Origin of the sequence: Duganella caerulea (assembly GCF_040362985.1) — a bacterium.
GTDB classification, from domain to species: domain Bacteria; phylum Pseudomonadota; class Gammaproteobacteria; order Burkholderiales; family Burkholderiaceae_D; genus Rugamonas; species Rugamonas vulcania.
In genome coordinates this window covers 1-225730 of sequence record NZ_BPWJ01000004.1, presented here as the reverse complement: position 1 = coordinate 225730, position 225730 = coordinate 1, and the positions used below count along the sequence as shown (strand labels likewise).

Annotated in this window: 200 protein-coding genes, 2 tRNA genes, 1 other RNA gene and 3 pseudogenes (1 of these 206 cut by a window edge); 117 read left to right on the top strand and 89 right to left on the bottom strand. The window is 64.2% G+C overall.

The window, feature by feature from the left end; translation table 11 throughout:
* The 3 genes in view from ACUJB0_RS13860 to ACUJB0_RS13850 are tightly spaced (at most 42 nt apart) and all read left to right on the top strand, a layout consistent with a single transcriptional unit that may run on beyond the window.
* Nucleotides 1-341, top strand: the final stretch of a protein-coding gene (locus ACUJB0_RS13860; protein WP_444845725.1) for an SMP-30/gluconolactonase/LRE family protein. 541 nt of this gene lie to the left of the window's left edge; 341 of the gene's 882 nt are visible here — the last part of the coding sequence; its start codon lies off the left edge, out of view; the stop codon is at nucleotides 339-341.
* A gap of 2 nt (nucleotides 342-343) precedes the next feature.
* Nucleotides 344-1318 (top strand): glycoside hydrolase family 53 protein, encoded by a 975-nt coding sequence (locus ACUJB0_RS13855; RefSeq protein WP_444845724.1) that lies wholly within the window; start codon nucleotides 344-346, stop codon nucleotides 1316-1318.
* Nucleotides 1319-1360: 42 nt separating this feature from the next.
* Complete coding sequence (locus ACUJB0_RS13850) at nucleotides 1361-1786, top strand: DUF7684 family protein (RefSeq protein ID WP_444845723.1); 426 nt, start codon at nucleotides 1361-1363, stop codon at nucleotides 1784-1786.
* Between the two features lie 68 nt (nucleotides 1787-1854).
* Here ACUJB0_RS13850 and ACUJB0_RS13845 read toward each other — a convergent pair whose 3' ends face one another.
* Nucleotides 1855-2850 carry an OmpA family protein gene (locus tag ACUJB0_RS13845; RefSeq protein ID WP_444845722.1) on the bottom strand — a complete coding sequence of 332 codons (996 nt, stop codon included), beginning with the start codon at nucleotides 2848-2850 and terminating at the stop codon, nucleotides 1855-1857.
* Between the two features lie 148 nt (nucleotides 2851-2998).
* Between ACUJB0_RS13845 and ACUJB0_RS13840 the strand changes: the two genes are divergently transcribed.
* Nucleotides 2999-3646 (top strand): hypothetical protein, encoded by a 648-nt coding sequence (locus ACUJB0_RS13840; RefSeq protein ID WP_444845721.1) that lies wholly within the window; start codon nucleotides 2999-3001, stop codon nucleotides 3644-3646.
* Between the two features lie 31 nt (nucleotides 3647-3677).
* On the opposite strand, the gene ACUJB0_RS13835 is transcribed toward ACUJB0_RS13840, so the two are convergent.
* From ACUJB0_RS13835 to groES, 4 genes are all read right to left on the bottom strand, one after another.
* Complete coding sequence (locus ACUJB0_RS13835) at nucleotides 3678-3953, bottom strand: type II toxin-antitoxin system RelE/ParE family toxin (protein WP_444845720.1); 276 nt, start codon at nucleotides 3951-3953, stop codon at nucleotides 3678-3680.
* Nucleotides 3953-4204 (bottom strand): hypothetical protein, encoded by a 252-nt coding sequence (locus ACUJB0_RS13830; RefSeq protein WP_444845719.1) that lies wholly within the window; start codon nucleotides 4202-4204, stop codon nucleotides 3953-3955. The genes ACUJB0_RS13835 and ACUJB0_RS13830 overlap by 1 nt, the downstream gene beginning before the upstream one ends.
* Nucleotides 4205-4339: 135 nt before the next feature.
* Nucleotides 4340-5986, bottom strand: a complete 1647-nt coding sequence (gene groL, locus ACUJB0_RS13825) for a chaperonin GroEL (protein WP_161087380.1) — start codon at nucleotides 5984-5986, stop codon at nucleotides 4340-4342.
* Between the two features lie 48 nt (nucleotides 5987-6034).
* Nucleotides 6035-6325, bottom strand: coding sequence for a co-chaperone GroES (gene groES / locus ACUJB0_RS13820; RefSeq protein WP_008451606.1), 291 nt, complete (start codon nucleotides 6323-6325; stop codon nucleotides 6035-6037).
* Between the two features lie 318 nt (nucleotides 6326-6643).
* Between groES and ACUJB0_RS13815 the strand changes: the two genes are divergently transcribed.
* From ACUJB0_RS13815 to ACUJB0_RS13790, 6 genes are all read left to right on the top strand, one after another.
* On the top strand, nucleotides 6644-6832 hold the full coding sequence (locus tag ACUJB0_RS13815; RefSeq protein ID WP_444845718.1) for a hypothetical protein: 189 nt from the start codon (nucleotides 6644-6646) through the stop codon (nucleotides 6830-6832).
* 74 nt (nucleotides 6833-6906) lie between these two features.
* Complete coding sequence (locus tag ACUJB0_RS13810) at nucleotides 6907-7911, top strand: ATP-grasp domain-containing protein (protein WP_444845717.1); 1005 nt, start codon at nucleotides 6907-6909, stop codon at nucleotides 7909-7911.
* A complete protein-coding gene (locus ACUJB0_RS13805; RefSeq protein ID WP_444845716.1) occupies nucleotides 7902-8774 on the top strand; it encodes an SDH family Clp fold serine proteinase in 873 nt (290 codons plus the stop codon). Before ACUJB0_RS13810 ends, ACUJB0_RS13805 begins: the two co-directional genes overlap by 10 nt.
* Nucleotides 8771-9289, top strand: a complete 519-nt coding sequence (locus tag ACUJB0_RS13800) for a MauE/DoxX family redox-associated membrane protein (RefSeq protein ID WP_444845715.1) — start codon at nucleotides 8771-8773, stop codon at nucleotides 9287-9289. Before ACUJB0_RS13805 ends, ACUJB0_RS13800 begins: the two co-directional genes overlap by 4 nt.
* Nucleotides 9282-9842 carry a hypothetical protein gene (locus tag ACUJB0_RS13795; protein WP_444845714.1) on the top strand — a complete coding sequence of 187 codons (561 nt, stop codon included), beginning with the start codon at nucleotides 9282-9284 and terminating at the stop codon, nucleotides 9840-9842. Before ACUJB0_RS13800 ends, ACUJB0_RS13795 begins: the two co-directional genes overlap by 8 nt.
* Entirely contained in the window at nucleotides 9839-11599 is a 1761-nt protein-coding gene (locus tag ACUJB0_RS13790; protein WP_444845713.1) for an ABC transporter ATP-binding protein, read from the top strand. The genes ACUJB0_RS13795 and ACUJB0_RS13790 overlap by 4 nt, the downstream gene beginning before the upstream one ends.
* 12 nt (nucleotides 11600-11611) lie before the next feature.
* Here ACUJB0_RS13790 and ACUJB0_RS13785 read toward each other — a convergent pair whose 3' ends face one another.
* Nucleotides 11612-12997 (bottom strand): sensor histidine kinase, encoded by a 1386-nt coding sequence (locus ACUJB0_RS13785; RefSeq protein ID WP_444845712.1) that lies wholly within the window; start codon nucleotides 12995-12997, stop codon nucleotides 11612-11614.
* The gene (locus tag ACUJB0_RS13780) at nucleotides 12994-13674 is read right to left on the bottom strand and encodes a response regulator transcription factor (protein ID WP_161089835.1); all 681 of its coding nucleotides are present in this window, start codon (nucleotides 13672-13674) and stop codon (nucleotides 12994-12996) included. The genes ACUJB0_RS13785 and ACUJB0_RS13780 overlap by 4 nt, the downstream gene beginning before the upstream one ends.
* Before the next feature lie 141 nt (nucleotides 13675-13815).
* Between ACUJB0_RS13780 and ACUJB0_RS13775 the strand changes: the two genes are divergently transcribed.
* Nucleotides 13816-18333: a beta strand repeat-containing protein gene (locus ACUJB0_RS13775; protein WP_444845711.1), complete on the top strand. Its 4518-nt coding sequence runs from the start codon at nucleotides 13816-13818 to the stop codon at nucleotides 18331-18333.
* 123 nt (nucleotides 18334-18456) lie between these two features.
* Here ACUJB0_RS13775 and ACUJB0_RS13770 read toward each other — a convergent pair whose 3' ends face one another.
* Nucleotides 18457-21048: a beta-galactosidase gene (locus tag ACUJB0_RS13770; RefSeq protein WP_444845710.1), complete on the bottom strand. Its 2592-nt coding sequence runs from the start codon at nucleotides 21046-21048 to the stop codon at nucleotides 18457-18459.
* An 8-nt stretch (nucleotides 21049-21056) separates the two neighbouring features.
* Complete coding sequence (dgoD, locus tag ACUJB0_RS13765; protein ID WP_444845709.1) at nucleotides 21057-22205, bottom strand: galactonate dehydratase; 1149 nt, start codon at nucleotides 22203-22205, stop codon at nucleotides 21057-21059.
* A gap of 222 nt (nucleotides 22206-22427) precedes the next feature.
* Between dgoD and ACUJB0_RS13760 the strand changes: the two genes are divergently transcribed.
* From ACUJB0_RS13760 to ACUJB0_RS13720, 9 genes are all read left to right on the top strand, one after another.
* Nucleotides 22428-23351: an SMP-30/gluconolactonase/LRE family protein gene (locus ACUJB0_RS13760; protein WP_444845708.1), complete on the top strand. Its 924-nt coding sequence runs from the start codon at nucleotides 22428-22430 to the stop codon at nucleotides 23349-23351.
* Between the two features lie 48 nt (nucleotides 23352-23399).
* Nucleotides 23400-24362 carry a LysR substrate-binding domain-containing protein gene (locus tag ACUJB0_RS13755; RefSeq protein ID WP_444845707.1) on the top strand — a complete coding sequence of 321 codons (963 nt, stop codon included), beginning with the start codon at nucleotides 23400-23402 and terminating at the stop codon, nucleotides 24360-24362.
* 140 nt (nucleotides 24363-24502) lie between these two features.
* Entirely contained in the window at nucleotides 24503-27109 is a 2607-nt protein-coding gene (locus ACUJB0_RS13750; RefSeq protein WP_444845706.1) for a TonB-dependent receptor, read from the top strand.
* A gap of 75 nt (nucleotides 27110-27184) precedes the next feature.
* A complete protein-coding gene (gene galA / locus ACUJB0_RS13745; protein ID WP_444845705.1) occupies nucleotides 27185-30037 on the top strand; it encodes a beta-galactosidase GalA in 2853 nt (950 codons plus the stop codon).
* A 44-nt stretch (nucleotides 30038-30081) separates the two neighbouring features.
* Nucleotides 30082-30396, top strand: coding sequence for a hypothetical protein (locus ACUJB0_RS13740; protein WP_444845704.1), 315 nt, complete (start codon nucleotides 30082-30084; stop codon nucleotides 30394-30396).
* Entirely contained in the window at nucleotides 30393-30704 is a 312-nt protein-coding gene (locus tag ACUJB0_RS13735) for a cell division protein ZapA (protein ID WP_117011786.1), read from the top strand. The genes ACUJB0_RS13740 and ACUJB0_RS13735 overlap by 4 nt, the downstream gene beginning before the upstream one ends.
* A 46-nt stretch (nucleotides 30705-30750) precedes the next feature.
* Nucleotides 30751-30931: non-coding RNA, 6S RNA (gene ssrS, locus ACUJB0_RS13730), on the top strand.
* 65 nt (nucleotides 30932-30996) lie between these two features.
* On the top strand, nucleotides 30997-31464 hold the full coding sequence (locus ACUJB0_RS13725) for an EVE domain-containing protein (protein WP_444845703.1): 468 nt from the start codon (nucleotides 30997-30999) through the stop codon (nucleotides 31462-31464).
* On the top strand, nucleotides 31464-32285 hold the full coding sequence (locus tag ACUJB0_RS13720) for a sulfite exporter TauE/SafE family protein (protein ID WP_444846052.1): 822 nt from the start codon (nucleotides 31464-31466) through the stop codon (nucleotides 32283-32285). Before ACUJB0_RS13725 ends, ACUJB0_RS13720 begins: the two co-directional genes overlap by 1 nt.
* Here ACUJB0_RS13720 and lgt read toward each other — a convergent pair.
* Nucleotides 32282-33127 carry a prolipoprotein diacylglyceryl transferase gene (gene lgt / locus ACUJB0_RS13715; protein WP_444845702.1) on the bottom strand — a complete coding sequence of 282 codons (846 nt, stop codon included), beginning with the start codon at nucleotides 33125-33127 and terminating at the stop codon, nucleotides 32282-32284. The two genes, ACUJB0_RS13720 and lgt, sit on opposite strands and share 4 nt — an antisense overlap.
* A complete protein-coding gene (locus tag ACUJB0_RS13710) occupies nucleotides 33121-34017 on the bottom strand; it encodes a LysR family transcriptional regulator (RefSeq protein ID WP_444845701.1) in 897 nt (298 codons plus the stop codon). The genes lgt and ACUJB0_RS13710 overlap by 7 nt, the downstream gene beginning before the upstream one ends.
* Before the next feature lie 146 nt (nucleotides 34018-34163).
* Between ACUJB0_RS13710 and ilvD the strand changes: the two genes are divergently transcribed.
* Entirely contained in the window at nucleotides 34164-36026 is a 1863-nt protein-coding gene (gene ilvD / locus ACUJB0_RS13705) for a dihydroxy-acid dehydratase (RefSeq protein ID WP_444845700.1), read from the top strand.
* 93 nt (nucleotides 36027-36119) lie between these two features.
* On the opposite strand, the gene ACUJB0_RS13700 is transcribed toward ilvD, so the two are convergent.
* Nucleotides 36120-36341: a TIGR04438 family Trp-rich protein gene (locus tag ACUJB0_RS13700; protein ID WP_161086284.1), complete on the bottom strand. Its 222-nt coding sequence runs from the start codon at nucleotides 36339-36341 to the stop codon at nucleotides 36120-36122.
* Nucleotides 36342-36503: 162 nt separating this feature from the next.
* Here ACUJB0_RS13700 and ACUJB0_RS13695 point away from each other — a divergent pair, with 162 nt between their 5' ends.
* Nucleotides 36504-36824, top strand: coding sequence for a c-type cytochrome (locus ACUJB0_RS13695; RefSeq protein WP_444845699.1), 321 nt, complete (start codon nucleotides 36504-36506; stop codon nucleotides 36822-36824).
* Nucleotides 36825-36887: 63 nt separating this feature from the next.
* Here ACUJB0_RS13695 and ACUJB0_RS13690 read toward each other — a convergent pair whose 3' ends face one another.
* From ACUJB0_RS13690 to folD, 6 genes are all read right to left on the bottom strand, one after another.
* Entirely contained in the window at nucleotides 36888-38027 is a 1140-nt protein-coding gene (locus ACUJB0_RS13690) for a branched-chain amino acid ABC transporter substrate-binding protein (RefSeq protein ID WP_161089824.1), read from the bottom strand.
* A gap of 242 nt (nucleotides 38028-38269) precedes the next feature.
* Nucleotides 38270-38683 (bottom strand): DUF2486 family protein, encoded by a 414-nt coding sequence (locus ACUJB0_RS13685; protein ID WP_161089823.1) that lies wholly within the window; start codon nucleotides 38681-38683, stop codon nucleotides 38270-38272.
* Nucleotides 38680-39105 (bottom strand): DNA polymerase III subunit chi, encoded by a 426-nt coding sequence (locus tag ACUJB0_RS13680; RefSeq protein ID WP_117011776.1) that lies wholly within the window; start codon nucleotides 39103-39105, stop codon nucleotides 38680-38682. Before ACUJB0_RS13680 ends, ACUJB0_RS13685 begins: the two co-directional genes overlap by 4 nt.
* A 116-nt stretch (nucleotides 39106-39221) precedes the next feature.
* Complete coding sequence (locus tag ACUJB0_RS13675; protein ID WP_444845698.1) at nucleotides 39222-39824, bottom strand: DUF4124 domain-containing protein; 603 nt, start codon at nucleotides 39822-39824, stop codon at nucleotides 39222-39224.
* A 2-nt stretch (nucleotides 39825-39826) separates the two neighbouring features.
* On the bottom strand, nucleotides 39827-41899 hold the full coding sequence (locus ACUJB0_RS13670) for a M3 family metallopeptidase (RefSeq protein WP_444845697.1): 2073 nt from the start codon (nucleotides 41897-41899) through the stop codon (nucleotides 39827-39829).
* 30 nt (nucleotides 41900-41929) lie between these two features.
* Nucleotides 41930-42775 carry a bifunctional methylenetetrahydrofolate dehydrogenase/methenyltetrahydrofolate cyclohydrolase FolD gene (gene folD, locus ACUJB0_RS13665; RefSeq protein WP_444845696.1) on the bottom strand — a complete coding sequence of 282 codons (846 nt, stop codon included), beginning with the start codon at nucleotides 42773-42775 and terminating at the stop codon, nucleotides 41930-41932.
* 237 nt (nucleotides 42776-43012) lie between these two features.
* Here folD and aceE point away from each other — a divergent pair, with 237 nt between their 5' ends.
* The 5 genes from aceE (at nucleotide 43013) to ACUJB0_RS13640 (ending at nucleotide 50684) form a co-directional block, all read left to right on the top strand.
* Nucleotides 43013-45703 carry a pyruvate dehydrogenase (acetyl-transferring), homodimeric type gene (gene aceE / locus ACUJB0_RS13660; protein ID WP_444845695.1) on the top strand — a complete coding sequence of 897 codons (2691 nt, stop codon included), beginning with the start codon at nucleotides 43013-43015 and terminating at the stop codon, nucleotides 45701-45703.
* A gap of 19 nt (nucleotides 45704-45722) precedes the next feature.
* On the top strand, nucleotides 45723-47387 hold the full coding sequence (aceF, locus tag ACUJB0_RS13655) for a dihydrolipoyllysine-residue acetyltransferase (protein WP_444845694.1): 1665 nt from the start codon (nucleotides 45723-45725) through the stop codon (nucleotides 47385-47387).
* A 9-nt stretch (nucleotides 47388-47396) separates the two neighbouring features.
* Nucleotides 47397-49196, top strand: a complete 1800-nt coding sequence (lpdA, locus tag ACUJB0_RS13650) for a dihydrolipoyl dehydrogenase (RefSeq protein WP_444845693.1) — start codon at nucleotides 47397-47399, stop codon at nucleotides 49194-49196.
* 232 nt (nucleotides 49197-49428) lie between these two features.
* The gene (locus tag ACUJB0_RS13645) at nucleotides 49429-49584 is read left to right on the top strand and encodes a hypothetical protein (RefSeq protein ID WP_444845692.1); all 156 of its coding nucleotides are present in this window, start codon (nucleotides 49429-49431) and stop codon (nucleotides 49582-49584) included.
* Nucleotides 49585-49589: 5 nt separating this feature from the next.
* Nucleotides 49590-50684: a rhomboid family intramembrane serine protease gene (locus tag ACUJB0_RS13640; RefSeq protein WP_444845691.1), complete on the top strand. Its 1095-nt coding sequence runs from the start codon at nucleotides 49590-49592 to the stop codon at nucleotides 50682-50684.
* Between the two features lie 68 nt (nucleotides 50685-50752).
* Here the strand turns inward: ACUJB0_RS13640 and ACUJB0_RS13635 are convergent, their stop codons facing one another.
* The 3 genes from ACUJB0_RS13635 to ACUJB0_RS13625 form a co-directional block, all read right to left on the bottom strand.
* Nucleotides 50753-51259, bottom strand: coding sequence for a hypothetical protein (locus tag ACUJB0_RS13635; RefSeq protein WP_444845690.1), 507 nt, complete (start codon nucleotides 51257-51259; stop codon nucleotides 50753-50755).
* Between the two features lie 298 nt (nucleotides 51260-51557).
* Nucleotides 51558-53711 carry a peptidase domain-containing ABC transporter gene (locus ACUJB0_RS13630; RefSeq protein ID WP_444845689.1) on the bottom strand — a complete coding sequence of 718 codons (2154 nt, stop codon included), beginning with the start codon at nucleotides 53709-53711 and terminating at the stop codon, nucleotides 51558-51560.
* Nucleotides 53712-53732: 21 nt separating this feature from the next.
* Nucleotides 53733-54992 carry an HlyD family secretion protein gene (locus ACUJB0_RS13625; RefSeq protein ID WP_444845688.1) on the bottom strand — a complete coding sequence of 420 codons (1260 nt, stop codon included), beginning with the start codon at nucleotides 54990-54992 and terminating at the stop codon, nucleotides 53733-53735.
* Nucleotides 54993-55272: 280 nt separating this feature from the next.
* Between ACUJB0_RS13625 and ACUJB0_RS13620 the strand changes: the two are divergent.
* The 3 genes and pseudogenes from ACUJB0_RS13620 to ACUJB0_RS13610 form a co-directional block, all read left to right on the top strand.
* Nucleotides 55273-55425, top strand: a pseudogene (locus ACUJB0_RS13620) (IS1595 family transposase); the annotation flags it as partial.
* A 154-nt stretch (nucleotides 55426-55579) separates the two neighbouring features.
* Nucleotides 55580-56404, top strand: coding sequence for a CPBP family intramembrane glutamic endopeptidase (locus ACUJB0_RS13615; protein WP_444845687.1), 825 nt, complete (start codon nucleotides 55580-55582; stop codon nucleotides 56402-56404).
* 1 nt (nucleotide 56405) lies between these two features.
* Nucleotides 56406-56924: a hypothetical protein gene (locus tag ACUJB0_RS13610; protein WP_444845686.1), complete on the top strand. Its 519-nt coding sequence runs from the start codon at nucleotides 56406-56408 to the stop codon at nucleotides 56922-56924.
* Nucleotides 56925-56969: 45 nt separating this feature from the next.
* On the opposite strand, the gene ACUJB0_RS13605 is transcribed toward ACUJB0_RS13610, so the two are convergent.
* The 3 genes from ACUJB0_RS13605 to ACUJB0_RS13595 all read right to left on the bottom strand — a co-directional run bounded on the left by ACUJB0_RS13605 (nucleotide 56970) and on the right by ACUJB0_RS13595 (nucleotide 59503).
* Nucleotides 56970-57683, bottom strand: coding sequence for a PEP-CTERM sorting domain-containing protein (locus ACUJB0_RS13605; RefSeq protein WP_444845685.1), 714 nt, complete (start codon nucleotides 57681-57683; stop codon nucleotides 56970-56972).
* A gap of 80 nt (nucleotides 57684-57763) precedes the next feature.
* Nucleotides 57764-59062, bottom strand: coding sequence for a M20/M25/M40 family metallo-hydrolase (locus ACUJB0_RS13600; RefSeq protein ID WP_444845684.1), 1299 nt, complete (start codon nucleotides 59060-59062; stop codon nucleotides 57764-57766).
* Nucleotides 59063-59080: 18 nt separating this feature from the next.
* Entirely contained in the window at nucleotides 59081-59503 is a 423-nt protein-coding gene (locus tag ACUJB0_RS13595; protein ID WP_444845683.1) for a PACE efflux transporter, read from the bottom strand.
* A gap of 93 nt (nucleotides 59504-59596) precedes the next feature.
* On the opposite strand from ACUJB0_RS13595, the gene ACUJB0_RS13590 reads away from it, so the two are divergent.
* The 3 genes from ACUJB0_RS13590 to ACUJB0_RS13580 all read left to right on the top strand — a co-directional run bounded on the left by ACUJB0_RS13590 (nucleotide 59597) and on the right by ACUJB0_RS13580 (nucleotide 61585).
* Nucleotides 59597-60511, top strand: a complete 915-nt coding sequence (locus ACUJB0_RS13590; RefSeq protein WP_444845682.1) for a LysR family transcriptional regulator — start codon at nucleotides 59597-59599, stop codon at nucleotides 60509-60511.
* 89 nt (nucleotides 60512-60600) lie between these two features.
* Nucleotides 60601-61257 carry a thiol:disulfide interchange protein DsbA/DsbL gene (locus tag ACUJB0_RS13585; protein ID WP_444845681.1) on the top strand — a complete coding sequence of 219 codons (657 nt, stop codon included), beginning with the start codon at nucleotides 60601-60603 and terminating at the stop codon, nucleotides 61255-61257.
* Between the two features lie 31 nt (nucleotides 61258-61288).
* On the top strand, nucleotides 61289-61585 hold the full coding sequence (locus ACUJB0_RS13580; protein ID WP_444845680.1) for a TfoX/Sxy family protein: 297 nt from the start codon (nucleotides 61289-61291) through the stop codon (nucleotides 61583-61585).
* A 13-nt stretch (nucleotides 61586-61598) separates the two neighbouring features.
* On the opposite strand, the gene ACUJB0_RS13575 is transcribed toward ACUJB0_RS13580, so the two are convergent.
* Genes ACUJB0_RS13575 through ACUJB0_RS13565 form a run of 3 tightly spaced genes read right to left on the bottom strand, consistent with a single transcriptional unit; the run spans nucleotide 61599 to nucleotide 63509 of the window.
* Nucleotides 61599-62519 carry an alpha/beta fold hydrolase gene (locus tag ACUJB0_RS13575; RefSeq protein ID WP_444845679.1) on the bottom strand — a complete coding sequence of 307 codons (921 nt, stop codon included), beginning with the start codon at nucleotides 62517-62519 and terminating at the stop codon, nucleotides 61599-61601.
* Nucleotides 62520-62557: 38 nt separating this feature from the next.
* On the bottom strand, nucleotides 62558-62740 hold the full coding sequence (locus ACUJB0_RS13570) for a hypothetical protein (protein WP_175001135.1): 183 nt from the start codon (nucleotides 62738-62740) through the stop codon (nucleotides 62558-62560).
* 55 nt (nucleotides 62741-62795) lie between these two features.
* On the bottom strand, nucleotides 62796-63509 hold the full coding sequence (locus ACUJB0_RS13565) for a TetR/AcrR family transcriptional regulator (protein ID WP_444845678.1): 714 nt from the start codon (nucleotides 63507-63509) through the stop codon (nucleotides 62796-62798).
* Between the two features lie 131 nt (nucleotides 63510-63640).
* Here ACUJB0_RS13565 and ACUJB0_RS13560 point away from each other — a divergent pair, with 131 nt between their 5' ends.
* From ACUJB0_RS13560 to ACUJB0_RS13550, 3 genes are read left to right on the top strand one after another with little or no spacing between them, the layout of a single operon-like run.
* A complete protein-coding gene (locus ACUJB0_RS13560; RefSeq protein ID WP_161086052.1) occupies nucleotides 63641-64786 on the top strand; it encodes an HlyD family secretion protein in 1146 nt (381 codons plus the stop codon).
* Nucleotides 64787-64795: 9 nt separating this feature from the next.
* A complete protein-coding gene (locus ACUJB0_RS13555; protein ID WP_444845677.1) occupies nucleotides 64796-66415 on the top strand; it encodes a DHA2 family efflux MFS transporter permease subunit in 1620 nt (539 codons plus the stop codon).
* 34 nt (nucleotides 66416-66449) lie between these two features.
* Nucleotides 66450-67931, top strand: coding sequence for an efflux transporter outer membrane subunit (locus ACUJB0_RS13550; RefSeq protein WP_444845676.1), 1482 nt, complete (start codon nucleotides 66450-66452; stop codon nucleotides 67929-67931).
* Nucleotides 67932-67967: 36 nt separating this feature from the next.
* On the opposite strand, the gene ACUJB0_RS13545 is transcribed toward ACUJB0_RS13550, so the two are convergent.
* Complete coding sequence (locus tag ACUJB0_RS13545) at nucleotides 67968-68888, bottom strand: LysR family transcriptional regulator (RefSeq protein ID WP_444845675.1); 921 nt, start codon at nucleotides 68886-68888, stop codon at nucleotides 67968-67970.
* Between the two features lie 104 nt (nucleotides 68889-68992).
* Here ACUJB0_RS13545 and ACUJB0_RS13540 point away from each other — a divergent pair, with 104 nt between their 5' ends.
* The 9 genes and pseudogenes from ACUJB0_RS13540 to ACUJB0_RS13500 form a co-directional block, all read left to right on the top strand.
* Nucleotides 68993-69604, top strand: coding sequence for a short chain dehydrogenase (locus ACUJB0_RS13540; protein ID WP_444845674.1), 612 nt, complete (start codon nucleotides 68993-68995; stop codon nucleotides 69602-69604).
* Nucleotides 69601-70200: a short chain dehydrogenase gene (locus ACUJB0_RS13535; protein WP_444845673.1), complete on the top strand. Its 600-nt coding sequence runs from the start codon at nucleotides 69601-69603 to the stop codon at nucleotides 70198-70200. Before ACUJB0_RS13540 ends, ACUJB0_RS13535 begins: the two co-directional genes overlap by 4 nt.
* A gap of 54 nt (nucleotides 70201-70254) precedes the next feature.
* Complete coding sequence (locus ACUJB0_RS13530; protein ID WP_444845672.1) at nucleotides 70255-71955, top strand: dipeptidyl-peptidase 3 family protein; 1701 nt, start codon at nucleotides 70255-70257, stop codon at nucleotides 71953-71955.
* A gap of 189 nt (nucleotides 71956-72144) precedes the next feature.
* A complete protein-coding gene (locus ACUJB0_RS13525; RefSeq protein ID WP_444845671.1) occupies nucleotides 72145-72822 on the top strand; it encodes a DUF2268 domain-containing putative Zn-dependent protease in 678 nt (225 codons plus the stop codon).
* Between the two features lie 88 nt (nucleotides 72823-72910).
* On the top strand, nucleotides 72911-73621 hold the full coding sequence (locus ACUJB0_RS13520) for a BON domain-containing protein (protein WP_444845670.1): 711 nt from the start codon (nucleotides 72911-72913) through the stop codon (nucleotides 73619-73621).
* A 122-nt stretch (nucleotides 73622-73743) separates the two neighbouring features.
* Nucleotides 73744-75060: an MFS transporter gene (locus ACUJB0_RS13515; protein WP_444845669.1), complete on the top strand. Its 1317-nt coding sequence runs from the start codon at nucleotides 73744-73746 to the stop codon at nucleotides 75058-75060.
* A gap of 98 nt (nucleotides 75061-75158) precedes the next feature.
* Nucleotides 75159-77315, top strand: coding sequence for a metallophosphoesterase (locus ACUJB0_RS13510; RefSeq protein WP_444845668.1), 2157 nt, complete (start codon nucleotides 75159-75161; stop codon nucleotides 77313-77315).
* 282 nt (nucleotides 77316-77597) lie between these two features.
* A pseudogene (locus ACUJB0_RS13505) lies at nucleotides 77598-78143 on the top strand (trypsin-like serine protease); the annotation flags it as partial.
* 477 nt (nucleotides 78144-78620) lie between these two features.
* A pseudogene (locus ACUJB0_RS13500) lies at nucleotides 78621-78716 on the top strand (PEPxxWA-CTERM sorting domain-containing protein); the annotation flags it as partial.
* Nucleotides 78717-78785: 69 nt separating this feature from the next.
* Here ACUJB0_RS13500 and ACUJB0_RS13495 read toward each other — a convergent pair.
* Nucleotides 78786-80903: a prolyl oligopeptidase family serine peptidase gene (locus ACUJB0_RS13495; RefSeq protein WP_444845667.1), complete on the bottom strand. Its 2118-nt coding sequence runs from the start codon at nucleotides 80901-80903 to the stop codon at nucleotides 78786-78788.
* 96 nt (nucleotides 80904-80999) lie between these two features.
* Here ACUJB0_RS13495 and ACUJB0_RS13490 point away from each other — a divergent pair, with 96 nt between their 5' ends.
* Both ACUJB0_RS13490 and ACUJB0_RS13485 read left to right on the top strand, forming a co-directional pair.
* Nucleotides 81000-81845, top strand: coding sequence for a PhzF family phenazine biosynthesis protein (locus tag ACUJB0_RS13490; RefSeq protein ID WP_444845666.1), 846 nt, complete (start codon nucleotides 81000-81002; stop codon nucleotides 81843-81845).
* Nucleotides 81846-81876: 31 nt separating this feature from the next.
* Nucleotides 81877-83412: a tetratricopeptide repeat protein gene (locus ACUJB0_RS13485; RefSeq protein WP_444845665.1), complete on the top strand. Its 1536-nt coding sequence runs from the start codon at nucleotides 81877-81879 to the stop codon at nucleotides 83410-83412.
* A 9-nt stretch (nucleotides 83413-83421) separates the two neighbouring features.
* On the opposite strand, the gene ACUJB0_RS13480 is transcribed toward ACUJB0_RS13485, so the two are convergent.
* On the bottom strand, nucleotides 83422-84189 hold the full coding sequence (locus ACUJB0_RS13480; RefSeq protein ID WP_444845664.1) for a substrate-binding periplasmic protein: 768 nt from the start codon (nucleotides 84187-84189) through the stop codon (nucleotides 83422-83424).
* 217 nt (nucleotides 84190-84406) lie between these two features.
* Here ACUJB0_RS13480 and ACUJB0_RS13475 point away from each other — a divergent pair, with 217 nt between their 5' ends.
* Together ACUJB0_RS13475 and ACUJB0_RS13470 are read left to right on the top strand one after the other, a co-directional pair.
* The gene (locus tag ACUJB0_RS13475; protein ID WP_444845663.1) at nucleotides 84407-87100 is read left to right on the top strand and encodes a hypothetical protein; all 2694 of its coding nucleotides are present in this window, start codon (nucleotides 84407-84409) and stop codon (nucleotides 87098-87100) included.
* Nucleotides 87101-87111: 11 nt separating this feature from the next.
* Nucleotides 87112-87702: a cupredoxin domain-containing protein gene (locus ACUJB0_RS13470; RefSeq protein WP_444845662.1), complete on the top strand. Its 591-nt coding sequence runs from the start codon at nucleotides 87112-87114 to the stop codon at nucleotides 87700-87702.
* Here ACUJB0_RS13470 and ACUJB0_RS13465 read toward each other — a convergent pair.
* The 4 genes from ACUJB0_RS13465 to ACUJB0_RS13450 all read right to left on the bottom strand — a co-directional run bounded on the left by ACUJB0_RS13465 (nucleotide 87640) and on the right by ACUJB0_RS13450 (nucleotide 90862).
* A complete protein-coding gene (locus ACUJB0_RS13465; RefSeq protein WP_444845661.1) occupies nucleotides 87640-88197 on the bottom strand; it encodes a hypothetical protein in 558 nt (185 codons plus the stop codon). The two genes, ACUJB0_RS13470 and ACUJB0_RS13465, sit on opposite strands and share 63 nt — an antisense overlap.
* A 1-nt stretch (nucleotide 88198) precedes the next feature.
* Entirely contained in the window at nucleotides 88199-88978 is a 780-nt protein-coding gene (locus ACUJB0_RS13460) for a substrate-binding periplasmic protein (protein ID WP_444845660.1), read from the bottom strand.
* Between the two features lie 67 nt (nucleotides 88979-89045).
* Nucleotides 89046-89564, bottom strand: coding sequence for a GNAT family N-acetyltransferase (locus ACUJB0_RS13455; protein ID WP_444845659.1), 519 nt, complete (start codon nucleotides 89562-89564; stop codon nucleotides 89046-89048).
* Nucleotides 89561-90862 (bottom strand): MFS transporter, encoded by a 1302-nt coding sequence (locus tag ACUJB0_RS13450; protein WP_444845658.1) that lies wholly within the window; start codon nucleotides 90860-90862, stop codon nucleotides 89561-89563. Before ACUJB0_RS13450 ends, ACUJB0_RS13455 begins: the two co-directional genes overlap by 4 nt.
* A gap of 70 nt (nucleotides 90863-90932) precedes the next feature.
* Between ACUJB0_RS13450 and ACUJB0_RS13445 the strand changes: the two genes are divergently transcribed.
* From ACUJB0_RS13445 to ACUJB0_RS13425, 5 genes are all read left to right on the top strand, one after another.
* Nucleotides 90933-92228, top strand: a complete 1296-nt coding sequence (locus ACUJB0_RS13445) for a citrate synthase family protein (protein WP_444845657.1) — start codon at nucleotides 90933-90935, stop codon at nucleotides 92226-92228.
* A 215-nt stretch (nucleotides 92229-92443) separates the two neighbouring features.
* A complete protein-coding gene (locus ACUJB0_RS13440; protein ID WP_444845656.1) occupies nucleotides 92444-93217 on the top strand; it encodes a substrate-binding periplasmic protein in 774 nt (257 codons plus the stop codon).
* Between the two features lie 27 nt (nucleotides 93218-93244).
* Nucleotides 93245-95422: an ATP-binding protein gene (locus ACUJB0_RS13435; protein WP_444845655.1), complete on the top strand. Its 2178-nt coding sequence runs from the start codon at nucleotides 93245-93247 to the stop codon at nucleotides 95420-95422.
* The gene (locus ACUJB0_RS13430; RefSeq protein ID WP_444845654.1) at nucleotides 95419-96639 is read left to right on the top strand and encodes a response regulator; all 1221 of its coding nucleotides are present in this window, start codon (nucleotides 95419-95421) and stop codon (nucleotides 96637-96639) included. Before ACUJB0_RS13435 ends, ACUJB0_RS13430 begins: the two co-directional genes overlap by 4 nt.
* On the top strand, nucleotides 96636-97430 hold the full coding sequence (locus ACUJB0_RS13425; protein WP_444845653.1) for a substrate-binding periplasmic protein: 795 nt from the start codon (nucleotides 96636-96638) through the stop codon (nucleotides 97428-97430). The genes ACUJB0_RS13430 and ACUJB0_RS13425 overlap by 4 nt, the downstream gene beginning before the upstream one ends.
* Nucleotides 97431-97436: 6 nt before the next feature.
* Here ACUJB0_RS13425 and ACUJB0_RS13420 read toward each other — a convergent pair whose 3' ends face one another.
* Nucleotides 97437-98375, bottom strand: coding sequence for a LysR family transcriptional regulator (locus tag ACUJB0_RS13420; RefSeq protein WP_444845652.1), 939 nt, complete (start codon nucleotides 98373-98375; stop codon nucleotides 97437-97439).
* Between the two features lie 62 nt (nucleotides 98376-98437).
* Between ACUJB0_RS13420 and ACUJB0_RS13415 the strand changes: the two genes are divergently transcribed.
* Complete coding sequence (locus ACUJB0_RS13415; protein ID WP_444845651.1) at nucleotides 98438-99334, top strand: NmrA family NAD(P)-binding protein; 897 nt, start codon at nucleotides 98438-98440, stop codon at nucleotides 99332-99334.
* A gap of 59 nt (nucleotides 99335-99393) precedes the next feature.
* On the opposite strand, the gene ACUJB0_RS13410 is transcribed toward ACUJB0_RS13415, so the two are convergent.
* The 4 genes from ACUJB0_RS13410 to ACUJB0_RS13395 form a co-directional block, all read right to left on the bottom strand.
* Nucleotides 99394-99469, bottom strand: a tRNA-Lys gene (locus ACUJB0_RS13410).
* A gap of 72 nt (nucleotides 99470-99541) precedes the next feature.
* Complete coding sequence (gene tfpB / locus ACUJB0_RS13405) at nucleotides 99542-101356, bottom strand: type IV pilus assembly ATPase TfpB (RefSeq protein ID WP_444845650.1); 1815 nt, start codon at nucleotides 101354-101356, stop codon at nucleotides 99542-99544.
* Nucleotides 101357-101419: 63 nt separating this feature from the next.
* A complete protein-coding gene (locus ACUJB0_RS13400) occupies nucleotides 101420-102196 on the bottom strand; it encodes a spermine/spermidine synthase domain-containing protein (RefSeq protein ID WP_444845649.1) in 777 nt (258 codons plus the stop codon).
* A gap of 129 nt (nucleotides 102197-102325) precedes the next feature.
* A complete protein-coding gene (locus ACUJB0_RS13395) occupies nucleotides 102326-102850 on the bottom strand; it encodes a glycine zipper 2TM domain-containing protein (protein WP_161089332.1) in 525 nt (174 codons plus the stop codon).
* A 458-nt stretch (nucleotides 102851-103308) separates the two neighbouring features.
* Here ACUJB0_RS13395 and ACUJB0_RS13390 point away from each other — a divergent pair, with 458 nt between their 5' ends.
* The 6 genes from ACUJB0_RS13390 to ACUJB0_RS13365 all read left to right on the top strand — a co-directional run bounded on the left by ACUJB0_RS13390 (nucleotide 103309) and on the right by ACUJB0_RS13365 (nucleotide 109106).
* The gene (locus ACUJB0_RS13390) at nucleotides 103309-103695 is read left to right on the top strand and encodes a barstar family protein (protein WP_444845648.1); all 387 of its coding nucleotides are present in this window, start codon (nucleotides 103309-103311) and stop codon (nucleotides 103693-103695) included.
* 124 nt (nucleotides 103696-103819) lie between these two features.
* Entirely contained in the window at nucleotides 103820-104431 is a 612-nt protein-coding gene (purN, locus tag ACUJB0_RS13385) for a phosphoribosylglycinamide formyltransferase (protein WP_444845647.1), read from the top strand.
* 18 nt (nucleotides 104432-104449) lie between these two features.
* Nucleotides 104450-105754 carry an RsmB/NOP family class I SAM-dependent RNA methyltransferase gene (locus tag ACUJB0_RS13380; RefSeq protein WP_444845646.1) on the top strand — a complete coding sequence of 435 codons (1305 nt, stop codon included), beginning with the start codon at nucleotides 104450-104452 and terminating at the stop codon, nucleotides 105752-105754.
* 85 nt (nucleotides 105755-105839) lie between these two features.
* On the top strand, nucleotides 105840-107219 hold the full coding sequence (locus tag ACUJB0_RS13375) for a mechanosensitive ion channel family protein (protein WP_444845645.1): 1380 nt from the start codon (nucleotides 105840-105842) through the stop codon (nucleotides 107217-107219).
* Nucleotides 107220-107330: 111 nt separating this feature from the next.
* Nucleotides 107331-108533, top strand: a complete 1203-nt coding sequence (locus tag ACUJB0_RS13370; RefSeq protein WP_444845644.1) for a DesA family fatty acid desaturase — start codon at nucleotides 107331-107333, stop codon at nucleotides 108531-108533.
* Nucleotides 108534-108596: 63 nt separating this feature from the next.
* Nucleotides 108597-109106, top strand: coding sequence for a hypothetical protein (locus ACUJB0_RS13365; RefSeq protein WP_444845643.1), 510 nt, complete (start codon nucleotides 108597-108599; stop codon nucleotides 109104-109106).
* A 59-nt stretch (nucleotides 109107-109165) separates the two neighbouring features.
* Here ACUJB0_RS13365 and rpmG read toward each other — a convergent pair whose 3' ends face one another.
* The 4 genes from rpmG to ACUJB0_RS13345 form a co-directional block, all read right to left on the bottom strand.
* Entirely contained in the window at nucleotides 109166-109333 is a 168-nt protein-coding gene (gene rpmG, locus ACUJB0_RS13360; RefSeq protein ID WP_008451489.1) for a 50S ribosomal protein L33, read from the bottom strand.
* Nucleotides 109334-109346: 13 nt separating this feature from the next.
* Complete coding sequence (gene rpmB, locus ACUJB0_RS13355; protein WP_008451488.1) at nucleotides 109347-109583, bottom strand: 50S ribosomal protein L28; 237 nt, start codon at nucleotides 109581-109583, stop codon at nucleotides 109347-109349.
* A gap of 161 nt (nucleotides 109584-109744) precedes the next feature.
* Entirely contained in the window at nucleotides 109745-110419 is a 675-nt protein-coding gene (radC, locus tag ACUJB0_RS13350) for a RadC family protein (RefSeq protein ID WP_444845642.1), read from the bottom strand.
* Nucleotides 110420-110485: 66 nt separating this feature from the next.
* Complete coding sequence (locus ACUJB0_RS13345; RefSeq protein ID WP_444845641.1) at nucleotides 110486-111610, bottom strand: heparan-alpha-glucosaminide N-acetyltransferase domain-containing protein; 1125 nt, start codon at nucleotides 111608-111610, stop codon at nucleotides 110486-110488.
* Nucleotides 111611-111748: 138 nt separating this feature from the next.
* On the opposite strand from ACUJB0_RS13345, the gene ACUJB0_RS13340 reads away from it, so the two are divergent.
* The 6 genes from ACUJB0_RS13340 (at nucleotide 111749) to ACUJB0_RS13315 (ending at nucleotide 117117) form a co-directional block, all read left to right on the top strand.
* Entirely contained in the window at nucleotides 111749-112204 is a 456-nt protein-coding gene (locus tag ACUJB0_RS13340; RefSeq protein WP_161082850.1) for an FKBP-type peptidyl-prolyl cis-trans isomerase, read from the top strand.
* Between the two features lie 7 nt (nucleotides 112205-112211).
* The gene (ispH, locus tag ACUJB0_RS13335) at nucleotides 112212-113174 is read left to right on the top strand and encodes a 4-hydroxy-3-methylbut-2-enyl diphosphate reductase (RefSeq protein WP_444845640.1); all 963 of its coding nucleotides are present in this window, start codon (nucleotides 112212-112214) and stop codon (nucleotides 113172-113174) included.
* Nucleotides 113175-113450: 276 nt separating this feature from the next.
* The gene (locus ACUJB0_RS13330; protein ID WP_444845639.1) at nucleotides 113451-114380 is read left to right on the top strand and encodes a branched-chain amino acid ABC transporter permease; all 930 of its coding nucleotides are present in this window, start codon (nucleotides 113451-113453) and stop codon (nucleotides 114378-114380) included.
* Between the two features lie 15 nt (nucleotides 114381-114395).
* Complete coding sequence (locus ACUJB0_RS13325) at nucleotides 114396-115613, top strand: ABC transporter permease subunit (protein ID WP_444845638.1); 1218 nt, start codon at nucleotides 114396-114398, stop codon at nucleotides 115611-115613.
* Nucleotides 115614-115624: 11 nt separating this feature from the next.
* Nucleotides 115625-116395 carry an ABC transporter ATP-binding protein gene (locus tag ACUJB0_RS13320; protein WP_444845637.1) on the top strand — a complete coding sequence of 257 codons (771 nt, stop codon included), beginning with the start codon at nucleotides 115625-115627 and terminating at the stop codon, nucleotides 116393-116395.
* Entirely contained in the window at nucleotides 116395-117117 is a 723-nt protein-coding gene (locus ACUJB0_RS13315; protein WP_444845636.1) for an ABC transporter ATP-binding protein, read from the top strand. The genes ACUJB0_RS13320 and ACUJB0_RS13315 overlap by 1 nt, the downstream gene beginning before the upstream one ends.
* Nucleotides 117118-117219: 102 nt before the next feature.
* Here ACUJB0_RS13315 and ACUJB0_RS13310 read toward each other — a convergent pair whose 3' ends face one another.
* A complete protein-coding gene (locus ACUJB0_RS13310) occupies nucleotides 117220-117780 on the bottom strand; it encodes a phasin family protein (protein WP_116990480.1) in 561 nt (186 codons plus the stop codon).
* 323 nt (nucleotides 117781-118103) lie between these two features.
* Between ACUJB0_RS13310 and ACUJB0_RS13305 the strand changes: the two genes are divergently transcribed.
* The 3 genes from ACUJB0_RS13305 (at nucleotide 118104) to pbpG (ending at nucleotide 120936) form a co-directional block, all read left to right on the top strand.
* Nucleotides 118104-119012, top strand: coding sequence for a DMT family transporter (locus ACUJB0_RS13305; RefSeq protein ID WP_444845635.1), 909 nt, complete (start codon nucleotides 118104-118106; stop codon nucleotides 119010-119012).
* Nucleotides 119013-119023: 11 nt separating this feature from the next.
* Nucleotides 119024-119719 (top strand): nitroreductase, encoded by a 696-nt coding sequence (locus tag ACUJB0_RS13300; protein ID WP_444845634.1) that lies wholly within the window; start codon nucleotides 119024-119026, stop codon nucleotides 119717-119719.
* Between the two features lie 149 nt (nucleotides 119720-119868).
* On the top strand, nucleotides 119869-120936 hold the full coding sequence (pbpG, locus tag ACUJB0_RS13295) for a D-alanyl-D-alanine endopeptidase (RefSeq protein ID WP_444845633.1): 1068 nt from the start codon (nucleotides 119869-119871) through the stop codon (nucleotides 120934-120936).
* Here pbpG and ACUJB0_RS13290 read toward each other — a convergent pair.
* Entirely contained in the window at nucleotides 120918-121697 is a 780-nt protein-coding gene (locus tag ACUJB0_RS13290) for an IclR family transcriptional regulator (RefSeq protein WP_117011714.1), read from the bottom strand. The two genes, pbpG and ACUJB0_RS13290, sit on opposite strands and share 19 nt — an antisense overlap.
* A gap of 103 nt (nucleotides 121698-121800) precedes the next feature.
* Here ACUJB0_RS13290 and ACUJB0_RS13285 point away from each other — a divergent pair, with 103 nt between their 5' ends.
* The 8 genes from ACUJB0_RS13285 to ACUJB0_RS13250 all read left to right on the top strand — a co-directional run bounded on the left by ACUJB0_RS13285 (nucleotide 121801) and on the right by ACUJB0_RS13250 (nucleotide 128766).
* On the top strand, nucleotides 121801-122184 hold the full coding sequence (locus tag ACUJB0_RS13285; protein ID WP_161082870.1) for a diacylglycerol kinase: 384 nt from the start codon (nucleotides 121801-121803) through the stop codon (nucleotides 122182-122184).
* 98 nt (nucleotides 122185-122282) lie between these two features.
* Nucleotides 122283-123284 carry a sulfate ABC transporter substrate-binding protein gene (locus ACUJB0_RS13280; protein ID WP_444845632.1) on the top strand — a complete coding sequence of 334 codons (1002 nt, stop codon included), beginning with the start codon at nucleotides 122283-122285 and terminating at the stop codon, nucleotides 123282-123284.
* A 101-nt stretch (nucleotides 123285-123385) separates the two neighbouring features.
* Nucleotides 123386-124024 carry a peroxiredoxin gene (locus ACUJB0_RS13275; RefSeq protein WP_444845631.1) on the top strand — a complete coding sequence of 213 codons (639 nt, stop codon included), beginning with the start codon at nucleotides 123386-123388 and terminating at the stop codon, nucleotides 124022-124024.
* Between the two features lie 97 nt (nucleotides 124025-124121).
* A complete protein-coding gene (locus ACUJB0_RS13270) occupies nucleotides 124122-124895 on the top strand; it encodes a sulfite exporter TauE/SafE family protein (protein ID WP_161082839.1) in 774 nt (257 codons plus the stop codon).
* A 110-nt stretch (nucleotides 124896-125005) separates the two neighbouring features.
* Complete coding sequence (gene cysT / locus ACUJB0_RS13265) at nucleotides 125006-125878, top strand: sulfate ABC transporter permease subunit CysT (protein ID WP_444845630.1); 873 nt, start codon at nucleotides 125006-125008, stop codon at nucleotides 125876-125878.
* The gene (gene cysW, locus ACUJB0_RS13260) at nucleotides 125878-126762 is read left to right on the top strand and encodes a sulfate ABC transporter permease subunit CysW (protein ID WP_444845629.1); all 885 of its coding nucleotides are present in this window, start codon (nucleotides 125878-125880) and stop codon (nucleotides 126760-126762) included. The genes cysT and cysW overlap by 1 nt, the downstream gene beginning before the upstream one ends.
* 4 nt (nucleotides 126763-126766) lie before the next feature.
* Complete coding sequence (locus ACUJB0_RS13255; RefSeq protein ID WP_161089356.1) at nucleotides 126767-127837, top strand: sulfate/molybdate ABC transporter ATP-binding protein; 1071 nt, start codon at nucleotides 126767-126769, stop codon at nucleotides 127835-127837.
* Nucleotides 127834-128766, top strand: a complete 933-nt coding sequence (locus tag ACUJB0_RS13250; RefSeq protein WP_444845628.1) for a CysB family HTH-type transcriptional regulator — start codon at nucleotides 127834-127836, stop codon at nucleotides 128764-128766. Before ACUJB0_RS13255 ends, ACUJB0_RS13250 begins: the two co-directional genes overlap by 4 nt.
* A gap of 35 nt (nucleotides 128767-128801) precedes the next feature.
* Here ACUJB0_RS13250 and ACUJB0_RS13245 read toward each other — a convergent pair whose 3' ends face one another.
* From ACUJB0_RS13245 to ACUJB0_RS13220, 6 genes are all read right to left on the bottom strand, one after another.
* Nucleotides 128802-131180, bottom strand: coding sequence for a TonB-dependent receptor plug domain-containing protein (locus tag ACUJB0_RS13245; protein ID WP_444845627.1), 2379 nt, complete (start codon nucleotides 131178-131180; stop codon nucleotides 128802-128804).
* 221 nt (nucleotides 131181-131401) lie between these two features.
* Nucleotides 131402-132448, bottom strand: a complete 1047-nt coding sequence (locus ACUJB0_RS13240) for an aldo/keto reductase (RefSeq protein ID WP_444845626.1) — start codon at nucleotides 132446-132448, stop codon at nucleotides 131402-131404.
* 19 nt (nucleotides 132449-132467) lie between these two features.
* Entirely contained in the window at nucleotides 132468-133508 is a 1041-nt protein-coding gene (locus tag ACUJB0_RS13235) for a quinone-dependent dihydroorotate dehydrogenase (protein WP_444845625.1), read from the bottom strand.
* Between the two features lie 32 nt (nucleotides 133509-133540).
* A complete protein-coding gene (locus ACUJB0_RS13230) occupies nucleotides 133541-134269 on the bottom strand; it encodes an arginyltransferase (protein ID WP_444845624.1) in 729 nt (242 codons plus the stop codon).
* 73 nt (nucleotides 134270-134342) lie between these two features.
* A complete protein-coding gene (gene aat / locus ACUJB0_RS13225) occupies nucleotides 134343-135071 on the bottom strand; it encodes a leucyl/phenylalanyl-tRNA--protein transferase (protein ID WP_444845623.1) in 729 nt (242 codons plus the stop codon).
* Nucleotides 135068-135649 carry an NUDIX hydrolase gene (locus ACUJB0_RS13220; protein ID WP_444845622.1) on the bottom strand — a complete coding sequence of 194 codons (582 nt, stop codon included), beginning with the start codon at nucleotides 135647-135649 and terminating at the stop codon, nucleotides 135068-135070. Before ACUJB0_RS13220 ends, aat begins: the two co-directional genes overlap by 4 nt.
* A gap of 171 nt (nucleotides 135650-135820) precedes the next feature.
* Here ACUJB0_RS13220 and ACUJB0_RS13215 point away from each other — a divergent pair.
* Together ACUJB0_RS13215 and ACUJB0_RS13210 are read left to right on the top strand one after the other, a co-directional pair.
* Nucleotides 135821-135897 (top strand) — tRNA-Met (locus tag ACUJB0_RS13215).
* A 133-nt stretch (nucleotides 135898-136030) separates the two neighbouring features.
* On the top strand, nucleotides 136031-136690 hold the full coding sequence (locus tag ACUJB0_RS13210) for an acyltransferase (RefSeq protein ID WP_444845621.1): 660 nt from the start codon (nucleotides 136031-136033) through the stop codon (nucleotides 136688-136690).
* 61 nt (nucleotides 136691-136751) lie between these two features.
* Here the strand turns inward: ACUJB0_RS13210 and pepA are convergent, their stop codons facing one another.
* The 4 genes from pepA to accD form a co-directional block, all read right to left on the bottom strand.
* Entirely contained in the window at nucleotides 136752-137660 is a 909-nt protein-coding gene (gene pepA / locus ACUJB0_RS13205; RefSeq protein ID WP_444845620.1) for a flocculation-associated PEP-CTERM protein PepA, read from the bottom strand.
* 196 nt (nucleotides 137661-137856) lie between these two features.
* The gene (prsT, locus tag ACUJB0_RS13200) at nucleotides 137857-140607 is read right to left on the bottom strand and encodes an XrtA/PEP-CTERM system TPR-repeat protein PrsT (protein WP_444845619.1); all 2751 of its coding nucleotides are present in this window, start codon (nucleotides 140605-140607) and stop codon (nucleotides 137857-137859) included.
* Between the two features lie 68 nt (nucleotides 140608-140675).
* Nucleotides 140676-141716: a MerR family transcriptional regulator gene (locus ACUJB0_RS13195; protein ID WP_444845618.1), complete on the bottom strand. Its 1041-nt coding sequence runs from the start codon at nucleotides 141714-141716 to the stop codon at nucleotides 140676-140678.
* 22 nt (nucleotides 141717-141738) lie between these two features.
* Nucleotides 141739-142605 (bottom strand): acetyl-CoA carboxylase, carboxyltransferase subunit beta, encoded by an 867-nt coding sequence (gene accD, locus ACUJB0_RS13190; protein ID WP_444846051.1) that lies wholly within the window; start codon nucleotides 142603-142605, stop codon nucleotides 141739-141741.
* A 266-nt stretch (nucleotides 142606-142871) separates the two neighbouring features.
* On the opposite strand from accD, the gene ACUJB0_RS13185 reads away from it, so the two are divergent.
* The gene (locus ACUJB0_RS13185) at nucleotides 142872-145151 is read left to right on the top strand and encodes a putative bifunctional diguanylate cyclase/phosphodiesterase (protein WP_444845617.1); all 2280 of its coding nucleotides are present in this window, start codon (nucleotides 142872-142874) and stop codon (nucleotides 145149-145151) included.
* Here the strand turns inward: ACUJB0_RS13185 and ACUJB0_RS13180 are convergent.
* The 3 genes from ACUJB0_RS13180 to ACUJB0_RS13170 form a co-directional block, all read right to left on the bottom strand.
* Nucleotides 145148-146056: a DNA-3-methyladenine glycosylase family protein gene (locus ACUJB0_RS13180; RefSeq protein ID WP_444845616.1), complete on the bottom strand. Its 909-nt coding sequence runs from the start codon at nucleotides 146054-146056 to the stop codon at nucleotides 145148-145150. The genes ACUJB0_RS13185 and ACUJB0_RS13180 overlap by 4 nt on opposite strands.
* A complete protein-coding gene (locus ACUJB0_RS13175; RefSeq protein WP_444845615.1) occupies nucleotides 146053-146943 on the bottom strand; it encodes a DMT family transporter in 891 nt (296 codons plus the stop codon). The genes ACUJB0_RS13180 and ACUJB0_RS13175 overlap by 4 nt, the downstream gene beginning before the upstream one ends.
* A 96-nt stretch (nucleotides 146944-147039) precedes the next feature.
* Nucleotides 147040-148062, bottom strand: a complete 1023-nt coding sequence (locus ACUJB0_RS13170) for an XdhC family protein (protein ID WP_444845614.1) — start codon at nucleotides 148060-148062, stop codon at nucleotides 147040-147042.
* 43 nt (nucleotides 148063-148105) lie between these two features.
* Between ACUJB0_RS13170 and ACUJB0_RS13165 the strand changes: the two genes are divergently transcribed.
* Nucleotides 148106-148237, top strand: coding sequence for a hypothetical protein (locus ACUJB0_RS13165; RefSeq protein ID WP_008451449.1), 132 nt, complete (start codon nucleotides 148106-148108; stop codon nucleotides 148235-148237).
* 1 nt (nucleotide 148238) lies between these two features.
* On the opposite strand, the gene ACUJB0_RS13160 is transcribed toward ACUJB0_RS13165, so the two are convergent.
* From ACUJB0_RS13160 to ACUJB0_RS13090, 15 genes are all read right to left on the bottom strand, one after another.
* Nucleotides 148239-148631 carry a surface-adhesin E family protein gene (locus ACUJB0_RS13160; RefSeq protein WP_444845613.1) on the bottom strand — a complete coding sequence of 131 codons (393 nt, stop codon included), beginning with the start codon at nucleotides 148629-148631 and terminating at the stop codon, nucleotides 148239-148241.
* Nucleotides 148632-148646: 15 nt separating this feature from the next.
* A complete protein-coding gene (locus ACUJB0_RS13155; RefSeq protein WP_444845612.1) occupies nucleotides 148647-149747 on the bottom strand; it encodes a M48 family metalloprotease in 1101 nt (366 codons plus the stop codon).
* A 22-nt stretch (nucleotides 149748-149769) separates the two neighbouring features.
* A complete protein-coding gene (dut, locus tag ACUJB0_RS13150) occupies nucleotides 149770-150219 on the bottom strand; it encodes a dUTP diphosphatase (protein ID WP_161089375.1) in 450 nt (149 codons plus the stop codon).
* Nucleotides 150220-151443, bottom strand: coding sequence for a bifunctional phosphopantothenoylcysteine decarboxylase/phosphopantothenate--cysteine ligase CoaBC (gene coaBC, locus ACUJB0_RS13145; RefSeq protein WP_444846050.1), 1224 nt, complete (start codon nucleotides 151441-151443; stop codon nucleotides 150220-150222). It abuts the gene before it with no gap.
* 18 nt (nucleotides 151444-151461) lie between these two features.
* Entirely contained in the window at nucleotides 151462-151965 is a 504-nt protein-coding gene (lspA, locus tag ACUJB0_RS13140; protein WP_444845611.1) for a signal peptidase II, read from the bottom strand.
* 64 nt (nucleotides 151966-152029) lie between these two features.
* On the bottom strand, nucleotides 152030-154897 hold the full coding sequence (gene ileS, locus ACUJB0_RS13135; protein WP_444845610.1) for an isoleucine--tRNA ligase: 2868 nt from the start codon (nucleotides 154895-154897) through the stop codon (nucleotides 152030-152032).
* A 64-nt stretch (nucleotides 154898-154961) separates the two neighbouring features.
* The gene (locus ACUJB0_RS13130) at nucleotides 154962-155945 is read right to left on the bottom strand and encodes a bifunctional riboflavin kinase/FAD synthetase (RefSeq protein ID WP_444845609.1); all 984 of its coding nucleotides are present in this window, start codon (nucleotides 155943-155945) and stop codon (nucleotides 154962-154964) included.
* A 163-nt stretch (nucleotides 155946-156108) separates the two neighbouring features.
* Nucleotides 156109-157296 carry a tetratricopeptide repeat protein gene (locus tag ACUJB0_RS13125; protein WP_444846049.1) on the bottom strand — a complete coding sequence of 396 codons (1188 nt, stop codon included), beginning with the start codon at nucleotides 157294-157296 and terminating at the stop codon, nucleotides 156109-156111.
* 107 nt (nucleotides 157297-157403) lie between these two features.
* The gene (locus ACUJB0_RS13120) at nucleotides 157404-157835 is read right to left on the bottom strand and encodes an ExbD/TolR family protein (RefSeq protein ID WP_199538691.1); all 432 of its coding nucleotides are present in this window, start codon (nucleotides 157833-157835) and stop codon (nucleotides 157404-157406) included.
* 59 nt (nucleotides 157836-157894) lie between these two features.
* Complete coding sequence (locus tag ACUJB0_RS13115) at nucleotides 157895-158323, bottom strand: ExbD/TolR family protein (RefSeq protein ID WP_117011681.1); 429 nt, start codon at nucleotides 158321-158323, stop codon at nucleotides 157895-157897.
* A gap of 6 nt (nucleotides 158324-158329) precedes the next feature.
* The gene (locus tag ACUJB0_RS13110; RefSeq protein WP_199538690.1) at nucleotides 158330-159235 is read right to left on the bottom strand and encodes a MotA/TolQ/ExbB proton channel family protein; all 906 of its coding nucleotides are present in this window, start codon (nucleotides 159233-159235) and stop codon (nucleotides 158330-158332) included.
* A gap of 86 nt (nucleotides 159236-159321) precedes the next feature.
* Entirely contained in the window at nucleotides 159322-159981 is a 660-nt protein-coding gene (locus ACUJB0_RS13105; RefSeq protein ID WP_117011680.1) for an energy transducer TonB, read from the bottom strand.
* A gap of 508 nt (nucleotides 159982-160489) precedes the next feature.
* Entirely contained in the window at nucleotides 160490-162028 is a 1539-nt protein-coding gene (locus ACUJB0_RS13100; protein ID WP_444845608.1) for a SpoVR family protein, read from the bottom strand.
* Between the two features lie 11 nt (nucleotides 162029-162039).
* Entirely contained in the window at nucleotides 162040-163308 is a 1269-nt protein-coding gene (locus tag ACUJB0_RS13095; RefSeq protein ID WP_444845607.1) for a YeaH/YhbH family protein, read from the bottom strand.
* A gap of 71 nt (nucleotides 163309-163379) precedes the next feature.
* Nucleotides 163380-165302 (bottom strand): PrkA family serine protein kinase, encoded by a 1923-nt coding sequence (locus ACUJB0_RS13090; protein WP_161082808.1) that lies wholly within the window; start codon nucleotides 165300-165302, stop codon nucleotides 163380-163382.
* Nucleotides 165303-165306: 4 nt separating this feature from the next.
* Here ACUJB0_RS13090 and ACUJB0_RS13085 point away from each other — a divergent pair, with 4 nt between their 5' ends.
* The 3 genes from ACUJB0_RS13085 (at nucleotide 165307) to ACUJB0_RS13075 (ending at nucleotide 169351) form a co-directional block, all read left to right on the top strand.
* On the top strand, nucleotides 165307-165606 hold the full coding sequence (locus ACUJB0_RS13085) for a hypothetical protein (RefSeq protein ID WP_444845606.1): 300 nt from the start codon (nucleotides 165307-165309) through the stop codon (nucleotides 165604-165606).
* A 190-nt stretch (nucleotides 165607-165796) separates the two neighbouring features.
* Entirely contained in the window at nucleotides 165797-166804 is a 1008-nt protein-coding gene (locus ACUJB0_RS13080) for an adenosine deaminase (protein ID WP_444845605.1), read from the top strand.
* Between the two features lie 9 nt (nucleotides 166805-166813).
* Nucleotides 166814-169351: an ABC transporter permease gene (locus ACUJB0_RS13075; protein ID WP_444845604.1), complete on the top strand. Its 2538-nt coding sequence runs from the start codon at nucleotides 166814-166816 to the stop codon at nucleotides 169349-169351.
* Here the strand turns inward: ACUJB0_RS13075 and ACUJB0_RS13070 are convergent.
* Both ACUJB0_RS13070 and ACUJB0_RS13065 read right to left on the bottom strand, forming a co-directional pair.
* The gene (locus ACUJB0_RS13070; protein ID WP_444845603.1) at nucleotides 169348-170358 is read right to left on the bottom strand and encodes a response regulator; all 1011 of its coding nucleotides are present in this window, start codon (nucleotides 170356-170358) and stop codon (nucleotides 169348-169350) included. The genes ACUJB0_RS13075 and ACUJB0_RS13070 overlap by 4 nt on opposite strands.
* 3 nt (nucleotides 170359-170361) lie before the next feature.
* Nucleotides 170362-171642 carry a sensor histidine kinase gene (locus tag ACUJB0_RS13065; RefSeq protein WP_444845602.1) on the bottom strand — a complete coding sequence of 427 codons (1281 nt, stop codon included), beginning with the start codon at nucleotides 171640-171642 and terminating at the stop codon, nucleotides 170362-170364.
* A 236-nt stretch (nucleotides 171643-171878) separates the two neighbouring features.
* On the opposite strand from ACUJB0_RS13065, the gene cqsA reads away from it, so the two are divergent.
* The 6 genes from cqsA to ACUJB0_RS13035 all read left to right on the top strand — a co-directional run bounded on the left by cqsA (nucleotide 171879) and on the right by ACUJB0_RS13035 (nucleotide 178808).
* Nucleotides 171879-173072: an alpha-hydroxyketone-type quorum-sensing autoinducer synthase gene (cqsA, locus tag ACUJB0_RS13060; RefSeq protein ID WP_444845601.1), complete on the top strand. Its 1194-nt coding sequence runs from the start codon at nucleotides 171879-171881 to the stop codon at nucleotides 173070-173072.
* A gap of 28 nt (nucleotides 173073-173100) precedes the next feature.
* Nucleotides 173101-173499, top strand: coding sequence for a group II truncated hemoglobin (locus ACUJB0_RS13055; protein ID WP_117011672.1), 399 nt, complete (start codon nucleotides 173101-173103; stop codon nucleotides 173497-173499).
* A 15-nt stretch (nucleotides 173500-173514) separates the two neighbouring features.
* Entirely contained in the window at nucleotides 173515-174828 is a 1314-nt protein-coding gene (locus ACUJB0_RS13050; RefSeq protein WP_444845600.1) for a DNA recombination protein RmuC, read from the top strand.
* A gap of 14 nt (nucleotides 174829-174842) precedes the next feature.
* On the top strand, nucleotides 174843-176801 hold the full coding sequence (locus ACUJB0_RS13045; protein ID WP_444845599.1) for an acyl CoA:acetate/3-ketoacid CoA transferase: 1959 nt from the start codon (nucleotides 174843-174845) through the stop codon (nucleotides 176799-176801).
* Nucleotides 176802-176868: 67 nt separating this feature from the next.
* Complete coding sequence (locus tag ACUJB0_RS13040) at nucleotides 176869-177645, top strand: DeoR/GlpR family DNA-binding transcription regulator (RefSeq protein WP_444845598.1); 777 nt, start codon at nucleotides 176869-176871, stop codon at nucleotides 177643-177645.
* 14 nt (nucleotides 177646-177659) lie between these two features.
* Nucleotides 177660-178808: an MFS transporter gene (locus tag ACUJB0_RS13035; RefSeq protein WP_444845597.1), complete on the top strand. Its 1149-nt coding sequence runs from the start codon at nucleotides 177660-177662 to the stop codon at nucleotides 178806-178808.
* On the opposite strand, the gene ACUJB0_RS13030 is transcribed toward ACUJB0_RS13035, so the two are convergent.
* From ACUJB0_RS13030 to ACUJB0_RS13010, 5 genes are all read right to left on the bottom strand, one after another.
* The gene (locus ACUJB0_RS13030; protein WP_444845596.1) at nucleotides 178805-179614 is read right to left on the bottom strand and encodes an ABC transporter permease; all 810 of its coding nucleotides are present in this window, start codon (nucleotides 179612-179614) and stop codon (nucleotides 178805-178807) included. The two genes, ACUJB0_RS13035 and ACUJB0_RS13030, sit on opposite strands and share 4 nt — an antisense overlap.
* Nucleotides 179611-180243 carry an ABC transporter ATP-binding protein gene (locus tag ACUJB0_RS13025; protein WP_444845595.1) on the bottom strand — a complete coding sequence of 211 codons (633 nt, stop codon included), beginning with the start codon at nucleotides 180241-180243 and terminating at the stop codon, nucleotides 179611-179613. The genes ACUJB0_RS13030 and ACUJB0_RS13025 overlap by 4 nt, the downstream gene beginning before the upstream one ends.
* Before the next feature lie 4 nt (nucleotides 180244-180247).
* Nucleotides 180248-182149: a molybdopterin molybdotransferase MoeA gene (gene moeA, locus ACUJB0_RS13020; RefSeq protein ID WP_444845594.1), complete on the bottom strand. Its 1902-nt coding sequence runs from the start codon at nucleotides 182147-182149 to the stop codon at nucleotides 180248-180250.
* Between the two features lies 1 nt (nucleotide 182150).
* Entirely contained in the window at nucleotides 182151-183260 is a 1110-nt protein-coding gene (gene moaA / locus ACUJB0_RS13015; RefSeq protein WP_444845593.1) for a GTP 3',8-cyclase MoaA, read from the bottom strand.
* 183 nt (nucleotides 183261-183443) lie between these two features.
* Nucleotides 183444-186512, bottom strand: coding sequence for an Rne/Rng family ribonuclease (locus ACUJB0_RS13010; protein WP_444845592.1), 3069 nt, complete (start codon nucleotides 186510-186512; stop codon nucleotides 183444-183446).
* Between the two features lie 697 nt (nucleotides 186513-187209).
* Here ACUJB0_RS13010 and ACUJB0_RS13005 point away from each other — a divergent pair.
* From ACUJB0_RS13005 to ACUJB0_RS12990, 4 genes are read left to right on the top strand one after another with little or no spacing between them, the layout of a single operon-like run.
* Nucleotides 187210-188193, top strand: a complete 984-nt coding sequence (locus ACUJB0_RS13005; protein ID WP_176363593.1) for an RluA family pseudouridine synthase — start codon at nucleotides 187210-187212, stop codon at nucleotides 188191-188193.
* Nucleotides 188194-188243: 50 nt separating this feature from the next.
* On the top strand, nucleotides 188244-188903 hold the full coding sequence (locus tag ACUJB0_RS13000) for an HAD-IIIA family hydrolase (protein WP_444845591.1): 660 nt from the start codon (nucleotides 188244-188246) through the stop codon (nucleotides 188901-188903).
* Nucleotides 188903-189274: a Rieske (2Fe-2S) protein gene (locus ACUJB0_RS12995; RefSeq protein ID WP_444845590.1), complete on the top strand. Its 372-nt coding sequence runs from the start codon at nucleotides 188903-188905 to the stop codon at nucleotides 189272-189274. The genes ACUJB0_RS13000 and ACUJB0_RS12995 overlap by 1 nt, the downstream gene beginning before the upstream one ends.
* Before the next feature lie 20 nt (nucleotides 189275-189294).
* Nucleotides 189295-190314: a S49 family peptidase gene (locus ACUJB0_RS12990; RefSeq protein ID WP_444845589.1), complete on the top strand. Its 1020-nt coding sequence runs from the start codon at nucleotides 189295-189297 to the stop codon at nucleotides 190312-190314.
* A gap of 220 nt (nucleotides 190315-190534) precedes the next feature.
* Here ACUJB0_RS12990 and ACUJB0_RS12985 read toward each other — a convergent pair whose 3' ends face one another.
* Nucleotides 190535-190825, bottom strand: a complete 291-nt coding sequence (locus ACUJB0_RS12985) for a hypothetical protein (RefSeq protein ID WP_161089400.1) — start codon at nucleotides 190823-190825, stop codon at nucleotides 190535-190537.
* A 176-nt stretch (nucleotides 190826-191001) separates the two neighbouring features.
* On the opposite strand from ACUJB0_RS12985, the gene ACUJB0_RS12980 reads away from it, so the two are divergent.
* The 11 genes from ACUJB0_RS12980 (at nucleotide 191002) to motD (ending at nucleotide 201471) form a co-directional block, all read left to right on the top strand.
* Nucleotides 191002-191721: a pseudouridine synthase gene (locus ACUJB0_RS12980; protein WP_444845588.1), complete on the top strand. Its 720-nt coding sequence runs from the start codon at nucleotides 191002-191004 to the stop codon at nucleotides 191719-191721.
* Entirely contained in the window at nucleotides 191718-192716 is a 999-nt protein-coding gene (locus ACUJB0_RS12975) for a fumarylacetoacetate hydrolase family protein (protein ID WP_444845587.1), read from the top strand. Before ACUJB0_RS12980 ends, ACUJB0_RS12975 begins: the two co-directional genes overlap by 4 nt.
* A gap of 108 nt (nucleotides 192717-192824) precedes the next feature.
* Nucleotides 192825-194006 (top strand): flagellar biosynthesis protein FlhB, encoded by a 1182-nt coding sequence (gene flhB, locus ACUJB0_RS12970; protein ID WP_444845586.1) that lies wholly within the window; start codon nucleotides 192825-192827, stop codon nucleotides 194004-194006.
* Entirely contained in the window at nucleotides 194003-196126 is a 2124-nt protein-coding gene (flhA, locus tag ACUJB0_RS12965) for a flagellar biosynthesis protein FlhA (protein ID WP_444845585.1), read from the top strand. Before flhB ends, flhA begins: the two co-directional genes overlap by 4 nt.
* A 49-nt stretch (nucleotides 196127-196175) precedes the next feature.
* Complete coding sequence (locus tag ACUJB0_RS12960) at nucleotides 196176-196433, top strand: hypothetical protein (protein WP_444845584.1); 258 nt, start codon at nucleotides 196176-196178, stop codon at nucleotides 196431-196433.
* Entirely contained in the window at nucleotides 196355-196801 is a 447-nt protein-coding gene (locus ACUJB0_RS12955) for a hypothetical protein (RefSeq protein ID WP_444845583.1), read from the top strand. The genes ACUJB0_RS12960 and ACUJB0_RS12955 overlap by 79 nt, the downstream gene beginning before the upstream one ends.
* A gap of 150 nt (nucleotides 196802-196951) precedes the next feature.
* Nucleotides 196952-198400 carry a flagellar biosynthesis GTPase FlhF gene (flhF, locus tag ACUJB0_RS12950; protein WP_444845582.1) on the top strand — a complete coding sequence of 483 codons (1449 nt, stop codon included), beginning with the start codon at nucleotides 196952-196954 and terminating at the stop codon, nucleotides 198398-198400.
* On the top strand, nucleotides 198393-199190 hold the full coding sequence (locus ACUJB0_RS12945; protein WP_117011654.1) for a MinD/ParA family ATP-binding protein: 798 nt from the start codon (nucleotides 198393-198395) through the stop codon (nucleotides 199188-199190). Before flhF ends, ACUJB0_RS12945 begins: the two co-directional genes overlap by 8 nt.
* Before the next feature lie 43 nt (nucleotides 199191-199233).
* Entirely contained in the window at nucleotides 199234-199965 is a 732-nt protein-coding gene (locus ACUJB0_RS12940) for an RNA polymerase sigma factor FliA (RefSeq protein ID WP_444845581.1), read from the top strand.
* On the top strand, nucleotides 199947-200693 hold the full coding sequence (locus ACUJB0_RS12935) for a flagellar motor protein (RefSeq protein ID WP_444845580.1): 747 nt from the start codon (nucleotides 199947-199949) through the stop codon (nucleotides 200691-200693). The genes ACUJB0_RS12940 and ACUJB0_RS12935 overlap by 19 nt, the downstream gene beginning before the upstream one ends.
* A 1-nt stretch (nucleotide 200694) precedes the next feature.
* Nucleotides 200695-201471, top strand: a complete 777-nt coding sequence (motD, locus tag ACUJB0_RS12930) for a flagellar motor protein MotD (RefSeq protein WP_444845579.1) — start codon at nucleotides 200695-200697, stop codon at nucleotides 201469-201471.
* A gap of 18 nt (nucleotides 201472-201489) precedes the next feature.
* On the opposite strand, the gene ACUJB0_RS12925 is transcribed toward motD, so the two are convergent.
* The 3 genes from ACUJB0_RS12925 to flgA form a co-directional block, all read right to left on the bottom strand.
* Nucleotides 201490-201966 (bottom strand): flagella synthesis protein FlgN, encoded by a 477-nt coding sequence (locus ACUJB0_RS12925; protein ID WP_117011651.1) that lies wholly within the window; start codon nucleotides 201964-201966, stop codon nucleotides 201490-201492.
* A gap of 8 nt (nucleotides 201967-201974) precedes the next feature.
* Nucleotides 201975-202289 (bottom strand): flagellar biosynthesis anti-sigma factor FlgM, encoded by a 315-nt coding sequence (gene flgM / locus ACUJB0_RS12920; protein WP_444845578.1) that lies wholly within the window; start codon nucleotides 202287-202289, stop codon nucleotides 201975-201977.
* Nucleotides 202290-202397: 108 nt separating this feature from the next.
* Nucleotides 202398-203108, bottom strand: coding sequence for a flagellar basal body P-ring formation chaperone FlgA (gene flgA / locus ACUJB0_RS12915; RefSeq protein ID WP_444845577.1), 711 nt, complete (start codon nucleotides 203106-203108; stop codon nucleotides 202398-202400).
* A gap of 158 nt (nucleotides 203109-203266) precedes the next feature.
* On the opposite strand from flgA, the gene flgB reads away from it, so the two are divergent.
* The 11 genes from flgB (at nucleotide 203267) to flgL (ending at nucleotide 214136) form a co-directional block, all read left to right on the top strand.
* Nucleotides 203267-203692: a flagellar basal body rod protein FlgB gene (gene flgB / locus ACUJB0_RS12910; protein WP_444845576.1), complete on the top strand. Its 426-nt coding sequence runs from the start codon at nucleotides 203267-203269 to the stop codon at nucleotides 203690-203692.
* Nucleotides 203693-203694: 2 nt separating this feature from the next.
* The gene (gene flgC / locus ACUJB0_RS12905) at nucleotides 203695-204102 is read left to right on the top strand and encodes a flagellar basal body rod protein FlgC (protein ID WP_117011648.1); all 408 of its coding nucleotides are present in this window, start codon (nucleotides 203695-203697) and stop codon (nucleotides 204100-204102) included.
* Between the two features lie 16 nt (nucleotides 204103-204118).
* On the top strand, nucleotides 204119-204820 hold the full coding sequence (locus tag ACUJB0_RS12900; RefSeq protein ID WP_444845575.1) for a flagellar hook assembly protein FlgD: 702 nt from the start codon (nucleotides 204119-204121) through the stop codon (nucleotides 204818-204820).
* Between the two features lie 37 nt (nucleotides 204821-204857).
* A complete protein-coding gene (locus tag ACUJB0_RS12895) occupies nucleotides 204858-206417 on the top strand; it encodes a flagellar hook protein FlgE (RefSeq protein WP_444845574.1) in 1560 nt (519 codons plus the stop codon).
* A gap of 11 nt (nucleotides 206418-206428) precedes the next feature.
* On the top strand, nucleotides 206429-207169 hold the full coding sequence (gene flgF, locus ACUJB0_RS12890) for a flagellar basal-body rod protein FlgF (protein WP_161082773.1): 741 nt from the start codon (nucleotides 206429-206431) through the stop codon (nucleotides 207167-207169).
* An 81-nt stretch (nucleotides 207170-207250) separates the two neighbouring features.
* Nucleotides 207251-208033, top strand: a complete 783-nt coding sequence (gene flgG, locus ACUJB0_RS12885; protein ID WP_117011644.1) for a flagellar basal-body rod protein FlgG — start codon at nucleotides 207251-207253, stop codon at nucleotides 208031-208033.
* Nucleotides 208034-208043: 10 nt separating this feature from the next.
* A complete protein-coding gene (locus tag ACUJB0_RS12880; protein WP_444845573.1) occupies nucleotides 208044-208700 on the top strand; it encodes a flagellar basal body L-ring protein FlgH in 657 nt (218 codons plus the stop codon).
* Nucleotides 208701-208747: 47 nt separating this feature from the next.
* A complete protein-coding gene (locus tag ACUJB0_RS12875; protein ID WP_444846048.1) occupies nucleotides 208748-209872 on the top strand; it encodes a flagellar basal body P-ring protein FlgI in 1125 nt (374 codons plus the stop codon).
* Between the two features lie 12 nt (nucleotides 209873-209884).
* Entirely contained in the window at nucleotides 209885-210859 is a 975-nt protein-coding gene (gene flgJ, locus ACUJB0_RS12870; protein ID WP_444845572.1) for a flagellar assembly peptidoglycan hydrolase FlgJ, read from the top strand.
* A gap of 53 nt (nucleotides 210860-210912) precedes the next feature.
* Nucleotides 210913-212868, top strand: a complete 1956-nt coding sequence (gene flgK / locus ACUJB0_RS12865) for a flagellar hook-associated protein FlgK (protein ID WP_444845571.1) — start codon at nucleotides 210913-210915, stop codon at nucleotides 212866-212868.
* 5 nt (nucleotides 212869-212873) lie between these two features.
* Nucleotides 212874-214136 carry a flagellar hook-associated protein FlgL gene (flgL, locus tag ACUJB0_RS12860; protein ID WP_444845570.1) on the top strand — a complete coding sequence of 421 codons (1263 nt, stop codon included), beginning with the start codon at nucleotides 212874-212876 and terminating at the stop codon, nucleotides 214134-214136.
* Between the two features lie 245 nt (nucleotides 214137-214381).
* Here the strand turns inward: flgL and ACUJB0_RS12855 are convergent, their stop codons facing one another.
* The 5 genes from ACUJB0_RS12855 to fliO all read right to left on the bottom strand — a co-directional run.
* Complete coding sequence (locus ACUJB0_RS12855) at nucleotides 214382-223174, bottom strand: beta strand repeat-containing protein (protein WP_444845569.1); 8793 nt, start codon at nucleotides 223172-223174, stop codon at nucleotides 214382-214384.
* An 85-nt stretch (nucleotides 223175-223259) separates the two neighbouring features.
* Nucleotides 223260-224102 (bottom strand): flagellar biosynthetic protein FliR, encoded by an 843-nt coding sequence (gene fliR, locus ACUJB0_RS12850; RefSeq protein WP_444845568.1) that lies wholly within the window; start codon nucleotides 224100-224102, stop codon nucleotides 223260-223262.
* A 96-nt stretch (nucleotides 224103-224198) separates the two neighbouring features.
* Nucleotides 224199-224468 carry a flagellar biosynthesis protein FliQ gene (fliQ, locus tag ACUJB0_RS12845; RefSeq protein ID WP_117011636.1) on the bottom strand — a complete coding sequence of 90 codons (270 nt, stop codon included), beginning with the start codon at nucleotides 224466-224468 and terminating at the stop codon, nucleotides 224199-224201.
* Between the two features lie 9 nt (nucleotides 224469-224477).
* A complete protein-coding gene (gene fliP / locus ACUJB0_RS12840; RefSeq protein ID WP_161082766.1) occupies nucleotides 224478-225254 on the bottom strand; it encodes a flagellar type III secretion system pore protein FliP in 777 nt (258 codons plus the stop codon).
* On the bottom strand, nucleotides 225244-225730 hold a 487-nt coding region (gene fliO, locus ACUJB0_RS12835; RefSeq protein ID WP_444845567.1), incomplete at its 5' end, for a flagellar biosynthetic protein FliO. The genes fliO and fliP, both read right to left, overlap by 11 nt.

Below are 225730 nucleotides of genomic sequence, written 5' to 3'. Positions count from 1 at the left end.
ACGGTACGCTGGGCGAGCCCCGCGTGTGGCGCGAGTTCGGCGGCGGTCAAGGTTCGCCGGACGGCATGACGGTCGACAGCGAAGGCTGCGTCTGGATCGCGCAGTGGGGCGGCGCCCGCGTCTGCCGCTACTCGGCCGATGGCGAGCTGCTGGACACGATCCACGTACCGGCACGCAATCCCGCCTCCTGCACCTTCGGCGGCGCCGACCTGAAGACGCTGTACATCACCACCGCGCGCGAGGACAACACGCCGGAGCAGCTCAAGGAGTTCCCGCTGACCGGCGCCCTGTTCGCCGTGCGGCTGGACGTGGCCGGCGTGCCGGCCGCGCGCTTCGGCTGATGATGAAGCGCTGGCTCACCGCTTTGTGCGGCCTGGCGTTCAGCCTGGCCGCGCAGTCCGCCACCTTCGCCAACGGCGCCGATGTTGGCTGGGTCAGCCAGCAGGAGTCCAGCGGCTATTCGTTCTACAACAGCAGCGGCGTCAAGACCGATCCCTTCGTGCTGCTGAAGAACCTGCAGGTCAACGCCATCCGCCTGCGCGTCTGGGTCAACCCCAGCGGCGGCTGGAACGACGGCGCGGACGTGCTGTACAAGGCCAAGCGCGCCGCCGCGCAAGGCCAGCGCATCCTGATCGACTTCCACTACAGCGACAGCTGGGCCGATCCCGGCCAGCAGACCAAGCCGGCCGCCTGGGCCAACCACACGCTGGCGCAACTGAACAACGACGTCTACAGCCACACGCAGGGCATCCTCAACTACCTGAAGACCAACGGCATCACGGTCGAGTGGGTACAGGTCGGCAACGAGATCAACAGCGGCATGCTTTGGCCGGAAGGGAAGACCACCAGCTTCGCCAACCTGGCCGGGCTGATCAACAGCGGCTACAACGCCACCAAGGCGGTCTACCCGAACGCCAAGGTGATCCTGCACCTGGCCAACGGCTATGACAACGCCGTGTTCCGCTGGTTCTTCGACGGCGTGAAGGGCGCGGGCGCCAAGTGGGACGTGATCGGCATGTCGCACTATCCGCCGGCGTCGGACTGGGCCAACTACAACAACAAGATCTCGGCCAATATGTGGGACATGGTGTCCCGCTACGCCAGGCCGGTGATGGTGACTGAAGTGGGCATGGACTGGACCCAGGCGGCCACCAGCAAATCCATGCTGGCCGATTTGCTGGCCAAGACCAAGGCGCTGGGCTCGAATGGACTGGGCGTGTTCTACTGGGAGCCGCAGGCCTATCCTGGCTGGCAGGGCTACACGATGGGCGCTCTCGACGCGAGCGGAAAATTCACCATCGCGCTCGATCCGTTTTAAGCAGGCTGTTAAAATCCGGGACTCGATATCTATGGTCCCATCATGCAGAAACCGGTCATCCGCTATTTACACCTCACTCCCGACAGCGATCTTCCCGCGCTGGAAGGCCTGTCGCATTTCAAAGCCGTGCTGGTCGTCGAGGCCGACGTGGCGGAGATGACGATGTGGGAAACCAGCCGCTGGCTGGTGGAATCCGGTTGCGCCCTGGCGCTGGCGTGGGGCAAGGAGTGCGAAGCCTGGCGCGAAGCAATCGAAGACGCCAGCCTGGAAGCCGTCAACTACGAAGACGTGCCGGACGAGCAGCTGCTGATCACCACCGCGCACGAGGATGAGGATCTGAGTGAAGCATTCTGGTTCGCCCGCCACCGCGCCGTGCACCCCGCGCACGACCTGCGCGAAACGCTGATCCTGCACATCGCCGAACAACCGCGCCGCGAAGAACTGGAAGCCGAGTACCGGGACGCCTGAACATGCCGGCGTACTTATTGCGTAAATGGACGCAGCTTCCGCTGATCTCGTTGTAGCCGCCGACTTGCTTACTGCTTGACCAGCTCCACCCGGCGATTCTTCTCGCGCCCGGCTTCGGCATCGTTCGAGGCCGCCGGCGCGTAGGAGGCCACGCCCTTGGCGCTCAGCCGTTTCGCGTCGACCTTGTAATCGGCCGCCAGCACCTTGATCACCGACTCCGCCCGCTTCTGCGACAGTTCCAGGTTGTGCGCCAGCGCGCCCTGGTTGTCGGTGTGGCCGACCACGTACAGCTTCAGCTTGGCGTCTTGCTGCAGCAGCTTGGCCATCTCGGCCAGCGCAGCCTTGGACTCGGGCTTGACGTCGGTCTTGTCGGTGTCGAAGAAGACGCCGTACACGGCCACCTTGCCGTCGGCCGCGATGCCCTTAGCCATGTCGGCCGCGTTCATATTGGCCGACACCTTGCCGCCCTCCATCGCCTTGGCCTCGACGATCTCGACGTAGATGCCGCCCAGCTTGTCCTGCACCGGCGCGACCGAATACACGGCCACGTGGACCAGCGACCCGTCCGGACGCGTGCCCTTGGCCAGCAGGTAGCGTTCATCGTCGCGGCCGTAGTTGAACGGATCGGAGCTCGCCTCGGCGCCCTGGATGAAATGATTGCCGACGCGCTTATCAAGGAAGAACTCGCCGAAGCCCCTGCCGCAGTTTTCCTTGGCGCAGGCGAACACGGTCTTCAGGCCGGCCTTGTCCAGCGCCGCCTGGTAATTGCGCATCACCTCCAGCGACGAGCGTTCGCGCGGGAAGTTGTAGGCCATGCGGGTGTACTTGCCCTCCAGTTGCAGCGCGTTCTCGAACGCCATCTGGCCGCCCTTGTTCTCGATGCGTTTACCGGCCGGCAGCATCACCTCGTCGAATTCCTTGAGACCGTAGCCGACCATCTTCGACCCTTCAAAGCGGGACAGCAGCGGATGGTCCTTGCCGCCCTTGACGGTGTCCTGCGCCGGCATCTGGGCCTGGGCGGCGGCGGCGCAAAGCAGCAGCGGAAGTAGGCGGTAGGCGCGCATGGAAGTCCGATCTGAAGAAAGTTGAAGAACATCGATTGTAGGGATTGATTGTCTTTGAATCAATGTTAACTTTTCAATCGAATCGGCCTTATCGCGACAATTGCAGTATTTTATATTTCAGAAAATTCAGAAAACTCAGGGAGATCATATGCATCCATCCAAAATAACAGCGTTGGCGCTGGCATTGTCCATGGCCGGTTGCGGAGGCGGCGGCTCGACGGCGACGACCCCGCCGGCGACGCAAAAATCGGCCCTCATTTCGGGCAGCGTGACCGGCCTGTCGGCTAACACCACTCTGCTGCTGGTCAACAACGGTGCGGAGACCATCGCCGTGAAGGGCAGCGGCGGCTTCAAGTTCACCTATCCCGTGGCGTCCGGCGCGCCGTACAGTGTCGTCAAGTTCGCCGACCCGAACGGCGCCACCTGCACGGTCGCCAACGGATCGGGCACGATAGCCCAGGATGTTGCGGTCGATATCAGCAACGTCGCCGTGACGTGCCAGCCTGCCGCGATCGGCTTATTGCAATACCGCGTAGGGGTGACGGTGTCGGGACTGGCAGTCGGCAATACCGTCAGCTTCGCCGATGGCGGGGGCAACATCCTGAAGGCAAGCGCCAACGGCCTGGCCGTGTTCGCCGTTTCGTATTCGCCGATGGAGCTGCACGGCGCCAGTTATGCGGTCACGGTATCGGCCAACCCGACGGGGCAGGTCTGCACCCTGACGAACAACACCGGCACCAACAACGACGGCGCAGGGTTCGTCGACCTCGTCAACGTTACCGCGCTCTGCAAATAGGACGGTCCAGTGTAGGCGTATCTGCCAGGCATCAGCGATATTCCTTGGTGTGCCAGATGCGCAAAATATAGATCACAGAACCTTTGATCTCGTAACGGATTTCATAGCGTTTAACCAGAATGCGGCGAACTTCGCGCAGACCGAACTCGCGCAGGCGCTCGCCGATTTGCGGATTGGCGAGCAAGTTTTCGGGGGCCGCCGCCAACGCACCGATGATCCGGCTGGCAGCTTGAGCATCTTTCCGGCTCAAGAACTCATGAAGCCGCTCCAAGTCGGACAAAGCCTTGCTTGTCCAACGCAGTTTCATTATTTGGGCAGCGGCGATTGGCTTGGGTCGGCAAGACTCTTGGCCCATGCCTTGACATCATCATGATCCACGAACCGGTCGGCATCGACATCAGCGAGGGCTTCCAGCGTCAGGACTGTGCGCGCATTCGACTTGGCGTCTGGGATTTGATGGCTTTGTATTTCCTGGAGCAGGGTTTGCAGCAGAATCTTCTTGTCGGACAAGCTCAACGACCTGATGCTCTCTGCGAGTTCACTGACTGTTATGGACATTGTCTGCTCCCGAGGATTCTATCGGCTACTTTATTGTAGACCCAGGCGACCGCTGTAAGTTCACTCAATAGTCAAATAAAAAAGCCAGCCTCCGAAGAGGCTGGCTTTCCTGTACAGAGAGGCTTATGCCGGCAATTACATCATGCCGTCCATGCCACCCATGCCGCCCATGCCACCCATACCGCCCATGCCACCGGCTGGTTTGTCTTCGGTGACTTCAGCGATCATGCAGTCGGTGGTCAGCATCAGGCCAGCGATCGAAGCTGCGTTTTGCAGTGCCGAACGGGTGACTTTGGCTGGGTCCAGAACGCCCATTTCAACCATGTCGCCGTAGGTGCCGTTGGCGGCGTTGTAACCGTAGTTACCTTTGCCGGCCAGAACCGCAGCAACCACCACCGAAGCTTCTTCGCCGGCGTTTTGCACGATCATGCGCAGTGGCTCTTCCATCGCGCGCAGAACGATCTTGATGCCAGCTTCCTGGTCAGGATTGTCGCCTTTGATGCTCAGAGCGGCACGAGCGCGCAGCAGGGCTACGCCGCCGCCTGGCACGATGCCTTCTTCCACGGCAGCGCGGGTAGCGTGCAGTGCATCTTCAACGCGGGCTTTCTTCTCTTTCATTTCGACTTCGGTGGCTGCGCCAACCTTGATCACTGCAACGCCGCCGGCCAGCTTGGCCACGCGCTCTTGCAGTTTTTCACGGTCGTAGTCCGAGGTCGCTTCTTCGATCTGCACGCGGATTTGCTTGACGCGGCCTTCGATGCCTTCAGCGCGGCCAGCACCGTCGATGACGATGGTGTTTTCCTTGCCGACTTCGATACGCTTGGCCTGGCCCAGTTCTTCCAGGGTGATTTTTTCCAGGGTCATGCCGACTTCTTCAGCAACCACTTGACCGCCGGTCAGGATCGCGATGTCTTCCAGCATGGCCTTGCGACGGTCGCCGAAGCCTGGGGCCTTGACTGCGCAGGTTTTCAGGATGCCGCGGATGTTGTTCACAACCAGGGTGGCCAGTGCTTCGCCTTCGATGTCTTCTGCGATGATCAGCAGTGGACGGCCAGCCTTGGCGACTTGTTCCAGTACCGGCAGCAGGTCGCGGATGTTCGAGATCTTCTTGTCGCACAGCAGGACGAATGGATTGTCCAGGATGGCGACTTGCTTCTCTTGGTTGTTGATGAAGTATGGCGACAGGTAACCGCGGTCGAACTGCATACCTTCAACGATGTCCAGCTCGTCGTTCAGCGACTTGCCGTCTTCCACGGTGATGACGCCTTCCTTGCCGACTTTTTCCATCGCTTCAGCGATGCGGTCGCCGATCGACGAATCCGAGTTGGCGGAGATCGAACCAACCTGGGCGATTTCCTTGGTGGTGGTGCATGGACGGGCGATGATGGCGATCTGCTCGACGGTGGCAGCCACTGCCTTGTCGATGCCGCGCTTCAGGTCCATTGGGTTCATGCCGGCGGCAACGAACTTCATGCCTTCGCGGACGATGGCTTGTGCCAGCACGGTCGCGGTGGTGGTGCCGTCGCCGGCGTTGTCGCTGGTGCGGGAAGCGACTTCCTTGACCATTTGCGCGCCCATGTTTTGCAGCTTGTCTTTCAGCTCGACTTCCTTGGCGACCGATACGCCGTCCTTGGTGACGGTCGGGGCGCCGAAGGAGCGCTCCAGCACAACGTTGCGGCCTTTAGGGCCCAGGGTGACTTTGACTGCGTTGGCCAGGACGTTGACGCCTTCAACCATCTTGGCGCGCGCTGCGTCGCCGAAAATTACTTCTTTAGCTGCCATGTTGTTTCTCCAGAATTAGGTGAGTACTAGTGCAAACGTGCGGGTCAATTACTTGACGACGATTGCCATGATGTCTTCTTCGCGCATGACCATCAGCTCCTGGCCGTCGACCTTGACGGTCTGGCCGGCGTATTTGCCGAACAGGACGCGGTCGCCTACTTTGACGTCCAGCGGACGGACTTTGCCATCTTCCAGAATCTTGCCATTGCCGACGGCGAGCACTTCGCCTTGATCCGGTTTTTCAGCAGCCGCATCAGGGATGATCAGGCCGGACGCAGTTTTGGTTTCCTGGTCGAGGCGTTTGACGATTACGCGATCGTTCAAAGGGCGAAGGTTCATACAAAACTCCTTAAATTAACAATGGAACAGTTTGTTGCCACACCAATAAGCTTGCTGCGGCGGAAAGTTTGGCCGAGAGCGCTGTTAGCACTCCCTTGGAACGAGTGCCAATTATAGGGACGACACTGCTGTATTTCAAGACGCATCACTTGCGCGTGCACAAATAAGCACAAAAATAATGTTGATACGTCCCTAAAAAGTAATGTTTACATATTGTGTATAGAAGTTGACAACGTCTATACAAGCTCCTAACATTGCAACGCTGCAAATAGAGACTGTGTGAGATTTTTCAATATTTCTTTTTTAAGGACTATGGAAATGGCAGATCAAAAAGAGGCAAAACTGTTCGCATTCAAGCTGGCTGCGAAACAGGAGAACAAACCTGCAGAGCAATGGAAAGTCCGCGACGGCGTCGCCGTGGCAGGCTGCACTGGCCCGGTCGACTTCGACAACTATCGCGAGTACGACGCCATCTATCACCGCAACGACAAAGGCCTGTACTGCTAAGTACCGGCCCGTCAACGAAAGCCTTGCTGCGCCAGCAAGGCTTTTTTGTTTTTCGCGCAGTTGCGGAGTACGAGATGAGCAAGACGATTTTAATTGTCACCCACAGCCAGGATTTGCACGCCGACCTGGTCGCCACCAGGCTCGCGGCCGGCGGGCACGGCGTGTTCCGGCTGGACCTGGACCACTTCCCGCGCGACTTCCAGACCAGCCAGCGGCACGCCGGCGGCGCGCTGCACAACAAGATACGCCGCCGCAGCGAGGAGCACTGGCTCGACCTGGCCGAGGTGGGCGCGGTCTGGCTGCGCAAGCCGGGCGAATTCACCTTCCTCAGCGATGAGCTGGCGCCGCAGGAGCTGGCCTACGCCAGGCAGGAGGCGGAGCATGCCTTGTTCAGCCTGCTCTACACGCTGGACTGTTACTGGATGAGCCACCCGCTGGCGCTGCGCGGCGCGCAATGGAAGGGCGAGCAGCTCAAGCGCGCAGCCCGCATGGGCTTCCTGGTGCCGGACTCGCTGACCACCAATGCGCCGGATGAGGTGCTGGCCTTCAAGGACGGCCTGGCCGGCGACATGATCTTCAAGTCATTGTCGGACCCGATGCTGGCCGGCGGCGAGCTGGAGCCTGAGCAGCGCAGTAACGGCGGGCTCTGCACCACCATCGTTGACGACGACATGCTGCGCAACGTCGAGGCGGTCAGCCAGTTGCATTGCCACTTCCAGCGCTACATCCCCAAGCAATACGAACTGCGGGTGACGGTGATCGGCGAGCGGGTGTTCGCCGCCAAAATCCACAGCCAGGACGACGCCCGCACCGCCGTCGACTCGCGCGACATGTCGGCGCCGATCCGCTACGAGGCGACGCAGCTGCCCGACGAACTGCGGCGGCGCTGTGTGGACTTCGTGCGCAGCTACGACCTGAACTACGGCGCGCTGGACCTGATCGTCACGCCAGCCGGAGAGGTGGTGTTCCTGGAAAATAACCCGGCGGGCCAGTTCCTGTATATCGAACAATTGATACCGGAGTTCAGGATGATCGACGCCATGGCCGACACGCTGGTGGAGGGCGCGCTATGCCACTAGAGCACATCGCGCTCGCCGGCCACATCCGCGAGCTGGAGGCCGTGCGCGACAGCCGCGTGCTGGTGCTGGCCGCGTCCCAGCTGGAGATGGAACTGCTGCCGGCGCTGTACGAACAATGCCGCGACCTGGCCCCCGCGCGGCGGCTGGACGTGGTGCTGCACGGACGCGGCGGCGTGGTGCAGGCCGCGCGCCGCATCGCGCTGTTGCTGCGCGCGCAAGCGGACCAGCTGTGCTTCATCGTTCCCTACCATTGCGAATCGGCCGCCACGCTGCTGACCTTGTGCGGCGACGAGATTATCGCCGGCCCGCTGGCGCTGTTCTCGCCCATCGATCCGCTGCTCAACGGCGCCGACGGCACGGCGTTCTCGGGCCTCGACATCCAATGCCTCGGCGACATGGCGCAGCAATGGTTCGGCGTGCCGGCCGACGAGGCGCGGCAGCAGGCGCTGGCGCTGTTGGGCGGCAGCGTGTTCCCGGCCAGCCTGGGCGCCTTCTATCGGAGCACGCTGGAGCAGAAGCAGATCGGCGAGCAACTGCTGGCCTTCCATTTGCCCGGCGAAGACGCGACGGTCCGCAGCCGCCTGGTCGACCAGCTGATGACCGGCTATCACTCGCACAACTACGCGATCACGCGCGAGGAGATGGCGGCGCTGGGCCTGCGCGTGCGCGGCGACGCGGCGGTCGAACGGCCGGCGTGGGAAATCTCGCGGCTGCTGCAAGGCCACATCGGCGGCGGCCAGCGCGCCAGCGAGGACGCGCCGTGGTGCGACGCGCTGTTCGCCACACGTTACGGCTCCAGCGAACGCCGCCGGCATCCGGGCGGCCTGGCGCCGTCGTGGAACGTGGAGCGCTACCCGCGATGAGCACCGGCCAATTTCTCGGCGAGATACTGCGCTACTTCGTCGCGCTGCTGATGCTGGCCGCCGCCACGGCCAAACTGCGCGACCTGGCCGGCTTCCGCGACAACCTGGCCAGCCTGTTCGGCATGGGCCCGGCGCTGCGCGCGCTGGCGGCGCCGGCGGTGGTGGCGGCGGAACTGGCGGTGGCCGCGCTGCTGCTCGGCGGCCTGGCGCGCATTGGCTTGCTCTCCGCGCTGCTGATGCTGGGCGTGTTCACGGCGCTGGTCGGCTACAAGTTCTACACGCAGAGCGTGGTCCGCTGCGGCTGCTTCGGCGAGGCCGAGCGCTCGCTGTCCGGCCTGGACCTGCTGCGTAATGTGCTGGTGATGGTGGCCATCGGCGCCGGCCTGGCGCTGCCGGCCGGGCTCGCGCCGCCGTGGCACGTCGCGGTGCTGGCGGCGTCGCTGGGTTGTCTGACCTGCGTGATCGCCGTGCACTTCCATGAGATCGTCCACTTACTGAGCCCAAGCGATGGATAGCCAGATTCTCTACCTGACGCTGGCGCTGCTGGCCCTTGGCCTGGCGCTCAACATCAAGCTGACGCTGTCGGTGCTGCACACCACGCGGCGCGAGCGCGAGACACCCGAGGAGCTGCCGCCCGGCGCGCCATTGCCGCAGGTGCAAGCGCGCGCATTGCAGGGCGGCGTGGTGCATCGCCTGGGCGCCGAAGGGCAGGCGTCGGCGCTGCTGTTCTTGTCGAGCAAATGCCCCAAGTGCAAGACCAAGCTGGCCGAGATCGGCAGTATGCTGGAGCCGGCCGAGCAGGCGGGGCTGGACATATGGATCGTCAGCCACGAGCCGGGCTGGCGCCTGCGCCAGTTCCTGCGCGGCTTCCCGCTGACGCGGGCGTTGCGGCTGACGATGCGCGATTACCGGCTGCTCAATCCCACGCTGGCTTCGCCGGCCTACATGATGGTCAATCACGAAGGCGTGCTGGAAGCGGCCGGCATGATCGGCGACGACAACTGGCTGGACTTGCGCGCCCAGCTCGCCGAGAGCGCCGAGACCACCGCAGCGGAGGGCGCGCCATGAACTTCGAGCCACATCTCGAGCGGCTGCGCCTGATCTATCCGGTGCGACGCCAGGTCGGCGCGGCGGTGTTCTTCATGGGCTTGGGCGTGCTGATCCAGCTGGTCTTCCCCAAGGGCGTGGCCTACTTCATCGACCACGTCCAGGAGCTGCGGCTGGAGACCATCTCCGCGCCGGTGATCGGCCTGGGGCTGCTCTGGCTGCTGGTGCAAGCCACCGCGTCGACGCTGCGCTACTACTATTTCGAACTGGCCGGGCATCTGATCATCAACGGCGTCCGCCGCCGCCTGTTCGATGTGCTGATCAACCAGCCGGTATCCTTCTTCGACCGCCATCACGTGGGCGAAATCACCAGCCGCCTAAGCACGGACGTGCAATCGCTGCACCAGTCGCTGACCATGGGCGGGGCCAACGCGCTGCAATCGCTGTTGATGTTCGGCGGCGGCGTGGCGATGCTGCTCTACATCTCGCCGCTGCTGAGCGTGATGCTGCTGGTCTTCGTCCCTGCCAGCCTGTACTTCGGCAAGGTCTCGGGCGCCAGCCACCGCGACTACGCCAAGGCGGTGCAGGCCTGCATGGCCGACAGCGGCCGGGTCGCGCAAGAGCACTTCGCCCATGTGCGGCTGGTGCACGCGTTCAACCAGCAGGGCGGGGCGTCGGCCAGCTACGCCGAGGCTTGCCGTCGCCTGCTGGAGCTGTCGATGGCCAGCACCCGGCGGCAGTCGGCGTTTCGCGCCGGCCTGTCGGTGCTGGACTTCGGCGCCTTGCTGTGCGCGTTGGGTTTGGGCGCCTACCTGATCGGCAAGCGCGTGCTGTCGGTGGGCGACCTGATGGCGTTCGTGATCTACTCCAACATCGTCACGCAGGCGGCCGGCGCGCTGAGCGAATCCTGGAACATGTGGATGCGCAGCATGGGCGCCACCGATCGCATCTTCGAGATCATGCGCACGCACCGGCCGCCGCCGGCGCCGCGTCCGCAGGCGCCGCTTACCGGCCGGCTTGGTTTCGAGGACGTGGTGTTCAGCTATCCGGAGCGGCCCGGCGTGCGGGCGCTTGACGGCGTCGGCTTCGGCATCGCGGCCGGCGAGAAGGTGGCGCTGGTGGGCGCGTCCGGCGCCGGCAAGTCCACCATCGCCGCGCTGGTGCTGGGGCACTATCAGCCGGACGGCGGGCGCCTGCTGTTCGACGGCTTGCCTGCCGCCGGGCTGGACCTGGCCGCCGTCCGGCGCGGCCTTGCGGTGGTGGAGCAGGAGCCGTCGCTGTTCTCGGGCAGCATCGCCGACAATATCGCCTTCGCCGTGCCGGAGCGGAAAGTGCCGCTGGAGGAGGTGATGGCCGCCGCGCGGCTGGCCCACGCGCATGAGTTCATCCAGGGCTTCCCGCAGGGCTATGACACCGTGGTCGGCGAGCATGGCGTGCAGCTGTCCGGCGGGCAGAAGCAGCGGATCGCGATCGCGCGCGCGCTGTTGCGCGATCCGGCCATCCTGATCCTGGACGAGGCGACCAGTGCGCTGGATGCCTCCAGCGAGCAGTTGGTGCAAGGTGCGCTGGATCGATTGATGGCCGGGCGCACCACCATCATCATCGCGCATCGTTTTTCCACCATCGCCAAGGCTGACCGCATCTTGGTGCTGGAGCAGGGAAGGCTGGTTCAGCAGGGCAGCCACGAGCAGCTGGTGCGGCAGCTGGACGGCGCGTATTTCAGGCTGGTCAAGGATCAGATGTTCGCGCCCAGGCCGGAGGCGCCGCTGCCGGCGTGACGGCGCGGGCGCTCAGACAGCCGGCAACGTCAGGCGGAAGCGCACCTGGCCGGGATTGGCGTCGGCCAGCGCGAGGGTGCCGCCGTGGGCCACGGCGATGTCGCGCGCCAGCGACAAACCCAGGCCGACACCAGGCACTCGCCGCTGGTGCGACTGGTCGGCGCGGTAGAAACGGTCGAACAGTCGGTGCCGGTGCTCAGGCGCGATGCCGTTGGAGGCATTGCTGACGTCGATGCGCCATTGCCCGCCCTTGCACCGCGCCGACAGCGCGATCCACCCACCCGGCTGGCCATACTTGATGGCGTTGCTGACCAGGTTGTGCAGCACCTGGCGCAGCAGCTCGGCGTCGCCGCGCACCGCGATGTGGTCGGGCAGCTCCAGCCGCACCGGCCGCGCGTCGTCCAGCAGGCCGATGTCCTCGGCCAGCTCGTCGAGCGCCGGTCGCAAGTCCAGCGGACACATGGGAATGGCCAGCTGGCCGGCATCGGCCCTCGCTAGCAGCAACAGTTTGCGCACGATGCTGTCCAGCCGCCGCACCTCGTCGAGCATATTGGCCAGGCCCTGTTCCAGCACCGGGTCGGCGCCGGCCCGCGCGAAGCTGCGTTCAAGCTCGCCCTGCAGGATGGTCAACGGCGTTTTCAATTCATGCGCGGCGTCGCCGGAGAAGCGGGCCGCCTGCAGGAAGCTGCGCTGCAGCCTGTCCAGCATGCCGTTGAACACGCTGACCATCTGGGCGAACTCCAGGTCTTCCTCGGCGGCCGAGACCCGCTGGTCCAAATCGCTCGCGGTCAGGCGCACCATGACGCCGGTCAGGTGCTCCACCGGCCGCATGGCGCGTCCGGCCAGGTACCAGGCTAGCGCACCCATGGCCACGGCCAGCACGCCGATGGCCGCCGCGAAGCGCATCAGGCTGGCGCGCACCTGGGCGTCCGACAGGCTGCGGTTGACCGCCACCCAGATCGTGACCGAGCCCTGCGTGACGCTGCCGATGCGCCAGCTCTGGCCGCCACCCTCCAGCGTGCGCAGGCCGGGGCCGGACGGCGGAGCGGCGTCGCCCAGCACGCGGTCCCAGGATGGGCTGCGGTACAGCGTGCCTTGAGTTGCGTCCTCGACCCGCAACAGGGCGTAGTCCTCCGGGCCGATGCCGGGCGGGGCGAAGCCGCCGAAGCTGGCGTTGAGCTGGGCGTCGGTGGCCGGCCACAGCGCCTGCGGCGTGGCCTGGAAGCCTGGGCCGGCCAGGTGGGCCGACAACATGTGGTCGATGATGTCGGCGCGGCGGTGGATGATGGTGTAGCTGGCCATCACATACAGCAGGAAGATGGCGGCCAGCGCGGTCAGCGTCGAGCCGAGGGCAATGCGCAGCCGGAACGAGCGCAGGCGCGGCCAGTGCGCCCTCACGCCGGGGCGTCCGGCTGGCGCAGGCGGTAGCCGACGCCGCGCACGGCCTCGATCGCCACGCTGTCGGGCAGGTCCAGCTTCTTGCGCAGGCGCTGGATGCACACGTCCACCATATTGGTCTGCGGTTCGAAGTCGTAGCCCCACACATGTTCCAGGATCTGCGTGCGGGTGTAGACCCGGCCCGGCGAGCGCATCAGGTATTCCAGCAGGTTGAATTCGCGCCCGGTCAGCTCGACGGCGCGGCCGTCGACGTCGGCCACCCGGCTCAGGCGGTCCAGCCGCAGCGCGCCCAAGGTCAGCACGCTCTGCCGCTCGCCGCTCACGCGCCGCAGCAGCGCGTGGATGCGCGCCACCAGCTCCTCCACGTAGAAGGGCTTGGCCAGATAGTCGTCGGCACCCAGGTTGAGGCCCTGCAGGCGGTCGTCCAGCTCGTTGCGCGCGGTCAGCAGGATGACCGGCACGTTGCGGCCCTCGCGCCGCATGGCCTTGAGGATGGACAAGCCGTCGCGGCCCGGCACCATCACGTCCAGCAGCACCACGTCGTACTCGCGCGACAGCGCGTAGTCGTAGCCAAGATTGCCATCTTCGCAATGGTCGACCAGGAAGCCGTGCTCGCGCAGGCCGGCGCACACGAAACTGGCGATACGTTGTTCATCTTCTACTAAAAGCGCTTTCATGGAGGCATTGTCCGGGCTGGCCCGGCCGCCGTCAATGGCGGGTTTAGCGCTTTTATTACAGCTTTGTAATCGTTGTGTTTGCCATCCTGTCATTTTCCCTTGATTTAATGCAAGCGTACCAAACCATAACAAGGGGTAAAGATGAGTATCGGCAGCTGGTTCAAGAAACACGTGGAAAAGCCCATCGTCAGTGTGGTCGACAAGGTCGGCGACACCATCAAGGACATCGGCAGCGACCTGAACGGCATCGGCGACGCCTTCGACGCGGTCGGCAACGACATCACGGCGGTGGCCAAGAAGATCAGCGAACTGGGCTACACCAAGAAAAGCCTGGGCAACGGCGACAACAACTACACGGCCAGCTCGCTGGGCGCCAATATCATCCACGGCGACGGCGGCAACGACACCATCACCGTCACGGCGGGCGCCTACAACAACCTGTACGGCGACGACGGCAACGACACCATCGTCGTGCGCGTGGGCGGCTACAACCGCATCGACGGCGGCAACGGCGACGACACCATCCGCGTCGAGGTGGGCGTCTACAACAAGATCAGCGGCGGTGCAGGCAACGACTCGGTCACCGTGTCGGCCGGCGCGGCGGCCGACGTCGACCTGGGCGACGGCAACAACAGCCTGTCCATCAACAGCGCCTACAACGAGATCACCGCCGGCAACGGCGACGACCGCGTGACGGCCAACGGCGGCTGGAACAAGATCGACGTCGATGGCGGCAACAACACCATCACCGCCAACGGCGGCGCCAACACCGTCAGCACCGACGGCGGCAACGACAACATCACCGTCAACGGTGGCGCCAACAAGGTCAGCGCGGGTGACGGCAACAACGTCATCAGCGCCGGCGGCGCCTCCAACGTCATCAACACCGGCAACGGCGCGGACACGGTCACGGCCGACGGCGCCAGCAACGTCATCAACACCAACGGCGGCGACGACCGCATCACCGTCAAGGCGGCCAGCAACGTGGTCGACGCCGGCGAGGGCAACAACACGGTGACGGCCGACGGCGGCAACAACCACATCACCGCGGGCGGCGGCGACGACACCATCAAGGCCAACGGCGGCGCCAACGAAGTCAAGGCCGGCAACGGCAACAACAACGTCACGCTGAACGGCGCGGCCAACGTGATGAACTCGGGCTCGGGTGCGGACACGGTCACCGCGGCCGGCGGCGCCAACATCATCAACACCGGCGCCGGCAACGACCAGGTGCAGGCCACCGGCGGCGCCAACGTCATCAACGCCGGCAGCGGCAACGACACCGTGGTCGCGCTGGGCGGCGCCAACGGCATCACCGCCAGCGACGGCAAGGACAACATCGTCACCGGCGGCGGCGCCAACGTGGTGATCGACGACGGCGGCAACAGCAACATCGTGCTGGGCGGCCTGCTCAACATCGCCTACACCGGCGGCAGCGGCAACAAGGTGGCCGCGCTGGGCGACAGCAACGCGCTGGTCAGCAACCAGGGTGGCAACATCGAGGCGGCGGTCGGCGTCAACAACGTGATGCTGGCCAACGGCAGCGGCAACACGCTGGTCGGCGTGGGCGGCGCCAACCTGGTGGCCACCACCGTCGGCGGCGACACTGTGGTGGCGCTGGGCGGCACCAACGTTGTGCTGACCGAGCTGGGTGGCATGGTCAAGGCCGCCACCGGCGGGCTGGGCAAGGTATTAGCCGATGCCATGCCGAGCAAGGCGGCCGCCACCGCCATCAACAACGCCAGCGCCAAGCTGGCCGCCGGCATCAACAGCGGCGCCGGCAACGACACCGTGGTGGCCGTGGGCGGCAACAACGTCATCTACACCGGCGCCGGCAAGGACGTGGTCACGGCGGCGGGCGGCAACAACATCGTGCTGGCCAACGGCGGCGACAACGTCACCACCGCGCTGGGCGGCAACAACATCATCGTCAACACCGCGGGCAACAACGTGGTGACGGCGGCCGGCTCGGTCAACGTCATCGTCACCGGCATCGGCGACGGCCTGGCCGACGTCACGGCCAAGCTGGGCAGCGCGGCCGGCGGCGCCACCAAGGCCGTGGCTTCCTTCATCGGCAACAATGTCGCGCATGGCGACGGCAACGACGTGGTCAGCGCCATCGGCTCGACCAACGTGATCTACACCGGCAGCGGCAACGACGTGGTGACCGGCATCGGCGCCAACAACGTGGTGTGGAGCGGCACCGGCAACGACACGGTCACCGTGTTCGGCGCGCGCAACGTGGTGTGGGGCGACGCCGGCGCGGATACCGTGACGGCCGTCGGCGCCAACAACCTGCTGGCCACCGGCAACTACGCGGAGATCGCCGTCACCGCCGTCGGCCTGGTCGACTCGCTGGCCTCCGGCGTGGCCGCCACCGACCTGGTGTCCAAGGCCGGCCTGTCGGGCGCGGCGTCCAGCCAGAGCGGCCATGACGTGATGACCGCCTTCGGTAAGAACAACGTGCTGATCGGCGGCAGCGCCGACACCGTCGTCACCGCGCTGGGCGTGAACAACCTGGTGGCGACCGGCGCCGGCAACGACGTGGTCAGCGCCATCGGCAGCAAGTCCGGCATCGTCACCGGCGCCGGCAACGACGTCGTCACCGTGGTCGGCACCTACAACGTGGTGTCGGTGGGCGAGGGCAACAACGTCGTCACCGCGCTGGGCAAGGGCAACCTGATCGAAGGCGGCAGCGGCGACGACGTGCTGACCGCGCTGGCCTTCGGCACGGCGGCCAAGTCGGTCAACGTCAACGGCAACCTGATCGTGGCGGGCGACGGCAACAACGTCGAGACCGTGGTCGGCAAGGACAACGCCGTGATCGGCGGCAGCGGCAAGGACACGCTGGTGATGGTCAGCTACGGCGGCGGCAACACCAGCACCACCACCAACGAGGTCGAGGGCAGCAACCAGACCACCACCAGCACCACCAAGGGCAGCACCCAGCTCAACGTGGCCTGGACCGGCGCGGGCAACGACACCGCCATCGTCTACGGCGACCACAACGTGGTGCTGTCGGATTCGGGCGACGACTTCCTGGTCGTGCTCAACGCCGGCAGCAAGCTGAGCTACTCCAGCACGACCACCGAGGCGGTGGAAGGCTCGGACAAGGCGCAGACCACCGACTCGACCAAGGTCAGCCTCGACACCGGCATGAACTTCGTGCACGCCGGCGACGGCAACGACACGCTGATCCTGGCCGGCACCACCACCATCGGCATGGGCGGCAACGGCAACGACCTGATCGTCTCGTCCGGCCAGAACAACATCGCCCTGGGCGGCGCCGGCAACGACACCATCATCGGCCTGGCCGAGATCACCGTGTTCAACGCGGCCGAATCGATCGTCGAGAACGACTACGAGTCGGCCGGCGACTGGGTGGGCGCGGCCATGAACGCCAACTTCATCCGCTCGCAATACGGTTCGCTGGCCAAGGGTGACCTGGGCAAGCTCAACCTGGTGGGCAATGTGATCATGGGCGGCGACGGCGACGACACCATCTTCGCCACCAACGCCGGCACCTATGTCGGCGGCGGCAACGGCAACGACACCATGATGGGCCTGGGCTGGGGCGTGATCGACCATCTGCTGGTGGGCAAGGCCAACGCGCTCAACGCGGCCTGGAACGACGCCGGCAAGGGCTTCGACGCCATCACCAAGTACCTGAACTCGACCTTCACGGACGAGATCAGCAAGGGCTGGGCCGGCGTGGCCGACAGCATCAAGGCCGAGCTGGCCAAGGCCACCGCCAGCGGCGGCAAGCTGGCCGACAGCCTCAACGCGGCCGCCAACGATGCGCTGAACGGCATCACCAACACCGCCGGCCTGTCGTCGTCGGGCATCGACGTGGCCTCGCCGCTCAAGTCCGCGCTGGACACCGGCAAGAGCGGCCTGACCTCGGCGGTGAACGGCATCAGCAGCGGCGTCAACTACGTGGCCGATGCCGACGTGGGCACGGCCCTGGCCGACGCCACCGACTGGCTGGGCAGCGCGCTGAAGACGGCGTCCAACGCCAGCGGCGACGGTGTGAACTGGCTGGGCAAATACCTGGGCATCAACCTGCACCTGAGCGAGTACAAGGGCGCCGACTTCTTCATCGCCGGTTTGCTGGCCTACACGCTGGGCTACAAGTACGCCGGCAATAACCGCCTGTTCGGCGGCGCCGGCGACGATACGCTGTACAGCGGCATGGGCAACGATTCGTTGAACGGCGGCTCGGGCAAGGACACTTATGTGATGTCCATGGGCGACGGCAAGGACACGGTGCACGAGGTAGCCGGCGGCAACGACGTGCTCAAGTTCACCGGCAACAAGTTGTTCAGCAGCGTCACCATCGCGGCTGACCACGTCAAGGCCAACATCGACGGCTCGGACCTGGTCATCAACTATGTCGACGGCGGCAAGTCCTACGCGCAGTTCACGGTGGCCGACTACGCCAAGGTCAACATCGCCGAGGTGGACCTGGTCGATGCCAGCGGCAAGCAGGTCGCCGCGATCAACTTCGCCGATCTGGTGGCGCACGCCGACCAAGGCAGCAGCCCGTACGAGATGGCTGCCACTTGGACGGCCGACCGCATGCACACCTTCGCCGACTTGATCACCGCATCGATCACGGGCGGCAGCGCTGGCGTGCAGTTGGTGGGCGTGGCCAGCTAAGTCGGCGCCGCGCAAGGCAAGGCTGAAGACAGGTGGCGCATGCCGCCGGTCTTCAGCTTTTTTTTCGGGCAAAAAAAACCGCCCGCCGCGGGGCGCGGTGGGCGGCAAACCACATGACAAGCTTTACGGTGCTACGCGCAGCTGATAGACCGGTATCACGCTGACGCCGCGCATGGTGGCGATTTGAGGCTGGCCCGCGAAATCGGGGCGCGCCTCTTTCGGCAGGTAGATGGGCGCATCGGCGCGCAGCGGCAGGACGGACACGGTCAGCGGCTGGTCGAGCAGGGCGCTGGCCTGGCGCAGGCCGAACTGCCATTGATAGCCGCTGTAGTACCAGTCGTCCAGCATGCGCGTGCCCGAGTACAGGCGGCCGATGTCGCCGACGAAGTCGATCTGCAGCAGCGCGTCGTCCAGCCCAAGCAGCTGCTCGCGCGGGACGTTGATCTGCCACGCACCCGCCGCCTTGAAGTTTTCCGGCAGCGGCTGCACCGCGGCTTTCGCCGTGCCGCCGATGACGATGGGCGCCGCCTCTTGCGCCGCGCGCGTCGGCGTGATGCTGGCCTTCAGGTCGCGAACAGGCAGTTCCGCTTCGAAGGACTGGAAGATGCCGTCGTTGCCTGCGGCGCGCAGGGTGACGCGCTGGCCGGCGGCGGTTTCGGTCCGCGCCGCGGCGCTGGCGCCCTTGCTGCCCGGAGCCGCCGCCAACGCAGCGTTGGCGCCTTTGCCGCCGGGAGCTGCCCATGCAGGGCTGGCGGTGCTTGCCGTCGGCTGACCGCTCAACGCCGGGTAGACGGCGAAGCGGAACTTGTTGCTGCCCGTCGAACGCATTTGCAGCGCGCCGTCGGCGACGTAGGTCTGCTGGCCGCTCAGGATCAGGCGGCGTTGGCCGCCCAGTTCCGCCACGCTCAGTTGCTGCGATTGTTCGGCCGTCAGCACGACGATGGTCAACGGCCGCTTGCCTTCGCGCTGCACGGTCAGCGCAGCACCGGCGCCGGGCTGCAAGCCGCTCACCAGCGCGCGGCCACCGGCGACAGCGACCTGCGCGCCGCCGTTGGCATGAATCTGCTGCTTCAGCGCTGCGTCGAACGCCAACTCCACCGGCACGCCAGCGCTGGCGCCGAACACCGCCACCACGCCAGCCTTGCCCTGGTCGAGCAAAGCCAAAGGCTGCGCCGTCGCGTAGGCGAGGTTGACGCCATCCAGATCAAGATTCAACGGCCAGATGAAGTAAGCGCCATCGGCGATATCGACCGGCGCACTTGGCAGCGTGATCGTCTGGTCCGGCAGCTTGACCGAGAACTGCGTGCCCCGCTGCGCCGCCATCGGATACTGTCGCACGTGGTTATTCACGAACAGGAAACCGCGATCGCCCTCGCTGCGCACCGCGAAGCGCGCCGTCTTCAAATCGTCCGGCGTGGCCGGCGAGGCATCCGGTTTACGAACCGTCATCGGCGCCAGGCGCGAACCGAAATTGTGCAGGAACAGATGGAAGGGACGCAGCTTCTCCAGCACCTTGCGCTGCTGGCCGTCCGGCCCGAGCGGGGCCTGGAAGTCGTAGCTGATCATGGTGGTGTCGTTGTAGCCGCCGCTGAGCGAGCTTTCCTCCATCGAGGTGCCGCCCAGGCCAGTCGGATTGCGGCCGCCGTGGAACATGTAGTAGCCCATCAGGTTCACGCCGGAACCCAGCTGCACCGGCAGCATCGACGCGATATCGTCCGCGCTGACCACCGTGCGGCGGCGGTACATGAACGGCAGGCCCGCGCCGTATTCCGCGCCGAGGAAAGGTGTCACGTCTTTGTCCGTCTCCGCCGTGCCGGGTGCGTGGGCGGCGGTCTGCGCACCCAGGTCGCCGCTGACGCGGGTATCGAAACGGAAGGCGTAGGTCTCTTTCGGCGGCAGCTCGCTGGTGCTGGTGCCCCAGGGCTCGTCGGGATAACCGCCGAACACCGGCGTCACTTCGCCGGTGGGATAGATGGTGCCGTCCCAACCCGTGACGGTGTAGTAGGGCACATCCATGCCCGCCTTCAGCGCCAGCTTCTTCAGCGCGGCGATGTGCGCCGCGCCCTTGCCGGGACCATCGATGTTGTATTCGTTTTCCAGCTGGATGCCGATCACATGGCCGCCATCCTTCCACAGCTGGCCCTTGAGCTGCGCGCCGATCTGCGCGTACAGCTTCTCCACCAGCGCCATGTACTGCGGATCGTTGGAGCGGGTCGGCATGGCGTTGACCACCCAATCCGGCACGCCGCCGTAGCGCACTTCCGCATGCGCCCACGGGCCCACACGCACCACCACATCCAGCCCGGCCTTGGTGGCCAGCTGCACGAAGCGGCGCAGGTCGCGGTTGCCCTTCCAGTCGAACTGGCCGGCCAGCTCCTCGTGATGGTTCCACATCACGTAGCTGGCGACGATGTCGATGCCGGCCGCCTTCATCTTGCGCAGCTCCGCCTCCCACTGCGAGGCGGGCGTGCGGCTGTAATGGAATTCGCCCATCACCGGCAGCCATGGCGCGCCGTTGCGGGTCAGGTAGCGCGCGTTGGCGCCCAGCCTGTCGCCGTTGGGCGCGACCGAACTGCCCATGCGCAGCGCCGCGGCTTTCGGCGCGGGAGTCGTCGCGCTGGCGTCGATGGACAAGGTATCGGCGCCGGCGACGCCGCCCGCCAGGGCGCCAATAATCAGCGCGGCGCCCGAACGGCGGCTAAACAAAAATGGCATCTCGATCCTTACCACTCGGCGACGCTGCCATCCGCGTGGCGCCACACCGGATTGCGCCAGTCCGGCGCGTTGAGGCTCGCCTCCAGCACGCGCGCCTCGTCCACCACCACGCCCAGGCCAGGCTTGGGCAGCGGCTTCATATAGCCGTCGGTGATGAGGAAGTCTTCCTTGTTGACGACATAGTCCAGCAGCTCGCCGCCCTTGTTGTAGTGGATGCCCATGCTCTGTTCCTGCAGCACGGCGTTGTACGACACGAAGTCCACGGCCAGGCAGGCCGCCAGCGCGACAGGGCCGAGCGGGCAGTGTGGCGCCAGCGTGATGTCGTAGGCTTCCGCCATCGAGGCGATCTTCATGCATTCGGTGATGCCGCCGGCGTGCGACAGGTCCGGCTGCGCGATCGACAGGCCGCCGGCGTGGAACACGTTCTTGAATTCGAAGCGCGAGTACATGCGCTCACCGGCAGCCAGCGGAATCGAGGTGGTCGCGGCCAGGCGCGGATAGTACTCGGCCTGCTCGGCCAGCACCGGCTCCTCGACGAACAGCGGGCGATACGGCTCCAGCTCGCGCAGCAGCACCTTGGCCATCGGCGCGGCCACGCGGCCGTGGAAGTCCAGGCCGAACTCGATGCTGTTGCCGAAGGCGGCGCGGATCTCGGCCACGCGCTCGACCGCCTTGTCGACGGCGGCGGCGGTGTCCAGCATGCCCAGTTCTTCGGTGGCGTTCATCTTGAACGTATTGAAGCCGCCTTCGCGCAGTTTGCGGATATGCTCAATGATGTCGGAAGGACGGTCGCCGCCCACCCAGCTGTACATCTTCATGCGGTCGCGTACCAGGCCGCCCAGCAGCTCGTACACCGGCTTGCCCATGACCTTGCCCTTGATGTCCCACAGCGCCTGGTCGATGCCGGCGATGGCGCTCATCGTGATCGGGCCGCCGCGGTAGAAACCGGCGCGGTACATGGTTTGCCACAGGTCGTTGATGCGGGACGGGTCCTGGCCGATCAGATAAGATTCCATTTCCTGTACCGCCGTCTCCACGGTGCGCGCGCGGCCTTCGATGACCGGTTCGCCCCAGCCGACGACGCCTTCATCGGTTTCGATCTTGAGCAGCATCCAGCGCGGTGGTACACGGTAGGTCGTCAGTTTGATGATTTTCATAGGAGAGAGAGGGTAAGTTCAGGAACAGTGCTCAGTCTAAGCCTGCCCGCTAGACTGGAAATATGATTAATTCGTAAGTAGGCATATCATTATCGGATAGCTTCCCGGGCGCTGCCCAGCTATCCGATATCAGCATGGCAGCAGCCGATTTATTCATATCTGCGGCGGCGGCGGGCCGCTTAGACTGGCGCGGTCACGTCATCCATCCGGAGCCCCCGCAGCATGAGCCCAACCAGTACGTCCACCGCTTCCACGACCGGCATCCTGCTGGCGCTCGCCGGCCAGGCTGGCGGCGCGCTGCGCTGGGACCCGCAGGCCGCCTGCTGGCGCTGGCCGGACCCGCAGGGCGGCCAGTTGTACGCCTGGCCGCAGCACGACGGCAAGGCGGCCGGCGCGCGCCTGCTGGAGAATGCCGGCGTGATCGCCTGCTGCCGCTCCGGGCGCATGCTGCTTGGCCAGGGCAAGCGCCTGGGCATGGTGGAGCTGACACCCGCCGGACAGCCCGGCCGCCCGCTGCAGGCGCAGGTGCTGGCGACCATCGACGCCGCCGAGGCGCGCACCGTCATCAGCGACGGCTGCACCGACCGGCACGGGAATTTCGTCTTCGGCACCGCCAACACCGGCGCCGACCAGCGGCCCATCGGCAGCTTCTATCAATATTCTACGCGCCACGGGCTGCGCCGCCTGGCCTTGCCGGTGGTGGTCACGGCGCGCAGCATCGCCTTCAGCGTGGACGGCACGCGCATGTACTTCGCCGACGCCGCCCGGGGCGGCATCATGCAGTGCCGCTACGACGCGGAGCGCGCCAAGGTGGGCGAGATCCGCGAGTTCGCGCAGGCGCCCGAACGGGGCGCCGCCACCGTGGACAGCGCCGGCATGCTGTGGAGCGTGCAGGCCGGGGGACTGGCCCAGTACTGCGCCGACGGCCATTTGCGCCGCCGGATCGCGCTGGAGCAGGAGCAGCCGTCCGGCATGGCCTTCGGCGGCGTCGATACGCGCCAGTTGCTGCTGCTGGGCGTGCGCGGCGGCCTGTATGGCTTGCCGCCCGCCTTGGCCGAGGAGCTGGCGCCGGGCGTGGCCGATACCCCCTTCGACGACGGCCCGGCCGCCGTCGCCGATTCCCAACGCCGGCGCCAGGGTGATTGACGCTGCAACGGCGCGCCCTTATGATGGGCGATCCAGAAAATCACCCCTATGACCGATTCAAGCTCCGACCGCTTCGTCCGCTCCCATCTGAAAACCCGCCATTTGGTGCTGCTGGTCGAATTGGGCCGGCACGGATCGATCGCGCACGCGGCGCAGGCGGCCAACTTGACCCAGCCCGGCGCGTCCAAATTATTGGGCGAGCTGGAACACGCGCTGGGCGTGCAGCTATTCGAGCGCCTGTCGCGCGGCGTCGCCCCCACCTGGTACGGAAAAGTGCTGATACGCCGCGCCGGCGCCGCGCTGGCGGAGATGGACGCGGCCCACCAGGAGGTGATGGAGCTGCTGTCCGGCCTTCGTGGGCGGGTAGGCATCGGCACCGTGCTGGCGCCGGCCACCGGCCTGGTGCCGAAGGCGATCAACCTGCTCAAGGCGCGCCACTCGCGGGTGCACGTCGCGGTCAGCATGTCGACCAGTAAAGCGCTGGTGGAGCGCCTGCGCGGCGGCGAGCTGGATCTGGTGGTCGGCCGCATCCTCGACACGGCCGCCGCCGACGAACTCAATTTCGAACCATTGACCGACGAGCCGCACCTGCTGATCGCGCGCGCCGGCCATCCGCTGGCCAGCCGCACCGACCTGCGGCTGGAGGATCTGATGGAGCAGTGCTGGATACTGCCGCCGGCCGGCAGCATCCTGCGCGACCGCCTGACCGCGCTGTTCCTGTCGCATGGCCTGGAGCAGCCGGCGGAAACCGTCGAGACGCTCGACCTGCCGGTCGTCGCCAGTCTCCTCATGAGCAACGACATGATCGTCGCGCTGCCGTCCGACGCCGTGCAGCCGTATCTGGAAGCGGGCCTGATGACGATACTGCCGTTCGACCTTGGCGTGAGCATGGATTCATTCGGCATTGTGACGCGCAAGCGACACCAGCTCTCGCCTGGCGCCGACGCCATGCTGCTCGCGCTGCGCGACGCCGCGGCCAGCATCTATCCTCACTATCGTCCGCCCGTGTAAGCGTCCTCAAGCGTGATATACGAACTTCGTATGGCCCGCGCTGAATAAGCTATTGGAAGTGCTTCTTTCGTTTCGCTAGCATCCAGTTATTCGTCCGAGTGGTAACCAGAGACGAAACCTATACAACACTGGAGATGCACATGAAGCACAAGAAATTGAGCTGGCTGATTGCCACGCTCTTCACGTCCCCTTTGCTGGTCCAACAGGCATTTGCACAGGAAGCCGCAGGCGATATCCAGCAAGTGAACGTGACCGGTATCCGCGCCTCGGTGCGCAACGCGCTGGCCGCCAAGGAAGCTTCGAACAGCATCGTTGAAGTCATCGCGTCGGAAGACATCGGCAAGCTGCCCGACACCACCATCGCCGAATCGCTGGCGCGCCTGCCGGGCATGTCGTCCGGCCTGGATCGCGGCAACGCCAGCCAGATCGTCGCGCGCGGCATGGGCCCTCGCTTCATCGGCGCCACGCTGAACGGCCGCGAGCTGGCTTCGTCGGAGCCCAACCGCGCCGTGCGTTTCGAGCAGTTCCCATCGGAGTCGCTGAGCGGCGCCACCATCTACAAGACGCAGAACGCCGAGCTGGCGGAAGGCGGCATCGCCACCTCCATCGACCTGCAAACCGTCTCGCCACTGAAGTACTCGGGCCGCCAGGTGTCGCTGAAGGCGGACGCGCTGTACTACGCGCTGGCCAAGGACATCGGCGGCGCCGACAAGACCGCGCCGCGCATCGGTGGCGTCTACATCGACCAGTTCAACAACAAGACGCTGGGCGTGGCGCTGGCCTTCAGCTACCAGGACCAGCCTTCGGTGCAGAAGAATATCCGTCACTGGGGCTTCAACGAGGACCACTCGGCTGACCTGAACGGCGACGGCAAGGTGGACAAGACGCCATGGGGCTTCCAGGACGACGTCCGTCACGGCAAGGACAAGCGCTCCAGCGTGCTGGCCAAGGCCGAGTGGAAGCCGAACCAGAACGTGCTGATCACCGCTGACACCTACTACGCCAAGACCGCGATCGACGAGTCGCAACTGCAGCACTGGACCGGCGACATGGGTAACTGGGACGGCGGCAACTCCGGCAACTTCAGCAACCTCGATATCCGCAACGGCTATGTGGCCGGCGGCACCGTCAAATGGGTCAACGTCATCAACAACGACGCCCGCTGGATCCAGGATAACAGCGTCGCCGCCAGCGGCTTGAACGCCAAGTTCAACGTCGGCGACTGGAAGGTGGAGTCGGACCTGTCGACCTCGCACGCGATGCGCGCCAGCCAGTGGCGCGACCTGCGCCAGACGTCGAAAAACAGCACCACCATCAACTGGTCCTTCACGGGCGACGAGCGCCAGAGCTACGACTTCGGTGGCCTGGACACCGGCAACCCGGCCAACTTCGCCGCGCCCACGCTATATGTCGATACCGACGGCCATGTCAAGGATCTGCTGAACGCCGTGTCGTTGAGCGCCTCGCGCCCGATCGAGAACAGCATCGTCAGCCGCCTGAAGGTCGGCGTGCGCGCCACCGACCGCGAGAAGAGCTATCGCCAGACCACCTGGCAGCTGAATTCGACGGCGGCGATTCCCGACTCGGCCTACGAGACCGTCAACGTCAGCGGCTTCCCTTCGTATATCGCGTTGAAGGACTTCGGTGCGTCGACCGCCGCCGCCTTTGGCCCCAACGCCTTCAATCCCGACGGCCAGGTACGCGAGGACTGGCAAATCCGGAACGATGCCTTGTCCGGCTGGAAGGTCAAGGAGCGCAGCACCTCGGCCTTCGTGCAGGGTGACCTGGACGGCGAAGCCTTCGGCAAGACCTATCGCGGCAACGTCGGCGTGCGCCTGGTGCACACCACGCAGACCGGCTACGGCGCGCAGTCGCTGAACGGCGCGGCGCCGACGGCGGTGGAAGGCGGCACCTCGTACAACGAGATCCTGCCTAGCCTGAACCTGATCTTCAACATGGACGAGGCGCAGGAGCGCCAGGTGCGCTTCAGCGTGGCGCGCGCCATGTCGCGCGCGCCGCTGGACGAGATGCGCGCCTCGCGCAACCTGAACGTGGTGACGGATTCCACCCAGCCGGTCACCGGCAGCGCCGGCAATCCCGAACTGAAGCCGATGATGGCCAACCAGGTCGACCTGGCCTACCAGTGGTACTTCAGCAAAGGCTCACTGCTGTCGGCCGGTGCGTTCTACAAAAAGGTATCGCGCTACATTGCCATCACCAGCGACACCACCACCGTCAACGGCCGTCCAGCCACCATCACCCGTTCGGTCAACGGCGAGGGCGGCGACATCCGCGGCGTGGAGCTGGTGTACCAGCAGGCCTTCACCTCGCTGCCTGCGCCGTTCGATGGCCTGGGCATCGCCAGCAACTACGCCTACACCACCAGCAACATCCACGAGAAAACGCCAAGCGTGAATCCTTATCCGATCGAAGGTCTGATGAAGAGCAACGGCGGCGTGACGCTGTGGTACGAGAAGGCCGGCTACGAGGCGCGCATCTCGGCCAACTACCACAGTGCTTTCGTGCGTAATCCAACCTGGGGCGCCGGCCAGTTGATCATGAACGAAGCCGAAACCTACCTGACGCTGAACCTGGCCAAGCAGCTGACGCCGAACGTGCAACTGCGCTTCGGCATCGACAACCTGACCAACCAGAAGGCCGTCTACACCAGCGCGAACATCCCGGTACAGCAGGAGGTCACCGAATTCGGCCGCCGCTTCAACCTGGGCCTGTCGTTCAAGCTGTAATCTGTTTTTTGTCGTGGCTTTGACGGGGCGGCGCGTGATGGCGCTGCTCCGTTTTTTTCATCAAGGGGGCGCGAATTGAAATCGACCATATTCAACTGGCGGCGGCTGTGTTCCGCCATTCTTCTGCTGACGGCCTGCGTGGCCGCTCATGCTGTTCCTGCCGCATCGGCGGGCCGTGAGCGCCTGTCGCTGGATCGCGGCTGGCTGTTCCACCTGGGCGACATCGTCCAGCCGCCGATCAAGGGACACGGCGAATCCTACGGCAACGCCAAGGCGGGTAACGCCGCCGGCGCGGCCGGCACCGAATACGACGATTCCGATTGGCGTCACCTGGACCTGCCGCATGACTGGGCGGTGGAAGGTCCGTTCGACCCCAACGCCAACGTCTCGCAGGGCTACCGTCCGCGCGGCATCGGCTGGTACCGGCGCTACCTGCGCGTGGACGCCGCCGACCGTGGCCGCCATTTCGAACTGCAGTTCGACGCCATCGCCACCCACGCCACCGTGTGGGTGAACGGGAACGTGGTGAACCGCAACTGGTCCGGCTACAACTCCAGCTACATCGACATCACGCCTTACCTGCGCTACGGCGACGCGATGAACACCATCGCCATCCGCGCCGACGCCGAGGCCATGGAAGGCTGGTGGTATGAGGGCGCGGGCATGTACCGCCATGCGTGGCTGGTCAAGCGCGATCCGGTGCATGTCGTCACCGACGGCGTGCACGCGACGCCGCGCCTGGACAAGAATAATCAATGGACCATTCCGGTCGAGGTCACGCTGAACAACAGCGGCAAGCAGGCCAGCGGCGTGACGGTGGAAGTGGCCGTGTTTGACCCGTCCGGCAAGCAGGTGGCGCGCCAGACCGCCGCCGCCCGCATCGGCGCGCTGGACACGAACACGGTGAAGGTACCGGTGGCCGTCGCCAAGCCGGCACTGTGGTCGCTGGAGAAAACCAATCTGTATCGCGTGACCACGCGCGTTCTGCAGGACGGCAAGGCGCTGGATGAAGTGTCGCTGCACACCGGCTTCCGCACCATCCGCTTCGACGCGGCGCAGGGCTTCTTCCTCAACGGCGTGCATGTGAAGCTGCAGGGCGTGTGCATCCACCAGGACCACGCGGGTGTCGGCGTGGCTGTGCCGGATTCGGTGTGGGAGTACCGCCTGCGCAGGCTGAAGGAACTGGGCGTGAACGCGATCCGCTTCTCGCACAACGCGCCGGCGGCCGAGGTGCTGGATCTGGTGGACCGCATGGGCTTCCTGGTCATGGACGAGAACCGCAACTTCAATCCATCGCCGGACTACATGAAGCAGCTGGAGTGGATGGTCAAGCGCGACCGCCATCATCCGGGCGTGGTCCTGTGGTCGGTGTTTAACGAAGAGCCGGAGCAGGCCACTGAAGTGGGCTACGAAATGGTGCGCCGCATGTCGGCCGTGGTCAAGTCGCTGGACGACACCCGTCCGGTCACTGCAGCGATGAACGGCGGCTTCCTGACGGAGCTGAACGTGTCGCACGCGGTGGACGTGGTGGGCGCCAACTACCAGGTGCCGGACTACGACCGCTATCACAAGGCCAATCCGAACAAGCCCTTCACCAGCTCCGAGGACACGTCGGCCTACATGACGCGCGGCGAGTTCAAGACCGTCCGCGAGAAGAACCTGATCGCCAGCTACGACGACGATGCGGCCGAGTGGGGCAACACCCACCGCGACGCCTGGCAGGCGATCGCCACGCGGCCATACGTGGCGGGTGGTTTCGTCTGGACCGGCTTCGATTACCGCGGCGAGCCGACGCCCAACGAGTGGCCTTCGGTCAGCTCCGTGTTCGGCATCATGGACCTGAACGGCTTCCCGAAGAACGCCTACTACATCCATCAGGTACAGTGGATCAAGGACCGTCCGCTGATTTACATCGCGCCGCACTGGAACTGGAGCGGCAGCGAGGGCAAGGACATCCGCGTGATGGTGATGGCCAATGTCGAGCGCGTGCAGCTGCTGCTGAACGGCCGCGTGCTGGGCGAGCAGAAGGTGGACCCGTACCGCATGAACAGCTTCAACGTCGCCTACGCGCCGGGCAAGCTGGAAGCGATCGGCTACAACGGCGGCAAGGAAGTCACGCGCACCTCGGTGGAAACCACCGGCGCCGCCGTCGCGCTGGAGCTGGTGCCGGACCGCGCGCAACTGGCCGGCGATGGCCGCGACGCCATGCCGATCACCGTCCGTGCGCTGGACGCGCAAGGCCGCGCCGTGCCGCTGGCCGACGCGCAGGTGACGTTCGCGGTGACGGGCGGCGGCCGCTCCATCGGCCATGGCAACGGCGATCCGAATTCGCACGAGGACGAGAAGGGCGCGACGCGCCGCCTGTTCAACGGCCTGGCGCAGCTGATCGTGCAGACCAACTACGACAGCACGGACGCGATCAGCGTCACCGCCACCGCGCCCGGCCTGGCGCCGGCGCGCATCAGCATCCCGGTCAAGGCCACGCCCGCGCAACCCTACGTGGCGCAGGCCGAGGCGCCGCTGACCTTTGTGCGCAGCTGGCGCATCGCGCCGGACAGCGCGCAGCGTCCCGACCCGAACCAGCAACTGGCCAGCTTCGACATGAACACCTGGGGCTGGGGATCGCCGCCGATGATCGCGTCGGCCGCCGCGAAGTATCACCTGTACCGCTCCAGCTTCACGCCGCGCAAGAACCTGGCCGACGGCAGCGGCGTGGTGCGCTTCGCGGGCATACGCGGCAAGGCGGAGTTCTGGCTGAACGGCCGGTTGGCCGGCAAGAAGGACAGCTACGCGCTGGAGCCGTTCGAGCTGCCGCTGCCGGCCGGCGCCGGCAAGCGCGAGATCAATGTGATCGTCGAGGCGGAGCCAGGCCAGGCCAGCGGCATCGAGGGTTATGTGAGCATTACGCCACGCTTGCTGGCAAAGTAGCAATTTTCAGCAAGGCGTTGACAGTGAGGAAATAAATCGCGCGCTTGCCCGCCAAATATGCGGGCAGCGCGCGTGATTCGGTTGACGGCGTTCCGCGCGCTGCCTATAGTGGCGGGATGATCCCAGATTTCCAAGAACTATCCGACAAAATCGACCAGTTGGCCGAGATGACCCACGCCCTGCGCCGGGAAAATACAGAACTGCGCCAAGGCAATGCCGCCCTGGTGATAGAGAACCTCGGCTATCGGCGCCAGTTGGCCGAGGCGGCCAGCCGCGTCGAGGCTTTGTTGGAAAAAATCCCCGCGCTCGACGGCGCCGCCGAAGAGGAACAACAGCCTGAAAACGAGGACGCACGATGATACAGCTGGATGTGACCATCATGGGTTCGCCGTACCGGCTGGTCGTCAAGGAAGGCGAGGAGCGCGCGCTGCGCGAGGCCGCTGCTTTCCTCGATAAAAAGATGACGGCCATTCGCGACGCCGGCAAGATCAAGGGCAACGACCGCATCGCCGTGATGGCGGCGCTGGGCATGGCGGCGGAATTCCTGTCGGTGAAATCGCCGGTGGGGCCGTTGTCGGACATGTCGATGCTGGAAGTGCAGACGCGGATCAGCGCCATGCACAAAGTGCTCGATAGCGCGCTGACGCCACAAGAAACCCTGTTTTAATTCGCTAAACTCCTTCCTTTGCGGCGGACAAGAGAGTAAACTTCGTCTCACCCTGCGGTGTTCGCGATTGCCATATATTCCTTGAACCATTTATGTGCACCGGTTGCGGAATTTTGTTCGATGGGCGTGAGCGTCGCTAGTCCGATGAACCCGAAATTGAACTAACTGTGACCACCTTGAACCGTTTGGTTCGGGATGCCGGCAAAGACGGCACAGGCGGGGCCTCATTACTAAAGAAGCGGTTGCAAGCATGTGAGTGCGCAGCCGCTTTTTTTCGTCTGGAGAAAAACCTATGCAATATTGGTTGATGAAATCCGAGCCTGATGAAGTGAGCATCGACGACGTGATGGCGTCGCCGGCGCAGACCACGCCGTGGTTCGGCGTGCGCAACTACCAGGCGCGCAACTTCATGCGCGACGGCATGCAGGACGGCGACGGTGTGCTGTTCTACCACTCCAGCTGCCCGGAGCCCGGCATCGCCGGCCTGGCGCGGGTGGTGGGCGGCCCGTATCCGGACGCCACGCAATTCGACAAGGACAGCAAATACTACGATCCCAAGGCCACGCCGGAGCAGCCGCGCTGGATCTCGATTGACGTGCAAGGCACGCAGAAAACCCGGCTGCTATCGTTGGCCGAGATGCGTACCATACCGGCGCTGGAGGACATGGTGGTGCTGCAAAAAGGCAGCCGCCTGTCAATCACACCGGTGACGGCGGCGCAGTGGAACGCCATCGTCAAGCTGCTGAAAAAGAGCGGCTGATGGACCTGGGCCTGGTGCTGATCCTGTTGTTGATGGGCGCCGTGGGCGGCTTCATGGCGGGCTTGCTGGGCATAGGCGGCGGCATGATACTGGTGCCGTTCATCACGCTGATCTTCAGCGCCCAGGGTTTTCCGGAGGAGGCGATCATCCACATGGCGGTGGCGACATCGCTGGGTGTGATCTTGTTCACGTCGATGTCGTCGGTGCGCGCGCACCACCGGCATGGCGCGGTGCTATGGCCGGTGGCGCTGCTGCTTGCGCCAGGTATTTTGCTGGGTGCGTGGTGCGGCCCGTGGATCGCCAAGCAAATGAGTTCGGCGGGACAGGCGCTGTTGTTCAGCATCTTCCTGACCTTCTCCGCGACGCAGATGCTGCTCGCTAAAAAGCCCGCGCCGGCCGAAGGCGTCGCGCAGCGCGGCCTGCCGGGCAATGCCGCCATGTTCGGCGCCGGCGGTGTGATTGGTTTGGTGGCGGGGCTGGTGGGCGCGGGCGGTGGCTTCCTGTCGATCCCGTTCATGACCTGGCGTAACGTCAAGATCCACAACGCCGTCGCGACCAGTGCCGCGTTGGGATTTCCGATCGCGCTGGCCGGCACGCTGTCGAACATCTACTACGGCTGGAATACGCCGGACCTGCCTCGTTATTCGCTCGGTTTCGTCTACATGCCGGCGTTGCTGGTGATCGCCGCGGCCAGCGTCACGCTGGCGCCGCTGGGCGCGCGCACCGCGCATAAGCTGCCGGTGCAGACCCTCCGAAAAATCTTCGCCATCGTGTTGTACTGCCTCGCCGCCTACATGCTGCGCAAAGCAATCGGCGCTTAAATCGGCGCGCGGCCTTTCTGTTTGACTTTGTAGGACCAGACCAGCATGGCCGCCGCGCCGACAATCATCGGCAGCGACAGCACCTGGCCCGAGGTGATCGGCATGCCGAGCACCGTGGTCTCCCAGTCCGGCGTGCGGAAGTACTCGGTGAAGAAGCGCGCGCAGCCATACAGCAGCGTGTACATCGCGCCCACCGCCAGCCGTGGACGCTCCTTGCGCGAGAACAGCCACAGGATGACGAACACCAGCAGGCCGTCGATCAGCAACTGGTAGATCGGCGACGGATGGCGCAGGCCCTCCAGGAACACGGGATTCGGATGCAGCGGATAGGCATTGTTCGGCCACAGCATCGCCCACGGCAGCGATTGATCCGCGACCACGCGCCCCGGCAGCTCGGCGTTGATGAAGTTGCCCAGCCGGCCGGCCGCATAACCCAGCGGCACCAGCGGCGCAATGAAGTCGTACACGTCCAGCAAATTGCGGCCGCTCTTGCGTGCCCACACGGCCATCGCGATCAGCACGCCGAGGAAGCCGCCGTGGAAGGACATGCCGCCGTGCCAGACCTTGAAGATCTCGATCGGGTTCGAGAAGTACTTGACCGGCTCGTAGAACAGCACCTCGCCCATGCGCCCGCCGATGATCACGCCCAGCATGCCATAGAACAGCATGTCGTCCAAGTCCTCCTTCCTCCATCGCTGCGCGGCGATGTGCGGCTGCTTGATGCGCACCCGTCCCAGCGTGATGAACAGGGCGAAGGCGAGGACATACATCAAGCCGTACCAGTGGATCGCCACCGGCCCCAGTTGCAGGGCGATCGGATCGGGCATCGGGTGTATCAGCATAGGGTGTTCTTTCTTAATAATTCCAAAAAGCCGCGCAGCACCGGCGAGGCGTTGTCGCGCCGCCAGGCAAGGCCGGTTTCAACCAGCGGCGTGGCGTCGCGCAGCGCCCGGTATTCTACCCCGGGCCGCATTAGGTTGGACACGGACTGCGGCACCAGCGCCATCCCCATCCCGGCCGATACCAGGCTGACGATGGTCTGCATCTGGATCGCCTGCTGGCCGATTTCCGGCGTGATGCCGGCCTCGCGGAACACCGACAGGATGGCGTCGTACAGGGCCGGCGAGATCGCGCGCGGGAAGACGATCAACGGCAGCTTCGGCAAGGAGGCCAATGCCAGCCTGCCTTGCTTCTTCAGCAGGCCGGCCGGCAGGGCCAGCACCAGCGGCTCGCTCAGCACCGGCAGATAGTCCAGTTCCAGCTTGGCCTTGTCCGGCAACGGCGGGATCAGCAGGCCGGCGTCGATGCGGTTGTGCAGCAGGTCGTCCAGCTGCAGGTCGGACGTGGCCTCCTGCAGTGTGATCTGCACCTGCGGATAGGCGGCTCGGTAGGCGCGCAGGAAGGGAGGCAGCACGCTGTAGTCGGCCGAGGAGACGAAGGCCAGCGTCAGCCGTCCGACTTCGCCGGCGGCGGCGCGCTGCACCAGCTGCGGCAGTTCCAGCGACTGCGCCAGCATGCGGCGCGCTTCCGGCAGCAGCGCCAGCCCGGCCGGCGTCAGCGCCACGCCGCGCCGGTTGCGCTCGAACAGCGCGGCGCCCAGCAGCTCTTCCAGCGCCTGGATGGTTTGCGACAGCGGCGGCTGTGTCATGTGCAGCCGCAGCGCCGCCTTGCCGAAGTGGAGTTCCTCGGCGACGGTGACGAAATAGCGTAGCTGCCGCAGTTCCAGGTTCATATTGTTTACTATTGAAATTTGTTCCGGTGATATTTTATACGACTCACAGGGCCGCAAATACTATATTTGACACCGGGGCAGGGCCAAGGCAATCTCTCATACTAAGCCAGCGGTCTTAAGCCCGCCTTTATCATTGGAGATTCATCATGCCGCAATACCGTTCCCGCACCACCACCCACGGCCGCAACATGGCCGGCGCCCGCGCCCTGTGGCGTGCCACCGGCATGAAGGACGGCGATTTCGACAAGCCTATCGTCGCCGTGGTGAACTCGTTCACGCAGTTCGTGCCGGGCCACGTGCACCTGAAGGACCTGGGTCAGCTGGTGGCGCGCGAGATCGAAAAGGCCGGCGGCGTGGCCAAAGAATTCAACACCATCGCGGTGGACGACGGCATCGCCATGGGCCACGGCGGCATGCTGTACTCGCTGCCGTCGCGCGACCTGATCGCCGACTCGGTCGAGTACATGGTGAACGCCCACTGCGCCGATGCGATGGTCTGCATCTCCAACTGCGACAAGATCACGCCGGGCATGCTGATGGCCGCGATGCGCATCAACATTCCGGTGGTGTTCATCTCCGGCGGTCCGATGGAAGCGGGCAAGGTGCTGAAGGTGGTCGACGGCAAGCAGAAGATCATCAAGCTCGATCTGGTCGATGCGATGATCAAGGCCGGCGATCAAACCGTCAGCGATGCGGATGTCGCCGAGATCGAGCGTTCCGCCTGTCCTACCTGCGGTTCGTGCTCGGGCATGTTCACCGCGAACTCGATGAACTGCCTGACCGAGGCGCTGGGCCTGGCGCTGCCGGGCAACGGCACCATCGTCGCCACCCACTCCGATCGCGAGCAGCTGTTCCTGCGCGCAGGCCGTTTGATCGTCGAACTGGCCAAGCGCCACTACGAGCAGGACGACTACTCGGTGCTGCCGCGCTCCATCGCTACCAAGGCCGCGTTTGAAAACGCGATGGCGCTGGACGTATCGATGGGCGGTTCCACCAACACCGTGCTGCACCTGCTGGCCGCCGCGCACGAGGCGGGCGTGGACTTCGACATGAAGGACATCGACCGCATCTCGCGCAAAGTGCCGTGCCTGTGCAAGGTCGCGCCGATGACCGACAAGTTCCACATCGAGGACGTGCACCGCGCCGGCGGCATCGTGGCGATCCTGGGTGAGTTGGCGCGCGCCGGCCTGCTCGACACTTCGCTGCCGACCATCCACGCGCCGACGCTGGGTGATGCGATCGAACGCAACGACATCACGCGCACCAACGATCCGGCCGTGCAGCAGCTGTTCCGCGCCGCGCCGGGCGGCGTGCCGACGCAGGTGGCGTTCTCGCAATCGGAACGCTACGGCGCGCTCGACACCGACCGCAGCACCGGCTGCATCCGCGACAAGGCGCACGCCTATTCGCAGGACGGCGGCCTGGCTGTCTTGTACGGCAACCTGGCGGAGAACGGCTGCATCGTGAAGACGGCGGGCGTCGATGAAAGCATTTTGAAATTCAGCGGCAAGGCGCGCGTGTTCGAGAGCCAGGACGCTGCGGTTGAAGGCATCCTTGGCGATACCGTGCATGAAGGCGATGTGGTCATCATCCGCTACGAAGGTCCGAAGGGCGGCCCTGGCATGCAGGAGATGCTGTACCCGACGTCGTACATCAAGTCCAAGGGTTTGGGCAAGGCGTGCGCGCTGCTGACGGACGGCCGCTTCTCGGGCGGTTCCTCGGGACTGGTGATCGGCCATGCCTCGCCGGAAGCTGCGGAGGGCGGCGCCATCGGCCTGGTGGAAGAGGGCGACATGATCGATATCGATATCCCTAACCGCACCATCAGCCTGCGCATCAGCGATGCCGACCTGGCGGCGCGCCGCGCGGCGATGGAGGCCAAGGGCAGCGATGCGTGGAAGCCGGTCAACCGCGAGCGTTATGTGTCGCAGGCGCTGCAAGCCTACGCGGCGCTGACCACGTCGGCCGACCGTGGCGCCGTGCGCGATCTGTCGCAGATCAAGCGCTAAGCCGGCGCGTCATTCCCGCGCACGCGGGAATCCATAGAGCGCCGAGCATGGACGCTCAGCATGGGTTCCCGCCTGCGCGGGAACGACACGCTGTCATTTCTTGTCGAAATTCTGCTTCACGCGCGCCTTGCGGCGCTTTTCGTCTTCGTCGTGGGCCTTGCGCTTGTCGAGTCCCAGCATCGGCTCCAGGAACTCGAACCACACGAAAGCGAACACCATGAGCCCGATTATCCACCACCAGGACAGTAGGGCGAACTTCCACACTTCGAAATAACGCAGCCCGCACAGGGCGATGATCACCAATATCATGGGCATGATGTGTTCCTCCGGTTACCTCATCTTACAAAGAAAATGGCTTTGCGGGCAGCAATATTCTATTATCGGTCAACGGGGATATAAGCTATGGCGTTTAATGTTCCATAGCAAAACACGGTAGAATTGTTGGCAGAATTGAGTAGCACTTACCTGGAGAAGACAATGAAACGTAATTTGATGATGGTTGGTATGGTGGTCGCTTCGGCATTCGCATCGCAAGCCGCAATGGCGGACGCGGGCATGGACTTGGCAAAAGCGAAGAATTGCCTGGCTTGCCACGCTGTGAGCACCAAGCTGGTTGGCCCTGCCTACAAGGATGTCGCCGCCAAATACGCCGGCCAGAAAGACGCTGAAGCCAAGCTGGTCACCAAAGTGATGAAGGGCGGCTCCGGCACTTGGGGCGCGATCCCGATGCCAGCCAATCCGCAAGTGAGCGAAGCTGAAGCCAAGACCCTGGTGAAATGGGTGCTGGCGCAGAAGTAATCCGCGCCGCAGTAGTATAAAAAAACGCGCCTTCGGCGCGTTTTTTGTTGGTTCAATCAATGCTTATTTGATGACCGAGGTGATGGTCTTGGTGCCGTTGTTGTAGTTATACAGCGTCAGCGAACCGTCCTTGATGTCGCCCTTAGGATCGAACTCGATCAGGCCGGTCACGCCCTGATACTTGATCTTCTGCAGGAACGGCAGGTACTTGGCAGGCTCAGCCGAGTTAGCCGCCTGCATCGCCGCAGCCATCGTCATCACCGAGTCGTACACGTATGGCGCGTACAGCTGCACGTCCATGTTGTACTTCTTCTTGTAGCGGGCGTGGAAGTCGTCCATGTTCTTCTGCAGTTCAGGCGGCACACCGCCGGCTTCCGCGCAGGTGACAACCTTCACCGCGTCCGCGCCAGCCAGCTTCGGCAGCGATTCGGTGCACAGGCCGTCGCCGCCCATGTACTTGGCCTGGATGCCCAGCGCCTTCATCTGGCGCAGCAACGGGCCGCCTACCGAGTCCATGCCGCCGAAGAAGATCAGGTCGGGATTCTTGCCCTTGATGGTGGTCAGGATGGCGTTGAAGTCGGTGGCCTTGTCGGTGGTGAATTCCTTGCCGACGATTTGCACGCCTGGCATCGCCTTCTTGGCGCCCTTGATGAACTCTTCCGCCACGCCCTGGCCGTAGGCGGTGCGGTCGTCGATGACGGCAATCTTCTTCACGCCCATCTTGCCGACCGCGTAGCTGCCCAGCGTGCCGCCCAGCTTGGCGTCATTGGCGACCACGCGGAACACCGAGTTGAAGCCCTGCTGCGTGTATTTGGTCTGGGTGGTGGCTGGCGAAATTTCCGGGATGCCGGCGTCGAAGTAGATCTTCGAGGCTGGGATGGTGGTGCCCGAATTCAGGTGGCCGATCACGCCGTTGACTTTGGCGTCGACCAGCTTCTGCGCGACCGCCGTGCCCTGTTTCGGATCGCCGCCGTCGTCTTCCAGCACGAGCACGAACTTGACTGGCTTGCCGCCGATCTTGATGCCTTTGGCGTTCAATTCTTCGACGGCCATCTTGGCGCCGTTTTCATTGTCCTTGCCCAGGTGCGCGGATGGACCGGAGACCGGCGCGACGTGGCCGATCTTGATCACTTCTTGCGCACCGGCGCTGCCAGCGAAAGCCAGGGCGATGGCGAGTGGAATGAACTTGGTCTTGAACAGCATATGCATTCTCCAATGGTTGAATAAGCGACGGTGTCTCTCGAGCGCCGCAGGATTTTTCCTGCAAGGCCAAAAGGTACAACAAATTATTCTTATCGCAAAGGGAGTTTCGCAGGGTTTCGCACTTTGACGTGGCGTTTCCCGGTTTTGGGGCGGCGGCGCACTGGATTTTCCAACTTTTAATACAGTGGCGCACTGAAGGCGTGCGGTCCGCGCAACGGTTGGGCGCGGACCGGGGGAGAGGGTTACTTCTTCTGGGCTTGCAGGTGCGTGAGTTCCTGCGAGACGGCGCGCGCGACAATTTTTTCTATCGTGTCGTGCAGGCCGATACGGATTTCGTTGGTCAGGCCGTGCAGGGCGTGGGTCAGCACTTCGGCCATGCTGTCCTTGATGCGCTGCTCCAGCACGAAGTCCACGCGCGATTGCAGCTGGTGCATGATGCGTTCGGACAGGCGATGCTCCATCATCGCCCATTCCGCATCGCTCCAGTTGTCGATGGCGTCGGCTTCCAGCTGCGCGGCCATTTCAGCGCGCTTGGACAGTGTGGTACGGATACCGGAAGCGGCCTCGCCGGGCAGCAGTTCATCGCCCAGCGGCTCGGCCTTCAGGACTTCCGTCAATACAGGGATACTGGCGTCAAACGATTGGGCTTGGCTCATGATTTTCCTGTGACAAAGTGGGTAAGTGGATAGTCTTGCTGCTTGTATGCGACATAGCGCTTGCGGCCTGCGGCCGCATCATCCTCATCGGAGGAAATTACTTCGATCATGCGCTCGAATTGCGCGACCCCGGAGGGCGCGCGGCGCGACAAATTTACCAATAATTCTTTGTGTGGTAATTCTGCCTCATCGTTGTCCGTGAGTATGATCGGCGTGTGCGCTGCGAGCGCGTCGCCGGCCAGCACGTGAGGCAGGAAGTCGGTGGCGGAAAATGTCCACATCGCCGCGTTAAGTTCCGCCAGTTGTGCCGCATCGTCTGCCATCAGCACCACGCGCTTGTTCGCCCCCCAGGCCTTGCGCACGAGGCGGCAGGCATAGGCGATTTTGTCCGGCACGTTGGTGTGGAAATCGATGCGTGTCATAGCTGTTTTGATCTGTTCTGTAGAGGGGAAGTGCATGCAGCGCGATGCTGCGTGATTCCAGTTTATGCGAAAATTATTTTTGGTGCTGGCATCGATGTTGCTACCGAACGCCGATTTTAGAACTGGAAGCCGGGCGGCGCATTGACCGGCGGCAGGGGCTTGGCGGGCTCCTCCACGGGACGCACCATTTCGGACGCGGGCGGAGGCGGCGGCGCGGCGGAGACCGGCGCCGGATATTGATAATTCGGTGGCAAGCGTTTTTCCAGCGGATAGCCGGCGTCGCTCAACAACACATCCCAGCTGGTTTGCTCGAAGCCGGTCAGCTTGCTGCGGCCGACCAGCAGAAATGGAAATTGGCCATTACCGCCAGCCTTCTTCAGCGCCACCTGGTCGTCCACGGTGGCGACGGTTTTTTCAGTGAAGGGTATGCCGCGCGCCATCAGCATGGCGCGGCCGTTGCTGCAGCCGTCGCACTGCGCCGTGGTGTACAGCGTGACCGGACGGTTGCGCACGGCGTCGGCCAGTTCCTGCGGCAGCTCCACCGTGGCGCCGCCGGTGGCGAACGATTTCAATTCGACTTTTGTCCTGGCCGGTGTTGACGGAGGCGGCGGCTGGTCGCTGTAGTGGGTCACGCCCTTGCCGTCGACCCATTTGTACACCTGCGCGCTGGCCGTGCCGAGGCACAGCAGCGCGATGGTGAACGCGGCCAGCCGTTTCATGCTCAGGCCGCCATGCCGCTGTGACGCAGCAGCGCGTCGATGCTGGGCTCGCGGCCACGGAAGGCCGTGAACGATTCCAGCGCCGGACGCGAACCGCCCACCGACAGGATCTCCTGCAGGTAGCGCTTGCCGGTTTCGGTGGTGGCGTCCGGGCCGAGGGCCTTGGCTTCCTCGAACGCGGCGTAGGCGTCGGCGGACAGCACCTCGGCCCACTTGTAGCTGTAGTAGCCGGCCGCGTAACCGCCGGCGAAGATGTGGCCGAACGAGTTCTGGAAGCGGTTGAACGCGGGCGGAATGATCAGCGCGAACTTGGCGCGCACTTCGTCGATCAACTGCTGCACGCTCTTGCCGGTGCTGGCGTCGTAGTCGTAGTGCAGGTGCATGTCGAGCAGCGAGAACTCCACCTGGCGCAGCGTCTGCAGGCCGGACTGGAAATTCTTCGCGGCCAGCATCTTGTCGTACAGCGCGCGCGGCAGCGGTTCGCCGGTGGTCACGTGCGAGGTCATGTGTTCCAGCACTTCCCATTCCCAGCAGAAGTTCTCCATGAATTGCGACGGCAGTTCCACCGCATCCCACTCGACGCCGGAGATGCCGGACACGCCCAGCTCATCCACCTGCGTTAGCATGTGGTGCAGGCCGTGGCCGAATTCGTGGAACAGCGTGATCACTTCATCGTGCGTGAACAGCGACGGTTGGACGACGCCGTCCACCACCGCGGGCTCGGTGAAGTTGCAGGTCAGGTAGGCGACCGGGGTCTGCACTTTTTCTTCCTCTGCGCGGCGGCCGCGTGCATCGTCCATCCAGGCGCCGCCGCTCTTGCCGGCGCGCGCGTACAGGTCCAGGTAGAACTGGCCGATCAGCTTGCCGTTGCGCTCGATGCGGAAGAAGCGCACGTCCTTGTGCCATACCGGCGCATCGTCCGGCTTGATCTCGACCGTGAACAGGTTCTGGATCAGACGGAACAGGCCGTCGACCACTTTGTGTTCGGGGAAGTACTGCTTCACTTCCTGCGCGGAGAAGGCGTAGCGGCGCTCCTGCAGTTTCTCGGAAGCGTAGGGGATGTCCCAGGCTTTCAGCTCGGCGATGGCGAGCTCGTCCTGCGCGAATTTTTTCAGCTCGGCCAAGTCCTGCTCGGCGAACGGACGGGCACGCTTGGCCAGGTCTTCCAGGAAGGCGATCACCTGGTCGGGCGACTGTGCCATCTTCGGCACCAGCGATACCTCGGCGAAGTTTTTATAGCCCAGCAGCTTGGCTTCCTCGTCGCGCAGCTTGAGCAGCGTGACGATGTTTTGCGTGTTGTCCCATTCGTCCTTCTTGCTGAACACGTCGCCCTGCTCGGACGCCTTGGTGGCGTTGGCGCGGTAGATGGTCTCGCGCAGTTCGCGCTTGTCGGCGAATTGCAGGATCGGGAAGTAGGACGGGAAGTGCAGCGAGAATTCGTAGCCTTGCTTGCCTTCCTTTTCAGCCGCCGCGCGCGCGGCGGCCTTGACGTCGGCGGGCAGGCCGGCCAGGTCGGCTTCGTCTTCCACCAGCAGCTTGTAGTCGTTGGTGGCGTCGAGCACGTTTTCCGAGAAGCGGGTCGAGACCGACGCGTGCTCTTCCTGGATCTCGGCGAAGCGTTCCTTTTTATCGGCCGGCAGCTCGGCGCCGCCCATGCGGAAGTCGCGCACGGCGTTGTCGATGATGCGCTTGCGGGCCGGCGACAGGCTGTCGAAGCCGGCCGACGCGCGCAGCGCCTTGTACTTGCCGAACAGCGCCTCGTTCTGGGCCAGCGCGGTCCAGAACTCGGTCACCTTCGGTTGATTCTCGTTGTAGGTGGCGCGCAGTTCGGGCGTATCGACCACATTGTTCAGATGGCTGACGATGCCCCATGCGCGGCCCAGCAGCTCGGTGGCGTTTTCCAGCGGGGTGACGAAGTTATCCCAGGTCACTTGCTCGGACGGTGCTTCCAGTTGCTCGACCACGGCGCGGCTCTTGGCCAGCAGTTCGTCGATGGCCGGGGTGACGTGCTCGGGCTTGATCGCGTCGAAACGCGGCAGGCCGGAAAAGTCCAACAGCGGATTTTGGTCAGTCATCTTGAGTCCAATAAGTTCGATACGGTTGGTTTAGGTGCGCTCGGCCGCTTCGACCGTGTTCATCAGCAGCATGGTGATGGTCATCGGGCCCACGCCGCCAGGTACCGGCGTGATGTGCGATGCCACTTCCTTGACGCCGGCGAAGTCCACGTCGCCGCACAGCTTGCCCGCGTCGTCACGGTTCATGCCGACGTCGATCACGATCGCGCCCGGCTTGACCATGTCGGCCGTCAGGGTATTGCGGCGGCCGACGGCCGCCACCACGACGTCCGCCTGGCGGGTGTACAGGCCCAGGTCCGGGGTCGCACTATGGCAGATGGTGACGGTGGCGTTGGCTTGCAAGAGCAGCAGCGCCATCGGCTTGCCGACGGTGTTGCTGCGGCCGATGACCACCGCGTGCTTGCCGCGCAGGTCGATGCCGGTGCTTTCGATCAGCTTCATGCAGCCGTACGGCGTGCACGGGCGGAAGCCTTCCAGGCCGGTCATCAGCTCGCCGGCGCTCAGCACCGAGTAGCCGTCCACGTCCTTGGTGGTCGAAATCGCCTCGATGACCTTGTGCGGGTTGATATGCTTGGGCAGCGGCATTTGCACCAGGATGCCGTGGATGGCCGGATCGGCGTTCAGCGCGGCGATGCGCTCCAGCAGCGCGGCTTCGCTCAGGTCGGCGGGATACTGCTCCTTGAGCGAGTAGAAACCGGCATCCTCGCAGCCCTTGACCTTGTTGCGGACATAAACGTGGCTGGCCGGGTCGTCGCCGACCAGGATCACGGCCAGGCCGGGTTGTTTGCCTTTGGCGGTGAGGGCGGCAGCACGTGCAGCAATTTCCGCGCGCAGTTTTTGGGAGAGGGCGATTCCGTCGATCAGTTGAGCAGGCATGATTTAACCAGGTTGGAGAGGAAAGCAGGATTATAAAGCCGCAGCGCGCATTGCGCCTCGTTTCCCGCTGCCTGGTCGTGCTGCGACGCACAAGATTTTCATAGGGCAATTTCACAATACGAAATCACGTATCGTAATTTGAAAAAGCAGAAAACTGCTGTTAGAATCGCACACGGCATAGAAGTATTGGTAAATAATCAGCGTTACGTCAGCACTCAAACTCAGGAGACTTAATACATGTCAGCTCAACTTGACCAGGTAACGGCAAACACCGACCCTGATTCGCAAGAAACCAAAGAATGGTTGGACGCACTGGCCGCAGTGCTGGAACAAGAGGGCCCTGAACGTGCTCACTACCTGATGGAACGCCTGATCGACCTGGCCCGCCAGAGCGGCTCGGACATCCCGTTCTCCGCCAATACCGCCTACGTCAACACGATTCCAGCACATCTGGAAACCCACTGCCCGGGCAACCTGGAATACGAAGAGAAGCTGCGCTCGTGGATGCGCTGGAACGCCATGGCGATGGTCGTCAAGGCCAACCGCGTCGACGGCGACCTCGGTGGCCACCTGTCCTCGTTCGCCTCGCTGGCCAACATGCTGGGCATCGGCTTCAACCACTTCTGGAAAGCGCCTAGCGAAAACCACGGCGGCGACCTGCTGTACATCCAGGGCCACTCCTCGCCGGGCGTGTACGCACGCGCCTTCCTCGAAGGCCGCCTGTCCGAAGAACAGCTGACCCATTACCGCCGCGAAGTCGACGGCAAGGGTCTGTCGTCGTATCCGCACCCTAAACTGATGCCGAACTTCTGGCAGTTCCCGACCGTGTCGATGGGCCTTGGCCCGCTGATGGCGATCTACCAGGCGCGCTTCCTGAAGTACCTGCACGCTCGCTCGATCGCCGACACCACCGACCGTAAAGTCTGGGCATTCTGCGGCGACGGCGAGATGGACGAACCGGAATCGCTGGGCGCCATCGGCATGGCCGCGCGCGAGAAGCTGGACAACCTGGTCATCGTCGTCAACTGCAACCTGCAGCGCCTGGACGGCCCTGTGCGCGGCAACGGCAAGATCATCCAGGAACTGGAAGCGGACTTCCGCGGCGCCGGCTGGAACGTCGTTAAAGTCATCTGGGGCCCGGGTTGGGACGCGCTGCTGAAGCAGGACAAGGACGGCATCCTGCGCAAAGTGATGATGGATACCCTGGACGGCGAATACCAGAACTACAAGGCCAAGGACGGCGCCTACGTGCGCAAGCACTTCTTCGGCAAGCATCCGAAGCTGCTGGAAATGGTCGCCAACATGACCGACGACGACATCTGGCGCCTGACCCGTGGCGGCCACGATCCGCACAAGATCTACGCCGCCTTCAAGGTCGCGCAAGAGCACAAGGGTCAACCGACCGTGCTGCTGGTGAAGACCATCAAGGGCTTCGGCATGGGCAAGCACGGCGAAGCGCGCAACACCGCGCACAACACCAAGAAGCTGACCGACGAAGCAGTGCGCGAAATGCGCGACCGCTACTCGATCCCTATCCCGGACGACAAGCTGGCCGACATCCCGTTCTACAAGCCTGCCGACGACGCACCGGAAATCAAGTACCTGCACGAGCGCCGCGCAGCGCTGGGCGGCTACTTGCCGGCCCGTCGCATGCAAGCCGACGAGAAGCTGACCGTGCCGCCGCTGTCCGCGTTCCAGAACGTGCTGGATGCGACCGCCGAAGGCCGCGAAGTATCGAGCACCCAGACCTACGTGCGTATCCTGACCACGCTGCTGAAAGATCCTAGCGTCGGTCCACGCATCGTGCCGGTGCTGGTCGATGAATCCCGCACCTTCGGTATGGAAGGCCTGTTCCGCCAGGTTGGTATCTTCAACCAGCAAGGCCAGTTGTATGAGCCGGTCGACAAAGACCAGGTGATGTACTACCGCGAAGACAAGGCCGGCCAGATCCTGCAAGAGGGTATCAACGAAGCCGGTGGTATGAGCTCGTGGATCGCTGCCGCGACCTCGTACTCGACCAACAACCGCGTGATGATCCCGTTCTACACGTACTACTCGATGTTCGGCATGCAGCGTATCGGCGACCTGGTATGGGCCGCCGCCGACATGCGCGCCCGTGGCTTCCTGATGGGCGGCACCGCCGGCCGCACGACGCTGAACGGCGAGGGCCTGCAGCACGAAGACGGCCATAGCCACCTGTTCGCAGCGGCTGTACCGAACTGCATGCCTTACGATCCGACCTTCGGCCATGAACTGGCCGTGATCATCCAGGACGGTATGCGCCGCATGGTGGAAGAACAGGAAGACGTGTTCTACTACATCACCATCATGAACGAGAACTACCCGCACCCAGGCATCAAGCCAGGCCAGGAAGAGGGCATCTTGAAAGGCATGTACCTGCTGCACGAAGGCGACAAGAAAGCCAAGCAGCGCGTACAGCTGATCGGTTCCGGCACCATCCTGCGCGAGTCGATCTTCGCCCAGGAACTGCTGCTGAAGGACTGGAACATCGCCGCCGACGTGTGGTCCGCTCCGTCGCTGACGCTGGTGGCCCGCGATGGCCAGGATGCCGAGCGCTGGAACCTGGTCAATCCGACCAAGGAACAACGCGTGCCGTACGTGACGCAGCTGCTGAAGGATACCTCCGGCCCTATCGTCGCGACGACCGATTACATGCGTGCGTTTGCTGAGCAGATCCGCGCCTTCATCCCTAAAGACCGCACCTACCGCGTGCTGGGCACCGATGGTTTCGGCCGTTCGGACACCCGCGCCGCGCTGCGCGAGTTCTTCGAAGTGAACCGTTACTACATCACGGTCGCTGCGCTGAAATCGCTGGCGGAAGAAGGCAAGATCGACGTGAAGGTGGTGGAGCAGGCAGTCGTCAAGTACGGCCTGAACGCCAACAAGCCAAATCCGGTGACCCAATAATTAGAACGGAGCAGACGCTATGAGCATTGTGGAAGTTAAAGTCCCGGATATCGGTGATTTCAAGGAAGTTGAAATCATCGAGTTGATGATCAAAGTAGGCGATACCATCAAGGTAGACCAGTCGCTGATTACCGTTGAATCGGACAAGGCCAGCATGGAGATTCCTTCGTCCGCCGCTGGTGTGGTCAAGGAAATCAAGGTCAAGGTTGGCGATAAGGTGGCCGAGGGTTCGCTGCTGCTGTTGCTGGAAGCCGATGGTGCCGCCGCGGCTCCTGCCGCTGCCGCACCTGCACCAGCCGCCGCAGCTCCAGCACCGGCGCCTGCCGCTGCCGCCGCGCCGGCACCTGCGCCGGCTGCCGCACCCGCAGCTTCGGCCGGTCCGGTCGAGGTGAAGGTTCCGGACATCGGCGACTTCAAGGAAGTTGAAGTCATCGAAGTGATGGTCAAGGTTGGCGACACGATCAAGGTCGATCAGTCGCTGCTGACCGTTGAATCGGACAAGGCCAGCATGGAAATCCCTTCGTCGCACGCTGGTGTGGTGAAGGAAGTGAAGATCAAGGTTGGCGACAAGGTTGCGATGGGCACCGTGGTGCTGGTGGTTGAAGCTACGGGTGGCGCTGCCGCTCCTGCTGCCGCCGCCGCGCCGGCTGCCCCTGCTGCCGCTCCAGCTGCTGCCGCTGCGCCTTCGCCGGCTCCAGCCGCCGCCGCTGCCGCGCCAACCGCGTCGCAAGGCTCGGTCCAAACCGGCAAGCTGGCGCACGCATCGCCGTCGATCCGCAAGTTCGCCCGCGAACTGGGCGTGGACCTGGGCAAAGTGCCAGGCTCCGGTCCTAAGGGCCGCATCACCCAGCTCGACGTGCAGAACTACGTCAAGGGCGTGATGGCCGGTACCACCGCTGCTCCTGCCGGCGCATCGGCGCCAGCAGGTTCCGGCGGCGGCATGAGCGTGCTGCCATGGCCGGTGGTCGACTTCAGCAAATTCGGTCCGACCGAACTGCTGCCGCTGTCGCGCATCAAGAAAATCAGTGGTCCCAACCTGCACCGCAACTGGGTCATGATCCCGCACGTCACGCAGTTCGACGATGCCGACATCACCGACCTGGAAGCGTTCCGCGTCGAGACCAACAACGCCAACGCCAAGAACAAGGACGCGGCCAAGCTGACCATGCTGGCCTTCGTCATCAAGGCATCGGTCGCCGCGCTGAAGAAATTCCCGTCGTTTAATGCATCGCTGGATGAGAAGGGTGAAAACCTGATCCTCAAGCAGTACTACAACATCGGCTTCGCGGCCGACACGCCGAATGGCCTGGTTGTACCGGTGATCAAAAACGCCGACCAGAAATCGGTCTCGCAGATCGCCCGCGAAATGACCGAGCTGTCGCTGCAAGCGCGCGAAGGCAAGCTGAAACCGACCGACATGCAAGGCGCCAGCTTCACCATCTCGTCGCTGGGCGGCATCGGTGGCACGCACTTCACGCCTATCGTCAACGCGCCGGAAGTGGCGATCCTTGGCCTGTCCAAGGCATCGATCAAGCCGGTGTGGGACGGCAAGGCATTCCAGCCTCGCCTGATGATGGGTACCTCGCTGTCCTACGACCACCGTGTGGTCGACGGCGCGATGGGTGCTCGCTTCTCCGTGTACCTGAGCGAAGTGCTCGGCGACATGCGCAAAATTCTGCTGTAAGGAGCGACTATGAGCACAGAAGTGAAAGTGCCGAACATCGGCGACTTCGCAGAAGTTGAAGTGATCGAGGTGATGGTCAAGGTTGGCGATACCATCAAGGTGGACCAGTCGCTGATCACCGTTGAATCGGACAAGGCCAGCATGGAAGTCCCATCGTCGCACGCCGGCGTGGTGAAAGAAGTGAAGGTCAAGGTTGGCGACAAGGTCAAGGAAGGCTCGCTGATGCTGGTGGTGGATGCCGCCGCTGGTGCGGCTGCCGCACCGGCTCCTGCGGCCGCTCCGGCTCCAGCTGCGGCGGCACCTGCTGCCGCACCAGCCGCCGCGCCAGCCGCGCCGATCGCAGTAGCCGGCGCCGCTCCTGCCGGAGCGGCCTACGCCGGCCAGGTCGACATCGACTGCGACATGATGGTACTTGGCGGCGGTCCTGGCGGTTACTCCGCCGCGTTCCGCGCAGCGGACCTGGGCCTGAACACGGTCATCGTCGAGCGTTACGAAACGCTGGGCGGCGTGTGCCTGAACGTCGGTTGCATCCCGTCGAAAGCGCTGCTGCACGTGGCATCCGTGATCGACGAAACCGCGCACATGTCCAACACCGGCGTCACCTTCGTCAAGCCGACCATCGACATCGACCAGGTACGCAAGTACAAGGAAGGCGTCATCAAGAACATGACCGGCGGCCTGGCCGGCATGGCCAAGGCACGCAAGACGCAGATCGTCACCGGCGTCGGCCAGTTCCTGAGCGCGAACCACATCGAAGTCACGGCCGCCGACGGCACCAAGAAAGTGGTGCAGTTCAAGCAGGCCATCATCGCCGCCGGTTCGGCTGTGGTGAAACTGCCGTTCGTGCCTGAAGATCCACGCATCGTCGACTCGACCGGTGCGCTGGAACTGCGCCAGATCCCGAAACGCATGCTGGTCATCGGCGGCGGCATCATCGGCCTGGAAATGGCCACCGTGTACTCGACCTTCGGCGCGCGCATCGACGTGGTCGAAATGATGGACGGCTTGATGCAGGGCGCGGACCGCGACGCGGTCAAGGTCTGGCAGAAGTACAACGAGAAGCGCTTCGACAACGTCATGACCAAGACCAAGACGGTCGCGGTTGAAGCGCTGCCGGAAGGGATCAAAGTCACCTTCGAAGCGGCGGAAGCCGGCGCCACCGCGCCAGCGCCGCAGGTCTACGACATGGTGCTGGTCGCGGTTGGCCGCAGCCCGAACGGCAAGAAGATCGCCGCCGACAAGGCTGGCGTGATCGTGACCGATCGCGGCTTCATCCCGGTCGACAGCCAGATGCGCACCAACGTGCCGAACATCTTCGCCATCGGCGACCTGGTGGGCCAGCCTATGCTGGCGCACAAGGCGGTGCACGAAGGCCACGTGGCGGCGGAAGCTGCGGCGGGCCAGAAGTCGCACTTCGACGTGAAGGTGATTCCATCGGTGGCCTATACCGATCCGGAAGTGGCATGGGCCGGCATCACCGAAGACGAAGCGAAAGCCAAGGGCATCAAGGTCGAGAAGGGCCACTTCCCTTGGGCCGCGAGTGGCCGCGCCGTGGCCAACGGCCGCGCAGAAGGCTTCACCAAGCTGCTGTTCGACGCTGAAACGCACCGCATCATCGGCGGCACGATGGTCGGCACGCATGCCGGCGACATGATCGGCGAGATCGCACTGGCGATCGAGATGGGCTGCGACGGCACCGACATCGGCAAGACGATCCACCCGCACCCAACGCTGGGCGAATCGATCGGCATGGCCGCCGAAGTGTACGAAGGCGTCTGCACCGACCTGCCGCCGCCGCGCAAGCGCTAAGCGACAATCCGCATCACACGAAACCGGGACTTGTTCCCGGTTTTTTTTCGTCCTCTCGGTTACGAACTTTCCCAAGAATCAACGACTTAGCTCCTTTCTTTGATGCTGGTCTGTGTCTGGATGGATTTCCGTAGAGAAATTTTCGGTAAGAATATAAAGTAGTCACATCAAATTCAATAAGTCGTATGGTCGAGTTTGATATTTTTTTAATTCTCATCTATTGGAGAGAAAAATGGAAACCTTGAATATTCAAGAAGTCGCTGCGGTATCCGGAGCCCGTATAAATGCCTTTGAGGCAGCAGAGTTAACGATTGCACTTATGGCGTTGGGTGGTCCAGTGGCTGTAGGTGTTGGGGTCGCAGCGCTTATGTACTACGCGTGGAGTTGATAAATTTGCTGCCTCTCTTTCATGGAGGGGCGGCTTTTTTAAAAATGGGAGATGATGAAATGGACGGAAAATATACGGAAGTCTTTCCTGTAAACTCTTCATCGGAAATGAAGATAATAAAAAATGGTAAACTGATAAATGCAGAAGACGAGTCTTCGTTAATCGAGATTGTAAAGAAGTGGAAGCCGTTTGATTCGCTTCTCATAGCAGTTTCGGGAAACAAGCATTTCTTGCCGATATTGAATATTGAAAGATTCAGGTCGCGTGCGCATAAGACAGCTATCGACCGGAGTAACGTTGGTTTGCGGATAATTTTATTGGCGATGTTAATATCGATCGCCATGGCTTATATTTTTAATAAGCCAAAAATGTGGATTCTGGCGGAGACATTTTTTGGCCTTGGAATTTTTTTGTTGATTGACCACATTATTATAATACGGAATATTTTTGCGTTAAATGAGAGGGAGAATTATATTTTTTTTATAAGAAAATTCTCTTTGTCCTATATGATTTTTTGGGCAGCATTTATGTTGATAATCGGATGGGTTCAAGTTTTTATTGGTTATGGTCAGCAGGACCCGGATTATTGTTTATTGATTTATGGGGCGGTGTTCAAGAGTCTTAATAAGGGCGAATATTGGCGTTTAATCACCGGCGCTTTTATACATGGAAGCATTGTCCACTGGTTTTCTAATTTTGTAATGCTTGTTGCCGCTGCGGGAATCGCGGGTGCTATTTCACGTATTAACGCATTCTTTGCCTTCCTACTTGGCTGCGTTGCTGGGAACTTGGCTTCCTGGTGGTGTTCACCGTGGACCCATGCTGATGCATGCCAAGGAGCGTCGGCAGGAATAATGGCGATAATGGGATTTTGCATAATTCAATGTATTAAAAATCCGAATTCGTTTCCCAGGCTATTTTCTTGGACGCTATCCTATTTTGTTGTTTTGAATATCTACCTTTCGTATGTTAACAATCCTCAGGTTAGCAATGAAGCTCATTTTGCTGGGGTTCTAGCTGGGGTGATTTGGGGAGTGGTTGTCTCGGGGGGCGCTCTGGTGAGTTATGATAGATTATCAAAGGAAGTGTTGATTAACTGATAGTTCCCGGGAAATAACCCATCGGCATGGCGCGTATTTCCGCTGCTATAGAGCCGGGCTAAAAAAGATCAGTCTGGCACGGGATGGCTATATTCTATGAACTTCCGTCGCATTGGCTGTAATATAGATACCGCGCCGCCGACTTTAATATTTCCTGATTCTGACCAGATAGCCACATTCCCTTCATTCCAACGTAGAAGACGAGGTAGGTTTTGATGAAATACGATACAGTTCAAGTTATCTGATTCTTTTATATATCCAAAATATTCAAGCCGCTTGATAAGAAAATCCAGGTCCTCCGGACGTGCGTTAAATATCGTAAACTGTGCGGGAATTACCGAGATAACAGAAAGCATTGAGCCTATCCCGCCGCCACTTAAGATGGCAGCTATCGGGACGGTGTTTGGATCGAAAAAATCGAGCGCAAGCCACGAAAATGCAGAGAAACACATCATCGCGAATGCCCATGATGTAAATTGAAACCACGATTGGAAGATAATAAAATAACGCCACAATGGAAATGGATATGTCAACTTGGATATTGCATTTTCTAATTGATGTGATGTTGTAGACATAAAATATCTCCTTGTCCCTGCTGCAAATGTTATGGCCGGCGCCGCCGGCGAGTGTGCCAGCAAATGCTCCTAACGGTCCGGCTGCTGCACCTGGCGTAGCACCCAACCGCATCGCGCCGAGGCATCCGCCCAATGCGGTGCCGCCGGACGTTAATCCAATTGTTCCCATTTCCTAAGCGAAAACTCCGTCGGAGACTTTTCCAATTTCTCCAGCTGATAGTGTTTGCATGATATTTCTTCTATGACGGAGAGGTAATTGGTCTACGTTGATGTGCCAAGTACGACTAGGTCACGCTGCCTAAGTGGCCAACGGTTCTGCCTCGGATTCGGGGCGGCTGGACGGCAGCCTGATGTCCTGGAACGCCTTTCCATTCAGCAAAACGATAACGCGGCTGGCGCTTGCAATAGTCTCTGGGCGGTGCGCGATGATTACGCGTGTTATGTTCAGCGCCTTCACCGCGCGGTTGACGATCTGTTCCTTTTCCACGTCCAGATGGCTGGTCGCTTCGTCGAGAAACAGGATCTTGGGGCGCTTGTACAACGCGCGCGCCAGCAGGATGCGTTGCTTCTGGCCGCCGGACAAGACGGTTCCCATATCGCCGACCAGCGTCTGATAACCCATCGGCATGGCGCGTATCTCCGCTGCTATCGATGCCATCTCCGCGCACTGTTCGACCCAGTCCTGGTTGGCTTGCGGGTCGAAGAAATGGATGTTGTCAGCAATGGAGCCGGCGAACAGCACATCATCTTGCAGGACCGTGCCGACCATCGACCGTAAGAAGTCGGTGCCACAGTGCTTGATGCCCATGCCTCCGACGGATACTTCTCCGGCCGTCGCCGGCAGTATGCCCAGCAGTACATTGAGCAGCGTAGTCTTGCCGCAACCCGATGGACCGACTATCGCCACCGATTCACCAGCCTCGATGGTGAAGCTGATATTGTCCAGAATCATAGGCTCCTGGTCGGCGTAACGGAAGCTGAGCTGGTTCACCGCGATGCTCGCCGCGAGCGTGTCAGCCTCCACGCTGTGGGGGCTGGCTGCTGTCTCAGGTTCCGACAGGACGATGTCGGCCAGGCGGGCGCCCTGCAACTGCAGCATCTTTAACTCATAGAACTTGTCGATCAGCGCACCGGCGCGGGTATCGAACTGATTTTTGTAAGCGATGAACGCCATCAACGCGCCCGCGCTGAAGTTACCGTCGAGGACCAGCCGAGCTCCCAGCCAGATGACCAGTACGTTCTCGGTGCCGAACAGCAGGCCGTTCAACAGGCGGTAGGCTAGCTGCAGTTTCTGGACCCGTAGATCCGCGTTGATTTGTTCCACCAGCAGTGTCAACCAGCTGCTGCGCCGATGGTCCTGCCGTTGAAATAATTTGATGGTCTTGATGCCGCGTATAGTCTCCAGGAAGTGCGTTTGCTGCTTGGCCGCGTGGACGATCTGCTCGTCGGTCGCGTTGCGTAGCGGCCCGTACCACGCCCACCGGCCGAGCGCGTACAGCACCATCGCTCCGAGGGCGATGCAGCCCAACGTCGAACTGTAAAGGAACATCATGCCGAGCGTGACGATGGTCATGGCGCCATCGAGCATCGCCTCCAGGAAGGAAGTGGTGAGGGTGTGCTGAATCAGGTCGATCGCGCCGAAGCGCGAGACCACGTCGCCCAAGTGCCGTTTTTCGAAGTACTGCACAGGCAAGCGGGTAAGGTGGGTGAAGACGTTGGCGCGCCATTGCAGATTCAAGGTAGTCCCCATGTACAGGATCGCCCAACTGCGGATGGCGGTGACCATTTGCTGCATCAGCATCAGCAGGCCGAAGCCTATCGCCAGCGTGGTTAGCAGGTCGCGGTCTGCGGCCACCAGTACGTTGTCGATGACCCATTGCAGGAAGAATGGCGATATCAGTCCGAAAATTTCCAATACCAAGGCCAGTATCAGGATTTGGCCGAGTGAGCTTCGCAGTCCACTGACGTGCCCCATCAATTGGCGCAGCCTGATCGTCGGCGCCGGCTTGGCGGGTTTGAAATTTGTTCCCGGCCAGATCTCCAGCGCGACTCCCGTGAAAGAGTCGGAGACTTCGCTCCATGACAGCGTGCGCGAACCGACGGCCGGGTCGTGAATGGTCACCGTTTTGGCGTTCACTTCCTTGAGCACGACGAAATGGTTGAAGTTCCAGTGCAGCAGGCACGGCAGCTTCAGCTGACTCAGATCCTCAAGATCCAGCTTGAGCGGGCGTGTTCCCAGATCGAGCTGTTGGGCGATCTGGATGATGTCGCTGAGCGTCGCACCTTTGAGCGAAATGGGGAAGCGGCGACGTAAAGTCATCAGGTCGGTGTGATGACGATGATACCCGGCCACCATAGCCAGGCAGGCCAGGCCGCATTCGGTCGCCTCTGTTTGCAGGATCACCGGCAGCGAACGGCCGAAGCCCAGGGAGAGCTCATTCAGGAAGGACATGGGATTTCCTTTATCGAACGACTACAGTTTGCCTGTTAGGCTGTACAGCGGCTCCAGCACCCACTCGTAGAGTTTGCGTTTCTCTTGCAATACATCGGCCTCGACCAGCATGCCGGCCTGCAGCGGTTGGGGTTTGCCGTATGCGATCAGGTTTTGACGTGCCAGCTTGACCGTGATGCGATAGAGCGGCTCCGAGTTGCCGCCACTGGCGGGAGCACCGGAAAACTCGTTGGCCGACATAGCCGTCTGGGAGATCGATACCACGATGCCGTGGGCATGGCCGAATTTTTGAAATGGAAAGGCCTGGTAGCGCAACAGCACATGGTCATTCTTGCGGATGAAACCGATGGCCCGGCTGGGTGCGTACAACTGGGCCTGCAATTGCGCTCCCTCTGGAATAATGTTGACCACGGGCCGGCTGCCGTCGATGGTTTGCCCGACTTCAGCGGTGACGGCGGTGGCGATGCCGCTTTCGGGAGCGATCACGGCGATGCGGCGCTTGGCTTCGCTTTCCGTCCATTCCTGCTCCGTGTTCGTCAGCTGTCGTTCAATTTGAGCGAGCTGATTGTGCTGTCGTAGCGGCAGGCTTTCCATGTCGTTGCGGATACTCAGCAGTTCCCTGCCGAGGCTGATTTCGTCGCGCTCCAGCGCTTGAAGTCGCAGGTGCTGGTCCAGCAGCTCCGCTTGTTTTTGCTGTTTGATTTCTTTTGAAACAAAGCCTTGTTCACTCAGCTGCACCGCGCGTTTCAACGCCTCCTCGGCCAGCTCCACACGGCTGCGTTGAGAGGTCAGTTGGCGGCTCACATTTGCCTGCTCAGTCTGCAGGGCTTCGGCCTTTTTGCGCAAGGCTGCTTGCTCGTCCAGTTGAACGCGTTGTGTCTGCCGCAGTTCGTCGTTTAGCGACCGCTGGCGGCGCGCCACTTGCCGGCTGATGGACTCTTGAATGTCGCTGCGATTGCTGGCCTGGCGCTCACTCGAGACGAGGTAGAGCAGATCGCCCCGATGGACGGACTGTCCTTCGCTCACCATTTTTTGCAGCACGATGCCAGCTTGCGGCGGGTAGACTTTGACCACGCCTAAGTCCGACATCAGCTGTCCACTAACATTGCTATGTCGGGTGTAACTCCCTGCGAAGAACAGGGCGGCGACCGATACCGCCATCGCGCCCGCGATGGCGGTGAGGATGCGAAATGTCAGCGGCCGGATCAGAATGATTTCGCCGAGCCAGTGGACGCGGGATGCCGACAGGGCTTCCTCACGAAATAGCGATACCCGTTTCATAGTGGCTCCAGCAAGTTGGGTGGATGACCTGCCTACATGATGGCCTTGCTGCTCGGGGGAGTATTTGTAGAACCTCAAGAAATAGTTGACTACAGTCACTTTTCTTTGCGGCGCAAACTGGAGGCGTAAAAAAGGCTATGTAGCCCCTAAGTGTTGAACGGCTGGCTCCCCCATCGGTCTAAGCAACACGGACTGATGGGAGACGGCGATGAAAAAATTAGATTTTCAAGCACTCGTTAGGCAGCTGGACGCATTGTGGTGCGACCGAGCTATACAAGGCCGGCAATCGCTGGACCGCTTCCATCGTGTGGCGACCCACTATCTTCCCAACTATCTCGGATGGCGATGGGCCGCGGACGCCCACCGGATCAGTGCTCCGCTGGACTTACTCAAGACCTCAGTCGGAGTCTTTCCACACCTAGCCGCCACATAGCCTTTTTTTCGTCCTCACCATTTGGCGATGGTTGCGCGTCATTAGCTTACGTTGCAAATAATTCACTCAAGCACGCATCTTATTTTTCGTCAAGAATTTCCTGCTGGCATTGTTTTAGTATTTAAGAAGCGTAAGTTAATAATCATGGTGGATTATGAAAGTCAAAGACCTGCTTGGAATATTGTTGTTTTGCGTTGTTCTGAGAGCAGCGTGTACTTTAATAATTGTCAGTAGATACCCCGATAATGAATATTATCTGGATCTTATTTTTCAGGCGGGGACGGAAATTCTGTTTATTTTGTTGTGCAAGATCCTAATGAAGATAAGTTTTCAGGAAATAAAAAACATAGTGGGGCATATGATTGGTATCGGGGAAGTGGCGTTAGCAATGGCAACGGGATTGACTCTAATCCTATTCACATTTGGCGAGAATGGTATCGAGGCGCTCATCGTTGCACAGTTCAATCCGCAGAAGGTATTTAGAATTTGGAATTTTCATACAACAGCCCGGGAAGTCTACCCGTTCTTTTCTTTGAACGTCCTAAGCTTCTTGGCTGTCAGCTGCTTGGTTGCACCAATATGCGAAGAGCTATTTTTTCGAGGATTTTTGTTGCGGTCGTTGTTGGAGAAAAAGAGCCTGTACTCCGCATTGATAATAAATTGCTCTATATTCACAGCATTGCATTTCTCCCATGAATATTATGTTAGTACGTTTGTGTTTTCATTGCTCTTATGCTGCACATATCTCGTTACCAGATCAATTGTGTTTTGCAGTGTGGCGCATTCGATCTTCAATTTTTTTGCCTTGTTGCAAAATTACTCGCTGAATGAATATTTTCTCAAGTCAATTGATGGTGTTGCGTCTCCTTCATCGTGGGCTTTAGAAATATTTTCGTTCATTGCGTCATCTTTAATTATTTTATGTCTTTTCTTTAAATTTAAAAAGAATTTTGACGGCGGATTACAACCCGGAGGGTGACGTGGCGTTCTTTAAGAACTCGAAAGGGATAAATTACTTTAGTTGCTTTTACTCAAATGATGAACTTAACGCAGTGAGTGGAGTATTTTATGAATTGCCAGAAAAGACGATGCAGCGGCTGCGTATTCTTTATAAGCTAATTTCGGTAGCGGTTGTTGCTTTATTTTTCGTGGAGATTCTTCTTCCCCTAGCATTGATGGGTGTCGATGGCGAGGAGAGGGATATCGGGATAGTGATATTTCTTGTGATCGATGCCTTGATTATTCTACCTCCAGCGCTACTCGTTGTTGCAAAAAAGAAGGTGGTAATTAGAAGGGAACACCTCACGTTATATAGGCGCGACTCCATCCGGGTATATATCTGTGTATGCTTTGTTCCGCTTAACTATACGTTGATTATGATCTGGATAGCTCTCTTTGATACTGCTTCGTCCCTTTTGCCATTCGCTGTCGCCTTGTCTGTCGCCGCAATGTCGGGCGGGCTGTTCAGACTGCGCCAAATAGCTCGGATGAAGGCATAAAAAAACCGGGAACTGGAGTCCCGGTTTTTTCGAATCGTTTGGCGCTCAGGCGCGCGACTTTCTGCGCCAGGCCAGCAGCATCAAGCCGGCGCCCAACATCAGGTAGGTGGACGGCTCGGGCACGGGCGCGGTAGGCGAGAGGGTCAACGTGGTGAAATCGCAGTCGACTTCCACCCATTTGTGGTCGGCCGACATGCGCGAGAAGCCATAGCTGCCGTAGTTGAATTGGCTCAGGCTCAACTGCCCAGGAATCGCGGCGCTGTTGAAGGCTGTGCCGGTGCTGTCGCCCAGAATGATCAAGTTGGTGAAGATTTCACCCTTGTAGGAAGCGGAGTTACTTAACCAGAAGCCGTCGCCGTTGTTCAGAAGGGTGGCGTTGTCGAGCACCTGCACCGTGCTGTTGACCTTCACGCCGGCCGGCACGGTGGTGTGCAGGCCGCTGTTCAGGAACGTTGCGTCGATCGGATTCTTGTAGTTCGCGGAGTCCGAATACAATACCCAGCTGCCCTGTGCCTGCGCGGGCGGCTGGTAGACGGTGCTTTTCGGAGTGTCGGTGTCGAAGCTGAACGTGCCATGCATTTTCTCGCCCACCGATACCAGCGCGCCCGGACGGGTGCTCGATTGCACATAGACCGGATTGACGTTGTTATCCATCTCCACGATGTGGTCGACGGTGATGGTGAAATCGTAGCTGACGACTTTTGCCTCAGCCGAACCCAGCAGCGCGAGGCCGCAGGCCAAACCCACAAGTTTCTTCAATTTTGCCTCCTTGTTGAATAGATGCATTTAATTCATGCAAATAAAACAATTATAAGGAGATAATGTCAAAAATGAAAGTTTTATCGGGTCAGGCGATAGATCAGAATGGCGGTGCGAATGGTGGCGCGTTCGATGGAGGCGATTTCCAGGTCCTCGTCCGGTGAATGCGCCCCGTTGCCGGTGGCGCCCAAGCCGTCCAGGCTGTCGAGCAGCGGGGCGACGAACTGCACGTCGCCGGCGCCGCGCTGGCCAGGCGGCAGGGCGGGAATCTCACCCAGGCCGGCGTCGCTGCTCGCCTGCGAATACAGCTTGAGCACCGCCAGGTTGCCGGCGGTCGGCGACATCGGCGGATACGATTCGTGGAAGCTGATGGTGGCGCTGGTGCCCGGCAGGTTCTGCGCGACGATGGCTTTCATCTTCGCGTGCGCGCGGTCGCGCTGTTCGTTGCTCAGGTAGCGCAGGTCGCCGTGCACGGTGGCGCTGCGCGCGATCACGTTGCCTTTGCCTGCGGCCTGGCCCTTGGTGCCACCGGCGTCGAGGCTGACGTCCGTGCCGCCCAATATCAGGCCGGGGCTGAAGGTCAGGTCGGGCTCCATCACTTGCTGGCGGAAGCCGTCGACGATACGCGCCGCTTCGTACACCGCGCCATAGCCGGCGTTCTCGGTGAAGATGCCGCTGGAGTGGCCTTGCTTGCCTTTGACTTCCAGGTCCCACGACGCCGATGCACGGCGGCCGATGGTGCCGGTGTCCTTGCCGTTCTTGTCGCGCACCGTGGCTTCGAAGGCCAGCGCGATGTCGCTGCGCTTGGCGGCGGCGACCATGTCGGCGCGCGAGATCTCGACCGGATGGCCGGCGCTTTCCTCGTCGCCGCTGAACATGACGGTGATGCTGGTGTTATCGAGCGCGCCCACGCGCTGCAAGGCGCGCAGCGCTTCGACGATGATCACGTCGCCGCCCTTCATGTCGTTGACGCCCTGGCCGCGCACGCGGGCGCCGTCGCGCTTCCACAGCTGCACCGGGCTGTCCTTTTCAAACACGGTATCCAGATGGCCGATCAGCAGCAGGCGCTTGCCTTGCTTGCCTTCGCGCGTGGCCAGCAGGTGGCCGGCGCGCTGCACGGCGGGCGGCATGTCGATCCAGCGGGTGGCGAAGCCCAGCTGGTCGAACTGTTCGCGAAACAGCTTGCCCACTTCGCGCACGCCTTCGTGGTTCATGGTGCCGCTGTTGATGTTGACCGAGCGCTCCAGCAGCTGCAAGCCTTGCTCCGAATGGGCCTTGACCTCGTCGACGATTTTTTGCTCGACCGGCGACAGCGCGGCGGCGCCTGCGCTGCTCATTGCCATCACCAGTGCTGCGAACGCGAACGGTTTCAATGCCATGTGGACTCCGGTGGTTGATCAGGCTTGCGCCGACGCCGGCAGTCCGAAGATGCGGTCGAAGGCGAGGCTGAAGAGAAAGGTATAAAACATAAAGAATAACACCAGCCCCAAGTCCAGCACAAAGGCTTCCCACAGCGAGATGTCCAGCCACCAGGCGAACAGCGGGACCAGGATCACCACCAGGCCTCCTTCGAAGCCCAGCGCGTGCGCGGCGCGGCGCAACCAGCTGCGGCCACGCTTGGCCTGGCGCGCTTCCCACGCTTCGAACATGCTGTTGTAGATGAAGTTCCAGACCACGGCGACCAGCGACGAGGCGACCGCCGCGACGCTGGCGTGGCCGGCGTCGTGGCCCATCAACAGCACCAGCACGCTGCTGGTCAAACCCACGGCGATCAATTCGAATAGCGATACGTAGACGATTTTGCGTTTCAATCCTTGCATAATGTTTCCTCCTTAATACGATATGGCCATGGTAATAGCGATTTACTGATTGAAAAAGTCGACAGCTATCAGTTTTTCTGACAGCATGGGGCCATGGCCTTCTCCAGCGATAACATCGCCATCTTTCTCGCCGTGCTGGATCACGGTTCGTTTTCCGCAGCGGCGCGGGCGCTGGGGCGGGTGCCGTCGGCTGTCAGCATGGCGATCGCCAACCTGGAGGCGGAACTCGATCTGCAGCTGTTCGACCGCACGTCGCGCGAGGTGCGGCCCACCGAATCGGCGCGCGCGCTGGAGGCCGAGGCGCGGCAGATGGCGGGCCAGTTGCGCCGCCTCGAGGCGCACGCGCTGTCGCTGCATCAGGGACTGGAGCGGCGCCTGACGCTGGCGATCGCGCCCGAGCTGCTGTCGGCGCCGTGGAGCGATCCGCTGGCGCGGCTGGCGGAGGAGTTCCCGTCGTTGGAGGTGGACGTGGTGTCGGCGCCGCAGAACGATGCGCTGCGCATGCTGCACGAGGGTTCGGCGCAGCTGGCGCTGATCTACGAGCGGCCACAGATCGACCAGCGCGAGAGCTTCCAGGAACTGGGCAGCGAAGTGATGGTGGCGGTGATCTCGCCACGGCATCCGCAGGCGCGCGCGTGCAGCGGGCAGTTCCGGCTGGAGGAACTGGTCGACATGCGGCAGGTGGCCATCGTCGGCCGCGACGCGGGGATCGAGGACGAGCGGGTGCTCATCTCGCGCAAGCTATGGCGCACCGACAGCCATCTGGCGACACTGAGCCTGGTGCGCGCCGGCGTCGGTTGGGCGTATCTGCCGCACCGGCTGGCCGCGCCGCTGCTCGATTCGGGCGAGCTGCTGGGCATAGGCTTCGCGCACATGAGCAACCAGCTGCGCCTGTGGGTGGACGTGGTGTGGCTCAACGACCGTCCGCTGGGCCTGGGCGCGCAGCGCCTGATCGCGCTGATGAAGGACATCGCCGGCCTGGAGGCGCGGCCGGCGGCGGTGACTTAATGCGGGCTTAATGGGGACTAAATCCCACAGGCGCGGCGCGTGGGAAGCTGGTATATTCGCTGTGCAGATTTTTTCATAAAAGGATAACCATGCTTCGCCTGAAACTCGCTGTCGCAGCCACCGCCTTGTTGGCCGGCGCCGCTTTCGCATCGCCCACCGCGCCCAAGAACGGCGCCGAGTACACCACCCTGAAGACGCCGCAGCCGGTGCAGGCCGAGGGCAAGAAGGTCGAGGTGATCGAGTTCTTCATGTACCACTGCCCGGCGTGCTACGCGCTGGAGCCGGCGATGCTGGCGTGGGTGAAGAAGCAGGGCGACGGCATCGTGTTCCGCCGCATCCACCTGCCGCTGACCGGCGAGAACGATCCGGAAGCGCATATGTTCCTGACGCTGGAGGCGCTGAAGCTTGAAGAGTCGCTGCACGCCAAGCTGCTGACCACCTGGCACGTCGAGCGCCGCCGCCTGAAGAGCGATGCGGACAACATCGACTGGGCCGTGAAGAATGGCGTCGACAAGGACAAATACGTGGCCGCGTATAACTCGTTCTCGGTCATGGCCAAGTTGAAGAGCGCGGGCCGCGTGGCCGGCACGTATGAAGTCAACAGCACGCCGACGCTGATCGTCAATGGCCGCTACCTGACCAATCCTTCGATGGTGGACGCCAGCAACCCCGGCATCCCGCGCCCGCAGCTGGACCAGGCGACCTTGCAGGTGCTGGACGCGCTGGTGGCGATGTCGCGCAAATAAGGTGGCTGCGAGCGCCGAGTTTGTAGGCTGGATGCGCGAGCAATTCGCGCCGCTCGGCGCCGCGGTGTCGGACGCCGCGTTCTTCGGCGGCCGCGCCTTCAAGTATCACGGCCAGCAGTTCGCGTGGGTGATCGGCAGCACGCTGTACCTGCGCGTCGGCGACGCCACGCGCGCCGAATTCGAGGCCGCCGGCGCGACGCCATTTTCCTACGAGACCAAGAAGGGCAAGGTGCTGGTCACGAAGTACTACACGGCGCCCGAGTTCCTGCTGGACGATCCCGAACAGATGCTGGTGTGGGCGCGCAAGGCGATCAACACGGCCGGGTAAGGCCACGTCAACGTCAAGGATGCGCGGCCAGGAAGGCCAGCATGTGCTGGTTGAAGATGGCTGTTTGCTCCATCTGCGGCAGGTGGCCGGACTGGTCGATCTCGACGTAGGTGAGGGCGGGCATCGCTTGCCGGATGTGGGCCGACTGCGCCACCGGCAGCGTCGGATCCTGCTTGCCCCAGATGAGCTGCACCGGCAGGCCCGCCTTGGCGATGGCCGTGTACATCGCGTCGAAATCCACCACCGCCAATTGCATCCGCGACCGGTACAGCGCGCGGCCGAAGCCGCGATACGCCATCTGCGGGCGATAGCGGTCGGCCCAGCCCGGGAACTGTTCGGGATGCAGGAAATCGCTGGCCTGGTTGTCGGCCATGCCCGGCACGGCGCTCACCTGGAACAGATAAGGGCCCAGCAACGGCGCCCGCAGTTGCCAGGGGATGGTCGGCCGCGTGTTCGATGGGTCGACCAGCGTCAGGGTGCGAACGCGCTGCGGATGCGTCGACGCGTAGTGCGCCGTGACATAGCCGCCGAACGAGAGGCCGAACAAATCCACCGGCTCATTTGCTTGCAGCGCCTTGAGCAGGTCGTCGATCTGGCGGTCGTAGAAGGCGCCGTCGTAGGCGGCGTCGGGACGGTCGGACAGGCCGCGTCCGAACAGGTCGTAGCGGATCACGCGGTAGCCCGCGTCGCCAAGCGCCTTGAAGGTCGGGTCCCAGATGTAGGACGGTACCGAGAAGCCGTGCACCAGCAAGGCCACGCGGCCATTGGCCGGGCCGGCCGTTTCGTAATGGGTGACGCCGTCGCTCAACGCCACGAAGGCGCCGGGCGTGCCCGCGCTGTTGCGGGCCTGGTCGTCGAGTACGGATTTTTCGGGATTGACGTAACGCTGGTAGCCGGCGGCGGCGCCACCGGCAAGCACGACTACGATCAGCATCCACCGCAGTGCCTTCGTCATAAGCGCGGCTTGGCGGCTCAGTTGACGGTGAAGCGGGTCGGGATTTCGATGCCGCCGTTGCGCGCGGCTTCCGCGTAGGCTTGCAGTTCCTGGATGACGGCGTCGAGCTGCTCCTGGCCGGGATTGGCCTGGAAGTTTTTAACGCGCTCATTCATGAGCGTTACCTGCCTGCTCCAGTCCAGTCTATTCGATTTGCTCATGTGTGCTCCGTGGGTAAAAATCCAGTATAGAGCAAATGACAAAAATGCACAGCGCCTAACGCAGCACGGCGCGGTAGAACAGGTCCAGTCCTTGCCGCGCGCGGGCGCGCAATTCGTCGACCGACGGCGGCTGCTCGACCGGGAACAGCATGCGCACCATGGTGTCGCCCATGAGGCAGCTAAGCAGGTGCACCGCCAGCGTTTCGACCGGGATTTCCGGCCGCAGTTGCGCGCGGATGTCGTCGCGGCTGAAGAAGCGCATCAGTTCCTCGCGGGTGCGCAGCGGGCCGGCCTTGTAGAAGGTCTCGGCCAGCTCGGGCGTGGTGCGGGCCTCGGCCACCACCATGCGGTGCAGGCTGACGAAGGCGGGCACCGTCACCAGTTCCAGGAAGCGCAGCGCGAAGTCGTCCATCACTTCGCGGAAGGGACGCGGGTCCGACTGCAGGTCGGTCATGCCGGCGAAGAAACGCGCGCGGCCGTTGGTGATGACGGCGCTCAGCAGCCCGGCCTTGCCGCCGAATTTGACATAGATCGTGCGGACCGCCACGTGGGCTTCGCGCGCGATCATTTCCAGGCTGACCTTGCTATAACCTTTTTCCAGGAACAGGGAGGCGGCCGTGTGCAGCAGCGATTGCAGGCGGGCTTCCTTGTCGGCCGCGCGCGGACGCCCGGCCGCCTTGCCGAAGCAGGGGGAGTCGGGCGAATCGTTGGCGGCGCCCTCGGGGCAATCCGGGTCTTCCAGGGCGGCGGCGTTGGTGGTGATTTTCATGGGATGACATGGTAATGGATGCACACATCGTAGTCCAAAATAAAATGAAATGCAATCGTTTCATTTCTTGACTTTGCTCAAATTCGGGCTAATAATGCACTTCTCCCATTTCATTTCATTTGGAGCTGCACATGTCCACTCAGCACAACCAAGAACAAAAAGTGCTCAGCGCCGTCCCCGCTGGCCAGCCGGCGGCGCCTGCCGCGCCGGCCGCTCCAGCCGCGCCTGCCAAGTCCAACCGCCGCGTGGTGGTGATCGCCGCCGTTGTCGCCCTGGCCGCGCTGGCCGCCGGCGGCCGCATGTGGTATCGCAGCCATTATTTCGTCGAGACGGAAAACGCCTATGTGGCCGGCCACGTGCATCCGGTGTCGGCGCGTATCGCCGGCGTGGTCACCAAGGTGATGATCGACGATAACCAGATCGTCAAGGAAGGCGATGTCATCGCCGAACTCGATCCGTTCGACCAGCACGTGAAGGTCGAGCAGATCCAGGCGCAGATCGCCACCGCCGAACAGCAGGTCGCGCAGTCGGACGCGCAGATCGCCCAGGTCCAGGCCCAGGCCAGCGCCGCCGCCGCCCAGGTGGCGCAGTCGGAAGCGCAACTGGTGCGCGCCAAGCAGGACGCCGAGCGTTACGGCCAGCTGTATAACAGCCAGATGAAGGCCGTCTCGAAAGCGGAACTGGACGCCGCCGTCGCCGGCCGCGCCAGCGCCGTGGCCGACCTGGCCGCGCGCAAGGACAGCGCCGCCGCCGCCAAGGCGCAGATCGCAGCCGCCCAATCGGCGCGCGACGTGCTCAAGGCGCAAGTGACCGTGCTGCGCGTGCAGCTGAAGGACGCCGAGCAGCAGCTGGCCTACAACCGCATCCTGGCGCCAGTGGGCGGCCGGATCGGCAAGCGCTCCATAGAGGTGGGCCAACGCGTGACTGCCGGCCAGCAACTGACCGCCATCGTGCAGGAAAACGTCTGGCTGACCGCCAACTTCAAGGAAACCCAGCTGGCCGACCTGAAGCCGGGCCAGGAAGTCAAAGTGACGATCGACGCGATTCCGGGCCGTGAGCTGATCGGCAAAGTGGACAGCTTCGCGCCCGCTTCCGGCGCCCAGTTCGCGCTGCTGCCGGCCGATAACGCCACCGGTAACTTCACCAAGATCGTCCAGCGCGTGCCGGTCAAGATCACCTTCAAGCCGGAAGACGTCAAGGCCCTGAGCGGCCGCCTGGTGCCGGGCATGTCGGCGATCGCCGAAGTGGCCGTGAACCAGACCAAAGCCGCCAACTAAGGAGCCACCATGGCCAGCACCACAATCGATACGCCGGCCGGCGGCGTGGGGAAGCCCGCGTCCGCCCCGGCCATGCCGGCCGAGAAGGTCTCCGGCCGCACCTGGATGGCGGTGGCCGCCGGCATGCTGGGCGCCTTCATGGCGGTGCTCGACATCCAGATCACCAACTCGTCGCTCAAGGACATCCTGGGCACCTTGTCGGCCACGCAGGAAGAGGGTTCGTGGATCGCCACCGCCTATCTGGTGGCGGAGATCATCGTCATTCCGATGACCGGCCTGCTGACCCGCGTGTTCGGCATGCGCGCCTACCTGATGGGCACCACCGCGCTGTTCCTGCTGTTCTCGACGCTGTGCGGCTTCGCGTGGAACCTGCCCAGCATGATCGTATTCCGCATGCTGCAGGGCTTCACCGGCGGCGCGCTGATCCCGATGGCGATGACGCTGGTGATGACCAAGCTGCCGCCGTCCAAGCGCGCCGCCGGCATGGCCATCTTCGGCCTGACGGCCACGCTGGCGCCGGCCATGGGCCCGACCTTCGGCGGCTATTTGAGCGAGCTGTATGGCTGGCCGTCGATCTTCTACATCAACTGGGTGCCGGGCGTGCTGCTGATCGGCGGTATCGCGCTGGGCCTGGACAAGGAGAAGTTCCAACCCAACCTGCTGTTCAACGCCGACTGGCTGGGCATCGCCTTCATGGCCGTGGGGCTGGGCAGCCTGACCATCTTCCTGGAAGAGGGCAACAGCAAGGACTGGTTCGATTCCTCGTTCATCATCACCTTCGCGGCGATGGCCATCGTCGGCCTGCTCGGCTGGGCGGTGACGGGGGCGATGCGCAAGCAGCCCTTTGTCAACCTGGGCCTCTACGGCCAGCGCAACTTCTTCGCCGCCACCGCGCTGTCGCTGGCGATGGGCATGGGCCTGTACGGCTCCTCGTTCCTGCTGCCGCTGTACCTGGGCCAGATCGCCGGCTACTCGCCAATGCAGATCGGTGAGGTCATCATGTGGGTCGGCCTGCCGCAGCTGTTCATCATGCCGTTCGTGGCCAAGCTGTCGTCGAAGGTCGACAACCGCATCCTGTGCAGCTTTGGCCTGCTGCTGTTCGGCGGCTCCTGCCTGATGAACGCCTACATGGACGCCACCACCGGCTACGACCAGCTGCTGCTGTCGCAGGTGGTGCGCGCGCTGGGCCAGCCGTTCGTGATGCTGACGCTGTCGAACTTCGCGATGAACGGCATCACGCCGAAAGACATGCCGTCGGCTTCGAGCCTGATCAACATGACCCGCAACCTGGGCGGCTCGATCGGCATCGCATTGCTGGCCACCGCGCTGACGTCGCGCGAGCATTTCCACTCGCAGCGCCTCGGCGAATCGGTGACCGGCTTCGCGGCCGCCACGCAGGAACGCCTGGCAGCGTTGACGCAATCGTTCATGAGCAAGGGCTTCGACGCGACCAGCGCGTCCGACATGGCGCTCAAGGCGGTCGACGGCATCGTGCGGCGCGAGGCTTATGTGATGGCCTACAACGACGGCTTCTTCCTGGTCGCGATGGTGCTGTTTGGCTGCATCGGCGTGCTGTGGTTCTCGGACAAAGTCAAAGCCCCTTCGGGTGGCGGCGGTGGCGCGCACTAAGCGCCTTCAAAACAATTTTAAGTGAGGTAACACCATGTTGAATTCAGCTTTGAAGCGCCTGACGCTCGCTGTTTCCGTTACGCTGGCCGTCACCGGCTGCGCCACCGTCGGCAGCGATTTCACCGCGCCGAAGAACGTCGCCGACGCGTCGTTCCGCCACCTGCCGCAAGCCGGCGCCAGCGAGGCGCACCTGCCCGCGCAGTGGTGGACCGTGTTCAATGACGAGACCCTGAACCGCCTGGAACAAACCGCGCTGCGCGACAACCCGAGCGTCAAAGCCGCCGCACAGCGGCTGGTGGTGGCGCTGGAGCAGGCCGGCCTGTCGCGCGCCAACCAGCAGCCGTCGCTGAGCGTGAGCACGTCGGTGTCGAACTCGCGCACCTCGGCCGAGACCTCGCAGGGCCTGGCGCTGGGCGGCCGTTCGATCAAGGGTAACAACTACGCGGTGGGCGCATCGATGTCGTATGAAGTCGACCTGCTGGGCCGCGTGCGCCGCCTGGTGGAGGCGTCCGACGCGCAGGCGCTGGCCGCCGAGGCGGACCGCGATGGCGTGCTGTTGATGCTGTCGTCGCAGCTGGCGACCACCTACTGGCAGCTGCGCGGCCTGGATGCCGAGATGGCGATCCTGAACGGCGCGCTGGACACCCGCCGCGAAACCGAGGAGCTGGTGACTGCGCGCTTCAACGCCGGCCTGTCGAATGAGCTGGACGTGTCGCGCGCGCGCATCGAGCGCGCCAACGCGCAGGCCGACCTGCATGAAGTGCAGCGTCAGCGCAACCTGCTGGAACACAGCCTGGCGACGCTGGTCGGCGCTTCGCCGTCGGCGTTGCTGACGGCGCCGAACGCCAATGCCGCCGTGCTGCCACAGCCGCCGGCGATTCCGGTCGGCCTGCCGGCCAGCCTGCTGTCGCAGCGTCCGGACCTGGCGGGCAGCGTGGCCAACCTGCGCGCGGCCAATGCGCAGATCGGCGTGGCGGAAGGTGCGTTCTATCCTTCGCTGTCGCTGACGTCGAACTTCGGCTATGCGTCGGAGAGTTTGAAGGAACTGGGCAAGGGCGGTTCGCGCCAGTTCAGCGTCGGTCCGTTGGCGCTGTCGCTGCCAATCTTCGACGGTGGCCGCAACAAGGCCAACCTGGCCATCTCCAAGGCGCGCTACGAAGAGGCGATCGCCAACCATGAGACCAAGCTGCTGACGGCGCTGCGCGAAGTGGAAGACGCGCTGTCCGATGTGCAGGAACGCCAGCTGCAGGGCGAGGTGCAATCGGCCTCGCAAGTGGCGGCGGCGCGCGGCTACCTGGTGGCGCGTGCGCGCTACGAGCGTGGCGTGTCGACCTACCTGGACGTGACCGACGCGCAGCGCAGCGCGCTGGCTGCCGACCGCGCGGCGGTGCAGATCAACACCCAGCGCCTGCTGGCGGCGGTGTCGGTGGCGCGCGCGCTGGGCGCGGGCTGGCAGCCATCGGCGCAACTGGCGTCGGTGTCGCAGAACGGCGCGATCAAGCCGCTGGCGAAGTAAAGTGTTTTCCGCCCGGTGCAACGCCGGGCGAGGTCCTTACGCGGAAGAGGCCAGCGGCAGTGCTGCCGCTGGCCCGAAGCGTTCCACGATGAAGTCGATGAAGGTGGTCAGCTTGGGCGTGGCCAGGCGGTCGCGTGGGTAGACCAGGTGCATGGGCCGGGCCGGCGGCAGGTAGTCGCACAGCACCGGCTTCAGTCGCCCGGCGGCGATGTCCTGCGCCAGCAGCACCTCGGCCTGCATCACGATGCCGAAATCCTTGAGCGCGGCCATGCGCAGCGCCTGTCCGCTGTTGGTGCGGAAGCGGCTGGGCGGCAGCGCGCGCAGGCCGCGCAGGCCATGCACCGATTGCAGGCGCCAGCGCACGCCGACCGCTCCCACCATGAAATCCAGGCACTCGTGCCGCGCCAGGTCGTCCGGCGTGCGCGGCGTGCCGTGCTTTTTCAGGTAGGCCGGCGAGGCGCAGATCGCCATCGCGTAGTTGAACAGCGGCCGCGCGATCATGCCGGAATCGTCCAGGGCGCCGATGCGCACGGCGGCGTCGTAGCCTTCCTCCACCAGGTCCACCATGCGGTCGTTCAAGCTCAGGTCCACGCCCACCTCCGGGTGCAGGCGCAGGTAGTCGCTGATGGCGGGCGCCAGCCACTCGCTGCCGAAGGAGACCGGCGCGGTGATCCTGAGTCGGCCGCGCGGCACGCGGCGCATCGCCTCGGCGCCGGATTCGGCGGCGGCGATCTGCGCCAGGATGGCGCGGCACTGTTCGACGTATTGGGCGCCGATCTCGGTCAGGCTTTGGCGGCGCGTGGTGCGCGTGAGCAGGCGTGCGCCCAGCGTGGCCTCAAGATGCGCGATGTGCTTGCCGACCATGACCGGCGACAGCTGGAAGGCGCTGGCGGCGGCCGTGAAATTGCCGGCGTCGACGACGGCGACGAAGATCTCCATGCTGCGCAGCTTGTCCATGTGATTGCTAATTGTGAGTTAGTAATGATCTTCATCTTAGCGCATTTATTCCTGTGGCGTTGTAGCCGATACTGGTGTTTTCACTCACTCACCAGGAGAACAGCATGAAAGTAGTCGTCATCGGAGCAGCAGGTACGGTCGGCAAGGCGGTGGTCGAGCAGCTGGGGCAGCGGCATGAGATTGTGACGGTCGGCGCCAGCAGCGGGCAGTATCAGGCGGATATCGCCGATATCGCGCAGGTGCGCGCTGTGTTCGCGCAGATCGGCCGCGTGGACGCGGTGGTGGTGGCGGCGGGCTCGCTGCACTTCGCGCCGCTGGACGGCTTCACGCCGGAGCAGTTCTACGTGGGCCTGAACAGCAAGTTGATGGGGCAGGTCAATGTGGCGCTGGTGGCGCGGGAATACCTGAACGACGGCGGCTCGATCACGCTCACCAGCGGCATCGTGGCCGATGAGCCGATCCGCAACGGCGCCAGCGCCACCATGGTCAACTCGGCGGTCGAGGGCTTTGTGCGGGCTGCCGCGATCGAGCTGCCGCGCGGCTTGCGCATCAACGCCGTCAGCCCGACCGTGCTGGAGGAATCGATGGGCAGCTACGGGCCGTTCTTCATCGGCTTCGAGCCGGTGCCTGCGCGCCGCGCCGCGCTAGCGTATGCGCGCAGCGTGGACGGTGCGCAGACCGGGCAGGTGTACCGCGCCTGGGGAGCGGCGGCATGAAGGCGCTGGTGATCGGCGGGACCGGCACCATCGGCAGCGCCGTGGTCGAGCAATTGCGGCTGCGGCATGAGGTCATCGTGGTTGGCGCGCGCGGCGGGCAGCACCAGGTCGATATCGAGGACATCGCGCAGGTACGGGCTTTGTTCGGGAAAGTGGGGTACGTCGATGCGGTGGTGGTGGCTGCGGGGGCGCTGCATGTCGGCCCGCTGGAGGAGCTGACGCCGGAGCATTTCCACGTCGGCTTGCGCGGCAAGTTGATGGGACAGGTCAACGTGGCGCTGGTGGCGCGGGAGTTCCTCAACGACGGCGGTTCGATCACGCTGACCAGCGGCGTCGATACCGAGCAGCCGATACGCGGCGCGGTGGCGGCGTCCACCGCCAACGCGGCGGTGCAGGGCTTTGTGCGGACGGCCGCGATCGAACTGCCGCGCGGCTTGCGTATCAACGCGGTCAGTCCGACGGTGCTGCGGGAGTCGGTGCATTTGTTCGGTGAGCTGTTCACCGGCTTCGAGCCGATCGCGGCCAGCCGCGCCGCGCTGTCCTACGCGCGCAGCGTGGATGGCGCCGAAACGGGACGGGTATACCGGGCCTGGTAGGAGGAGGGGGATCCGTGTACTACAATGCGGATCTCACTCCAACACGAGGTTCGAATGAAAAAAATACTGCTCCCTCTGGCCATGGCTTTCGCCTGCGCTTCCGCCTACGCCGCACCGGCCAGCCTGGCCGATCTGGACAAGATGACCAAGCGCTTCGCGCCGGTCGCATTGACCGCCGATACCAGCCAGCTGTCCGCCGGCGACAAGCGCGCCATCGCCAAGTTGATCGAGGCCGCCAAGATCATCGACGTGCTGCAGCTGCGCCAGCGCTGGTCCGGCAACGAGGCATTGTGGGCCGCGCTGCAAAAAGACCAGACACCGCTGGGCAAGGCGCGCCTGAACTACTTCTGGCTCAACAAAGGTCCATGGTCGATCCTGGACGACCATCAGCGCTTCCTGCCTGCGGAAGTAAGCGGCATCGCGATCCCGGAGAAGAAGCCCGAAGCCGGCAACTTCTACCCGGAGGGCGCGACCAAGCAGGCATTGGAAAGCTGGATGAACACACTGCCGGCGAAGGACAAGGAGCAGGCGCAGTGGTTCTTCACCACCATCCGCAAGAACGCGGCCGGCCAGTTCACCGTCGTCAAATATTCGGATGAGTACAAGCCGGAGCTGGAGAAAGCCGCCGCGCTGCTCAAGCAGGCCGCCGCCGATACCGACAACGCCTCGCTGAAGAAATTCCTGCAGCTGCGCGCCGACGCCTTCCTGAGTAACGACTACCTGGCCTCCGACTTCGCGTGGATGGACCTGGACGCGCCGGTCGATATCACCATCGGACCATACGAGACCTACAACGACGAGCTGTTTGGCTACAAGGCCGCGTTTGAAGCCTACGTCAATATCCGCGACCAGAAGGAGACGCAGAAGCTGGACTTCTTCGCCAAGCATATGCAGGAGCTGGAAGACAATCTGCCGCTGGATGCCAAGTACCGCAATCCGAAAGTGGGCGCGCTGGCGCCGATGGTGGTGGTCAACCAGGTCTACGGCGCGGGCGACGGCAACATGGGCGTGCAGACCGCCGCCTACAACCTGCCGAACGACGAGCGCATCATCAGCCAGCGCGGTTCCAAGCGTGTGATGCTGAAGAACGTGCAGCAGGCTAAATTCAAGTCCACGCTGACGCCGATCTCCAAGCTGGTGCTCAAGCCGGCCGACCAGAAGGACGTCGACTTCGACTCCTTCTTCACGCACATCCTGGCGCATGAGATCACGCACGGCCTGGGTCCGCACATCACCAAGGCCAACGGCGCCGAATCGACGCCGCGCCAGGACCTGAAGGAAGCCTACTCCACCATCGAGGAAGCCAAGGCCGACATCACCGGCCTGTTCGCGCTGGCCTACATGATGGACAAGGGCCAGCTGGCCGGCACGCTGGGGCAGGGCGCCGCCGCTGAGCGCAAGCTGTACACGACGTTCCTGGCGTCGGGCTTCCGCACGCTGCACTTCGGCCTGACCGACTCGCACGCGCGCGGCATGGCGATCCAGATGAACTACATTCTCGACAAGGGCGGCTTCATCTCGCACGGCGATGGCACCTTCGCGGTGGACTTCAAGAAGATCAAGCAGGCGGTGATCGACCTTGACCGCGAGTTCCTGACCATCGAAGCGACCGGCGACTACGCCCGCGCCAAGGACATGATGGCCAAGTACGTGGTGATCCGTCCCGACGTGCAGAAGGCGCTGGACAAAATGAAAACGGTGCCGAACGACATCCGCCCCGAATTCAAGACCGCCAACACCCTGCTCGCCAAATAACCCCTGGGGTCAAGTCTGACATTCGGACACGAGCTTTGCCGTAGCAGCCGCTAGGGCAGAGCTCGTGTCCGAATGTCAGACTTGACCCCAAATTGAAAGCATTCAATTTTTTCTACGTAGAAATAAGTTGTTGTTGAACCTGCTTTAGAGCAATAAATCTTGCTTTGGGCGTGCTACAGTTTGATCACCATGATCAAGCGCACCTTACTCCTGCTGCTCCTGTCGTCCGCCGGCCTGGCTTCCGCCGCCCAGCTGACCGATATGGAAACCCGCTGGCTCACCGCCGGTTCCGCTGTGCTGGCCTATGCCAAGCAGGAACTCAATCTGCCGATCGATATCACCGTGCAACCGCAGGCGCGCGCGACCGATGTGCCGCTGGCGCTGGGCTTCCAGGACGGACGCTGCAAGCTGGTGCTGTCGATGCGCGGCAATCCCGGCGCCGAGGACATCCTGGCCGGCCTGCCGGCCGAACAACGTCCGCTGATGATCGAGGCCATGGTGGCCCACGAGATCGGCCACTGCTGGCGCTATGCGCAGGGCGTGTGGCATGCGCTGCCGGCCGGCTTCGAGCAGCCCGCGCAGGCACCTGCGCAGGAACAGGCCCAGGCGCTGCGCCTGACTCGCCGCGAGGAGGGCTTTGCCGACCTGGTCGCATTGGCCTGGACCCAGCATCGCCATCCGCAGGACTATGCCGCGGTGGCCGCGTGGATGCGCCAGGTGCGCCAGCCCGCCTCAGGCACGGCTGGCTCGCACGGCACGCTGGCCTGGCTTCAACTGGCACCCAGCGGCGCTGCCTTCGACGCCGCCCAGCCCCTGTTCGAACAGGCTTCCAGCCTGTGGCGCCAGGGCCTGTTGCGCGACGAATAAACATCCGTAACTCTGTACGTTCCCGCACAGAGCAGGGGCGCGCGGCGGCGTTTAATGTGTCCACCAACCACCACACAAGGGACACATCATGAACAAATTACTCTTCATAGTGCTGGCCTCCGCGGCCAGCGCCAGCTTCGCCGCCACCCCCAACAACGATTCCGTAGCCTACAAGGCGGCCACCAAGCAGGCGGAGATCGACTACAAGAGCGCCAAGGCGGCTTGCGATGCGCAATCGGGCACCTCCAAAGATATCTGCGTGGAGCAGGCCAAGGTGGCCCGCGCCAACAGCGAGGCCAACGCCACCATCCAGTACCGTAACGATAAGCGCTCGGTGCAGAAGGCCCATACCGAGGTGGCGGATGCCGAGTACAACCTGGCCAAGGCCAAGTGCGCTCCGCAGACCGGCGCCGAGAAGGATAGCTGCCTGAGCACCGCCAAGTCGACCCACGTGGCCGCCGTCAACGATGCCAAGGCCGGCAAGAAAATGGCCGACGTCGCCCAGACCGGCATCGATTGCAGCACCATGACCGGTACCGACAAGGCGTCCTGCGAAACCAAGCAGAAGAGCGAAATGGCCAAGGACACCGTGGCCGACTCCGTGATCACGACCAAGGTCAAGTCCGAGCTGCTGGCTGAGCCCGCCCTGAAATCGCTGGACGTGCACGTGGAAACCACCAACGGCACCGTCATGCTGAGCGGCTTCGTGCCGTCGCAGGCCGAGGTGGACAAGGCCGTCGATGTGGCCCGCAACGTCAAGGGCGTCAACAAGGTGCAGAGCTCGCTGCGCATCAAGTAATCCCCCGCTTGCCGCAGGGGACCGCCGCCGCGGTCCCTTTTTTTTGCTTGCATTCATTATGATCGTCATTTAAGATCTGGGTCAGCGTGCCTTCCGCGCGCATCCATCACGCGAGGAGCCGCATGTTCGCCCTACCTTTATCCCGCTGGCTGCAAGGCCGCGGCCTGCACTTTTCGTGGGTGATCGTTGCCATCACCTTCCTCACCGGGCTCAGCTCGTCGGCCGCGCTGGGCCTGCCCGGCGCGCTGCTGCAACCGTTGTCCAGGGAGTTCGGCTGGGACGTCGAGCAGATCTCGTCGGCGCTGGCGGTGCGCTTCGTGCTGTTCGGCCTGATGGGGCCGTTCGCGGCCATCCTGATGGAACGCTTCGGCCTGCGCAACGTCGTGGTCACCGCGCTGACGCTGGTTGCCAGCGGCCTGGCGCTGGCCACGCAGATGACGCAGTTCTGGCAGCTGGTGCTGTTCTGGGGCGTCATGCTCGGCGTCGGTTCCGGCATGACCGCGCTGGTGCTCAGCGCCGTGGTCTCGACCCGCTGGTTCGACACCCGCCGCGGCCTGGTGGTGGGCGTGCTGACGGCCAGTTCGGCCACCGGCCAGCTGGTGTTCCTGCCGGTCGGCGCCTGGCTGATCGAGCATTTCGGCTGGCGCATGGCGGTGATCCCGGTGCTGCTGGCGTGCGCCACCGTGGCCGTGCTGGTGTTCCTGCTGATGCGCAACCGTCCCAGCGAGGTCGGCCTGGCCCCATACGGCGCGCCGGAAGGCACGCCGGTGGCGCCGCCCGCCGCGCCGATGCGCGTGACCTTCGCCACGCCGTTCAAGGTGCTGGCCGAGGCGGCCCGCAACCGCGTGTTCTGGATATTGTTCGGCACCTTCTTCATCTGCGGCCTCAGCACCAACGGCCTGATCCAGACCCACTTCATCTCGCTGTGCGGCGACGCCGGCCTGTCGGCGGTGCCGGCCGCCTCGGTGCTGGCGATGATGGGGGCCTTCGACCTGGTCGGCACCATCGCCTCGGGCTGGCTGTCGGACCGCTACGACAACCGCAAGCTGCTGTTCATGTACTACGGCTTGCGCGGCTTGTCGCTGTTCTGGCTGCCGTATTCGGAATTCACGCTGTACGGGCTGTCGCTGTTCGCCATGTTCTACGGCCTGGACTGGATCGCCACCGTGCCGCCGACGGTGCGGCTGGCCGGCGCCACCTTCGGCAAGGAGAAGGCCGGCATGGTGTTCGGCTGGGTGTTCGCCGGCCACCAGCTGGGCGCTGCCGTGGCCGCCTACGGCGCGGGCCGCGTGCGCACCCTGATGCTGACTTATAACCCGGCGCTGTTCGCCGCCGGCGCGGCCTGCCTGGTGGCCGCCGGCATCATCCTGCTGATCCGCAAGCCGGCCGCGGCGGCGGCAGGCGTCCCGCTTGCTCCCCAAGCCAAGGCCAGCGCCTGACGCGAAGACAGGAGGCTGGAAGCGCTCCCAAAATGTAATCAGGCTGTCACGCGCCGGTGCAACAATGCGCTCGACCTTAACAGCCTGATGGAGTTTGTATGCGTTTTGCCCTCCCCGGTGGCCAGCTGATCGCGGCCGCCGCCATGACCTCGTTGCTGGCGGCCTGCGGCAGCGACGGCGTGCCGGTCACCGAGACCAACCCCGGCGACGGCTTCAATCCGACCGCGGTCGCCTTCATGAGCGACGTCCATTTCGAGAACATCTACGGCGACCTGAAGAACCCCAATTTCGCCGGCATCCCGACCAAGGACGGCAAGAACGCCACCATCCGCACCATGTACGCCGAGCTGACCTCGACCCGGCTGTTCAACGAAAACTACTTCGCCTTTCGCGGCGCGCTGGACGATGCGTATGGCAAGGGCCTGCGCCTGGTGGCGCTGCCGGGCGACATCTCCGACGATGCCCAGCCGATCAACATCGACGGCATCGCCGACATCCTGCACGAGTACCAGGCCAAGGGCATGCGCTTCTTCATCGCGCCGGGCAACCACGATCCGAACGAGCCGTTCGACAACGACGAGGCCGGCAAGAACGACTTCCTGACCCGCGACGGCAAGGAACAGAAAATCTACGCCACCGGCGCGGCCGCCTGCAAGGCCAAGGATCCGGCCGTGGTGTGCACCAACCAGCTGATGGAGCAGGGCTATGAAAAGCTGCTGACCAAGCTGGCCGACTTCGGCTACATGCCGAACCAGAACGACGTCTACTGGGAAACCCCGTTCACCAAATACGCCGACGGCAAGTACAGCTATGCCGCCGCCACCGCCGCGGCCGAGCTGGGCAAGCGCCAGTTTGAAATCTGCGCCGAAGGCGAGGGCGGCAGCTACAAGGCGGCCGGCGAAGCCAGGCTGGGCAAGTCCTACACCCGGTGCGGCAACATCATCGACGCCAGCTACCTGGTCGAGCCGGTCAAGGGCATCTGGCTGCTGGCGCTGGACGCCAATGTGCACGTGCCCAACGCCAAATTCGATCCGGCCAATCCGGCCTCGTTCAAGGGCTACGACGGCGCCGGCGACGCGGGCTGGAACAAGGTGCAGACGCACAAGATCCACCAGATGGAATGGATCAAGTCGGTGACCGAGCGCGCCAAGGCGCAGGGCAAGCAGCTGATGGCCTTCTCGCACTATCCGACCATGGACTTCTACGCCAACCAGACCAGCGCCATGAAGGCCGTCTTCAAGCCGGGCGCGTTCCAGGTCTCGCGCATGCCGGACGCGTCCACCACCGCCGCGCTGGCCGCCACCGGCCTGCCGCTGCACATGGGCGGCCATATGCACTTCAACGGCACCAACGATTACAAGGATGCGGCGGGCAACTACCTGGTCAATGTGCAGTCGCCCTCGCTGGCGGTGTTCGGCGCCGCCTACAAGATTGTCAGCTACCAGAGCAAGGACCGGATCGATGTGCAGACCGTGGCGTTGAACAGCGTCCCGCGCTACAACGAGCTGTTCCCGCTGTACCAGGCCGAGTATGACTACCTGCAGGGCAGCGTGGCGGCGGCCGACATCGCCAAGCGCTGGAACCGCGCCATCCTCGACACCAAATCCTATGGCGAGTTCACCCGCACCTATTTCGGCGAACTGTCGCGCCTGCGCTTCATGGGCGACTACTGGCCATGCGAAATGAAGGAAGCGGCGATGTCGCTGGACGCGCGCCAGATGCTGATCCTGTCGCAGCTGCAGACCAGGGTCACGCTGGCGCAGCTGAAGGACAATCCCGGCGTGCTGCCGATCACGGCCGCCTGTGCCGCCAAGGGCACGGCAACCGAGGGCGGTGTCGCCGCCAGCCAGCTGACGGCCGACTGGGCCGCCGCCACCGCCAAGGCCGAGCAGATCGCCGCCGCCGCCAACCTCAAGCTGGCCGACTTCGCCAAGATCAGCGCCTACGAGTTCTACGGCGACTTCCACCGCACCGTGTACGCCGGCGAACTGGCGCTGCGCGACATGGGCGCCGAGCGCGTGGCGCAGTACAAGGTGTTGATGGGCGCGTTCCCGGCGGCGCCGGCCGCGATCGTCAAGATCGGCGACCTGCCGTCGGACCAGAACCCGGTGCATGTGCTGTTCCAGAACCAGTTCAAGCAGGTGTTTGCGATCCTCAAGGGCCTGGGCTCGGGCAAGCCCAGCGACCACTTCACGATCGACCTGAAGGCCAAGACGCTGAGCAACGCCAGCAGCAGTGGCCTCAGCTTCAACTAGAAAAGCGCAGGGCTGCCTGAATTGATACAAGTCAACAATTGTGAACTGAGTTTCAACTATCTTTGGGCAAGCTCTGCAATATCTGTCACAAATCGTAACAATTATCAAGAAAGTAGAGCGAAAATAAATATTCTTACAACAAGTTTCATGCGCAAAAGAACAATGTTATATTGCTTTTCATACCACGGCCATCTGGGATGCACTTCGGTGATGATGGCTGCGGTTGCTATTCAGGGCCCTATAACTTTTCCAAAAGAAACCTAAAAAGTAAGGATAGTTTTCATGATTTTCCAATTCAAACAATTCAAACTGGCCGCGGTGGCCGCAGCCCTGTTGGCCGCCGGCGCAGCCCAGGCCTCCACTGGACTGAGCGACGACCTGGTTCACACGCCCAAGGCGTTGGAGCCGTTGACCGGCAACACCTCGGATGTCGCCAACTGGCGCTTCACGATGGGCCAGAGCTTCAACGGCGTGGCTGGCGCGCTGGACGGCGTAGCCCGCCTGAGCTTCCACAATGCGGAGGGCAACTGGGCTTGCTCCGGTTCGCTGCTGGCCGGCGGCCAATACGTGCTGACCGCCGCCCATTGCGCTGACGACTTCACCAAGATGACCGTGCAGTTCGGCTGGCAGGGCGGCACCGCCGCCGTGACGCGCAACGTCTCGGTCGGCAACGCCTACGTCAACAAGGCATGGACCGGCCAGCTCGATACCGGCGCCGACATCGCCATCCTGAAACTGGATACCGCCGTCACCACCATCAAGGGCTACAAGATCAGCACGACCAACGACGTCGGCAAGGACTACCTGATGGCCGGCTACGGCACCACCCAGAAGGCCACCAACGACCTGGCCACCAACTGGAACGACGGCGGCTACGGCCACTACGGCTTCAACACCTTCGACGTCGACAGCAAGTCCTTCAACAAGGCGGCCGGCGATGCCGGTATCTACGCCTACGACCCGAACTACTACGCTCCAGGCACCACCTACATGAGCGATTTCGATGACGGCACCGCTGCGCACAACACGCTGGCCCGTCTGGCGCACGAGACCGGCGACAAATGGACCAGCAGCACCGGCCGCGGCGTCAATGAAGCGCTGATCGCCGGCGGCGATTCGGGCGGTGGCGATTTCATCTGGAACGGCAAGGAATGGCTGCTGTCGGGTGTGCACTCGTGGGGCTGGCAGGGCAGCGATGCCTGCACGGACTTCAACCTGGCCGGCTGCGACAACGCCCTCAACAACCACTCCAGCTTTGGCGACCTGTCCGGCTCGACCGCGACCTTCTCGCACGCCGCATGGATCAACTCGGTGACCGCCGTGCCTGAACCGGAAACCTACGCGATGATGATCGCCGGCCTGGCGCTGGTGGGCGTGGCCCGCCGCCGCAAGCAAGCGTAATTCAGCAGGCGTAAAAAAGCCCCCGTCCGTTCTGAGCGAGCTCAGGCGGGCGGGGGCTTTTTTTGCGTCCTACTTCAGATATTTGGCCAGCCAGCCGTGCACCTCGCTGTAGAAGTAGCGGCTGTTCTCGCCCTTCAAAATCCAGTGGTTCTCGTCCGGGAACACCAGCAGCTTGGCCGGGACATTCAGGCGATGCTGGGTCGCGTAGTTCATCAGCGCGTTATTGGCCGGCACGCGGTAATCGAGCTCGCCCACCGAAATCAGGATGGGCGTGGTGAAGCCTGTGCCCTTGGCGTGGTTCCCGCCCTGCATCACCGGACTCTGCTCGCGCCACACCGCCTGGTCGCCCCACACCGGACCGCCGCTGTTGACCTCGCGGCCGTGGATGCTGTCGCTGCTGCCCCATTGCATGACCAGGTCCATCTCGCCCGCGTGCGAGACGAAGGCCTTGTAGCGCGTGGTGGTGGCCTGCAGCCAGTTGGCCAGGTGGCCGCCGTAGCTGGCGCCGCCGGCCGCCAGGCGGCTGCCGTCGATGTAGCCGTACTTTTTGACCGCCTCGTCCACCGCCTCGTTGATCTCGTCGCCCGGCCCCTTGAGCGGATCGCCCTGGATGGCGCGCGCGAATTCCTCGCCGTAGCCGGTCGAACCCTTGTAGTCGGTCAGCAGCACCACATAGCCCGGCTGCGCCAGCAGGTGGTAGTTCCAGCGGATGACGAACTGGTCGCGCCACATATTGGCCGCGCCGCCGTGGATCACCGCGAACAGCGGATACTTTTTGGACGGATCGAAATTGGCCGGCTTGACGAGCATGTTGTGGATCATGCGGCCGTCGCTGGCCTTGAACCAGAAGTGCTCGGGCGCCTGCCAGTCGATGCTGGCCGCGCGCGCAGTGTTGAACGCGGTCAGGCGCTTGGGCGCGCCGTTGCCGAAGGCGTACACCTCGGGCGGGTTGACCGACGATTCCCACACGCCCACCATGGCCTTGCCCCCGGCCGCCAGCGAGCCGATGCTGCCGGTCGCGGGCGAGGCCTCGTCGCGCAGGTCGCCGCCGGCGTAGTTGATCGAATGCAGCTGCTCCAGGCCCGCGTGCTCGTAGCTGAACACGACGCGGCCGGTGCCGGCCGGCAGCGCGAAGCGCGAGATCGACCGGTCCAGCGACGCCGTCAGCAATTTGGGCGCCGGCTGCGTCAGCGGCCAGGCGAAGCTGGCCAGGCGCGTCACGTCGTAGACCTTGCCTTCTTCCTCGGCCTGGGTCAGGACGAACAGCGTCTTGCCGTCGGCGCTGAACTTCAGGCTGCCGTAGCTGTGCTTGTCCTGCGTCAGCCGCGTCGGCTCGCCGCCCGCCGGCGGCACGCTGTAGATCTGCGTGTAGCCGGCCGCGCGGGCGGCCTCGTCGCGATTGGTCGAGGCCGCGAACACCACGGCCTTGCCGTCCGGCGACCACAGCGCGTCCAGCGACTGGCCCTCGTCGCCCTGGCCGCCGCCGAAGCCCGGCAGCGCCGCCAGCTTGCTGCCGGCCAGCAGGTCGCGCGGCTTGGCGCCGGCCGCCGCGTCCATCACGAACAGCCGCACTTTTTTATCGTCGAGCCACTTGTCGAAGTAGCGCGGCGGGAAGGTCTCGTAGGCGCGCGCCGAGTACTTGCGGTCCTTGCGTTCCTTGGCGCTTTTTTTCACGTCGTCCTCGCCGGTGTCGCCGGGGTAGACGTCGCTGACGAACAGCAGCTGCGTGCCGTCCGGGCTGAACTTCGGCTGGCGCGCGCCCAGCGTCAGCGTGGTCAGGCGCTGCGCCTCGCCGCCGCCGGCCACGTCGATGCGGTACAGCTGGGCCGCATCGTCGCCGTCGCGCTTGGCCACGAACACCAGCTGTTTGCTATCGGGCGACCAGACGGCGCCGCTTTCGCCGCCCTTGCTGAAGGTCAGGCGGCGCGCCGGCGTGTCGTCGGTCAGCGACTTGATCCACAGGTCCGACCATTGCTCCTTGCTGTCGTACGCAGGATCGGTGACGGAGAACACGGCCCACTTGCCGTCCGGGCTGGGCACCGGCGCGCCGACCCGCTTCATCAGCCACACGTCCTCGTGGGTGATCGCGTGCCGGGCGGCCGGGGCATCGGCGGCGTAAGCGGGGCTGCCGCAGGCCAGGCCGGCAGAAAACAATATGGCAAAAATGGAAAGTCGCGGTATAGTCATGACGAGGTCGCTGCAAAGTCGGTGAAGCGCCGATAGTGACCAAATCTCCCATTGCTGTCAATCAAGTATCCATCCTCAACCGTGGAGTAGACATCTATGCAGACCATCACCAAGATCCACAAGGTCGCCGCTTTCACCGCCGGCGAGCGGGGCGGCAACCCGGCCGGCGTCATGATCCGTTCCGCGCTGCCGGACGAGTCCGCCATGCAGCGTATCGCCGCCGAGATGGGCTACTCCGAGACCGTGTTTGCCGCGCCCGTCGGCGATGGCTGGCGCGTGCGCTATTTCTCGCCAGACGGCGAGGTGCCGTTCTGCGGCCACGCCACCATCGCGCTGGGCACGGTGCTGGCGCAGCAGAACGGCGACGGCATCTTCCCGCTGACCACCAACCACGCCCGCGTCAACGTCGAGGCGCGGAGCAAGGACGGGCAGGGCAGCGCCGCGCTGCAGTCGCCGGCCACCGCCAGCGCGCCGGCCCCGGCCGCGCTGGTGACGGCCGCGCTGGCGCTGTTCGGCTACCGCCATGCCGACCTGGACGACCGCATTCCGCCGGCCATCGCCAGCGGCGGCGCCAACCATCTGGTGCTGGCGCTGGCCAGCCGCGCCCGGCTGAGCGCGATGCGCTACCAGCTGGCCGACGGCCGCGACCTGATGCGCGATCACGGCCTGACCACGATCTCGTTAGTGCACGCGGAAACGCCGCAGCGCTTCCATGCGCGCAATCCCTTCGCTTCCGGCGGCGTGTACGAAGACCCGGCCACCGGCGCCGCGGCGGCCGCGCTGGGCGGCTATCTGCGCGACCTCGACTGGCCGCACGGCGGCGCCATCGACATCATCCAGGGCGAGGACATGGGCGCGCCCTGTCATTTGCGGGTGGAGATTTCCGGCCAGGCCGGCGGCTCGATCCGCGTTTCCGGTAACGCCCGCATGCTGGGCGAGTAGTCCCCCTTCGTCATTATTTTTTTAGGAACCTATGCCAGTGCGTATCCTGTTCACCCTGATCCTCTCCTTCACTGCCTGCATGAGCCAGGCCGCCTCCAACTTCAGCTTTGACGTGACGCCGGGACCGCACAGCGTCGGCCTGCGCGTGGTCGAGCAGTACGACTACGCGCGTGGTTATCTCGGCAAATACGACGTCGTCACCGGCAAGCCGGTGAGCGGCGAAACCGCGCGGCCGATGCAGACCGTGATCTGGTATCCGGCGCAAAAGTCCGGCAAGGCCGTGGCCTACGGCGACTACTTCCGCCTCGGCGCCACCGAGGAGCGCTTCGACAACACGGAGGCGGCCATCGCCGCCAATGTCGACGCCCGCCTGAAGGGCGCGCCTATCGGTGCCGTCCGCGCGCGCGAGGAAATGACGCGCCGCATGTGGGCGCTGCGCGACGCCAAGCCGGCCGCCGGCAAGTTCCCGGTGGTGATCTACGCCCCCAGCTTCGGCGCCTCGACCTACGAGAACGCCGACCTGTGCGAGTACCTGGCCAGCCACGGCTACATCGTCATCACCAGTCCCAGCATGGGCGCCCACGCGCGCGGCATGAGCGACGACCTGGAGGGCATCGAGGCGCAGGCCGGCGACATCGCCTTCCTGATTGGCTACGCCCACACGCTGCCGCAGGCCGACACCGGCCACATCGCGGTGGCCGGCTACAGCTGGGGCGGCATTTCCAACGTCTTCGTCGCCGCGCGCGACAGCCGCGTCAAGGCGCTGGTCAACCTGGACGGCTCGGTGCGCTACTGGCCGGAGCGCGTGCAGGAAGCCAAGTACGTGCAGCCGGCGCGCGTGGCCGTGCCGATGCTGTTCCTGGCCGCGCGCCCCCGTTCGCTGGAGGATCTCGCCAAGCGCAACAAGCCCAACGCCAGCTTCCTCAACGAGCTGAAGTACTCCGACGTGTACACCGTCACGCTGCCGGCGATGGAACACTTCGCCTTCGCGTCCGAGGCGCTGCGCTTCCTTGGCGACGATGCCTACAACGAGTACACGCCGGCCGAGGTGAGCCAGTCCCATGGCTGGATGGCGCGCTACACGCTGCAGTTCCTCGACGCGTATCTGAAGGGGCAGGCGCCCGCCAAGGCCTTCCTGTCCAAGGCGCCCAAGCAGAACGGCGTGCCGGACCACCTGCTGACGGTTTCGGCCCGCATGTCGGAAGGTGCGCCGCCGACGCTGGAAATGCTGGCCTACGAGGCGGCCAAGTCCGGCTTCGCCGACATCCAGCAGGTGTACGAGAAGATGCGCAAGCGGGAGCCGAAGTTTGAAGTGAGCGAGGACAACTTCAACTCCTGGGGCTACCAGCTGCTGCGCGCCGGCGACAAGCAGGGCGCCATCGCTGTGTTCAAGCTGGCGGCGGTGCTGCATCCGGACAGCGGCAACGCCCACGACAGCCTGGCCGAGGCCTACGAGGCGGCGCAGGACAAGCCGCTGGCGATCCAGCATTACCAGCGCGCGCTGGAGCTCAATCCGAAGAACGGCAACGCGGTCCAGCACTTGAAGTCGCTGGGCGCGCCGCTGTAATTCCGTGAGCTAGTCCCACTTCTTCAGCAGGCGGGCCAGCTCGCCTGTTCTCTCCATCTGCTCGATCGCGCCGCGCACGCGCGCCACCACGGCCGGATCGATGTGCCGGCCCATCACCATGTACAGCTGCGCGGTCGACATCACCGTCGGCAGGATCCTGACCTTGCCGGTGGCGCCGGCACTGGCGATCAGGCGGGCCAGTCCCGGCGCGCGGTGCAGGAAGAAGCGGCCGCGCCCGGCCACCAGCTTTTGCACATTCATGGCCGGACTGGTGGCGCTGGCATCGATCTGCAAGCCGCCCTGCGCGATCAGGAAATCGGTGGTGGCGTAGCCACGGTTGCCCAGCACCACGCCGTCCTTGCCGAGCTTGCGCACATCGTCCCAGTCCCGGATCGCCACCTCGTCGCCGGCGCGCGCCAGCAGCATGTAGTGGATCTGGAACAACGGCGGATCGAGGTACACATAGCGCTGTTCGCGCTCCTCCGTGCGCTGCACGCCGCACAGCGCGTCGCGCTGCTGCACCGCGACCTCGTGATAGGCGCGTATCAGCGGCATCCACTGCTGGTCGCCGACGAACACCAGGCCGGGCTCGATGCGCTCGATGGCGCGGAAGATGTCCACGCACAGGCCGATGATGTGGTCCTTGCCGTCCGCAATGAACTTGGGCTCGGTGCCTTCCTGCGCGGCCACCCGCAACACCACCGGCTCCGCCCGGGCGGCCGCCGGCAGCAGCAGGCAGGCCGCCAGCAGCAGCGCGGCCGGCCTCGGTCTCGTCATCGGCAACATCGGTCCTCCCGCAATGGCGTCGAATTGATCGGCAGGGAAAGTATAAGCCTGTCGGCGAACTTGACAGTGAAGGGCGCGCCGCCCGCCCGGCGCGCGCCAATCGCTTGATTCCAAAGGCGGAGCGGGGCGGGGCACGATATATGCGTCACCTCGCCGCGTGTCCGCCTTGGCGCGGACTGGTGCTTCCACGCATGGGAAAGGATATCGTATGCGCACTGCTCCCACCCTGTTATTGGCCTCCTTATTGTTATTGGTCAATGTTCCCGGCAATGCCTTCTGTCCCAAGAACGGTTTTGTCTGCTTCATCACGTCCAAGTCGGCCGGCAGCCTGACCCACCAGGACATCACCCAGCGCGGCATCGAGGAGCTCGACAAGCGCTACTTCGCCGTGCCCAGGCTGACCGCGTCGATGCAAAAGGCGCTGGACCAGATCATCGAGGCCGACGCCAAGGTCGACGAGGACCAGACCAGCTCGGCCAAGCACTTCGACGGCGAGAACGCGGCCGGCGCCCAGCTGCGCCTGGCCACGCTCAAGCAGAACGTGCTGGACGCGCTGCGCAGCGACCCGATCAACGCCACCGGCGCACGCGACAACCTCGGCGGCGCGCTGCACACCATCCAGGACTTCTATTCGCATAGCAACTGGGTCGAGCAGGGCAACAGCGGCGCCCATCCCGGCGTCGGCCGGCCCGGCGCGCTGCCCTTCGCCGGCCCCGCCACGCCGACCTGCGCCGGCTTCACCGACACCGGCCTGTTCTGCGCCAACTCGTCCAACCTGACCGGCAGCCTGCTCACCAGCGGGTACTACGGCGGCGAGGACCGCGTCAAGCCGGGCGCCTTCAAGTGCAGCCACGGCGGCCCGCTCGACAAGAGCTCGCCGTCCAGCGACCCGCTCGGCTACTTCCGCGAAGGCATCAACAAGGACACGCTGTACTGCGACATCTCGCCGCACAGCGGCTACCACAACACGGCCGCCTCGGCCGCCATCGTCGCCACCCAGCAGTTCGTCGAGGACATCAAGGCCGAGATCACGCCGGCCCAGCTGAAGGCGCTGCTGGGCGCGGGCCCGACGCTGGCCTTCGCCATCGACACCACCGGCAGCATGGGCGGCATCATCGCCGGCGTGCGCGCCTCGGCCACCAGCATCGTCGACGCCCGCCTTGGCACCGACGAGGAACCGCTGCAGTACGTGCTGGCGCCGTTCAACGACCCGTTCACCGGCCCCACCATCGCCACCAACGACGCCGGCCTGTTCAAGGGCGCCATCGGCGGCCTGGGCGCCGACGGCGGCGGCGACTGTCCCGAGCTGGCCATGACCGGCATGTACAACGGCCTGTCGCTGGCCGACCCCGGCGGCGACCTGTTCATGTACACCGACGCCACCGCCAAGGACGCCGGCCTGGCCGGCGCCGTCATCAGCCTGGCCAAGAGCAAGGACATCAAGATCTATCCCATCCTGTTCGGCAGCTGCTCGCCGTTGACGCCGGGTTTCCTGCAGGCGGCGGCCGAGACCGGCGGCCAGGTGTTCTTCCTGTTCGGCGGCGAGGCCGGCACCGTCACCCAGCTGGCTGACCTGGTGGCGCGCAACAACGTGGTGCAGGTGCTGTCGCTGGTCGACACCTACGCCAGCGCCAAGCGCTACACGGTGCCGGTCGACAGCAGCATGAGCCGGCTGACGGTGTCGGTCAGCGGCACCGTGCAGGGCGTGCAGCCGGTGGTCACGCTGACGCGGCCGGATGGCGTGGTGGTCACCGCCGCCAACGCCACACGGTACCTGAGCCTGTCGAGCGGCGTCATCATCTCGGTCGACAGCCCGCCGCGCGGCGCGTGGACGCTGGCCATCAGCGGCTCGTCGGAAACGACCTATGTCAACGTCAACGGCGTGGCCGACCTGGCCTTCAGCTCGTTCAAGCTGGCCCGCTTCGGCGCGCAACCGCCGCACCAGGGCCTGCTGACCATCGACGGCGAACCGGGACCGGGCCAGTCGCTGTACGCGGTCGCCGCGCTGACCGGCATCGCCAGCGCGCCGCAGTTCCAGCTGCGCCGCAAGAACTTCGACCTGCTGTCGCCGCTGGCGCTGGAGCAGGACCAGACCGACGGCGGCAAATTCTTCGGCGCGATGACCGTGCCCAATGAAGCCTTCGTCGCCTACGCCACCGGCACCGACAGTTCCGGCTTCCCGTACCAGCGGCTGGTGAGTGTGATGGTGCAGCCGCAGACCGTGTCCGTGACGCCGCCGTCGCGCCAGGACCTGCGTCCCGGCGTGAGCACCACGCTGCTGTACCAGGTGCGCAATGACGGCCCGGCCGGCAGCTTCAGCATCAGCGCCACCGACGACCAGCACTACATCACGGCCGTCTCGCCCACCATGCTGACGCTGGCCACCGGCGAGAGCGCCAGCGTGGCCGTCACGCTGACGCCGCCGGCCGGCGCGCGCATCGGCGGTTCCGACAGCATCACCGTGTCGGCGCAGAGCACCAGCGTCGCCACCCTGCACAACAGCGCATCGCTGACGGTGTTCGTCACCGGCGCGGCGCAGGTGCCGGGACGGCCCGACTTCACCGCCGCCATCATCGGCCAGGAAACCGTGGCGCCCGGCGTGATCGGCATCGATGTGCGCCTCACCAACATCGGCGTGGGCACGGCGCGCGACATGACCTTGTCCTCGCTGTCGCTGCGTACCTTGGCCGGCAGCGGCACCGTCACGCTCAACACCGCGCTGTCGCCGGCGCTGCCGATGATCACGCCGAACGTCGACGTCGGCAGCTTCTTCACCGTGCGGCTGACCTTCAACGTGCCGCCCACGGTGCGGCGCTTCAGCGTGATCGAAAACGGCGGCGTCACCGACCTGAACGGCGTGATCTACGCCTACTCGCAGGCCCAATCCGTCATCCCGAAATAGGAGCAACCGCCATGAAACTCAAATTGCTTTGCGCGCTGGCCGCGCTGCTGTGTTCCTTGTTGTGGACGTCCGCCCCGGAGGCCGCGCCTATCGTGTTCACCTTCGCCACGTTGCCTGCCGGCGGCGCGCTGACCGGCCATCCCGGCGACACCGTGGGGTGGGGCTACCAGCTGGTCAACACCGATGCGTTGAACTGGTTCGTTCCGACGCAGCTGAACGCCACCTCGTTCAGCATCGGCACGCCGGACGCCAGCTACTTCGACTTCCCGACGCTGGCGCCGGGCGCCAGTGCCACCGTCGCCTTCGATGCGGGCACGCACGCGGGGCTGTACGGCTTGCGGATTTTTTCGTTCGCCTTGCCTGGCATGAGCGACAGCGGCAACTTCAGCCTGTCGGGAGAATGGTGGAGTGGCGACCCGCTGGCCGGCGGCACTTTCCTGCAGGTGTCGGACCTGGAGCTGGCGCCGCTGTCGGTCACATTGGCGGTGGCGGGCGTGCCGCTGCCGGGCACCTTGTGGCTGCTGGCGGCGGGCTTGCCGTTATTGTGGCTGGCCCAGCGCGGACGCCAGAAAGGCGCGCAGTTCGGCGGCGCTCTGGGCTGATGGCGCGGCGGGCCGCAGGTCCAGATACGCGCCGGGGCCGGTGCGGCCCAGCAGCTTGAAGGACTTGCCGGCGTAGACCGTGGGCCGCACCTGCAGCACGGCCAGCCGCGATTGGCCGTGGCCCGCATCGGCCTGCACGTGCACGATGAACTGACAGGAGAACTGTCGTCCTTCGGCGTTCCAGTAATAGTCGACATCGGGGACGATCAGCACGTCGTGGCGGCGCTGTTGCGGCGGCAGGCGCAGCCACGCGGCCAGTGCCGCGCTGGCCGGCGCCAGCGCCAGGTCGGCGTCGGGCGGGAACAGCGGCGCGCCGTAGGGCAGGGCCATGCGGTAGCGCCGGTGGGCCTCCTGCTGCGCCGGGATGCGCTGCACCGCCTGCAGGATCGCCTGCTGCGCTTGCGGCGGCGCCAGCGGCACCGTCAGCTCGCCGGACTGGGCATGCGCCGTGGTCGACAGCAGCAACGCCAACAGGGCCGGCACTGCGCGCCTCATCTCAATCCCACTTGCGCATCAGCCGATCCAGCTCGCCGTTTTTTTCAAGCTGGAACAGGGCCCGCTCGAGGCGATCGGTGATGAAGGTCGCCAGCTTTTTGCTGGTCACGAAATACAGCTTGGCGCTGTACATCACCTGCGGCAGGATGCGCACCTTGTCGACGGTGCCTGTGCGCGCCAGCAGCCGTTGCAGGCCGGGTCCGCGATGGAAGAATAACCGTCCACGGCCGGCGATCAGCTTTTGCAGATTCAGCTGCGGGTTGGTGGAGTTGGCGTCCACCTCGATGCCGCCCAGCCGGGCCAGGACATCGCCGGCCGCGAAGCCACGGTTGATCAGCACGATGTTGTCGGGCGCCAGCCGGCGCACGTCGTCCCATTGGGTGATGCTGATGGTGTCCTGCGCGCGCGCCAGGAAGTGGTATTCGATGGTGTACAGCGCCGGGCCGAGGTAGTGGAAGCGCCGCTCGCGCTCGGCGGTGCGCTGCATGGCGCACTGCACGTCCTGCTGGCCGGTCTCCAGTTCCGAGAAGGCGCGTATCAGCGGTTTCCAGCGTTGGTCGCCGACGAAGCGCAGTGTGGGGTCGATCTGCTCGACGGCGCGCAGGATGTCGATGCACAGGCCGGTCACGCGGTCCTTGCCATCGGCGACGAACTTGGGCTCAGTGCCTTCCTGCGCGGCGGTGCGCAGCTCGATGGCCTGGGCGGGCACGGCGGCCGCCAAGCCGAGCGCGCAGCACGCCGCGCCAAGCAGCCGGTTCCATCCGCTGTGCTGTCCTGCCATCTGGTTGTCTCCGTATCGCGTTGTCCGCTGTTTGATGACAAGCTTACACCAGTATGGCGCCAAAGTCTCAGGGGCGAAGGCGGATAAATTGACGGCCGTTGCGCAGGGTTCCGGCGATGCGGTCCATGCCGTCCAGGCGCGCCTCTTGTGCGAAGCCGCATTTTCGCAACACGCGCGCCGACGCGGGATTGCCATCGACGACGTAGGCCAGCACTTGCCGCAGCTGCCACTGCTCATCCGCCAGCGCGAGCAGGTGCTGCAGCGCGCGCGTGGCCAGGCCGCGTCCCGTGTGGTCGCGGGCGATGCGGTAGCCTGCCTCGGCGCTGCCGGCCTGGCGGTCGATGTCCTTCAGGTTGGCGCGGCCGACGATGCGGCCTTGGCCATCGAGGATCAGGCAGGGATGCCAGGTGCCGTTCGCGTGGCCGTCGAGGTACTGGCCGATGTGGTCCCGCACGCCCTGCGGCGTATAGAACTCCGCGGGGCGCGGCGCGATGTGCTGCTCGAACCAGTGCCGGTTCTCCAGCTCGAATTGCAGCAGCGGCGCGGCGTCCTCCGCTTGCAGTGTTCGGATGATGATGTCGTTCATGCAGTCTCCAGAAAATCGTTTGAACAGGCCACCAGCGCCGCGCAGGCCAGCGTGGCCGCGCCGGCCGCCGTCAGCGCCGGGACGATGCCGCAGCGCGCCGCCAGCATGCCCCACGCCGCGCTGCCGACAGTCTGGCCGGCGGCGATCGCGAGGATGTGGACCGACAGCGTGCGGGCCCGCACGGCGTCGGGGAATGCCTTCTGCGCCGCGCCGTTGAGTGTGGTGACGATGGCCGACCACGCCACGCCGCCGATCAACACCAGCAGCAGGCGAAGCGGCTGCGAGGCGGCATGGCCGAGCGTCGCCAGCATGGCGCCGTACACGCCCAGGCCGCCGGCCAGCACCAGGCGCTTGACCGCGCGCCGGCGCACGGCCGGCAGCACGACGGCGGCCACCACCGCGCCCGCACCCAGCGCGCCCATCAGCGAGCCGTAGGTGCCGGCGTCGGGATGCAGCAGCGGCAGCAGCGCGGCAAACGCCGCCGACACGAAAAAGATCCCCATCGCGTACATCAACAGCGATCGATAGCGCGGCGAAGCGCAGCTGATGCGCAGCGCGCTGGCCATGCCGCGAGTACCTGCACCGTGGCTGCCCGCGTTGTCGCTGCTTGCCGCGCCGCCGCCGAGGCCGTGGCTGCCAGCGCTGTCGCTGCTTGCCGCGTGGTTGTCTACGGCACCCGGCGTCGCAGCGCGCGGCGTTTCAGCGGGCCGCCATTGCCGGTAGATCCACAGCAGGGCGCTGAACGACACCGCGTTGAACAGGTACAGTGGACCCGCGCCGGACAGCTGGAACAGCACACCGCCCAACGCCGGTCCGGCCAGCGCCGCCAGGTTGTAGCTCAGGTTGTTCAACGTGGCGGCCGATTCGACCTCGTGCAGCGGCACCAGCGACGACATCGACGCCTGCCACGCCGGCATCGTGAACGCCACGCCTGTGCCCATCACAAAGGTGAGCAGCAGAAGGGCCGGCACCGGCTGCCTGCCGCCGTAGGCCAGCAAGGCCATCGCGACGGCCGCCACCGCCATCACGGCGTTGCTGCGAAAGAGCAGCGTGGGCCGGTGCAGCGTATCGGCCAGCGCGCCGGCGGGAAGGGCGAACAGCAGCATCGGCGCCCAGGTCGCGGTCTGCACCAGCGCCGTCAGCTGCGGCGATTGCGACAGCGAAGCGATCTGCCATGCCGCCGCGAAGGCCTGCATGCGGCTACCCAGGTTGGATAGCAGGTTCGCCATCCACAGCTGGCGAAAGCGCGCATGGCGCAGCGGCTGGAAAATCGAAGCGGTGTGGGATGGCGGTGGCATGACGGCAGTCTAAAAGTGCGCCGGCGGCCGGGTCAATCTTGATTCCTGCAATCGACATTACAATACGCGGATGAGCAAAGACTTATCCGCATCCGAGGCGGCGCGCATCCTGGGCGTCAGTCTCGCCACGCTGTACTCCTACGTCAGCCGGGGCATGCTGACGCCCAGCGGCGCGCTGGCCGACCGCAGCAAGCGCTATCCGCACGACGAGGTGCTGCGGCTGGCTGCGCGCAAGGCCGATGGCAAGCGTGGAGGGCACAAGGTCGCCGCCGCGATGAACTGGGGCACGCCGGTGCTGGAGACGCGCATTTCCGGCATCGCCGATGGCCGCCTGCATTATCGCGGCCACGACGTGCTGGCGCTGGCCGACGGCGCCACGCTGGAGCAGGTGGCCTGCCTGCTGTGGGATGACGGCGGTATCGACTACTTCGCCGCCGCAGACGCCAACGCCGCAGACGCCGCCGGCACGCGCGCGCCGCGCAACGCCGCCGCGCATGCGTCGTTCGCCGCAGACGCCGCCGCAGCGAACTCGCCATACACCGCAGACGCCGCCGCCGTGAACTCGCCGTTCACCGCAGGAGTGGCGGCGGCCATCGACAGCACGCGCGCCATGCCGCCGTTGGAAGCGGCCATGTGCATGCTGCCTGTCTGCGCGCAGTCGCTCTCCGCGAGCAACGACTTTATCGCCGGCGCCGCGTTGATGCGCATGCTGGCCGCGTTGCTGCTGAAGCGCGCGCCGTCGACGCAGCCGCTGCACCTGCAAGTGGCGCAGGCATGGCAAGCCGACGCCGCGCAAACCGAATGGATACGCGCGGCGCTGGTGCTGCTGGCCGATCATGAATTGAACGCCTCCGCCTTCACCGTGCGCTGCGTAGCATCGACCGGCGCCGGCCAGGCTGCCACGCTCAGTGCCGGCTTGGCCGCATTGTCAGGTCCTCAGCACGGCGCCGGCAGCACCTTGATCCGCGCCATGCTGGAAACAGCGCTCGCCTCGCACAGCATCGAAGCCGGCATAGCCGCCTGGTTCGATGGACGCGACCCCAGCGTGGTCGGCTTCTCGCATCCGCTGTACCCGCAAGGCGATCCACGCGGCGCCTGCCTGTTGGAGCGCATGTCGGCGTGGCCGCAAGCCAGCGCCGTGCTGGCGATCGGCGAGCGCGTCGCCACGCGCCTGGGTATGCCGGCCAATGCCGACTTCGCGCTGGCGGCCATGAGCGTGGTCTGCGACTGGCCGCCGGCGGCCGGGGAAATCCTGTTCGCGCTGGCCCGGTCGGCCGGCTGGATCGCCCACGCCGCCGAGCAGATCGCCAACGGCAGCATGATCCGCCCCCGTGCGCGCTATGTCGGCACGTACCAGGTGACATGAGCGCGAGCTGTTGCGCTGCTGCAACGGAACCATTCGCGGAGCATCGGCGCCAACCCATCGCGCCATACACATCCCCACACTGGCTAGCACAACCGCATAAAACCGTTTACATTCCATGACTTGGAACCTGGGCTTGTGGACGTTTCCACACCCCGGTTTTCTCTCGGAATTTCGGCGGGCGTGTGCCCTTTGTTGGGGGAGTCAGGATGAAATGCATGGCCTCGCTGGTGCTGCTCGGCGGCGTCCTTGTCGCGGCGCTTCAGCCGGCGCGTGCCGAGAAGCCGCCGCTGCATCTGGCCAGCTTGGAATGGTTGCCTTACGTCGGACACAGTCTTCCCGACGGCGGCATGTCCGGGGCAGTGGCCAAATCGGTTGCCGCGCGCTTTGATTACGGTATCAAGATCGACTTCTTTCCCTGGAAGCGCGCCATGCAGGTCGGCGGCAGCGATCCCGATTTTGCCGGCTACTTCCCAGCCTACCATACCGCAGAGCGGGCGCAGCAATGTCATTTCAGCGCGCCGATGGGGAACAGCACCATAGGCCTGGCGACGCTGGCGGAGGCGCCCCTGCGCTGGCGCGTGCTGGACGATTTGGCGGGCAACAAGCTTGGCGTGGTGCTGGGTTACTCGAACGGCGAAGCGTTCGACCAGATGGTCAAGAGCGGCAAGCTGCTGGTCGATGTCTCGGAGAGCGACACCATCAACCTGAAGAAGCTGCTGGCTGGCCGGATACGCGCGGCGGTGATCGATAAAGCCGTGCTTCGCTACCTTCTCGCAAGCGATGCCACATTGAGCAAGGAACGGGCAAAGCTGGTATTCAACGGCCAGCCCCTCGCTGTGCTGACCTTGCACGTTTGCTTCCAGCGCACGCCGCTGGGCCTGAAACTGAAGCAATCCTATGACGAAGCCCTGCGGCGCACCGATATCGGCGGCATCGAGAATGCGTATCTTGACCACCTGGACCGCACGCTGGATGCGGGACGCCGCTAGCCACCTTGCCTCTATCGAAAGCTTGCCTTGAAGCTGCGTGTTGCAATCGTACTGGTGATCGCGATCGGACTGTCAGTCCCTGCCTCGATCAATGTCTACAGCAATCGTCACCGCGAGGAAGCGATGATGCAGCGTTGGGAGTTCGAGCATCGCCACTTGACCGAAATCCTGGCGCTCGGCATGCAGGAGCCGCTGTGGAACGTCAATGCCGATGCCGGCTTGCCCTTGCTCGCTTCGCTGTTCCTGGATGAGCGCGTCGTCTCCATCAGCGTGCGGGACAAAAGAACCGGCGAGTTCCTGTCGAAAGCGTATCCGGAACGCCGGAATGGTCGTAGTGCCCATGTGATACGGACCGTCTCGCGCGACGGCGAGGTGATCGGCAACGTCGATTTGGAGATGGCCAGCGGCCTGGTCGCCGCCGAGATCGAAAGCGAGCGGCGCCACTTTGCGCTGACGATGGGCGGCGCCCTCCTGCTGTCGATGGTCATGATCGTCGCCCTGCTGCAGCGCCGCCTGCTCGCCCCGATCAAGCGCCTGATGCAGGAGTCTGCACGGCTGGCCGAAGGGGATTTTTCCCATCCCTTCGTTTGGAAACGGGACGATGAACTTGGCGCCCTGGGCCGCAGCGTCGAGCATACCAGGCAGGCCTTGCACGCTTACTTCGTCGAAATCGAGGCGAAGAACATCGCCTTTCAAAAAGAGATCGAGTACCGCGTGCGCGCGGAACTTGAACTCCAGCGCCATCGCGATCATCTCGAGGAACTGGTCTCCGACCGCACGGCGCAGCTGCGAATCGCCAAGGAACAGGCCGAGTCCGCCAACCGCGCGAAGAGTACCTTCCTAGCGAGCATGACGCACGAGCTGCGCACGCCCCTCAACGCGATCCTGGGCTATGCCCAGATACTGAAACGAAACAAGGCCCTCGACGAACGCCAGTCCTCCGGACTGAACACCATCGAGCAAAGCGGCGAACACTTGCTCATGTTGATAGACGATTTGCTCGACCTGGCCAAGATCGAATCCGGCAAATTCGAACTGCTGCTCGCCACGGTCGACCTGGCTGCCTTCATCGCCAGGGTAACGCGGATCATCCAGGTGCGCGCCCAGCAGAAGGGCCTGGTCTTCGAAGTGTCCGCCCCCGAGCACCTGCCCCACGTATTGATCGATGAGAAGCGCTTACTGCAGATCCTGCTTAACCTGCTGGGCAATGCGGTCAAGTTCACCGACCAGGGCCAGGTCAGCCTGCGCGTCGCATGCGACGGGCAGGCCGGCTCCAATGGCCACTTGGCGTTAAGCTTCGAGGTGAGCGACAGCGGCGTGGGCATGTCCGCCGACCAGCTTGAAAAAATATTCCAGCCTTTCGAACAGGTCGGCGATGCACAGCGCCGGCTCGGCGGTACCGGCCTGGGCCTGGCGATCAGCGGCCAGTTGGCGCGCCTGATGAATAGCGAGATCCAGGTCGCCAGCACACCGGGCGTGGGCAGCCGCTTCTGGTTCTCCATTGAAGTGGAGCCGGGGGCCGTGGCGGCGCCGGCGTCGGCGGCCGAGCGCAACGTCATCGGCTACCTGGGCGAGCGCAAGACCATCCTGATCGTCGACGACCTCGCTGCCAACCGCAACATGCTCAGCGACCTGCTGACCAGCATGGGCTTTAACGTCGAGCTCGCGTGCAATGGCCAGGAAGCGCTCGACAGCGTGCGCCGGCACCCGCCCCACGCCGTGCTGATGGACATCGTCATGCCGGTGATGGACGGCATGGAGGCGACCAGGCGGATTCGCCGCTTGCCGGACATGGCCACGCTGCCGATCATTGCCATTTCGGCCAGCGTCACCGAGCAGGACCAGGATGACTGCATGGCCGCCGGGCTCGACGCCTTCATGACCAAGCCGGTGCACCAGAATGGCTTGCTGGAGAACCTGGGCCGATTCCTCGGTGTGGTCTTGTGTTATGAAGAGCAAGCCGTGGCAGCAGGCAGCCCCGCCGCCGCGACCCTGCTCACGCCGCCGCCCCGCGCCCAGCTGGAGCAGCTGCACCGCCTCGCGCGCGAGGGCGACATGCGTGCGATACGTAATCTGGCCGACGAGATCGAGCGCGCAGACAGCCAGCATCGGGAATTCGCCCAGACCTTGCGGCAGTTGGCCAGGGAGTACCATTCCAAAGCGCTGGCCGAATTGGCCGCGCAATATGTGGAGAATGCCGAATGACCGACGAAAGACAAACCATCCTCGTCGTTGATGACGTGCCGGCCAACATCGGTGTGCTGGTCGAGTTCCTTGAGGAGAAGGAGTTTCGCGTGCTGATCGCCCGCGACGGCGAGGAGGCGCTGGAGCGATGCCGCCTGGTCCGGCCCGACTTGGTCTTGCTGGACGTGATGATGCCCGGCATCGATGGCCTGGAAACCTGTCGCCGCCTGAAGCAGGACAGCGATACGGTGCAGATCCCCGTGATCTTCATGACGGCCCTGACCGACAGCGATAACGTGGTGGCGGCGTTCGAGGCCGGCGGCGTCGATTACGTGACCAAACCTATCCGTATCGCGGAAGTGCTGGCGCGCATCCATACCCATCTGGCGCTGCGCAAGATGAACCTGCAGCTCTCGGCACAGAACGCCCTGCTGCAAGAAACCAATGATCGCCTCCTCCAGGCCGAAAAGATGGCGTCCATCGGACAGCTCGCCGCCGGCGTCGCCCATGAAATCAACAATCCGATCGGCTTCGTCAACTGCAATTTGGGGAGCCTGCAAAACTATGTGACGACCTTGTTCGGCGTGATCGACGACTTCGAGCAGTTGGCCGGCGCCACGCCTGCGCTCGCGGCGCGCATGGCGCAACTGAAGCAAGCCGCCGATGTCGACTTCATCCGCGACGACTTTGTCACGTTGATGAACGAATCGCGCGACGGCATGCAACGCGTGACGAACATCGTCCAGTCGCTCAAGGATTTCTCGCACGTCGACCAGGCCGACACCAGCTTGGCCGACTTGCATCGGGGGCTGGACAGCACGCTGAACATTGTCAACAGCGAGATCAAGTACAAGGCCGACGTCGTCAAGGAATATGGCGACTTGCCCCCGGTCGAATGTGTCGCATCCCAGCTCAACCAGGTGTTCATGAACCTGCTCGTCAATGCCGCCCATGCGATCCCCGAAAGGGGTGTGATCACCATCCGCACCGGCCGCGCCGGTGACTGGGTCTGGATCGAGATCGGCGACACGGGGGCCGGCATGGACGCCGCGACCATCCAACGTATTTTCGAACCCTTCTTCACCACCAAGCCCATCGGCGTGGGCACCGGCCTGGGCTTGTCGGTCTCGTACGGCATCGTTAAAAGCCACGGCGGCCGTATCGAAGTCCACAGCGAATTGGGCAAAGGCAGCCGGTTCACCGTGCATCTCCCAATTTGCCGGGACCACGCCGCATGATTCAGCGTGCCCCACAGTTGCCAGCGCACTTGGGCGGATGGCTGTTCTTTCCGATCATGCTTGCTATCGCTGGCGGGCTGGGCCAGGACGCGCGCGCACAAGCATCGGCCATGCCGGAGGTGATAGTCGGCATGGGACTGCCCAAGCCACCCTACATCATGGAATCGGGTACCGCAGGGCTCGATTACGACATCGCCCGGCAGGCCCTGGCGGCCGGCGGCTACAAGATGGTCGGCCGCAGTTTGCCGCAGACGCGGGCGCTGGCCATGCTGCGTGCCGGCCAGCTCGACGGCATGCTGTCGACGACGGAAGGGATCGGTGGCCAGGATTATTTCACTGATCCTTACATCGTTTATCAAAATGTCGCGACCACGCTCACCAGCCGGCGCCTGGTGCTTCGGCAGATTGAGGACTTGTCCAACTATTCGGTGGTGGCATTCCAGAACGCCAGCATGGTGCTGGGCGAGCGTTTTAGCCTGATCGCGAGCGGCCATCCGGATTACAGGGAAGTGCCGTCGCAGATCACGCAAAACAAGCTGCTCTTTACCGGACGGGTCGATGTGGTGGTGGGGGACCGTTTGATTTTTCACTACTTCAGCAATAAGCTCGACCCGCAGATCGATGCCACGAAGGCGGTCACCTATCACAGGATCTTTCCGGAGAGCCCGCGCAAGGCGGTGTTTCGCGACGCGCGCGTGCGCGATGCCTTCAATGCGGGCCTGAAGATCATTCGCGCCAACGGTGCGTACGATGCGATCATGACCCAATACATAGGCACAGCGCGGCCCTGATTTCGATCATCGGTCGGCATGTTGACTGGCCACGACATCGACCAGCTGTTGCCTCGCCCAGGCATGGGCGGGATCGCCGTGGAAACGCTCATGCCAGATCATGGCCGGCGCCAGGGGCGCGACGTCCAGCGGCAAATCCAGAAGCGCGAGCGGAAGCCTCTCCGCAAGCCGGCGCGCCAAACGGCTGGGCAAGGTGAGGATCATGTCGCTATCGGCCACCAGCATCGCGCCGGCCAGAAAGTGCGGCACGCGCAGCGCGACGTGGCGGGTGAGGCCCTGCGCCGAGAGGGCGGCATCGACCGCGCTCTCGCCCACGCCGGAAATGGTCACGGCAATGTGGCGCAGGGCCAGGTAACGTTCCAGACTGAGCCCGCCTTTTGCGCAGGGATGGCCGGCTCTCACCACGCACACCATGTTGTCGGTGTAAAGGCCGCGTCGATAAAGACTGCCGGGCAGCGCGCTGAAAATTCCCAGCGCGAGATCCGCCATACCTTGCTCGACCAGCCGCACGTTGTCGCCTATCGGCTGTGCGATATGGAGACTTAGCGCGGGTGCGTGTCGTTCGAAGCGTTCCATCAAACCGGCCAGCACCAGCAGGCTCAGATGATCGTGCGCGGCGATCGTGATCCGCCCCGTCGCGGAGGCGGGATCGAAGACGGCGGGCGAGACGATGCCTCGCGCGTCCTCCAACAGCCTGGCCACCGGACCCGCCAACGCCTCGCCGCGTGGCGTCAGTTCCAGCCCGAGCTTGCCGCGCACCAGCAGGCGGTCACCCAGCATCGTGCGCAACCGCCCCAGCGCGCGACTGGCGGCTGGTTGGCTCAAGCCCAGGCGCAGGCCGGCCTGGGTGACGCTGCGCTCGCGGACCAACGCTTCGAACAGCTTTAACAGGTTGAGGTCGATCGTAGAGAAATCCACTTGGCGCATATTCGCTATGTCTTTCATGTCATTGATGCATGTCGCGCAATCATGCACCCTTCGGGTTCAACTTTAAAGGAGATTTTTGTATGACTGCTTCCAACCCAATTCCTTACGTTGTCTTCGGCGTGACCGGCCGCACCGGCGCCGCTGCTGCCGATGCGCTTTTGCGCGCAGGCCTGCCCGTGCGCGTCGTGGTGCGCGATCCGGCCAAGGGCCGCTTCTGGGCCGAACGCGGCGCGGAGGTCGCGCTGGCCGACCTGACCGACCTGGCCTCGATGACCAGGGCGCTAACGCGGGTCCAAGGCGCCTACGTCGTCAGCCCCCAGCACTACAACCGCGAAGACCTGTTCGAGCTGGCCGACCTGATTGCCGGGACCACGGCGCGCGCGGCGGTCGCGGCGGAGGTGCCCAAGCTGGTGGCCCTGTCCTCGGTGGGCGCCGACCGCGAAAGCGGAACGGGATGGATCGGGATGAACCGCATGTTCGAGCAGCGGCTGGCGGGTGCAGGTATCGCCACCGTCTTCCTGCGCGCGGCCTACTTCATGGAGAACTGGATGCCGATGGTTGGACATGCGCTGCGCACTGGCACGCTGCCGACGTTCCTGGCGCCAGCGCAGCGCCGCCTGCCCATGGTGGCGACTGCGGACGTGGGTAGTACGGCGGCGGCATTGTTGCAGGAAGAATGGAAGGGGACCCGTGTCGTCAATCTCGCGGGACCACAGGACTACGCGCCGGACGATGTCGCCGCCATCCTTTCGTCCATGCTGGACAAGCCGGTCGACGTGGCGGTGCTGCCGGAAGCGGAGTGGCCGCATGCACTGGCGGGCGCTGGTTTCTCGGTCGCCGCGCTTGCTGGCTTCACCGAGATGACGCGCGGCCTCAATAGCGCGCATATCGACATGGGGAGCGATCCCTCGGCGATCGGGCGGGCGGGTACGACGCCACTGGAACAAGTCATCAAGGGCTGGCAGTCGACCGTGTAGACACAAAAAAGGCCTACGCGCCGGAGCGGGTAAGCCTCAATTGCTGCTACTGAATTCGGTGGTAGGCCGTGCGGGATTCGAACCTGCGACCAACGGATTAAAAGTCCGCTGCTCTACCAGCTGAGCTAACGACCCCCGAAAGAGGCCGTATTATATACAGCCTGCCGCAAACTGCAAAGGGTTTTGTGAAAACAATTTATTCCCTTCTCACTTCATGCCCAGCGCCGCCGTCACCTTCAGCACTTCGTCGGCGGTGGTCACGCCCTCCTGCACCTTCATCGCGCCGGCGATGCGCAGCGGCTTCATGCCGTCGGCCACGCTCTGGCGGCGCAGCGCCTGGATGTCGGTCTCCTCGCGCACCATCTCGCTGAAGCCTTCCGTCACCGTCAGCAGCTCGTAGATGCCGGTGCGGCCGCGATAGCCGGTCTGCCGGCATTCGGGGCAGCCCACCGGGCGGTACACCGTGGCCGGCTTGGGCAAGTCCCAGGCGCCGCCGATGCTGTGCCAGATGTCGTCGGTCAGTTCGCCGTCCGGCTTCTTGCATTCGCTGCACAGCGTGCGCACCAGGCGCTGCGCCATGATGCCGATCAGCGTGGCCTCCAGCAGGTAGTAGGGCACGCCCAGTTCCAGCAGCCGCATCACGGCCGACGGCGCGTCGTTGGTGTGCAGCGTCGACAGCACCAGGTGGCCGGTCAGCGCGGCCTGGATCGCCATCTCGGCGGTGGCCAGGTCGCGGATCTCGCCGACCATGATGATGTCCGGATCCTGCCGCATCAGCGCACGCACGCCGTCGGCGAAGGACAGCTCGATCCCGGGCTGCACCTGCATCTGGTTGAAGGCCGGTTCCACCATCTCGATCGGGTCTTCCACCGTGCAGACGTTGACCTCCGACGTCGCCAGCGCCTTGAGCGTGGTGTACAGCGTGGTGGTCTTGCCGGAGCCGGTCGGGCCGGTCACCAGGATGATGCCGTGCGGGCGTGAGGTGAGCGCGTCCCAGCGCTGCGCGTCGTCGGGCGGGAAGCCCAGTTCCGGCAGGGTCTTGACCACCACCTCGGGATCGAAGATGCGCATCACCAGCTTTTCGCCGAACGCGGTCGGCAGCGTCGACAGGCGCAGTTCGATTTCCTGGCCGCCGGCGGTGCGGGTCTTGATGCGGCCATCCTGCGGGCGGCGTTTCTCGATCACGTCCATGCGCCCCAGCAGCTTGATGCGCGCGGTCATCGCGATCATCACCACCGCCGGCACCTGGTACACCTGGTGCAGCACGCCGTCGATGCGGAAGCGGATCGCCGCCATGTCGCGCTTGGGCTCCAGGTGGATGTCCGAGGCGCGCTGTTCGAACGCGTACTGCCACAGCCAGTCGACGATGTTGATCACATGCTGGTCGTTGGCGTCGACCTGCTTGTTGGTCTTGCCCATTTCGACCAGCTGCTCGAAGTTGTTGCGCAGCGCGAGGTCGTTGGTGTTGGATTTGTTGGCCTTCTTGATCGACTTGGCCAGGCTGAAGAACTGCGTGATGTACTGCGCGATGTCGAGCGGGTTGGCGATCACGCGACGTATCGTGCGGCGCGAGATCTTGGCGATCTCCGCTTCCCATTCGACCGCGTAGGGATCGGCGGTGGCTACCACCAGCGTGTCGCCGCTGATCTCCAGCGGCAGGATGTTGAAGCGCGCCGCGTAGCTGGCCGACATGACGTCGGCCACGCGGGTGAAGTCGATCTTCAACGGGTCGATGCGGGTGAAGGCCAAGCCGGTGCGCGCGGCCAGCCATTCGCACAGCGCGTCCAGCGTGAGCAGCTTGTGCGGCGGCTGGGCCGACAGCAGCTTGCCATGCGCCACCGCGCACAGCGGGTGCATGGGGCCGACGGCGTTCTTCAGGATGCCCTGGCTGTGCGCGTACAGTTCCTTGACTTCGGCCTTGCGTATCATGCCGTCGGCCAGCAGCCAGGAGTAGATCTGCTGCAGATCGAGCGGCCCCGCTTTGGCGGGCGGCGTGACGGTAGTTGCGGACGTTGCGGACATCGTGCCACTTTCAAAAGTTGGCAGCGGAACGGCCCGCCGCCGCATTACCTTCGCTTGCTTTGCTTACTTCGCTGCCAGGCCCTTGACCCAGGTCTTGGCCGGCAGCTTGGTGTCGGCGGTGATCTGCGCCGCGCGCGCCGCCAGCGCCTCCAGGTCGATGGCGCGTTTGCGCTTGAAGGCGATCGCCACCACGTTACCATCATGTACCGGCGGCAGGCAAATGACTTGCTCGAACGCGAAATTCATCGCCTTGATGTTGCGCGCGTAACTCGGATGGTCGCCGAACAGGTTGACCGTCATGATGCCGTCGTCGGTCAGGCAGGCGTTGCAGGACTGGTAGAACTCGGCGCTGTCGAGCACCGGGCCGCGCGCAGTCGCGTCGTACAGGTCGACCTGCAGCACGTCCAGCAGGCCGGCGTTGGCTTCGTCGTTGACGTAGTCGAGCGCGTCCATTTCCACCACGCGCAGGCGCTCGTCGTTCTCAGGCAGCTTGAACATCGAGGCGCAGATCGTGATCACCGACGGATTGAGCTCGACGGCGGTGACGGCCGCCTCGGGGAAGGTGACGTAGCAGAACTTGGTCAGCGTGGCCGTGCCCAGGCCCAGCTGGGCGATCTGCGCCGGCTTGTCCAGCCACAGCATCCACGCCATCATCTGTTGCGCGTATTCCAGTTCCGGCCAGTTCGGCTTGCGGATGCGCATCGCGCCCTGCACCCATTCCGTGCCGAAGTGCAGGTAGCGCACGCCGTCCTGCTCCGACAGTGTCACCGGCGCATATTTGGGTTTGCGGGCCGGACGGGAGGATTCTTCTTTTTCGATGGATTTTCGTTTGATCAACATGGGGTGGGGGCAAAAGCAGCGGGCGACAGGAGGTGAACCCGCATTATCCCGCGATGCCTTACGGCAAAGCAAGCCTGAAAACGACACTGCCGGTCATCGGACCGGCAGTGCTGAGGGAGAAGCTGAAGATTAACGCTGCATCGGCTCGACGACCACGCGCAGGCGCACGCGCTCGCCCGGATCGTAGGACATCACGCTGGTGTAGTTGCGGCCGCGATAGTCGTAGGTGACTTCATAGCCGGAGGTGCGCGATTCCCAGTGGTCGACGGTGCGGCACTGTTTCACTTGCTGTTCCTGCACGCCGCCGCTGTTGGGCGTGTTGGCGTTATCGATGCGGTCGCCGGCGACGGCGCCGGCGATGGCGCCCGCAGCGGTCGCGACCGAGCGGCCGGTGCCGCCGCCGACCTGGTTACCGGCCAGACCACCGATCAGGCCGCCGATGATGGCGCCGCCGACGCCGCGCTGCGGCGCGGGTTGCTGGACCTGCACGTATTCGGTGCGGCATTCCTGGCGCGGACGGTTGATCTGCTCCACTTGCGGGGTCACGCGAACGACCCGGCCGAAATCTTCAAAATCGGCAGCTTGAGCTTGAGCGGCGAAGGGCAGGGCGCCTACGCACAATACGGATGCGATCAGTTTGGCTTGCAAGTTCATTTGGTACCTCGTTTCAGTTGGGATGTCTGGGTTGGCATGTCAGGGATTCTGATATGGCATGGTAGGTATGTTAATCCCGCCGCCAGGCCATAACTAGTGCTAATCAAGTATCTGTGGCAACAAATTGTAACAGCGATCACAAATGGCCGTGCTGCGGCCCCGAGGGGGAAATGTGCCGATTTGACCCCTAAAACCCCGATAAAATGTTCTGTTTTTAACAAATATTGCGTGAGCCATCACATTCGTATTGATCTGGGAGGAACAACACGTTACCCTAATATGCGTATGGGATTCGAGAAACATATTGAATCAGCCATGGCGAACGCAGACCAGTTTGCCGTGTAAAGTGGACAGGTGCTCAAATTATTTACTCTTTAATTCACAAAATAGGCACGCTCGACAATAAAGTGGACACACCGTACATACCAGGTCAGATTGAGGGAAACACGAGTTTGCTAATGACCGTGCCGCCCAACCTCGTGCAATCGATCCGCGCCTTCCGCGTGGTCGACCTGCAGGAAGAGGCGGCCCGCCTTGGGCATCACTTCCTGTACGCGCACTGCATCGCCGGCGCGACCAAGCAGCAAGTCCTGGGCATCATTGCCGAGTCGTTCCTGTTCCCCAAGGGTATAGGCAAGAATTTCGATGGTTTGCGGACAACATTGACCGAAACCATGGCCGGCGCCGGCACCCAGGAGGGTTTCCTGGTGGTGCTGGAGCAATTGCCCAATACCCAGAAATTTGACAAGGAAGCACGGGAAACCCTGCTGGATGTCTTCCGCGACGCTGCCGATTACTGGGCCGACAAGAAAGTCCCGTTCCGGGTATTTTACTCCTTCGAGTAAGCCCGCACTCCCTCCCGCGCCAGCGTAGGAGCGGGCGCGCTGCGCCCCGGGCTGTCCTGCTGCATTGCAACAAATCTTGTTCAGTTGTAGTCCCGACTGCCTGAACAAGGTACAATGTCGGCCTATGAAAAACATCGTCATCCTGATTTCCGGTCGCGGCAGCAATATGGAAGCGGTGGTCCGCGCGGCGCAGGCCGAGCGCTGGCCCGCCCGGATTGCCGCCGTCATCAGCAACCGCGCCGACGCCTCCGGGCTGGCGTTCGCTGCCGAACACGGGATTCCGACGGCCGTCGTGGCCAACAAGGATTACGCCAGCCGCGCCGAATTCGACGCCGCCCTGCAAACCGTGATCGACGGCTTCCAGCCCGATCTGGTGGTGCTGGCCGGCTTCATGCGGATTTTGACGGAGCAGTTTGTCGCGCATTACGCCGGCCGCATGCTCAACATCCATCCTTCGCTGCTGCCGCTGTTCCCCGGCTTGGCGACCCACGCGCAGGCGCTGGCCGCCGGCGTGGCGGAGCATGGGGCGACGGTGCATTTCGTGACGGCCGAACTCGATCACGGGCCGATGGTGGCGCAAGCCGCCGTGCCCGTGTTGCCCGACGATACGGTCGAAACCCTGTCCGCCCGCGTGCTGCAGCAGGAGCATGTGATTTATCCGCGGGCGATACGCTGGTTTGTCGAAGACAGGTTGACGATAGCGCAGGGCGCGGTCCACGTGGACCACACAAAGTAAAACTAACCAAGGATTTCCATGAGATTGCCACCAGCGATACTCGCCAACGCCGAAGAAGTGTTGCGCGAGATTTTGCGCTTTGCCGCGCCGGCCGACACCACCCTGTCGCGCTATTTCAAAGACCACCATCGCCTGGGCGGCCGTGAGCGCGGCGCCATCGCCGAGTGCATCTACAACGTGCTGCGCAACAAATCGTTTTATACCGATTTCTCCGAAGCGGGTGGCGGCGCCACCATGCGCCGCCTGACCCTGCTGGGCATGGCGGACGCGGTCGGCGTCGAGTCGTTGGGCGGGCTGACCGAGGATGAGGTGTCCTGGGTCGAGCGCATCCTGCAGATCGACCGCAAGGTGATGCACAAGTCCAGCCGCTCGAACATGCCGAAGTGGCTGTTCGACAAGCTGGTCGAGCAGATGGGCGAGGAGGAAACGCTGGCGCTGGCCGACGGCATGAACTCGCCGGCGCCGCTGGACCTGCGCGTCAACGCCATGAAGGCGACCCGCGAGGAAGTGGCGGCCAAGCTGCTGGAAGCGCCGATCCGCAGCACGCCGACCCCGTTCGCGCCGCTGGGTCTGCGCGTGACGCAAAAGCCTGCGCTGCAGAACCTGCCGCTGTTCAAGGAAGGCCATATCGAGGTGCAGGACGAGGGCAGCCAGATCCTGTCGGCCATCGTCGGCGCCAAGCGCGGCGAGATGGTGGTGGACTTCTGCGCCGGCGCCGGCGGCAAGACGCTGGCGCTGGGCGCGACCATGCGCAACACCGGCCGCCTGTACGCGTTCGACGTGTCGGAGAAGCGCCTGGCCAAGCTGAAGCCGCGCCTGGCGCGCAGCGGCCTGTCCAACGTGCATCCGGTGCAGATCGCGCATGAGCGCGACGCCAAGATCAAGCGTCTGGCCGGCAAGATCGACCGCGTGCTGGTCGACGCGCCGTGCTCGGGCCTGGGCACCCTGCGCCGCAATCCGGACGTCAAGTGGCGCCAGCAGCCGAGCGCGATCGGCGAACTGCAGGTCAAGCAGGCCGCCATCCTGGACGGCGCGGCCCGCCTGCTGAAGGGCGGCGGCCGCCTGGTGTACGCCACCTGCAGCTTCCTGGACGACGAGAACGACTTCATCGCCAAGCAGTTCCTGGACACCCATCCGGACTTCGAGCTGGTGCCGATGAACAAGGTACTGGCCGAACAGCGCATCGAGCTGGAGATGGGCGACTACCTGAAGCTGCTGCCGCACAAGCACCAGACCGACGGCTTCTTCGCCGCCGTGTTCGAGCGCAAGCCGATGGCCAAGAAGGTTGTCGTCAAGGATGAAGAGGAAGCCGCCGCCGAGTAAGCGGCCGCACGTCTCATCGCAAAAGGCCGGGGTTCCGGCCTTTTTTACGTTAATCTACTCACCTTTGCCATCACACCCAGCACTTATGACCCAGCAACAACCTCTGCTCAATCTGATCGACGACCTGACCGGCGACCTGCAAGATCCCAGCCGCTTGTGGCAACTCGCCGCCATCATCGGTTCCGTGGTGCTGGGCTGGGGGCTGGCGCGGCTGCTGAAGAAACGCTTTGGCCGCCAGGAAGTGCAGGGCGGCATGCTGGGCTTCGGCGTGGAGAGTTTCGGCCGCGTGATGGCGCCGCTGGCCGTGGTCTGCCTGCTGGCGCTGTCGCGCGTGGCGCTGGCCAAGTATCATTTCCACGTCAACCTGGTCAAGGTGGCGCTGCCCATCTTCGGCTCGCTGGTGGTGATCCGCTTTGCCGTCTACCTGCTGCGCCGCGTGTTTGCGCGCCACGGCCAGATCAGCGCCACCATGCTGGCGTTCGAGAAGGTGTTCCAGTTGCTGGTGTGGCTGGCCTTCGTGCTGTATATCACCGGCCTGTACCAGGACGTGTTCGACTTCATGGACAACACCATCCTGCCGCTGGGTAAGTACAAGGTGTCGCTGGCCGACATCCTGCAGGCGACCGTTTCGGTGATCGTGCTGCTGATGCTGGCGCTGTGGGCCGGCGCGGCGCTGGAAGAGCAGCTGATGAAGGTGCAGGGCATGCACACCAACCTGCGCGTGGTGGTGGCGCGCACGGCGCGCGCGCTGCTGATCCTGGTGGCGGTGCTGATGAGCCTGTCGCTGGTGGGCATCGACCTGACCGTGCTGTCGGTGTTTGGCGGCGCGCTTGGCGTCGGCCTGGGCTTGGGCTTGCAGAAGATCGCCAGCAACTATGTGTCCGGCTTCGTTATTTTGCTGGACCGCAGCCTGACCATCGGCGACATGATCACGGTCGACAAATACAGTGGTCGCGTGACGCAAATCAACACCCGCTACACCGTGCTGCAAGGCTTGGACGGCGTGGAATCCATCGTGCCGAACGAGATGCTGGTGTCGGGCGCGGTGCAGAACTCGTCGCTGTCGAGCAGCATGTTGTGGATCTCGACCAAGGTCTCGGTGGCCTACGATACCGATGTCGACCGGGTGCTCAAGCTGCTGGAGGAAGCCGCGCTGACGGTGGACCGCGTGTTGAAGGAGGAGAAGCTGCCGTCGGCGCAACTGCTGAGCTTTGGCGCGGACGGGTTGGATCTGCAGGTGGGCTTCTGGATCAACGACCCGCAGAACGGCCGTGGCGGCGTGACCTCGGACGTCAACCGCGCGATCTGGCGCGCGCTCAAGGAGAACAATATCTCCGTCCCATTCCCGCAACGGGAAATGCGCATACTCGGCCCTGTGCCGGAGCAATTTGCCGCCCCGGAAAGCACGACCGTGCCGAAGAAAACGGCAGTGACTGACGGAAATCCTTCCGCAAATCACGTTTAATTCAGCGTACAATGAAGCCCAAGAGTAATACTGACGGACTTCCTGCGCCTGTTCGAAACGCAATATTGTCGGAACGACCGTACAGCGAGACACGCCCACTTTGGAGTAGTAATGATTTTTAGTTTATACGATGTACTGGATTTTTTGGCCAACGGCGTCACCCGACTCACCGCATGGCAAGTATTTTTCTATACGCTGGTGGTCACCCACATCACCATCGCCAGCGTCACCATCTACCTGCACCGCCACCAGGCGCACCGCGCGCTGGAGCTGCACGCCATTCCCAGCCATTTCTTCCGCTTCTGGCTGTGGCTGACCACCGGCCAGGTGACCAAGGAATGGGCGGCGATCCACCGCAAGCACCATGCCAAATGCGATACCGAGGAAGATCCGCACAGCCCGGTTACCCGCGGCATCAAGAAGGTTTTCTGGCAAGGCGCCGAGCTGTATCGCGCTGAATCGAAGAACCTGGAAACCATGGAGAAGTATGGCCATGGCACGCCGACCGACTGGATCGAGCGCAACCTGTACACCCGCTTCAGCTGGCAGGGTGTGGCTGCGCTGCTGGTGATCAACGTCATCCTGTTCGGCGTGATCGGCATCACCGTGTGGGCCGTGCAGATGATGTGGATCCCCGTGACGGCGGCCGGCATCATCAACGGCATCGGCCACTACTGGGGCTACCGCAACTACGATTGCGCCGATGCCGCCACCAACATCATCCCGTTCGGCATCTTGATCGGCGGCGAAGAGTTGCACAACAACCACCACACCTTTGCCACCTCGGCCAAGCTGTCGTCGAAGTGGTATGAGTTCGATATCGGCTGGGGCTATATCCGCGCGCTGGAAATGATGGGCCTGGCCAAGGTGAAGAAACGCGCACCGGAGCCGAAGTTTGCAAAAGGCAAGGTGGAGGCCGACTTCGACACGCTGCAATCGGTGATCGCCAACCGCTACGACGTGATGGCCAAGTACGCGAAATCGGTCAAGCATGCATGGAAAGAAGAGTTCGAGCACCTGAAGGACAAGGCCCAGCTGGAGGCCCGTTTCCTGAAGTCGTCGCGCAAGCTGCTGCAGCGCGAGCCGGGCAAGCTGGAAGCGCCGCAACAGCAACAGCTGGTGGAACTGTTCCAGCACAGCAAGGCGCTGGAAACCATGCACAATATGCGTGTGGAACTGGGCGTGATCTGGGAGCGTTCGCATTTCACCCGCGACCAGTTGCTGCACAAGCTGCAAGACTGGTGCAACCGCGCGGAGGCGTCGGGCATCAAGTCGCTGCAAGATTTCTCGCTCCGCCTGCGCAGCTACGCATAAGAAAGTATTGATACAATTGAACGGCCCCGAATCTTCGGGGCCGTTTTTCATTCAAGGAGCAATATGCGATTGCGAACTTATCTGGCGGCCCTGATGTTGGCCTTGCCGCTGTGCGGCGCGCATGCCGCCGACTGGACCGTGCGCTTCGACGGCGCCGGGCCGCTGAAGATCGGCATGCGTTTCGATGCCGTCAATAAAGTGCTGGGCGATCACATGGAACGCACGCCGAAGGAATTGCGCGGCTCGCCGAACTGTTTCCAGCTGGAGCCGGCGCGCCAGCCTGGTTTGCTGCTGATGTTTGTCGGCGACGTGTTGAAGCGGGTGGACGTGATGGAGGAGGGCATCTCATCCGAGCGCGGCATCGGCCTGGGCGACCCGGTGGAAAAGATACGGCAAGCCTACGGCGAGGCGGTCACCTCCGCGCCGCAGGCCTACGACGACAGCGAGCAGACCCTGACCGTCAAGGCTGGCGGCGGACAATATGCGATCCGCTTCGACACCAGCAAGGGCAAGGTCGGCGCGATCTACGCCGGTGCCTGGAAGGAAGTGCAGTACGTCGAGGGCTGCCTGTAAAAAGAAAAAAGCCGCTGAGCTGATGCTGAGCGGCTTTTTTGCGAGAAGCGAAGATCGGATTACTTGATCTTGGTTTCTTTGAACATGACGTGCTTGCGAGCTTTAGGATCGAACTTCATGATCTCCATTTTAGCTGGCGTAGTACGCTTGTTCTTGGTGGTGGTGTAGAAGAAACCCGTACCTGCGGTCGATTCCAGTTTGATTTTGTCGCGGCCAGTTTTTGCCATGGTAGCTCCCTAATTAGACTTTTTCGCCACGGGCGCGCATGTCGGCCAGTACGGCATCGATGCCGACTTTGTCGATTACGCGCAGACCAGCGTTGGACAGACGCAGGGAGACCCAGCGGTTTTCAGATTCAACAAAAATACGACGGTTCTGCAGGTTAGGCAGGAAACGACGTTTGGTTTTGTTGTTTGCGTGGGAAACATTGTTGCCGACCATCGGCTTCTTCCCAGTAACTTGGCAAACACGTGCCATAACGCACTCCTTAAAAGACATTCCACAATTGGAAAAACAAGAGTATATCCAAAAAACTCAGCTTTTTCAATGACTTGTGAAAAACAATTGTGTCTTGAATATCTGAAAAAATTTAACAATTGTGAATTCGCTCGTAAACCCTTGAGCCCATAGGGGTAAACTCATAGCTGGCCGTGCTCGGCAAACGAGTGAACCTGGTGGCCGGCCACCACAAAATGGTCGAGGATGCGGATATCGACCAGCGCCATGGCCTGCACCAGCGCCCGCGTCAGCAGCAGGTCCGATTCGCTGGGATCGGGCGTGCCGGATGGATGGTTGTGCGCCAGCATGATGCTGGCCGCGTTGCAGGCCAGCGCCGCCTTGACCACTTCCCTCGGATAAACACTGGTATGCGTCAGGGTGCCCCGAAACATTTCACGGACTTCGATCAGGCGGTTCTTCACGTCCAGGAACAGGACGTGGAAGGATTCGCAGGCGTGGCCGCGGAACAGGATGCGCAGGTATTCCTTGACCGCCTTGGGCGAGCCCAGCGCCTGCCCGCTCTTGATTTCCTCCAGCATGGCGCGCCGCGCCAGCTCCATCACCGCCTGCAACTGGGCGAACTTGGCTGGGCCGAGGCCGTTAATGGCGGAAAATTCCCGCAGGCTGGCCCCGAACAAACCTTGCAGCGAGCCAAAATGGTGCACCATCTCCTGTCCCAGTTGCACCGCATCCTTGCCGGGCACGCCGATGCGCAGGAAGATGGCCAGCAACTCCGCGTCCGTCAGCGCGGTGGCGCCTTCTCGTATCAGGCGCTCGCGCGGGCGCCGGTCCATCGGCCAGTCCAGGATGGGCATGGGGGTCTCCGGTAATCGTTCTCCCGTCGATTATCGGCGCGCCGGCGCGGGCGGTACTAACCCTGCTCAAAGGCGCAGGAAAAGCTTCTTTCGGTAGAGCGCCAGCAGCAGCGTGCCCAGCACCACCACCAGCCCGGCGGAGTAGGTGACCGAGGCAATGCGGGCGTCGGCGATCAGTCCGCCCAGGCCGTGCGCCAGGCTGTCATGCCAGGATTGGCCGGCGTTCAGCGGCAGTTGCAGCACGCAATCAAGCAGGCTGATGGCGACAAAGGCTAGCGTGGCATTGGCGCCGAACGCCAGGATAACGCTGGCGCCGGCCGTCGCGCGCCGCAGCAGCACCAGCGCCAGCAGCGAAAAGCCGGAGGACAGCAGGGCGAAGCTCGGCGTCCAGATTTTCTTGACCACCGGAAGCCAGGGACCCAGCGCGAAGCCGGCCACCAGCAGCACCACGGCGGCCAGCGCCAGTGGGCGCCAGGCATCGCCGCCACGGTGCAGCACCAGTCCCGCCGCCAGGCCGGCCAGCACGTTGACCAGCGCGCCGACGGTCGACAACAGGCCCTCGGGCTCGTACGTGACCTGGCCGTTGGTCAGGCCGTAGGGCCACAGGTGATTGATGCCGAGCACGGCGCGGTCGATCACGGCCGGCAGCGAGTGGACGGAATCGAAGCAGGCGCGGCCGCAACCGGGCGCGTCCCAGGCCAGCAGCAGGGCGCCGTAGGCCGCCGCCACGGCCGCCGCGGCCAGCAGCACGGAGCGCAGCGGCAGCAGGAAGCCGTCCGCAGTGCGCCGGCCCAGCGCCAGGGCCAGCGCGCCGGCGGCCAGGTAGCAGATGCCGATGCGTTGCAGGATGCCCATCAGCCGCACGTGCGCGAAGTCAAACGAGGGCAGCAGGTTCAGCACCAGTCCCAGCAGGAACAGCGCGGCCGAGCGCCGCGCCAGGTAGGCCAGCACGTCGGCGGCGGGGCGGTCGCCGGCGCGCTTGAGCAGCGAGTAGGGCATGGCCGCGCCCACGCAGAACAGGAAGCTGGGGAAGATCATGTCGGCCAGCGCGAAGCCTTGCCAGTCGGCATGGGTCAGCACGCGGAAGCGGTGGTCCCAGTCGCCGGCGTAGGCGACCAATATCATGCCGATGACGGCCAGTCCACGCAGCATATCAATAGCGGCAACCCGCTGACGGGGCTGTATTTGCATGATCTTCCTTTCGGTGGCCAGAAAACGTTACGAATATGCCCATGAAAACGTTTTCAGTCAATCCTTTGCGCACTTGGCGGGCGCCGGCGGCCAGGTGGCTTACAATAGAGGTTTTGCCAGCTCAACGAATCTCACGTCATGTCTAACGCGCAACCTGCCGTCGTCACCCAGTCGGCCTATCTCACCCTGCACTACCGCCTGGCCTCGCTGGACGGCACCGATATCGTCACCACCTTCAACGGCAATCCTGCCACGCTGATGCTGGGCCAGGGCCAGCTGGCGCCGGTGCTGGAGGAACTGTTGATCGGCCTGCCCGAGGGCACGCACAAGACCTTCGACCTGGAACCGGGCGTCGGCTTCGGCCCGCGCAACCCGGAACTGGTGCGCGAAGTCACCCGCGCCACGCTGGACGAGAACTCGATGCCGGGCGCCGACTACAAGGTGGGCGACCTGGTCGACTTCGCCGCGCCGGGCGGTGGCCGCTTCGCCGGCATCCTGCGCGAGCTGGGCGATGAAACCTGCCTGTTCGACTTCAACCACCCGCTGGCCGGCCAGCCGCTGAAATTCGAAGTCCAACTCATTTCCGTGCTGTGAGGAAGTCATGAGCGATAAAGAAATCCTGTTGGCCCAGCCGCGCGGCTTTTGCGCCGGCGTCGACCGTGCCATTGAAATCGTCGAGCGCGCGCTGACCCAGTTCGGCGCGCCCATCTATGTGCGCCACGAGATCGTGCACAACGCCTATGTGGTGGAAGACCTGCGCAACAAGGGCGCCATCTTCATCGAGGACCTGGACGACGTCCCGGCCGGCAATACGCTGGTGTTCTCGGCGCACGGCGTGTCCAAGGCGGTGCGGGCGGAAGCGGAATCGCGCGGCCTCAGCATCTTTGACGCGACTTGCCCGCTGGTGACCAAGGTGCACGTGGAAGTGGCCAAGATGCGCAAGCAGGGCTGCGAGATCATCATGATCGGCCACGACGGCCATCCGGAAGTCGAAGGCACCATGGGCCAGACGGAAGAGGGCATGTACCTGGTCGAGACCGTGGCCGACGTGGACAAGCTGAACGTCACCAAGCCCGAGCAACTGGCGTATGTTTCCCAGACTACCTTGTCGGTGGACGACACCGCCGACATCATCGAAGCGCTGAAGCGCAAGTATCCGGCGATCATCGAGCCGAAGAAGGGCGATATCTGCTACGCCACCACCAACCGCCAGGAAGCGGTGAAGTTCATGGCGCCGCAAGTGGAGCTGTTGATCGTGGTCGGCAGTCCGAATAGTTCCAATTCCAACCGCCTGCGCGAAGTGGCGGAAAAGAAGGGCACGCCCGCCTACATGGTCGACAACGCCACCCAGATCGATCCGCTCTGGCTGGAAGGCAAGGTGCGCGTGGGTGTCACCGCTGGTGCATCGGCGCCCGAGGTGTTGGTGCAAGCGGTCATCGACCGCCTGAAGGAATTGGGCGCACGCAGCGTGCGCACGCTCGACGGCGTGCAGGAAGCCGTCACTTTCCCGTTGCCCAAGGGCCTGGACGGACAAAAAGCCATACCAGGCGGGGGCGCGGTTTAACCAATTTTCGGATGAAACGGAATTTAATTCCGCGTTTTCCCGTTATTCCGCAGTTAGTTTTTCGGAAATCTCGTTATCATTGCCTCGCTCTCAAAAAGTTGTCGTTTCGGCTTATAAATGCGAGGGCGGTACGCAGGAGACGAATATCGGTTCAGGCACGGAATTTGCATCGTGAACGCGTAGTCAACGGCGGCACTACGGAGACGTACTCCGGGGTGCCGTTTTTGTTACCTGAACCGGTTGTGCAGGCAAAACTAAAAAGTAAAGGCACTCTTCATGGATACTTTTATCCAACAAATTATTAACGGACTGGTGCTAGGCAGCATGTACGCCCTGGTCGCGCTGGGCTACACCATGGTGTACGGCGTGCTGAACCTGATTAACTTCGCGCACGGCGACGTGCTGATGATCGGCGCCATGACCGGCCTGACCATCCTCAAATACCTCAACGAATACGCGCCGGACCTGCCGGGCTACGTCAAGCTGGCGATCGCCATCGGCGGCGCCATCCCGGTGTGCATGCTGGTCAACATCGTGATCGAGCGCGTGGCCTACCGCCGCCTGCGCAACGCGCCACGCCTGGCGCCGCTGATCACCGCGATCGGCGTGTCCATCCTGCTGCAGACCATCGCCATGATGATCTGGACCCGCAACCCGCTGGCCTTCCCGCAACTGCTGTCGTCGGAACCGATCACGGTCGGCGGCGCGCTGATCTCGCAGACCCAGATCCTGCTGCTGGCGCTGGCCACGATGTCGATGGCCGGCCTGGTGCTGCTGGTGGAGAAAACCAAGATGGGCCGCGCCATGCGCGCCACGGCGGAGAATCCCCGAGTCGCCGGCCTGATGGGCGTCGATTCCAACAAGGTCATCGTCGCCACCTTCGCGCTGGGCGCGGCGCTGGCCGCCGTGGCCGGCGTGATGTGGGGCGCCAACTACGCCTCGATCCAGTTCGCGATGGGCTTCGTGCCCGGCCTGAAAGCCTTCTCGGCCGCAGTGCTGGGCGGCATCGGCAACATCTACGGCGCGATGATCGGCGGTATCGTGCTCGGCATCATCGAGAGCCTGGGCGCCGGTTACATCGGCGACCTGACCGGTGGCTTCCTCGGCAGCCACTACCAGGACATCTTTGCCTTCGTCGTGCTGATCATCGTGCTGACGGTGCGTCCGTCCGGCATCATGGGCGAGCGCGTTGCGGATCGTGCCTAAGCGGAGGAACTGAACATGGCTATTTTGAATTTCGACACCACCCGCAACCCGCGCAAGGCCTACAGCAGCATGGCTGTGGTCCTGATCGGCCTGCTGGTCTTCCCGTTCGTCGCCTCGCAGTTCGGCAACTCGTGGGTGCGCATCATCGACATGGCGCTGCTGTACATCATGCTGGCGCTGGGCCTGAACATCGTGGTCGGTTTCGCCGGCCTGCTGGACCTGGGCTACATCGCGTTCTACGCGGTGGGCGCCTACATGACCGGCCTGCTGGCCTCGCCGCAGTTCGCGACGCTGCTGGAATCGCTGATCAATGAATACCCGGTTGTCGGCAACTCGCTGGTGGCCATTCTGGGACCGGACATCCAGCAAAACGGCATTCACCTGTCGGTATGGCTGATCGTACCGCTGGCGGCCGCGCTGGCCGGCTTGTTCGGCGCCTTGCTGGGCGCGCCGACGCTGAAGCTGCGCGGCGACTACCTGGCCATCGTGACGCTGGGCTTCGGCGAGATCATCCGCATCTTCATGAATAACCTGAACGAGCCGATCAACTTCACCAACGGCCCGCAGGGCATCAACCTGATTGACCCGATCCGCGTGTTCGGCGTCAACCTGGCAGGGGAGGCGGGCTCGCGCGCCACCGTGGTGATCGGCGGCTTCTCCATGCCGTCGGTGAACGCCTACTACTTCCTGTTCCTGTTCCTGTGCGTGGCGGTGGTGTTCGTCACCTCGCGCCTGCAGCACTCGCGCCTGGGCCGCGCCTGGGTCGCGATCCGCGAGGACGAGATCGCCGCCAAGGCCATGGGCATCAACACCCGCAACGTCAAGCTGCTGGCGTTCTCGATGGGCGCCTCGTTCGGCGGAATCGCCGGCGCGATGTTCGCCTCGTTCCAGGGCTTCGTGTCGCCCGAATCGTTCTCGCTGACCGAGTCGATCGCCGTGCTGGCGATGGTGGTGCTGGGCGGTATCGGCCACATTCCCGGCGTCATCATGGGCGGCGCGCTGCTGGCTGCCTTGCCGGAAGTGTTGCGCCACGTGGTCGAGCCGCTGCAGGAAAAACTGTTCGGCCATGTGCTGATCGAAGCCGAAGTGCTGCGCCAGCTGCTGTACGGCCTGGCGATGGTGCTGATCATGCTGAACCGTCCGGCCGGCCTGTGGCCCGCGCCCAAGCATGAGGACCGTCCCGACGGCGACTCCGACACCAAAGATCAATCGTCCGGCACCGTGGCGGCCTGAGGAAAGCATACATGAGCGAACAAGTCATTCTCAACATCGCCGGCGTCAACAAGCGCTTCGGCGGCTTGCAGGCGCTGACCGATGTCGGCATCAAGATCATGAAGGGCCAGATCTACGGCCTGATAGGCCCGAACGGCGCCGGCAAGACCACTTTCTTCAACGTCATCACCGGCCTGTACCAGCCGGACACCGGCACCTTCGAGCTGGCCGGCAAGCCGTATTCGCCGTCCGCGCCGCATGAGGTGGCCAAGGCCGGCATCGCCCGCACCTTCCAGAACATCCGCCTGTTCGGCGAGATGACCGCGCTGGAGAATGTCATGGTCGGGCGCCACGTGCGCTCGCACCAGGGCGTGTTCGGCGCCGTGTTCCGCCACAAGGCGGCGCGCGAGGAGGAGGCTGCCATCCGCAAGCGCGCGCAGGAGCTGCTGGACTTCGTCGGCATCGGCCAGTTCGCCAGCCGCACGTCGCGCTTCCTGTCGTACGGCGACCAGCGCCGCCTGGAAATCGCCCGCGCGCTGGCCACCGATCCGCAACTGCTGGCGCTGGATGAACCGGCGGCCGGCATGAACGCCACCGAGAAGCTGGCGCTGCGCGAGCTGCTGGTCAAGATCAAGAACGAAGGCAAGACCGTGCTGCTGATCGAGCACGACGTCAAGATGATGATGGGCCTGTGCGACCGGCTGATGGTGCTGGAATACGGCAAACCGATCGCCGAGGGCCTGCCGGCGGAAATACAAAGTAATCAGGCGGTTATCGAAGCCTACCTGGGAGGATCGCACTAATGGGCGACAATGTTCTTAAAGTATCGGGACTCAAAGTCGCGTACGGCGGCATCAAGGCCGTCAAAGGTATCGATCTGGAAGTGAACAAGGGCGAGCTGGTCGCCTTGATCGGCGCCAACGGCGCCGGCAAGACCACTACCTTGAAAGCCATCACCGGCACGCTGCCGCCGTGCAAAGTCGAGGGCACGGTCACCTATCAGGGCGAGTCGCTGAAGGGCAGCAAGTCCTTCCACCTGGTCGAGAAGAAGCTGGCCATGGTGCCGGAAGGGCGGGGCGTGTTCACCCGCATGTCGATCCAGGAAAACCTGATGATGGGCGCCTACACCCGCGACGACAAGGCGGGCATCGAGGCCGACATCGCCAAGTGGTTCGACGTGTTCCCGCGCCTGAAGGAGCGGGCTGCGCAGATGGCGGGTACGCTGTCGGGCGGCGAGCAGCAGATGCTGGCGATGGCGCGCGCGCTGATGTCGCATCCCAAGCTGCTGTTGCTGGACGAGCCGTCGATGGGCCTGTCGCCGATCATGGTCGAGAAGATTTTCGAAGTGATCCGCAACGTCTCGAAAGAGGGCATCACGATCCTGCTGGTGGAGCAGAACGCCAAGCTGGCGCTGCAGGCGGCACACCGCGGCTATGTCATGGATTCAGGCAACATCACCATGACCGGCAACGCCAAGGACATGCTGGACGACCCGCGCGTTAAAGCCGCCTATCTCGGCGAGTAATCGGGCGAAAAAAAAACCGTGTGGCTTGCGACGATCTTGAGCGTCGCAGGCACACACGGTGTTTTGCAGGAACCGGCGCCCTACCGCGCCGGTATTCCTTGATTACTTCTTGGCTGGAGCAGCTTTTGCGGCAGCGGCGGTGAACTGGTTCACGGCCGAGGTCAGGTTCGATTCGATCGACTCGACAGCCTGCTTGGCGGTCTTGGCGAACTGCTCGTAACCGGCGTTGGCGTTGCCGATGGCCGATTTCAGGATGGCGACGGCGTTTTCCGAACCGGCTGGGGCGTTCTTGCTCACTTCTTCCACCAGCGAGATGACTTTGCGGTTGGTTTCAGCGATCTGGGTTTCAGCAGCTTTGCTGAATTCAGCACCGGTGCTCGAAGCGATGGTCGCCAGGTGACGGCCGTAAGCGATGGTTTTTTCTGCGCTAGGCTGGGCTTGTGCCGAAGCCAGCGAGAAGAATTCTTGTGGATCTTTGGCCGACAGCAGTTGCTTGGTGGTGATCGACGACTCTTCCAGCGATGCCTTGGCGGCGGTCAGGTTCAGGTCGACGAACTTCTCCACGCCTTCGAAAGCCTTGTTGGTCAGGGCCGAGAAAATCGCGAATTGAGCTTCAAAGTTAGCTTTGGTCGCATTGGAAAATTGCTCAGGGATTGAAAACATTTAAATCTCCAGGAAAGTAGTCATTGATTAAGTACTGCTGTTTCTACAGCCGGTGAGAAACAGGCAATCCACGTTTCAGACCGAACAACAAATTGTGCAACGCAACAAACCCGATTTTACGGCCTTCAAAAATTAAGTCAAGCGATTTTTTGTGCATTGCATCAAAGAACCGACTCTAGCCGGAAGAAAGCATTTCCCCAGGGAAAATGCCGCCTGGCCGGTGGCGAAATCCCTGCCGTGATAGACTTGCATCCTGTCGAGTCGGCGCCGCAAACCGGCGCCGATTTCCTTTCAATTTGCAAGCAGGTTTGACCGGCTCACCCATGTCCAACACCCCCAGCGCCGCCGTACCCGTCAAACACGCCACTTTCCTGTCGCCGCTGCCGCTGTTTTTCGTGTTGTTGTGGAGCAGCGGATTCATCGTCGCCAAGTTCGGCCTGCCGTATGCGCCGCCGCTGACCTTCCTGGTGATGCGCTTCCTGGGCGTGCTGCTGTTCCTGGTGCCGGCCGTGTTGCTGCTGAAGGCGCCCTGGCCGCACGGCAAGATCTGGCAGATCGCCTTGGCCGGATTGCTGGTGCAGGCCGGCTATCTGGTCGGCGTCTGGTGCGCCATCAAGCTGGGCATGCCAGCCGGCTTGTCGGCGCTGATCGTCGGCATGCAGCCCATCCTGACCGCCTTCGCCGCGCCGCTGATCGGCGAGAAGGTGTTGCCGCGGCAGTGGCTGGGGCTGGTCTTCGGCTTGGCCGGGGTGGGGCTGGTGGTGGCCGCCAAGATCAAGCTGACCGGCCTGCCGGTCGACGCCATCCTGCTGTGCGTGCTGGCGCTGCTGTCGATCACCGCCGGCACGCTGTACCAGAAGCGCCATTGCCCGCAGTTCGACCTGCGCACCGGCACCGTGATCCAGTTCGCCGCCTCGCTGGTGGTGGTGCTGCCGCTGGCGGTCTTTTTTGAAGGCCTGGGGCCGGACTTTGCTGCGGTGCAGTGGACGCCGCGCTTCATCGGCGCCTTGCTGTGGTCGGTGATGGGCCTGTCGATCGGCGCCATCTTCCTGCTGTTCGCGTTGATACGCCGCAGCGACGCCACGCAAGTCACCAGCCTGCTGTACCTGACACCGCCCACCACCGCCGTCATGGCCTGGCTGATGTTCGGCGAGGCTTTCAACGCCCTCGGCATAGCGGGGATGGCGCTGGCGGTCACTGGTGTGATATTTGTAGTCAAGAAAACCAAATAAAGCGAGGCCCCATGATTTCCACTCCCGACCAGCAAGCGGTGGACGCCGCCATCACCAGCCGCCGTTCGATCCGCGCCTATTTGCCGCAGCCCGTCGCGCGCGAGGACGTCGCGCAGATCCTGCGAGTGGCGGCGCGGGCGCCGTCCGGCACCAATACCCAGCCGTGGAAGGTCTACGTGCTGGACGGTGAGCGCAAGCGGCAATTGTCGGCGGCGATCCTGGCCGCGCACAACGACCCGGAGCAAGCCAAACAGCACACCGAGGAATACGCCTATTACCCGCGAGAATGGGTCTCGCCCTTCATCGAGCGCCGCCGCAAGGTGGGCTGGGACCTGTACGCGCTGCTGGGCCTGACGCGCGACAACAAGGCCGGCATGGCCGCGCAACATGGACGCAACTATGAATTTTTTGGTGCGCCGGTGGGTCTCATCTTTACCATCGACCGCATCATGGAGCAGGGTTCCTGGCTGGACTATGGCATGTTCCTGCAAAACATCATGGTGGCGGCGCGGGCCAGGGGCCTCGACACTTGCCCGCAGGCGGCCTTTACCCAGTATCATAAAATCATAGGCAAAGAGCTGGGTTTGCCGGACAATGAAACCGTCGTGTGCGGCATGGCGCTCGGCTACGCCGACAGCTCGAAAATCGAAAATTCGCTGGTCACCGAGCGGATGGCGGTTGAGGAATTTGTTAAATTTGTTGGTTAGCACTAGCTTGTCTAAAGCGTACTGAGCGCTATTGCGTCGACGCAACCATCGATGCTCGCAATGTTAAATTTGCTTGCGCTTGTCCGGCGTTTTGCTACACTGCAACAGTACTTTCGCTTTCTGTGCAGTGCTTTTTTTCGGGGATATGAATGTCTAAACTAGCTTTGAGTGTGCTCATTTCGCTGATGTTCGCTTCCACGGCGCTCACCGCGACAGCCGCCCAGGCGGCCGATGGCGCTGCTCCGAAAAAACACCACGTGAAGAAGGTCAAGGCCCGCGGGCCGGTGCGCGTGGCCGCCGCCGAACCGGGCGAGCGCGTGGTCAAGCGCGTGGTCATGGTCCATGGCCGCCGCAAGGTGGTGTACCAGCGCATGATCGTTGCCGCGCCGCCGGTGCCGACGATGGGCGACCTCGCCGGCCTGAACATGACGCACGACCCGCTGGACCTCAAGTCCAACGTGGCGCTGGTGCTGGACCAGGCCAATTCCGAAGTGCTGTTTGAAAAGAATTCCAACGTCGCCCTGCCGATCGCCTCGATCACCAAGATGATGACCGGCCTGATCGTGGTCGAAGCCAAGCAGAACATGGACGAGATCCTGACCATCACCGACGAGGACGTCGACCGCGAAAAGTTCAGCAGCTCGCGCCTGAAGGTCGGTACCCAGCTGAGCCGCGCCGACATGCTGCACATCGCCCTGATGAGCTCGGAAAACCGCGCCTCCTCGGCGCTGGGCCGTAACTATCCGGGCGGCAAGCCCGCATTTGTCGAGGCGATGAACGCCAAGGCGCGCGAACTGGGCATGGTCGACACGCACTACGTCGATTCCAGCGGCTTGTCGAAAATGAACGTGGCCAGCGCGCGCGACCTGGCCAAGCTGGCGATGGCCGCGTATCAGCAACCCATCCTGCGCCAGTATTCGACCGACGCCAAGGCCATGGTGGAAACCAACGGCCGTCCGATGCAGTTCGGCACCACCAACCACCTGGTGGCCAGCCCGGACTGGGCGATCGGCTTGCAGAAAACCGGCTTCATCAACGAAGCGGGGCGCTGCCTGATGATGCAGGCGGTGATCGAAGGCCGCTCGGTGATCATGGTGTTCCTCGATTCCAAGGGCAAGCAGTCGCGCACCGCCGATGCCGGCCGCATGCGTAAATGGCTGGAGGCGCTGAAGCCGGCCGGCCTCAGCGCACCGGCGGCTTATTCGACCGGGATGTAACCGAGCGTGGCGGAAATCTGGTTGGCGGTCGCGACCAGGTCTTCCAGCCACTCGTCCTGCAGGCGGTCGGCCGGCGCCGAGATCGACAGGCCGGCAATCAGCTTGCCGCTGTCGTCGTGGATGCCGGCGGCCATGCAACGCACCCCCAGCTCCAGCTCCTCATTGTCGCGCGCGTAGCCGCGCGATTTCACCAGGTTCAGCTCGCGTTCGAGCTTGACCAGATCCGTGATCGAATTCTTGTTGTGGCCGGCCAAACCGGTGCGCGTGGCGTAGGCGCGGATGGCTTTCGGCTCGTCCACCGACAGGAACAGCTTGCCGGTCGAGGTCAGATGCAGCGGCCCCCGGCCGCCGATGGCGCGCACCACCTGCATGCCCGAGCGTTCCGAGAAGGCGCGGTCGATGTAGACGATCTCGTCGCCCTGGCGAACCGACAGGTTGATGGTCTGCTGGGTTTTTTTGTGCAGTGCACGCATGAAATCCAGCGCGGCCTCGCGCACCGACAGCCGGCTCTTGACCACATTGCCCAATTCCAGCAGCCGCATGCCCAGCCGGTAGGTGCCCGGTTCGATGCGGTCGACAAAGCGCGTGAGCACCATATCGTTGAGAATGCGGTGGGCGGTGGAGGGGTGTAGCCCGGAAACCTTGGATAATTCCTTCAGGCTAACGGGGTCGGGATATTTGGCCAGCGCATCGAGTAGCGCCACCATGCGCTCGATCACCTGGATAGTGGTCTTTTGCTCAGGAACGGTTTCGATTTTCATGATGTGGTTGGTGCGGTGCAGTATGCGATAGATACTTTATACCATAATGTGAAAAAAATGGGAATTGATGCATAATGATACATTCTCTATTTGTGGCTTATTCATGGAACCAGTGAGCGAATTCAAGAGCAAGAGTGGCCTGAAACGTATCTTTTCGGCCTTTTTATACTCCGTGGACGGCTTTAAATCGGCCTGGCGGCATGAACATGCGTTCCGCCAGGAAGTGAGCGTGTTCGTGGTCGGCACCCTGATCGCGTTGATCCTGCGCATCTCGGCGTTTGAAAAATTGATGTTGATTGGTGTATTGATGCTGATTTTGATCGTGGAACTGATCAATTCATCCATCGAGGCGGTGGTGGACCGGGTATCGCTGGAGCGCCATCCGCTGTCCAAGAACGCCAAGGACTTCGGCAGCGCCGCTGTTCTGCTGACCTGCCTGCTGGCGGCCGGGGCCTGGGGTGTGGTGCTGTTCAACCGCTTTTATTGAACGCATATAAGGTTTGGGTATATTGAACGGCTAAAAGCTTAGTTCTCATTTATAAAGGACAGTCTTAATCTGAAGACCTTCATTACCAGGGGAATCAGATGCTGTCCAAAAAAATACTCGCTGCTGCTGTTCTTGCCGTCACCGCCATCGCACCAGCCTTGGCCGCCGAAGTCTCCTTGCTGAACGTCTCGTACGATCCTACGCGCGAGCTGTACCAGGACGTCAACACCGCCTTTGCCAAGGAGTGGAAAGCCAAGACCGGCGACGTGCTGAAGATTAAGCAATCGCACGGCGGCTCCGGCAAGCAGGGCCGCGCCGTGATCGACGGCCTGGAGGCGGACGTGGTGTCGCTGGCGCTGGCCTACGACATCGACGCCATCGCCGAGCGCAAGCTGCTGGCGCCGGACTGGCAGAAAAAGCTGCCGCACAACAGCACGCCGTACACCTCGACCATCGTGTTCCTGGTGCGCAAGGGCAATCCCAAGGGCATCAAGGACTGGAGCGACCTGGTCAAGCCCGGCGTGGCCGTCATCACCCCGAATCCGAAAACGTCCGGCGGCGCCCGCTGGAACCACCTGGCCGCCTACGGCTACGCGCTGCGCCAGCCGGGCGGCAGCGAGGCGTCGGCCAAGGATTTCCTGAGCAAGCTGTACAAGAACGTGCCGGTGCTGGATTCCGGCGCGCGCGGCGCCACCACCACCTTTGTCGAGCGTGGCATCGGCGACGTGCTGATCGCCTGGGAAAACGAGGCGCTGCTGGCGGTCAAGGAACTGGGGCCGGCCAAGTTCGACATCGTTGCGCCGTCGGTGTCCATCCTGGCCGAGCCGCCGGTGGCCGTGGTCGACAAGGTGGTCGACAAGCGCGGCACCCGCAAGGTGGCCGAGGCCTACCTGAACTTCCTGTACACCGACGAGGCGCAGGAAATCATCGCCAGGAATTACTACCGTCCGGCCGTGGAAAAGGAGGCGAAGAAATACGCCGCCCAGTTCCCGAGCGTGAAGTTGTTCAGGTTGTCCGATGTGGCCGGCGACTGGACCAAGGCCCAGAAGGTGCACTTCGCCGACGGCGGCCTGTTCGACCAGATCTACCAGCCCAGGTAAGCCGGACCGAAGGCCTTGAAACGTTGTATTTTTTAGCAGAAAAGGCGCAGAATAGTGCCTTCACGTCCACCTGAACCTCACATTTCCTTACGGAGCTGATTATGACGATACGACTGGGCGATACCGCCCCTGATTTTGAACAAGACTCTTCCATCGGCAAGCTGCATTTCCACGAGTGGGCAGGCAATTCCTGGGTGGTGCTGTTCTCGCACCCGGCCGACTTCACGCCGGTCTGCACGACCGAGCTGGGCCTGACCGCCAAGCTGAAACCAGAATTTGACAAGCGCAACGTCAAGGCCATCGCGCTGTCGGTCGACCCGGCCGAATCGCACACGGCGTGGATCTCGGACATCGAGCAAACCCAGGACACCGTGGTGGGCTTCCCCATCATCGCCGACGCGGACCGTAAAGTCTCGACGCTGTACGACATGATCCACCCGAACGCCTCGGCCACCGCCACCGTGCGCACGCTGTTCGTGATCGACCCGGCCAAGAAGGTGCGCCTGAGCCTGACCTACCCGATGAGCACCGGCCGCAATTTTGACGAAGTGTTGCGTGTAATCGACGCTTTGCAGTTGACCGATGGTTACACCGTGGCCACGCCAGGCAACTGGAAAGATGGCGACGACGTCATCATTCCGCTGACCGTGCAAGACCCGGACGTGCTGAAACAGAAGTATCCAAAGGGCTTTACCGCAGTTCGTCCTTATTTGCGAGTCACTCCTCAACCGAACAAATAATGCCCACGTTGAGAAAATGCGTATAAGCAAATAAGGATTGCGTTGTTTGGATATTCCCTTAGAGTAGGTACTCTGCGATCTACTCTTGGGGATTTGCATGGATTTGTCCTTTGTCGCATCTGGTTTCGCTGTCGGCCTGCTGGTCGGCATGACCGGCGTGGGCGGCGGCTCGCTGATGACGCCGCTTTTGACGCTGTTGTTCGGCGTGTCGCCGGCGGTCGCGGTCGGCACCGACCTGGCGTTCGCCTCGCTGACCAAGGGCGTCGGCACCTTCACCCACCGCATGCGCGGCACGGTGCATTGGGAAATCGTGCGCCGCCTCTGTCTCGGCGCCTTGCCTGCCGCCCTGGTGGCCAGCCTGGCCCTCAAACATTTCGGTACGCTCAACCAGGAAATCGGCCTGGTGATCCGCTACATGATCGCCGGCTCGGTGATGCTGACCGTGGTCGCTCTGATGTTCAAGCGCAAGATGCTGGCCTGGATCATGGCCGAGCCGTCGCGCCAGCTGCAGGGCAGTGCGCTGACCATCGCCACCATCATCGCGGGCGCCGTTCTGGGCACGCTGGTGACGATCTCCTCCATCGGCGCCGGCGCCATCGGCGCGACGCTGCTGGTGATGCTGTATCCGCGCCTGAGTGCCGCAGAAGTGGCCGGTACCGACATCGCCTACGCCGTGCCGCTGACGGCCATCGCCGCCATCGGCCACTGGTGGCTGGGCTCCATCAATTGGAGCTTGCTGCTGACCTTGCTCGTCGGCTCGCTGCCCGGCATCACCATCGGTTCCTACGCCGCGCGCGCCGTGCCAGAGCGCCTGCTGCGCGGCCTGCTGGCCTTCACCCTGGTCGCGGTGGCGGCCAAGCTGGTGTCTTAAAATCCATATAGCTTTACCGTCTAACCAAATGAAAAATGCTTCGTTTGTAATATGAAGCCTTGATGAGATTATGCAGCCCTTATAGAAGAATTTGTAATAAGGGAGCGTACATGTCTGCAGTTCTCGCTGCGCCCGCCACGGCGCCAGCCGCCGCCAGGGGCGCGCCTTTCCGCGTCATGCCGGGGTTCCGGCTGTCGCTGGGCTTCACCATTTTCTACCTGACGCTGATCGTTTTGATCCCGCTGTCGGCCGTGTTCCTGAAGACCTTCACCCTCAGCTGGGACGGCTTCTGGAGCGCGGTGACGTCGGCGCGCGTGGTCGCCTCCTACAAGCTGACCTTCGGCGCCTCGCTGCTGGGCGCCTTGGTCAACGTGGTGTTCGGCGGCATCGTCGCCTGGGTGCTGGTGCGCTACGAGTTTCCCGGCAAGCGCATCATCGACGCGCTGGTCGACCTGCCGTTCGCGCTGCCCACCGCCGTGGCCGGCATCACGCTGACCGCGCTGTATTCGGCCAACGGCTGGTTTGGCCGCTTCCTCGAAGGCACGCTGGGTTTCAAGGTGGCGTTCACGCCGGTCGGCGTGGTGGTCGCGCTGACCTTCATCGGCTTGCCGTTCGTGGTGCGCACCGTGCAGCCGGTGCTGGAGGACGCCGAGCGCGAACTGGAAGAGGCCGCCGCCAGCCTTGGCGCCAACGCCTGGCAGACCTTCACCCGCGTGGTGTTCCCGACCATCCTGCCGTCGTTGATGACCGGCTTCGCGCTGGCCTTCGCGCGCGCCACCGGCGAGTATGGCTCGGTCATTTTCATCGCCGGCAATATGCCGATGGTGTCGGAAATCACGCCGCTGTTCATCATCACCAAGCTGGAGCAGTACGACTACGCCGGCGCCACCGCGATCGCGGTGGTGATGCTGGTGGTGTCCTTCGTCATGCTGTTGACCATCAACCTGTTGCAAGCCTGGGCTCGCGGAAAGTCGGGGAAATAATGAGCGGCATTCCAACCACAAGCACGCGCCGAGGCGCGCCGGCGCCACACACGCTGGAGCCCTGGTGGGTGCGCATCGTGCTGATCGCCGTCGCGTTGACCTTCCTGACACTGTTTCTGTTCGTGCCGCTGGTGGCGGTGTTTGTCGAAGCCTTCCGCAAGGGCTGGGAAGCGTACGCGGCCGCCATCATCGAGGACGATGCGATCTCGGCCATCAAGCTGACGCTGATCACGGCGGTGATCGCCGTGCCGCTGAACCTGGTGTTCGGCGTGGCGGCCTCGTGGTGCATCGCCAAGTTCGAGTTTCGCGGCAAGAGCATCCTGCTGACGCTGATCGACCTGCCGTTCTCGGTGTCGCCGGTGATCTCCGGCCTGATCTACGTGCTGCTGTTCGGCGCGCAGGGCTGGTTCGGCCCGTGGCTGCAGGAGCACGACATCAAGATCCTGTTCGCGGTGCCGGGCATTGTGCTGGCCACCATCTTCGTCACGTTCCCGTTTGTCGCGCGCGAGCTGATCCCGCTGATGCAGGCGCAGGGCAGCGAGGAGGAGGAGGCCGCCATCGTGCTGGGCGCGTCCGGCTGGGACACCTTCCGCCGCGTCACGCTGCCCAACATCAAGTGGGGGCTGCTGTACGGCGTGATCCTGTGTAACGCCCGCGCGATGGGCGAGTTCGGCGCGGTGTCGGTGGTGTCCGGCCACATCCGTGGCGAGACCAACACCGTGCCGCTGCAGGTCGAGATCCTCTACAACGAATACAACTTTGCCGCCGCCTTTGCCGTGGCCTCGCTGCTGGCCTTGCTGGCGCTGGTGACGCTGGCCCTGAAATCCTTTATCGCCTGGCGCCTGAACGAATCGATCGCCGACGACGCGCGTCCAACGGAGTAATGCCATGACCATCGAAGTAATCAACATCAATAAACGCTTTGGCGATTTCGTCGCCCTCAACAATGTGTCGCTGGATTTTCCGCAGGGCGAGCTGACCGCGCTGCTGGGCCCGTCCGGCTGCGGCAAGACCACGCTGCTGCGCATCATCGCCGGCCTGGAGCATCCCGATTCGGGCCGCGTGCTGCTCGACGACCGCGACGCTTCGCACCGCCATGTGCGCGAGCGCCAGGTCGGCTTCGTGTTCCAGCACTATGCGCTGTTCAAGCACATGACGGTGTTCGAGAACGTCGCCTTCGGCCTGCGCGTCAAGCCGCGCGCCGAGCGGCCGTCGGAAGACCAGATCCGCCGCAAGGTCAAGGAACTGCTGGAGCTGGTGCAGCTGGACTGGCTGGCCGACCGCTATCCGCCGCAGCTGTCGGGCGGGCAGCGCCAGCGCATCGCGTTGGCGCGCGCGCTGGCGGTCGAGCCGCGCGTGCTGCTGCTGGACGAGCCGTTCGGCGCGCTCGACGCCAAGGTGCGCAAGGAACTGCGGCGCTGGCTGCGCCGCCTGCACGACGAGCTGCATGTGACGTCGATCTTCGTCACGCACGACCAGGAGGAGGCGCTGGAGGTGGCCGACCAGGTGGTGCTGATGAACAAGGGGAACGTCGAGCAGATCGGAGCGCCGGACCAGGTCTACAACCATCCGGCCTCGCCGTTCGTGTACGGCTTCCTCGGCAACGTGAACATGTTCCATGGCCGCGTGCAGGACGGCGTGCTGGCCAGCGGCGACGCTTCCTTCGCCGTGCCGGGCCAGCCGCAGGCCGACGGCAAGGGCACCGCCTATGTGCGTCCGCACGACCTGGAGATCGACCGCTACACGCCGGGCGCGGAAGGTATCGTGGTCAAGCTGCGTCGCGCGCACGCGATCGGCCCGCTGGCCCAGCTGGACCTGGAGCGCAGCGATACCGCCGAGCTGATCGAGGCGGTGATGTCGAATGAACGATACAGTCATCTGCAATTGAAGGAAGGCGAAACCCTGGTGGTGCGTCCCAAGCGCCTGCATGTCTTTGTCGACGCTGGAGTGGCGATATGAATTTCCAACAACTGCGGTCCATCCGCGAAGCGGCCCGCCGTGGCTACAACCTGACCGAAGTGGCGAATGCCCTGTTCACCTCGCAGCCCGGCGTCAGCCGCCAGATCCGCGAGCTGGAGGACGAGCTCGGCGTGGTGATTTTCGAACGCAACGGCAAGCGTCTGACCGGCATGACCGAGCCGGGCAAGGGCATCCTGAAGATCATCGAGCGGCTGCTGATCGAGGCGGAGAACCTGCAGCAGGCCAGCCTCGAATACACCGGCCAGCAGAGCGGCACGCTGAGCGTGGCGGCCACCCACACGCAGGCGCGCTATGCGCTGCCGAAAGTGGTGCAGGGCTTCCGCGCCGCCTATCCGGATGTGCGCATCGCCTTGCAGCAAAGCGCGCCCGAGCACATCGCCGAGTGGATCTTGTCCGGCAAGACCGACATCGGCATCGCCACCGAGGGCTTGTCGCAATTCCCGGACCTGGTGTCTTTCCCTTGCTACCGCTGGAGCCATTTGATCGTGGTGCCGGACGGCCACCCGCTGCTGGCGCGCTCGCCGATCCGGCTGGAGGACCTGGCCGAGTTCCCGTTGATCACCTACGACATCGGCTTCACCGGCCGCGGCCACATCGACGCCGCGTTCGAACGCGCCGGCGTCAAGCCCGACATCGTGCTGACGGCCATGGACTCGGACGTCATCAAGCAGTATGTGGCGTTGGGGCTGGGCGTCGGCATCGTGGCCTCGATGGCCTTCGACCACGGGCGCGACAAGGGCATGCGCGCGGTGGAGGCGTCGCACCTGTTCGCGCAGAACACCACGCGGCTGGCGGTGCGGCGCGGCGCCTACCTGCGCTCGTACGCCTACCACTTCATCCAGCAGTTCGCGCCGGAGCTGACCCGCGCCGACATCGACGCGGCCTTGAGCGGCGGGGAGTTGTCCTGAAACCGGGGCGGCGCGGACGCCGCCCTCGACCTTGATTACCAGCTGTAGCCGGCCTTGGCGTAGTAGTAGCGGCCGTTGAAGCCGTTCGGCGCGAAGCCGCTGTACGGATTGATGCCGTTGTTGTTGAGGTTGCCCGCCGACGTGACCTGGTCCGGATAACGGTTGGTCACGTTGTCGATGCCCGCGCTCAGGCGCCAGTTCTTGTTGAGCTTGACGCTGCCCGACAAGTCCAGCACCCATTGCGGATCGTAGACTTGATCCAGCGCAGGATTATTCTGCGGCACGGTGAAGCTGCCGTAGCGCGTCACCACGCCGCGCGCGCTCCAATCGCCCAGCGCCCAGTCGGTGGCCAGGCTGAACTTGTCCTTCGGCGAGCCGACCGTGATGCGGTTGATGGTCTGGCGGTCGATCAGCGTCAGGCCGTTGGCGGTCAGGATGGCCGGGTTGTCGTTGACGTGCTCCAGCGAGTTCTTGTTGTGGTTGTAGGCAGCGGTGAAGTCATAGCGGCCGGCCTTGGTATCCCAGCGGTAGGTGCTGACCACGTCGACGCCGGTGGTGCGGGTGTCGATGGCGTTGGTGAAGTAGCGGCCGGCGCCCACCAGGATGGACTGCTTGGCGAGCGCCGCCTGCAGCGCCGGCGACAAGGTCATGTTGGCCGACAGCGCGATGCGGTCGTCGATGTCGATGCGGTAGGCGTCGACCGTGGTGTTCCAGTTGCGGGTGGGCGCGAACTGCACGCCGAGGCTGTAGTTGCGGGCTTTCTCGGCCTTCAGCGGGGTCGCGCCCAAGGCCGACGCGGCCGCGCTGCCAACCGCGAAGGTGCCGGTCTCGATCGGCGTGTTCACGCCGTTCACCACCGAGAAGTTGGTGGTGGTGATGGTGTAGAACTGCTGCGCCAGCGACGGCGCGCGGAAGCCGGACGAAGCCGTGCCGCGCAGCGAGAAGTCCGGCGTGAACGCGTAGCGCGCCGAGCCCTTGGCCGAGGTGGTGCTGCCGAAATCGCTGTAGCGTTCGTGGCGCAGCGCGCCCGAGGCCGAGAACTTCTTGGTGATTTCCGCTTCCAGGTTGGCGTAGATCGATTCGTTGTGGCGGCTGTTGCTGCCGGCGTTGATCGGGCGGAAGCCGGAGAAGCCCTGGGCGCCGCTGCCGATGTAGGATGCCTCGTCGCCGGCGCCGATCTCGTATTTCTCATGCCGCGCCTCGACGCCCAGCGCCACCGTCAGCGGGCCGCTGAAGGCCGCCACCGGATATTCCTTGGCCACGTCGAAGTTGAACAGCTGTTGCGTGTTCTTCAGCTTGCCCGCGTAGAAGTGGGTCGGGCTGGCCGCGCCCAGCGTCTGGTTGACGGTGTGGTCCAGGTCCAGCTGGAACTCGTTGCTGCCGTAGTTCAGGCTGGCGTCCCAGCGCCATCCGCTTGCTTCGCCACGCAGGCCGGTGACCAGCGAGGCGTCGGTCGACTCGCTGTTCTCCAGCGGCAGGAAGCCTTCCGGATACAGCGGCGTGCGCTGCGCCGTACCGACCAGCGCGGTGCGCCAGGTGGCGGCGGCCGAGGTGTTGCGCTGGCCGTAGTTGGCGAAGGCGTACCAGTCGATGTCGTCGTTGACGCGGTACTGGCTGTTGACGAACACGGTGCGCGGACGGGTCTCGGGATCGCCGAAGCGCTGGTTGACCTTGCCGTAGCGCGGCTCGGCCGGATTGCGCAGGTCGGGACCGGCGCGGTTGGTCGGATCGCGGTCGGACGCCTCCAGCGCCACGCGCACCCAGCCCTGGTCGCCCAGGTTGAAGCCGGTCGAGCCGCGCACGGTGAGCGCCTTGCCGTCGCGCTTCTGGTACTCGCCCCAGCCCACTTCGGCCTCGCCGCCGGACGCGCCTTTTTTCAGGATGATGTTGATCACGCCGGCGATCGCGTCCGAGCCGTACTGGGCCGCCGCGCCATCGCGCAGCACCTCGATGTGGTCGATGGCAGCCAGCGGAATCGCGTTCAGGTCCACGGGCGCCGAGCCGCGGCCCTGGGTGCCGTTGACGTTGACCACCGCCGAGGTATGGCGGCGCTTGCCGTTGACCAGCACCAGTGTCTGGTCCGGCGACAGCCCGCGCAGTTGGGCCGGACGCACCGCGTCGCTGGCGTCGGCGCCGGACGGGCGCGGGAAGTTCATCGACGGCAGCAGACGGCCCAGCACGGTGGCCAGTTCGGTCGAGCCGCTGGCCTGCAGGTCTTTCGCGCCGATCACATCGACCGGCGATTCGGAATCGATGGTGCGGCGGTTCTTCGCATAGGTACCGGTCACGACCACGGACTGCAGTTCACCGTCGGCGACGGCTTGCTGGGCGAAGGCGGGAATGACAGTGGTGGCGATCAGGCTGCTGAGCAGGAGGGGGCGGGCAAGGGGACGGGCGATGCGGCGTGTGCTCATATGACGGTCTTTCTACGTTGACGATGAGGAAAGCTTACCAGTGCGCAAAGTTGCTGCCCACGAATGGTTACGTCTAATGATATGCAAGATTGGGATAACGTGCACGGGCCTGTTGTTTAAACGCCAGTTGGGGTCAAGTCTGACATTCGGACACGAGCTCTGCCGTAGGCGCGTGCCTACGGCAGAGCTCGTGTCCGAATGTCAGACTTGACCCCAGGGGTTTATTGGCCGGGATTGGGGATGGCGGCGTGGATGGCGTCGACCTGGGCCAGCACTTCGGGCGGCAGTTGCACGCTGTAGGCGTCGATGTTCTCCTTCAGCTGCGCCAGGTTGGTGGCGCCGATGATGGTCGAGGCCACGAACCAGCGCGAGTAGCACCACGCCAGCGCCAGCTGGGTCGGCGTGAGGCCGTTGGCGCGCGCGAGCTCGGCGTATTGCGCCACGGCGGACAACACCGCCGGACGCAGGTAGCGCGGGCTCCACGTCACCGGGAACAGCGTCAGCCGGCCCTTGGCTTTCGGATCGTCGTGGTACTTGGCGGTCAGCTGGCCGAACGCCAGCGGGCTGTAGGCCAGCAGGCTGACGTTCTCGCGGTAGCAGGTCTCGTCCAGCAGGCTGGTCTCGAAGTGGCGCGCGGTCAGGTTGTACAGGTTCTGGATGGTAGCGATGCGCGGCAGGCCGCCCATCTCGGATTGCTTGATGAACTCGTTCACGCCCCAGCACGATTCGTTGGACACGCCGATCGCGCCGATCTTGCCTTCCTTGATCAAGTCGCCCAGCGCGGCCAGGGTTTCCTCGATCGCCACGCAGGGACGCTCCAGCTTGGGATTGAAGGCGTTCGAGCCGAATATCGGCACATTGCGGCTGGGCCAGTGCAATTGGTATAAATCGATATGGTCGGTCTGCAGCCGCTGCAGGCTGGTCTCGACCGCCGCGCGCAGGTTGGCGGCGTCGAAGTTCTGCTGGCCGCCGCGCACCCAGCTGATGTGCGGGCTGGGCCCGGCCGCCTTGGTGGCCAGCACCACCTTGCCGCGCGCGCCGCTCTTCTTCAGCCAGGTGCCGATGTGGCGCTCGGTCATGCCCTGCGTTTCCGCGCGCGGCATCACCGGGTACATCTCGGCCGTGTCGATGAAGTTGATGCCGCGCTCGAGCGCGTAGTCCAGCTGGCTGTGCGCGTCGGCTTCGGTGTTCTGCTCGCCGAAGGTCATCGTGCCCAGGCAGATCTTGCTGACGCTGAGGTCGCTCGTTCCGAGTTGAGTCTGCTGCATGCCGTCTCCTTGGTTGCCGCTAGTTGCCGCGCAGGGCATCCGCGCAATCGCGCACCAGCGCCGGACCCGCGTAGATCAGGCCGCTGTACAGCTGCACCAGCTGCGCGCCGCATTCCATTTTGACCTTGGCATCCGCGCCGCGCAGGATGCCGCCGACGCCGATGATCGGCAGGGCGTCGCCCAGCTCGGCCTTGAGCAGGCGGATCACCGTGTTGGACAGCTCGAACACCGGCGCGCCCGACAAACCGCCCGCCTCGGCGCCATGCAGCATGCCGGTGACGGCGTCGCGGCTGAGCGTGGTGTTGGTGGCGATCACGCCGTCGATCTTGTGGCGCAGCAGCGCGTCGGCGATGTTCTTGACCTGGTCGCCGTCCATGTCCGGCGCGATCTTCAGCGCCAGCGGCACGTAGCGCTTGTGCTGGTCGGCCAGGCGCAGTTGCGCATCCTTCAGCGTGCCCAGCAGGCCGTCCAGTTCCGAGCCGCCTTGCAGCTGGCGCAGGTTCTTGGTGTTCGGCGACGAGATGTTGACCGTCACGTAGCTGGCGTAGGGATAGACTTTTTCCAGGCAGTGCAGGTAGTCGTCGGTGGCGCGTTCGATCGGCGTGTCGGCGTTCTTGCCGATGTTCAGGCCCAGCACGCCAGCCTTGTCCTGGTAGAAGCGCGACGATTGCACGTTGGCGACGAAGGCGTCGACGCCGCCGTTGTTGAAGCCCATGCGGTTGATGATGGCGTGCGCTTCCGGCAGGCGGAACATGCGCGGCTTGGGGTTGCCCGGCTGCGCGCGCGGCGTGACGGTGCCCACTTCGATCGAGCCGAAGCCCAGGTCGGCCAGCGCGTCGATGTAGGCGCCGTCCTTGTCCAGGCCGGCGGCCAGGCCGACCGGGTTTTTAAACGTAATGCCCATCACGGTGCGCGGGTCGGCCTTGGGCTGCTTGACCAGCTTGGTCAGGCCCAGGGCGGCGGCGCGCTTGAGTGCGGGAAGGGTGAAGTGGTGGGCGGCTTCGGCGTCCATGGAAAACAGCAGCGGACGGGCCAGCGAGTACAGGAATTTTTCGGACATGGGGAGCTCTTGTTGGTATTCCCCGTATTTTATCAGGCGTCCAGCACGCTCCACTCGCCGCGGATGCGCGCCTCCAGCGGCTTGAAGTTGGTTTTGTACGACATCTTCGGGCTTTCCTTGATCCAGTAGCCCAGGTAGACGTAGGGCAGCTTCAGTTCGCGCGCCTGGGCGATCTGCCACAGCACGTTGAAGGTGCCGTAGGACGCGCCCTCGACGTCCGGGTCGAAAAAGGTGTAGACCGACGACAGGCCGTCGGACAGCACGTCGATGATGCTGACCATGCGCAGCGTGCCGCCCGGCTCGCGGAACTCCACCAGCCGCGTGTTGACCCGGCTTTGCAGCAGGAATTGCGCGTACTGGTCGCGGCTGTCCTGGTCCATGCCGCCGCCGGCGTGGCGCTTGCTCTGGTAGCGCAGGTAGAGGTCGTAGTGCTCGTCCGAGAACGACAGCGTGGCGACGCCGGCGATCAGGTTGCCGTGCTTGACCCACGCGCGCCGCTGGCCGCGGCTGGGCGCGAACAGGTCGGCCACCACCCGCACCGGGATGCAGGCCTGGCAGCCGTCGCAATACGGGCGGTAGGTGAAGATGCCGCTGCGGCGGAAACCGTTCTTGACCAGCTCGGAATACACGTCGGCGTTGATCAGGTGCGAGGGCGTGGCCACCTGCGAGCGCGCCTGGCGCGCGTCCAGATAGCTGCAAGGGTAGGGCGCCGTCGTGTAAAACTGCAGCGTCGCGAAAGGCAGATCATTCAGGTGCGTCATGCGCGTCCTATCGAGAGCGGTGGTGTAAGCCTATGATAGCGCCAAGTTTCCGAAGGCGCTGGTCACCTTTAGCTTAACTGTCCGCAGCCAGCGGTGCAATGGGTTCCCACACAGTGATCTGAGGCAATTCAATAGTGTTGCGCAGATGCGCCAGGAATTGCGCGCGCGGAATCGGCGCCGCGCCCAGCGAGGCCAGGTGGCCGGTCTCCTGCTGGCAATCGATCATTTGCACGCCGTGCTGGCGCAGGAAGCGCACCAGGTAGGCCAGCGCGATCTTGGAACCGTCGGTGACGCGCGCGAACATCGATTCGCCGTAGAACATGTGGCCGATCGAGACGCCGTAGGCGCCGCCGACCAGCTGGCCGTCCAGCCACAGCTCGGCCGAGTGGGCGTAGCCCAGCTTGTGCAGGCCGGTGTAGCCGGCGATGATGTCTTCCGAGATCCACGTGCCGGGGCCGTCCCGGCGTGGCGCGGCGCAGGCCCGCATCACCTGTTCGAAGGCGCTGTCGAAGCGCACCTGCCAGCGGCCGCCGGCGGCCATCTCGCGCTCGACCTTGCGCAGGGTTTTCCTGAGGCTGTCCGAGATGCGGAACTGGTCGGTCATCAGCACCATGCGCGGGTCGGTGCTCCACCACAGGATGGGCTGGCCTTCGGAGAACCAGGGGAAGATGCCGTGCCGGTAGGCCATCAGCAAACGCTGCGGCGACAGGTCGGCGCCGGCCGCCAGCAGGCCGGGCGCATCGGTGGTCAGCGCCTCCGCCACATCGGGGAAGGGGCTGTCGGTTTCGAGCCAGGGGATCACGTTGTCGAGCTGTCTGAACGCATGTTGCGGATTATGTCCTGGGTGTGGAAGCCGTAGCTGCCGCCCTCACGGATTTTGACGCGGTCGGCGAAGAACAGTTCCAGCGTGGTGTGTATGGTGGGGAAGGCCAGGTCGTCCCACGGAATCTCCGCCTCGCTGAACAGTTGCACTTCCAGGCTTTCCTCGCCGGGGGAGAAGTCCAAGTCCAGCAGCGTGGCCAGGTAGAACATGTGGACCTGGTGCACGCGCGCCACGTTCAGTAGCGAGAACATCTGGCCCAGTTCGATGTTGGCGCCGGCTTCTTCCTGGGTTTCGCGGATGGCGCCTTCGGCCGTGGTTTCATTGTTCTCCATGAAGCCGGCCGGCAGCGTCCAGTAGCCGTGGCGCGGTTCGATCGCGCGCTTGCACAGCAACACCTTCAGTTCGCCATCGCGTTCCCATACGGGGATGGTGCCCAGAACCATTTTCGGGTTCTGGTAGTGGATGGTGGCGCAGTTGCCGCACACGTAGCGGGGGCGGTTGTCGCCGGCCGGGATCGCCAGGCTGACTGGGGCGGCGCATTCGGAACAAAATTTCATAGGGGATAGCTCAAGTCGGTGGATATGCTCACTTTGACTACTTTACACCGTTAGTCGCCTGTGCGGCATGCCCTATGCCTATAGGTAACAGCATTTATTCGGACTATCGCGACCGATGTCAGGATTAATATTGCCTAATGTAAGGATTTGCCCTATAATGACTACATCAGACGCGGGGTGGAGCAGTCTGGCAGCTCGTCGGGCTCATAACCCGAAGGTCACAGGTTCAAATCCTGTCCCCGCAACCAAATTCGAAAGCCGTTGATGCCATCAGGTATCAGCGGCTTTTTCATTTGCGCGACCTTTGAGCGGGATCAAGGCAAATCGACGACCGGAAAATCCTCTTTCCCTATAATCGACCTTCTTGTGGGGAGTTTTTTCATGCGAAAAATCAGACCTTCCGCGATTGTCGTGTTTCTTTCCATGCTGGCGCTGGTGTTGCTGCTGGCGGTGCTGAGCGCCTGGTGCGGCGTGGGCAATATTCCCGGCCTGGGCGATTTCCGGGGCGTGGCCGTCACCGCGGCGGCCGTGGTGCTGGTCTACCTGTACGGCATGCTGGTGTTCCGGATTTTCATGTGGGCGCTGCCTCTGCATGATGGCAATATCGAATTCGGCTCCAGGCAGGAGTTCATCTATCAGGTGTATGTGCTGTTCTACCTGATCCTGTTCAATTCGCTGATACGCGGCGGCATCATTCCGATTCCGATCATGCGGCTGATCTACCTCGGGCTGGGCGCCCGCCTTGGCGCCAACACCTACAGCTCGGGCATCATTTACGATCCCTCGTTTGTGACCATGGGCGCCAACAGCGTGGTGGGCGAGACGGCCTTGCTGGTGCCCCATGTGATCGAGGGCGATACCTTGGGACATTATTTCATCACGATAGGCGACCATGTCACGATAGGCGCCCATGCGGTCGTGCTGTCCGGTGTGACGATAGGCAATAACGCCATCGTGGCGGCCAATTCGCTGGTGGCCAAGGGCACGCGCATCGAGTCCGGCGAGATTTGGGGCGGCAGCCCGGCGCGCCGCCTGAAATAAGAAGGCCGGCGCCCCCAGCGCCGGCCTCCACCGATTACCGATCGCCAATCCCGGCCAGGGATCATTGCCGTTTTTCGCGGCGGCGGCCGAACGACCCCATGCCGAAGATGCCTGCCGCGACCAGCGCCAGCGTGGCCGGCTCGGGCACGGGCGTGAATTGCTGGGCTCCGTCGATGTTCAACACGAATTGCGAATCCGTGTTCGGACCGGTCGCAATGCCGTTGACCAGCAGCGGCCGCGTGAAGCCAGGCGAAGCGGGGCCGGGGAAGTTCAGCGTGGTGTCGAACCGGGTGCCGGCCAGGGCCGGGGAGACGTAGGTCGAGTTCGTCATCAGCACGGTGCCGGCCAACGTCGCCGAGCCCACACCGGTGGCGCCGGGAGTGCCGGACGTGCCGGTCGCTAAAAAGGTCGACAGTTCCGCATCCCAGGTGCCCGACAGCATGGCCACGCCATCGGTGAATCCCAGTCCGGTCGCTTGGTCGGCATCGGGCGAGTTATCGAAATATACCGTCCAGGTGCTGGTGGTGGAGGGGGTGAAGGTGAGGGCGACCGTGGAGCAGCCCGCATTGAGGCAGGTGGCCCGTTCGTGCAAGGTGGCGGTAGTCGTCAGCTCATAGGTGCCTACGGCGGGGCCCGGGGGCGCGACGCGCAGGTCCGGCGTCGCCGAGGTGCTGCCGATGGCTGCGGCGAAGGCCTGGTACGTCAGGGTGAAGTCGGCGAAGTCGCCGGTGTTGTTGGCGGGGCTTAGCGTGAATCCCTGAACCAGGCCCGCGCCGTTTTGATGCCAGTCGATCCCGGTGAAATTCTGGAGGACGCCGTCGCCGCCTGTGGCGGAGGGAGCGGCCGGCTCTCCGGGGTTGCCTGCAAACAGCACGTTGGCGGCGCTACGGGTGTCCAGCGTGGTCGCGTGGACTGCGCCGGCCGATAACAGCGCTCCCAGCAGAGCGCTTAGTGTGCCTAATTTTTTCATTTTGTTTCCTTCCTGATGAATGAAGAGTCGCTACGCAAGGGGCTTCGAAACTTTGCCAACCACCATGAAACCGGTCGGCTACCCTCTATTAAGCAAATGCCAAGCCATGTTTGAAGGAAGGTGTAAGTGATTGTTTTTAAGACGTATTTTTTAGGCGTTCCTGCCCAGCGAGGGCAGGGTGTAAAAATAGCCGACACTACATCGTGTCGAGTTTTGCCTTCACTTCGGCGCGTTTCGGGAAGTCCTTGCCGGAGGCCAGCAATTGTTCGAACTGGCGCCGCGCCGCGATGATATTGCCGGCCTTCATCAGGGTCAGGCCGAGGTGATAGCTGATGTCCGGCGTGTCGGGCGCGAGCGTGTTGGCCTTGCGCAGCAAGGGCAGGGCGCGGCCGGTGTCGCCTTGCTCGGACAGTATCCAGCCCAAGGTGTCGAGGACGGCGGGGCTGGTGCCGGCCAGCCGGTAAGCCTGTTCGGCGGTGGCCAGGGCGCGCTCGTCCTTTTCCTGCTGGTAGGCCCAGGCCAGGTTGTTGAGCGCCACGGCGTTTTTCGGGTCGAGCCGGACGATGGACTCGAACAAGCCGATCGCCGCCGGGTATCGCCCGGCCGACAGTTCGGCACTGGCCAGGTAGAGACGGACGCTGAGCTCGGCCGGGTGCTGCTGCAGCCACTGGGCGGCATGCAGGTTCGCCTCCTTGCTTTTGCCCGCCTTCAGCAGCGCCTGGTGGAGCTTGATCGCCAGCGGCGGTAGCTTGCTCATCTTGAACGCCTGCTCGTAGGCGCGCAGCGCTTCCTGCGGTTTCTGCCGCTCCATCCAGATATCGCCCTCCAGCGTCAGTCCGGCCGGCAGGTCGGGCCGCTGGCGCTGCACGGTCTGGGCCAGGGCCAGCGCGTCGGTGTAGTCTTTATTTTCCACCAGCAGGGTCGCGGCCAGGACCTGCGCTTCGAACCAGTCCGGCTTCAGGCGCAAGGCTTTCTTGGCCGAGTCGAGGGCGCCGGCCTTGTCTTTGAGCGTGGCCTGGACATAGGCGATGCGCAGCTGCACGGCGGCCGACGCCGGCTGCAATCCGGCCAGCTTGCCATAGTTTTCCAGCCCCGCCTCGTAGTTGCCGTTGGCAACCTGGATCTGCGCCAGCAGCGCCAGCGCGTCGGGGTCGGCTGGATGGCTGGTCACTAGCGACTGGGCCAGTTTCAGGGCCTTGTCCTTGGCGCCGGCACCTTGGTAAAGATTCGCCAGCAGCAAGGCCGGCGTCAGCGCGTCGGGATGTTCGGCGGTGGCGCGTTCCAGCCAGCGCATCGCTTCCGGGGCGTTGTTGCGCCGCAGGGCCAGGCGGGCCAGCGCCGTCATCAGGCCGACGTTGCGCTTGTCTTTGGCCAGCGCGGCTTCGTAACGCTGGCGCGCCTGTTCGGGTTTCTTTTCCGCCAGATCCATTTGCGCCAGGTTTTCAAGCGCCGGCAGGTAGGACGGATCCAGCGCCAGCGCCTGCTCGAAGCCGGCGCGTGCGCCAGCCAGGTCGTGTTTGGACAGGAGGATGCCGCCCTTCATGTTTTGTACCAGCGGATTTTTTCCGTCGTGCCGCTCCATCGCCGTGATCGCCGACAAGGCCTTGTCGTATTCCTGGTTGCGCAAATAGGTCATCGCCAGCAGGATGCCGGCGCGGCCGCTCTTGTCGTCCAGCGTGGTCGCCTGTTCCAGTTCGGCCACCGCGCGCGCCGATTCGCCCGCGCCCAGGCGGCTCAAGCCCAGCGAGGTGTGCAGGCTGGCCGTTTGCGGCGCCAGGTCGCTGGCCGCCTGGAAGTACTCGGCCGCCTTGGCGAAATGCCGGGCCTGCATCTGCGCTTGCCCCGCAAGGGCCAGCAATTCCACGTCCTTGCGGTTGGCCTCCAGCAGCGGGTCCAGCACGGCGAGCGCGTCGTCGGCCTTGCCGCTCCTCAAAAGCAGTCCGGCCAGGCGCTTGCTGGCGTAGATCTGGTGCGGATACGCGTTGAGGAATTTGCGGAAGGACAGTTCGGCCTCCAGATACGAGCCCATCGCCAGTTGCACCGAACCCATCAGGAGGACGCTGGGCATGTGATCCGGCATCGCGCGCAGGATCTGCTGCAGGGTGTCGCGCGCCGCCGGATATTTCGCTTCCTGAAAATCAAGCAGGGCTTGCGTGTAGAACACCTGCAGGCTGCCGGGCGCGTTCTTGCGGGCGGCGTCGATCTCGGCGCGGGCTTCGGCCAGCTTTTTGCCCTGGATCAGAAGGTTGGCGCTGTCGATGTGGGCTTGGGTATTGTTCGGTTGCAGCGTCAGGATTTTCTTGTACGTCAGCAGGGCTTCCGCTTCCTTGCCCTGCAGGCGCAGCAGGTCACCCTTGAAGCGCAGGCATTCGATGTTGTCCGGATGTTTGGCCAGGGCGCGTTCGATGCGTTCGGCGGCCAGGTCCAGGTGCTGCGACATTGCGGCGATTTTCGCCTGGCCCAGCTGGGCGTCGGCCAGGTCCGGTTCTTTCGCCAGCACTTCGTCGAATAGTTGCCGGGCTTGCTCCGTGTCGCCCAGGCCCAGATGCGCGTTGGCGCGCAAGACCAGCAGCGCGGGCTGGCGCGGACTGGCCGGGTCCGGTTTGATGTCGTCGAGCAGTTTCTGGAACTGGCCTTGCATCAGCATCACCTTGCCCAAGCGCGGCAGGATTTCCGCCGGCGCTATGCCCAGCGCCTTGGCCTTGCGCAGTTCCTTGTCGGCCGACGCGGCGTCGCCGGCGTCGATGTACACCTCGCCCAGCAGCAGGCGGGCGTTGGCGTTGTCGGGCGACTCTTGCAGGGCGTTTTTCAGTTCGATGATAGCCGACCTGATTTCGCCCCGCGCACGGTATTGGCGGGCCTGGGCCATCAGGGTGTCGGCATCGCGCGCGCTGTGGCAGGCGCCCAGCGTCAGCATCAACAGTATCGGGGCTACAAGTCGGGTCATGCTGGTCTCCTGGACGGTGGCACCTCCGCGATCTTAGGGCGCAATACCGGCGTTCGCCTTACGCTTGATCAAGCCAGCGTGGCGTAGGAGATCCTGATGTAGTCGAGCATGGCGGGTGTGATCCAGCTTCCGCTCAGCAGCGCGGGTTCCAGGTCGTGTGCGGTGCGGATCTTGGCCAGCGTGGCCAGGTTGCCGCCGATCTGCGACAGGAACAGTTCCATCCAGCGCCGCGCCAGCGCCTGCGCCGACGGCGCGTCGTGGGCGATGCGGTCTTCCAAATGCTGGTGCACGCCGGCGATCAGCGCCATCCATTCTTCCTGGTTCTTGCCGCTGTTGGCGCGCAGGGTGCGCAGTTCGTCCGCGTCCAGGTAGCGCGCGTAGATGGCCAGCCTGCGCTCGCCCATCGCCGCCGACACATAGTCCCTCAGCGCCGGCGTGATGCGGGTTTGCTGTTGCGCCTTGACCTCCCGCTCCAGCATGACGGTGATGCGGCGGGCGAATTCGGGATTGGCGGCGGTGTCGTGCTGCAGTGTCCGCATCCAGCGCTCCGACAGTTCGCCCGCGCGCGCGTCGTCCGGCGGCACGCCTTGCGCCATCAGGGCTTCCACCTCGGCCACCAGCGCGGCCCAGGCGGCGTTGCGGCGCGCGTCCTGTTGCCAGAAGGGCAGGCGCTTCAATTCTTCGCGGGTGAAATATTTGTCGTACAGGTCCATCATCTCCAGCGTCCGCAGCCAGTCGGACAGCTCGGGACTGTCGCCCCGGCCCAGCACCTGCTGCAGCCGCGTCAGCTGTTCGCGCAGCGTGGTCGCCTGCTCGATCTGCTTGCCCAGCGCGGCGATCTGCTGCGCGACGATGTCGGCGAACGGCGCGTCCGGGCTGGCCAGGAAGGTGGCGATGTCGGCCAGCGACATGCCGAAGCGCCGCAGCGTCTGGATGTGGTGCAGGCGCGCGACGTCGTCGCGGTTGTACAGGCGGTAGCCGGAGCCGGCGCGGCCCGACGGCTTCAGCAGGCCGATGCTGTCGTAGTGGTGCAGCGCGCGCACGGTCAGGCCGGCGCGCGCGGCCAGCTCGCCGATTTTCAACACATTGCTGTCGCGGGATTCTGTCATGGGCGGTAGTGTACGACAGGCCTCAAGCCAGCGCATCCTTGGGCAGCTTTAGCAGCAAGGCCAGCAGCGAGGCCAGCTCGGTGCGCATCTCGCGGCGGTCGACGATCATGTCGATGGCGCCGCGTTCGAGCAGGAATTCCGGCCGCTGGTAGCCGTCGGGCAGCGTCACGCCCAGCGTGCTCTTGATCACCCGCGCGCCGGTGAAGGCGATCAGCGCCTTCGGCTCGGCCAGCACCAGGTCGCCCAGGAAGCAGAACGAGGCCGAGATGCCGCCCGAGGTGGGGTCGGTCAGCACCGACACGAAGGGCAGCTTCTTTTCCGCCAGCTTGGCCAGCATGGCGGTGGTCTTGGCCATCTGCATCAGCGACATCAGGCCCTCCTGCATGCGCGCGCCGCCGCTGGCGGTGATGCAGATGAAGGGCACATGCTGGTCGATCGCCGCCTGCACGCCGCGCACGAAGCGCTCACCCACCACCGATCCCATCGAGCCGCCCATGAAGTCGAACTCAAAGCAGGCCACCACCACTGGCACCGACAGGATGGCGCCGCCGATCACGACCAGCGCGTCGGTCTCGCCGGTGGCCGCCATCGCCGCCTTCAGGCGATCGGGATAGCTCTTGCTGCCCTTGAATTTCAGCGTGTCGACCGGTAGCACTTCCTGGCCGATTTCATGCCGGCCGCCGGCGTCGAGCAAGGCGTCCAGGCGGGCGCGGGCGCGGATGCGCAGGTGGTGGGCGCATTTGGGGCAGACGTTGAGATTGGCTTCCAGGTCGGCGCGGTACAGCACCGCCTCGCAGGCCGGGCATTTGAGCCACAAGCCGGCCGGGATCGACTGCCGCTGCTCGGCGCCGCGCTTGATGCGCGGGATGAGTTTTTCCAGCCAGCTCACGGCGGTTGACTGCTGCATGGTGTTCTCCTTCACGATAATGCCGCAGATCGTAAAGCCTGACGTAGCGTCAGGCTCAAGCGAAAACAATGTTGACGGTGCGCTAACGGCCGTGTTGCGCGACTGTGCACCAATTAACACAACGGGCTTTGTCAAATTTGACTTAAGTCAAGGACCTGCGATTTACCACCGGCCGGCGCGCGGCATTGCTGGGCATACCCCAGTGCGAATGCTACTCTCAAGCAATTCTTACCACCCCGGTGCCTGTCATGGCTAGCAATCATTCCCGATTCATCGTTTTGGTCACCGCGACCTATGTCGTGCTCGGCACGGCCTGGGTGCTGTTGTCGGACCAGTTATTGTCCGCGCTTGCAGCGGACACCATCGTCTGGCTGTCCGGCGCCAAGGGCGTGTTCTTTGTGACGTGCAGCGCGGCCGGCTATGCGCTGGCGATGCGGGCGGTGTCGGCCAGCGCCGACCGCCGCCAGCCGTTGTTCGAGGTGGCGGCCCGGGGCTTGATGCCCGGCGCCGGCCGCCGCTATGGCTGGTGCCACTATCCGCTGGCGCTAGTGCTGGTCGGCGCGATGCTGATGATCCGCGTCAATCTGGTGGACGCCAGCGAGCCGCGTCCCTTGCTGCTCATGTTCATGCTGCCGATTATGATCAGCGCGCTGGTGGGCGGTCTGGGGCCGGGCCTGCTGGCGACGGTGTCGGCGGCGGTGGGTATCAAATTGCTGGTCCTGCACCCGTTGCACAGCCTGCGTTTCAATGACCACTATGACCTGATGCAATGGCTGCTGTTGATGGTCAACGGCGTGGTGGCCAGCATGCTGAGCGAATTCATGCGCAGCGCCCTGCGCAAGGGCGAGTCGGACCGCAAGCTGTTGAGCGGCATCGTCGGCGGCACCTCGGACGCAGTGTACGTCAAGGACCTGCAGGGCCGCTACCTGCTGGTCAATCCGGCGACGGTGGCATTTCTCGGCAAGCCGGCGGACCAGATCCTCGGCAACACCGACGAGCAGCTGTTTTCCGCGCAGTCGGCCGCCAGGGTACGGCAGCACGACCAGTCGGTGATGCGGACCGGCCGCACCCAGACCAGCGAGGAACACGTCACGCTGCCCGACGGACGCGAGGCGCTGTTCCAGTCCACCAAGGGGCCGCTGCTGGACCGCACCGGCCGCGCGTCCGGCATCTTCGGCATTTCGCGCGACGTCACCGAGCGCAAGCAGGCCGAGGAACGCATCGAACACCTGGCGCACTACGACGTGCTGACCGGCCTGCCCAACCGCGCGCACCTGGACGAGCGCGCGAGCCAGGCGATCCTGCAGGCGCAATGCGGCGGCCACAAGCTGGCGGTGATGTTCCTGGACCTGGACCGTTTCAAGGACATCAACGACAGCCTGGGGCACAGCATCGGCGACGCTCTGCTGGTCATGCTGGCGCGCCGCCTGCGCCTGACGCTGCGCGCCGACGATGTGGTGGCGCGGCTGGGCGGCGACGAATTCATCTTCCTGCTGCATGGCGACGACGCCGCCGCCCTGCCGCGGGTGGCGCAGAAAATCCTCGACATGGTGGCCGAGCCGTTCGCGATCGACCAGCATGAGCTGGCGGTCAGCGGCTCGATCGGCGTGGCGCTCTATCCGCAGGACGGCAAGGACCTGGAAGCGCTGGTGCGCTGCGCCGATGTCGCCATGTACCGGGCCAAGCAGAACGGCCGCAACGGCTACAGCTTCTTCACCAGCGACCTGGAGGACGAGGCGGTGCGGCGGCTGCAGATCATCAATGCGCTGCGGCACGCGCTGGAGAACCATGAACTGAGCGTGCACTACCAGCCGCAGTTCGACGCGCGCGACGGTGCCATCATCGGCGCCGAGGCGCTGCTGCGCTGGCAGCATCCGGCGCTGGGATCGGTGTCGCCGGCCGAGTTCATCCCGGCCGCCGAGGAGAGCGGCTTGATGCTGCCGATCGGCGAGTGGGTGCTGCGCCAGGCGGTGCGGCAGATGAAGACCTGGCTGGACCAGGGCATGGAGCCGTTCGTGATGGCGGTGAACCTGTCGGCCGCGCAGTTCCGCCATCCCGACCTGCCGCAGCTGGTCGGCAGCATCCTGATGCAGGAGCAGCTGGCGCCGGAATTCCTGGAGCTGGAGCTGACCGAGGGCGCGGCCATGCACGATCCTCCGGCCGCCATCGCCGTGATGGACCAGCTGCACGAGCGCGGCGTGCGCATGGCGATCGACGATTTCGGCATCGCCTACTCGTCGCTGAGCTATCTGAAGAAGTTCAAGATCTACAAGCTGAAGATCGACCAGTCCTTTGTGCACGACATCAGCACCGATCCGGAGGACCGCGCCATCGTGGCAGCCATCGTCAACCTGGCGCGCGGCCTGGGCCTGCGCACCATCGCCGAGGGAGTCGAGCACCCGGCGCAGCTGGAGTACCTGCGGGAGCATGGCTGCGACGAGATACAGGGCTTCTATTACAGCCGGCCGTTGACCGCCGCGCAGTTCGAGGCGTTCGTCGCGGAGCGGGAGGAGCGCTGCGTGGCTTAGGCTTGGGCGTCGCGTGGGTGCAGGCTGGCCCACAGGTGGGCGGCGGCCATGGTGCGGTGGGGACTGTAGCGGGCCAGGATTTGTTCGGTGCGCGCCATGTCCGGCTTGGCCTCCTCGCCCAGCAGATGCTGGAGCGCGGCACGCACCGCGACGTCGCCGTGCAGCGAGCAGTCGGCATGGCCGTAGCCGCGCAGCAGGCCGTAGTTGACGGTCCACGGGCCGATGCCCTTGACGGCCAGCAGCGCCGCCGACACCTGCTCGATGCTGTTGGACGGCGACAGTTCCAGCGCCAGTTCGCCGCTGGCGACCAGGCCGGCCAGGCGCAGCAGCGTCTCCGCTTTCGCGCGCGAGAATTTGCGGCTGGTCAGGTCGTCGAGTTCCAGCCTGGCCGCGTCGGCGGCGGTGGGGTAGCACCACAAGCCGCTGCTGTGCTGGCGGCCAGCCTGCAGGATGAAGGTGCGCCGCAGCGAGATCGCGAACGACAGGTTGATCTGCTGGCCGATGATGGCCCACGTCAGCGCCTCGAACACCGTGGCCGACTGCACGATGCGCAGGCCGGGCTGGGCGCGCGTCAGGGGGCCGAACAGCTTGTCCTTTGCCGCGAATTGGCTGAACGGTTCGGGATCGATGCGCAGGCCGAGGATGCTCAACGCCGCCTCGCGCACCCGCGCCTGCGCGGCGGCGGACAGCTTGCCGTCGGCATGCGCGGCGCAGCTGGCGCTGGTGGGCGCGGCGGGGTGGTCGGGCACGATCTCCAGCACCACCGGCACGCCGTCGATCAGCATGCCCTTGCGCAGGCGCTCCGGGGCCACTTCCTCGGCCACGCCTTCGGGATCGCGGCTGTGGAAGGCCAGCACGTCGTGCAGCCGGTAGTTGGCCGGCAGCGGCAGCGTGAAAGGCTTCATGCCGCCTTGGCTTTGTTCAGGAAGCCGAAGCTCGGGCGGAAGCCTGTCACCAGCGCGGTGCCGGTGATGACGATGGCGGCGCCGGCGAAGGTGTACCAGCCCACGCTCTCCTGAAGGAACATCACTCCCCACAGGATGCCGAACAGGGGGCTGAGGAAGGTCACCGTCAGCGCCGACGACGGGCCGACGTCCTGGATCAAACGGAAGTAGATCAGGTAGGCCACGCCGCTGCACAACACGCCCAGGGCCAGCACCGCGCCCATGATGCCGATGGTCGGCTCGCCCGGCGCCGGGAAGAAGGGCAGCGCGGGCAGCACCAGCAGGGTGGACGCCCACATCGAGCCGTGCGCGTTGGCGAACGGTTCGACCGTCTTGGCCTGCTTGGCGTAGTTGCTGGCGATGCCGTAGTTGAAGGAGGCGAACAGCACGGCCGCGATGGCGATGCCGGCGCCGGGCTTGGTGGTCACGTGGTCGAAGCCGACCAGCAGCGCCACGCCGCAGGCGCCCAGCGCCAGGCCGAGCATCACCTTGGCGCTGACCATCTGGCGGGTCCAGACGGCGCCGATCAAGGTGCCCCACAGCGGCGTGGTGGCGTTTAACACAGCCAGCAGGGAGGCCGACAGCGTGCGCGCGGCGAAGGCGAACATCAGGAACGGCAGCGCGGAGTTGAACAGGCCGAGGATCAGGTAGTGCTTCCAGTGCTGGCGCAGGTTCAGCGGCTTTTTCAGCGCCAGCGCCATCGCCGCCAGGAACAGGGAGGCGAACAGCACGCGGTATTCGATCAGCACGGCGGCGCCCAGCACCGGCGCGGCGATGCGCATGAACAGGAAGGAGCCGCCCCAGATGGCGGCGAGAAGTATGAGGCGGAACAGGTTGACAGTGCTCATGCGAAGTCCAGTGGTTGGATGGTGCGCTATTGTCCCGTGCCTGCGGGCGGCGGGCTAGCCGGTTCTTGCTATTGAATTGTCCGTTCTTGCGCTTCTTTACGCGGCGCCCAGGTCCACCGCGCATGCGTTGTCGCCTGGCGCGCTTGGCGTGGCCGCGTGCGGGACCAGCAGCGCGGCCGGCACGCCGTTCTTAATCGCGGTCATCTCGGCCAGGATGGAGATGGCGATCTCGGACGGCGTCTTGCTGCCGATGTACAGGCCGATCGGCCCGTGCAGGCGCGCCAGCTGCTCGCGCGTCAGGTCGAACTCCAGCAGCCGCTCGCGGCGCTTGCCGTTGTTCAGGCGCGAGCCGATGGCGCCGACGTAGAACGCGTCCGACTTCAAGGCCTCCATCAGCGCCAGGTCGTCCAGCTTGGGATCGTGGGTCAGCGCGACGACGGCGCTGCGGCGGTCCAGCTGCAGCGCCAGCACGACATCGTCCGGCATCTCGTGCACCAGCTGCACGCCGTCGACCTGCCAGCCGGCGCGGTATTCCTCGCGCGGGTCGCAGACGATGACGTGGTAGTCCATGGCGGTGGCGATCTGCGCCAGGAAGCGCGACAGCTGGCCGGCGCCGATGATCAGCAGCCGCCAGCGCGGGCCGTGCAGGCTGACCATGGCGCGCTCGCTGACCTGCATCTGCGCGCCCGGCGGGGCCTTGGACAGTTCGACCTCGCCGGAGCGCAGGTCCAGGCGGCGCTGCACCAGTTCATGCGCCTCCAGCCGTTCCAGCAGCTCGGCGACGCGGCTGCGCGCCGACAGCGGCTCGATCGCCAGCTCGATGGTGCCGCCGCAGGGCAGGCCGAATCGGTGGGCCTCGTCGGCGGTGATGCCGTAGCTGACGATTTCCGGCGTGGTGCGGCGTATGCCCTCGTTGCGCACGCGGGCGATCAGGTCGTCCTCGATGCAGCCGCCGGAGACGGAGCCGATCACCGTGCCGTCCTCGCAGATGGCCAGCGTGGCGCCCACCGGACGGGGACTGGATCCCCAGGTCTTGATGACGGTGATCAGTTCACAGCGGCGCCCCGCGGCGATCCACGCCGCGCTGGTTTTGAGTACTTCGAGATCGATGCTGTCCATGGATGGAATATACTACGGCTCTCTAAAGCTTGCAGGAACTGCCATGACCACTCCCAAGGAAGACGACGGCTCGCCCAAATTCGGCCGCCTGCTGATCGTGCTGATACTCGCCGTGCTGGCCTGCGCGGGCCTGACCTGGTTGATGGGGAACGTGTTCCCCAACTTCCCCAACTAGACTATCGGCATAGCACCGACAGCGCGTTGTCGAACGGGCTGTCCGGCACGATGTCTTCCGGGTTGAACTTCTCGTATTTGTAGTTTTCGACCGGCTCGCCCTTGCCCATGGCCTCGGGGTAGAACACCTGCGACAGCAGCACGGTGGTGCGGTCCTCGCAGGAGTACAGGTGCAGGGCCTTGACCGAGCGGTAGGGCCGGCCCTCGGGCGTGGTTTGCGCCTTGCCGAAGCTGCGCATGGACCAGGCCTTGCGCGTCTTGTCGGCCTTGATGATGCTGGCCTTGTCGATGTAGAAGACGCCGGCGCCGTCGCCCTTCACACGGGCCCACTTCGCCGCCTGGGCCCAGCTACACATCAGTATCAAGATGATTGCCAACAGGCCCGGCTTGTTCATGGCGGTCTCTCAGGTTTATGGCACCAGCGGTTTCTTGGCCGCCTGCTTGGCCTTGATTTCGGCGATGGTCTTGTCGATCACCGACAGGCGATAGTGGACGGCGGGGTGGATGGCAGTATACCCGTTCAGCACCGTGGCGGGATATTGGCCGGCGAGGCGCTGCCAGAAGGCGTGGGCGTGGTCCAGGCTATAGCCGGCGCGCGCCACCATGTATAGCGACAGGTAGTCGGCCGCCGCGTCCAGCTCCTGCGGCATGGGCTTGACGCCGCCGGTGGTGATCAGCATGGTCAGGTCGGGACGCACCGAGACCAGGTTGTCGATGATGCCGCCGACCGTGTAGGCCGAGCGGGTGGTGGCTGCGTGGCCCAGCACATTGTGAGCGATGTCCTTGGCCAGCACGTAGGCGATGGCTTCGTCGCTCTGCGCGAAGTTCACCATGCCGCGCGTGATCAGCACCCGCTGGCCGTCGGAGTAGGCGTTGATGTTGTCCGAATTGCCGATGTCGATCTTGAAGGCGCAGGCGCGCGTGACCGGCACGTTGAGCGCCTGGTTGCGGCCATCGCGCGCGACGATCAGGTTGAGCGACTGGTGGCCGGAGACCAGCGGGCCGAGGATGCCGGCGGCCAGCGTCTCGGCGTTCTGGCCGGTCGGCAGGCTCTTGCCCTCGGCGGCGACCAGGCCGTCGCCCTTGCGCAGGCCGGCGCGCGCGGCGCCGCTGCCGGCCAGCACGCTGGCCACTTCGAGGCGGTCGCCGTAGTTCAGCACCGCCTGCGCGGCGTCGACGAATTCGCCGGTGTAGGAGTATTTGTTCTTGGCGGTGAAGCCGAGCAGGTTGCGCGCCTGCGTGCGGCACAGGTCCGCGTTGTTGATCAACAGCGGGCCGGCGATGCGGTACAGGCGGTCCTGCAGCGCCACCATCTGGGTCAGGGCTTCGCGCGCGGCGGCCATCTTGGCGGTGACCACCGGCGGTTCCTCGTTGATGACGCGCGCCACCACCGGTTCGGCAGGGGCGGGCGCCGGCTTGGACTTGAAGGCCGAACAGGCCGACAGCAGCGTGGCCGCCGCCAGCAAAGACAATGGCGCGAGTTTATTGATCTTGTTTGTCTGCTGGACCATCCGGTGTCTCCGTCTGTTTTTGTTAGTGTTTTCCGGTGCTGCCAAAACCGCCTTCACCGCGTTCGCTGTCGCCGAATTCCTCGACCACGTTGAAGCCCACCTGCACCACCGGCACGATGATCAGCTGCGCCAGGCGTTCCATCGGGTTCAGCGTGAAGGCGCTGTGGCCGCGGTTCCAGGTCGAGATCATCAACTGGCCCTGGTAGTCGGAATCGATCAAGCCTACCAGATTCCCCAGCACGATACCGTTTTTGTGGCCCATGCCGCTGCGCGGCAGGATCATGGCGGCGTAGCCCGGATCGGCGACGTGGATCGCCAGGCCGGTTGGAATCAGCACGGTCTGTCCGGCTTCGATGACCATGGGCGCGTCGATGCAGGCGCGCAGATCGAGGCCGGCGGAACCTGGCGTGGCGTAGGCCGGCATCTGGTCTTTCATGCGCGGGTCGAGGATTTTGACGTCGATGTTTTTCATTTAATTGGCAAATAGGGAGTGCTGGGAGATCCGTTTGGAGATCTCGGAAATCAGTTGGCGCGCCAGCGTGAGCTTGTCGGCGCGCGGCAAAATGGTGTGGCCGTTTTCATCGAACAGGATGATGGTGTTGTCGTCCTGGCCGAAGGTGTGGTGGCCGATATTCCCCACTAGCAGGGGGATGCCTTTTTTCTCGCGCTTGTCGGCGCCGAACTGGATCAGGTTCTCCGATTCGGCGGCGAAGCCCACGCAGTACGGATGGCCGGCCAGCGTGGTGCGCGCGGCGACGCTGGCGAGGATGTCCGGGTTCTGTTCGAACTTCAGGTCCGGCACCGAGCCGTCCGGGTTCTTCTTGAGTTTCTGCTCGCTGGAGTTGGACACGCGCCAGTCGGCCACCGCCGCCACCGCGATGAAGATGTGCTGGTGGTCGACATTGGCCATGACCGCGTCGTGCATCTGCAGCGCGCTTTGCACGTTGATGCGCTGGACGCCGAACGGCGCCGGCAGCGCGGTCGGGCCGGACACCAGCACCACCTCGGCGCCGGCCTCGCGCGCGGCGCGCGCCACGGCGTAACCCATCTTGCCCGAGGACAGATTGGTGATGCCGCGCACCGGGTCGATCGGCTCGAAGGTCGGGCCGGCGGTGATCAGGATGCGCTTGCCCGCCAACACCTTGGGCTGGAACGACGCGATCAGCTCTTCGAGCAGCTGCGCCGGTTCCAGCATGCGGCCCATGCCCACTTCGCCGCAGGCCTGGTCGCCGGAGGCGGGGCCGAACAGCACGATGCCGTCGTCGCGCAGCTGCTGCACGTTGCGCTGGGTGGCGGGGTTCTGCCACATCTCGACGTTCATGGCCGGCGCCACCAGCAGCGGCACCAGGCGTGGACGCGCCAGGCACATGGTCGACAGCAGGTCGTCGCAGACGCCGTGCGCCAGCTTGTAGATGAAGTCCGCCGAGCAGGGCGCGACCAGGATGGCGTCGGCGTCGCGGGTGACGTCGATGTGGGCCATGTTGTTCTCGACGCGCGGATCCCACTGGCTGCTGAACACCTTGTTGCCGGACAGCGCCTGCATGGTGACGGCGGTGATGAAGTGGGTGGCGGCGTCGGTCATCACCACCTGCACCGAGGCACCGGCCTTGGTCAGCGCGCGGCACAGTTCCGCCGCCTTGTAGCAGGCCACGCCGCCGGACAGGCCGAGGACGATTTTCTTGCCGGTCAATTCCATCATGATGTGCTGCCCCAGTTAGCGGTTCACCCGGCGCAGCTCATCGAGGATGAACAGCGCCGCGCCGATGCAGATGGCCGAATCGGCGATGTTAAACGCCGGGAAGTGGCCCAATCCGCCCCAGTGGAAATCGAGGAAGTCGACCACGTGGCCGTACAGGATGCGGTCGATGACGTTGCCGATGGCGCCGCCCAGGATCAGCGACAGCGCCCACGAGAACATGCGCTGGCTGCCGTGCTTTTTCAGCAGCACGATGATCCAGGCCGCCGCGCCCAGCGCGATGGCGGTGAAGAAGTAGCGCTGCCACCCGCCGCTGTTCTGCAGGAAGCTGAACGCCGCGCCCTTGTTATAGGCCAGCACCAGGTTGAAGAAGGAGGTGATGACTTTCTCTTCGCCGAGCTGGAAGGTCTTGGTGATGGTGATCTTGGACAGCTGGTCGAACAGGATGACGATGGCGGCAATGCCCAGCCAGGGCGTGAGGCTGCCCGAGGATTTGGTCGGAAAGATTTTTTTGGTGGCCATAAAATTTCAGAGTGGTTCGTGGCGACGGCGCCGCCGCTCCCGGTGGGGAACGGCGGCCCTCATATTAAGCGAACTTGCGTTTTTCGCCCGCACCGAACAGATTGCTGTGGCAACGGCCGCACAGGGTCGGATGGTCCGCGTGCGAGCCGACGTCGGCGCGGTAGTGCCAGCAGCGCTCGCACTTCTCCGCCGTGGACGCGGCCACTTCGACCGCTTCCTCCGCCTCGCTCGCCACCTGCACCGCCTTGGCGGCCGAGGTGATGAAGACGAACTTCAGGTCGTCGTCCAGGCTGGCCAGCAGCTGGTACTTGTCGCCGGCGGCCTTGATGGTCAGTTCCGCCTGCAGCGAGGAGCCGATCGCGCCCGAGGTGCGCACGTCTTCCAGCTGCTTGGTGACGTCGTTGCGGACCGCGCGCAGAGCCGTGTACTTGGCCAGCAGCGCGGCGGCGTCGGACGCTTCCGGCAGCTTCCACCAGGTCTGCGTGAAGATGGTTTCGTCGCTGGCCTTGTAGGCCTCTTCGCCGGCGAAGATCGCCCAGGCTTCCTCCGCCGTGAACGACAGCGCCGGCGCCATCACGCGCAGCAGGCTTTGCGTGATGTGCCACAGCGCGGTCTGCGCCGAGCGGCGCGCGTGCGAGGTGACGGCCGTGGTGTACAGGCGGTCCTTGAGCACGTCCAGGTAGAAGCCGCCCAGGTCTTCCGAGCAGAAGTTCTGCAGCTTGGAGTAGACCGGCTGGAATTCATACTGCATGTAGTGCTCGGCGATTTCCGCCTGCAGCGACGCCATGTTGGCGACGGCGTAGCGGTCGATCTCCAGCATGTCGTCGATCGCCACCGCGTCCTTGGCGGCGTCGAAGTCCGACAGGTTGGCCAGCAGGAAGCGCAGCGTGTTGCGGATGCGGCGATAGGCTTCGGTGACGCGCTTGAGGATCTCGTCGGAGATCGACAGCTCGCCGGTATAGTCGGTGGTGGCGACCCACAGGCGCAGCATGTCGGCGCCCAGCTTGTTCCACACGTCTTGCGGCGCGATGGTGTTGCCGATCGACTTGGACATCTTCTTGCCTTCGCCGTCGACCACGAAGCCGTGGGTCAGCAGGGCCTTGTACGGCGGGGCGCCGTTCAGCATCGAGGAGGTCAGCAGGGAGGAGTGGAACCAGCCGCGGTGCTGGTCCGAGCCTTCCAGGTACAGGTCCGCAGGGAAGGCCGACTGCTCCTTATGCGAGCCGCGCAGCACGGTCTGGTGGGTCGAGCCGGAATCGAACCAGACGTCCAGCGTGTCCTTGTTCTTTTCGTAGGCCGACGCTTCGTCGCCGATCAGGTCTTTCAGGTCCAGCGCCAGCCAGGCGTCGATGCCGCTCTTCTCGATCAGCTTTGCCACCTGCTCCAGCAGTTCCGGGGTGCGCGGATGCAGCGCGCCGGTTTCCTTGTGGACCACGAAGGCCATCGGCACGCCCCACTGGCGTTGGCGCGACAGGGTCCAGTCGGGACGGTTGGCGATCATGCCGTGCAGGCGCGCCTTGCCCCAGTCCGGGAAGAACTTGGTCTCGTCGATGCCTTTGAGCGCGGTTTCGCGCAGCGTGTGGCCGCCGTCCTTCGGCTTCACATCCATGCCGGCGAACCACTGCGAGGTGGCGCGGTAGATGATCGGCGTCTTGTGGCGCCAGCAGTGCATGTAGCTGTGGTCGAACATCTTCACTTCGAACAGCGCGCCCGCTTCCTTCAGGGCGGCGCAGATCGGCTTGGAGGCTTCCCAGATCGTCATGCCGCCGAACAGCGGCAGCGAGGCGGCGTATTTGCCGTCGCCCATGACCGGGGTCAGGATGTTCTCGTCCTTCATGCCGTGCGCGCGGCAGGAGATGAAGTCGTCCAGGCCATACGCAGGCGCGGAGTGGACCACGCCGGTGCCGCTTTCGGTGGTCACGTATTCGGCCAGGTACATCGGCGACATGCGGTCGAAGAAGGCGTCCGAGGCGTGCAGAGGGTGGCGGAAGCTGATGCCGCCCAGCGCCGCGCCGTGACAGGTGGCGATGGTGGTGCCTTCGAGCTTGTAGCGCGCCAGGCAGGCTTCGACCAGGTCCTGCGCCAGGATCAGCAGCAAAGGCTGGCCGTCACGCTCGGTCTGCACCAGCGAGTAGATCACTTCGGCGTTGACGTTCAGCGCCTGGTTGGACGGGATGGTCCACGGGGTGGTGGTCCAGATGACGATGAAGCCGTTCTCGGTCGGCAGCTTGTCCATGCCGAAGGCGGTGGCCAGCTTGTCGAATTCGGCGAACTTGAAGCCGACATCGATGGCCGGGTCGCGCTTGTCCTGGTATTCCACTTCGGCTTCGGCCAGCGCGGACTGGCAGTCGAAGCACCAGTTGACCGGCTTCAGGCCGCGGTAGACGTAGCCTTTCTCCAGCAGCTGGCCGAGGGCGCGCAGTTCGTCGGCCTCGTTCGAGTAGTTCATGGTCAGGTAAGGGTTCTGCCATTCGCCCAGCACGCCCAGGCGGATGAAGTCCTTGCGCTGGCGGTCGACCTGCTCGTAGGCGTAGGCGCGGGCCTTGGTCAGCACTTCGGCGGTCGGCAGGTTTTTGCCGTACAGTTTTTCGATCTGGATCTCGATCGGCATGCCGTGGCAATCCCAGCCCGGCACGTAGGGCGCGTCGTAGCCGGCCATGCCGCGGGCCTTGACCACCATGTCCTTCAGGATCTTGTTGACGGCGTGGCCGATGTGGATGTCGCCGTTGGCGTACGGCGGGCCGTCGTGCAGGATGAATTTAGGACGGCCGGCGGCGGCCTTGCGCACGCGCTCGTAGATCTTCTTGTCTTGCCACTCCTTGACCCAGTTGGGTTCGCGCTTGGCCATATCGCCGCGCATCGGGAACGGGGTTTCGGTCATGTTGACCGGGTATTTACTTTCAGGCTTTTTTGCGGATTTGTTATCGGACATGGTTATCTTCAGTGATTTTATTCGGGGAGTTCTGTGTAGCCGGCGCGCGTAGCTGGTCGCGCGGTTAAATTCGGTCGGTGGCCGTGATGGCGCCTTCGCGTTCTTTAAAGCGTTCGGCAAAATACGCGCGGGCGATGTCGGCATCGCGGTGGATGGCGGCGGTCAGCGTCGGCAGGTCGACGTATTTTTCCTCGTCGCGGATCTTGTGCAGGAATTCGACGCGCACCTGTTTGCCGTAGCAGCCCTGGGCGAAGTCGAACACGTGCACCTCCAGCAGCACGCGGCCGCTGTTGTCGACGGTGGGGCGCACGCCCAGGCTGGCCACGGCCGGCAGCGGACGCTCGGCCAGGCCGTGCACCTGCACGATGAAGATGCCGGCCAGCGCGGGGCGGTGCGGCACGCGCAGGTTCAGCGTGGGGAAGCCGAGCGTGCGGCCCAGCTTCTGGCCGTGGATCACGTGGCCGGAGATGGCGTAGGGATGGCCCAGCAGCGCCTCGGCATGCGCGAAGTCGCCCGCGGCCAGCGCGGCGCGCACGGCGGAGGACGAGATGCGGGTGCTACCGTTCATCACGGTGGGCAGGGTCTCGACGTGGAAGCCGTACTGCTTGCCCGCTTCCAGCAGCATCTGCACGTTGCCGGTGCGGCGGGCGCCGTAGCAGAAGTCGTCGCCGACCATCAGCCATTTGACGTGCAGGCCCTCGACCAGCACCTTTTCGGTGAATTCCTGCGGCGTGAGCGCGGCGAAATGGGCGGAGAAGTGCTCGACGATGACGCGGTCGATGCCGTTGTCGGACAGCGATTGCAGCTTGTCGCGCAGGTTGGCGATGCGGGGAGGGGCTTTCGACAGGTCGCCGGCCTTCTGGGCGAAGAATTCGCGCGGATGCGGCTCGAAGGTCATCACGGCCGCTTCCAGCCCGAGGCTGGTGGCGGCTGCGCGCACGCGGCCCAGCAAGGCCTGGTGGCCGAGGTGGACGCCGTCGAAATTGCCGATCGTGAGCGCGCACGGCGCGCGCGCCGCTGCATTGGGTAGACCGCGAAATACCTTCATGGGAATCTGGTGGAAACTGTCGCTAAATGGAAGATTATACGGTTTGTTTGCCTTAGCCGACAGTTATAGCGGGAAATGCGGAGGGAAATGCGGGGACAGGGCATAAAAAAAGCGCTGGCCGGCGCGGGGCCGGACAGCGCTTTTGCGCATCGAAACCGCCGGATTACATCGGGTGGTTGATGTTCAGGGTCCAGTAGCGGGCCAGGTCGGCGGCGCCGTCCTTGCCTTTGACCGTTTTCAGGGTGGCCAGCGCGGCGGGCTTCTTGCCGGCGATGAACTGGGCGATACCCTGGTGCAGCTTGACCGCTTCAGGATTCTTCGCGGTGCCCAGCTTCACAGCCTGGTCCAGCAGCGCCAGGCCCTTGTCGGCCTTGCCTTCGGAAACCAGGGCGTAGCCCATGTTGGCCAGCGCGTCGGCGTCCTTGGCCTTGACGGCCTCGGCTTCCAGCGCAGGCTGCTTGGTGTCGAACTCGGTCTGGGTCTTGGCGGCCAGGTCTTTCAGGCGCTGGTGGCGGGCGGCGTCGGAGCCGGTGCCCAGCGCGCCTTTCTTGTAGCCCTGGTCGATGATCTTGATCGCTTCGGCAGGATTACCCGCTTGCAGTGCCAGCTGGGACATTTCCATGTACTCGCCCGGCTTGGTCAGCAGGCCGTTGGCCAGGCGCAGACGCAGCACGTCCAGCGACAGCGACGACGAGAAGCCCGGCTTGCCCGACACGCGGTTCAGCAGGTCGGCCCAGTAGCTGGTCTTCGGATAGGAGCCGGCCAGTTTTTCCAGGGTCTGGACGTAGCCTTCCTTGTCGTTTTGCTTGAGCTGGATGTTGGCCAGCATCTGCAGCGACGATTCCGAACCGGCTTTCGACGATTGCAGTTCCTTGGCCGCTTCAGCGTACTTGCCGCTGATGTAGTAGGTCTGGATCAGCAGTTCGCGCATCTGGCCGTCGTTAGGATTGTCTTTCAGCGAGCGCTGGATCCAGGTGATGGCTTTTGGGTAGTCCTTGGCGCGGTAGTAAATGCTGGCCAGGGCCTGGGTGAATTTTGGTTGTTCGGCAGCCGACAGCTTGCCGGAGTTGATCACGGCTTCGAAGGCCTTGGCGGCGGCGTCGTTATCGCCGGCGGCTGCCGCGGCCGAAGCGCGGGTGCGTTCGATCAGATAGGATTCATGGGGCGATTTGCCACCGACGGCATCGGCTTCCTTGAGCTTAGCCAGTGCTTCTTTGTTCTTGCCTGCCGCAGCCAGTTTCTGTGCTTCCTGCAATGGTTTGCCGATTTCAGCGCGCACCGCGTCGGCCGCGTAGGCAACCGAGGAAAAACCTGCCAAAGGAGCTGCTGCTGTAAAACCAATAGCGGCCATTACCAGGCCGAGATGAGCGAGACGAAACTTGGTCATGGGTAAGTTTTCTTTCATCAAAATGCGAAATAGGCAGGAATGGTCCTGCCTATCGTTGAACATAGAACTGATTATTGGAACTGTTCGTTGCCGACCAGGCCAATCTTGGTCACGCCCAGACGCTGGGCCGCAGCCATCACGCCTGCCACGACTTTATACGAGACCAGCTTGTTCGGACGCAGATGCACTTCCGGCTGGTCTGGTTGCGCCGCGACGTCGGTCAGTTTCGCTTCCAGGGTACCGCGGTCAGGAACGACAGCGTTATCCCACAGAATCGTACCGTCGAAGTCGACGTCAATCGTGATGACCACAGGTTCCTTGACTGGCGGCGGCGGCGTGCCGACCGGCATGTTCAGGTTGACCGAGTGGTTGGCCTTTGGAATCGTAATGATCATCATGATAATCAGCACCAGCATCACGTCGATGAGGGGCGTCATATTCATTTCCATCATTGGTTCCGGGTCCGCGCCACCGCTGGCTGGGGAGCCGACATTCATACTCATGGTGTTTCCTTTTAAGAAGGGCAGGCCCCGACTGCGGGCCTGCGATGCACTAGAGGGGATTAACCCTTATCAGGCGGTTCGGTGATGAAGCCGACCTTCTGAATACCAGCACGCTGGGTAGTGTAAATAACCTTGCCGATTGCTTCGTAGCGTGTTTCTTGGTCACCACGAACATGCACTTCCGGCTGAGGCAATTTGACCGCTTCCACCTTCAGATGGTCGAACAAGTCATTCGCGTCGCGCATCCTCTTCTGGTTCCAGTAGATGTCGCCATCCTTGCTTACAACGATGTTGACATCTTCCGGCTTGGTCTGGATAACCTGGTTGGCTTCTTCTGGCAGCTTGATTTTGATCAGCTTCAGAACAACCGGGCTCGTGATCAGGAAGATAATCAGCAGAACCAACATGATGTCCACGAGGGGCGTCGTGTTGATTTCTGACATGACTTGATCTTCGTCTCCGCTATCGGAGCCTACGGACATCGACATGATTAATTATCCAATCTTTTTAGCGCCGGCGGCACGGCCAGCTTCGCTGGTGGACATCGCGCCCGAGATCAGTACCGAGTGCACGTCAGCCGAGAACGAACGCACGTCTTCCATTGCCGACTTGTTACGACGCACCAGCCAGTTGTAACCCAGAACGGCAGGAACCGCCACGAACAGACCGAAAGCGGTCATGATCAGCGCTTCACCCACTGGACCTGCAACTTTGTCGATCGATGCGTTACCCGACATGCCGATGGCGATCAGTGCATTGTAAATACCCCAAACGGTACCGAACAGACCGATGAACGGTGCGGTCGAACCAACGGTTGCCAGGAACGACAGGCCGTCTTGCAGACGCGATTGAACTTTGTCAACAGCGCGCTGGATCGACATGGTCACCCAGGTCGACAGGTCGATTTGTTCCAGCAGGGCGCCGTCGTGGTGCACGGTGGCCTTGGTGCCGGTTTCAGCGATGAAGCGGAATGGCGAGCCGTCTTTCAGGGCTGCCGAACCAGCAGCGATCGACGAGGCTTTCCAGAACTTGGCCGAGGTTTCTTTCGACTGTTTGAAGATCTTCATCTGGTCGATCAGCTTGGTGATGATGATGTACCACGAACCCATCGACATCAGCGACAGGATGATCAGGGTGCCGCGCGATACGAAACCACCGTTCCAGACAGCTTCGAAGCCGTATGGATTGTCCACTTCTTCTTTGCCGCCCTTGGCAGCTGGAGCTTCTGCTGCTGGTGCCGGTGCGGCTGCCGCATCCGCTGCTGGAGCGGCTGCTGGTGCCGAAGCGGCGGCCGAGGCTGGCGCGTCAGCGAAGGCTGGGGCGCTTACCAAGGCGGTGGCTGCGGTCACGGAAAACAGCACAGCGGCCAGTACAGCGGACAAACGGGTATTCTTAAACATGCTTCCTCCAAATTGATAAAATAATCAGATCGCTGAACGTAATGACAACGAAAATTACTAAGTGAGACGCTACTGCCGCCTCGGTTTTACTCCAGCGTCCAGACGTATTGCATCTGCATCCACGCTTCCGTCGGTTTCCCGTCGGTCAGACCCGGTTTGAATCGGCATTTGCTGATGCCGTTAACCGCGGCCTTGTCCAAGTCCCTAAAGCCACTGGATTTGACGATTTTGGAATCGGCGACATGGCCGTCGGTTCCAATCAAGAACGATAACGTGACCGTACCGGTTTCTTCGTTACGCAGGGAGGATTTTGGCCACTCCGGTTTCGCGCAAGTGCTGAAGTCAGCCACAGCAGCTACGTTCACCGATTTGGCTGGTCCTGGTGGCGCTGCCGGTGGGGCTGGCGGCGCCTTTTGCAGTTCGTTCGTCGCAGGCTTCACGTTGGTCGCGTTCGCGATCGTGTTTTGCGGCGGCGGAGGCTGCTGCACGTTCACCTCAACTGGCGGGATGAATGGCGGTGGGGGCGCTTTCATCTCTGGCGGAGGTGGTGGCGGTGGGAGTTCTTTCGGTGGAGGAGGTTTGACCTCCTCAATGATCTTGGTCTCCACTGGTGCGATCATCTTGCTCACCAGACGTTTACCCAAGCCCGTCACGATCCCATAAGCAACCAGGAGGTGCAACAAAACGACAATGGTAATGCCTGTAAAGTTCTTCCCGGTGCTTTTCTCGTTGTGCGTGAAATTCATGCCTGCTTTCTCCAATACCAACTCTTTTTTGTTGCTACTTAAACCCCAAAATGGCGACACAAAACAACAGCCGCATCCGGGACGTCGGCGAATTATACATACGAATTCTTGATTTTACATAGAATTTTCATCCCTAAAACCGGTTAAATTTCATAGGGTTTTCCTATGTGATAGCGCTCTCTTTGCACCGTTCTAGCTCAATATGCAAGACTCTCCGGGGCAATTTTGGGGCGAGACGCACCACGACATTACTTAGTTTTCCCTTAAGCCCAAAAACGGAATATTATGCACGTAATTTTACTACGAACAATTGATAATTTGGTCGCAAATGTTTCTTTGTTGAAATTCTTGCGGGCAAGGCCGTACAAATTATCGTAAAAAATTATTGACTTTTGCACTGCACCATGCCTTTGCTAAAAAAAACCGGGGCCAGAGCGACCTCTCTGACCCCGATTCCTCCCTTGCAAGAGCCATGCCCGACCGCTGCAAAGCCCTATATATATGTTGCTCAGCTTCCCCGGGCGCGTTTCTCCCGTTTGACCTCCAGCGAGCTGACGACCTCGCCGCTGGGCGACACGGTTTCCAGGTGCACGTCGAATCCCCATAGCCGCGCCACGTGCTTGAGCACCTCGCCGGCCTGCTGGTTCAGCGGCCGCCGCTGGAACTGCGTATGGCGCAGCGTCAGCGCGCGGTCGTCCCGCGTGTTGACCGACCACACCTGGATGTTCGGCTCACGGTTGCCCAGGTTGTACTGCTCGGCCAGCTGCTGGCGGACGTAGCGGTAGCCCAGGTCGTCGTGTATGGCGGAGATTGCCAGTTTTTCGTTGTTGTCGTCGTCCAGTACGGCAAAGAAATGAAAATCGCGGATCAGCTTGGGCGACAGGTACTGGGCGATGAAGCTCTCGTCCTTGAAATTGCGCATGGCGAAATCGAGCGTCTTGCGCCAGTCGCTGCCGGCGATGTCCGGGAACCATTCGCGGTCCTCGGCGGTCGGGTGCTCGCAGATGCGGCGGATGTCGGTCATCATGGCGAAGCCCAGCGCGTACGGGTTGATGCCGCTGTAGTAGGGGCTGTTGACCGGCGGCTGGTAGACCACGTTGGTATGGCTCTTCAGGAACTCCATCATGAAGCCGTCGCCCACCACGCCCTCGTCGTACAACTGGTTGAGGATGGTGTAGTGCCAGAAGGTGGCCCAGCCCTCGTTCATCACCTGGGTCTGGCGCTGCGGGTAGAAGTACTGCGAAATCTTGCGCACGATGCGCACCATCTCGCGCTGCCACGGTTCCAGCAGCGGCGCGTACTTCTCGATGAAGTACAGCAGGTTTTCCTCGGGCTCGGGCGGGAAGCGCGGCGTGGCCTTTTCCTCCTCCTCTTCCTCGCGCCGGGGCAGGGTGCGCCACAGCTCGTTGATCTGCGACTGCGCGTAGGCTTCGCGCTCCTTCTGGCGCGCGCGCTCCTGCGCCATCGACAGCTTGGCCGGCCGCTTGTAGCGGTCGACGCCGTAGTTCTGGATCGCGTGGCAGGAGTCGAGCAGCAGCTCGACCGCGTCGATGCCGTGGCGCTGCTCGCACTCGGCGATGTAGTTCTTGGCGAACACCATGTAGTCGACGATCGCGTCGGCGTCGGTCCAGGTGCGGAACAGGTAGTTCCCCTTGAAGAAGGAGTTGTGGCCGTAGGCCGCGTGCGCGATCACCAGCGCCTGCATGGTCAGGCTGTTCTCCTCCATCAGGTAGGCGATGCAGGGATTGGAGTTGATGACGATCTCGTAGGCCAAGCCCATCTGCCCGCGCTTGTAACCCTTCTCGGTCGACAGGAAGTGCTTGCCGAACGACCAGTGGTTGTACGACACCGGCATGCCGACCGAGGTGTAGGCGTCCATCATCTGCTCGGCGGTGATGATCTCCAGCTGGTTGGGATAGGTGTCCAGCCCGAAGCCTTCGGCGACGCGGCGGATTTCCTGGTGGGCCTGCTCGATCAGTTCGAACGTCCATTCCGACTGCTCGGGCAGGGCGCGCGGATGGCGCGGCTTGGGTGTCATGTCGTTCATGGCGGGGCTGCCTATTTCGGCTGTTTCTTGAACAGTTCACGGAACACCGGGTAGATATCGGCCGGCGTGACTATTTTCTGCATGGCGAAATGCGGATGGTGGTCGGGAATCTGCGAGTACTGCTCCCACAGGTTCTGCGGCGGACCATCGGTGATCTCGACATAGGTGTAGTACTGCACCTTGGGCATGATGGTGTTGACCAGCAGCTGGCGGCACAGCACGGAATCGTTGTCCCAGTTGTCGCCGTCGGAGGCCTGGGCCACGTAGCTGTTCCAGCTGCCGCCGCCGTAACGCTCCTCGATGATCTTGTCGAGCAGGTGCAGCGCCGACGACACCACCGTGCCGCCCGACTCGCGCGAGTGGAAGAATTCTTCCTCGTTCACCTCGGCCGCGGCCGTGTGGTGGCGGATGAAGACCACGTCGATCTTGTCGTAGGCGCGCTTGAGGAACAGGTACAGCAGGATGAAGAAGCGCTTGGCGGTGTCCTTGCGGGTTTCATCCATCGAGCCGGAGACGTCCATGATGCAGAACATCACCGCCTGCGTCATCGGCTTGGGCACCTTGACGCGGTTGCTGTAGCGTAGGTCGAACGGGTCGATGAAGGGAATCGCCAGCAGCCGCGTGTGCAGATGGTGGATCAGCTTTTTCAGCTCCACCACGCGCGGCGCGTCCAGCGGTTCGCCTTCCAGCAGCAGCTCCTCCAGCTCGCGCTCGGCCTCGATCACGCGCTTGCGCGAACTGCCGCCGACCGCGATGCGCCGTCCCAGCGCGCCGCGCAGCGAACGCAGCACGTGGATGTTGGACGGCGTGCCCGACATATTGTAGCCGGCGCGCTGGTTCTTGAATTCGGTGGTGGCGGTCAGCTGCGTCTTGACCAGGTTGGGCAATTCCAGGTCTTCGAAGAAGTAGTTCATGAATTCTTCGCGCGACAGCTCGAAGATGAAATCGTCCTCGGTCAGCTGGTCGCTGTTGCCGGCCTTGCCGCGGCCGGCGCCGGCGCCGCCCTTGGGCCGGTTGATCAGGTCGCCCTTGAGGTATTCCTGGTTGCCGGGGTTGATGGTTTCCCACACGCCGCCATGGGCGTGGCCGAACGAGGGCTCGCCCACGTCCTTGACCGGGATGGAGACTTTTTCGCCGTTTTCAATGTCGGTGATGGAGCGGCCCTTGATGGCACGTCCCACCGCGTCCTTGATCTGGGCCTTGTAGCGCCGCAAGAAGCGCTCGCGGTTGACCGCAGACTTGTTCTTGCCCTGCAAACGTCGGTCGATGAGGTAAGTCAAAAGATGCCTCCTGCTGCTATTGGTCGGCGCCGCGCCGCCACCGCCTCATGCGGGGCGGCGCGCAATGCTACTTAAGACGACTTCCTCACTCGCAAATACCATTCGCACAGCAACCGTACCTGCTTGGCGGTATAGCCTTTCTCCACCATGCGGGCGACGAAGTCGGCGTGCTTGTTGGCGTCTTCGGCGCTGGCCTTGGCGTTGAACGAAATCACCGGCAGCAGTTCCTCGGTGTTCGAGAACATCTTCTTCTCGATCACGGTGCGGAACTTCTCGTAGCTGGTCCAGGCCGGATTCTTGCCGCCGTTGTTGGCGCGCGCGCGCAGGCCGAAGTTGACGATCTCGTTGCGGAAGTCCTTGGGATTGGAAATCCCTGCCGGCTTCTCGATCTTCTCCAGCTCGTTGTTCAGCGATTCGCGGTCGAAGCTCTCGCCGGTGTCGGGATCGCGGTATTCCTGATCCTGGATCCAGAAGTCGGCGAAGGTCACGTAACGGTCGAAGATGTTCTGGCCGTATTCGGAATACGATTCCAGGTAGGCGGTCTGGATTTCCTTGCCGATGAACTCCACGTATTTCTGCGCCAGGTGCTCCTTGATGTACGAGAAGTACTTCTGCTCGGTCTCGGGCGGGAACTGCTCGCGCTCGACCTGCTGCTCCAGCACGTACAGCAGGTGCACCGGATTGGCCGCCACTTCGGTGTTGTCGAAGTTGAAGACCTTGGACAGGATCTTGAACGCGAAGCGGGTGGACAGGCCGTTCATGCCCTCGTCGACGCCGGCGTAGTCGACGTACTCGTGCATGGACTTGGCTTTGGGGTCGGTGTCCTTGAGGTTCTCGCCGTCGTACACCAGCATCTTGCTGAAGATGCTGGAGTTCTCCGGATCCTTCAGGCGCGACAGGATGGCGAACTGCGCCATCATGCGCAGGGTGCCGGGCGCGCACGGCGCCTGGTACAGCGAGGAGTTGGCGATCAGCTTGTCGTAGATCTTGATCTCGTCGGTCACGCGCAGGCAGTACGGCACTTTGACGATGTAGATACGGTCAAGGAAAGCCTCGTTGTTGCGGTTGTTCTTGAAGGTCTTCCATTCCGACTCGTTCGAGTGTGCCAGGATGATGCCGTCGAACGGGATCGCGCCGAAGCCCTCGGTGCCTTTGTAGTTGCCTTCCTGCGTGGCGGTCAGCAGCGGGTGCAGCACCTTGATCGGCGCCTTGAACATCTCGACGAATTCCATCAGGCCCTGGTTGGCCAGGCACAGGCCGCCCGAGTAGCTGTAGGCATCGGGATCGTCCTGCGAATAATCTTCCAGCTTGCGGATGTCGACCTTGCCGACCAGCGAGGAGATGTCCTGGTTGTTCTCGTCGCCCGGCTCGGTCTTGGAGATGGCGACCTGCTTGAGCACCGAAGGGTAGCGCTTGACCACGCGGAACTGGTTGATGTCGCCGTTGAATTCGTGCAGGCGCTTGACGGCCCACGGACTCGGAATGTTGCGCAGGTAGCGGCGCGGGATGCCGTAGTCCTCTTCCAGGATCACGCCGTCCTCTTCCTCGTTGAACAGGCCGAGCGGCGATTCGTTCACCGGCGAGCCTTTCAGGCAGTAGAAGGGCACGTGCTCCATCAGCGACTTGAGCTTCTCGGCGATCGACGATTTACCGCCGCCGACGGGACCGAGCAGATACAGGATCTGCTTGCGTTCCTCCAGTCCCTGCGCGGCGTGGCGGAAGTAGGACACCACTTGCTCGATCACTTCCTCGGTGCCGTAGAACTCGCGGAACGCCGGATATATCTTGATGACCTTGTTCGCGAAGATGCGAGACAGCCGGGTGTCGTTGCGGGTATCGACCAACGTCGGTTCGCCGATGGCGGCCAGCATGCGCTCCGGCGCGCTGGCGTAGGTGAGTCGATCTTTTTTGCAAAGTTCGAGATATTCCTTCATGGACATCTCTTCTTCTTTGGTCCGTTCGTACCGTGCGGCGTAGTTGTCAAAAATGGTCATTTGGATGTCCTTTAATGTAAACCTGCGTGTCACGGGTCACCGGCAGTTCGACTGCCCTGGCCCTGGTTCGTGCATACCCTTTCGTTTTATTTTTCTTATGGCCAGCTTCTTTTTGGTGGCGCGGATTGCCCGCGCCGGTGAGCTGGCTTCATCGCCGGTTGGCGGCTTTTATGTGTTGGCCGTAACGCATCTTACGTCTATGAAATTGATTATTGCGCTATTGGTGCCGGAAGTCAAAAGATATGTCGTAATATCGTTAATACTCTTTCGTAAATCATTGATTATTAAGATTATTTTTGGATAATTTTGTGTACTTTTTATGGATTTTCGCGCTTTTTTTTACCCACGTTTATGCCACAGTATCACGCTTGCACGCGCCGTGCTGATCGCACCTCAAACAGATAAATTCTGCCGCAACTTGGCGGTCGCTGTCGCACTCTCGCGGCATGCGCTAAGATGCGTTGATCCAGCTTACCGTCAGAGGAAAAAGAATAATGTTGAACGAACAATTGCGCACCGTGGTGCAGCAAATGCCGAAAGCCGAACTGCACATCCACATCGAAGGCTCGCTTGAGCCGGAACTGATTTTCGCGCTGGCCCAGCGCAACAACGTCAAGCTGGCCTACGGCTCGGTGGAGGAGCTGCGCGCCGCGTATGCGTTCACCGACCTGCAGTCCTTCCTCGACATCTACTACGCCGGCGCGAGCGTGCTGTTGCAGGAGCAGGACTTCTACGACATGACCGCCGCCTACCTCAAGCGTGCCGAGGAAGACAATGTGCGCCACACCGAAATCTTCTTCGATCCGCAGACGCACACCGCGCGCGGCGTGCCGATCAAGACCGTGATCGACGGCATCCACCGCGCCTGCCAGGACAGTCCGGTCAGCGCCACGCTGATCCTCAGCTTCCTGCGCCACCTGTCGGAGGAGGACGCCTTCGCCACGCTGGAGGAGGCGCTGCCTTACCGCGACAAGTACATGGGCATCGGGCTCGATTCGTCGGAGGTCGGCAATCCGCCGGAGAAGTTCGCGCGCGTGTTCGCCAAGTGCCGCGAGCTGGGCTTCCACCTGGTGGCGCACGCGGGCGAGGAAGGCCCGCCGGCGTATATCGAAACCGCGCTCGATGTGCTCAAGGTCGAGCGCATCGACCACGGCGTGCGCTGCCTGGAGGACGCGGCGCTGACGCAGCGCCTGGCGCGCGAGCGGATCGCGCTGACGGTGTGTCCGCTGTCGAACGTCAAGCTGTGCGTGTTCGATCGCATGGAGCAGCACAACCTGCTGCAGCTGCTGGACGCGGGCATCGTCGCCACCGTGAACTCGGACGACCCGGCCTACTTCGGCGGCTACATGAACGCCAATTTCGTCGCCACCTTCGAGGCCTTGCCATTGGGGCTGTCGCACGCGCAGCGCCTGGCGCGCAACAGCTTCTCGGCGGCTTTCCTGCCGGCGGAGCAGAAGCAGAAGTTCCTCGATGAAGTCGACGCGTACTTCGCAACACTCTAGAAAACCTCCATGCTCAAACTCGCCTTGAAGATGACGGCGCGCGACTGGCGCGCCGGCCAGTTGCGTTTTTTATTGATCGCGCTGACGGTGGCGGTGGCCGCCTTGTCCGCCACCGGCTTCTTCATCGACCGCCTGCGCAGCGGCCTCGATCGCGACGCCCACCAGCTGCTGGGCGCCGACGTCGTCATCAACGCCGACCTGCCGGTCAACCCGGCCTGGCGCGCGGAGGCCGCCCGGCGCGGCCTGCTGATGACCGACACCATCAGCTTCCCCAGCATGGCGCAGGCGGGCGAGGGCGAGCAATCGAATTCGCTGCTGGCGGCGTTGAAGGCGGTCGGCCCCGGCTACCCGCTGCGTGGCCAGCTGAAGATCACCACCGATCCCGAACAGGCCGAGCAAAGCTACGGCGCGCCGGCCAACGGCGTGCCCGCGCCAGGCACCGTATGGCTGGACGCCGGCCTGCTGGGAGGCCTGAAGACCACGATCGGCGGCACGATCAAGCTGGGCGACAAGACCTTCACCGTGGCGCAGCTGATCGCCTCCGAGCCTGACCGCGGCGCCAACTTCCTGGCCTTCGCGCCGCGCGTGATGTTCGCGCTGGACGACCTGGCCGCCACCAACCTGATCCAGCCTGGCTCGCGCGTGTCCTACCGCCTGCTGGTGGCGGCGCCGGCGTCGCTGCAAAACGGCGCGGCCGTGGCCAGCGCCTACGAGCAATGGCTGCAGGCGCGGATCAAGCAAAACAATATCAAGGGCGTGCGTGTCGAGTCGCTGGAAAACGGCCGGCCCGAGATGCGCGCCACGCTGGACCGCGCCGACCGCTTCCTGTCGCTGGTCGGCCTGCTGTCGGCGATGTTGGCGGCGGTTGCCGTGGCGATGGCCGCGCGCCGCTTCATGCAGCGCCACCTGGACGCCTGCGCCATGCTGCGCTGCCTGGGCCTGACGCAGAACGAAGTCACGCTGATGTACCTGATCGAATTCTTGATGGTCGGCCTGGCCGGCAGCCTGATGGGCGTGGCGGTGGGCTTCGGCGGCCACTACGTGCTGCTGGAGGTGCTGGGCAAGCTGGTCTCGGCCAACCTGCCGGCGCCGACCATCTACCCGGCGCTGCAGGGTGTGGCCACGGGCATGCTGTTGTTGGCCGCGTTCGCGCTGCCGCCTATCCTCCAACTGCGCAAGGTGCCGCACAACCGCGTGATCCGCCGCGAGCAGGAGCTGCCGCAAGTGGCGGCGCTGGCCACCTACGGCCTGGGCCTGGCCGGCTTCGTCGTGCTGCTGTTATGGCAGGCGGGCGACGTGCAGCTGGCGCTGTACACGGCGCTCGGCTTCCTCGGCGCCTTCGCCGTGTTCGGCCTGGTGGGCTGGGGCGCGCTGGCTGCGCTCAAGCCGCTGCGGCGCGTGATCGATCATCAGAGCTGGCGCTTCGCCATCACCTCGCTGCAGCGGCGTCCCGGCGCGACCGTGGTGCAGATCGTCTCGCTGGCGCTGGGCATGATGGCGCTGCTGGTGCTGACCGTGGTGCGCGGCGACCTGATGACGGCCTGGCGCAACGCCACGCCGCCGGACGCGCCGAACCGCTTCATCATCAACATCCAGCCGGAGCAGGCGGCCGATATCGGCAAGCGCCTGCAGGCGGCGGGCGTGAGCTATGCGCCGCAGTACCCGATGATACGGGGACGCCTGACCGCGGTGAACGGCAAGCCGGTCACCGCCGAGACCTACACCGACGACCGCGCCAAGGGCCTGGCCGACCGCGAATTCAACCTGTCGACGATGGCGCGGATGCAGGCCGAGAACAAGATCAGCGCCGGCCAGTGGTTCGCCGACAAGCCGGGCGCGCCGGAAGCCTCGGTGGAGGAGGGCATCGCCAAGACGCTGAAGTGGAAGCTGGGCGACAAGCTGCGCTTCGACATCGCGGGCACGCCGGTGGACGCCACCATCACCAGCCTGCGCAAGCTGGAATGGGGCTCGATGCGGGTCAACTTCTTCGTCATCATCAACCCGGCGGCGATGACCGAGGTGTCGCAGAGCTGGATCACCGCCTTCCACCTGCCGCAAGGACAGGGCGCGCTGATGAACGCCCTCACGCGCGATTATCCCAACCTGACCATCGTCGACGTCGGTGGCCTGCTGCGGCAGGTGCAGGCGGTGCTGGACCAGGTGGTGACGGCGGTCGAATTCCTGTTCGTGTTCACGCTGGCCTCCGGCGTGCTGGTGCTGTACGCGGCGCTGATGGGATCGCAGGACGAGCGCACCCGCGAATCGGGCCTGTTGCGCGCGCTGGGCGCGACCCGCCGCCAGTTGTCGCAGGCGCAGCTGATCGAGTTCTCGCTGGTGGGCGCCTTGTCCGGCGTGCTGGCGGCGACCGGCGCGGCGGCCATGGGCTGGGCGCTGGCCACCTACCAGTTCAAGTTCGCCTGGAGCTTCAGTCTCGCCGTGTGGCTGGTCGGCCTGGTGGCGGGCGCGCTGTGCGCCATCGCCGGCGGCTGGCTGGGCCTGCGCAATGTGCTGCGCCAGCCGCCCTTGCAGACCCTGCGCGAAGCCTAGGCCGCGATGGTCTCCAGCGCCGCGCGCTCCCTGAGGAAGTCGGCGTAGGAATAGGGCTGCTTGTCGAAGTAGTGCGGCGGCAGGTCGAACAGCGCCCAGTAGTAGGTCTCGCGGCCCTGGCACACGCGCGGCGCGGCGCAATAGCGGTGCCAGTTGTCGCCCACCCGGCGCGAGTACATGCCGTCGCCGTCCGGATCGGAGAAGAACGGCAGCACGCGCCGCTCCAGCAAGGCGTCCAGCAACGACGGCGGCGCGTCGCTGTCGCGCGCGATTTCGTACTGCGCGTACATCCCCTGTTCGGTTTCTATCATCATCAGGCTGGCCTTGCCGTATTTGTCGAGGAACAGGATGCCGGTCGGATTCGGGAAGATGTAGTGCTCGACGAAACCCATGCTGGCGCTCAGCTCCCGCACCAGCCGCGCCAGCGCCGGATCGCCCAGGAAGTGGTAGTTATGCAGCAGCACCAGCTCGCGCAGCGTTTCGGACTGGGCGTCGAAGTAGTCGCGCTGCAGCGAGGCGATCTCGATTTCCAGCAGGTCGAGCGCGTGGTCGTCGCTCTTCTTGATGTAGCGGTCGATCAGGCCGCGGTTGAAGGCGCTGACGGCGATCTTCTCGTCGGCCGCGCCGGTGAACAGGATCTTCTTGCACGGCAGGTGCGCGACCGCTTCGCAGAACTGCAGTCCGTTCATCTGCGGCATCGAGTAGTCGACCACCAGCACCGACGGCGTCTCGAAGCGGTGGCGCTGCTGGCCGATGCGGTAGATGCGATCGAGGTCCAGCGCCACGTTGCATTGGTCGGCCGGCAGGTTGTGCATGTCGAAGTTGACGTGCAGCGGAACGCAGCCCGATTGCGGTTCCCTGCGCAGCCATTGCAGCGCGGTGGTGGTGTCGTGGAAGGTCTGGCTGGCCAGCATGGGGTCGAGCTGGAACGACAGGCTGCGCAGGAACGAGTCGCTGTCGTCGACCAGGACGGTCAGGGTGGGATGGGAATAGACAGGCAAATGCATGGGTCACCTCGGGATGGACTGCTGCTGGGGAAATTCAAGGACAAAAATGGCGTAGGCGCCCTCGCGCGATACGCAATGGATGGTGGCGTTCCACGCGTGCATGATCTCCTCGCACAAGGCCAGGCCGATGCCGGCGCCGTTGTGCGGAGGATGCGAGTAGAAGCGCCGGAAAATCATCGGCATCTGCTGTGCCGGGATGCCGCAGGCGGTGTCGATGAACAGTAGCCGCGGCGGCGAGTGCGCGCCATCGACCACGATGCGCACGCGCCCCTTGCCGGCGCGCTGCACGGCCTTGAGCGCGTTGCGCAGCAGGTTAAGCAGGATCACCACCGACAACTCGGTCTGGCCGGCGAAGATGAAGTTGCGGCGCACTTCCAGCGTCACCAGTTTCTGCTGGGTGGCGTTGGGGAAGGGGTAGCGCTTGAGCGCCGCCTCCACCACGCCTTCCATCGTCACCTTTTCGACCGGCCGCAGGTTCTGCCGCACCGCCGTGGCGCTGAGCAGGAACAGGTCGATCATGTGGTTCATGTGGCGCACCTCGAACTGGATGCGCGCCAGCGCGTCGATGGCGCCGAGCCGGTCCTCCTGCGTGCGGTTGCCGGCCTCGGCGTACACGCGCAGCAGGCCGCGCACATTGGCGTCGACGCTGGTGAGCGGCGTGCGCAGCTCGTGCGCGACGGTGGCCAGGCCGGCGCCCAGCCCGGCCAGCTTTTCCTGCGCCAGCACCTGGCGGCTGATCTTGGCCACCGACAGCGCCGCGATGGTGAACAGGTGGATCGGCAACTGTTGCAGCACCTGGCCGCTCAGCAGCGTCTCGCCTTCGCCCAGCATGACGGCCGCCACGCAGGCCACGGTGGTGCCGGTCAGGTAGGCCGTCAGCGCCAGGCCGGTGTCGAAGTGGAACAGCACCACCAACCCGACCAGCAGCGACTCGCTCCATACGCCCGAGGCGTGGTTCATCAGGAACATGAAGGTGAAGAAGAACGGGAAGATGTAGCTGAGCGTGACCAGCAGGTACAGGTGCAACATGCGGCGGTTGAACTGGCGGGCGAACAGGCCCAGCGCGCACAGCAGGATGCCCAGCAGGCGCAGCGACAGCGATTCGTATTCCTGCGGGAAGAAGCTTTGCCAGATCACGTAGTACAGCGGCATGCCTACCGTGCCGATGCTCGCGAGCAGCAAAACGCGCACGGTCGCATGATCCTCGCGGCCATGGTAATGCAGCAGCGACTGGACCAAACCGTGCTGCCAGCGTTTCCAGCGTTCTTGCAGGGATTGCGTCATGGCGAAATTGACATTTATCAAGGTCCCATGATCGCCTGAATTTGCAACGCACTTCTGCGTATCAAAACATTAATTGATCAGTATCAATCCCCGCTTGTTTTTTTGGCCTCAAGGTTGGAGTCGGACTCAAAAAAAACAACCATTTCCAAAACGACGAAAGGAACCTGAACATGTCCAACGCGATTGCTCAAGATCATATCCGTACCGCTGGTTTTGCCATCCCGGCTGAACAGCAGATGCCAGATTTCGTAACCCGGCGCATGGATGAGCACTACATCACCCGCATCGAGCAGCTGTTGGGAGGGGAACATCCGCACGCCTGGCAGCCGACGCCGGCCGGGGCGGTATTTCTGGCGGGGAACGACTACCTGTGCCTGGCCGGCGAGCCGGCGCTGATGGGGGCGCAAATGGCGGCGCTGGCCCGCAGCCAGGGCGAGCTGCTGATGTCGGCCGTGTACCTGCAGGAGGGCAGCCCCCAGCACCGGCTGGAGCGCAAGTTCGCCAGCCTGATGGGGGCGCAGGACGGCATCCTGGCGCAGTCCGGCTGGGCGGCCAATGTCGGCCTGGTGCAGACGCTGGCCGCGCCCGGCATCCCGGTCTACCTGGACATGCAGGCCCATGCCTCGCTGTGGGAGGGCGTGCAGTCGGCCGGGGCGGCGCCGGTACCCTTCCTGCACAACGACATGGAGCACCTGCTGAAGCAACTGGCCCGCCACGGGCGCGGCCTGATCGTGGTGGACGCGCTGTACAGCACCAACGGCAGCGTGGCGCCGCTGCTCGAGCTGGTGGAGATCGCCGAGCGCCATGGCTGCCTGCTGATCGTCGACGAATCGCATTCGCTGGGTACGCACGGCCCGCGCGGCGCCGGCCTGGTGGCGGAGCTGGGCTTGTGCGAACGAGTGCACTTCCGCACCGCCTCGCTGGCCAAGGCGTTCGCCGGGCGCGCGGGCTTTATCACCTGTTCCAGCAAGTTCAAGGGCTACTTCCTGTCGGAGTCGCGTCCGGCCATCTTCAGCTCCTGCCTGCTGGGCCACGAGCTGGCGTGGTTCGACGCCGCCATCGACTTCGTCGCGGCCGCCGACGACCGCCGCGCCGCGCTGCGCGCCAACGCGCTGGAAGTGCGCGAGGAGTTGACCGCGCTGGGCTACAACGTCAGCGACGGCAGCGAGCAGATCATCGCGCTGGAGCCCGGTCCCGAACCCAAGACGCTGGCGCTGCGCAAGCTGCTGGAGCGGCACGGCATCTACGGCGCCATGTTCTGCGCGCCGGCCACGCCGAAAAACCGCTCGCTGGTGCGGCTGACGCTCAATTCTGGGCTGGATGCGGCGCAGCTGTCGCGCATCATCCAGGCCTGCGACGACGTCCGCGCCGAGGCCGACCTGGAGAACTGGTCCTCGACGCGGCGCCTGCGCCGGCTTGCCCTGGTGTGAGGCCGCGTTTCGCCGCCGGTGCGCTATCATGGAGGGTATGACTGAATCCCGAACTCTTTATGAAGTAATCGGCGGCGAATCGCGCGTGCGCGAGATGGTCGACCGTTTTTATGACCTGATGGAACTGGAGCCGGAGTTCGCGCTGCTGCGCGCCGCCCATCCGCCCACACTGGACAACGCGCGCGAACGGCTGTTCATGTTCCTGAGCGGCTGGATGGGCGGGCCGGACCTGTACATCGAAGCGCACGGCCATCCGCGCCTGCGCATGCGGCACATGCCGTTCGCCATCGGCACCCAGGAGCGCGACCAGTGGCTGCGCGCGATGGCGTGGGCGATGGAGGACGTCGGCATCGACGAGGCACTGCGTTTGCGGTTGATGGAGTCCTTCTATCAAACCGCCGACTGGATGCGTAATAAGCCCGATTGAAGCCCGATTGACGCCATGACCCAGACCGAATTCTATGTATTGCTGGCCGCGATCGCGGCTGTTCTGATCCTGCAGGCGTTGTCGCTGCTGCGCGCGCGCGGCGCGGCCGGCGGCGGCGATGGCCTGGCCGAACGCATCGAGCGCGTCGAGCGCGAGGTGCGCATGCAGTTGCAGACCACGGCGCAGGCCACGCACGCGGCCAGCGTCCAGCAATTTGAGGCCATGCGCCGCCAGTTGGAGGCGCAGGGGCTGGTCGGCCGCGATGAGCAGGGCCGCAGCCTGAAGCTGTTCGCCGACAGCATGAACCAGAACCTGGCGCGGCTGACCGAGTCGAACGCCGCGCGCATGCAGGAGGTGCGCGCCACGCTGGAGGCCAAGATCAAGGATCTGCAGGCGGACAACGGCGCGCGGCTGGAAGAGATGCGCAAGACCGTCGACGAGAAACTGCACGCGACGCTGGAGGCGCGCCTGAGCGCATCGTTCCAGCAGGTGTCCGAGCGGCTGGAGCGAGTGCACCAGGGCCTGGGCGAGATGCAGCAGCTGGCGCTGGGCGTGGGCGACCTGAAACGGGTGCTGACCAATGTGAAGACGCGCGGCACGTGGGGCGAGGTGCAGCTGGAGATGCTGCTGGAGCAGGTGCTCACGCCAGATCAATACGCGAAGAACGTCGAGACCATCGCCGGCAGCGGCGCGCGGGTGGAGTTCGCGCTCAAGCTGCCGGGCCAGGTGGAGGGCGGGGCGCCGGTGTGGATGCCGATCGACGCCAAGTTCCCGAAGGAGCAGTACGAGCGCCTGCTGGACGCCGCCGACCGCGCCGACGCGGAAGGTGTGGCACTGGCCGGCCGAGAGCTGGAACGCGCGGTGCGCGGCGAGGCCAAGACGATTTCGGAGAAGTACGTGTCGCCGCCGCACACCACCGATTTCGCCATCCTGTTCCTGCCGACCGAGGGCCTGTACGCGGAAGTGATGCGCCGTCCCGGCCTGGCCGACGAGCTGCAGCGCGTGAACCGCATCAGCATCGCCGGGCCGTCGACCTTGTCGGCGCTGCTCAACAGCCTGCAGATGGGCTTCCGCACGCTGGCGCTGGAGAAGCGTTCGTCGGAGGTGTGGCAGGTGCTGGGCGCGGTGAAGACGGAGTTCGGCAAGTTCGGCGACGTGCTGTCGGCCACCAAGCTGGCGCTGGAGCGGGCCGCCAAGAATATCGAATCGGCCGAGACGCGCAGCCGCCAGATGGCGCGCAAGCTGAAGACGGTGGAGGCGCTGCCGAGCGAGGCGGCGCAGCTGCTGCTGGGACCTGAAATCGACAAGAATGATCTCGACATAGATTAGAAACGGAGCCCGCCATGCATGGTCGCACTCTCGATTTTTCCACGATCGGCAAACCAGCCGTCCAGCGTAACAAGATCGTCAGCGCGGCCGATGCGGTCGGCCTGATACGCGACGGCGACACCATCGCCACTGGCGGCTTTGTCGGCGTCGGCTTCGCGGAGAATATCGCGGTGGCGCTGGAGCGGCGCTTCCTGTCGGCCGACAGCGGCGGCCATCCGCGCGACCTGACGCTGGTCTACGCCGCCGGCCAGGGCGACGGCAAGGAGCGCGGCCTGAATCACTTCGGCCACGAGGGCCTGCTCAAGCGCGTGATAGGCGGCCATTGGAGTCTTGTGCCCAAGCTGCAGCAGCTGGCCATGAGCGGCAAGATCGAAGCCTACAACCTGCCGCAGGGCGTGATCAGCCAATTGTTCCGCGACACCGCCGCCGGCAAGCCTGGCCTGCTCACGCACGTGGGCCTGGGCACTTTCGTCGATCCGCGCCACGGCGGCGGCAAGATCAACGCCCGCACCACCGAGGAGCTGGTGGAGCTGCTCACGCTGGGCGGCAAGGAATATCTGTTCTACAAATCGCAGCCGGTGCACGTCGGGATCATCCGCGGCACCACGGCGGACGCCGTTGGCAACATCACCATGGAGCGCGAGGCGCTGACGCTGGAGGCGCTGGCGATCGCGATGGCTGCGCATAATTCGGGCGGCATCGTCATCGTGCAGGTCGAGCGCATCGCGGAGCGCGGCACGCTGCATCCGCGCCAGGTCAAGATTCCCGGCATCCTGGTCGACTGCGTAGTAGTGGCGGAAAAGCCCGAGTACCACATGCAGACTTTCGCCGAGCCATATAACCCCGCCTACTCGGGCGAGCTGCGCGTGCCCTTGTCGGCGGTGGCGCCTATGCCTTTGACGGAGCGGAAGATCATCGCCCGCCGCGCGCTGATGGAGCTGCGGCCGAACAATGTGGTCAACCTCGGCATCGGCATGCCGGAAGGCGTGGCGGCTGTGGCGGCGGAGGAGAAGCTGCTCGACCTGGTGACGCTGACGGCGGAACCGGGCGTGATCGGCGGCATGCCGGCCGGCGGCTTGAACTTCGGCGCGGCCACCAATGCCGACGCGGTCATCGACCAGCCCTACCAGTTCGACTTCTACGACGGCGGCGGGCTGGATGTGGCGGTGCTCGGATTGGCGCAGGCCGACCGCCACGGCAATCTGAACGTCAGCAAATTCGGCAGCAAGCTGGCCGGCGCGGGAGGCTTCATCAACATCAGCCAGAACGCGCGCAAGGTGGTTTTTGTCGGCACCTTCACCGCTGACAAGGGCGCCACGCACAAGTTCGTCGACGAGGTGGAGCACCGCACCTACAGCGGCGAGTATGCGGCGCGGCGCGGGCAGGAGGCGTTGTTCATCACGGAGCGCTGCGTGATGCGGCTGGTGCTGGACGGCGGCATGTCGGCGCTGGAGCTGATCGAGATCGCGCCCGGCGTCGACGTGGAGCGCGACATCTTGGCGCACATGGATTTCAAGCCGCTCATCAGCGCGCAGCTGAAGGTGATGGACGCGCGCATCTTCGCGCCGCTGCCGATGAACTGGCGCACCGATTTTCTGGCGCTGCCGCTGGAGCAGCGGCTGGTGTACGACGCGCAGCAGGAGCTTTTCTTCGTCAACTTCGAAGGCTTCGAAGTGAGCGACACCGAGACCATCGCCGAGATTTGCGCGCTGGTGGCGGAGCGCCTGGCGCCGCTGGGCCGCAAGGTGCCGGCGGTGATCAACTACGACAACTTCTCGATCACGCCGGAGCTGATGGACCAATACGTGGAGTCGGTGAACCAGCTGGCGGAGCGCTACTACAGCAAGGTGACGCGCTACGCGCACAGCACCTTCATGCGCGCCAGCCTGGGACGCGCCTTCCGCCGTATCGAGAAGGACGCAGCGTTGTTCGCCAACTCCGCCGAGGCGCTGCTGCGTTTGCAGGAGCCTTGACTGCGTATTTGTACTTGTTTGTGCGTGTTTGTTTATATTTGGCGCGCTCACATGTACACTTTTGCGCATGAAACGTGAAAACCTACTGCTGCAAGAGCGCCACGACCTGATATTGAAGCAATTGCAGGCCGACGGCCGCGTGATTGCTTCCACGCTGGCGCTGGACCTGAACGTCACCGAAGACACGATACGGCGCGACCTGCGCGACCTGGCCGCCGCCGGTTTGTGCCAGAAGGTGTATGGCGGCGCGGTGCGCATCGCCGCCGCGCCGGAAAGCGGAACGCTGACCCAGCGCCTTGGCCGCGAGCAGTCCGGCAAATCGCGCCTGGCCACGGCCGCCGCCACGCTGGTGAAGCAGGGCAGTGTGATCTTCCTCGATGCCGGCTCCAGCAACCTGGCCATCGCCGAGGCCTTGCCGAACGCGCCGCTGACGGTGCTGACCAACGCGCCGTCCATCGCGGCGCGGCTGCTGGACAAGCCTCACGTGGAACTGATCATGATCGGTGGGCGCATCAAGCAGGGCCTGGGCGGCAGCGTGGGCGCGACCGCGCTGCGCGAGGTGGAGCTGCTACGGCCCGACCTGTATTTCGTCGGCGCCTGCGGCGTCGATCCGCAGGCCGGCATCACCGCCGTCGATTTCGAGGAGGCCGAATTCAAGCGCCGCCTGGCTGCGCACAGCAAGGCCACCGCCGTCGTCGCCACCGCCGCGAAACTGGGCACGGTCGCGTCCTTTCTGGTGCTGCCGATCGCCCAGTTGACGCATCTGGTGGTCGAGCAGGATACCGACGCGCGATTGATGGATGCCTATTCCGCAGCCGGCGCCCGCCTGCTGCGCGCCGAATAATGAGAGCCGCCCCGATGACCACTGGACTGCAACGACGCGTTTCAACCCGCCTGGCCTTCCTGGCCGCCGGCATGGCGATGTCCGCCTGGGCGCCGCTGGTGCCGTTCGCGCAGGCGCGCACCGGCGTGGAGCCTGGCCAGCTTGGCCTGCTACTGCTATGCCTGGGCATAGGCTCGCTGCTGGCGATGCCGGTAACCGGTGTGATGGCCGCGCGTTTCGGCTGCCGTCGCATCATCCTGGCATCAGGCTTCGGATGCTGCCTTGTGTTCCCCTTGCTGGCCATCGCGCCGTCGGCGTGGTCGCTGGCGTTGGTGTTGTTCCTGTTCGGCGCGGCGATAGGCACGCTGGATGTGGCGATGAATATCCAGGCCGTGATCGTCGAGAAGGAATACGGCGGCGCGCTGATGTCGGGCTTTCATGGCTTGTTCAGCGTGGGCGGCATCGTCGGCGCCGGCGGCATGACGCTGATGCTGTGGGCGGGGCTGGACCTGGTCGCCGCGTCGCTGGTGCTGGCGGTGGTCGTCGCGCTGGTGGTGGCCTTCGCTGGTCCGCACCTGTTGCGCGATCCGGTACCGTCGGAGCGCGACGCACCGTTGTTCGTCGTGCCGCGCGGCGCGGTGGTATTGATCGGCGCCTTATGCTCGCTGGTGTTCCTGGCCGAAGGTGCGGTGCTGGACTGGAGCGCTGTCTTCCTCACCAGCGGCGGCGGCTTCACGGCGGGGCAGGGTGGCCTTGGTTACGCGGCCTTCGCGGTGGCGATGACGGTGGGGCGGCTCAATGGCGATAAGCTGGTGCATCGCTGGGGCGGCGGGCGCTTGCTGCTGTTGGGCGGCTTGTGCGCGGCGCTGGGATTCCTGAGTGTGGTGTTGGCGCCGTCGCCGTGGATCGCGCTGGCCGGCTTCGCGCTGATCGGCACCGGCGCGTCGAACATCGTGCCGGTGTTGTTCAGCGCCGCCGGCAACCAGAAGGACATGCCGGCCAGCCTGGCGATCAGCGCCATCACCACCATTGGCTATGCTGGCATACTGGCCGGGCCGGGACTGATAGGTTTCGTCGCACACGCGTTCGGGTTGCAGCTGGCGTTCGCGGGACTCGCCTGCGGCATGCTGCTGGTTGCGGCCAGCGCGGGCATGGGTGTGGCTTCTTCGCGCAGCTCTGGCTAGCGGCTGCTGAGGCGTTCGAGCCGCAGGCGGTGGCGCTCGTCGGTGACACTGCGCGCCGCCAGGTAGACCGCCAGCGTGACCGATATGCCGCTGCCGCCGGCCAGCAGGAACATCAACAGGATCTGGTAGCGCACCGCGTCCATCGGGTCCATGCCGGCGAGGATCTGGCCGGTCATGATGCCGGGCAGGGTGATGATGCCGGCGGCCGACATCTGGTTGATCAACGGGATCAGTCCCTTGCGCACCGATTCGCGTATCAGCGGCGCCAGCGCCTCGTTGCGGGTGGCGCCCAGCACCAGTTGCGCTTCGATGGCGTTGCGCGAGTTGACCACGCCGCCGTAGAAGGTGTCCAGTCCCAGGCTGGCGGAATTGAGCACGTTGCCCAGCACGATGCCGATCAGCGGGACCGCGTACTGCGGCTCGTACCATGGCGTGGGATGCAGCACCGTCAGCAGCGCCAGCACCACGGTGGCGATGCTGGACAGGCCGACGCTGGCCGTGGATAGCCACACGCCGGGCCAGCCGCGCAAGCCGTGCGCGGGCCGCATCGCCACCTCGCGCGCGGCGGCCACGATCATCAGCAGCGCCACGGCCAGTGTGGCGGCGGGGGAGGCCAGCGCGAACACCCAGCGCAGCACCAGTCCGACCAGCAGCAGCTGCACCACCATGCGCGTGGCGGACCACAACATCTTGCGCTGCATGCGGAGGCCCAGATACGCCGAGATGCCGGCATTGAGCAGCACCAGCGAGGAGGCGATCGCCAGGTCGACGGCGCCCGGCTGGATCGGCGTCATGCCGCTGCTCATGGTGTGGCTCCGTTGTCGGCGAGGCGGCGGTCGCGCATCGTCATGGCGCGGTGGCCCAGCGTTTGCGCCTGCGATTCGGAGTGCGTGACCAGCACGATGGATAGTCCCGCCGCGAGTTCCTTTTGCAGCAGCTGCTCGGTGGCGGCGACGGCGGCCGGGTCCAGCGCGGCGGTGGGTTCGTCGAGCAGCAGCACCTGCGGCTTGCAGGCCAGCGAACGTATCAACGCCATGCGCTGGCGCTCGCCGGTGGAGAGGCGGCCGATGTCGCTCTCCAGCAGCGCCGGCGACAGGTTCAGTTGCGGCAGCAGCTCGCGCACGCGTTCCATCTGTTCGGGCTTGAAATGCTGGCCGGCGGTCGGCAGCCACCATGCCGGTTCGGCCGGCTGATAGACCACGGCGGCGCGCCATGCGGGAGCGCTCATGCCGGCGCGCGGCTGGCCGTTCAGCAGCGCCTCGCCGGTGTTGGGATCGAGGTCGCACAGCATCCGCAGCAGCAGGCTTTTGCCGGCGCCGGACGGGCCGGAGATGGTCAGGCATTGGCCCGCTTCGAGATCGAAGGAGAACGGGCCGGCCAGCGGCGATTGCAGGTTGCGGATGCGCAGGCGCGGGTTCACGCTGGGTTGGAGCATCGGCTCAGACCAGGCCGTCGAACAGCAGCACGTCGACCATCTCGCCGGCGGCGACGCTGGCTTGCGCCTCGCGCAGCACGACGATGCAGTTCGCCTCGGTCATCGAGCGCAGGATGCCGGAGCCTTGCGCGCCGGTGAGGCGCACTTGCGGTTCGCCGCTTGCGCCGGCGCTGATGATGCCACGCTGGTATTCGGTGCGGCCGGGGCGCTTGCGGATCGCTTCGGTGCAGCGGGCCTGCATCATGGGCAGTGTCGATTGCGCGCCCATCATGTGCAGCAGCGCGGGACGGGCGAACAGGTAGAACGACACCATCACCGCCACCGGATTGCCGGGCAGGCCAAACAGCCAGGCGCTGCCTGCCTCCGTTCGGATCTGGCCGAAGGCGAGCGGGCGGCCGGGACGCATCGCCAGCTTCCAGAAGGCGACGTCGCCGATGCGGGCGAGGATGTCGCGCGTGTAGTCGGCCGCGCCCTCGGAGACGCCGCCGGAGGTGATGATGGCGTCGGCCTGCGCGCTCGCTTCGCGCAGTGCGGATTCCAGCGCGGCCGGGTCGTCGCGCACGATGCCCATGTCGATGATTTCGCAGCCGAGCCGTGTCAGCATGCCGAACAGGGTGTAGCGGTTGCTGTCGTAGACGCAGCCTTCATCGAGGCTGTCGCCCAGCGAGCGCAGTTCGTCGCCGGTGGAGAAGAAGGCTACGCGCAGCTTGCGTTGCACGGTCACTTCGCCGATGCCGAGCGAGGCCACCAGGCCCAGGTCGGCCGGGCGCAGGACTTTTCCCTTGGCCAGGGCGATGCCGCCGGCTTTCAGGTCTTCGCCGGCGAAGCGGCGGTTGGCGCCGGGGCGGATGGCGCCGTGCGCGATGGTGACGGTGTCGGCGCCGATGTGCGCGGCCAGTTCCTGTGGCAGCACGCTGTCGCAGCCGGGCGGAATGGCGGCGCCGGTCATGATGCGGATGCATTCGCCGGGCTGCGGCGCTTGCGTGCACGGGCGGCCGGCGTAGGCGATGCCGATCACCTTGAACGTGACGTCGGGCGCGCCGGCCGCGGGCAGGTCGGCGCCGCGCAGCGCGTAGCCGTCCATCGCCGAGTTGTCGTAGGCAGGGACGTTGATCGGCGAGACGATGTCCTCGGCCAGCACGCGGTCGAGGGCGGCGCGCAGGGGCTGCGTTTCGATGGCGGTGACGGGGACCATGCGCTCGCAAATGATGCGCTGCGCTTCGGCGACCGGCATGGCGTCGGTTGCGGCTGCGGATTCGCCGGCCGGGGCGGCGGCAGGTGCTGGCGCTGGCGCGCGCTCGTGCTGCTGCAGCTCGGCCAGCGTGTTGATGTTGCGGAAGGCGTCGGCGTCGTCGAACATCACTTCGGCCACGCGCAGCGATTTGTACCAGCTCTCCATGCGGCGCGCGCCGGTGGCCAGGTAGGCGTCCAGCTGCGGCAGCAGGCTGGCCTTGAGCAGCGCGAACACCGGATGCAACTGGGGCTGCGGCTCGCCGCCGTCTTCGGATTCCATGGTCACGGCCAGCGCGACGTCGGCGTCCTGCGCCAGCATGACCGCGTGCAGGCGTTCGGCCAGGTCGGGCGGCAGGAAGGGCGAATCGCAGGGAGCGGTCAGCAGCAGTTCGGTGGGGCAGTACTGCAGGCCGATTTGCAGGCCGGCCAGCGGGCCTTCGAAGCCGTCCAGGTAGTCCGGCAGCACCGGCGCCTCGCCCGCCACCGCCTGGTACTGCGGCAGGTTGCGGTTGGCGTTGATGACGATGCCGGCGGCTTGCGGCGCCAGTCGGCGCATCACGTGTTCGACCAACGTCGTGCCGCGGAAGGGCTGCAGGCCCTTGTCGACGCGGCCCATGCGCGTGCCGCGTCCGCCCGCCAATATCAGTCCCGTGACTTTGCTCTTCAAAGACAAACTACCCTCCGATGTAAGACATTTCCACCTTGTTGGCGCTGCGTTGCAGGCCGTCGGTATTGTTGGTGCGCAGTTCCGAGTAGCGGTCGCCGCGCGCGCGCCACAGGTGCGCCAGCACGGTACTGATTTCCTCGTCGCTGCGGCCGTCGCGCAGCAGGGCGCGCAGATCGTGGCCGCTGCTGGCGAACAGGCAGGTGTACAGCTTGCCCTCGGTCGACAGGCGCGCGCGGCTGCAGTCGCTGCAGAAGGCCTGGGTGACGCTGGATATCAGGCCGATCTCGCCGCCGCCGTCGACGTAGCGCCAGCGCGCGGCGGTTTCGCCGGTGTAGTTGGCGTCCAGTGGTGCCAGCGGCATCTCGGCGTCGATGCGGCGCACGACTTCGGACGATGGTATCACCTCGTCCATCTTCCAGCCATTGGAGGCGCCCACGTCCATGTACTCGATGAAGCGCAGGATGTAGGGCGTGTGCCTGAAATGGCGGGCCATCGGCAGGATTTCCTGGTCGTTCATGCCGGCTTTGACCACCATGTTGATCTTGATTGGGCCCAGGCCCACTTGATGTGCCGCATCGATCCCGCGCAGCACATCGTCGACCGAGAAGTCGACGTCGTTCATGCGCTGGAAGGTGGCGTTGTCGAGCGCGTCGAGCGAGACGGTGATGCGCTGCAGGCCGGCGTCCTTGAGCGATTGCGCCTTGCGCGCCAGCAGCGAGGCGTTGGTGGTCAGCGTCAGGTCGAGCGGCTTGCCGTGGATGGTCTTGAGCTCGGCCAGCATGGCGATCAGCCGTTCAAGGTTCTTGCGCAACAGCGGCTCACCGCCTGTCAGGCGGATTTTTTCGACGCCGTGGGCGATGAAGGTTTTCGCCAGGCGGGTGATTTCCTCGAACGTCAGCAGCGAGGTGTGCGGCAGGTATTGGTAGTCGCTGTCGAACACCGCCTTGGGCATGCAGTAGACGCAGCGGAAGTTGCAGCGGTCGGTGACGGAGATGCGCAGGTCGTGCAGCGGACGCGCCAGCTGGTCGCTCAGCAGGCCGGTCGGCGCTTCCAGGATCGCGGGGATGGCGGGCGGCGCGGGGCGCTGGCTGGCCATCATGATAATTTTCTCTGCCATGGCTCTACAATCTTGCGGTTTTTGAAATGCGGGGCAACAGTTGGACAACTACAAGAAGCTACGATAGCACGACGCCGCCAACTCGGTGGGGCGGGGCTCCATTAAAAAAGCCCCGCCGGCCTGAACGCGCTCAAGAGCGCGCCCGGTGCCGGCGGGGCTTTTTAGTGTTGCTATTCGCTGCGATTAGCGGCGGGTGTCCACCTGGACCAGCGGCTCGTCATTTTGCGGCGGCAGCGGTTTGCGTTCGCGTGGGACGCGGACCGGTGCGACTGCCTTGGCGGCTGCTTCCTGGGCGGCGCGCAGCTTGGCTGGATCGGTGGCTGCCAGCGTCAGGCCGGCGGAGCCGAGCACAGCTTGCAGGTCGATCGGGGCCGATGGCGCCACTGGTGCCGGCGCAGGAGCCGGGGCAGGTGCAGGCGCTGCTGCGACCGGTTCGGCTACCACTGGTGCGGCAACTGGAGCGGCGACAGGCGCGGCAACGGGTGCTGGCGCTGCAACCGGGGCTGGCGTCGGCGCAACCGGCGCTGCTGCGACCGGCGCGGCTTCCGCCACGACAGGGGCTGCAACTTCAGCCACTACTGCCGGGGCTTCCACAGCGGCTGGCGCTGCCACTGCGGCCGGGGCTTCCACCACGGCGGCTACTGGCTCGGCGACGACCGGCGCGGCTTCCACCACAGGTGCCGCGACGGCGGCTGGTGCCTCCACCACTGGCGTTGCGGCGGCTGCGACTGGCTCGGCAGCTGGTGCTTCGGCAGCGGCCGGTGCTTCGGCGGTCACTGGCGCGGCGGCGACAGGCGCTTCCACTGCTGGTGCCGGTGCTTCCACTGCGGCTGCGGCTACAGGGGCGGCTACGACTTCAGCTGCTGCTGGTGCGTTGAAGCCCAGGCTGATCTGCTCGCCTTGCTCGCCGGTTTCACCTGCGGCCGATTCCTGGCCTTCCGCGCCTTCGACACCTTCGGTACCGTCACGGTCGCGGCGATTGCGGTTGCGGCCGCCACGACGACGACGACGACGCGGCTCTTCACCGTCCACCGCTGCCTCGTTTTCCTCGCCTTCCGGGCCGGTGCTCGGCGCGGTTTTCAGGATGCTGGTGGCCGCTTCGGTCACCGGGCCGGTCGACGGCACGCCGACGTTCAGCGCCAATTCCTCAACCTTGGCTTCGACTGGTGCCTTGTCCGCGCGTGGTTCGCGTGGAGGACGCGGCGTGCGCTCGGCGCGCTCAGGACGCTCGGCGCGTTCAGCGCGTTCGCGTGGCGCCTGGCCTTCCGCTGCCTGGTTTTCACGCGGCTCGCGTGGCTCGCGCGGTGGACGCGGTGGGCGTGGCGGGCGGCCGTTGGCGTCCGCTGCCTTCGCTTCATCCGCCGCCGGACGGGCTGCGCCTGGTTCGCGCTCTTCGCGCTCGCCGCGGCCTGGGCCCTTGCCGTTACGGTTGCGGCCGCGTGGGCCACGTGGGTTGCGCTCGCCACGGTCGCCGGACGGCGCCTTGACCACGATGGTCGGCTGCTGCGGCAGGGCCGCCGGCGCCGGTTTCGGGCTCAGGAAGCTGAACAGCTTGGCGAAGAAACCTTGCTCGGCTGGCGCTGGCACGGGGGCCGGCGCTGGCTTGATGACGGTTTCGGTCGGCTTGCGCTCGACCAGCGGTGCAGGCTGGTCCGGGGTGATGGTCTTGACCATGGCTTCCTGGCGCGGCTTGGCTTCTTCCTTCTGGCGCTTGCTGTAGGCCATGTCGGTTTCGGCTTGCTCGGCCAGCGAGTAGCTCGCCTGGCTGTCTTCCAGACGCGGATCGTCGTGCTTGATGCGCTCGAGCTTGTAGTGCGGGGTTTCCAGGTGCTTGTTCGGCACCAGGATGATGCTGATGCGATGGCGGGTCTCGATCTTGAGCACTTCGCCGCGCTTTTCGTTCAGCAGGAAGGCTGCCACGTCCACGGGAACCTGCACGTGAATGGTGGCCGAGTTTTCCTTCATCGCCTCTTCCTGGATGATGCGCAGGACTTGCAGGGCCGACGATTCGGTGTCACGGATGTGGCCGGTGCCGGAGCAGCGCGGGCAGGTCACGTGCGAACCTTCGGACAGCGACGGACGCAGGCGCTGGCGCGACAGTTCCATCAGGCCGAAGCGGGAAATCTTGCCCATCTGGACGCGGGCGCGGTCGTGGTGCAGCGCGTCTTTCAGGCGCTGTTCGACTTCGCGCTGGTTCTTGGCCACTTCCATGTCGATGAAGTCGATCACGATCAGGCCGCCCAGGTCGCGCAGGCGCAGCTGGCGGGCCACTTCTTCGGCCGCTTCGCAGTTGGTGTTGAAGGCGGTGGTTTCGATGTCCGAACCGCGGGTGGCGCGGGCCGAGTTGACGTCGACCGAGACCAGCGCCTCGGTGTGGTCGATCACGATGGCGCCGCCCGATGGCAGCGGCACGGTGCGGCTGTAGGCGGTTTCGATCTGGTGCTCGATCTGGAAGCGGGAGAACAGCGGCACGTCGTCGCTGTAGCGTTTGACGCGGTGGACCATGTCCGGCATCACGTGGCTCATGAACTGGTGAGCCTGTTCGTAGATGTCGTCGGTGTCGATCAGGATTTCGCCGATGTCCGGCTGGAAGTAGTCGCGGATGGCGCGGATGACCAGCGACGATTCCTGGTAGATCAGGAACGCGCCCGAGGCCGACTTGCCGGCGCCTTCGATCGCGCGCCACAGTTGCATCAGGTAGTTCAAGTCCCACTGCAGTTCATCGACGTTGCGGCCGATGCCGGCGGTGCGGGCAATCACCGACATGCCTGGCGGCAGGTCCAGCTTGTCCATGGTTTCGCGCAGTTCCTGGCGCTCTTCACCTTCGACGCGGCGGGAAACACCACCACCGCGCGGGTTGTTCGGCATCAGGACCAGGTAGCGGCCGGCCAGCGAGACGAAGGAGGTCAGGGCGGCGCCCTTGTTGCCGCGCTCTTCCTTTTCCACCTGGACCATGATTTCCTGGCCTTCGCGCAGCGCCTCCTTGACGGAGGCGTTGCGGACATCCACGCCTTCGCGGAAGTAAGTGCGTGCTACTTCCTTGAATGGCAGGAAACCGTGGCGATCTTCGCCGTAGCTGACGAAGCAGGCTTCCAGCGACGGCTCGATGCGGGTGATCACGCCTTTGTAGATGTTGGATTTGCGCTGTTCGCGGCCGGCGGTTTCGATGTCGATATCGATCAGTTTCTGACCGTCGACGATCGCTACGCGCAGTTCTTCTTGCTGCGTAGCATTAAACAACATGCGTTTCATTTTTATAAACTCCGCGACCCGTAGGTCATCTCTGTGCCGCTCGGTTTCTTACGACCGAGGCAGCGAGGTACAGGGATATACGCGAGAATTAATGTGATTGCGGTGGGTATGCCCATCCTGTGCGGCGCAGAGACGCGAACGAAACCGTCCGCATCGCGGCCGCAACTGGGCGCTGAGAGGTCGATCGACATGCCGAGTGCTCGCATCACCTGCAATTCATCCATGCGGCCCCTGACGGACGGCAGAGAAATGCAGGCGGTGAGCAACGTCGTTGAGAGCCAAATCCTATCCAGGCTTACGTACTACAAGTATTGCAACTTCGGTAACCAGGCTTGTTTCAGCCTTCCGTCGAGCTTGCAGCAAAGCATGGGGTCCGGCGAAAACGGCAAGCGTTATCAACTTCATCAACCGGCCAGCTCGACTCTAGACCAAGCTGGCCGGACTTTATCCTTACAATCCAACCATATTAATTCAGCATCCTTGCCGGCATCCGATTACAACAACGGTGCAACCTTGATTCCAGCACGGGTGGTGCGTATACATTTTTTCCTCTGAATTTGCAATTTGGCGAGGCCAGTGGAGACGCCCCTGTGTAAAATGTGCTTTTATTCTTACACTTGCCGCAGATTGAACCGCAGCGAAACAATTATATATTCAAAATGAAGGACTTAGAGAGATTTCTGGGAAGACAGAGCAAATGAAGATGCAAAATGATGTTGTTCCCCCTTCAACCCCCGTTCCGCTGCAAGCACAATTCGTCACAATTACTGAAGAAGAAGCCGGTCAGCGCATCGATAACTACCTGTTGCGCGTTTGCAAAGGCGTGCCGAAAAGTCACGTCTATCGTATCCTGCGCTCGGGCGAGGTGCGGGTCAACAAGGGGCGTATCGACCAGATGTACCGTCTGGTACAAGGTGATATCGTCCGTATTCCACCGGTCCGCATCGCGGAGAAGGCCGACACCACTCACGTGCCGGCAGCCGAATTCAAGGTGATTTTCGAGGATGCCCACCTGCTGGTGATCGACAAGCCGGCCGGCGTGGCTGTGCATGGTGGTTCCGGCGTGTCCTTCGGCGTGATCGAGCAGTTGCGCGCGTCCCGTCCGGACGCCAAGTTCCTGGAGCTGGTGCACCGGCTGGACCGCGACACGTCCGGTTTGCTGTTGCTGGCGAAGAAGCGTTCGGCGCTGACCAGCCTGCACGAGCAGATGCGCGACGGCCATACCGACAAACGCTACCTGACGATGGTGGCGGGCGACTGGAAAAACGCGCGCCAGCACGTCAAGCTGCCGTTGCATAAGTACACCACCGCCGACGGCGAGCGCCGCGTGGCCGTGCAGGCCGACGGCATGCCGTCGCATACCGTGTTCACGCTGCTGAAGAAATTCAAGGACTTCGCCCTGCTGGAGGCCGAACTGAAGACCGGCCGCACCCACCAGATCCGCGTGCACCTGTCATCTTCGGGCTTCGCCATCGTAGGTGACGATAAATACGGCGATTTTGCCCTGAACCGCGCCTTGCTGAAGGCCGACGCCACGCGCGGCGCGCTCAAGCGCATGTTCCTGCACGCGCATCAGATCACGTTTACCCATCCGGATTCCGGCAAAATCATGACGCTGAACGCGCCTTTAGCCACCGAATGTGAGCGATTCTTGCTAAGCTTGGGGAAACCTCTTAACTAATCGTAAATATTTATTTGAAGGAGCCGGCCCGCGCTTGCAGGCCGGAAGACATGGCAAGAAAGCAATTCGACTTAATCGTCTTCGATTGGGATGGAACGTTGATGGATTCAACGTCAACGATCGTCAAGTGCATCCAGGCGGCGGCCAGGGACCTGTCCCTGCCGATCCCGCGCGAAGACGTGGCCGCCCATGTGATCGGCCTCGGCCTGCATGAAGCCATGCAGGCGGTGTTGCCGGAGATCGATCCGTCCTACTATCCGCGCATGGTGGAGCGTTACCGCTATCATTTCCTGTCGCGCGACCACGAGCTGACGCTGTTCCCGGGCGTGCACGACATGCTGACGGAGTTGTCGCAGAACGGCTATTTCCTGGCGGTGGCCACCGGCAAGAGCCGGGTCGGCCTGAACCGCGCCATGAACGACGTCAAACTGTTGTCCATGTTTGACGCCACCCGTTGCGCGGACGAAACCTTCTCCAAGCCGCATCCGGCGATGCTGCAGGAGCTGACGCGCGAGTTGGGCCAGGATATGCGTCGTACCGTGATGATCGGCGATACTTCCCACGATCTGCTGATGGCGAACAATGCCGGCGCGTCCGCCATCGCGGTTCAGTACGGCGCGCATCCGGTCGACCAATTGGCCGCCTGCAATCCGCTGTACTCGGCCGCCACCGTGGCCGAGCTGCACCAATGGCTGAGCGAGAACGCATAATGGCTGACGAGGATATTTTGGTCTGTGCCGCCGACGTGGTGCTGGAAGGCGGCAAGGGCGTGCGCTTCCCGGTGACCGCCGGAGGCGACGACGGCACCGGCTTCGTGGTGCGCTACGGCGGCAAGGTGTACGGCTACCTGAACCGCTGCGCCCACGTGCCGATCGAGTTGGACTGGGCCGAAGGCGAATTCTTCGAGTCCAGCGGCCTGTACCTGATGTGTTCCACCCACGGTGCGATTTATGCGCCGGAAAGCGGCTTTTGCGCCGGCGGACCATGCAAGGGCGGACGTTTGCGCCCGATCAGCGTGGTGGAGCGCGACCAGCAGATTTTCTGGCAACCGGATGACTACGTGCGCCCCGCGCGCGCCTGACCTGTAACAAGACGAGAACTATGAGCGATAACACTAGCGAAAATGGCGGCAACGGCGCTGAAAAACCGGTATCTCCTGTGCCTCCCAAAGCCACGGTCACGGCTTCCAGCTGGGAGCGCGAAGTGCTGGAAAAGCTGGTGTTCGCCACGCTGAAGGAGCAAAAGGCGGCGCGCCGCTGGGGCATCTTCTTCAAGGCGGTGACGCTGCTGGTGGTGGTGGTCGGGCTGAGCGCCTACCTGGACATCAGCTGGACCGGCACCGAGGAAACCCTCGGCCGCCACACGGCTTTGATCGAGATCGACGGCGCGATCGAGTCGGAAGGCAGCGGCGCCGCCTCGGTGGTGATCCCGGCACTGAACAAGGCGTTTTCCGACAGCGGCTCGGTGGCGGTCGTGATGCATATTAATAGTCCCGGCGGCAGCCCGGTGCAGGCCGGCATGATCGTTGACGAGATGGTGCGACTGCGCAAGGGCTATCCGGCCAAGCCGCTGTACGTGGTGGTGGACGAGATCTGCGCCTCCGGCTGCTACTACATCGCCGCCGGCGCGGACCGCATCTATGTCAACAAGGCCAGCATCATCGGTTCGATCGGCGTGCTGATGGACGGCTTCGGCTTCACCGGCATCATGGAAAAGGTGGGCGTCGAACGCCGCCTGCTGACCGCCGGCGAGAACAAGGGCTTTATGGACCCGTTCAGCCCGCTGACGGAAAAGCACAAGCAGCACGCGCAGACCATGCTCAACGAAATCCACCAGCAGTTCATCCAGGTGGTGCGCACCGGCCGCGGCAAGCGCCTGAAGGAAACGCCGGACATGTTCTCCGGCTTGTTCTGGACCGGCGCCAAGTCCATCGACATGGGCCTGGCCGACGCCTTCGGCACGGTCGACAGCGTCGCGCGCGACGTGGTCAAGGCCGAAGACATCATCGACTACACCCAGCATGAAGGCTTGCCGGAGCGGGTGCTGAAGAAATTCGGCGCGGCGATGGGCGCGGGCGCGGTGAAATCCGCGGTGGATAACGTCAAGCCCAGCCTGCGTTAATTGGGCTGGCGGCGGTCAGGCGGGCGGGCTGGCCGTTAGCCGCAGTGATCGCATCACTGGACTAGCGATTAACATTAACAATCCAGCCTTATTCCTGCTTGCATATCTGACTTGGTGGACTATAGTGGTGTTGTAGTTCTTTCCAAGGGGGGCCGATATAAACAGTTTATCTTGTTGTCAGCACGATCTTGTTCAGTTTTGATGGAACTACTCAGCTGCATCATGGATGCGGAGTAGAGAGAATTTCGATTCCTCGTAATGAGTCCTGTGATGGGACTGAAAACAGCGGCGCAATGCCGCTGTTTTCAATTGTGGCCTCGTTTTGCGCGAAGCCGCCCGCGTCCAGCCAGGCGAGGAAGTGGGCCTGGCGGTTGGCGTGCCACTGGTCGCGCGGGCAGCACGGCTCTTCGTCGACGGAGATGTGGCTGCGGCAGCGTGCCAGCAACAGTTCGGTTCTATGCATGGCGGCCTGTTCTTGCGCCGCTGTTGTCACGGTGAGTAAGGTTGTCATGGTGGGTCCTGCTGAGCATTCCTAATGCGTTAGGCGGATTCCTAACGCGGTTTTCAGTCTATCAATGGAATGACTATAGGACTTGATATGCATCAAGGATTGGCTGTCCAGGACATTTGCTGCGGCGCAGCAGCCGGCGCCTTCCCGCTGTCATCGGCATCCTGTAAAATCCGGCCATGAGTAAATTATCCCTAGACCGCATCCTGCAATCGCAGGGTTACGGCACCCGCAAGTATTGCCGCTCCCTCATCGAGGACGGCGAAGTCAGCATCGGCGGCGTCGTGCATGACAATTACAAAGCCAGCATCGAGACCGAGGGCCTGGTGCTGACCATTTTCGATGAGGAATGGGTGTACCGCGAACACTTGTACATCGCGCTCAACAAGCCGGCCAATTTCGAATGCTCGCGCAAGCCCAGCCACCATCCAGGCGTGCTGACCCTGCTGCCCGAACAGTTCAGCTGGCGCGAAGTGCAGCCGGTCGGCCGGCTCGACCATGACACCACCGGCATGCTGCTGATGTCGGACGATGGCCCGTTTATCCATGCACAATCGTCGCCGAAGCGGCATGTGCCGAAGATTTACCAGGCCACCACGCAGGAGCCGGTCACCGATGAGCTCGTGGCGCAATTGCTGTCCGGCGTGCAGCTGCACGACGAGCCGGCGCCGCTGGCGGCGCAGACCTGCATCAAGCGCGGCGAGCATCAGCTGGAAATCGTGCTGGAGCAGGGCAAGTATCACCAGGTCAAGCGCATGCTGGCGGCCGCCGGCAACCATTGCAGCGCGCTGCATCGCTCCGCCATCGGCACGCTGACGCTGGAGTCGCTGGGCATCGCCGAGGGCGAATGGTGCTACCTGACGCCGGAGCAACTGGCCTTGCTGGCGCCGTCCGCATGAAGCTGGCCACGCTGAAGGACGGCACCCGCGACGGCCAGCTGATGGTGGTCTCGCGCGACCTGAAGACGGCGCAGTTGGCCGACGGCGTGGCGCGGACCCTGCAGCGCGCCCTGGACGATTGGACCTTCATCGCCCCGCAACTGGATGCGATCTACCAGGATCTGAACCAGGGACGCGCCCGCCGCAGCTTCGATTTCGAGCCGGCAAACTGCATGGCGCCGCTGCCGCGCGCCTTCCAGTGGGCCGACGGTTCGGCCTACGTCAACCACGTCGAGCTGGTGCGCAAGGCGCGCGGCGCCGAGCTGCCGCCGTCGTTCTGGGAAGATCCGCTGATGTACCAGGGCGGCAGCGACGATTTCCTCGGCCCGACCGACGACATCGAACTGTTCCGCGAGGAGTGGGGCATCGATTTCGAGGCCGAAGTGGCCGTGATCACCGACGATGTGCCCATGGGCGTCACGCCGGACCAGGCGCACCAGCGCATACGGCTGCTGATGCTGGCCAACGATGTTTCGCTGCGCAACCTGATTCCGGACGAGCTGGCCAAGGGCTTCGGCTTCGTCCAGTCCAAGCCGGCCACCAGCTTTTCGCCGGTGGCGGTCACGCCGGACGAGCTGGACGACGCCTGGAAGGGCGGCAAGGTCCATCTGCCGCTGCTGTCGACCTGGAACGGCAAGCTGGTCGGCAAGCCGCAGGCGGGCGTGGACATGGTGTTCAACTTCCCGCAACTGATCGCCCACCTGGCCAAGTCGCGCAATGTGCGGGTCGGCAGCATCATCGGCTCGGGCACGGTATCCAACAAGGATGCCAAGCGCGGCTATTCCTGCATCGCCGAGCAGCGCTGCCTGGAGACGATCGCCGGCGGCGCGCCGGTCACGCCGTTCATGGCCTTCGGCGACACCATCCGCATCGAAATGCTGGGCGGCGACGGTAAATCCGTGTTCGGCGCCATCGAGCAGCGCGTCCAGCAGGCGGGCGCGGCGAAATTGCCGTAAGGAATCTACGAGCAGGCCCGGAAATACCGCCGTATTCCAGCGATGGGCTGGTCCCGCCGCGGCCGATAATGGCACGGTCGAGATAAACCCCGCAGCAGGCAGATTTCCATGGCAGAAGACAGCGACGCAGAAAAGACCGAACCCGCGTCACCGAAGCGCCTCGAGCAGGCGCGTGAGGAAGGCGATGTTCCCCGTTCGCGGGAAGTGGCGACGTTTACCGTGCTGATGGCTGCGGGCGCCGGCCTGTGGATGACCGGCGACGGCCTGGTCGGCCAACTGCATTCCGCCTTGGTGTCCGGCTTGACGCTGAACCAGGAACAAATCTTCGATGCCGATATCCTGATCAACCGCATCGGCGTGGACGTGGTGCGGGTGATGCTGGCCTGCCTGCCGCTGGGCATCGCGGTGATGCTGGTGGCGCTGGCGTCGCCGCTGCTGGTGGGCGGCTGGCTGTTCAGCGGCAAGGCGATCGCACCCAATTTCAACAAACTCAATCCCGCCAACGGTCTTGGCAATATGTTCTCGACCAACTCGCTGGTCGAGCTGTTCAAGGCCGTGGCCAAGGCGCTGGTGGTGGGTCTGGTGGCCTGGCTGGTGGTGATGAAGCAGAAAGACGCCGTGATCGGCCTGGCGGTCGAGCCGCTCAAGCTGGGCACGGTGCATCTGCTGAACATGCTGGGCAGCAGCTTCCTGTTCATCGTCGGCGCGCTGGGCCTGATCGCCGCCATCGACGGCCCTTACCAGATGTGGCATTACGCGAACAAGCTGAAGATGACCCGCCAGGAGCTGATCCAGGAATCCAAGGAATCGGACGGCAATCCGCAGATCAAGGCCAAGATCCGCCAGCTGCAGCGCGAGATGGCCAAGCGCCGCATGATGGCCGACGTGCCGACCGCCGACGTGGTAGTGACCAACCCGACCCACTACGCGGTCGCGCTCAAGTACAGCGACGGCATGCGCGGCGCGCCGAAGGTGGTGGCCAAGGGCACCGACGAAGTGGCGGCCAGGATCCGCGAGATCGCGAAAGAGAACAAGGTGACGCTGCTGGAAGCGCCGGCGCTGGCGCGCGCGCTGCACAAGCACACCGAGATCGGCGACGAGATTCCGGAAGCGCTGTACTCGGCCGTGGCCGAGGTGCTGGCCTATGTGTTCCAGCTGCGCCTGTTCAGCAAGGGCGGCGGCAACCGTCCGGATATACCGAAGACACTCGATGTGCCGCCTGAGCTCGATCCGCTCAACCCCGCATCGCAAAAGAAGAAACCCGACTTGAATAACGGAGCACCCGCATGAACGCCCTGAGCAACCTGAAACTGCCGCCCTGGCTGCAAGGCCTGGCCAACAGCCGCAACAAGAGCAGCCTGGCCGCGCCTATCCTGATCATCATGCTGCTGGCGATGATGGTGCTGCCGTTGCCGGCCTTCGTGCTCGACATCTTCTTCAGCTTCAATATCGCGCTGGCGGTGATCGTGCTGCTGACCAGCCTGTACACCGTCAAGCCGCTGGACTTCATGGCCTTCCCGACCATCCTGCTGGTGTCGACCATGTTGCGCCTGTCGCTGAACGTGGCCTCGACCCGCGTGGTGCTGACCGAGGGCCACACCGGCGCCGACGCGGCCGGCAAGGTGATCGAGGCGTTCGGCCACTTCCTGATCGGCGGTAACTACACGGTCGGTATCGTGGTGTTCATCATTTTGACGATCATTAACTTCACCGTGGTGACCAAGGGTGCGGGCCGTATCGCCGAGGTGGGCGCGCGTTTCGCCCTGGATGCGATGCCGGGCAAGCAGATGGCGATCGACGCCGACCTCAACGCCGGTCTGATCGGCGAGGCCGATGCCCGCAAGCGCCGCAGCGAAGTGGCGCAGGAAGCGGAATTCTACGGCGCCATGGACGGTGCCAGTAAATACGTGCGCGGCGATGCCGTGGCCGGCATCCTGGTGACGGTGATTAACGTGGTGGGCGGCCTGCTGGTCGGCCTGCTGCAGCACGACCTGAGCTTCGCCGACGCGCTGAAGAACTACACCTTGCTGGCCATCGGTGACGGCCTGGTGGCGCAGATCCCGTCGCTGGTGATTTCCACCGCGGCCGGTATCGTGGTGTCGCGCGTGGCCAGCGAGCAGGACATCGGCACCCAGGTGGTGGGGCAGTTGTTCGCCAAGCCGCAGGTGCTGTACATCACCGCCGCTATCATCGGCGGCATGGGGCTGATTCCCGGCATGCCCAACCTGGTATTCCTGTTGCTGGCTGGCGTGCTGGCCGGTTCGGCCTACCTGATGACGCGCAAGGTCGCGGCAGGCAAGACCGCCGAGGTGGCGGCGGCGGAAGCTGCTGCCGCGTCGCCGGCCGCCGCGCCGGAGCAGGAGGAGGCCAGCTGGCAGGACATCATGCCGGTCGATACGCTGGGCCTGGAGGTGGGCTATCGCCTGATCCCGCTGGTGGACAAGACACAGGGCGGCGAACTGCTCAAGCGCATCAAGGGCATCCGCAAGAAGTTCGCGCAGGAAGTGGGTTTCCTGGCGCCGCCGGTGCATATCCGCGACAACCTGGAGCTCAAGCCTTCGGCCTACCGCATCACGCTCAAGGGCGTGGAGGTGGGTACGGGCGAAGCGTTCAACGGCCAGTTCCTGGCGATCAATCCGGGCATGGCCAGCGGCACCCTGCCGGGACTGGTGACCACCGATCCGGCCTTCGGCCTGCCTGCCACCTGGATCGACGCCAATCTGCGCGACCAGGCGCAGGGCATGGGCTATACCGTGGTCGACGCCGGCACGGTGGTGGCGACGCACCTGAACCACCTGATCACGACGCACGCGTCCGAGCTGCTGGGCCGCGCAGAGGTGCAGTCGTTGCTGGATCACCTGGGCAAGGATGCGCCCAAGCTGGTGGAGGATCTGGTGCCGAAGATGGTGTCGCTGTCGACCCTGCAGAAGGTGCTGCAGAACCTGCTGGCGGAAGGCGTGCACATCCGCGATATGCGGTCCATTATCGAGACGCTGGCCGAGCATGCCGTGCACACGCAGGATCCGAACGACCTGACCGCGCTGGTGCGTATCTCGCTGGGCCGCGCCATCGTGCAGCAGCTGTTCCCCGGTGCCAATGAGCTGTCGGTGATGACGCTGGATAATCGCCTGGAACGCTTGCTGATGCAGGCGCTGGCGGCCAGCGGGCCGGACGGCGCGGGCATCGAGCCTGGCCTGGCCGACACCATCGCGCAGCAGGCGCAGCAGGCGGCGCAGCAGCAGGAGGCGCTGGGCTTGACGCCGGTGCTGCTGGTGCCTGGGCCGCTGCGGGCTTTGCTGTCGCGCTTCCTGCGCCGCGCCTTGCCACAGTTGAAGGTGCTGTCGCATGCGGAGATCCCGGAGACCAAGACCATCCGCGTGACCGCGCTGGTGGGCCAGCAGCCGGCGTAAGTTTGAGCGGATCGCGGATGCATCCGTGCGGGCGGCCTAGACTGCTCGCATGGATGCCGACGATTTCGATATGCCGTGGAAGGAAGTGGTCATGCACCACTTTCCGGAGTTCATGGCGTTCTACTTTCCCTTTGCGCATGCAGCGATCGACTGGTCGCGGCCGCACACTTTTCTCGATCAGGAATTCGGCGCGTTGACGCGTGATGCCGAGCTGCCCATCGGCGGCGCATGGCCAAATGGCGGCTCACCAAGCTTCTGTATCAACGTGATTGGGACAAGCAGCGTATCATCAATTTGTACCGGGTGATCGACTGGATCATGCGCCTGCCTGAGGGACTTGAGGCGCGCTTACGATTAGGGATGTTGCAGATTGAAAGGAGGAAGGCCATGACTTATTTGTCTTCTATCGAACGTATCGGAATGGAAATCGGCAGGAAAGAGGGATTGAAGGAGGGGCGACTGGAAGGGTTGCAAGAAGGCAGGCAAGAAGGAAGGCAAGAGGGTAAGCAGGAAGGGTGGGCTGAAGGGCTCACGATGGTGCTGTCCCAACGTTTCGGGCGGCTGGATGCGAAGGTGCTGGCGCGCATCGCCGAGGCGGATGTGCCGCAGCTGTCGGCCTGGGCACGCAACTTTGTCGACGCCACCTCGCTGGACGAGGTTTTCCGCGCCAGTTAAGCCGCCTCGGCCGCAATGTCGAAATGCGGCCCATTTGCCCCCCTGTTCCTCGGATCGTTTCCTAAGTGCATCGTCAATAATGGCACTGTCAGAGTAAAGGCGTCTCATCCGGAAGACGCACTGCTCGACTTAGACTCCTGAGAGCCGGCCATGAACGTCAAAAAATTTACCGCACCGACTTCCCGCGAGGCGCTGCGCAAAGTCCGCGAATCGCTCGGCCCCGATGCCGTGATCCTGTCCAATCGCCAGGCCGATGGCGGCGTTGAAATCCTCGCGCTGGCCAACGACGATGCCGCCTCGCTGGCCATGCCGGCGCCGCACTCGCCGATGGCCGATCCGGCGCCATCGCTCGACCTGAACACCGCCGCGCCGTATGGCCGCGCCGAGCAGCGTCTGGAGCCGCGCCTGGAACAGCGCATGGAACCCCGCTTCGAATCGAATATGCCAACCCCGGCGCCAGCCGCCCTGCCAGCGCAACCGGTGCGCCGCGTGGTGGCTTCCAATGCGTCCTTCGCCAGCGCCACCAAGGCCGCAGCCGCAGCCGCAGTGCCGGCGCCAGCGCCGGCCAAGGCCACGATCGATGCCGAACAGATCGCCGCCTTGGTGAGCGCAGCCGTCGCCAGCGCGAAGCAGAACGCCGCCGCCGAGATGCAAGGCATGATGAGCGAGATCCGCGCCATGCGCGGCATGATGGAAACCCAGCTGGCCGAGATCTCCTGGGGCACCACGCAGGCGCGCGAGCCGCAGAAAGCCGCCGTGCTGCGCGAGATGCTGGCGGCCGGTTTCTCGGCCAGCCTGGCACGCTACCTGATCGAAAAACTGCCGGCCAACCGCGATGCTGCCGACAGCCTGCGCTGGATCAAGAATGTCCTGACCCGCAACCTGCAAACCATGGCCAACGAAGACGCGCTGATCGAGCAGGGCGGCGTGTTCGCGCTGGTCGGTCCTACCGGCGTCGGCAAGACCACCAGCACCGCCAAGCTGGCCGCCCGCTGCGTGATGCGCCACGGCCCGGACAAGCTGGCCCTGATCACCACCGACGCCTATCGTATCGGCGCCCACGAGCAGCTGCGCATCTACGGCAAGATCCTCGGCGTGATGGTGCACTCGGTGAAGGACGAGGCCGACCTGCGCATCGCCCTGAAGGAACTGAAGAACAAGCACACGGTCTTGATCGACACGGTTGGCGTCAGCCAGCGCGACCAGATGGTGACCGAGCAGGTATCGATGCTGCAAGGCGCCGGCTCCGACGTCAAGCGCCTGCTGTGTCTGAACGCCACGGCCACTCAGGAAACGCTGAACGAAGTGGTGCGCGCCTATCAAGGCAGCGGCCTGGCCGGCTGCATCATGACCAAGCTCGATGAAGCGGCCGCCATCGGCAACGTGCTGGACGTGGTGATCCGCCAGAAACTGAATCTGTTCTACGTGTCGAACGGCCAGCGCGTGCCGGAAGACCTGCACCTGGCCGATCCGGCCTACCTGATCGACCGCGCTTTCAAGTTGAAACGCGACGCCGTCAACACCCAATACCTGGACGCCGAACTGCCTCTGCTGATGAGCAACGGCGAACCAGCGATGCGCGAGGTGCACCTTGGCTAATTTCGATTTCGACCAGGCGGAGGGCCTGCGCCGCATGCTGGCGGGGCCGCAGCCCCGCATCGTCACCTTCCTGTCGGCCACGCCGCAGGACGACAAGGGCGCCATGCTGGTCAACCTGGGCGCCTCGCTGGCGCGCGCCGGCAACGACGTGCTGCTGGTCGACGCCTGCGCCAGCGCCCACGGCGTGGCCTCGCGCCTGGGCGTGGACGGCGGCGCCAGCCTGCTCAACGTGGCGCGCCAGGAGTGCGCGCTCAACCAGGTGATCCACCAGGTGCCGCAAGGGTTCTCTGTGGCGTCGATGACACGCGGCGTGCCGCGCAGCGGCCCGGACGAGACGCGCCGCCTGGCCAAGGCTTTCGACGTGCTGGCCAAGCAGACCGGCATCGTCATCGTCGACGGCGAGTTCGACGGCGTGGCCTTCCCGGTGCCGGTCATGGCCAGCTCGGAAATCGTGGTGCAGGTGTCGAATAGCGCTACCTCGATCAAGGCCGCGTACAGTATGATCAAGCGCCTGAACCAGGAACTGGGACGGCGGCCGTTCGGAATTGTGGTCACCGGGGCTTCCGAATCGGAAGCAAAGGTGGTATACGATAACATGGCACAGGCAGCCAGCCGTTACCTCGCGGTGAACCTCGTTTCGATGGGATCGGTGCCGGCGGATGAGTACCTGCAGCGCGCCGCACGCTTGGGGCGTGCGGTGGTCGATGCGTTTCCGCTGGCCGGGGCTTCGGTCGCGTTTCGTCAACTGGCGGGGCGCTTCGCGCTGGCGGGCTCGCCATCTTTCCGTTAAGGGAGCATGACAATTTTAGCGCTTAATCAATAATAAACAGGCTATGTACACGGTCAAAGGGAAAGCGGACAAGGATTCTTTGCTGACGGAGCATATGCCGTTGGTCAAGCGCCTGGCCCATCACATGAAGGCGAAACTGCCGCCCAGCGTCGAAGTCGACGATCTGGTGCAAGCCGGGATGATCGGCCTGCTCGACGCCATCAGCCGTTACGAGGAAACGCATGGCGCCCAGTTCGAAACCTACGCCGTGCTGCGCATCCGCGGCGCCATGCTCGACGAGCTGCGCAACAGCGACTGGCTGCCGCGCTCGATGCGCCAGAACATGCGCAAGATCGAGACCGCGATGAGCACGCTGCAGCAGCGCCTCGGCCATCCGCCGACCGAGTCGGAAGTGGCCAAGATGCTCAAGCTGTCGCTGGCCGACTATCAGGAAATGCTGTCCGACGGCGGCGGCCACCAGCTGGTGTACTACGAAGATTTTCACGACGACGACGGCAACGACAGCTTCCTCGACCGTTACTGCTCGGACGAGGAGAGCGATCCGCTGCGCTCGCTGCTGGACGGCGATTTCCGCCAGGCCGTGATCGACGCCATCGACGCGCTGCCGCCGCGCGAGAAAATCCTGATGGGGCTGTACTACGAAGAGGAGCTCAACTTGAAAGAAATCGGCGCCGTGATGGGCGTATCGGAATCGCGCGTATCGCAGCTGCATACGCAGGCCGTGGCGCGGTTGCGCGCCTCACTTCGGGAGCGGTCTTGGACTGGGCCAGTGTAGCCGGGGTGCTGCTGGCGCTGGCCGGCATCGTCGTCGGCCAGACGCTGGAGGGGGGAAGATTATCTTCGCTGCTGCAGCCGGCCGCGTTCGCGATCGTCGTCATCGGCACGTTTGGCGCGGTGATGCTGCAGACCCGCTTCAAGACTTTTCTGCGCGGCGTGCGCATGCTGCGGCTGGTGTTCGCGCCGCCGGCCGACACCCGCGCCGTGCTGGCGCGCGACATCAACGCCTGGAACCTGGCGGCGCGCCGCGACGGCCTGCTGTCGCTGGAGCGTTACATGCTGTCGTCCAAGGACCAGTTCAACACCAAGGGCCTGCGCCTGATCGTCGACGGCATCAATCCCGACAAGCTGCGCCAGATCCTCGACACCGAAATCACCGCCTACGAAACCGAGGAGCGCCAGGCGGTGCGCATCTGGGAATCGGCGGCCGGCTATTCGCCCACCATCGGCATCCTGGGCGCGGTGCTGGGCCTGATCCACGTGATGGAAAACCTCACCGATCCAAGCAAGCTGGGGTCGGGCATCGCGGTGGCCTTCGTGTCGACCATCTACGGTGTCGGCCTGGCCAACCTGTTGTTCTACCCGATCGCCAACAAGCTCAAGGCGATCGTCACGCAGGCCGTGCACCAGCAGGAGATCGCCGCCGCCGTGTTCTACGACATCGCCACCGGCGACCACACGCGCGTCATCGACGAGCGCATCGCCACGCTGCTGCGGGAACACTGACATGCAGAACCGCCGCGCGCGCAGGAAGTTCGACGACGAGCCGGAGAACCACGAGCGCTGGCTGATTTCCTACGCCGACTTCATCACGCTGCTGTTCGCCTTCTTCGTTGTCATGTATGCGATCTCGGTGGTCAATATCGGCCGCTACAAGGTGCTGTCGGTCGCGCTGGGGGACGCCTTCGGCGGCGCCGGCTCGGCCAAGCCGGTCAACACCGAGGTGCCCAATGTGCCCATCCCCAATCCCAACCTGCGGCGCCACGCCGAGCTGCTGCGCAAGGAAAAAACCCAGATGACCAAGCTGGCGCAGGACTTGTTGTCCACGCTGGCGCCGCTGGTCAAGGAGGGCAAGGTGCGCGTCACGCAGAACAGCCGCGGCGTCAGCGTCGAGATCAACGCCTCGGTGCTGTTCGATCCGGGCGACGCGCGATTGACCAGCGAGTCGACCGAGGCGCTGCGCGCCGTGGCCGGCCTGCTCAAGAGCGACGACCACAAGGTGCAGGTGGAAGGCCATACCGACAACCAGCCGATCCGCAACGCGCTGTTCCCGTCCAACTGGGAACTGTCGGCGGTGCGCGCCAGCAGCGTGGTGCGGCTGTTCATCGATGCCGGCGTGGCGCCGGAGCGTTTGACCGCGGTGGGCTTCAGCTCGAACGTGCCGGTGGCGTCGAACGACAATCCGATCGGCCGCGCGCGCAATCGCCGCGTGGCGGTCACGATCTTGTCCGGTATTCCGGATACGGTGACGGAAGTGCCGACGCAGGCGCCGGCTCAGCAGTAGATAAAATAAAAGCGTGGATCAGCCGGCCAGGAAACCGCGGCTGCGGGGCAGGGTGGTGGACAGGCCGCCAGGGCCGTAGAAATTGTTGGCGCCGGCCGATTGCGGACGCAGCGCCTGCAGCGCGCCTTGCGTATGGCCCATCTGCTTGTTGATCAGCATGCCGTTGATGCGGTTGAGTTCCTTGGCTTCGCGCGCGTGGTGCTGCAGCGCCTGCCACAGGGCGGTGGCTTCGGCGGCGTCGGCGCCGCTGGCGGCGACCCAGGCATCCATGCCGGCTTCCTCGGCCGGGTAACCGGCCTTGCCCAGGGCGCGGTGGCGCTGGGCCGACAACAGGGTCATCTGCGTGACCAGTGCCGATTTCTTCGTGGTGACCGCCGTCAGGCCGTCGATTTCCGCCGCCACCAGGTGTTGCTGCTCCTGCTTCAGGACGCCCAGCAGGGTCGTCATGATCTGTTCTTCTTCACGCAGGCTGTTCAGCGGGGTAGCGGTTGACATGGTAAGACCTATCGTTTGCGAGAGTGCAGCAGATCCTTGACTGTATCCAGCAAGCCATCCGCCACTTTTTCCGAGTTGACCTGGAACTGACCGTCGGCAATCGCCAGCTTGATGCGCTCGACCTTTTTGGTATCGAACACAGCGTTGGCGCCGCCGGCCGCACTGGCCGCCAATGCCTGGCCTTGCGGCGACAGGCGCACGTTGTCGGACGTTGCGGGTGTCGACGGGGCGGCCGCCTTGTCCGCGCCGCGCGCGGTCGAGGTGGAAGCCGGGGTCGACGACGGCAAGCCGGTCGTGCTCTTCAATGTATCGTTGATTTTCACAGCATCATCCTTCTCTGGTAGGAGTACGAAACTCCGGGATCTAACTCTATAACGGCGGCCGCGCGCAAAACTTTAGCGTTGCTTTACCGTAAGATCCCCGGCGTTTCGTCAAAACGCCACCTCCACCAGTCCGCCTGCCTTGGCGATTCCGGTGATTTGTTGCCCACCGGAAGTTTTTACCTGCACTACCTGGCCGTCGCCGGCCGTGCTCATGGCGCGGGCCTCGGCCGAGACGCTGAAGCCGTTGCCGCTGGAAACCAGCCGCACCAGTTGCCCGGATTGCACCACCGGTTTGCTGCGCAGCGTGTCAAGACGCAGCGGCGTGCCCGGCGGCAGTGAAATATTGGTGCTGCGGCCAATCACCTGGCCCATGTCGGTGGCGATGCCGGCCGGCAGCGCGGTCAGGTCGCCCTTCAAGGTCACCAGCTGGCTGGCCTCGATGGACTGGCCCTGGGCCAGCGGGGCGGCGCTGGCGATGTACTCGCCCACCACGGTGACCGTGGCTTGAATATATACCGTCCAGGCCGTTGGTGTCGCACAGCGCACGCCGACCGTGGTCTTGCCCCAGGCGCGCGCGCCGGGCATGAAGAAGGCCTGCGGATCGGGGCAGGCTGCCAGGTTCATGCGCGGGTCGATGGCGCCCACGGCGACCGTCACCTGGCCGGGCAGGCCGCCGCTTTGCACCTGCAGGAATTGTTCGACGCTGCGCTTGAGCGCGGCGGCGTCCTGGCGCAGCGGCGCCGCTTGCTGAGATTGAGCTTGGGCGTGGGCCGCCGGCAGCAGGGTCAGCAGGGCGGCGGTGATGAGCAGTCGTTTCATGGCGTGAGAGTCCCCTTCAATGTTGCCATCATAGTCTGGCGGCCTGGACTTGAAGCCTTGAATAGGACCGAAAAGCAGTGGCTTATCGCTCGATCGTTACCGCCGGCAACTCCGTATCATCGATCCTGTCATAACAAGTGCGTCCATTGGGAGCTGCCATGGTTGGGAAACTCGACGATTACCTGCGCTTTAACGAAGCCGCGCTGAGCCTGCGCTCTCAGCGGCAGAGCGTGCTCGCCTCGAACATCGCCAACGGCGACACGCCTAACTACAAGGCCCGCGACATCGATTTTTCCAGCGCCATGAAGGCCGCGCTGGACAAGGCCAGCCCCAGCGCCAACGCCACCTTGAAGACCACCGCCAGCAAGCATTACCCCAACCCCCAGCAAGACGGTACGACGATGGCGGACGGCACGCCGCTGCTGTACCGCGGCGTGGTGCAGGGCGCGGTCGACGGCAACACGGTCGACATGGATGTGGAACGCAACCAGTTCGCCGACAACGCCATCCGCTACGAGGCTGGCATCACCGCAATCAACGCCCAGATCAAAACCATGATGGCGGCGATACAGGGAGGTAGCTGATCATGTCGCTGTTTAATATTTTCAATGTTTCAGGTTCGGCCATGAGCGCCCAGGCGCAACGGCTCAACGTGGTGGCGTCCAACCTGGCCAATGCCGACAGCGCCACCAGCGCCAGCGGCGAGGCCTACCGCGCGCGCCAGGTGGTGTTCGAGGCCACCACGCCGACCGACGGCGGGGCCTCGACCGGGGTGCGGGTCAAGCAGGTGGTGGAAGACCAGTCGCCGATGAAGCAGATGTACGACCCCAAGCATCCGATGGCCGACGACAAGGGCTATGTGACCATGCCCAACGTGAACGTGGTCGACGAGATGGTCAACATGCTGTCGGCCTCGCGCTCCTACCAGACCAACGTCGAGACGATGAACGCGGCCAAGACGCTGCTGCTTAAAACCCTGACCATCGGCCAGTAATTCATAAGAGGACATCATGACCATCAGCGCAGTGATCGACACGCCAGTCGCGGCACCGATCAATACAACCAACAACACCAGCACCAAGTCCACCGACGACGTCGGCGCGGACCAGGACAAGTTCATGAAGCTGCTGGTGACGCAGCTGAAGAACCAGGATCCGCTGAACCCGATGGACAACGCGGCCATGACCAGCCAGCTGGCCCAGCTGTCGACGGTGACCGGCATCAACAAGGTCAACGCCACGCTGGAGTCGCTGCGCACGGACCAGGCCGCCTCGCAGTCGCTGACCGCGACCAACCTGATCGGCAAGGGCGTGCTGGTGTCGGGCAAGGGCGTCGACCTGACGACCAGCACCGACAGCGCCGGCAAGACCACCAGCACCAGTGTGTTCGGGGTCGACCTGGCCTCGCCGGCCGAGAGCGTCACGATCTCGATCCAGGACAAGAGCGGCGCCGTGGTGCGCACCATGAACATGAAGAGCACCGACGTCGGCACCTACCCGATCACCTGGGACGGCACCACCGACGCCAAGACCACCGCGCCGGCCGGCAGCTACACCTTCAGCGTGAAGGCGGTCAGCGCCGGCAAGACCCTGACCGACGCCACGCCGCTGCAGCTGGCGGCCGTGGCCAGCGTGTCGACCGGCAGCGGCGGCGTCAAGCTGAATACCTCGCTCGGACAGTTCGCGATGTCCGATATCAAAGAAGTTTTGTAACGCAGTTCACACGTCATACCTAGCATAGGGGAATACCATGTTCCAACAAGGACTTAGCGGCCTGAACGCAGCATCCAAATCGCTGGACGTTATCGGCAACAACATCGCCAACGCCAGCACCGTTGGCTTCAAGGGCTCGCAGGCGCAGTTTGCCGACCTGTACGCCAACTCGCTGAACGGCGTGTCGGGCAACAACCCGGGCATCGGTGTGACGACCGCCAAGCTGGCCCAGCAATTCACGCAGGGGAATATCGAGACCAGCAACAATCCGCTGGACATCTCGATCAACGGCGGCGGCTTCTTCCGCGAAGTGGTGAACGGCGCGGTGCAGTACTCGCGCAACGGCCAGTTCCATGAAGATAACACCCACACGCTGGTCAACGCGCAGGGCGCGGTGCTGACCGGCTACCTGTCGAACGCGGCCGGCGTGATCCAGCTGGGCGCGCCAACCCCGCTGACGCTGGACAAGTCCGACCTGACGCCGGTGCAAACCACCACCGCCAACTTCCAGCTGAACCTGAGCTCGGCGGAGAAGGTGCCGGCCACGATCCCGTTCGACGCCGGCGATCCGACCAGCTACAACAAGCAGACCGTGCTGAACGTGTACGACAGCCTGGGCACCTCGCACATCATGACGACCTACTACGTCAAGACCGATGCCAACACCTGGGACGTGTACGCGGCGGCCGACAACAAGGAAGTCGTCTCGGCCGGCGTGGCCGCGGCGGTGAACAGCGATCAGGGCGTTGCGGCTGCCCGCCTGGCCTACAACGATGCGGTGCGCGCGACGCCGCCGGACCCGGCGGCCATCGCCCAGGCGGCGGGACAGTATGCGATCGCTGCCGGCGCCGCGATGACCACCGCCGCCAGCACGCCGCCAGCCGCCGCTTCCCAGGCGCAGCTTGACGCGCTGGCCGCCGCCATCACCGCGCTCGACCCGACCGGCAGCGGCTCGATCACCGGCATGACGCCCGACCAGATCAACGCCAAGCTGGCCGCCGCCATCACCGTACCCGCCGTCAAGGCCGGCACGCTGCTGTTCACCAAGACCGGCGTGCTGGACCCGGAAGCGATGGCCCTGATGCAGCCGACGCCGCAGACGCTGCCGTTCAACATCCAGCTGCCGATCTTCCCGGACACCGGCGCGCAGCAGCCGATGACGGTGGCCACCACCTTCGACAAGACCACCCAGTACGGCAGCGTCACCAACGACCTGGGCTCGGTGCAGAACGGTTACTCGGCCGGCTCGTGGCAGCGTTATGCCATCGACGCCAACGGCGTGATCCTGGGCCAGTACAGCAACGGCAAGTCGCGTCCGATGGGGCAGATCGCCATGGCCAACTTCGCCAGCGTCGACGGCCTGACCCCGCTGGGCAACAATGCCTGGGCGGAAAGTTCGGCCTCCGGCACGCCGATGGTGGGCGTGCCGAACGCCGGCTCGATGGGTTCGCTGCGCGCCAGCTCGGTCGAGGTGTCGAACGTCGACCTGACGGCCGAACTGGTCAACATGATCACCGCGCAGCGCGTCTACCAGGCCAATGCGCAGACCATCAAGACCGAGGATTCGGTGCTGCAAACCCTGGTCAACCTGCGATAATCGAGTAAGCCATGGACCGCCTGGTTTATACCGCGATGACAGGGGCGCGGCACGTGATGGAGCAGCAAGCCACCGTTGCCAACAACCTGTCCAACGCCACCACCACCGGCTTCCGCGCCCAGCTCGATACGTTCCGGGCGGTGCCGGTGGTGTCGGAGGGCTTGCAGACGCGCGCGTTTGTGGTCGATTCCACGGTGGGCGCCGACATGCGCGCCGGCCCGATCCAGACCACCGGCCGCGCGCTGGACATCGCGGTGCGCGACCAGGGCTGGATCGCGGTGCAGTCGGCGGACGGTTCGGAAGCCTACACCCGCAACGGCAGCCTGAAGGTCAGCGAGAACGGCCTGCTGCAAACCACCAGCGGCCAGACGCTGGTGGGTGACGGCGGCCCGATCGCCATCCCGCCCGACACCACGGTGACGGTGGCCGGCGACGGCACGGTCAGCACCATCTCCACCGATTTCAAGCCCGGCCCGGCCAACGTGCTGGGGCGGATCAAGCTGGTCAACCCGGACCCCAAGGGCCTGGTGCGCGGCGACGACGGCCTGTTCCGGCAGGTCAGCGGCACGCCGGCCGAGAACGACCCGGCGGTGCGCGTGGTCGATGGCGCGCTGGAGGGCAGCAACGTCAATCCGGTCGATTCCATGGTCAATATGATCAGTCTGGCAAGGCAGTTCGAAATGCAAATGAGCCTGCTGAAGAACGCCGAGAATAACGCCGCAAAAGCCACCCAGATCCTCGCTTTGAGTTGATGCCCTCTCCCGCATAATGGTTGCGTGGGATGAGTAGCTGTCGCTTTTGACGGCTCCCGTCCGAGCAACGGGAGAAGCATCATGATACGTTCACTGTGGATCGCCAAGACCGGCATGGAAGCGCAACAGACCGCGCTTGATGTCACGTCCAACAACCTGGCCAACGTCAGCACCAACGGCTTCAAGAAGTCGCGCGCGGTGTTCGAGGATCTGCTGTACCAGAACATCCGCCAGCCGGGCGGGCAATCGTCGCAGCAGACCAACCTGCCGTCGGGCATGCAGCTCGGCACCGGCGTGCGGCCTGTCGCGATCGAACGGGTCCACACCCAGGGCAATCCCCAGTCGACCGGCAATGACAAGGACCTGATGGTCAACGGCAACGGCTTCTTCAACGTGCTGCTGCCGGACGGCACCACCGCCTACACCCGCGACGGCTCCTTCCAGCGCGACAACAACGGCCAGATGGTCACCTCCAGCGGCTTCGTGCTGCAGCCGGCCATCACCATCCCGATCACCGCGCAATCGATCACCGTCGGCCGCGACGGCACCGTCTCTGTCACGCTGCCGGGCCAGGTGGCGCCGCAGCAGATCGGCAGCATCCAGCTGTCGACCTTCATCAACCCGACCGGGCTGGAATCGAAGGGCGAGAACCTGTACGTCGAGACCGGCGCTTCCGGCAATCCGCAGACCAACACCCCGGGCACCAACGGCACCGGCGTCATCATGCAGGGCTATGTGGAAACCTCGAACGTCAACGTGGTCGAGGAGATGGTCAATATGATCCAGACCCAGCGCGCCTATGAGATCAATTCGAAGGCCATCACGACCTCCGACCAGATGCTGGCGAAGCTGTCGCAGATGTAAGGAGATGATCATGAAATACGCCATCACCACCGTCGCCGCGGCCATCGGCCTGAGCGGCTGCATGACCACCCCGACCTCCATCGTGCAGATGCCGATGACGGCCCGTCCGCTGACCAGCGAGCAGCTGCAGACCGCGCCCAGCAACGGCGCGATCTACCAGAACGCGGCCTTTCGTCCGATCTTCGAGGACCGCCGCGCGCGCCACGTGGGCGATGTGCTGACCCTGGTCATCACCGAGAAAACCTCGGCCGTGAAAGCCGGCGCCAGCTCGGGCAACAAGTCCGGCAGCGTCAGCGCCAGCGTGCCCGGCCCGCTGCAATCGACCTTCGGCGCCACGCTGGGCGCCAACAACGCCAGCAAGTACGCCGACGGTGACAACCAGTCGGCCAGCAACACCTTCACCGGCACCATGGGCGTGACCGTGGTCGAGGTGCTCTCCAACGGCAACCTGATCGTGGCCGGCGAGAAGCAGGTGGCGATGAACAAGGGCGTGGAATTCATCCGCTTCTCCGGCATGATCAATCCCGACAATATCGCCACCGGCAACACGGTGCAGTCGACCGCCGTGGCCGACGCCAAGGTCGAGTACCGCACCAACAGCCAGATCGACCGCGCCGAGATGGCGTCGATGGCGTCGCGCTTCTTCCAAAGCCTGTTACCTTTCTGATGGCCATCATGGACAGCAATCACAAACTCAACGATGGCGTGCGCCGCATGGCCGGCCTGTGCAAGCTGGCGGCGCTGCTGGTGTTCCTGGCCGTGGCCGCGCTGCTGGTGCAGCCGGCCCATGCCGAGCGCCTCAGGGACCTGGCCAGCATCGGCGGCGTGCGGCAGAATCAGCTGATCGGCTACGGCCTGGTCGTCGGCCTCGACGGCAGCGGCGACCAGACCACGCAGACCCCGTTCACCGTGCAGAGCGTGGTCTCCATGCTGCAGCAGCTGGGCGTGAACCTGCCGCAGGGCACCTCGCTGCAATTGAAGAACGTCGCCGCCGTGATGGTGACGGCCTCGCTGCCGCCGTTCGCGCAGCCGGGCCAGACGCTGGACATCACCGTCTCGTCGATGGGCAACGCCAAGAGCCTGCGCGGCGGCACGCTGCTGATGACGCCGCTCAAGGGCGCCGACGGCCAGGTCTACGGCATGGCCCAGGGCAATGTGCTGGTGGGCGGCGTGGGCGTGGCGGCCGGCGGCGCGGGCGGCAGCTCGCTGACCGTCAACCACCTGAGCGTGGGCAAGATCTCCGGCGGCGCCACGGTCGAGCGCGCGGTCGCCACCAGCCTGGGCGAGGGCAACTTCATCAAGCTGGAACTGAACACCGCCGACTTCGCCACCGCCAGCCGCGTGGTCGAGGTGATCAACGATAAATACGGTCCCGGCATCGCCTACGCGCTGGACAGCCGCGTGATCCGCGTGCAGTCGCCCAGCAGCAGCGACCAGCGGGTGAGCTTCATCGGCACCCTGCAGGACATGCAGGTCAACCCGGCCGAGCAGCCGGCCAAGGTGATCATGAACGCGCGCACCGGCTCGGTGGTGATGAACCGCGCGGTCACGCTCGACACCTGCGCCATCTCGCACGGCAACCTGTCGATCTCGGTGACGGCCGATCCGCAGATCAGCCAGCCCAATCCGCTGTCGGGCGGACGCACCGTGGTCGCGCCCAACCAGCAGGTGGGCATCAAGGCCGACAGCGGCAAGGTCATGCTGGTCAAGGGCGGCGCTTCGCTGGCCGACGTGGTCAAGGCGCTCAACGCCATCGGCGCCACGCCGCAGGATCTGCTGGCCATTTTGCAGGCGATGAAGGCGGCCGGATCGCTGCGCGCCGAGCTGGAAATCATTTAAGCGGGGCGCATCATGACCAGTCCAAACACCTTCAACGACCTCAGCAGCAAGTTCGCCCTTGACGTCAAAGACATGGGCAGCCTGCGCCAGTCGGCCAAGGCCGGCAGCCCGGAGGCGCTGAAGACGGCGTCCACGCAGTTCGAGGCCATGTTCGTCAACATGATGATGAAGAGCATGCGCGAGGCGACGCCGCAGGACGGCATGATGGACAGCCAGCAGACCAAGATGTTCACCACCATGCTGGACCAGCAGACCAGCCAGAATATCGCCAAGAAGGGCATCGGTCTGTCGGACATGCTGATCCGTCAATTGTCCAAGACCGCCGACAAGCAGGCGCTGGCGATCGGCAACGAGGCCGGCGACACCGGCAGCGGCGCCAACGGCGGCAGCTTCGGCGGCCTGGCCAGCCTGATGGACGCCAAGCTGCAGCGCGCCATCGCGGCGGCCGGCGGCGCCGGTGCCGCGGGTGCGGCCGGCTCGGTGGACGACAACAGCGCCGTCCCTGCCACCGTCAAGGGCAGCCAGGCGGCGCACGTGCGCAGCTTCCAGCAAAAGCTCGGCGCGGACGCCGAGGAGGCCAGCCGCGCCACCGGCATCCCGGCCAAGTTCATGCTGGGCCAGGCCGCGCTGGAGAGCGGCTGGGGCAAGCGCGAGATCAAGGGCCGCGACGGCAGCAACAGCCACAACCTGTTCGGCATCAAGGCCGGCGGCGACTGGAAGGGCAAGGTGGTCGAGGCCACCACCACCGAATATGTCAACGGCAAGGCGCACACCAAGGTCGAGCGCTTCCGCGCCTACGACAGCTACAGCGACAGTTTCAAGGACTACGCCAAGCTGTTGGCCAGCAATCCGCGCTACGAGAAGGTGCTGGCCAGCGCGGGCGACGCCAGCAGCTTCGCGCACGGCTTGCAGAAGGCCGGCTACGCCACCGACCCGAATTACGCGACCAAGCTGACCAGCATCATCAAGCGCTCGCTGGCCGGCTAGTCAAGTTTGGCGGCGGCCTGCCGTTACCCTCTTACAGATAGAGTAAAAACATCATGTCACTTCTCAGCATCGGCAAAAGCGGTTTGTTGGCGGCCCAGGTAGGTCTGTCGACCACCGGCAACAACATCACCAACGCTGGTGTTGCCGGATACAGCCGCCAGGCCGCCATCCAGTCCGACACCGCGACCCAGGACCAGGGCTTCGGCTTCGTCGGCAGCGGCACCGAGGTGTCGGCCGTGCGCCGCTACTACGACAATTTCCTCGCGGTGCAGCTGCGCAACGCCGAGTCCAGCCAGGCCTCGCTGGACGCCTACACCAAGCAGATCAGCCAGGTCGACAACCTGCTGGCCGATCCCACCGCCGGCCTGTCGCCGGCGCTGCAGGACTTCTTCAACGGCGTGCAGGACGCCACCTCGAACCCGGCCTCGTCCGCGTCGCGCCAGGCAATGCTGTCGAGCGCCAATTCGCTGGCCGGGCGCTTCCAGGGTTTGAGCGCGCGGCTGACCGAGATCGCCTCCGGCGTCAACGGCCAGATCACATCCACCGTCGGCGAGATCAACTCCTTCGCCAAGGAACTCGCCGCGCTGAACAACACCATCGCCGGCCTGAGCGTGGACGGCAAGGCGCCCAACGACCTGCTGGACCACCGCGACCAGATGCTGACCGAGCTGAACAAGCTGGTCAAGACCACCGTCATCCCCGGCGAGAACAACACGCTGACGGTGGAGTTCGGCACCGGCCAGCCGCTGGTGGTGGGCAACACCGCCTTCCAGTTGGCGACCTCCACCTCGCCGACCGATGTCAGCCGCGTGACGGTGGGCTACCAGTCGCCCAGCGGCGCCTTCAGCGCCTTGCCGGACAGCGTGCTGACCGGCGGCCAGCTGGGCGGCCTGATCACGTTCCGCGACGGCACCATGGACCGCGCGCAAAACTCGCTGGGCCAGGTGGCGGCCGGGCTGGCGGTCAGCTTCAACGCCCAGCACGTGCTGGGGCAGGACCAGAACGGCGCGCTGGGCACGCCGTTCTTCGGGCCGATCAACGCCTATGTCGGCGTCAACAGCCACAACTCGCAGGCCAGCACGGCCACCGTGAGCGCGGTGGTCACCGACGCCAGCAAGCTCACCGCCAGCGACTACAGCGTGGACTTCGACGGCACCAATTTCAACGTCACCCGGCTGAGCGACGGCCAGATCACGCAGATCAACCCGTTCCCGCAGACGGTGCCGCAAACCATCGACGGCGTCGACTACACGATCACCGGCGCGCCGCAGGCCAAGGACAACTTCCTGGTGCGGCCGACCTACAACGCGGCGCACGATTTCAACGTCGCCATCACCGACCGCACCAAGATCGCGCTGGCGGCGCCGATCGCCACCGCCGCGCCGACCACCAACGCCGGCAACGCCAAGATCAGCGCCGGCACGGTGGATCCCGTCTACCTGACGCCGGGCAACGCGCTGGCCGCGCCGGTCACGCTGACCTACGACAAGGCCAGCGGTTCGCTGTCGGGCTTCCCGCCGGCGCAGGACGTGACGGTCACGGTCAACGGCGTGGCCACGGTGTATCCGGCCGGCACGCCGAGCGTGCCGTACACGGACGGCGCGGCGATCAGCTTTGGCGGGATCAACTTCAACATCAGCGGCACGCCGGCCGACCTCGACACGTTCACCGTCGGGCCCAACGTCAGCGGCGTGGGCGACAGCCGCAACGGCGCCTTGCTGGCCGGGCTGCAGACCAAGAACATCCTCGACAACGGCAACGCCACCTACCAGACCACCTACGCGCAGATGGTCAACTTCGTCGGCAACAAGGCGCGCGAGGCGCAGATCAGCGGCTCGGCCGCCGACGCCGCCGTGGCCCAGGCCACCACGCAGCAGCAGAGCGTCTCCGGTGTGAACCTGGATGAGGAGGCGGCAAATCTGTTACGCTATCAACAGGCGTACCAGGCCAGCGGCAAAGTCATGCAGGTCGCCAGCACGCTGTTTGATGTCCTGCTCAACATTAGGTAATTATCATGACCATGCGCATCAGTTCCAAGACGATCTACGACGTCGGCGTCGGGCAGATCAGCACGCTGCAAAGCGCGCTGGCCCGTACCCAGCAGCAGTTGGCGACCGGCCGCAAGAACCTGACCGCGGCGGACGATCCGATCGCCACCGCGCGCGCGCTGGAAGTGACGCAGTCGCAATCGATCAACACCCAGCTGGTGACCAACCGTTCCAACGCCAAGGGCACGCTGTCGCTGGAGACGGTGGCGCTGGCGAGCTCGACCTCGATCCTGCAGGACATCAAGACGCTGACCGTCAACGCCGGCAACGGTGGCATGACGCAAAAGGACCGCGATTCGCTGGCGACCGAGCTGGAGGGGCGTCTGGCCGACCTGCTGGGCCAGGCCAACACCGCCGACGGCACGGGCGGCTATGTGTTCTCCGGCTACAAGTCGACCACCTTGCCGTTCACCCAGACCGCCACCGGCGCCGCCTACCAGGGCGACCAGGGCCAGCGTGAGCTGCAGGTGGGCTCGACGCGCAAGCTGCCGATCAGCGATTCGGGCGAGTCGGTGTTCGAGAACAACGCGACCGGCAACGGCACCTTCGTCACCACGCCCGATCCGGCCAACTTCACGCGCGGCGGCTCGGGCATCATCAGCGCGGGCTCGGTCAAGGACGCGACCCAGCTGACCGGCCACAAGTACCAGGTGGATTTCCAGGTGGTGCCGGCCACGCCGGGCACGCCCAAGGTGACCACCTACACCGTCACCGACCTGACGCTGAACCAGCCGGTGCCGCCGGCGCCGGTGCCGGCCGTGCCGCAGCCCTACGTCAGCGGGCAGAACATCACCTTTGACGGCGTGCAGTTCGACGTCAAGGGCGATCCGGCCAACCTCGACAACTTCACGGTGCAGCCGAGCACCAAGCAATCGATCTTCACCACCGTGACCGACCTGATCGCCGCGCTGCGCGCGCCGGGCGACGGCGCGGCGGGGCAGGCCAGCCTGAACAACAAGCTGAACCAGGCGCACATGAACATCGACAACGCCACCGACAATCTGCTGTCGATCCAGTCGGAGGTGGGCTCGCGGCTCAAGGAGCTGGACTACCTGGACAGTTCCGGCGACGATTTGAATCTGCAGTACGCCACCACGCTGTCGGACTTGCAGGACGTCGACACGGTGAAGGCGATCTCGCTGTTCACGCAGCAGCAGACCACGCTGGACGCGGCGCAGAAATCGTTCAAGAGCCTGGCGGGCTTATCGCTGTTCAACTACATCACCTGATCCCGCCGCGCTCGGCGCGGCCCCAAAAAAAAAGCCCTGACGCTTGCGCGTTCAGGGCTTTTTTTGTGGCGCCAACTTTGGGGTCAAGTCTGGCATTCGGACATGAGCTCAGCCGTAGAAACTTTGGGGTCAAGTCTGGCATTCGGACACGAGCTCAGCAGTAGCGCCTTGCTACTGCTGAGCTCGTGTCCGAATGCCAGACTTGACCCCAATTTTAGTGTCCGAATGGCGGACTTGGCCCCATTTTATTTGGCGGCGAGCAGGCCGGTTGCGGTGGTGGGCTTGCGGAACCAGTCTTGCTCGCCGGCCGTGGCGCTGCCGCTGAGGCTGGTGGTGGCGTCGTATTGCTTGAGCTGCTCGGTGAGCGCGGCGACGTTGCCGGCCAGGCCGGGCGCGGACGGTTGCGTCAGCTGGCCACTGCCGCCGCTGTCGATCGCGACGGCTTGTTGGCCGTAGCTGGTGATCGCTTGCGTCAGCGCGCTGGTTTGCGCGGCGCGGCTGGCCAGGAACCAGACGTCGGCCGCCTGGTGCGCTACGCCGTCGGTGCCGGTGTAGCTGGAGCGCCGGCCGATCCAGTTGTTGTTGTCGAGCTCGCTCACCTTGTCGGCCTTGACCGTCAGGCTGGCGATGCCCAGCGCGTTCAATGTCTTGAGCTCGCCTTCCTGGCTGACGCCGTCCGCGTTGGCGTCGATCCATACCCGCAGGTCGCCGTATTGCGCGTCCTTGCTGTCGACCACGCCGTCGTGGTTGCTGTCCAGGTCGCCCAGCGCGGCGAAGCCGTCGCTGGCCTTGCCGCCGCCGGCCAGATTGGTGGCGGTGCCGAACAGCTCGCTACCGTCGTTGATCTGGCCATCGTGGTTGCGGTCCAGCGCGAGCAGGCCGTCGCCGCGGCCGACCCAGCCTGTGTTGATGCGCTCGCCGTCGGCGTACAGGTCGAACTTGACGCCGGCTTCGATGCCCAGCGTGGCGATGCCGTCCCCGTTCAGGTCGAGGATCACCGGGCTGCCGGCCGGCAGCACCGCCAGCTGGTCGGCGGTGAGCGCGGCGCGTTGCTCGGCGGTCAGCGCGCACACCTGGGTCGAGGCCAGCGCGGAGATTTCGCCGGCCGTCAGCGCGGCGATCTGCTCCAGCGTGAAGGCCTTGATCTGCGTGCTCTTGAGCGAGCGGATCTGCGCGGTCGAGAACGCGGCCACCTGGTCGAGCGAGAAGTTGGTGATGGTGGTCGCGCTCAGGCCCGACAGCTGCGCGGTCTTCAGCGCCACAATGTCGTTGCCGTCCAGCGCGTGGATCTGGTCGGCGCTGAGCGCGTTGATCGCCGCCACCGACAGCGACGCCACCAGCGTCGGGTCGAGCGAGGAGATCTGCGTGGTGGTCAGGCCCAGCGACTGGGTCGAACCGAACGCGGCGATCTGCGCCGTGCGCAGGCTGTTGATCATGTCGGCCGACAGGCCGACGATCTGGTCGGAGCTGAAGCCGGTGATCTGGTTGGCGGTGAAGGCGCTCAGCGAACCGAGCGCGGCCAGCTGGTCGGTGCTCAGGCCGTGGATCTGCGCCACCGCCAGCGAGGCCAGCGAACGGGTCGACAGCGCGGCGAACTGGGCGCCGGTGAGGGCGCTGATCTGGCTGGTCTTGAGCGTTTGCAGCTGCGCCGTGGTGAGCGCGGCCACCGCGTCGACGTTCAGCGCGGCGATCTGGTCGGTGCCCAGGATGGTCATGTTCAGGCCGCGCGCCTGCTGGGTGCTCAGCGCGCCCAGCTGGTCGGTGGTCAGCAGCGCCATCTGCCGCAGCGTGAAGGCGGCGATCTGCGCCGAGCGCAGGGTGCCGAAGTGGTCGACGTCGATGCCGCCCAGCTGGTCCGAGGTCAGCGCCGCCACCTGGCCGGCGTTGAGCACGCCTAGCGTGCTGAGCGAGTTCATCTGCTGGGTGGTCAGGGCGGCGATGTCGGCCGGGCTCAGCGAGGCGATCTGCTGGGTCGCGAGGCTGCCGATCTGGCCCAGCGTCAGCGCCGTGAACTGGGCCTTGGTCAGCGCGTTCAACTGCATGCTGCTGAGCGCGGGGATGTCGTCCAGCGAGATGAGCTGGATCTGGTCGGTGCTCAGGCCGGCCAGCGCGGCCACGCTCAGCGCGCGCGCCTGCGCGGTGCTCAGGTTGACCACCTGGTCGGTGGTGAACGCTTGCAGCTGGGTCTTGGTCAGCGCGGCGATCTGCGCGGTGCGCAGCGTCACCATGTGGTCGCCGTTGAGGGCGACCAGCTGGTCGGTGGTCAGCGCGCTGACCTGCAGCGTGGTCAGGCCGGCCAGGGTGGCCAGGCCGTTGAGCTGGTCGGTGGTCAGGGCCTTGGCCTGGGCCGCGGTCAGCGAGGCCACCTCGGCCGTGGTGAGCGCGCCGAACTGGTCGAGCGTGAGCAGCGAGATCTGCAGCGTGCTCAGCGAGGCGATCTGGCTGGTCTTCAGGCCCGACAGGTCCTCCACCTCGATCGCGGTGATCTGGTCGCTGTACAGGCCGCGCAGCGCCGAGGTGCTCAGCGCGCGCCACTGCGCCACCGACAGTTGCTGGATCTGGTGGGTGTTGAACGCCTGCAGCTGGCGGCTGGTCAGCGCGGTCAGCTGGGCGGTGCTCAGCGCGCCGAGCTGGTCGTCGGTCAGCGCCTGGATGCGGTCGGTGGTCAGCGTGGACACCTGGTTGGTGTTGAGCGAGCCGAGCGAGCCCAGCAGCAGGAACTGGTCCGGCGTCAGGTAGTTCAGCTGGGCCGTGCTGAGCGCGGCGATCTGCGCGGTGCTGAGCGCGGTCAGCTGGTTGCTGGTCATGTTGATCAGCTCGCTGGAGGTCAGCGCGCGGATCTGCTGGGTGCGCAGCGCGGCCACGTCGCCCACTTCGATGGCGGCGAACTGGTCGGAGTTGAGCGCGGCGATGGTCCGGGTCGACATGGCGGCCAGCTGCCCGGCCGACAGATTGACGATCTGGTCGGTGGTCAGCGCGTGCACCTGGTTGACGGTCAGGCCGTTGATGGCGTTGCTGCTCAGCACGGCGACCTGGTCGGTGGTCAGCGCGGCCAACTGGTCGGTGGTCAGCGACGATAGCTGGGCCGAGCGCAGCGCGGCGATGTCGGCCAGCTCGATCGCGACGATCTGGGCCGCGGTCAGCGCGGCCAGGCTGCGCGTGTTCAGCGCCAGCATGTCGGCGGTGGTCAGCGCGATGATCTGGTCGCTGTTGAGGTTGATGATCTGGGTGTTGCTCAGCGCGGCGATCTGGGCGGTGCGCAGCGCGGCGATCTGGTCCGGCAGCAGGGCGGCGATCTGCTGGGAGGCCAGCGCGCGGATCTGCGCCGAGCTCAGGCCGGCGATGCCGGCCAGGTTGGCCAGCTGGGTGGCGGTCAGCAGGGGGATCTGGCTGGCCTTGAGCGAGGCCACCTCGCGCGTGGTCAGCGCGCCGATCTGGTCGCTGGTGAGGGCTTGCAGCTGGTCGCTGGAGAGCGCCTGCAGCTGGGCCGACTTGAGCGCGGTGATGTCGCCCGCCTCGATGTAGGTGATCTGGTCGGTGCCCAGGCCGGCCAGCGCGGCCGCGCTGAGCGCGCCCACCTGGGCGCCGCTCAGTTCGATGATCTGGTCGCTGCTCAGCACCGACACCTGGGTCGACGACAGGGCGCCGATCTGGCGCGTGCTCAGCAGGTCGATGTCCAGCAGCGACAGGCCGGCGATGCGGCTGGTCGACATGGCGGCGATCTGCAGCGTCGAGTAGTCGGCCAGGTTGCCCAGCGCGGCGGCCTGGGCGTTGCTGAGCGCGGCCAGCTGCGACTGGGTGAAGGCGGCGATGCCGGCCGAGCTCAGCGCGTGCAGCTGGTCGGTCAGCAGCGCCTGCATCTGCGCCGTGGTCAGCGAACGCAGCTGGCTGGTGGTCAGCGCGCCGAAGTCCAGCGCCTGGATGGCGTCCAGCTGGTCGCTGTTGAGCGCGGCCAGCAGGCTGGTGTTGAGCGCGCGGATCTGCGCGGTCGACAGCGCCATGATCTGGTCGGTGTTGATGCCGGCCACCTGGCGGCTGCCCAGCGCGCCCAGCTGGCGCGTGGTCAGCGAGACGAAGCGCGGCACCGACAGCGTGGCCAGCTGGCCGGTGGTCAGGCTGCTGATCTGGTTGGTGGTCAGCACCGCCAGGTTGGCCAGCGCGGCGATCTGGTCGCTGGTCAGGTAGCTCAGCTGGCTGGTGGTCAGCGCGGCCACTTCGCTGCTGATCAGGGTGCCGTACTGGGTCAGCGACAGCGCGCCCAGCTGGTCGCTGGTCAGCGCCATCAGCTGGCTGGTCTTGAGCGCCGCCAGGTCGGGCCCGCTCAGCTCCATGATCTGGTCGGTGGTCAGCGCGGCGATGACGGCGGCCGACAGCGCCCGCACCTGCGCCGTGCTGAGCACGGGGATCTGGTCGCTGGTGAGGTAGCGGATCTGGGTGCTGCTGAGGGCGGCGATCTGCGCGGTCTTGAGCGCGGCCACCTGGGCCGGCGTCAGCGCGATGATCTGGTCGCTCGACAGGCCGCTGATCTGGCGCGTGTTGAGGCCGGCCAGGCTGCCCAGCGCGGCGAACTGGTCGGTGGTGAGCGCGCCCAGCTGGACGGTGGTCAGCGCGGCGATCTCCTGCGACGTGAAGGAGCCGAGCTGGGCCAGCGTGAGCGCGGCCACCTGGGTGGTGTTCAGCGCGGCCACCTGGGCGGTGCGCAGCGCGGCGATGTCGACCAGTTCGATCGCGGCGATCTGGTCGGTGGAGAGCGTGTTCAGCGTGGCCGCGCTCAGGCCGCGGATTTGCGCGGTCTCCAGCGCGACGATCTGGGCCGCGGTGAGCGCCTGCAGCTGGGCGCTGGCCAGCGCGTTGAGCTGGCGGCTGCCCAGCGTGGCGATCTGCGCCAGGCCGAGGCTGGCGATCTGGTCGGTGGTGAGCGCGCCGACCTGGTTGGTGGTCAGCGGCGCCAGCGAGGCCAGGCTGTCGATCTGGGCCAGCAGCAGGCTGGCCACCTGGTCGGTGGTCAGGCTGGCCAGCGTGCGGGTGCTGAGCGCGGCGAACTGGCCGGCGGTCAGCGCCGCCATCTGGTCGCTCGACAGCGCGGTGATCTGGCTGGTGCCGAGCGCGGCGATGTCCACCGCCTCGATCGCGGCCACCTGCTCGGTCGACAGCGCGGCCAGGGTGGCGGCGCTCAGGCTGCGCACCTGGGCCGTGCTCAGCGCGACGATCTGGTCGGTGGTGAGCGCGCCCACCTGCAGGCTGGTCAGGCCGGCGATCTGGCTGGTCTTGAGCGTGGCGATCTTGGCCAGCGCCAGGCTGGCGATCTGGGCGGTCGTGAGGGCGGCGATCTGCTTGCTGGTGAGCGGCGCCAGCGAGGCGAAGCTGGCCACCTGGGCCAGCGACAGCCCGGCGATCTGCTGCGTGCTGAGGTTGGCGATGTCGAGCGTGCTCAGCGCGCCGAACTGCGCCGGCGTCAGCTGGCTCAGCTGGCTGGTGGTCAGCGCCGCCACCTGACGGGTCGACAGCGCGCGCACGTCGGCCAGCGGAAGGGACGGCACCTGGTCGGACGTCAGCGCGGCGATCTGGTCGGTGCTGAGGGCGCGGAACTGCGCGGTCGACAGCGCCGCCAGTTCGTCGGTGGTCAAGACGCCGATCTGGTCGGTGGTCAGCGCGGCGATTTGGCGCGTGGTCAGGCCGGCCAGGATGGACGGCGGCAGCGAGGCGATCTGGTCGGTCGTGAGGGCGGCGATGGCGGCCGGCGTGAAGCTGGCCAGCGAGCTCAGCGCGGCGATCTGGTCGCTGCTCAGCACGGCCTTCTGGTCGGTGGTCAGCGCGGCGATCTCCTGCGTGGTCAGCGCGGCCACCTGGCCCAGGGTCAGCGCGACGATCTGGGCGGTGTTCAGGCCGGCCAGCTGCTTGGTGCTCAGCGAGGCCAGCTCGGTGTTGGTCAGCGCGGCGGTCTGGTCGGTGGTGAGCGCGCCGATGTCGCCGGCGGCGATGCCGCGCAGCTGGGCCGTGGTCATGCCGGCGATCTGGCCGACGGTCAGCGCCACCAGCTGGTCGGTGCTGAGGGCGTGGATCTGTTTCGAGCTCAGCGAGCGCAGGTCGGGCAGGTTCAGCGCGGCCAGCTGGTCGCTGTTGAGGGCGGCGACCTGGGCGGTGGTCAGCGCGGACAGCGTGGCCAGGGCGTCGATCTGGCCATTGCTCAGGCCGGCGATCTGGCCCAGCGTCAGCGCGGCGATCTCGGCGGTGGTGAGCACCCGCAGCTGCTGCGTGCTCAGCGCGGCCAGCTGGTTGGTGGTGAGCGCGGCCACCTGGCGCGTGCTCAGCGCGACCAGGTCGGCGTTGCGCAGCGCGGCGATGCGGTCGGTGCCGAGCGCGGCGATGGCGGCCGCGCTGAGCGCGCGCACCTGCGCGGTCGACATCGCCACCACCTGGTCGCTGCTGATCGCGGCGGCCTGGTCGGTGTTGAAGGCGGCCAGCTGGTTGGTCTGCAGCGCCGCGAAGTCGTCCGTGGTCAGCTGCATGATCTGGTCGGTGGTCAGGCCGGCGATCTGCCGGGTGAGCAGCGGGCCCAGCGTCGACAGCGCGACGATCTGGTCGCTGGTGAGCACGGCCAGCTGGTCGGACGTCAGCGCGCGGATCTCGCCGGTGGTGAACGCGGCCAGCTGGCCGGTGGTGAGCGCCATGATCTGGTTGGTGCTCAGCTGGGCGATCTGGGCGGTGCGCAGCGCGCGGATGTCGCGCGTCTCGATGGCGGCGATGGCGGTGGTCGACAGCACGGCCATGGCGCTGGTGCTCAGCGCCACCAGCTGGGCCGAGTTCAGCGCGATGATCTGGTCGCTGTTCAGGGCCTGCAGCTGGTCGCTGGTGAAGCCGGTGAACTGGCGCGTGGTCAGGCTGGCCAGGTCGGCGGTGGTGATGTTGCCGATCTGGTCGGTGGTGAGCGCGCGGATCTGGCGCGTGGTCAGCGCGGTCAGGAAGCGCAGCGCGTCGATCTGCTCGCTGTTCAGCGCCTGCACCTGGTCGGTGCCGAGCGCGGCGGTCTCGGCCGAGGTCAGCGCGAACATCTGGTCGGTGCTCAGCGCGGCGATCTGGGCCGTGCCCAGCTTGTTGATCTGCTGCGTGTTGAGGCCGGCCAGGTCGGCGGTCTCGATGACGGCCACCTGCCCGGTGGTCAGGGCGGCGATGGCGGCCGAGCTCAGGCCGCGGAACTGGGCCGCGCTCAGCGCGATGATCTGGTCGGTGGTCAGCGACTGGATCTGGTCCGAGTTCAGCACCCGCAGCTGGCCGGTGGCCAGCGTGCCCAGGTTGTGCAGCGACAGCGAGCTCAGCTGCGCGGTGGTGAAGGAGGCGATCTGGTTGCCCGACAGGCCGGCCAGCGTCGACAGCGCGTTCAGCTGGTCGGTGGTCAGCACGCTGATCTGGTCGGTGCTGAGGGCGCCGATGGCGCTGCTGCTGAGGGCGACGAACTGGTCGCTCAGCAGCACCACCAGCTGGTCGGTCGCCAGGTGGGCGATCTGCGCGGCGCGCAGCGCGGCGATGTCGCGCGTCTCGATCAGGCCGAGCTGGGTGCTGGTGAGGGCGTTGAGCATGTTGCTGCCCAGGTTGGCGTACTGCAGCGCCGTCATCTCGATGATCTGGTCGCTGCCCAGCGCCTGCACCTGGCCGACCGTCAGCGCGGCCAGTTGCACGCTGCTGAGGCCGACGATGGCCTTGCTGTCCAGGCCGGCGATCTGGTCGGTGGAGAGCGCCTGGATTTGCAGCGTGTTCAGCGGGGCCACGCTGCGCAGCGCGTTGAGCTGGTCGGTGCCGAGCGCGGCCAGCTGCTCGGGCAGCAGGGCGGCCTCGTCGGCCGTGCTCAGCGCGGCGATCTGGTCGGTGGCGAGCACCGCCAGCTGGTCGCTGCCGAGGGCGCGGATCTGCGCCGAGGTCAGCGCGCCGATGTCGCGCGTTTCAATGAACAGCATCTGGCCGGTGGTCAGCGCGGCCAGCACGGCGCTGCTCAGGGCCGCCACCTGGGCGGTCGACAGCGCGATGATCTGGTCGCTGACCAGCACCTGCACCTGGCCGGCGTTGAGCGCGGCCAGCTGGGCGCTGCCGAGCGCGGCGATGGTGCGGGTGGTCAGCGCGGCGACCTGGTCGGTGGTGAGCGCGCCGATCTGGGCGGAGTTGAACGGGGACAGCGAGCTCAGCGCATTGAGCTGGTCGGTGCCCAGCAGCAGCAGCTGGTCGGTGGTGAGGGCCGCGACTTCATTGCTGCGCAGCGCGTGCAGCTGGTCGGTGTTCAGGCCGGCCAGTTGCAGCGCGCCCAGCGCGGCCACCTGGCCACTGCTCAGGCCGATCAAGTCGCGGGTCTCCAGCGCGGCCACCTGCTCGCTGCCGAGGCTGGCCAGCGAGGCGGTCGCCAGCAGGCTCACCTGCAGCGAGCTCAGGCCGGCGATCTGGTCGGTGGTGATGGCGGCCAGCTGGCCTTGCGTCAAGGCGTTGAGCTGGCTGGTGGTCAGCTGCGTCAGCATGGCGGTGGCCAGCGACTGCACCTGGTCGGTGCCGATCGCCTGCACGGCGCTGGTGCTGAGGGCGCGCAGCTGCTGGGTGGCCAGCGAACCGAGCTGGTCGCTGGTGAGGCTGGCGACCTGGTCCGAGCCGAGCGCGCCCAGCTGGAGGGTCGACAGCGCGCGCAGGTCCACCGTTTCCAGCGCGGCGACCTGGTCCGAGTTCAGCTGGTTGAGCTGGCGGCTGCTCAGCGCCTGCATCTCGCGGGTGCTCAGGGCCACCATCTGGTTGGTGCTGAGGGCGGCGATCAGGTCGCTGTTGAGCGCGCCGACCTGCTGCTGGGTCAGGGTGGGGACGTTGTCGGTGGACAGGCCGGCCAGGCCGTCGGTGGTCAGGAAGTTCAGTTGCAGCGTGCTGATGGCGCGCACCTGGGCCGAGCTCATCACGCCGACCTGGTCGGAGCTGAGCGCCTGCATGTCTTCGGTCGTGAACAGGCCGATCTGCGCAGTCGTGAGACTGATGATCTGGTCGGTTGTGAAACTGGTAACGATCGAAGTCATTGCGTTGTTCTCCCGGGGAGCCTCCATGATACGCGCATAATTGCCTCATGGAAACCAAAAATCACTGGCTGGCTATTGAATTTCGCTATGGCCGCGGCCCTGGAGGTCGAACCGGCAAGCTTGCCGGCGGAGCCGTCGAAGGGCGCTGCGACCACGTCCGCGGCATCAGCCGCGCGCGTTCTATGCCATCCAAAAACAGGTTTTGCACGGGCGTCGCCAAGTACGGGAGTGTCATGGCGATGACCAGCAAACCTACACCTAAGGTGATCGGAAATCCGATCCCAAACAAATTCAGTTGCGGCGCCGCGCGTGTCAGGATGCCCAGCGCAACGTTGGTAATCAGTAAAGCCGCCACGATGGGCAGCGACAGCTGCACACCGGTGCTGAAAATCTTGCCGCCCCAGTCGGCCAGCTGCTTGAAGCCGCCCCCGTACACCGGCGAGGCCGACACCGGCAGCGTGTAAAAGCTCTCCACCAGCGCCGACAGCAGCACCAGGTGGGCGTTGACGGCCAAAAACGTCATGGTCGCCACCAGCGCCAGGAACTGGCTGATCGCCGACGAGCGGCCCTGGGTGTTGGGGTCGAAAAACGTCGCGAACCCCAGGCCCATGGTCAAACTGGAGATTTCTCCCGCCATCTCCACCGCCGCGAACACGATGCGGATGCTGAAACCCATCGCCAGCCCGACCAGCATTTCCTGCAGCACGATCAGCAGGCCGGCCAGCGAGGTCGGGTCGGCGGCCGGCAGCGGCGGCACGGCCGGCGCCACCACCATGGCCAGCAACACGCCCAGGCTGATCTTGACGCTGGCCGGCACGCTGGAGTTGCCGAACAGCGGGGACGCCGCCAGCAAGCCCAGGATGCGGGTCAGCGGCCACAGCAAACCGGCGATCCACAGATTGATATCGGCAGTGGAGAACGAAATCATGAGGCGTTTTCCCTATTTATTTCCACCGAGCATCAACCTTCTTATTTTAAAACAACTTCTTAGCTAATCGTAAATTGTTACATATTGGCAAAGTGTCTAGCCGACAAGGCCGGGGATGCCGCCGAAGATCTCGCGCATGTAGTCGAGCATGACCGCCAGCATCCACGGGCCGGCCACCACCAGCGCCACGAAGATGCCGACCAGCTTGGGGATGAAGGACAGGGTCGCCTCGTTGATCTGGGTGGCGGCCTGGAAGATGCTGACCACCAGGCCGATGATCAGCGCCACCAGCAGCATGGGGGCGGCGATCATCAGCGTCACCTCCATGGCGTGGCGGCCCATCGTCATCACGCTTTCGGGTGTCATGGCGCGCTCCTAGTAAAAGCTCTGGGCCAGCGAGCCCAGCAGCAGTTGCCAGCCGTCCACCAGCACGAACAGCATCAGCTTGAACGGCAGCGAGATCACCGCCGGCGACATCATCATCATCCCCATCGACATCAGTACAGAGGCGACCACCATGTCGATAATCAGAAATGGAATGAAGATGGCGAAGCCGATCTGGAACGCGGTCTTGAGCTCGCTGGTGACGAAGGCCGGCACCAGGATGCGCAGCGGCACGTCTTCCGGCCCCTGCAGCGCGGGGCTGCGCGACAGTTTCACGAACAAGGCCAGGTCGGCCTGCCGGGTTTGCTTCATCATGAAAGTTTTTAACGGCGCCGCGCCCTTGTCCATGGCAACGCTCATGTTGATCTTGTTTTCCTGCAGTGGCAGGTAAGCCTCGGTGTAGATCTTGTCGAAGGTGGGGCCCATGACGAACAGCGTCAGGAACAGCGCCAGCCCGACCATCACCTGGTTGGGCGGGGCCGATTGCGTGCCCAGCGCCTGGCGCAGCAGCGACAGCACGATGATGATGCGGGTGAAGCTGGTCATCAACAGCAGCGCGGCCGGGATGAAGGTCAGCGCCGTCATCAGCAGCATGGTCTGGATCGGCAGCGTGTAGCTGGTGCCGCCGCCCGGCGCCGGGGTGGCGTTGAAGGCCGGGATGCCGATGCTCGAATCGGCGCCGGCCGCCAGCGGCAGGGCCAGCGCGGCCAGCATCAACAGGGATTTGACGGCCGTGGCCGGGGTGAGGCCGGCCTGCTTATTTGCCATTGCGTTTTTCGATCGTTTGTTTGAACCATTCGGCGAAGTTGGCGGTGGGCAGCGCGGCCGTGGTGGCCGGTTCGCTGCTTTCCTGGCGCGGCATGGTGGCCAGCGCGTTCATGCGGCCGGGCGAGGCGCCCACCACGATCCACTGTTCGCCCACTTCCACCACCAGGATGCGCTCGCGCGCGCCGACGCTGAGCGCGCCGACCAGCTTGACGTTGCTGTTGCCGCCGCCGAAGTTCTTGGGGCCGAAGCGCTTCAGCAACCAGGCCGCGCCGAGCATCAGCGCCACCACGAACACCAGCGCGAACAGCGATTGCAGCAGGCCGCCGCCGGGCGAGGTGGCCGCCGGTTGCGGAGTGGGGATGGTCATCGCCAGCGGGCCGGACGGGGCCGCCGTGGCCGCCGAGCCGGGCGCGGACGCCGCTGCCACGGAGGCGGGCGCATCGGCCGCAGCGCCGGGGGCTGGCGCGGCCGTCGTG

Excerpts from the sequence above, each read along its gene's own strand:
- ACUJB0_RS13325 (WP_444845638.1), top strand. The coding sequence starts at position 114,396 with ATGGCTATTTTGAATTTCGACACCACCCGCAACCCGCGCAAGGCCTAC.
- ACUJB0_RS13760 (WP_444845708.1), top strand. The coding sequence starts at position 22,428 with ATGAGCCCAACCAGTACGTCCACCGCTTCCACGACCGGCATCCTGCTG.
- ACUJB0_RS13645 (WP_444845692.1), top strand. The coding sequence starts at position 49,429 with ATGGAAACCTTGAATATTCAAGAAGTCGCTGCGGTATCCGGAGCCCGT.
- ACUJB0_RS13305 (WP_444845635.1), top strand. The coding sequence starts at position 118,104 with ATGTCCAACACCCCCAGCGCCGCCGTACCCGTCAAACACGCCACTTTC.
- ACUJB0_RS13510 (WP_444845668.1), top strand. The coding sequence starts at position 75,159 with ATGCGTTTTGCCCTCCCCGGTGGCCAGCTGATCGCGGCCGCCGCCATG.
- lspA (WP_444845611.1), bottom strand. The coding sequence starts at position 151,965 with ATGGCCACCAAAAAAATCTTTCCGACCAAATCCTCGGGCAGCCTCACG.
- ACUJB0_RS13545 (WP_444845675.1), bottom strand. The coding sequence starts at position 68,888 with ATGGACAAGCTGCGCAGCATGGAGATCTTCGTCGCCGTCGTCGACGCC.
- ACUJB0_RS13675 (WP_444845698.1), bottom strand. The coding sequence starts at position 39,824 with ATGAAACGGCTGGCCGCGTTCACCATCGCGCTGCTGTGCCTCGGCACG.
- ACUJB0_RS12855 (WP_444845569.1), bottom strand. The coding sequence starts at position 223,174 with ATGACTTCGATCGTTACCAGTTTCACAACCGACCAGATCATCAGTCTC.
- fliP (WP_161082766.1), bottom strand. The coding sequence starts at position 225,254 with ATGGCAAATAAGCAGGCCGGCCTCACCCCGGCCACGGCCGTCAAATCC.
- ACUJB0_RS13185 (WP_444845617.1), top strand. The coding sequence starts at position 142,872 with ATGGCTAGCAATCATTCCCGATTCATCGTTTTGGTCACCGCGACCTAT.
- ACUJB0_RS12995 (WP_444845590.1), top strand. The coding sequence starts at position 188,903 with ATGGCTGACGAGGATATTTTGGTCTGTGCCGCCGACGTGGTGCTGGAA.
- fliQ (WP_117011636.1), bottom strand. The coding sequence starts at position 224,468 with ATGACACCCGAAAGCGTGATGACGATGGGCCGCCACGCCATGGAGGTG.
- ACUJB0_RS13475 (WP_444845663.1), top strand. The coding sequence starts at position 84,407 with ATGCGCACTGCTCCCACCCTGTTATTGGCCTCCTTATTGTTATTGGTC.
- ACUJB0_RS13770 (WP_444845710.1), bottom strand. The coding sequence starts at position 21,048 with ATGCCATTTTTGTTTAGCCGCCGTTCGGGCGCCGCGCTGATTATTGGC.
- ACUJB0_RS13805 (WP_444845716.1), top strand. The coding sequence starts at position 7,902 with ATGCCACTAGAGCACATCGCGCTCGCCGGCCACATCCGCGAGCTGGAG.
- ACUJB0_RS12895 (WP_444845574.1), top strand. The coding sequence starts at position 204,858 with ATGTTCCAACAAGGACTTAGCGGCCTGAACGCAGCATCCAAATCGCTG.
- pepA (WP_444845620.1), bottom strand. The coding sequence starts at position 137,660 with ATGAAAAAATTAGGCACACTAAGCGCTCTGCTGGGAGCGCTGTTATCG.
- ACUJB0_RS13580 (WP_444845680.1), top strand. The coding sequence starts at position 61,289 with ATGCGCGAGCAATTCGCGCCGCTCGGCGCCGCGGTGTCGGACGCCGCG.
- ACUJB0_RS13040 (WP_444845598.1), top strand. The coding sequence starts at position 176,869 with ATGAAACGTGAAAACCTACTGCTGCAAGAGCGCCACGACCTGATATTG.
- ACUJB0_RS12875 (WP_444846048.1), top strand. The coding sequence starts at position 208,748 with ATGGCCGGCCTGTGCAAGCTGGCGGCGCTGCTGGTGTTCCTGGCCGTG.
- ACUJB0_RS13470 (WP_444845662.1), top strand. The coding sequence starts at position 87,112 with ATGAAACTCAAATTGCTTTGCGCGCTGGCCGCGCTGCTGTGTTCCTTG.
- ACUJB0_RS13575 (WP_444845679.1), bottom strand. The coding sequence starts at position 62,519 with ATGCTGATCGTAGTCGTGCTTGCCGGTGGCGCCGCCGCCGGCTACCAG.
- ACUJB0_RS13780 (WP_161089835.1), bottom strand. The coding sequence starts at position 13,674 with ATGAAAGCGCTTTTAGTAGAAGATGAACAACGTATCGCCAGTTTCGTG.
- ACUJB0_RS13290 (WP_117011714.1), bottom strand. The coding sequence starts at position 121,697 with ATGAAAATCGAAACCGTTCCTGAGCAAAAGACCACTATCCAGGTGATC.
- ACUJB0_RS13170 (WP_444845614.1), bottom strand. The coding sequence starts at position 148,062 with ATGGACAGCATCGATCTCGAAGTACTCAAAACCAGCGCGGCGTGGATC.
- flhA (WP_444845585.1), top strand. The coding sequence starts at position 194,003 with ATGAACGCCCTGAGCAACCTGAAACTGCCGCCCTGGCTGCAAGGCCTG.
- ilvD (WP_444845700.1), top strand. The coding sequence starts at position 34,164 with ATGCCGCAATACCGTTCCCGCACCACCACCCACGGCCGCAACATGGCC.
- ACUJB0_RS13105 (WP_117011680.1), bottom strand. The coding sequence starts at position 159,981 with ATGAATTTCACGCACAACGAGAAAAGCACCGGGAAGAACTTTACAGGC.
- ACUJB0_RS13460 (WP_444845660.1), bottom strand. The coding sequence starts at position 88,978 with ATGGCAGGACAGCACAGCGGATGGAACCGGCTGCTTGGCGCGGCGTGC.
- ACUJB0_RS13255 (WP_161089356.1), top strand. The coding sequence starts at position 126,767 with ATGACCATCGAAGTAATCAACATCAATAAACGCTTTGGCGATTTCGTC.
- groES (WP_008451606.1), bottom strand. The coding sequence starts at position 6,325 with ATGAACCTTCGCCCTTTGAACGATCGCGTAATCGTCAAACGCCTCGAC.
- ACUJB0_RS13525 (WP_444845671.1), top strand. The coding sequence starts at position 72,145 with ATGATCAAGCGCACCTTACTCCTGCTGCTCCTGTCGTCCGCCGGCCTG.
- ACUJB0_RS13565 (WP_444845678.1), bottom strand. The coding sequence starts at position 63,509 with ATGAAAATCACCACCAACGCCGCCGCCCTGGAAGACCCGGATTGCCCC.
- ACUJB0_RS12900 (WP_444845575.1), top strand. The coding sequence starts at position 204,119 with ATGACCATCAGCGCAGTGATCGACACGCCAGTCGCGGCACCGATCAAT.
- ACUJB0_RS13280 (WP_444845632.1), top strand. The coding sequence starts at position 122,283 with ATGCTGTCCAAAAAAATACTCGCTGCTGCTGTTCTTGCCGTCACCGCC.
- lgt (WP_444845702.1), bottom strand. The coding sequence starts at position 33,127 with ATGCTGATACACCCGATGCCCGATCCGATCGCCCTGCAACTGGGGCCG.
- aceF (WP_444845694.1), top strand. The coding sequence starts at position 45,723 with ATGAGCATTGTGGAAGTTAAAGTCCCGGATATCGGTGATTTCAAGGAA.
- flhB (WP_444845586.1), top strand. The coding sequence starts at position 192,825 with ATGGCAGAAGACAGCGACGCAGAAAAGACCGAACCCGCGTCACCGAAG.
- ACUJB0_RS13555 (WP_444845677.1), top strand. The coding sequence starts at position 64,796 with ATGGCCAGCACCACAATCGATACGCCGGCCGGCGGCGTGGGGAAGCCC.
- ACUJB0_RS13600 (WP_444845684.1), bottom strand. The coding sequence starts at position 59,062 with ATGGCATTGAAACCGTTCGCGTTCGCAGCACTGGTGATGGCAATGAGC.
- flgB (WP_444845576.1), top strand. The coding sequence starts at position 203,267 with ATGGTTGGGAAACTCGACGATTACCTGCGCTTTAACGAAGCCGCGCTG.
- ACUJB0_RS13180 (WP_444845616.1), bottom strand. The coding sequence starts at position 146,056 with ATGAAGCCTTTCACGCTGCCGCTGCCGGCCAACTACCGGCTGCACGAC.
- ACUJB0_RS13690 (WP_161089824.1), bottom strand. The coding sequence starts at position 38,027 with ATGCTGTTCAAGACCAAGTTCATTCCACTCGCCATCGCCCTGGCTTTC.
- flgC (WP_117011648.1), top strand. The coding sequence starts at position 203,695 with ATGTCGCTGTTTAATATTTTCAATGTTTCAGGTTCGGCCATGAGCGCC.
- ACUJB0_RS13520 (WP_444845670.1), top strand. The coding sequence starts at position 72,911 with ATGAACAAATTACTCTTCATAGTGCTGGCCTCCGCGGCCAGCGCCAGC.
- ACUJB0_RS13695 (WP_444845699.1), top strand. The coding sequence starts at position 36,504 with ATGAAACGTAATTTGATGATGGTTGGTATGGTGGTCGCTTCGGCATTC.
- ACUJB0_RS13835 (WP_444845720.1), bottom strand. The coding sequence starts at position 3,953 with ATGAAACTGCGTTGGACAAGCAAGGCTTTGTCCGACTTGGAGCGGCTT.
- ACUJB0_RS13830 (WP_444845719.1), bottom strand. The coding sequence starts at position 4,204 with ATGTCCATAACAGTCAGTGAACTCGCAGAGAGCATCAGGTCGTTGAGC.
- ACUJB0_RS13070 (WP_444845603.1), bottom strand. The coding sequence starts at position 170,358 with ATGCATTTGCCTGTCTATTCCCATCCCACCCTGACCGTCCTGGTCGAC.
- ACUJB0_RS13585 (WP_444845681.1), top strand. The coding sequence starts at position 60,601 with ATGCTTCGCCTGAAACTCGCTGTCGCAGCCACCGCCTTGTTGGCCGGC.
- ACUJB0_RS13450 (WP_444845658.1), bottom strand. The coding sequence starts at position 90,862 with ATGCCACCGCCATCCCACACCGCTTCGATTTTCCAGCCGCTGCGCCAT.
- ACUJB0_RS13750 (WP_444845706.1), top strand. The coding sequence starts at position 24,503 with ATGAAGCACAAGAAATTGAGCTGGCTGATTGCCACGCTCTTCACGTCC.
- ACUJB0_RS13490 (WP_444845666.1), top strand. The coding sequence starts at position 81,000 with ATGCAGACCATCACCAAGATCCACAAGGTCGCCGCTTTCACCGCCGGC.
- ACUJB0_RS13420 (WP_444845652.1), bottom strand. The coding sequence starts at position 98,375 with ATGAAAGACATAGCGAATATGCGCCAAGTGGATTTCTCTACGATCGAC.
- flgA (WP_444845577.1), bottom strand. The coding sequence starts at position 203,108 with ATGAAACGACTGCTCATCACCGCCGCCCTGCTGACCCTGCTGCCGGCG.
- flgJ (WP_444845572.1), top strand. The coding sequence starts at position 209,885 with ATGACCAGTCCAAACACCTTCAACGACCTCAGCAGCAAGTTCGCCCTT.
- ACUJB0_RS12955 (WP_444845583.1), top strand. The coding sequence starts at position 196,355 with ATGGCCAAATGGCGGCTCACCAAGCTTCTGTATCAACGTGATTGGGAC.
- ACUJB0_RS13440 (WP_444845656.1), top strand. The coding sequence starts at position 92,444 with ATGGCCTCGCTGGTGCTGCTCGGCGGCGTCCTTGTCGCGGCGCTTCAG.
- ACUJB0_RS13595 (WP_444845683.1), bottom strand. The coding sequence starts at position 59,503 with ATGCAAGGATTGAAACGCAAAATCGTCTACGTATCGCTATTCGAATTG.
- ACUJB0_RS13275 (WP_444845631.1), top strand. The coding sequence starts at position 123,386 with ATGACGATACGACTGGGCGATACCGCCCCTGATTTTGAACAAGACTCT.
- ACUJB0_RS13365 (WP_444845643.1), top strand. The coding sequence starts at position 108,597 with ATGCGATTGCGAACTTATCTGGCGGCCCTGATGTTGGCCTTGCCGCTG.
- ACUJB0_RS13425 (WP_444845653.1), top strand. The coding sequence starts at position 96,636 with ATGATTCAGCGTGCCCCACAGTTGCCAGCGCACTTGGGCGGATGGCTG.
- ACUJB0_RS13045 (WP_444845599.1), top strand. The coding sequence starts at position 174,843 with ATGCATGGTCGCACTCTCGATTTTTCCACGATCGGCAAACCAGCCGTC.
- ACUJB0_RS13615 (WP_444845687.1), top strand. The coding sequence starts at position 55,580 with ATGAAAGTCAAAGACCTGCTTGGAATATTGTTGTTTTGCGTTGTTCTG.
- ACUJB0_RS13845 (WP_444845722.1), bottom strand. The coding sequence starts at position 2,850 with ATGCGCGCCTACCGCCTACTTCCGCTGCTGCTTTGCGCCGCCGCCGCC.
- ACUJB0_RS13680 (WP_117011776.1), bottom strand. The coding sequence starts at position 39,105 with ATGACACGCATCGATTTCCACACCAACGTGCCGGACAAAATCGCCTAT.
- ACUJB0_RS13320 (WP_444845637.1), top strand. The coding sequence starts at position 115,625 with ATGAGCGAACAAGTCATTCTCAACATCGCCGGCGTCAACAAGCGCTTC.
- ACUJB0_RS13685 (WP_161089823.1), bottom strand. The coding sequence starts at position 38,683 with ATGAGCCAAGCCCAATCGTTTGACGCCAGTATCCCTGTATTGACGGAA.
- ACUJB0_RS13415 (WP_444845651.1), top strand. The coding sequence starts at position 98,438 with ATGACTGCTTCCAACCCAATTCCTTACGTTGTCTTCGGCGTGACCGGC.
- ACUJB0_RS13540 (WP_444845674.1), top strand. The coding sequence starts at position 68,993 with ATGAAAGTAGTCGTCATCGGAGCAGCAGGTACGGTCGGCAAGGCGGTG.
- ACUJB0_RS12925 (WP_117011651.1), bottom strand. The coding sequence starts at position 201,966 with ATGTCAACCGCTACCCCGCTGAACAGCCTGCGTGAAGAAGAACAGATC.
- ACUJB0_RS13315 (WP_444845636.1), top strand. The coding sequence starts at position 116,395 with ATGGGCGACAATGTTCTTAAAGTATCGGGACTCAAAGTCGCGTACGGC.
- ACUJB0_RS13635 (WP_444845690.1), bottom strand. The coding sequence starts at position 51,259 with ATGTCTACAACATCACATCAATTAGAAAATGCAATATCCAAGTTGACA.
- ACUJB0_RS13815 (WP_444845718.1), top strand. The coding sequence starts at position 6,644 with ATGGCAGATCAAAAAGAGGCAAAACTGTTCGCATTCAAGCTGGCTGCG.
- flgK (WP_444845571.1), top strand. The coding sequence starts at position 210,913 with ATGTCACTTCTCAGCATCGGCAAAAGCGGTTTGTTGGCGGCCCAGGTA.
- ACUJB0_RS13735 (WP_117011786.1), top strand. The coding sequence starts at position 30,393 with ATGATACAGCTGGATGTGACCATCATGGGTTCGCCGTACCGGCTGGTC.
- ACUJB0_RS13270 (WP_161082839.1), top strand. The coding sequence starts at position 124,122 with ATGGATTTGTCCTTTGTCGCATCTGGTTTCGCTGTCGGCCTGCTGGTC.
- ACUJB0_RS13035 (WP_444845597.1), top strand. The coding sequence starts at position 177,660 with ATGACCACTGGACTGCAACGACGCGTTTCAACCCGCCTGGCCTTCCTG.
- ACUJB0_RS13560 (WP_161086052.1), top strand. The coding sequence starts at position 63,641 with ATGTCCACTCAGCACAACCAAGAACAAAAAGTGCTCAGCGCCGTCCCC.
- ACUJB0_RS13535 (WP_444845673.1), top strand. The coding sequence starts at position 69,601 with ATGAAGGCGCTGGTGATCGGCGGGACCGGCACCATCGGCAGCGCCGTG.
- ACUJB0_RS13370 (WP_444845644.1), top strand. The coding sequence starts at position 107,331 with ATGATTTTTAGTTTATACGATGTACTGGATTTTTTGGCCAACGGCGTC.
- ACUJB0_RS13485 (WP_444845665.1), top strand. The coding sequence starts at position 81,877 with ATGCCAGTGCGTATCCTGTTCACCCTGATCCTCTCCTTCACTGCCTGC.
- ACUJB0_RS13300 (WP_444845634.1), top strand. The coding sequence starts at position 119,024 with ATGATTTCCACTCCCGACCAGCAAGCGGTGGACGCCGCCATCACCAGC.
- ACUJB0_RS12980 (WP_444845588.1), top strand. The coding sequence starts at position 191,002 with ATGAGTAAATTATCCCTAGACCGCATCCTGCAATCGCAGGGTTACGGC.
- pbpG (WP_444845633.1), top strand. The coding sequence starts at position 119,869 with ATGTCTAAACTAGCTTTGAGTGTGCTCATTTCGCTGATGTTCGCTTCC.
- moaA (WP_444845593.1), bottom strand. The coding sequence starts at position 183,260 with ATGGCAGAGAAAATTATCATGATGGCCAGCCAGCGCCCCGCGCCGCCC.
- ACUJB0_RS13085 (WP_444845606.1), top strand. The coding sequence starts at position 165,307 with ATGTCCTTTAATGTAAACCTGCGTGTCACGGGTCACCGGCAGTTCGAC.
- ACUJB0_RS13345 (WP_444845641.1), bottom strand. The coding sequence starts at position 111,610 with ATGCAAATACAGCCCCGTCAGCGGGTTGCCGCTATTGATATGCTGCGT.
- ACUJB0_RS13380 (WP_444845646.1), top strand. The coding sequence starts at position 104,450 with ATGAGATTGCCACCAGCGATACTCGCCAACGCCGAAGAAGTGTTGCGC.
- ACUJB0_RS13195 (WP_444845618.1), bottom strand. The coding sequence starts at position 141,716 with ATGACAGAATCCCGCGACAGCAATGTGTTGAAAATCGGCGAGCTGGCC.
- flgL (WP_444845570.1), top strand. The coding sequence starts at position 212,874 with ATGACCATGCGCATCAGTTCCAAGACGATCTACGACGTCGGCGTCGGG.
- ACUJB0_RS13240 (WP_444845626.1), bottom strand. The coding sequence starts at position 132,448 with ATGCAGCAGACTCAACTCGGAACGAGCGACCTCAGCGTCAGCAAGATC.
- ACUJB0_RS13530 (WP_444845672.1), top strand. The coding sequence starts at position 70,255 with ATGAAAAAAATACTGCTCCCTCTGGCCATGGCTTTCGCCTGCGCTTCC.
- ACUJB0_RS13840 (WP_444845721.1), top strand. The coding sequence starts at position 2,999 with ATGCATCCATCCAAAATAACAGCGTTGGCGCTGGCATTGTCCATGGCC.
- fliR (WP_444845568.1), bottom strand. The coding sequence starts at position 224,102 with ATGATTTCGTTCTCCACTGCCGATATCAATCTGTGGATCGCCGGTTTG.
- ACUJB0_RS13080 (WP_444845605.1), top strand. The coding sequence starts at position 165,797 with ATGTTGAACGAACAATTGCGCACCGTGGTGCAGCAAATGCCGAAAGCC.
- ACUJB0_RS13810 (WP_444845717.1), top strand. The coding sequence starts at position 6,907 with ATGAGCAAGACGATTTTAATTGTCACCCACAGCCAGGATTTGCACGCC.
- ACUJB0_RS12940 (WP_444845581.1), top strand. The coding sequence starts at position 199,234 with ATGTACACGGTCAAAGGGAAAGCGGACAAGGATTCTTTGCTGACGGAG.
- ACUJB0_RS13025 (WP_444845595.1), bottom strand. The coding sequence starts at position 180,243 with ATGCTCCAACCCAGCGTGAACCCGCGCCTGCGCATCCGCAACCTGCAA.
- flgF (WP_161082773.1), top strand. The coding sequence starts at position 206,429 with ATGGACCGCCTGGTTTATACCGCGATGACAGGGGCGCGGCACGTGATG.
- ACUJB0_RS12990 (WP_444845589.1), top strand. The coding sequence starts at position 189,295 with ATGAGCGATAACACTAGCGAAAATGGCGGCAACGGCGCTGAAAAACCG.
- ACUJB0_RS13285 (WP_161082870.1), top strand. The coding sequence starts at position 121,801 with ATGGAACCAGTGAGCGAATTCAAGAGCAAGAGTGGCCTGAAACGTATC.
- tfpB (WP_444845650.1), bottom strand. The coding sequence starts at position 101,356 with ATGTCCGCAACGTCCGCAACTACCGTCACGCCGCCCGCCAAAGCGGGG.
- ACUJB0_RS13455 (WP_444845659.1), bottom strand. The coding sequence starts at position 89,564 with ATGAACGACATCATCATCCGAACACTGCAAGCGGAGGACGCCGCGCCG.
- ACUJB0_RS13235 (WP_444845625.1), bottom strand. The coding sequence starts at position 133,508 with ATGTCCGAAAAATTCCTGTACTCGCTGGCCCGTCCGCTGCTGTTTTCC.
- ACUJB0_RS13430 (WP_444845654.1), top strand. The coding sequence starts at position 95,419 with ATGACCGACGAAAGACAAACCATCCTCGTCGTTGATGACGTGCCGGCC.
- ACUJB0_RS13720 (WP_444846052.1), top strand. The coding sequence starts at position 31,464 with ATGGACCTGGGCCTGGTGCTGATCCTGTTGTTGATGGGCGCCGTGGGC.
- ACUJB0_RS13625 (WP_444845688.1), bottom strand. The coding sequence starts at position 54,992 with ATGAAACGGGTATCGCTATTTCGTGAGGAAGCCCTGTCGGCATCCCGC.
- ACUJB0_RS12975 (WP_444845587.1), top strand. The coding sequence starts at position 191,718 with ATGAAGCTGGCCACGCTGAAGGACGGCACCCGCGACGGCCAGCTGATG.
- ACUJB0_RS13630 (WP_444845689.1), bottom strand. The coding sequence starts at position 53,711 with ATGTCCTTCCTGAATGAGCTCTCCCTGGGCTTCGGCCGTTCGCTGCCG.
- ACUJB0_RS12960 (WP_444845584.1), top strand. The coding sequence starts at position 196,176 with ATGGATGCCGACGATTTCGATATGCCGTGGAAGGAAGTGGTCATGCAC.
- ACUJB0_RS13670 (WP_444845697.1), bottom strand. The coding sequence starts at position 41,899 with ATGACTGACCAAAATCCGCTGTTGGACTTTTCCGGCCTGCCGCGTTTC.
- ACUJB0_RS13445 (WP_444845657.1), top strand. The coding sequence starts at position 90,933 with ATGAGCAAAGACTTATCCGCATCCGAGGCGGCGCGCATCCTGGGCGTC.
- ACUJB0_RS13330 (WP_444845639.1), top strand. The coding sequence starts at position 113,451 with ATGGATACTTTTATCCAACAAATTATTAACGGACTGGTGCTAGGCAGC.
- coaBC (WP_444846050.1), bottom strand. The coding sequence starts at position 151,443 with ATGGAATTGACCGGCAAGAAAATCGTCCTCGGCCTGTCCGGCGGCGTG.
- cqsA (WP_444845601.1), top strand. The coding sequence starts at position 171,879 with ATGCCAGATTTCGTAACCCGGCGCATGGATGAGCACTACATCACCCGC.
- ACUJB0_RS13570 (WP_175001135.1), bottom strand. The coding sequence starts at position 62,740 with ATGAGCAAATCGAATAGACTGGACTGGAGCAGGCAGGTAACGCTCATG.
- ACUJB0_RS12985 (WP_161089400.1), bottom strand. The coding sequence starts at position 190,825 with ATGACAACCTTACTCACCGTGACAACAGCGGCGCAAGAACAGGCCGCC.
- ACUJB0_RS13495 (WP_444845667.1), bottom strand. The coding sequence starts at position 80,903 with ATGACTATACCGCGACTTTCCATTTTTGCCATATTGTTTTCTGCCGGC.
- ACUJB0_RS13550 (WP_444845676.1), top strand. The coding sequence starts at position 66,450 with ATGTTGAATTCAGCTTTGAAGCGCCTGACGCTCGCTGTTTCCGTTACG.
- ACUJB0_RS13115 (WP_117011681.1), bottom strand. The coding sequence starts at position 158,323 with ATGTCGATGTCCGTAGGCTCCGATAGCGGAGACGAAGATCAAGTCATG.
- flhF (WP_444845582.1), top strand. The coding sequence starts at position 196,952 with ATGAACGTCAAAAAATTTACCGCACCGACTTCCCGCGAGGCGCTGCGC.
- ACUJB0_RS13515 (WP_444845669.1), top strand. The coding sequence starts at position 73,744 with ATGTTCGCCCTACCTTTATCCCGCTGGCTGCAAGGCCGCGGCCTGCAC.
- ACUJB0_RS13050 (WP_444845600.1), top strand. The coding sequence starts at position 173,515 with ATGACCCAGACCGAATTCTATGTATTGCTGGCCGCGATCGCGGCTGTT.
- ACUJB0_RS13155 (WP_444845612.1), bottom strand. The coding sequence starts at position 149,747 with ATGGTCCAGCAGACAAACAAGATCAATAAACTCGCGCCATTGTCTTTG.
- ACUJB0_RS13800 (WP_444845715.1), top strand. The coding sequence starts at position 8,771 with ATGAGCACCGGCCAATTTCTCGGCGAGATACTGCGCTACTTCGTCGCG.
- cysW (WP_444845629.1), top strand. The coding sequence starts at position 125,878 with ATGAGCGGCATTCCAACCACAAGCACGCGCCGAGGCGCGCCGGCGCCA.
- rpmG (WP_008451489.1), bottom strand. The coding sequence starts at position 109,333 with ATGGCAAAAACTGGCCGCGACAAAATCAAACTGGAATCGACCGCAGGT.
- ACUJB0_RS13230 (WP_444845624.1), bottom strand. The coding sequence starts at position 134,269 with ATGACGCACCTGAATGATCTGCCTTTCGCGACGCTGCAGTTTTACACG.
- purN (WP_444845647.1), top strand. The coding sequence starts at position 103,820 with ATGAAAAACATCGTCATCCTGATTTCCGGTCGCGGCAGCAATATGGAA.
- radC (WP_444845642.1), bottom strand. The coding sequence starts at position 110,419 with ATGCCCATCCTGGACTGGCCGATGGACCGGCGCCCGCGCGAGCGCCTG.
- ACUJB0_RS13055 (WP_117011672.1), top strand. The coding sequence starts at position 173,101 with ATGGAGGGTATGACTGAATCCCGAACTCTTTATGAAGTAATCGGCGGC.
- ACUJB0_RS13855 (WP_444845724.1), top strand. The coding sequence starts at position 344 with ATGAAGCGCTGGCTCACCGCTTTGTGCGGCCTGGCGTTCAGCCTGGCC.
- ileS (WP_444845610.1), bottom strand. The coding sequence starts at position 154,897 with ATGTCCGATAACAAATCCGCAAAAAAGCCTGAAAGTAAATACCCGGTC.
- ACUJB0_RS13700 (WP_161086284.1), bottom strand. The coding sequence starts at position 36,341 with ATGCCCATGATATTGGTGATCATCGCCCTGTGCGGGCTGCGTTATTTC.
- ACUJB0_RS13250 (WP_444845628.1), top strand. The coding sequence starts at position 127,834 with ATGAATTTCCAACAACTGCGGTCCATCCGCGAAGCGGCCCGCCGTGGC.
- ACUJB0_RS13010 (WP_444845592.1), bottom strand. The coding sequence starts at position 186,512 with ATGAAACGCATGTTGTTTAATGCTACGCAGCAAGAAGAACTGCGCGTA.
- aceE (WP_444845695.1), top strand. The coding sequence starts at position 43,013 with ATGTCAGCTCAACTTGACCAGGTAACGGCAAACACCGACCCTGATTCG.
- ACUJB0_RS13075 (WP_444845604.1), top strand. The coding sequence starts at position 166,814 with ATGCTCAAACTCGCCTTGAAGATGACGGCGCGCGACTGGCGCGCCGGC.
- ACUJB0_RS13120 (WP_199538691.1), bottom strand. The coding sequence starts at position 157,835 with ATGAGTATGAATGTCGGCTCCCCAGCCAGCGGTGGCGCGGACCCGGAA.
- ACUJB0_RS13030 (WP_444845596.1), bottom strand. The coding sequence starts at position 179,614 with ATGAGCAGCGGCATGACGCCGATCCAGCCGGGCGCCGTCGACCTGGCG.
- ACUJB0_RS13090 (WP_161082808.1), bottom strand. The coding sequence starts at position 165,302 with ATGACCATTTTTGACAACTACGCCGCACGGTACGAACGGACCAAAGAA.
- ACUJB0_RS13710 (WP_444845701.1), bottom strand. The coding sequence starts at position 34,017 with ATGAACCTGGAACTGCGGCAGCTACGCTATTTCGTCACCGTCGCCGAG.
- ACUJB0_RS13590 (WP_444845682.1), top strand. The coding sequence starts at position 59,597 with ATGGCCTTCTCCAGCGATAACATCGCCATCTTTCTCGCCGTGCTGGAT.
- prsT (WP_444845619.1), bottom strand. The coding sequence starts at position 140,607 with ATGACCCGACTTGTAGCCCCGATACTGTTGATGCTGACGCTGGGCGCC.
- ACUJB0_RS13160 (WP_444845613.1), bottom strand. The coding sequence starts at position 148,631 with ATGAACAAGCCGGGCCTGTTGGCAATCATCTTGATACTGATGTGTAGC.
- ACUJB0_RS13725 (WP_444845703.1), top strand. The coding sequence starts at position 30,997 with ATGCAATATTGGTTGATGAAATCCGAGCCTGATGAAGTGAGCATCGAC.
- ACUJB0_RS13110 (WP_199538690.1), bottom strand. The coding sequence starts at position 159,235 with ATGTTTAAGAATACCCGTTTGTCCGCTGTACTGGCCGCTGTGCTGTTT.
- ACUJB0_RS13130 (WP_444845609.1), bottom strand. The coding sequence starts at position 155,945 with ATGAAGGTATTTCGCGGTCTACCCAATGCAGCGGCGCGCGCGCCGTGC.
- flgG (WP_117011644.1), top strand. The coding sequence starts at position 207,251 with ATGATACGTTCACTGTGGATCGCCAAGACCGGCATGGAAGCGCAACAG.
- dut (WP_161089375.1), bottom strand. The coding sequence starts at position 150,219 with ATGAAAAACATCGACGTCAAAATCCTCGACCCGCGCATGAAAGACCAG.
- cysT (WP_444845630.1), top strand. The coding sequence starts at position 125,006 with ATGTCTGCAGTTCTCGCTGCGCCCGCCACGGCGCCAGCCGCCGCCAGG.
- rpmB (WP_008451488.1), bottom strand. The coding sequence starts at position 109,583 with ATGGCACGTGTTTGCCAAGTTACTGGGAAGAAGCCGATGGTCGGCAAC.
- groL (WP_161087380.1), bottom strand. The coding sequence starts at position 5,986 with ATGGCAGCTAAAGAAGTAATTTTCGGCGACGCAGCGCGCGCCAAGATG.
- ACUJB0_RS13480 (WP_444845664.1), bottom strand. The coding sequence starts at position 84,189 with ATGACGAGACCGAGGCCGGCCGCGCTGCTGCTGGCGGCCTGCCTGCTG.
- ACUJB0_RS13340 (WP_161082850.1), top strand. The coding sequence starts at position 111,749 with ATGTCTAACGCGCAACCTGCCGTCGTCACCCAGTCGGCCTATCTCACC.
- ACUJB0_RS13065 (WP_444845602.1), bottom strand. The coding sequence starts at position 171,642 with ATGACGCAATCCCTGCAAGAACGCTGGAAACGCTGGCAGCACGGTTTG.
- ACUJB0_RS13245 (WP_444845627.1), bottom strand. The coding sequence starts at position 131,180 with ATGAGCACACGCCGCATCGCCCGTCCCCTTGCCCGCCCCCTCCTGCTC.
- ACUJB0_RS13005 (WP_176363593.1), top strand. The coding sequence starts at position 187,210 with ATGAAGATGCAAAATGATGTTGTTCCCCCTTCAACCCCCGTTCCGCTG.
- ACUJB0_RS13000 (WP_444845591.1), top strand. The coding sequence starts at position 188,244 with ATGGCAAGAAAGCAATTCGACTTAATCGTCTTCGATTGGGATGGAACG.
- lpdA (WP_444845693.1), top strand. The coding sequence starts at position 47,397 with ATGAGCACAGAAGTGAAAGTGCCGAACATCGGCGACTTCGCAGAAGTT.
- ACUJB0_RS13850 (WP_444845723.1), top strand. The coding sequence starts at position 1,361 with ATGCAGAAACCGGTCATCCGCTATTTACACCTCACTCCCGACAGCGAT.
- ACUJB0_RS13210 (WP_444845621.1), top strand. The coding sequence starts at position 136,031 with ATGCGAAAAATCAGACCTTCCGCGATTGTCGTGTTTCTTTCCATGCTG.
- ACUJB0_RS13465 (WP_444845661.1), bottom strand. The coding sequence starts at position 88,197 with ATGAGGCGCGCAGTGCCGGCCCTGTTGGCGTTGCTGCTGTCGACCACG.
- ACUJB0_RS13790 (WP_444845713.1), top strand. The coding sequence starts at position 9,839 with ATGAACTTCGAGCCACATCTCGAGCGGCTGCGCCTGATCTATCCGGTG.
- ACUJB0_RS12880 (WP_444845573.1), top strand. The coding sequence starts at position 208,044 with ATGAAATACGCCATCACCACCGTCGCCGCGGCCATCGGCCTGAGCGGC.
- ACUJB0_RS13775 (WP_444845711.1), top strand. The coding sequence starts at position 13,816 with ATGAGTATCGGCAGCTGGTTCAAGAAACACGTGGAAAAGCCCATCGTC.
- ACUJB0_RS13175 (WP_444845615.1), bottom strand. The coding sequence starts at position 146,943 with ATGAGCACTGTCAACCTGTTCCGCCTCATACTTCTCGCCGCCATCTGG.
- motD (WP_444845579.1), top strand. The coding sequence starts at position 200,695 with ATGCAGAACCGCCGCGCGCGCAGGAAGTTCGACGACGAGCCGGAGAAC.
- folD (WP_444845696.1), bottom strand. The coding sequence starts at position 42,775 with ATGCCTGCTCAACTGATCGACGGAATCGCCCTCTCCCAAAAACTGCGC.
- ACUJB0_RS13395 (WP_161089332.1), bottom strand. The coding sequence starts at position 102,850 with ATGAACTTGCAAGCCAAACTGATCGCATCCGTATTGTGCGTAGGCGCC.
- ACUJB0_RS13125 (WP_444846049.1), bottom strand. The coding sequence starts at position 157,296 with ATGGCCGCTATTGGTTTTACAGCAGCAGCTCCTTTGGCAGGTTTTTCC.
- ACUJB0_RS13310 (WP_116990480.1), bottom strand. The coding sequence starts at position 117,780 with ATGTTTTCAATCCCTGAGCAATTTTCCAATGCGACCAAAGCTAACTTT.
- ispH (WP_444845640.1), top strand. The coding sequence starts at position 112,212 with ATGAGCGATAAAGAAATCCTGTTGGCCCAGCCGCGCGGCTTTTGCGCC.
- ACUJB0_RS13100 (WP_444845608.1), bottom strand. The coding sequence starts at position 162,028 with ATGAACGACATGACACCCAAGCCGCGCCATCCGCGCGCCCTGCCCGAG.
- ACUJB0_RS13165 (WP_008451449.1), top strand. The coding sequence starts at position 148,106 with ATGACCACTCCCAAGGAAGACGACGGCTCGCCCAAATTCGGCCGCCTG.
- ACUJB0_RS13755 (WP_444845707.1), top strand. The coding sequence starts at position 23,400 with ATGACCGATTCAAGCTCCGACCGCTTCGTCCGCTCCCATCTGAAAACC.
- ACUJB0_RS13400 (WP_444845649.1), bottom strand. The coding sequence starts at position 102,196 with ATGTTGATCAAACGAAAATCCATCGAAAAAGAAGAATCCTCCCGTCCG.
- ACUJB0_RS13375 (WP_444845645.1), top strand. The coding sequence starts at position 105,840 with ATGACCCAGCAACAACCTCTGCTCAATCTGATCGACGACCTGACCGGC.
- dgoD (WP_444845709.1), bottom strand. The coding sequence starts at position 22,205 with ATGAAAATCATCAAACTGACGACCTACCGTGTACCACCGCGCTGGATG.
- ACUJB0_RS13795 (WP_444845714.1), top strand. The coding sequence starts at position 9,282 with ATGGATAGCCAGATTCTCTACCTGACGCTGGCGCTGCTGGCCCTTGGC.
- ACUJB0_RS13220 (WP_444845622.1), bottom strand. The coding sequence starts at position 135,649 with ATGAAATTTTGTTCCGAATGCGCCGCCCCAGTCAGCCTGGCGATCCCG.
- ACUJB0_RS13390 (WP_444845648.1), top strand. The coding sequence starts at position 103,309 with ATGACCGTGCCGCCCAACCTCGTGCAATCGATCCGCGCCTTCCGCGTG.